Source organism: Microcystis panniformis FACHB-1757, from assembly GCF_001264245.1.
Classification (GTDB): domain Bacteria; phylum Cyanobacteriota; class Cyanobacteriia; order Cyanobacteriales; family Microcystaceae; genus Microcystis; species Microcystis panniformis.
In genome coordinates, this window is sequence record NZ_CP011339.1 from 4,379,896 (window position 1) to 4,610,581 (window position 230,686).

Annotated in this window: 172 protein-coding genes, 1 tRNA gene and 15 pseudogenes (2 of these 188 running past the window's edge); 107 read left to right on the plus strand and 81 right to left on the minus strand. The window is 41.8% G+C overall.

The genetic code is table 11. From position 1 onward, the window contains the following. From VL20_RS20965 to VL20_RS29835, 3 genes and pseudogenes are all read right to left on the minus strand, one after another. Positions 1-471, minus strand: the 5' portion of a protein-coding gene (locus VL20_RS20965; RefSeq protein WP_284525807.1) for a transposase. It extends 363 nt beyond the left edge of the window; only the first 471 of its 834 coding nucleotides appear in the window; its start codon is at positions 469-471; its stop codon lies beyond the left edge, outside the window. A gap of 99 nt (positions 472-570) precedes the next feature. Beyond that, positions 571-1,380, minus strand: a pseudogene (locus VL20_RS29830) (ISKra4 family transposase); the annotation flags it as partial. Positions 1,381-1,882: 502 nt separating this feature from the next. Next, a pseudogene (locus VL20_RS29835) lies at positions 1,883-2,833 on the minus strand (IS5 family transposase). Between the two features lie 652 nt (positions 2,834-3,485). On the opposite strand from VL20_RS29835, the gene VL20_RS20990 reads away from it, so the two are divergent. Next, a complete protein-coding gene (locus tag VL20_RS20990) occupies positions 3,486-4,343 on the plus strand; it encodes an IS5-like element ISMae4 family transposase (RefSeq protein WP_052278330.1) in 858 nt (285 codons plus the stop codon). Between the two features lie 234 nt (positions 4,344-4,577). Here the strand turns inward: VL20_RS20990 and VL20_RS29840 are convergent. Next, positions 4,578-5,702 (minus strand): annotated as a pseudogene (locus VL20_RS29840) (ISL3 family transposase); the annotation flags it as partial. A gap of 147 nt (positions 5,703-5,849) precedes the next feature. On the opposite strand from VL20_RS29840, the pseudogene VL20_RS21005 reads away from it, so the two are divergent. Next, a pseudogene (locus VL20_RS21005) lies at positions 5,850-6,900 on the plus strand (IS701 family transposase). Between the two features lie 394 nt (positions 6,901-7,294). Here VL20_RS21005 and VL20_RS21010 read toward each other — a convergent pair. Then, positions 7,295-7,723, minus strand: coding sequence for a hypothetical protein (locus tag VL20_RS21010; RefSeq protein ID WP_002790027.1), 429 nt, complete (start codon positions 7,721-7,723; stop codon positions 7,295-7,297). Positions 7,724-7,836: 113 nt separating this feature from the next. Further along, positions 7,837-9,567 carry an IS1634 family transposase gene (locus tag VL20_RS21015; RefSeq protein ID WP_284525875.1) on the minus strand — a complete coding sequence of 577 codons (1,731 nt, stop codon included), beginning with the start codon at positions 9,565-9,567 and terminating at the stop codon, positions 7,837-7,839. Between the two features lie 760 nt (positions 9,568-10,327). Between VL20_RS21015 and VL20_RS21025 the strand changes: the two genes are divergently transcribed. From VL20_RS21025 to VL20_RS29855, 4 genes are all read left to right on the plus strand, one after another. Next, positions 10,328-10,555 carry a type II toxin-antitoxin system Phd/YefM family antitoxin gene (locus VL20_RS21025; protein WP_002790026.1) on the plus strand — a complete coding sequence of 76 codons (228 nt, stop codon included), beginning with the start codon at positions 10,328-10,330 and terminating at the stop codon, positions 10,553-10,555. Beyond that, positions 10,552-10,842, plus strand: coding sequence for a type II toxin-antitoxin system VapC family toxin (locus VL20_RS21030; protein WP_072928127.1), 291 nt, complete (start codon positions 10,552-10,554; stop codon positions 10,840-10,842). Before VL20_RS21025 ends, VL20_RS21030 begins: the two co-directional genes overlap by 4 nt. Before the next feature lie 66 nt (positions 10,843-10,908). Beyond that, positions 10,909-11,742 (plus strand): transposase, encoded by an 834-nt coding sequence (locus tag VL20_RS33125; RefSeq protein WP_284525807.1) that lies wholly within the window; start codon positions 10,909-10,911, stop codon positions 11,740-11,742. Continuing rightward, positions 11,717-11,929, plus strand: a complete 213-nt coding sequence (locus VL20_RS29855) for a hypothetical protein (RefSeq protein WP_052275239.1) — start codon at positions 11,717-11,719, stop codon at positions 11,927-11,929. Before VL20_RS33125 ends, VL20_RS29855 begins: the two co-directional genes overlap by 26 nt. 544 nt (positions 11,930-12,473) lie before the next feature. Here VL20_RS29855 and VL20_RS21040 read toward each other — a convergent pair. Together VL20_RS21040 and VL20_RS21045 are read right to left on the minus strand one after the other, a co-directional pair. After that, complete coding sequence (locus VL20_RS21040) at positions 12,474-14,021, minus strand: mercuric reductase (protein ID WP_052277666.1); 1,548 nt, start codon at positions 14,019-14,021, stop codon at positions 12,474-12,476. A gap of 224 nt (positions 14,022-14,245) precedes the next feature. Next, the gene (locus VL20_RS21045) at positions 14,246-15,001 is read right to left on the minus strand and encodes a TVP38/TMEM64 family protein (protein WP_052277667.1); all 756 of its coding nucleotides are present in this window, start codon (positions 14,999-15,001) and stop codon (positions 14,246-14,248) included. A gap of 397 nt (positions 15,002-15,398) precedes the next feature. Between VL20_RS21045 and VL20_RS21050 the strand changes: the two genes are divergently transcribed. From VL20_RS21050 to VL20_RS21140, 18 genes and pseudogenes are all read left to right on the plus strand, one after another. Next, positions 15,399-16,784 carry a cytochrome P450 gene (locus tag VL20_RS21050; RefSeq protein WP_052277668.1) on the plus strand — a complete coding sequence of 462 codons (1,386 nt, stop codon included), beginning with the start codon at positions 15,399-15,401 and terminating at the stop codon, positions 16,782-16,784. Between the two features lie 85 nt (positions 16,785-16,869). Then, entirely contained in the window at positions 16,870-17,853 is a 984-nt protein-coding gene (msrP, locus tag VL20_RS21055; protein ID WP_052277669.1) for a protein-methionine-sulfoxide reductase catalytic subunit MsrP, read from the plus strand. A gap of 42 nt (positions 17,854-17,895) precedes the next feature. Then, a complete protein-coding gene (locus VL20_RS21060) occupies positions 17,896-18,354 on the plus strand; it encodes a DUF29 domain-containing protein (protein ID WP_052277670.1) in 459 nt (152 codons plus the stop codon). A gap of 16 nt (positions 18,355-18,370) precedes the next feature. Further along, positions 18,371-18,829 carry a DUF29 domain-containing protein gene (locus tag VL20_RS21065; RefSeq protein ID WP_052277671.1) on the plus strand — a complete coding sequence of 153 codons (459 nt, stop codon included), beginning with the start codon at positions 18,371-18,373 and terminating at the stop codon, positions 18,827-18,829. A gap of 16 nt (positions 18,830-18,845) precedes the next feature. After that, on the plus strand, positions 18,846-19,310 hold the full coding sequence (locus tag VL20_RS21070) for a DUF29 domain-containing protein (protein WP_002758347.1): 465 nt from the start codon (positions 18,846-18,848) through the stop codon (positions 19,308-19,310). A gap of 292 nt (positions 19,311-19,602) precedes the next feature. Next, positions 19,603-20,472, plus strand: coding sequence for a hypothetical protein (locus tag VL20_RS33135; RefSeq protein ID WP_052277672.1), 870 nt, complete (start codon positions 19,603-19,605; stop codon positions 20,470-20,472). 414 nt (positions 20,473-20,886) lie between these two features. Further along, on the plus strand, positions 20,887-21,261 hold the full coding sequence (locus tag VL20_RS21080) for a DUF433 domain-containing protein (protein WP_052277673.1): 375 nt from the start codon (positions 20,887-20,889) through the stop codon (positions 21,259-21,261). Further along, the gene (locus VL20_RS21085) at positions 21,258-21,608 is read left to right on the plus strand and encodes a hypothetical protein (RefSeq protein WP_052277674.1); all 351 of its coding nucleotides are present in this window, start codon (positions 21,258-21,260) and stop codon (positions 21,606-21,608) included. The genes VL20_RS21080 and VL20_RS21085 overlap by 4 nt, the downstream gene beginning before the upstream one ends. 845 nt (positions 21,609-22,453) lie before the next feature. Then, positions 22,454-22,681 (plus strand): hypothetical protein, encoded by a 228-nt coding sequence (locus VL20_RS21090; protein WP_002758339.1) that lies wholly within the window; start codon positions 22,454-22,456, stop codon positions 22,679-22,681. Continuing rightward, a complete protein-coding gene (locus VL20_RS21095; RefSeq protein WP_052277675.1) occupies positions 22,678-22,950 on the plus strand; it encodes a ParE family toxin-like protein in 273 nt (90 codons plus the stop codon). Before VL20_RS21090 ends, VL20_RS21095 begins: the two co-directional genes overlap by 4 nt. A 346-nt stretch (positions 22,951-23,296) precedes the next feature. Then, the gene (locus tag VL20_RS31895; RefSeq protein WP_004268440.1) at positions 23,297-23,599 is read left to right on the plus strand and encodes an SH3 domain-containing protein; all 303 of its coding nucleotides are present in this window, start codon (positions 23,297-23,299) and stop codon (positions 23,597-23,599) included. Positions 23,600-23,881: 282 nt separating this feature from the next. After that, positions 23,882-24,124: a DUF433 domain-containing protein gene (locus VL20_RS21105; protein ID WP_052277676.1), complete on the plus strand. Its 243-nt coding sequence runs from the start codon at positions 23,882-23,884 to the stop codon at positions 24,122-24,124. Between the two features lie 143 nt (positions 24,125-24,267). Next, positions 24,268-24,435: pseudogene (locus tag VL20_RS21110) on the plus strand (type II toxin-antitoxin system VapC family toxin); the annotation flags it as partial. A 129-nt stretch (positions 24,436-24,564) separates the two neighbouring features. Further along, positions 24,565-24,870, plus strand: a pseudogene (locus tag VL20_RS21115) (type II toxin-antitoxin system VapC family toxin); the annotation flags it as partial. Between the two features lie 2 nt (positions 24,871-24,872). Beyond that, positions 24,873-25,100 (plus strand): hypothetical protein, encoded by a 228-nt coding sequence (locus VL20_RS21120; RefSeq protein ID WP_002790010.1) that lies wholly within the window; start codon positions 24,873-24,875, stop codon positions 25,098-25,100. Between the two features lie 582 nt (positions 25,101-25,682). Beyond that, positions 25,683-26,377 (plus strand): IS1 family transposase gene (locus VL20_RS29880; RefSeq protein WP_128575271.1). Its coding sequence is split into 2 segments (ribosomal slippage): positions 25,683-26,025 and positions 26,025-26,377, totalling 696 coding nucleotides; the frame shifts between segments, so codons are not numbered across the junction. Between the two features lie 33 nt (positions 26,378-26,410). Then, positions 26,411-26,944, plus strand: coding sequence for a DUF1294 domain-containing protein (locus tag VL20_RS21135; protein WP_128575274.1), 534 nt, complete (start codon positions 26,411-26,413; stop codon positions 26,942-26,944). Between the two features lie 230 nt (positions 26,945-27,174). After that, the gene (locus tag VL20_RS21140) at positions 27,175-27,450 is read left to right on the plus strand and encodes a hypothetical protein (RefSeq protein ID WP_052277678.1); all 276 of its coding nucleotides are present in this window, start codon (positions 27,175-27,177) and stop codon (positions 27,448-27,450) included. Positions 27,451-27,987: 537 nt separating this feature from the next. Here VL20_RS21140 and VL20_RS21145 read toward each other — a convergent pair. Together VL20_RS21145 and isiD are read right to left on the minus strand one after the other, a co-directional pair. Continuing rightward, positions 27,988-28,987 (minus strand): annotated as a pseudogene (locus VL20_RS21145) (adenosine kinase). 164 nt (positions 28,988-29,151) lie between these two features. Continuing rightward, positions 29,152-29,364, minus strand: coding sequence for a protein IsiD (gene isiD / locus VL20_RS21150; RefSeq protein WP_002732311.1), 213 nt, complete (start codon positions 29,362-29,364; stop codon positions 29,152-29,154). A gap of 148 nt (positions 29,365-29,512) precedes the next feature. Between isiD and VL20_RS21155 the strand changes: the two genes are divergently transcribed. Then, the gene (locus VL20_RS21155) at positions 29,513-30,289 is read left to right on the plus strand and encodes an SDR family NAD(P)-dependent oxidoreductase (RefSeq protein ID WP_052277679.1); all 777 of its coding nucleotides are present in this window, start codon (positions 29,513-29,515) and stop codon (positions 30,287-30,289) included. Between the two features lie 15 nt (positions 30,290-30,304). On the opposite strand, the gene VL20_RS21160 is transcribed toward VL20_RS21155, so the two are convergent. From VL20_RS21160 to VL20_RS21205, 10 genes are all read right to left on the minus strand, one after another. Then, positions 30,305-30,991: a helix-hairpin-helix domain-containing protein gene (locus VL20_RS21160; protein ID WP_052277680.1), complete on the minus strand. Its 687-nt coding sequence runs from the start codon at positions 30,989-30,991 to the stop codon at positions 30,305-30,307. A gap of 6 nt (positions 30,992-30,997) precedes the next feature. Next, positions 30,998-31,351, minus strand: a complete 354-nt coding sequence (locus VL20_RS21165) for an NINE protein (RefSeq protein WP_045357333.1) — start codon at positions 31,349-31,351, stop codon at positions 30,998-31,000. After that, positions 31,348-31,560, minus strand: coding sequence for a hypothetical protein (locus tag VL20_RS21170; RefSeq protein WP_052277681.1), 213 nt, complete (start codon positions 31,558-31,560; stop codon positions 31,348-31,350). Before VL20_RS21170 ends, VL20_RS21165 begins: the two co-directional genes overlap by 4 nt. Before the next feature lie 54 nt (positions 31,561-31,614). Beyond that, positions 31,615-31,896, minus strand: coding sequence for a DUF2470 domain-containing protein (locus tag VL20_RS21175; RefSeq protein WP_052277682.1), 282 nt, complete (start codon positions 31,894-31,896; stop codon positions 31,615-31,617). Then, a complete protein-coding gene (locus VL20_RS21180; protein ID WP_052277683.1) occupies positions 31,889-32,104 on the minus strand; it encodes a precorrin-6A/cobalt-precorrin-6A reductase in 216 nt (71 codons plus the stop codon). The genes VL20_RS21175 and VL20_RS21180 overlap by 8 nt, the downstream gene beginning before the upstream one ends. A 198-nt stretch (positions 32,105-32,302) precedes the next feature. Next, positions 32,303-32,836, minus strand: coding sequence for a hypothetical protein (locus VL20_RS21185; protein ID WP_012265816.1), 534 nt, complete (start codon positions 32,834-32,836; stop codon positions 32,303-32,305). Positions 32,837-33,662: 826 nt separating this feature from the next. After that, positions 33,663-36,761, minus strand: coding sequence for an efflux RND transporter permease subunit (locus VL20_RS21190; protein WP_052277684.1), 3,099 nt, complete (start codon positions 36,759-36,761; stop codon positions 33,663-33,665). A gap of 382 nt (positions 36,762-37,143) precedes the next feature. Next, positions 37,144-38,670: an efflux RND transporter periplasmic adaptor subunit gene (locus VL20_RS21195; protein ID WP_284525877.1), complete on the minus strand. Its 1,527-nt coding sequence runs from the start codon at positions 38,668-38,670 to the stop codon at positions 37,144-37,146. A gap of 85 nt (positions 38,671-38,755) precedes the next feature. Beyond that, positions 38,756-39,730 (minus strand): hypothetical protein, encoded by a 975-nt coding sequence (locus VL20_RS21200; protein ID WP_052277686.1) that lies wholly within the window; start codon positions 39,728-39,730, stop codon positions 38,756-38,758. Between the two features lie 288 nt (positions 39,731-40,018). After that, positions 40,019-40,303: a transposase gene (locus VL20_RS21205; RefSeq protein WP_185237609.1), complete on the minus strand. Its 285-nt coding sequence runs from the start codon at positions 40,301-40,303 to the stop codon at positions 40,019-40,021. Positions 40,304-41,433: 1,130 nt separating this feature from the next. Between VL20_RS21205 and VL20_RS21210 the strand changes: the two genes are divergently transcribed. Continuing rightward, positions 41,434-42,336 carry a helix-turn-helix transcriptional regulator gene (locus VL20_RS21210; protein WP_052278537.1) on the plus strand — a complete coding sequence of 301 codons (903 nt, stop codon included), beginning with the start codon at positions 41,434-41,436 and terminating at the stop codon, positions 42,334-42,336. A gap of 100 nt (positions 42,337-42,436) precedes the next feature. Here the strand turns inward: VL20_RS21210 and VL20_RS21215 are convergent, their stop codons facing one another. After that, on the minus strand, positions 42,437-42,955 hold the full coding sequence (locus tag VL20_RS21215; protein ID WP_052277687.1) for a hypothetical protein: 519 nt from the start codon (positions 42,953-42,955) through the stop codon (positions 42,437-42,439). 284 nt (positions 42,956-43,239) lie between these two features. Here VL20_RS21215 and VL20_RS21220 point away from each other — a divergent pair, with 284 nt between their 5' ends. The 16 genes from VL20_RS21220 to VL20_RS21290 all read left to right on the plus strand — a co-directional run bounded on the left by VL20_RS21220 (position 43,240) and on the right by VL20_RS21290 (position 77,329). Next, positions 43,240-43,503, plus strand: a complete 264-nt coding sequence (locus VL20_RS21220; protein ID WP_008206984.1) for an acyl carrier protein — start codon at positions 43,240-43,242, stop codon at positions 43,501-43,503. 62 nt (positions 43,504-43,565) lie between these two features. Next, positions 43,566-45,362: an NAD(P)/FAD-dependent oxidoreductase gene (locus tag VL20_RS21225; RefSeq protein WP_052277688.1), complete on the plus strand. Its 1,797-nt coding sequence runs from the start codon at positions 43,566-43,568 to the stop codon at positions 45,360-45,362. 113 nt (positions 45,363-45,475) lie between these two features. Beyond that, the gene (locus tag VL20_RS21230; RefSeq protein WP_052277689.1) at positions 45,476-50,209 is read left to right on the plus strand and encodes a type I polyketide synthase; all 4,734 of its coding nucleotides are present in this window, start codon (positions 45,476-45,478) and stop codon (positions 50,207-50,209) included. A gap of 125 nt (positions 50,210-50,334) precedes the next feature. Next, the gene (locus tag VL20_RS21235; RefSeq protein WP_284525878.1) at positions 50,335-55,230 is read left to right on the plus strand and encodes a type I polyketide synthase; all 4,896 of its coding nucleotides are present in this window, start codon (positions 50,335-50,337) and stop codon (positions 55,228-55,230) included. A 217-nt stretch (positions 55,231-55,447) separates the two neighbouring features. Beyond that, on the plus strand, positions 55,448-58,372 hold the full coding sequence (locus VL20_RS21240; protein ID WP_052277691.1) for an amino acid adenylation domain-containing protein: 2,925 nt from the start codon (positions 55,448-55,450) through the stop codon (positions 58,370-58,372). A 398-nt stretch (positions 58,373-58,770) separates the two neighbouring features. Next, entirely contained in the window at positions 58,771-62,592 is a 3,822-nt protein-coding gene (locus tag VL20_RS21245; protein WP_052277692.1) for a type I polyketide synthase, read from the plus strand. Positions 62,593-62,648: 56 nt separating this feature from the next. After that, entirely contained in the window at positions 62,649-63,368 is a 720-nt protein-coding gene (locus VL20_RS21250; RefSeq protein ID WP_052277693.1) for a Rossmann-fold NAD(P)-binding domain-containing protein, read from the plus strand. 170 nt (positions 63,369-63,538) lie between these two features. Then, complete coding sequence (locus VL20_RS21255; RefSeq protein ID WP_052278538.1) at positions 63,539-65,296, plus strand: SDR family NAD(P)-dependent oxidoreductase; 1,758 nt, start codon at positions 63,539-63,541, stop codon at positions 65,294-65,296. A gap of 45 nt (positions 65,297-65,341) precedes the next feature. After that, a complete protein-coding gene (locus tag VL20_RS21260; RefSeq protein WP_052277694.1) occupies positions 65,342-70,345 on the plus strand; it encodes a 3-hydroxyacyl-[acyl-carrier-protein] dehydratase FabA in 5,004 nt (1,667 codons plus the stop codon). 145 nt (positions 70,346-70,490) lie between these two features. Beyond that, positions 70,491-72,065, plus strand: coding sequence for a PfaD family polyunsaturated fatty acid/polyketide biosynthesis protein (locus tag VL20_RS21265; protein ID WP_052277695.1), 1,575 nt, complete (start codon positions 70,491-70,493; stop codon positions 72,063-72,065). A gap of 35 nt (positions 72,066-72,100) precedes the next feature. After that, positions 72,101-73,273: an MFS transporter gene (locus VL20_RS21270; protein WP_002761930.1), complete on the plus strand. Its 1,173-nt coding sequence runs from the start codon at positions 72,101-72,103 to the stop codon at positions 73,271-73,273. Positions 73,274-73,337: 64 nt separating this feature from the next. Next, on the plus strand, positions 73,338-74,447 hold the full coding sequence (locus VL20_RS21275) for an NAD(P)/FAD-dependent oxidoreductase (protein WP_284525879.1): 1,110 nt from the start codon (positions 73,338-73,340) through the stop codon (positions 74,445-74,447). Further along, on the plus strand, positions 74,444-74,614 hold the full coding sequence (locus tag VL20_RS33140; protein ID WP_284525880.1) for a hypothetical protein: 171 nt from the start codon (positions 74,444-74,446) through the stop codon (positions 74,612-74,614). Before VL20_RS21275 ends, VL20_RS33140 begins: the two co-directional genes overlap by 4 nt. A 199-nt stretch (positions 74,615-74,813) precedes the next feature. Then, the gene (locus VL20_RS21280; protein ID WP_052277696.1) at positions 74,814-75,578 is read left to right on the plus strand and encodes a hypothetical protein; all 765 of its coding nucleotides are present in this window, start codon (positions 74,814-74,816) and stop codon (positions 75,576-75,578) included. A 684-nt stretch (positions 75,579-76,262) separates the two neighbouring features. Further along, positions 76,263-76,622, plus strand: coding sequence for a hypothetical protein (locus VL20_RS21285; RefSeq protein ID WP_052277697.1), 360 nt, complete (start codon positions 76,263-76,265; stop codon positions 76,620-76,622). Between the two features lie 146 nt (positions 76,623-76,768). Further along, on the plus strand, positions 76,769-77,329 hold the full coding sequence (locus VL20_RS21290; protein ID WP_052277698.1) for a PEP-CTERM sorting domain-containing protein: 561 nt from the start codon (positions 76,769-76,771) through the stop codon (positions 77,327-77,329). Positions 77,330-77,679: 350 nt separating this feature from the next. Here the strand turns inward: VL20_RS21290 and VL20_RS29885 are convergent. From VL20_RS29885 to VL20_RS29890, 5 genes and pseudogenes are all read right to left on the minus strand, one after another. Then, positions 77,680-77,860 (minus strand): annotated as a pseudogene (locus tag VL20_RS29885) (DUF4277 domain-containing protein); the annotation flags it as partial. A 140-nt stretch (positions 77,861-78,000) separates the two neighbouring features. After that, a complete protein-coding gene (locus VL20_RS21295) occupies positions 78,001-78,894 on the minus strand; it encodes an ABC transporter ATP-binding protein (RefSeq protein WP_052277699.1) in 894 nt (297 codons plus the stop codon). Between the two features lie 221 nt (positions 78,895-79,115). Next, positions 79,116-79,889, minus strand: coding sequence for an ABC transporter permease (locus VL20_RS21300; protein WP_002734025.1), 774 nt, complete (start codon positions 79,887-79,889; stop codon positions 79,116-79,118). 63 nt (positions 79,890-79,952) lie between these two features. Then, positions 79,953-80,576 (minus strand): C-phycocyanin alpha-cysteine-84 phycocyanobilin lyase subunit CpcF, encoded by a 624-nt coding sequence (locus VL20_RS21305; protein ID WP_052277700.1) that lies wholly within the window; start codon positions 80,574-80,576, stop codon positions 79,953-79,955. A 183-nt stretch (positions 80,577-80,759) separates the two neighbouring features. Then, positions 80,760-81,020 (minus strand): annotated as a pseudogene (locus VL20_RS29890) (DUF29 family protein); the annotation flags it as partial. A 211-nt stretch (positions 81,021-81,231) separates the two neighbouring features. On the opposite strand from VL20_RS29890, the gene VL20_RS21310 reads away from it, so the two are divergent. Together VL20_RS21310 and VL20_RS21315 are read left to right on the plus strand one after the other, a co-directional pair. Further along, the gene (locus VL20_RS21310; protein ID WP_052277701.1) at positions 81,232-81,495 is read left to right on the plus strand and encodes a helix-turn-helix domain-containing protein; all 264 of its coding nucleotides are present in this window, start codon (positions 81,232-81,234) and stop codon (positions 81,493-81,495) included. Continuing rightward, the gene (locus VL20_RS21315) at positions 81,492-82,355 is read left to right on the plus strand and encodes a hypothetical protein (protein WP_052277702.1); all 864 of its coding nucleotides are present in this window, start codon (positions 81,492-81,494) and stop codon (positions 82,353-82,355) included. The genes VL20_RS21310 and VL20_RS21315 overlap by 4 nt, the downstream gene beginning before the upstream one ends. Before the next feature lie 159 nt (positions 82,356-82,514). Here VL20_RS21315 and VL20_RS21320 read toward each other — a convergent pair whose 3' ends face one another. The 6 genes and pseudogenes from VL20_RS21320 to VL20_RS21340 form a co-directional block, all read right to left on the minus strand. Continuing rightward, entirely contained in the window at positions 82,515-83,603 is a 1,089-nt protein-coding gene (locus tag VL20_RS21320) for a DNA methyltransferase (protein ID WP_052277703.1), read from the minus strand. Positions 83,604-83,800: 197 nt separating this feature from the next. Next, positions 83,801-83,914: pseudogene (locus tag VL20_RS29895) on the minus strand (DUF29 family protein); the annotation flags it as partial. A gap of 148 nt (positions 83,915-84,062) precedes the next feature. Next, positions 84,063-84,494, minus strand: coding sequence for a DUF29 domain-containing protein (locus tag VL20_RS21325; protein WP_052277704.1), 432 nt, complete (start codon positions 84,492-84,494; stop codon positions 84,063-84,065). Positions 84,495-84,549: 55 nt separating this feature from the next. Further along, entirely contained in the window at positions 84,550-85,362 is an 813-nt protein-coding gene (locus VL20_RS21330) for a C-phycocyanin alpha-cysteine-84 phycocyanobilin lyase subunit CpcE (protein WP_052277705.1), read from the minus strand. Between the two features lie 188 nt (positions 85,363-85,550). Continuing rightward, entirely contained in the window at positions 85,551-87,326 is a 1,776-nt protein-coding gene (gene pyk / locus VL20_RS21335) for a pyruvate kinase (protein ID WP_052277706.1), read from the minus strand. Between the two features lie 156 nt (positions 87,327-87,482). Then, positions 87,483-89,174, minus strand: coding sequence for an iron uptake porin (locus tag VL20_RS21340; protein ID WP_052277707.1), 1,692 nt, complete (start codon positions 89,172-89,174; stop codon positions 87,483-87,485). A 902-nt stretch (positions 89,175-90,076) separates the two neighbouring features. Here VL20_RS21340 and VL20_RS21345 point away from each other — a divergent pair. The 3 genes from VL20_RS21345 to VL20_RS21355 are packed head-to-tail and all read left to right on the plus strand — an operon-like array spanning position 90,077 to position 91,956. Continuing rightward, on the plus strand, positions 90,077-90,892 hold the full coding sequence (locus tag VL20_RS21345; protein ID WP_052277708.1) for a Ycf66 family protein: 816 nt from the start codon (positions 90,077-90,079) through the stop codon (positions 90,890-90,892). 12 nt (positions 90,893-90,904) lie between these two features. Then, on the plus strand, positions 90,905-91,441 hold the full coding sequence (locus tag VL20_RS21350; protein ID WP_052277709.1) for a TolB family protein: 537 nt from the start codon (positions 90,905-90,907) through the stop codon (positions 91,439-91,441). Next, a complete protein-coding gene (locus VL20_RS21355) occupies positions 91,438-91,956 on the plus strand; it encodes a TolB family protein (RefSeq protein ID WP_052277710.1) in 519 nt (172 codons plus the stop codon). Before VL20_RS21350 ends, VL20_RS21355 begins: the two co-directional genes overlap by 4 nt. A gap of 173 nt (positions 91,957-92,129) precedes the next feature. Here VL20_RS21355 and VL20_RS21360 read toward each other — a convergent pair whose 3' ends face one another. Continuing rightward, complete coding sequence (locus tag VL20_RS21360; RefSeq protein WP_052277711.1) at positions 92,130-93,227, minus strand: patatin-like phospholipase family protein; 1,098 nt, start codon at positions 93,225-93,227, stop codon at positions 92,130-92,132. A 555-nt stretch (positions 93,228-93,782) separates the two neighbouring features. After that, positions 93,783-95,072, minus strand: coding sequence for a glucose-1-phosphate adenylyltransferase (locus VL20_RS21365; RefSeq protein ID WP_052277712.1), 1,290 nt, complete (start codon positions 95,070-95,072; stop codon positions 93,783-93,785). 206 nt (positions 95,073-95,278) lie between these two features. On the opposite strand from VL20_RS21365, the gene VL20_RS21370 reads away from it, so the two are divergent. The 3 genes from VL20_RS21370 (at position 95,279) to VL20_RS21380 (ending at position 98,772) form a co-directional block, all read left to right on the plus strand. After that, entirely contained in the window at positions 95,279-96,643 is a 1,365-nt protein-coding gene (locus VL20_RS21370; RefSeq protein WP_052278539.1) for a hypothetical protein, read from the plus strand. Between the two features lie 314 nt (positions 96,644-96,957). Continuing rightward, complete coding sequence (gene dusA, locus VL20_RS21375) at positions 96,958-97,944, plus strand: tRNA dihydrouridine(20/20a) synthase DusA (RefSeq protein WP_052278540.1); 987 nt, start codon at positions 96,958-96,960, stop codon at positions 97,942-97,944. A gap of 15 nt (positions 97,945-97,959) precedes the next feature. Then, positions 97,960-98,772 carry a DUF362 domain-containing protein gene (locus VL20_RS21380; protein WP_052277713.1) on the plus strand — a complete coding sequence of 271 codons (813 nt, stop codon included), beginning with the start codon at positions 97,960-97,962 and terminating at the stop codon, positions 98,770-98,772. 315 nt (positions 98,773-99,087) lie between these two features. On the opposite strand, the gene VL20_RS21385 is transcribed toward VL20_RS21380, so the two are convergent. Further along, complete coding sequence (locus tag VL20_RS21385) at positions 99,088-99,438, minus strand: Rieske (2Fe-2S) protein (protein ID WP_052277714.1); 351 nt, start codon at positions 99,436-99,438, stop codon at positions 99,088-99,090. Positions 99,439-99,446: 8 nt separating this feature from the next. Then, positions 99,447-100,028: a DUF1997 domain-containing protein gene (locus VL20_RS21390; RefSeq protein ID WP_052277715.1), complete on the minus strand. Its 582-nt coding sequence runs from the start codon at positions 100,026-100,028 to the stop codon at positions 99,447-99,449. Between the two features lie 433 nt (positions 100,029-100,461). Here VL20_RS21390 and VL20_RS21395 point away from each other — a divergent pair, with 433 nt between their 5' ends. Further along, entirely contained in the window at positions 100,462-100,740 is a 279-nt protein-coding gene (locus VL20_RS21395; RefSeq protein ID WP_052277716.1) for a response regulator, read from the plus strand. On the opposite strand, the gene VL20_RS21400 is transcribed toward VL20_RS21395, so the two are convergent. Beyond that, positions 100,741-100,923 carry a hypothetical protein gene (locus tag VL20_RS21400; protein WP_002734024.1) on the minus strand — a complete coding sequence of 61 codons (183 nt, stop codon included), beginning with the start codon at positions 100,921-100,923 and terminating at the stop codon, positions 100,741-100,743. It abuts the gene before it with no gap. Positions 100,924-101,182: 259 nt separating this feature from the next. Here VL20_RS21400 and VL20_RS21405 point away from each other — a divergent pair, with 259 nt between their 5' ends. The 3 genes from VL20_RS21405 (at position 101,183) to truB (ending at position 104,982) form a co-directional block, all read left to right on the plus strand. After that, positions 101,183-102,754 carry a hydantoinase B/oxoprolinase family protein gene (locus VL20_RS21405; protein ID WP_052277717.1) on the plus strand — a complete coding sequence of 524 codons (1,572 nt, stop codon included), beginning with the start codon at positions 101,183-101,185 and terminating at the stop codon, positions 102,752-102,754. 127 nt (positions 102,755-102,881) lie between these two features. Continuing rightward, on the plus strand, positions 102,882-103,928 hold the full coding sequence (tsaD, locus tag VL20_RS21410; RefSeq protein WP_052277718.1) for a tRNA (adenosine(37)-N6)-threonylcarbamoyltransferase complex transferase subunit TsaD: 1,047 nt from the start codon (positions 102,882-102,884) through the stop codon (positions 103,926-103,928). A 172-nt stretch (positions 103,929-104,100) separates the two neighbouring features. Further along, a complete protein-coding gene (truB, locus tag VL20_RS21415; RefSeq protein WP_052277719.1) occupies positions 104,101-104,982 on the plus strand; it encodes a tRNA pseudouridine(55) synthase TruB in 882 nt (293 codons plus the stop codon). Positions 104,983-105,201: 219 nt separating this feature from the next. On the opposite strand, the gene VL20_RS21420 is transcribed toward truB, so the two are convergent. The 4 genes from VL20_RS21420 to VL20_RS21435 form a co-directional block, all read right to left on the minus strand. Beyond that, on the minus strand, positions 105,202-105,474 hold the full coding sequence (locus VL20_RS21420; RefSeq protein ID WP_002763859.1) for a hypothetical protein: 273 nt from the start codon (positions 105,472-105,474) through the stop codon (positions 105,202-105,204). A 101-nt stretch (positions 105,475-105,575) separates the two neighbouring features. Further along, on the minus strand, positions 105,576-106,622 hold the full coding sequence (gene hisC / locus VL20_RS21425; protein WP_052277720.1) for a histidinol-phosphate transaminase: 1,047 nt from the start codon (positions 106,620-106,622) through the stop codon (positions 105,576-105,578). Positions 106,623-106,723: 101 nt separating this feature from the next. Beyond that, positions 106,724-107,944: a (E)-4-hydroxy-3-methylbut-2-enyl-diphosphate synthase gene (gene ispG / locus VL20_RS21430; protein WP_052277721.1), complete on the minus strand. Its 1,221-nt coding sequence runs from the start codon at positions 107,942-107,944 to the stop codon at positions 106,724-106,726. A 150-nt stretch (positions 107,945-108,094) separates the two neighbouring features. Continuing rightward, the gene (locus VL20_RS21435) at positions 108,095-109,009 is read right to left on the minus strand and encodes an alpha/beta fold hydrolase (RefSeq protein ID WP_052277722.1); all 915 of its coding nucleotides are present in this window, start codon (positions 109,007-109,009) and stop codon (positions 108,095-108,097) included. Positions 109,010-109,214: 205 nt separating this feature from the next. Here VL20_RS21435 and VL20_RS21440 point away from each other — a divergent pair, with 205 nt between their 5' ends. After that, entirely contained in the window at positions 109,215-109,784 is a 570-nt protein-coding gene (locus VL20_RS21440) for a TIGR04376 family protein (RefSeq protein ID WP_052277723.1), read from the plus strand. A 247-nt stretch (positions 109,785-110,031) separates the two neighbouring features. Beyond that, a complete protein-coding gene (lysS, locus tag VL20_RS21445; RefSeq protein ID WP_052277724.1) occupies positions 110,032-111,753 on the plus strand; it encodes a lysine--tRNA ligase in 1,722 nt (573 codons plus the stop codon). 238 nt (positions 111,754-111,991) lie between these two features. On the opposite strand, the gene VL20_RS21450 is transcribed toward lysS, so the two are convergent. The 4 genes from VL20_RS21450 to VL20_RS21465 all read right to left on the minus strand — a co-directional run bounded on the left by VL20_RS21450 (position 111,992) and on the right by VL20_RS21465 (position 116,434). After that, positions 111,992-113,638, minus strand: a complete 1,647-nt coding sequence (locus VL20_RS21450) for a DUF3685 domain-containing protein (protein WP_052277725.1) — start codon at positions 113,636-113,638, stop codon at positions 111,992-111,994. A gap of 58 nt (positions 113,639-113,696) precedes the next feature. After that, complete coding sequence (locus tag VL20_RS21455; protein WP_002741350.1) at positions 113,697-114,137, minus strand: Fur family transcriptional regulator; 441 nt, start codon at positions 114,135-114,137, stop codon at positions 113,697-113,699. 526 nt (positions 114,138-114,663) lie between these two features. Beyond that, on the minus strand, positions 114,664-114,990 hold the full coding sequence (locus VL20_RS31325; RefSeq protein WP_158499376.1) for a hypothetical protein: 327 nt from the start codon (positions 114,988-114,990) through the stop codon (positions 114,664-114,666). 973 nt (positions 114,991-115,963) lie between these two features. Next, positions 115,964-116,434 carry a DUF29 domain-containing protein gene (locus VL20_RS21465; protein ID WP_128575481.1) on the minus strand — a complete coding sequence of 157 codons (471 nt, stop codon included), beginning with the start codon at positions 116,432-116,434 and terminating at the stop codon, positions 115,964-115,966. Between the two features lie 279 nt (positions 116,435-116,713). Here VL20_RS21465 and VL20_RS21470 point away from each other — a divergent pair, with 279 nt between their 5' ends. The 3 genes from VL20_RS21470 to recN all read left to right on the plus strand — a co-directional run bounded on the left by VL20_RS21470 (position 116,714) and on the right by recN (position 120,501). Next, positions 116,714-117,772: a hypothetical protein gene (locus VL20_RS21470; protein WP_052277728.1), complete on the plus strand. Its 1,059-nt coding sequence runs from the start codon at positions 116,714-116,716 to the stop codon at positions 117,770-117,772. Positions 117,773-117,850: 78 nt separating this feature from the next. Further along, on the plus strand, positions 117,851-118,531 hold the full coding sequence (rppA, locus tag VL20_RS21475; RefSeq protein ID WP_052278541.1) for a two-component system response regulator RppA: 681 nt from the start codon (positions 117,851-117,853) through the stop codon (positions 118,529-118,531). A 242-nt stretch (positions 118,532-118,773) separates the two neighbouring features. After that, entirely contained in the window at positions 118,774-120,501 is a 1,728-nt protein-coding gene (recN, locus tag VL20_RS21480) for a DNA repair protein RecN (RefSeq protein ID WP_052277729.1), read from the plus strand. 3 nt (positions 120,502-120,504) lie between these two features. Here recN and VL20_RS21485 read toward each other — a convergent pair whose 3' ends face one another. After that, positions 120,505-121,146, minus strand: a complete 642-nt coding sequence (locus VL20_RS21485) for a Uma2 family endonuclease (RefSeq protein WP_052277730.1) — start codon at positions 121,144-121,146, stop codon at positions 120,505-120,507. Between the two features lie 24 nt (positions 121,147-121,170). Next, positions 121,171-121,812, minus strand: a complete 642-nt coding sequence (locus tag VL20_RS21490) for a Uma2 family endonuclease (RefSeq protein WP_052277731.1) — start codon at positions 121,810-121,812, stop codon at positions 121,171-121,173. A 121-nt stretch (positions 121,813-121,933) separates the two neighbouring features. On the opposite strand from VL20_RS21490, the gene VL20_RS21495 reads away from it, so the two are divergent. Beyond that, positions 121,934-123,106: an NAD(P)/FAD-dependent oxidoreductase gene (locus VL20_RS21495; RefSeq protein WP_052277732.1), complete on the plus strand. Its 1,173-nt coding sequence runs from the start codon at positions 121,934-121,936 to the stop codon at positions 123,104-123,106. 15 nt (positions 123,107-123,121) lie between these two features. Here the strand turns inward: VL20_RS21495 and VL20_RS21500 are convergent, their stop codons facing one another. Next, positions 123,122-123,397, minus strand: coding sequence for a hypothetical protein (locus VL20_RS21500; RefSeq protein ID WP_002732855.1), 276 nt, complete (start codon positions 123,395-123,397; stop codon positions 123,122-123,124). Positions 123,398-124,439: 1,042 nt separating this feature from the next. Here VL20_RS21500 and cysS point away from each other — a divergent pair. Next, positions 124,440-125,882, plus strand: coding sequence for a cysteine--tRNA ligase (gene cysS, locus VL20_RS21505; RefSeq protein ID WP_052277733.1), 1,443 nt, complete (start codon positions 124,440-124,442; stop codon positions 125,880-125,882). Here the strand turns inward: cysS and VL20_RS21510 are convergent. Then, complete coding sequence (locus VL20_RS21510; RefSeq protein ID WP_052277734.1) at positions 125,865-127,394, minus strand: glycine betaine ABC transporter substrate-binding protein; 1,530 nt, start codon at positions 127,392-127,394, stop codon at positions 125,865-125,867. The genes cysS and VL20_RS21510 overlap by 18 nt on opposite strands. Positions 127,395-127,512: 118 nt before the next feature. Between VL20_RS21510 and VL20_RS21515 the strand changes: the two genes are divergently transcribed. Beyond that, complete coding sequence (locus VL20_RS21515; protein WP_052277735.1) at positions 127,513-128,517, plus strand: CHAD domain-containing protein; 1,005 nt, start codon at positions 127,513-127,515, stop codon at positions 128,515-128,517. Between the two features lie 12 nt (positions 128,518-128,529). Beyond that, the gene (locus VL20_RS21520; RefSeq protein WP_052277736.1) at positions 128,530-129,963 is read left to right on the plus strand and encodes a bifunctional orotidine-5'-phosphate decarboxylase/orotate phosphoribosyltransferase; all 1,434 of its coding nucleotides are present in this window, start codon (positions 128,530-128,532) and stop codon (positions 129,961-129,963) included. A 255-nt stretch (positions 129,964-130,218) separates the two neighbouring features. On the opposite strand, the gene VL20_RS21525 is transcribed toward VL20_RS21520, so the two are convergent. The 5 genes from VL20_RS21525 to carA all read right to left on the minus strand — a co-directional run bounded on the left by VL20_RS21525 (position 130,219) and on the right by carA (position 133,528). Further along, positions 130,219-130,515, minus strand: coding sequence for a DUF1816 domain-containing protein (locus tag VL20_RS21525; RefSeq protein ID WP_002768846.1), 297 nt, complete (start codon positions 130,513-130,515; stop codon positions 130,219-130,221). A 112-nt stretch (positions 130,516-130,627) separates the two neighbouring features. After that, complete coding sequence (gene rlmB, locus VL20_RS21530) at positions 130,628-131,494, minus strand: 23S rRNA (guanosine(2251)-2'-O)-methyltransferase RlmB (protein ID WP_052277737.1); 867 nt, start codon at positions 131,492-131,494, stop codon at positions 130,628-130,630. A 40-nt stretch (positions 131,495-131,534) separates the two neighbouring features. Next, positions 131,535-131,951, minus strand: coding sequence for a Mini-ribonuclease 3 (locus VL20_RS21535; protein ID WP_002768850.1), 417 nt, complete (start codon positions 131,949-131,951; stop codon positions 131,535-131,537). A 3-nt stretch (positions 131,952-131,954) separates the two neighbouring features. After that, entirely contained in the window at positions 131,955-132,305 is a 351-nt protein-coding gene (locus tag VL20_RS21540; protein ID WP_052277738.1) for an STAS domain-containing protein, read from the minus strand. Positions 132,306-132,379: 74 nt separating this feature from the next. After that, a complete protein-coding gene (carA, locus tag VL20_RS21545) occupies positions 132,380-133,528 on the minus strand; it encodes a glutamine-hydrolyzing carbamoyl-phosphate synthase small subunit (protein ID WP_052277739.1) in 1,149 nt (382 codons plus the stop codon). Positions 133,529-133,856: 328 nt separating this feature from the next. Between carA and VL20_RS21550 the strand changes: the two genes are divergently transcribed. Together VL20_RS21550 and VL20_RS21555 are read left to right on the plus strand one after the other, a co-directional pair. Further along, positions 133,857-134,744, plus strand: coding sequence for a helix-turn-helix domain-containing protein (locus tag VL20_RS21550; protein WP_052277740.1), 888 nt, complete (start codon positions 133,857-133,859; stop codon positions 134,742-134,744). A 728-nt stretch (positions 134,745-135,472) separates the two neighbouring features. Next, entirely contained in the window at positions 135,473-138,190 is a 2,718-nt protein-coding gene (locus VL20_RS21555) for an AAA-like domain-containing protein (protein ID WP_052277741.1), read from the plus strand. Here VL20_RS21555 and VL20_RS21560 read toward each other — a convergent pair. After that, complete coding sequence (locus VL20_RS21560) at positions 138,187-139,629, minus strand: AAA-like domain-containing protein (RefSeq protein WP_052277742.1); 1,443 nt, start codon at positions 139,627-139,629, stop codon at positions 138,187-138,189. The two genes, VL20_RS21555 and VL20_RS21560, sit on opposite strands and share 4 nt — an antisense overlap. A 341-nt stretch (positions 139,630-139,970) precedes the next feature. On the opposite strand from VL20_RS21560, the gene VL20_RS21565 reads away from it, so the two are divergent. From VL20_RS21565 to VL20_RS21625, 14 genes are all read left to right on the plus strand, one after another. Beyond that, the gene (locus VL20_RS21565) at positions 139,971-140,900 is read left to right on the plus strand and encodes a VOC family protein (protein WP_002741315.1); all 930 of its coding nucleotides are present in this window, start codon (positions 139,971-139,973) and stop codon (positions 140,898-140,900) included. Positions 140,901-140,931: 31 nt separating this feature from the next. Next, complete coding sequence (locus VL20_RS21570; RefSeq protein WP_052277743.1) at positions 140,932-141,594, plus strand: nitroreductase family protein; 663 nt, start codon at positions 140,932-140,934, stop codon at positions 141,592-141,594. Positions 141,595-141,681: 87 nt separating this feature from the next. Further along, positions 141,682-145,491: an AMP-binding protein gene (locus VL20_RS21575; RefSeq protein ID WP_052277744.1), complete on the plus strand. Its 3,810-nt coding sequence runs from the start codon at positions 141,682-141,684 to the stop codon at positions 145,489-145,491. Positions 145,492-145,686: 195 nt separating this feature from the next. Further along, complete coding sequence (locus VL20_RS21580; RefSeq protein WP_052277745.1) at positions 145,687-151,131, plus strand: type I polyketide synthase; 5,445 nt, start codon at positions 145,687-145,689, stop codon at positions 151,129-151,131. Positions 151,132-151,171: 40 nt separating this feature from the next. Then, a complete protein-coding gene (locus VL20_RS21585; RefSeq protein WP_052277746.1) occupies positions 151,172-155,134 on the plus strand; it encodes a type I polyketide synthase in 3,963 nt (1,320 codons plus the stop codon). Positions 155,135-155,162: 28 nt separating this feature from the next. Then, entirely contained in the window at positions 155,163-156,482 is a 1,320-nt protein-coding gene (locus VL20_RS21590) for a flavin-containing monooxygenase (protein ID WP_004158563.1), read from the plus strand. Between the two features lie 47 nt (positions 156,483-156,529). After that, positions 156,530-157,705 (plus strand): type III polyketide synthase, encoded by a 1,176-nt coding sequence (locus tag VL20_RS21595; protein WP_052277747.1) that lies wholly within the window; start codon positions 156,530-156,532, stop codon positions 157,703-157,705. A 12-nt stretch (positions 157,706-157,717) separates the two neighbouring features. Beyond that, on the plus strand, positions 157,718-158,323 hold the full coding sequence (locus VL20_RS21600; protein ID WP_002731647.1) for an isoprenylcysteine carboxyl methyltransferase family protein: 606 nt from the start codon (positions 157,718-157,720) through the stop codon (positions 158,321-158,323). A gap of 80 nt (positions 158,324-158,403) precedes the next feature. Continuing rightward, positions 158,404-159,312, plus strand: coding sequence for an FAD-binding oxidoreductase (locus tag VL20_RS33145; protein WP_284525881.1), 909 nt, complete (start codon positions 158,404-158,406; stop codon positions 159,310-159,312). Beyond that, positions 159,276-160,034 (plus strand): hypothetical protein, encoded by a 759-nt coding sequence (locus VL20_RS33150; protein WP_284525882.1) that lies wholly within the window; start codon positions 159,276-159,278, stop codon positions 160,032-160,034. Before VL20_RS33145 ends, VL20_RS33150 begins: the two co-directional genes overlap by 37 nt. 48 nt (positions 160,035-160,082) lie before the next feature. Then, complete coding sequence (locus VL20_RS21610; protein WP_052277748.1) at positions 160,083-161,384, plus strand: MFS transporter; 1,302 nt, start codon at positions 160,083-160,085, stop codon at positions 161,382-161,384. A 60-nt stretch (positions 161,385-161,444) separates the two neighbouring features. After that, positions 161,445-162,800, plus strand: coding sequence for an efflux RND transporter periplasmic adaptor subunit (locus VL20_RS21615; protein WP_052277749.1), 1,356 nt, complete (start codon positions 161,445-161,447; stop codon positions 162,798-162,800). 42 nt (positions 162,801-162,842) lie between these two features. Then, positions 162,843-165,941 (plus strand): efflux RND transporter permease subunit, encoded by a 3,099-nt coding sequence (locus VL20_RS21620; RefSeq protein WP_052277750.1) that lies wholly within the window; start codon positions 162,843-162,845, stop codon positions 165,939-165,941. 437 nt (positions 165,942-166,378) lie between these two features. Continuing rightward, positions 166,379-167,158, plus strand: a complete 780-nt coding sequence (locus tag VL20_RS21625) for a pentapeptide repeat-containing protein (RefSeq protein WP_052277751.1) — start codon at positions 166,379-166,381, stop codon at positions 167,156-167,158. 41 nt (positions 167,159-167,199) lie between these two features. Here the strand turns inward: VL20_RS21625 and VL20_RS21630 are convergent, their stop codons facing one another. After that, on the minus strand, positions 167,200-167,727 hold the full coding sequence (locus VL20_RS21630) for a hypothetical protein (protein ID WP_052277752.1): 528 nt from the start codon (positions 167,725-167,727) through the stop codon (positions 167,200-167,202). 374 nt (positions 167,728-168,101) lie between these two features. Between VL20_RS21630 and VL20_RS21635 the strand changes: the two genes are divergently transcribed. The 4 genes from VL20_RS21635 to VL20_RS21650 are packed head-to-tail and all read left to right on the plus strand — an operon-like array spanning position 168,102 to position 171,234. Beyond that, the gene (locus tag VL20_RS21635) at positions 168,102-168,611 is read left to right on the plus strand and encodes a coiled-coil domain-containing protein (protein ID WP_052277753.1); all 510 of its coding nucleotides are present in this window, start codon (positions 168,102-168,104) and stop codon (positions 168,609-168,611) included. 44 nt (positions 168,612-168,655) lie between these two features. Beyond that, positions 168,656-169,132, plus strand: a complete 477-nt coding sequence (locus VL20_RS21640) for a hypothetical protein (RefSeq protein WP_052277754.1) — start codon at positions 168,656-168,658, stop codon at positions 169,130-169,132. A gap of 44 nt (positions 169,133-169,176) precedes the next feature. Further along, on the plus strand, positions 169,177-169,620 hold the full coding sequence (locus VL20_RS21645) for a polyhedral envelope domain-containing protein (protein WP_052277755.1): 444 nt from the start codon (positions 169,177-169,179) through the stop codon (positions 169,618-169,620). A gap of 57 nt (positions 169,621-169,677) precedes the next feature. Further along, positions 169,678-171,234: a protein kinase domain-containing protein gene (locus VL20_RS21650; RefSeq protein WP_052277756.1), complete on the plus strand. Its 1,557-nt coding sequence runs from the start codon at positions 169,678-169,680 to the stop codon at positions 171,232-171,234. A 48-nt stretch (positions 171,235-171,282) separates the two neighbouring features. Here VL20_RS21650 and trhO read toward each other — a convergent pair whose 3' ends face one another. Beyond that, a complete protein-coding gene (gene trhO, locus VL20_RS21655) occupies positions 171,283-172,095 on the minus strand; it encodes an oxygen-dependent tRNA uridine(34) hydroxylase TrhO (protein WP_052277757.1) in 813 nt (270 codons plus the stop codon). 77 nt (positions 172,096-172,172) lie between these two features. Here trhO and VL20_RS21660 point away from each other — a divergent pair. The 11 genes and pseudogenes from VL20_RS21660 to VL20_RS21705 all read left to right on the plus strand — a co-directional run bounded on the left by VL20_RS21660 (position 172,173) and on the right by VL20_RS21705 (position 183,820). After that, positions 172,173-172,245: transfer RNA gene (locus VL20_RS21660), tRNA-Ala, on the plus strand. Between the two features lie 77 nt (positions 172,246-172,322). Continuing rightward, complete coding sequence (gene recO / locus VL20_RS21665; protein WP_052277758.1) at positions 172,323-173,105, plus strand: DNA repair protein RecO; 783 nt, start codon at positions 172,323-172,325, stop codon at positions 173,103-173,105. Between the two features lie 22 nt (positions 173,106-173,127). Next, positions 173,128-174,618: an MFS transporter gene (locus tag VL20_RS21670; RefSeq protein WP_052277759.1), complete on the plus strand. Its 1,491-nt coding sequence runs from the start codon at positions 173,128-173,130 to the stop codon at positions 174,616-174,618. 129 nt (positions 174,619-174,747) lie between these two features. Beyond that, positions 174,748-175,212, plus strand: a pseudogene (locus VL20_RS21675) (DUF4351 domain-containing protein); the annotation flags it as partial. Positions 175,213-175,341: 129 nt separating this feature from the next. Beyond that, positions 175,342-176,295, plus strand: a complete 954-nt coding sequence (locus VL20_RS21680; RefSeq protein WP_052277760.1) for an RpnC/YadD family protein — start codon at positions 175,342-175,344, stop codon at positions 176,293-176,295. A 292-nt stretch (positions 176,296-176,587) separates the two neighbouring features. Further along, a complete protein-coding gene (locus VL20_RS21685; protein WP_052277761.1) occupies positions 176,588-177,616 on the plus strand; it encodes a DUF4351 domain-containing protein in 1,029 nt (342 codons plus the stop codon). A gap of 50 nt (positions 177,617-177,666) precedes the next feature. Beyond that, on the plus strand, positions 177,667-177,804 hold the full coding sequence (locus VL20_RS31900; RefSeq protein ID WP_167341561.1) for a hypothetical protein: 138 nt from the start codon (positions 177,667-177,669) through the stop codon (positions 177,802-177,804). Between the two features lie 136 nt (positions 177,805-177,940). Then, positions 177,941-178,447 (plus strand): annotated as a pseudogene (locus VL20_RS21690) (hypothetical protein); the annotation flags it as partial. A gap of 21 nt (positions 178,448-178,468) precedes the next feature. After that, on the plus strand, positions 178,469-179,467 hold the full coding sequence (locus tag VL20_RS21695) for an RpnC/YadD family protein (RefSeq protein WP_052277763.1): 999 nt from the start codon (positions 178,469-178,471) through the stop codon (positions 179,465-179,467). 26 nt (positions 179,468-179,493) lie between these two features. After that, positions 179,494-179,892 (plus strand): annotated as a pseudogene (locus VL20_RS21700) (hypothetical protein); the annotation flags it as partial. Positions 179,893-180,031: 139 nt separating this feature from the next. Next, the gene (locus tag VL20_RS21705; protein ID WP_052277765.1) at positions 180,032-183,820 is read left to right on the plus strand and encodes a beta strand repeat-containing protein; all 3,789 of its coding nucleotides are present in this window, start codon (positions 180,032-180,034) and stop codon (positions 183,818-183,820) included. A gap of 350 nt (positions 183,821-184,170) precedes the next feature. Here VL20_RS21705 and VL20_RS21710 read toward each other — a convergent pair whose 3' ends face one another. After that, positions 184,171-184,371, minus strand: a complete 201-nt coding sequence (locus VL20_RS21710; protein WP_002763255.1) for a type II toxin-antitoxin system VapC family toxin — start codon at positions 184,369-184,371, stop codon at positions 184,171-184,173. A gap of 4 nt (positions 184,372-184,375) precedes the next feature. After that, the gene (locus VL20_RS21715; protein ID WP_002763254.1) at positions 184,376-184,609 is read right to left on the minus strand and encodes a hypothetical protein; all 234 of its coding nucleotides are present in this window, start codon (positions 184,607-184,609) and stop codon (positions 184,376-184,378) included. Positions 184,610-185,252: 643 nt separating this feature from the next. Here VL20_RS21715 and ilvD point away from each other — a divergent pair. The 6 genes from ilvD (at position 185,253) to VL20_RS21745 (ending at position 192,051) form a co-directional block, all read left to right on the plus strand. Continuing rightward, on the plus strand, positions 185,253-186,938 hold the full coding sequence (gene ilvD / locus VL20_RS21720; RefSeq protein ID WP_052277766.1) for a dihydroxy-acid dehydratase: 1,686 nt from the start codon (positions 185,253-185,255) through the stop codon (positions 186,936-186,938). Between the two features lie 396 nt (positions 186,939-187,334). Next, positions 187,335-188,195: a tetratricopeptide repeat protein gene (locus VL20_RS21725; RefSeq protein WP_052277767.1), complete on the plus strand. Its 861-nt coding sequence runs from the start codon at positions 187,335-187,337 to the stop codon at positions 188,193-188,195. 227 nt (positions 188,196-188,422) lie between these two features. Then, a complete protein-coding gene (locus tag VL20_RS21730) occupies positions 188,423-188,857 on the plus strand; it encodes a ferritin-like domain-containing protein (protein ID WP_002731529.1) in 435 nt (144 codons plus the stop codon). A gap of 34 nt (positions 188,858-188,891) precedes the next feature. After that, complete coding sequence (locus VL20_RS21735; RefSeq protein ID WP_052277768.1) at positions 188,892-189,812, plus strand: FTR1 family iron permease; 921 nt, start codon at positions 188,892-188,894, stop codon at positions 189,810-189,812. A 135-nt stretch (positions 189,813-189,947) separates the two neighbouring features. Continuing rightward, on the plus strand, positions 189,948-191,561 hold the full coding sequence (locus VL20_RS21740) for an ABC transporter substrate-binding protein (protein WP_052277769.1): 1,614 nt from the start codon (positions 189,948-189,950) through the stop codon (positions 191,559-191,561). A gap of 43 nt (positions 191,562-191,604) precedes the next feature. Continuing rightward, complete coding sequence (locus VL20_RS21745; protein WP_052277770.1) at positions 191,605-192,051, plus strand: hypothetical protein; 447 nt, start codon at positions 191,605-191,607, stop codon at positions 192,049-192,051. 399 nt (positions 192,052-192,450) lie between these two features. On the opposite strand, the gene VL20_RS21750 is transcribed toward VL20_RS21745, so the two are convergent. From VL20_RS21750 to btpA, 5 genes are all read right to left on the minus strand, one after another. Continuing rightward, on the minus strand, positions 192,451-193,689 hold the full coding sequence (locus VL20_RS21750) for a DNA cytosine methyltransferase (RefSeq protein ID WP_052277771.1): 1,239 nt from the start codon (positions 193,687-193,689) through the stop codon (positions 192,451-192,453). Positions 193,690-193,761: 72 nt separating this feature from the next. Continuing rightward, complete coding sequence (locus VL20_RS21755) at positions 193,762-194,673, minus strand: Bpu10I family restriction endonuclease (RefSeq protein ID WP_052278542.1); 912 nt, start codon at positions 194,671-194,673, stop codon at positions 193,762-193,764. 16 nt (positions 194,674-194,689) lie between these two features. Further along, positions 194,690-195,874: a DNA methyltransferase gene (locus VL20_RS21760; RefSeq protein WP_052277772.1), complete on the minus strand. Its 1,185-nt coding sequence runs from the start codon at positions 195,872-195,874 to the stop codon at positions 194,690-194,692. Between the two features lie 109 nt (positions 195,875-195,983). After that, the gene (locus VL20_RS21765; protein ID WP_052277773.1) at positions 195,984-196,970 is read right to left on the minus strand and encodes a vitamin K epoxide reductase family protein; all 987 of its coding nucleotides are present in this window, start codon (positions 196,968-196,970) and stop codon (positions 195,984-195,986) included. Positions 196,971-197,154: 184 nt separating this feature from the next. After that, entirely contained in the window at positions 197,155-198,006 is an 852-nt protein-coding gene (gene btpA / locus VL20_RS21770) for a photosystem I biogenesis protein BtpA (protein ID WP_052277774.1), read from the minus strand. Between the two features lie 181 nt (positions 198,007-198,187). On the opposite strand from btpA, the gene rimO reads away from it, so the two are divergent. The 4 genes from rimO to VL20_RS21790 all read left to right on the plus strand — a co-directional run bounded on the left by rimO (position 198,188) and on the right by VL20_RS21790 (position 202,356). Beyond that, the gene (gene rimO, locus VL20_RS21775) at positions 198,188-199,501 is read left to right on the plus strand and encodes a 30S ribosomal protein S12 methylthiotransferase RimO (RefSeq protein WP_052277775.1); all 1,314 of its coding nucleotides are present in this window, start codon (positions 198,188-198,190) and stop codon (positions 199,499-199,501) included. 41 nt (positions 199,502-199,542) lie between these two features. Further along, a complete protein-coding gene (locus VL20_RS21780) occupies positions 199,543-200,982 on the plus strand; it encodes a DEAD/DEAH box helicase (protein WP_052277776.1) in 1,440 nt (479 codons plus the stop codon). A gap of 223 nt (positions 200,983-201,205) precedes the next feature. Next, entirely contained in the window at positions 201,206-201,559 is a 354-nt protein-coding gene (locus tag VL20_RS21785) for a hypothetical protein (RefSeq protein ID WP_002741232.1), read from the plus strand. Then, positions 201,556-202,356, plus strand: a complete 801-nt coding sequence (locus VL20_RS21790) for a hypothetical protein (RefSeq protein ID WP_052277777.1) — start codon at positions 201,556-201,558, stop codon at positions 202,354-202,356. Before VL20_RS21785 ends, VL20_RS21790 begins: the two co-directional genes overlap by 4 nt. Positions 202,357-202,435: 79 nt before the next feature. Here the strand turns inward: VL20_RS21790 and VL20_RS21795 are convergent, their stop codons facing one another. From VL20_RS21795 to VL20_RS21810, 4 genes are all read right to left on the minus strand, one after another. Then, positions 202,436-203,092 carry an MAE_28990/MAE_18760 family HEPN-like nuclease gene (locus VL20_RS21795; RefSeq protein ID WP_052277778.1) on the minus strand — a complete coding sequence of 219 codons (657 nt, stop codon included), beginning with the start codon at positions 203,090-203,092 and terminating at the stop codon, positions 202,436-202,438. After that, positions 203,092-204,204, minus strand: coding sequence for a DUF262 domain-containing protein (locus VL20_RS21800; protein WP_052277779.1), 1,113 nt, complete (start codon positions 204,202-204,204; stop codon positions 203,092-203,094). The genes VL20_RS21795 and VL20_RS21800 overlap by 1 nt, the downstream gene beginning before the upstream one ends. 382 nt (positions 204,205-204,586) lie before the next feature. Further along, positions 204,587-204,940, minus strand: a complete 354-nt coding sequence (locus VL20_RS21805) for a phenylpyruvate tautomerase MIF-related protein (RefSeq protein WP_052277780.1) — start codon at positions 204,938-204,940, stop codon at positions 204,587-204,589. A gap of 271 nt (positions 204,941-205,211) precedes the next feature. Beyond that, positions 205,212-208,670: a type ISP restriction/modification enzyme gene (locus tag VL20_RS21810; RefSeq protein ID WP_052277781.1), complete on the minus strand. Its 3,459-nt coding sequence runs from the start codon at positions 208,668-208,670 to the stop codon at positions 205,212-205,214. Between the two features lie 619 nt (positions 208,671-209,289). On the opposite strand from VL20_RS21810, the gene VL20_RS33155 reads away from it, so the two are divergent. Then, positions 209,290-211,623: a S8 family serine peptidase gene (locus VL20_RS33155; protein WP_284525883.1), complete on the plus strand. Its 2,334-nt coding sequence runs from the start codon at positions 209,290-209,292 to the stop codon at positions 211,621-211,623. Between the two features lie 468 nt (positions 211,624-212,091). Further along, entirely contained in the window at positions 212,092-212,520 is a 429-nt protein-coding gene (locus VL20_RS21820) for a QcrA and Rieske domain-containing protein (RefSeq protein ID WP_052277782.1), read from the plus strand. Positions 212,521-212,688: 168 nt separating this feature from the next. Here VL20_RS21820 and VL20_RS21825 read toward each other — a convergent pair whose 3' ends face one another. From VL20_RS21825 to VL20_RS21840, 4 genes and pseudogenes are all read right to left on the minus strand, one after another. Further along, positions 212,689-214,875 carry a DNA cytosine methyltransferase gene (locus VL20_RS21825; protein ID WP_052277783.1) on the minus strand — a complete coding sequence of 729 codons (2,187 nt, stop codon included), beginning with the start codon at positions 214,873-214,875 and terminating at the stop codon, positions 212,689-212,691. A 69-nt stretch (positions 214,876-214,944) separates the two neighbouring features. Continuing rightward, positions 214,945-219,548 (minus strand): annotated as a pseudogene (gltB, locus tag VL20_RS21830) (glutamate synthase large subunit). A gap of 300 nt (positions 219,549-219,848) precedes the next feature. After that, positions 219,849-220,736 (minus strand): succinate--CoA ligase subunit alpha, encoded by an 888-nt coding sequence (locus VL20_RS21835; RefSeq protein WP_052277784.1) that lies wholly within the window; start codon positions 220,734-220,736, stop codon positions 219,849-219,851. A 316-nt stretch (positions 220,737-221,052) separates the two neighbouring features. Next, a complete protein-coding gene (locus VL20_RS21840; RefSeq protein WP_052277785.1) occupies positions 221,053-222,237 on the minus strand; it encodes an ATP-grasp domain-containing protein in 1,185 nt (394 codons plus the stop codon). A 454-nt stretch (positions 222,238-222,691) separates the two neighbouring features. Between VL20_RS21840 and VL20_RS21845 the strand changes: the two genes are divergently transcribed. Then, positions 222,692-223,369: a hypothetical protein gene (locus VL20_RS21845; protein WP_052277786.1), complete on the plus strand. Its 678-nt coding sequence runs from the start codon at positions 222,692-222,694 to the stop codon at positions 223,367-223,369. Between the two features lie 53 nt (positions 223,370-223,422). Here the strand turns inward: VL20_RS21845 and VL20_RS21850 are convergent, their stop codons facing one another. The 9 genes and pseudogenes from VL20_RS21850 to VL20_RS21890 all read right to left on the minus strand — a co-directional run. Next, on the minus strand, positions 223,423-224,361 hold the full coding sequence (locus VL20_RS21850; RefSeq protein WP_002786067.1) for a GDP-L-fucose synthase family protein: 939 nt from the start codon (positions 224,359-224,361) through the stop codon (positions 223,423-223,425). A gap of 12 nt (positions 224,362-224,373) precedes the next feature. Continuing rightward, positions 224,374-225,456: a GDP-mannose 4,6-dehydratase gene (gene gmd / locus VL20_RS21855; protein ID WP_002786066.1), complete on the minus strand. Its 1,083-nt coding sequence runs from the start codon at positions 225,454-225,456 to the stop codon at positions 224,374-224,376. A 122-nt stretch (positions 225,457-225,578) separates the two neighbouring features. Next, a complete protein-coding gene (locus VL20_RS21860) occupies positions 225,579-225,923 on the minus strand; it encodes a TIGR03792 family protein (RefSeq protein ID WP_002769020.1) in 345 nt (114 codons plus the stop codon). Between the two features lie 12 nt (positions 225,924-225,935). Beyond that, positions 225,936-226,822 (minus strand): annotated as a pseudogene (locus VL20_RS21865) (ParA family protein). A 15-nt stretch (positions 226,823-226,837) separates the two neighbouring features. Continuing rightward, positions 226,838-227,893, minus strand: a complete 1,056-nt coding sequence (locus tag VL20_RS21870; RefSeq protein ID WP_052277787.1) for a metallophosphoesterase family protein — start codon at positions 227,891-227,893, stop codon at positions 226,838-226,840. Between the two features lie 157 nt (positions 227,894-228,050). Next, positions 228,051-228,284: a hypothetical protein gene (locus VL20_RS21875; RefSeq protein ID WP_002756314.1), complete on the minus strand. Its 234-nt coding sequence runs from the start codon at positions 228,282-228,284 to the stop codon at positions 228,051-228,053. Beyond that, positions 228,265-228,543 (minus strand): BrnT family toxin, encoded by a 279-nt coding sequence (locus tag VL20_RS21880; protein ID WP_002756313.1) that lies wholly within the window; start codon positions 228,541-228,543, stop codon positions 228,265-228,267. Before VL20_RS21880 ends, VL20_RS21875 begins: the two co-directional genes overlap by 20 nt. A 6-nt stretch (positions 228,544-228,549) precedes the next feature. Next, entirely contained in the window at positions 228,550-228,882 is a 333-nt protein-coding gene (locus tag VL20_RS33160; RefSeq protein ID WP_284525884.1) for a hypothetical protein, read from the minus strand. Between the two features lie 663 nt (positions 228,883-229,545). Further along, positions 229,546-230,686, minus strand: the 3' portion of a protein-coding gene (locus VL20_RS21890) for a glutamyl-tRNA reductase (RefSeq protein WP_052277788.1). It continues 146 nt past the right edge of the window; 1,141 of the gene's 1,287 nt are visible here — the last part of the coding sequence; the start codon falls outside the window, past its right edge — the gene reads right to left on this strand; the stop codon is at positions 229,546-229,548.

Consider the following 230,686-nt stretch of genomic DNA (forward strand, 5'->3'; position numbering starts at 1 on the left):
CTGAAGATAGCCTTTGGCTCTGTCCAACAAGGGTTCGTATTTCTCAAAAGCTAGGCTGGCACTACCATGTTCTAATCCCATCCACATCAAGGGGACGGCTCTCCCCCCGCAGACCACCGCTAGATAGACAAAGCAGTATTGATTCCACAACAGAGTGGTATCTATTGCTAGATACAGTCTTTCCCCCTTCTCCTTCCAAGTCTCGATGGCTTTCAATATTAAGGGGATGTATATCTTTTCCACCGCTACTCTTCCATTCTGGCAAAAGCGATTCCACCGTCTCTGATAACTATTGGCTTGTTCGGCTCTGCTTTGTACAAAGGGTTCCCATCTGGCTTGATTGAGACTTTGACTACTGAGTAGGGCTGTCACCATCCAACTGAGGACGGTTAAATGTCTTTTATCCACAAATCGGCTTCCTTGTTCTAGATAGGAATAAACTTGGGAGAAGATTCTGTTCTCGGTTTTCATCTTGTAGGGATTCTTGCTTTTTCCCTATCTACCCAGATATTTTTCTTTTTGGCAACCCTTGTCTTGTCAGGTTTTGACCCACTTGTGTCCGTCAGTCAGGATAGCGGCGTCCACGTCCCCCTTCCTCAAGAAAACATTTTACCTCCTCAATTCCCTGGAATGACCCGCCAACTTTATAGAGGTTTTCGATTAAATGATACCAATCCAATATTTCAATTCTTTCCTGTTTCTCTCCGAGCTCACGAAATAAATTCCAGATACCATCATGTCCATCTCCTAAACAAATTAAAGGCTTGGCCAAAACTTGAGAATTAACCAAATCTAATAAAGCTGAGTTATCTTGAAAAAAAGCCGCTACCCCCAGTTGATGAAAACTCACTGCTTTATAATCACGCCAAATTAAGGCTTTTCCCTTGGCAGTTCTTAGTCGTACCTTACCGCCATCTAGGCTCATTTCTTCCACTTCCACTTCTGGGTTAGACGGTAATTCTTCAAAAGCCTAGCGATGTACGAGGCGTTGTTGGGTACTGTGAGAAACAGCAATCCCTGTCAATGATTTGATTTTCTGCGCCGATTTCTCGCAGGATTCATCGCCACTTAATAGCAAACAGTTCTTCTCTAACATTGGACTCATCTGAGTCCGAGACTTTATTTCTAATTTTTTCGCTTGTTTTTCTGTAATTGGTAATTCCCCCAAAATACTTTTCACTTTTCTCGTCCGACCGGCAGTTTCTTCTGTGCTTGTTTTGACAAAAAAATACCGATTTCTGGGTTAACATAATGAATCATTAAATCTCTGACTGTCTCCTCTATCTCTCCCAAGTTATTAAATTTCTTAATTTGGGATTGCTCATATAGACAAGCTCCCAACTCGGCTCTTCTCGACTTTGTGTGATAATTTTTGCTTATGGAATCGTGAAATGCTTATCAGGCAAGACTTTTAGTGCTATTTGGCGGAATAAACTATCAGTATAGACCTCGTTTCCACACAGAAACCAGAAGAGCCCCAACTCTCGGGATAACTCTTTAATTCTTTTTTCATTTTCTGATAACATTGAATTATTCCTCCCATCGAGAGCTATTCTGAATTGTAAGTTATAACTATTATAATCTCATTTCTGGCTCTTCGTTACCCTTTATGCTAAATCAACAGACAAGATGCCAAGACAACATAAGAACTCTTGCAAATTAATTATATGTTATAATGATGGGTTAACTAATTTTCCCCAAAAAATTAGTTAACCAGTACATTAGTCCTGAATGAAAACTTGAAGTTTAACTTTTAACTCAAAACTCTTTAGATATGCTTTAATTTGGTTATCAAAACCTCTTTATTTAAGCAGCACAAACTATCTCAATTTTTATAATTGAGAATAAATTCTCCTTGACTTGATTAATCTTTAGGCAACTTTTAAGAAGCTGCTATACCTATCCCTAACTCACAGTTATAAATAGCCGCCAACAAGTTAACTCTTAAACTATATCTTCGACGACGATTCCGATATTTACAGGATAAGATTTTAAAGATTTTGAGTTTCCTATTTATAGGTTCAATGATAATCCTTTCTTTGGCTAAAGCCTTGTTATACTCTTTTTCTAACTCTGTTAATTTTCTATTTTTCGATTTCTTTTTCGGTGTATAACTATTACTATGGTATGCAGCTATTCCCTGATAACCACTGTCTTCTATGCTGGTAGTTAAAGGATGAAAACGAACTCGACTTTTTTTAAATAAACTAAAATCATGACCTCTACCTTTCCCACAAAAGACACAGATAATTTCCTCGGTATTTTGATCAGCTACTAATTGGGATTTTAAAGTATGATAACCTCTTTTACCCCCCAAAAAATCTTTCTGTTTCTTTTTGGGGCGTTCAATGGGAGTTTCCGTTACATCCATTACCGTTACGACCGGTATCTCTGCTTGATTGAGTAAAGCTTTTTTTCCTTTTAAACGGAAGTTTCCCGATTGTAAAAGCATTTTTTCCGTCTTATTTACAATCCGACATATAAGTAGTCATGCAAAATTAATTACCTGCCCGATCGAGCTAAAACCCTTACGGGGCAATGATCGTCATGTGTAAATAATTTTGCCTAGGTACTTAGTTGATTCTGATAGTTCCCAGCTTGTACCAATGTGAAAATATGTTCTATATTCTCGCCAATATTCTAACGTTACTAAAACTTGTTCTTCTATAGATAGTTTAGGTTTCGGTCCCCTTTTAGATGGTGAATTAGAGTCGGCTTCAACACTTTTTACTGATTCTACCATCTTTCTATATGTTGGTTTATACACACCGAAACGGCGTTTGAATTGTTCATCTGACAAGTTTTGATAATCCATAATTTTGCTAATAAACATAGCAAAATTATAGATGATTTCCTGACCTAAGATCACATTTTATTCGGCTCTTCGGTTTGTGTTATGCAATGGACGGGGGATATAAGGGATGGAACCCTTATGTAGAAAAGCATTTGGCCATTTTTGTCAATTGTTTTTGATCTAGAGCGAACTAATCAATTAAATCTCTTACCAGATAAGGATTTAGTCGATTTATGCCCCCATATCGAATCATACCAAGTAACGAAGAACCTTTTATTCTTTTTTCCACTTCAATCTAAGAATTGAGAAAAAAGCAAAACCCTCCATTATACCATAAAAAAATTATGCAAGAGGTCTATACTTCTAACCCAAAAATTCCGAAAGTTTCTCAAGCCATAGCCTCTCCGTTTTATTAGTTTAAGGGCTCTTCTCGACTTTGTATGATAATTTTTGCTTATAGAATCGTGAAATATTTACTGGGAAAGACTTTTAGGACTATTTTGCTGAAGAAACTATCAGTATAGACCCCGTTTCCACACAGAAACCAGAAGAGCCGTTTAAGTTTATTAGACCTCTTGCATAATTTTTTTATGGTATAATGGAGGGTTTTGCTTTTTTCTCAATTCTTAGATTGAAGTGGAAAAAAGAATAAAATGTGATCTTAGGTCAGGAAATCATCTATAATTTTGCTATGTTTATTAGCAAAATTATGGATTATCAAAACTTATCAGATGAACAATTCAAACGCCGTTTCGGTGTGTATAAACAAACCTATAGAAAGATGGTAGAATCAGTAAAAAGTGTTGAAGCCGACTCTAATTCACCATCTAAAAGGGGACCGAAACCTAAACTATCTATAGAAGAACAAGTTTTAGTAACGTTAGAATATTGGCGAGAATATAGAACATACTTTCACATTGGTACAAGCTGGGAACTATCAGAATCAACTATATGTCGGATTGTAAATAAGACGGAAAAAATGCTTTTACAATCGGGAAACTTCCGTTTAAAAGGAAAAAAAGCTTTACTCAATCAAGCAGAGATACCGGTCATAACGGTAATGGATGTAACGGAAACTCCCATTGAACGCCCCCAAAAGAAACAGAAAGATTTTTTGGGAGGTAAAAGAGGTTATCATACTTTAAAATCCCAATTAGTAGCTGATCAAAATACCGAGGAAATTATCTGTGTCTTTTGTGGGAAAGGTAGAGGTCATGATTTTAGTTTATTTAAAAAAAGTCGAGTTCGTTTTCATCCTTTAACTACCAGCATAGAAGACAGTGGTTATCAGGGAATAGCTGCATACCATAGTAATAGTTATACACCGAAAAAGAAATCGAAAAATAGAAAATTAACAGAGTTAGAAAAAGAGTATAACAAGGCTTTAGCCAAAGAAAGGATTATCATTGAACATATAAATAGGAAACTCAAAACCTTTAAAATCTTATCCTGTAAATATCGGAATCGTCGTCGAAGATATAGTTTAAGAGTTAACTTGTTGGCGGCTATTTATAACTGTGAGTTAGGGATAGGTATAGCAGCTTCTTAAAAGTTGCCTAAAGATTAATCAAGTCAAGGAGAATTTATTCTCAATTTTTATAATTGAGATAGTTTGTGCCGCTTAAATAAAGAGGTTTTGATAACCAAATTAAAGCATATCTAAAGAGTTTTGAGTTAAAAGTTAAACTTCAAGTTTTCATTCAGAACTAATGTACTGGTTAACTGATTTTTTGGGGAAAATTAGTTAACCCATCATTATAACATATAATTAATTTGCAAGAGGTCTATTGTTGATTCCCTCGACCACCCCATTCGTTGTCCTTCGCTCGAAATAACTAATGATTTCTCCAAACCAGTTTCGGATTGTTTGACAACTCTTGGTAAAAACACTAGCGGATTTTGCCAACCATTCCGAGATGGATAGCATTCCCTCTGTCGAATTCTCTGAGGTTTCATAAATCTTTCTAAATTCTTCCTTTAACTCGTGCATCTTTTTCAAACTTGGCCAATTTTCTTTGATAGCTTCTAGTTTGATTTTTTGGGTTTCCGTTAAATCTTTTTCATTTTTTAACAAGCTATATTTACTTCGCTTTAAAACTTCTAGCTTCGCTTCTTTTTCCGCTTTCTGTTTTTTATTTTTCTGCGCTTCTACCGCTCTTTTTTCTGCTTTTCTCTGTTCGTCTAACTCTTGATTAATTTGTTTCATTACATGGAATCTATCGGCGACTACCTCGGCCGATGGCATCAATTCTTTCACCAAATTTTTATAGGGCAACCAAAGATCTATGCTGACTTCTTCAATTTGCTCTAACACCTATTTTCCCCACCCTGTAAGCGGTTCCCTCAATTCTTCTTGTGTTCGCTTCTCTAGAATAGCTATTAGTTTTCCCGTATCTAAATTTACTAAAACCGCACAGTAATTTTTTTGTCCTTTGACTAGAGCGATTTCGTCAATTCCTAGTCTTTTTAATTTCGATAGGTCTGTCTCTGTAATTTCTTCAGCTATGTCCTCTATCATTCTTTGAATCTCTTCTTCCGTTACGTCATTTCTTCGGCTAACATTTAAAATATCTCCTGATTTTAATTGTTCGAGTATATTCTCGGCTAGTCTTTTCGTATAGGTTCGTTTCTTGGCGACAAAATCTAACTCTTCGCTAAAGGGTTTCTGACAATTACCGCACTTAAATTGACGACGATTAACTTGTAGGTACACTGGTTGACCTGAGAGCGGTAAATCTTTGACTAAATGTCGATGATTTTGGTGTAGTTTATCGCTCTCTAACCCACAACGAGGACAGACTGCTTTTTTATTTTTCGATTCGATTTGGAAAACTATACCGATATTTTCTAGGTGTCGATAGCCTTGAATACAGGTTCCTTGTAGGTTCAAAAATTTGTCAAGTATCATAATAGGACTTACGCATTGACAAAAAGGCTCAAATTTGCATCCTCTAATTTTGGTAGCTAAGGATACAATTTATCGCCTGACCTCTTGACAAAACCCTCTCAGATTTGATTTCCTCATCGAAGAGAGTCTCTTCTGACAAGACAGCTCATGAGAACGATTACCAAGCCAAGTACCGCCAAGTGCAATCTCCAAATTTACACCTTATTTTTGCTCTGTGAGCCTAAATATATAAGCTGTGTTCGGTGAGCTTCGGATTTTGGAGGACTTGTCCCATGACAGCGTCAATCGTTTCTTGTGGCGGGAGAACTATACCTCCAAGGATTTGTTTGATGAAGTAGCTTCTCAAATCGAGCTTGAAGGGGGGACACTCAGTGTCGATGACATGGTAGTTGACAAGCTTTATAGTGACCCGAAGAAAGCTGAGTTAATCGATTATTTTTGGTCAGGCAAACCTAAAAAAACAGTCAAAGGAATTAACGTTGTTACCTTATATTATACTGACCTTAAGGGGGTGTCAGTTCCTGTCAATTACCGAATTGTTAATAAACAGGAAGGAAAGACAAAACATGAATATTTTTTAGAGATGTTGGCAGAAGTAAAAGCTTGGGGACTGAAGCCATCGATAGTTACTGGAGACAGTTGGTACGCTTCTAAAGAAAACCTGAATGTTCTTAAAGACAAGGAATTTGGGGGTCTATTTGCTCTGGAGGCGAATCGGTCAGTCTCGGTTGAACGAGGAGGAAAATATGTTCAAGTTCAAAGCTTAGATATTCCCACCGATGGATTAATTGTTTACCTGAAACAAGTGGGGCAAGTCAAGGTATTTAGAACGGTCTTCAAAAACGAATTTCGTTACTATACTATGTTCGTTCCGAACCTTCAGGAACTATCCTCAATCGATTGGTCAGAATTTAAAAAGATTCACGACCAACATTGGGGAATTGAGCAGTACCATCGAGCGTTAAAGCAAGTGTGTAATATTGAGCGCTTTCAAGTGAGAGAGAGTCAGGCCATAAGAACTCACATATTTTGTGCCATTCGGGGATTCGTACAATTAGAATTACTCCGATTTAAAGCGCAAATTGTCAATTGGTATTCTTTACAAAGGGAGTTATTTACTGAGGTCATCCGCTCTTTTATTGTTAATAATTTAGAGTCCAACTTCCTTGACCTCAATAATTTGGCAAGAATAGTCTGAAGTTCAAATGCATATTACGAAAATCCTGTCAATGCGTAAGTCCTACATAAGTAAAATAATCTGGTTTTTGGCTATTATATCAAATCTTAACTTAATTGTCTATCTTTTGGTATTAACCTATTTGTGCTGTAAGTCTTTCCCTGTATAAATTTTAGCTACTTTTAGGCGTAGGCAGTCTCATCGAATTTTATTTTAAGTTAATTATTTGCATAACAGTTACCGAAGAGCCTCATTTCTCTTTGTGATCAAGTTGAAGATTTTCTAGTTTTTGACTGCTATAAGTATTAATACTCATTGCATAAGTGAGATGCTCCCTGCGTCAGTTCAATATTAATGAAGCATTAACCACCGATCGCCATTTTGAGCAAGAAGGTTTTCACCGTTTACTTGTATTCTAAAAAGGGCAGAGCTGCGTCAGGGGTTGGTATTTCTCCAACTGATACTCCTGCCATTTCCCCGACCCCTGTTCGGTGAGGGATTGGGGGTTTCCCAACTGCGCGGCAGCTTCCCGCCAGAATTGCTCAAAGTTCTGCCGCAGTTCTCCGGTGGCAATCATCTCTTTGAGCCGCATGATGGTCACTTGCGGGATGACTTTCCCCATGATTTCTGCCTGCTGGAGTCCCACTTGAAACCCCGTTTCAATTGCCTGCTTCTCCAACAAACGTAAATGTTCGGCTAATTCTTCACTGACGGCGAAGCCATTGCCGTTATCTTCAATTTTACCTCTGTCATTATTGACCGCACTGACCGCAATTTCCTCAAAACTGCCCTGATAGGGGACTTTATCTCGTTTTACCACATCAGGATAGCGATTTTCGGGCAACAGAGCCTCTAGAGTAATAACTCACCGTTCGCTTATTTTTTGAGGTCAGGTAACGAAAATATGGATGAAAAGCTGACCCCGTAAAGGATTGAGCGAACGTTACTGACCCATTTTTATCCATCAGCAAAGAAGTCAGTCGTATAAATGGATTCTGGAATATTCATTAACCGCAAGATTTGTTGTTGTACCTCATTAAGACAAGAGATTTCCGTCTTTCCATCTCGCTCAATATATAAAGTGAGATTTCTAAACGCTTTTAACATCTGTTCAGCCGTAGGACGGTCAGTGCTGCGTTTAGGGTTTCCGTCATAGAGTCCAGCCAAACTAGATTGAGATTGACGTAATTGACGACGCACCACAAATTCCATCAAAGTAAAAACCCTTAAAGCAATCGTTAACAAAAACATCAACCCCTTAATCTTATCTTCGTCTCGAAAATAAATGGGTAAGGCAGATAAGCGACCTTTTTTAAAACGATGAAATCCCCTTTCCGGTTGCCATTGTTCTTGATCAGCTGATACCGCTTCTGTCAAAGATAATTGTTCTTTGTTAGTATTTGTGACATATAAACGCCAACCCACTATCGTCTTAAAAGCCTCAATTTCTGCGTTTAAACGAGTGTAACTAAGAATTAATTTCGTTTCACGAACTCGACGATAAGAAGATAGAACACTACGGTGGCCAAGACCTTTATATACTTTCTTATAGCTTTGCTTTTTCTCAATTGAGTATGTGATATACCTAGTTAATCCTAGTTTTTGCAGAGCTTCTCGTACCTTTTGCTCTAAAACTTTCTCATCTTTACCAGGTCTTTTTTGCAGAGATAATAATTTTTCTTCTCCTTTAATTAAACGACTTCCTAAGCCTTTTATCTGACGGGAGGCTAAGGCATTTGATTTCACTACTAACCATCTTTCATTCCACTGATAACGTTTTTTACTTTCTGGGTCAACCCATATACTTCCCAAAGGAACTTCAAAACCAGAGCCGATTTCTTTCTCTCCTAATCCCACTTCAGTTTCCACGATTTTAATCATTTCATTGGGGGGATTACTTAGCCAATCAGCTAACAGTTTAGGGCGAGGTTGACTCATGGCCAAGGGAAAACAGTAATTTCCTCCTTCTGCTTGGATTTTTGCCCGATTCTCATAACTTGAGGCTTTTGAGTCGGCTAAATATAAGAAATCTTTTTTTCCGAGTATTTCTGTCATTTTTCGCCATGTGGGTACATAATCCTTCTCATCTGTTCCATTTCCTGCCAGAGTCATTCCTAGTAAGGGAAGTCCTACCGGGTCTAATGTAGCCAACATTTGACGATATTGCCTTAAATCGGGTCGTTTGTCTTTACTATATCCGAATTTTAAGAGTGATGATTCTTTTTGCTCTTCTATAATTTGATGATGCACTGAGAAACTCGTTGTGTCACTGCGAGCTTTTTCGGTCGGTAATTCGTAAGCTTTGACCAGATATTGACATAATTCTCTCTCTATCTGGTCTAAACTGTCTGATGAACCCAATGTTCTTAATAACTCTCCACAACGGTCGTCCGTTGCTTCTTTTTCTCCTATTTTCCATCCCGTTATCCCTTCCAGACTTCTTTGATGTTCATTTACCCACGTTTCTAGACAACACATTCTATGATCTCCTTCGCTGATGATATAGGTCAGTAATAATACTGCTAGTTCCCCATAGCTTAATCCTGTGCGATTTCCGTGAGGCTTTTCCAGATTCTCGTCTATCATCTCTGCCACTTTCATTTGTTTTAACCAATGAATAATCACCGGGAGATCATCTATTCGTTCTGACTTTATCTGTGTGGGAATTTTCTTAACTCCTTCAACCAAACCCTTTACTACACAAAGATTTTAACCTTTTTTGTCCTCGATCGCTTTTTTATTTAAGCGAACGGTGAGTAATAAAAGTTAAGAAAAGTTGAAAATGCGTTCCTCTGGTATTTTCTTTGTTTAGAATATAATTAAAGGTTTAACTAAGCCTCTTCAACAACCGCATAGCCGAGGTAAGGTTATGAAAAGCTCATGTGCTGCAAAGCTTGCTGCAATAGCTCTTGTGGCTTGATCTTCTGAGCGGCACACAGGTAGTCAGGTCAATCCCCCAGGAATACAATCCTCGCCTACTCAAGTAAATCCTCAGCCTCCAAGTGTATCAAATCCATACGACCCTACCAACTCCCAAGGAATACAATCCTCGTCTACGGAAGCCGGAATACCACGTTCTGTACACGAAAATTGCATCAGTCTCATGAATATGAAGGAAATGCACAAATCTCATGTTCAGTTCTGGGAACAACAAATTTCATCACCAAGTCCATACAGCCAACCAACACAAGCGGATAAAATTAACGCAGAATACAATTTAAAGGAATCTCAAAAGCCACTTGATGAGGTCAATGCTCAACTTCAGCAATGTCCACCGAATTATCGATAGAATATTAGCTGAATGCCCTTTTTACACTTTGATAATGAGTTGATGCCAAGAAGATTTGACATCTGCAATGGTGTCATAGTTTCCATCACTTTTTAGAATTGGATAGTGATGGGAGATTTTTGTTGCTAAACTTCTAGAAAACTTTAATAATAAGAGACTATGCACCAAATTGATATAAATCAAGCTCAAACACAACTAGAAAGCTTATTGCAATCTGCACTCAAGGGGGATGAGATTATCATCACCCAGAATGATCAACCGGTTTTAAAATTAGTGCGATTGACTCCACCCCCAAAACGCCGTCAGAGTGGGAGTGCCAAAGGATTAATCTGGATGTCACCTGATTTTGATGAACCTTTGGAAGATTTCAGTGAGTACATGGGATGAAATTATTACTCGATACCCATACATTTCTTTGGTTTATTAATAACAGTCCTCAGTTGAGTATTGATGCTAAAAATTTAATTGAATCAGATGTCGATCTACTGTTGAGTATTGCCAGTTTGTGGGAAATTGCCATCAAAGTTAGTATTGGCAAGCTAACCATACCCAATACATACGATCAATTTATTCCTCAACAAGTGCAACTTAACGACATGGAAATTCTATCAATCAGCATGGCACATCTTACAGTTGTCACACTGACTGACGGACACAAGTGGGTCAAAACCTGACAAGACAAGGGTTGCCAAAAAGAAAAATATCTGGGTAGATAGGGAAAAAGCAAGAATCCCTACAAGATGAAAACCGAGAACAGAATCTTCTCCCAAGTTTATTCCTATCTAGAACAAGGAAGCCGATTTGTGGATAAAAGACATTTAACCGTCCTCAGTTGGATGGTGACAGCCCTACTCAGTAGTCAAAGTCTCAATCAAGCCAGATGGGAACCCTTTGTACAAAGCAGAGCCGAACAAGCCAATAGTTATCAGAGACGGTGGAATCGCTTTTGCCAGAATGGAAGAGTAGCGGTGGAAAAGATATACATCCCCTTAATATTGAAAGCCATCGAGACTTGGAAGGAGAAGGGGGAAAGACTGTATCTAGCAATAGATACCACTCTGTTGTGGAATCAATACTGCTTTGTCTATCTAGCGGTGGTCTGCGGGGGGAGAGCCGTCCCCTTGATGTGGATGGGATTAGAACATGGTAGTGCCAGCCTAGCTTTTGAGAAATACGAACCCTTGTTGGACAGAGCCAAAGGCTATCTTCAGGGCTTTGAGAATGTCATGCTGTTAGCCGACCGAGGCTTTGCCAATCAGCAATTAATTCAATGGCTCAGGAAAAATACTTGGCATTGGTGTCTTCGCTTACCTTGCGATACCCTCATTTACGGTGTTCGCCGTCGGGGTTTTGGCTATGAGGTCAGAGAACTCTATCCTCCCAAACGGCAAGCCTGCTTTGATCGCAACGTTCAAGTCTGGCAGGAGGCTAGAATCACTGCTCATCTTGCTTTAGCCTCTGTTCCAGGGGTTAAGGATAATTGGGCAATTCTGAGCGATGAACCTCCTACCCTTGACACCTTCTGGCAGTATGGTCTTCGTTTTCCCATTGAACATCTCTTTCAAGGGCAGTAAATCGGGCGTTTTTGACTGGGAACATTCTCGTGTTCGCTCTGCTGCTTGTTTAGAACGTCTCTATCTCATTGTTGCCATTTCTATTCTCTTTGCTACTTTAACTGGCATGGCGGTTCAACAATCTGGCTCTCGCCGTCAGGTTGATGCTCATTTTCGGCGTGGTTTGAGTTATTTGAAAATTGGTTGACGTTGGCTGGCGGGAGTTGTTCATAAGGCGCGTCCCTTCTTGCGACTTGACCACTTATTTTCTGTTGACCCTTTTCCCTGTTGGCTCTTCTCGCAAAGCTCGTCAGGATTATTATGGCAAAATTACCTTTTCTTTTATTCAGGAGTTTGAGGCTTTCACATAACAGTACTTGTCTTTGTATTGAAAAATGTGTCCGTCAGTCAGGTTGTCACAACTTTACCATTTCATCATCGTGACCCGTTTGATCGATTATTAATTGCTCAAGCGATGGTAGAAAAAATGTCGATTATTAGCGCAGATGAAATATTCGATAGCTACGGAATAAGTAGAATATGGTAGGGTTTTTGTTGCTGTATTTCAAGATGGTTTCCTCTTCGGAGATGGCGATTATATAGTCATTTCAGATAAGTCTGATACACTCTAGACCGGTGAACCCCTTATGAACTCTGGCATTGATATTCTCAATCTTAATTGAAATGACTATAATTCCCACCAGAATTGCTCAAAGTTCTGCCGTAGTTCTGTCCGGTGGCAATCATTGATTTTAACCCGATAATTTAGTCAACAATTCCAAGAGTTTTTGACTATTAGGAGTCAAGAGAGTTCGACGATAGGCATCGGCGGCCTTTTTAATCGCTTCCGCTTGGGTGGGATAGGGATGAATAACAGTAGAGAGTTTACTCAGTCCGATTTTAGCAACCATAGCGGTGGTAATTTCGGAAATCATCTCACCGGCGTGGGAGGCGACGATAGTGGCTCCTAAAATTTGGTCGGAACCTTGTTTGTGAATAATTTTTAAAAAACCGTCCGTTTCGCCATCAGTGATAGATCGATCGACTATACTCAAAGGAATTTTAATAGTATTAGTGACCAATCCCCGGGTCTGTGCTTGGGTTTCATCCATACCCACCCGGGCGATTTCTGGGTCAGTATAAGTGACCCAAGGCATAACTAAATTACTGAGCTTATCGCGTCCGAAACCGAAGGGAGAAAAGAGAGTATTTTTAATCACAATACGGGCGGCTGCATCGGCAGCATGGGTAAATTTCCAATCCATACAGATATCACCGGCCGCATAAATTTTCGGGTTAGTAGTTTGCAGATAATCATTAACTTTGACTCCCCGACGATTATCGTATTCTACGGCCACCGCTTCTAAATTTAATCCTGACAGATTTGGCTCCCGGCCGGCAGCGACTAAAATCTCATCAACGGTGATAGTTGCTCCTTGACCGTTGCTAGTATATTCAATGGTTTTACCCCGCTCATTTTTTGTCACCCGTTCAATTTGGCAAGAGAGAATTAATTGCATTCCTTCCCGCAGGAAAGTATTCTCAATAATTTCGGCTGCTTCTTGGTCTTCTTTATTCAAAAGATGGGAATGATTATGAAATAAAATCACCTGTGCGCCTAACCTTTGAAAAGCTTGGGCTAATTCACAACCAATCGGCCCGCCACCGATAACAGCTAATCGGGGAGGTAATTCTGTTAGGGAAAAAATTGTTTCATTGGTATAAAATCCCGCCGCTTGTAGTCCGGGGATATCGGGATGAAAGGCCCTAGCACCAGTGGCAATAACGGCTTTTTTATAAGTGAGGGTTTTTCCCGCGACTGCCACGGCATTTTGTCCTAAAAAACGAGCGCTACCCAAGAAGACATCGATACCTAGTTTTTGGAAACGTTGCACCGAATCATGAGGGCTAATATCGGCGCGAATTTGCCGCATTCTGGTCATTACTCTGGCGAAATCTACCCTAGTATCCCCAATATTAATTCCTAATTTTTTGGCTTTCTCAATTTCCCCGATAATTCTAGAGGAACGAATCAGACATTTAGAAGGAATACAACCGAAATTGAGGCAATCTCCCCCCATGAGATGTTTTTCCACTAAAGCCACTTTTAAACCTATATCTAAACCCGCAGCCCCCGCCGCTACGACTAAACCCGCAGTACCCGCACCAATGACGACTAAATCATAACAATCTTGGGGTTGTGGATTGAGCCAATCGGCAGGATGAACATAATTAACTAATTTTTGATTATGTTCGTCCATGGGGAGAATATTAACTTCACTGGAGCTATTTTCAAACATATTAGACCTCTTGTAAAAATCAAAAATTGTTGTTAGGGTTAGGAGTCAGTAGCCAGTAGTCAGGATTCAGGATTCAGAATTCAGGATTCAGGAGGCAGGAGTTGAGAGTTGGGGTTTTAGGGAGTTGGGGTTTTAGGGTTTTAGGGTTTTGGGGTTTTAGTTCAATTTCCCCACTTCCCACACCCCACACCCCACTTCCCCAACCCCTGACTGATAAATGATTACTATTCACTGATAACTGATGCCAGGGCCTGACGGGCAATTTTTGTGACGTAGAGGGTGAGAGCAACGGTAGCGATAAAACCGATCAGGCGAATAGTCCATTGTAAAGCTGGGTTAGTGGCTGGTGTTGAGGTGCCGATAGTGGCAAGACTGCCCGCTAAAGAGCCAATATAGACATACATTATCGTCCCCGGAATCATGCCTGCGGAACCTAGTAGATAGTCTTTCAGGGAAACCCCGGTGACACCATAGGCATAATTGAGCAGATTAAAAGGAAATATGGGAGATAACCGGGTTAAAAGCACTATTTTTAGGCCTTCTTTCCCCACAGCTTCATCGATAGCTTGAAATTTATTATTACCTTGAATTTTTTCCGCCACCCAACCCCTAGCCAAATAACGTCCCACCAGAAAAGCGGCAGCGGAGCCGATAGTTGCCCCGATAAAGACGTAAAAAGAGCCTAAAACCAGGCCAAAAACCACACCAGCCCCGAAAGTCAGGATTGAACCGGGAAAAAAGGCCACAGTAGCTAGAATATAGATAATTATAAACGCGATCGCTCCCACAGACCCCAAACTATCCACCCAAGTTAAGGCATTGAAAAGAATAGTTTGAGGATTAAAACCGGTGGAGGCACTGGATTCGAGGGCAAAAGCGGGGGGAGTAGTCAGGAGAAAAGTGCCGCTAAAGGCGATTAGCAGCGGCAAATAACGGCAAATAACCAGCTTTTTCCAGTTGCTGGACTGGGAAATAATCATCACAAGTCCCTAAAAAGAGAATAAAAGAGAGATTAAACTATAAAAGCGAATTAAATAGAACTAGGGGCTATTCTACCGTAGTTATCATTGTTTAGACCAGAAAGCCAATCCTGAAAATTCCCAGAAAATCCCCCTCTCTGGGAGAAGATAGGACGAGCAACAGCCCGGTAATTTTTGCTGTTTACTTGATAAGCTGAGAGGTATCTTAACTGCCTATCCTTAGATTAGCTAAATCTCCCCTAATCCCTTTACTTTTGCCTCTTGCCCCTTGCAAGAGTGCCTCTTGCCTCATCTCAATAAGCAATTTAAATGCGCGGGCAGCTTATTACACCTTGCCGTCTCTGGGGAAAAAATGTCACAATTAGAAATAATTAGCATTCGATATAGCAATTAATCTATGAAAATCATCCCCAAGGTCAAGGCCCCTACCTTCCTGCAAATGGCACAATGGATCATTAATCCTGTAGCTTTTATGGAAAATGCCGCCCGCAAGCATGGCGATATTTTTAGCACAAAAGTGGGTTTAACTGTAGATAATTTTATCTTTGTCAGTAGTCCTGCGGCCCTACAACAGGTTTTAACTAATGACCGTAAAAAATTTTCGGCACCGGGGGAAGCCAATCGGATTATTGCCCCGATTATTGGTGATTATTCCGTCGTCATGTTAGACGGAGACATCCACAAAAAACGCCGTCAGCTTTTATTGCCACCTTTTCACGGGGAAAGAATGCGTTTCTACGGCGATTTAATCCGCGATATTACCCTGAGAGTAATGGCAGAATTGCCCCAAAATCAACCTTTTAAAGCCCGTTCAGCGACCACAGCGATTGCTTTACAAGTAATTATGGAGGCAGTTTTTGGAATTAGTCAAGGGGAACGTTATCAAACCCTGAAAAAAATTCTGGCTGAAATGCTCGATATATTTAACTCTCCGGTGATGGCTTCTTTGCTATTTTTCCCAATTTTGCGGGCTGATTTGGGTGCTTGGAGTCCCTGGGGAAAATACCAGCGTTCCCAAGAAAAAATTGATGATATTATCTATACAGAAATTGCCGAAAGAAAAGCTAATCCTAACCCCAATCGCACCGATATTTTATCACTACTGATGTCCGCCCAGGATGAAGAAGGCAACCCAATGAGCGATAAGGAATTGCGCGATGAATTAATGACCTTATTATTCGCAGGTCATGAAACCACAGCCACCGCTATGTCTTGGGCGCTCTACTGGACTCATCGCTATCCAGAAATTCAAGCAAAAATTCTGCAAGAAATAGCCACTTTAGGAGATAATCCTAACCCCATTGACATAACTCGATTACCCTATCTTTCGGCGGTTTGTTCGGAAACTTTACGCATTCATCCCGTGGCAATGTTAACTTTTCCGCGAGCAGTGGAAGAACCAGTAGAATTAGATGGTTATCCTTTAGAAAAAGGGACAATTCTTATGGGTTGTATTTATCTAGCTCACCACCGCGAGCAAACTTTCCCCGATTCCCATACTTTTAAACCGGAACGCTTTTTAGAAAAACAATTCACCCCCTACGAATATATGCCTTTTGGTGGTGGAGCGCGTCGTTGTATCGGGGAAGTTTTAGCTATCTACGAGATGAAAATCGCTATCGCCACAATTTTGGCTAATTATCAGTTAACTCTAGTTAATAATACCCCCGAAAAACCCAGTCGTCGCGGTGTCACCCTTGCTCCCTCGCGAGGAGTTCCCATGGTCTTAAAAGGACGACGGGAACCTCTGGTTACTGCCCGGATGCTCGCCGAAATTTCTTAAAAAAACTGACAAACTATTGTACAATCAGAGTTGTGGTATCCCATATCATAACTCTGTTTTTTTGTCAATAAAATTGGGGATAATTATGGTCTTAATTCGTTTAGCTAAATCTTGGCAAATTTCCGAAAATGAAGTTACTTCCGAAAGTGTTTATTTTAACCGTCGTCGCTTTTTACAGGGGTTAATCGGGACAGGAATTGCGGGGAGTTCCCTATTATTAACTGCTTGTGGTAAATCCTCCTCCTCGGAAGCTTTAGAAAAAAGTTTACAATTACCTAAAATTGAAGGGTTCAGCAAGAATCCGCAGTTTTTAACGGTAAATCGCCCCATAGCTGCCGAAACTGTAGCGGGGAGATATAACAATTTTTATGAGTTCGGAGGGGGGAAAAATATCTGGTTAAAAGCGCAGAAATTACCGACGAATCCCTGGACGGTAGAAGTGGGAGGATTGGTAAAAAATCCCCAGACCTACGATATAGATACTATTAAAAAAACCTTTCCTCTCGAAGAAAGAATCTATCGTTTTCGTTGTGTGGAAGCTTGGTCAATGGTCTTACCTTGGCTGGGGTTTCCGATGAGTGCTTTAATCGCGGCAGTGGAACCAAAACCAGAAGCTAAATTCGTCCGTTTCACCTCCTTTTATGATCCCGAAATTACCCAGGGGCCAGGATTACATTTAGGAGCCTTACCCTGGCCTTATACAGAAGGTTTAAGAATTGAAGAAATGGCCAACGAATTAGCTTTCTTTGCCGTGGGAATTTTCGGGCATGATTTACCAAAACAACAGGGCGCACCCTTGCGAATGGTTATTCCTTGGAAATACGGTTTTAAAGGAGCAAAATCAATAGTAAAAATTGAATTTACCGCCAAACAACCCGCCACCTACTGGAACACAATTGACGCTCACGAATACGATTTTGAGGCTAATGTCAACCCCAGTAAACCCCATCCCCGTTGGTCGCAAGCAACGGAGAAATTTATCGGCAGTAGAAGTGATTTATCTTGGGAAATTATCGAAACTCTGCCCTATAATGGCTACGGTGAATATGTGGCTAGTTTATATAGTTAAGTTTGATAATTATCCCCATTTATTCAGTTTAACTAAGTATCTATGGACAATAAAACTCTGTACGAACAAGACTTTTATCTCTGGATTAGAACTACTATTAATCAACTGCAAGCGAGACAGTTTGAGCGGGTAGATTTAGATAATTTACTGGAGGAATTAGCAAGTATGGGAAGGAGTGAAAAGCGCAAAATCGAAAATCTTTTGATTCAATTGCTGGTACATTTGCTGAAACTAACTTACTGGACAGGAGAAAGAGCAAGAAATGAGGGTCACTGGAAAGGGGAAATTAGAAACTTTCGCCGACAAATAATCAAAGAAGTTAAAGATAGCCCTAGTCTCAAACCCTATCTTTTGGAAATCTTTGAGGAATGCTATCAATTTGCTAGAAAAGATGCTAGTGATCGCTCTCAATTACCCCTCGATACTTTCCCCGCTATTCCCCTTGGTTCCCTTGAACAAATTCTCGATCAAGATTGGTTTCCCAGTAATAACCATGAGTAATATCTAGAGGTCAATTATGGACAATAAAAACCTGTACGAACAAGACTTTTATCTCTGGATTATAACTACTATTAATCAACTGCAAGCGAGACAGTTTGAGCGGGTAGATTTAGATAATTTACTGGAGGAATTAGCAAGTATGGGAAGGAGTGAAAAACGCAAAATCGAAAATCTTTTGATTCAATTGCTGGTACATTTGCTGAAACTAACTTACTGGACAGGAGAAAGAGCAAGAAATGAGGGTCACTGGAAAGGGGAAATTATCAACTTTCGCCGACAAATAATCGAAGAAATTAAAGATAGCCCTAGTTTAAAACCCTATATTCTCGAAATCTTTGAGGAATGCTATCAATTTGCTAGAAAAGAGGCTCAAGTTAGAACTCAATTACCCCTCGATACTTTCCCCGCTATTCCTCTTGGTTCCCTTGAACAAATTCTCGATGAAGATTGGTTTCCCACTAATAACCACGAGTAATATATAGAGGTAAATTATGGATAATAAAACCATGTACGAAGAAGACTTTTATCTCTGGATTAGAACTACTATTAATCAACTGCAAGCGAGACAGTTTGAGCGGGTAGATTTAGAGAATTTACTAGAGGAGTTAGCAAGTATGGGAAGGAGTGAAAAGCGCACAATTAAAAGTCTGTTAACCCGATTATTAGAACATTTACTTAAGCTCAAATATTGGGCGGCAGAAAGAGAGAGAAACGCAGGTCACTGGAAGGGAGAGATTAGAACTTTTCGTCTCGATATATTAGATGAACTTAAAGATAGTCCTAGTCTGAAACCTTATCTTTTGGAAATTTTTGATGAATGTTATCTTTCAGCCAGAAAAAATGCCAGTGACCGCTCTCAATTACCCCTCGATACTTTCCCCGTTATTCCCATTGGTTCCCTTGAACAAATTCTCGATGAAGATTGGTTTCCTGCGGGCGATAATCTGGAAATATAGCCATCAGTTAGACTGCTCCATACTGCTCTAACAAAAAACAACTATCTCCCGATAGCGATCGCTAAAGGTCGAATAATTATAAATTTTTTTCAAGGGGTGCGGTCAGATCGAAGAATCATTGCTAGAATGAGCCTAATTGTCAGAAATTTAGTTAAACAAGGTTTTTGGCAATATGCTAATCTGGCTAACACGCTTTTGGGGGTGATATGGGGAAAAGTTCTGGCGATTGCGCCTAAATAGAGTGTTATACAGAAAGTTTCCGCATAATATGTAGTTAGGCAGACGCAATCCAATGTGTATCTTTTCTCACGACGTTCAACAGGTGTCCAACACGAAGATCTACGCTCGCCTGAATGGCGACCGTCAGCACTTAGTGTATGAGATGCGCCTAACGTCGGAATCCGACGTGGCGATGATCCTCCCGTTGCCAACTCAATTGCCGAGTACGGACCAAGTAAGTTTCGTAAACCTTTCTGGTTACGACGGCTTTTTTCGCGACATGGATCGATGCTTCCCGCAGCCGCTGGAAATGCGTAGCCGGGGCATCGCTGTCGCGAGAGCGAGTCCTAGAAATCTCATGGTTCATCGAGTTGGCGCGTTTGACGCTTCGTTCGTACCCGCACTCGCGGATTTTCACAGACTTGATCTTCGATTTCGCCTTCCAGAGGATGTTTGGAAACAGCTGCCGCTTTACAGTGACTTTGGTTTTGCCGTCTTTCAGTTTCGATCTGGAGACATGCGGATCCATCCCATGGCATTGTCGTTTAGGACGCGGAATTCAACGGCCCTTTTCTTCCCGACTGCCCACGTCCATGATGGAAGCGTTCATCCCGTGGCGCAATTCGATCACTCCCTTTACGCACAGGCGGAGCGTCCCAATAACGTCGGAATCCGACGTGGCGATGATCCTCCCGTTGCCAACTCAATTGCCGAGTACGGACCAAGTAAGTTTCGTAAACCTTTCTGGTTACGACGGCTTTTTTCACGACATGGATCGATTTCTGAATGGGTGCACGGGTCAGTCCTGCCTTGCGACGTTATGAACTTCGGCAACTCTATCATGTCAGATAAGACGAAGGGTCTCGTTGATCCACTGACGCCTGTTGCCCGCTGCAAGTTGGCTGGCCCATTGCCAAACCGGGATACCTGGCTACCTGTGTAACCGCTGGCTAACCGATCGTTGCAGCTGCCGATGCCGCGAGCGTCACTTTGCTCCTAGACATGGCAGTGCGATGCCGAAGGCACTGCGTAGCAGTACGCAATCGCCGTAGGGTGCGTTCCCTAATGTGGCTCCTACTGCTCCAGCGATCGATTTTGGGGAACGCACCATGCCCATTGATTGAAGCTGTGGTCTAAATTTGATCGCCGATCTTGTAGTACGGGGCCTGGTGATACTGAATTGCCAGATATTGGAGTTCACTACTGGCTAGATGCAGGAACGAGGCTGAAATACATTTTGAAAGTCTGGGTTGAGGATTAAAGAGCTTGCGAATTAGTAGTCAGGGTGGGCGTTTGCTCACCTTGCTTTTTCATGCGGTAATATGGAATGAGATGGTGAAAGACTGAGACTATAGCTATGACGCTCGCATCTAATGGAAAAACTGATATCATTCGTACAGAGCGAGGACTGACAATCGCAGGAACCCGCATCACCCTCTATGATGTAATGGATTATGTGACTGCTCAATATCCACCTAAGTTCATTCAGGGATTATTTGATCTGACGGAAGAGCAAATTAACGCTGCCCTGGCTTATATTGAGGCTCATCGTGCGGATGTGGAAGCTGAGTACCAGCAAGTTCTCAAAGAAGCTGAAGAACTCCGACAATATTATGAAGAGCAAAATCGTGAGCGAGTTGCCCGTATTGCTGCGCAACCACCTAAGCCAGGCTCCGAGGCTGCTTGGGAAAAGCTTCGAGTGGCTAAGGCAAAGCGTGAGTCGAAAGTATGATTTTTTTGATTGATCACAATCTCAAAGGTCATGCCTTGGTTTTCTTTGGTGCGATCGCAACTCAGGGCTGGCTTGATATCGTCCCGATGCAGTTCGTCACCTTTGCAGAGATGGATTTGTCGATCAACAGTGATGACAGGACGGTTTGGCGACTTGCTCAAGAGAATCAGATGATTTTGCTTACCGCTAATCACAGTATGGAAGGGAAAGATTCCCTAGAGCAGGTCCTGCGTGAAGAAAATACCTCAGAGTCATTGCCTGTGATCACCGTTAGCAATGCTGATCGGCTTTTGATTGACATCCTCGCCGCCCTAAAAGTGCGGCGATTCCTAAACCTCACGATTTAAGTTTCTGCTTCCACCACCGTCGCATACCACAGTTAAAAAACCATGTACTGTCTTACACAGAGTCCACAGACTTTCGCCCCATTTCAGAAGCCCGATTCCGTGTGTCCCACGGTACGTTGACCGCCTATAGCTTCTTGTACTTGTTGCGCGCGACTTTTTACCCGGCCAAGCTTTTCTGGTCGGAACCCCCTAAGCCGAGTTTTCAAGGTGCTGCGCCGTCCACTTGGTTTTCGAGACTGGCCTTTTAATTCTAACGTAAAGCCAACCTAGAACGGCGGGGTTTCAGACCCAAAATTTCCGATGATTCCGAATATCGAGGTCGGTGTGTTGAAAGTCTTGTTGAAATTGTGCTTGATATTGATACCTATCGAGGCGCAAGGCGAATATTCATTCCGTGACGCGGCGAATGCTAGGGCCGTTGAAGTCTATCTGTAGGGACACGGCATAACGGGGTCTTTATACTGAATCGGTTTTTAATAGCATGATTAACTGCCAATCCAACTTGAAAAACCCGCTCCCTTCTCCCCACTGCTGTAACAAAAAACAACTATCTCCCGATAGCGATCGCTAAAGGTCGAATAATTGTAAATTTTTGTCAATGGGTGCGGTCAGATCGAAGAATCATCGCTAGAATGAGCCTAATTGTCAGAAATTTAGTTAAACAAGGTTTTTGGCAATAGGCTAATCTGGCTAACAGGCTTTTGGGCGTTATATAGGGAAAAGTTCCGGCGATTGCGCCTAAATGGGGTGATATACAGAAAGTTGACCCATATCGTTACCCCAGAGAGTGTTATAGAGAAAGTTGACCTATAATATGTAGTTATGTTTTCAAGAGAAGAGAAGAAATGTTATCAACACTTCTAAGTAAAGCTGTACAAAAAGCTCAAGAACTACCAGAAGCAATTCAAGACGAACTGGCAGAGCAGTTTATTGAAGACATCGAAAATGAAATCAAATGGCAAGAAACATTATCTAAACCCCAAGACAGCTTAATTCTCAAAGAACTTGCTCAGAAAGCTATTGCGGATTCAGAAAACGGACAGACTGAAGAAATGGGATTTGATGAGCTATGAAGTCGGAACTAAATCCAGATTTCGTCGGCTTATTTCAACAGCTACCAGACAGAGTGAAAAGAACAGCCAGAAAAAATTACAAGTTATGGAAAGATAACCCAAGTCATCCAAGCTTAGAATTTAAGGAGGTCAATCAAGAAGACCAGATCTGGTCAATCAGAGTCGGTATAGGTTGGAGAGCGCTAGGAAGAATCAAGAGTAAGAATGTAATTGTTTGGTTTTGGATAGGCTCTCACGCAGAGTATGACAAATTGTTAAAGAAGTTGTGAACCAAGAAACATAACAAATCACCGCACCCGAAATAATAGTGAAATTTTGTGATAAAGTGCAGTCATATCTAAGAATCTTTGCTATAATTACGCAAAGCTTTTGTGATAATTTTCCTTAAAGGAGATTGTTTGCAGTAAGCTAATCTGGCTAACAGGCTTTTGGGCGTGATAGAGGGAAAAGTTCTGGCAATCGCGCCTAAATGAAGTGATATACAAAAGGTTGACTCATATCGTTACCCCAGAGAGTGTTGTACGGAAAGTTTCCGTTCGACAAAGGATTTCTCGGTTGATGAGAGAGAGTCTATCTTTCTCTGAAAAAATGGAGAATCACGTTAGGAATAGAGATATGCGAAGTAATAGTTTTATGATGGTTCCATTATCTCTTTTGGCTTGGATGGTGATCAGTCAACCAGTAAAAGCAGAAAGAGTTTGTCAAGTAACAGACCCTACTGGTACTCCTCTTAACGTTCGTGACAGACCAAATGGACAAGTAGTTAATGCCTTGCGTAATGGTAGAGAAGTCTACATACATGAGACAGCTTATGACCGGCAAGGTCGTCCTTGGGTTTTAGTAGGTGGTTATTACAAAGGTGTCTACAGAACTTGGGGCTGGGTCTTTAGGGAATTCGTGAGTTGTTATAATCGATGACTGTACGGTAGTGCGATCGCCGATCTGGTAGGGTGCGTTCCCTAATGCAAGTGCTACTGCTCCACTGATCGATTTTGGGGAACGCACCATGCCCATTGATTAAAACTGTGGGTTAAAGTGTGGTGTGGGCTAATCTGACTAACAGGCTTTTGGACGTGATATAAAGATAGTATGGGTGACGGTTTATCTGATGACGGAAAATGGATATGTGGAGGATGTCTTTCAAGCATTGCTTACCCCCGCTAAAGGTTAAAGTGATCATGAGGCAATAGAATTACTCTAATGAAACTAGATCGTATTACGAGCAATCCAAACCGTATGAATGGGCAACCCTGCATCCGTAATCTTCGCCTTACGGTTCGTCGAGTGATTGAGCTACTGGCAACTTATCCCGAGCGAGCAGAATTACATCAAGAGTTTCCGGAACTGGAGGATGAAGATATTCGACAAGCCCTAATTTTTGCATCTTCTTACTTGGATGATCGCATCATTGAACTTCCTAATCGCTATGAAGCTGTTGCTTGATCAGGGACTACCGCTTTCTGCGGCAACTTTATGCTGACAAGAATATTTCACGTACAAGGTTGGGTTGACGACTGTTACCCAACACCCTCAGAACCAAGATTAAATGCGGTAGGATAGGCATTGGATAGATTTTCTAGATTGCCGTGAGCGAAACCGTCTATATTGAAACCAGTATCTTAGGCTATCTTACTGCTCGACCCAGCAGAGATATTGTTGTGGCCGCAAATATTGAGGTGACGAAGGAGTGGTGGAATACACGTCGCGGTGATTTTCAACTTTACTCATCCCAAGCGGTCGTGAAAGAAACCTCACAAGGTGGGGAGCATCTCATTTATGCAAGTGAGTAATTATACTTGTCCCTAAAACTGGTTTCTAGCAAGGCTTTCAAAATATCTTGACATAAAACCTGATTTAGGGGTTACAAAGGTGAGATGCTCCCACAAGGTGATGTTGTGATCGCATCTCAACGACTAGAAATCCTTGCTAATCTATCTTTACTCGACTTGAACCAAGCTGTGCTAGATTTAGCAGAGCAATTTTTGGAACGCAGCAACCTTCCCGCAAAAGCTGATATTGATGCTGTTCATATCGCCCCCGCAACCGTTCACGGCATGGATTACCTGCTCACCTGGAATTGCAAGCACATCGCCAATGCTCAAATTCAGGGAAAGTTGGCAGAGATCAGCCTTGATTTTGGCTACGAGTTGCCAATTCTTTGTACACCCTATGAACTTCTCGGAGGTTGATTATGTTTCAGGATGAGATTGTGGAAGAGATCCACAGAATTCGTGAAGAGTACTCTCGGTCATTCAATCATGACTTGAAAGCCATCTTTGCTGATTTGCAAAAGCAACAAGCTGAAAGTGGCAGAGAAGTTGTAACCTTATCTCGAAAACACGGTCTAACAACACGTTGGAGCGGACGAGCGAGAGATATTGATAGTGGTGCAAAGGATATTAGCCGCCGCTCAACTTAGCCGTTATACTGAATCGGTTTTTAATAGCATGATTAACTCCCAATCCAACTTGAAAAACCTGCTCCCTTCTCCCCACTGCTGTAACAAAAAACAACTATCCCCCGATAGCGATCGCTAAAGGTCGAATAATTGTAAATTTTTGTCAAGGGGTGCGGTCAGATCGAAGAATCATCGCTAGAATGAGCCTAATTGTCAGAAATTTAGTTAAACAAGGTTTTTGGCAATATGCTAATCTGGCTAACACGCTTTTGGGCGTGATATGGGAAAAAGTTCTGGCAATCGCACCTAAATGGAGTGATATACCGAAAGTTGAACCATATCGTTGCCTCAGAGAGTTTTATGCAGAAAGTTGACCTATAATATGTAGTTGGGCTGCTTCGTTTTTTGGTTGTGGCTGTCCTTGAAGATGATTTGTTAGAACCACAAAGTTTTCGTTATTGAGATTTTTTATGCAATCCGGTCTCCGCAGTGGAAAGCTTACAAAATGGAAAGATGAGCGTGGATTTGGTTTTATTCAACCCGTTGATGGGAGTCAAGAAGTTTTGGCGTTGCATAATAGAGATATGAATGGAGGAAATCAAAATGCAATGCCCTGAATGTAAATCTACCCATATCCGTAAAAATGGCATCAATAAACAAGGTAAACAAAATCATATTTGTGTAACCTGTGGCCGTCAATTTATTGATAACTATGAAAAACAGAAAGGCTATGACGAAAAAACGAAGCGAGAATGCCTAACTGCCTATGTTAATGGGATGGGATTTAGAGGAATAGAAAGGCTAAAGGGAGTTCATCATACGACCGTAATTAATTGGGTAAAATCTGTGGGAGAATTATTGCCAGTCGCCTATGACCCAGAAACAATTCCTGAAGTAGGGGAACTGGATGAATTGGAAACCTTTGTTGGCTCAAAAAAAACAAAATCTGGGTGTGGACAGCCGTTGACCACTTTAAAAAAGGAATTTTAGGTTGGGTAATCGGAGATCATAGTAGCGAAACGTTTCGCCCATTATGGGAATTAGTTAAGTCTTGGGGATGCTATTTTTATGTGAGTGATGGATGGTCAGTTTATCCATGTTTTATAGCAGAGGGCGACCATATAATTAGTAAGACTTATATGACCAGAGTAGAGGGTGAGAACACACGTTTAAGACATTATCTAGCCCGATTGCATCGCAAAACACTCTGCTATTCTAAGTCTACAGAAATGTTAGGATACTCTATTCGTTTATTAATTCATTATCTGAAGTTTCAAGAAGTGCCTATTCCTTACTGATTCATAGCTTAATTCAGCAACGCCGAAGTTTTTTTGCATATTTCTGAAGTTAAAGATGCAACCCGTCGTCCACAAGAAAACGACACGATTTATTACCACTGCATAGTTGACTCAGATGGCAAAGTTCGAGCTTACAACGCATTTATTCTGGGAGCAAGAAACAAGTCAGAACCTTCAAGTAGTCGAACTAAACCCTCTGATGCCATCATTTCAAGCTTTCCGATAGTTGAGGTAGTTCTGTTGCCGCTTCTGCCTTTGTTTGGAGCTATTCATTTTACATGGACGACACGCAATCCCATTCCACTGATTCTTTATCCCGTAATGAGTTTAGTGACTTACGCTCTATACGCAGATGATAAATCTCGTGCTAAACGAAAGGATTGGCGAACTTCTGAACAAACGCTACATCTGTGTGAACTTGCAGGTGGATGGTTGGGCGGGTTTATTGCCCAGCGAATATTGCGCCATAAAGGTCAGAAAAAGTCTTATCAAGTCACTTTTTGGGCGATCGTGATCATTCATTATGTTGTATGGCTGTTTTGGCTGTTTTCGGGAGGAACGCTATGAGGTATTGCGATTCTAAAAGCATCAGTGCGATCGCCGATCTGGTAGGGTGCGTTCCCTAATGCAAGTGCTACTGCTCCAGCGATCGATTTTGGGGAACGCACCATGCCCATTGATTGAAGTTGTGGGTTTAAGTGCGATGCCGCTCTTGTGGGCCCAGTTGGGGAATGTTAGCGAAGATTCCCGATGTTTAGGTTAAAATAGAGGGCAAAAGTTGCCCCAGGGTCAAGCCAATGACAGTTCGTCAACCCCGCTACAGCAAAGAAGAATTCCCTCGACGTGGTAATGAGATTTATGAATCTCAGGTACGTTCTCAAGTGGAGGAGGGAAATCAGGGGAGAATTGTGGCGATCGACATCGAAACTGGAGCGTTTGAGCTTGCCGACGATACGATTACTGCTACCGATCATCTCTATGGGCGTGTCCCTGATGCTCAACTTTGGCTGATTCGGATTGGACATAGAGCCGTCTTCCGTTTTGGCAGTCGCAGCCAGAGAAAGCCCGTATGATGTGTGGGGATGGGTCTTTTGTATGGCTTTAAACTTCAGATTGAGGCAGTGGAAGGTGGGCGCGTTACAATTGAGGCGCTATGACTCAGCCAAAGTTATCGGTGAAGACGGTCTAACTTTACCGTTATACTGAATCGGTTTTTAATAGCATGATTAACCCCCAATCCAACTTGAAAAACCCGCTCCCTTCTCCCCGCCCTCCTATACCTTTTAAACAGGATTTAGTATGACTATCTAGGGTTTGCTGAATAAGTACGGGCGAAGCATTCGGATAGAAAATCTACGTTTTCACCGATAGGTTATTGTCCGAATGCTTCGCCCCTACAGGACGCAGGCCGATGAAGACGCAAGGTTTTGAACGACGATTCTCTCAAAATCTTGCACCTGTGGGAGCGAGAAAAGCCCCAAAACCCTTACTTTGCCTACATTTCAAATTTATTCAGCAAACCCTATCTAAATTACTCGTTAAGACTATGAGCAGGGAGCAGAGAGAAAAAACCTGACTCCCGATGACTGAAAGCTGATCACCGACAAAACCTATCCCAAAACGATCGAATCGCGCAGGGATTGAATTTCCTCGGTTTGTAAACGCGCCCCAAAAGTAGAAACCACCCGGGCAGCCGCTAGAGAAGCGAGATTTCCTGCCCCTTTGTAACCCATACCGTGGGTAATACCGTAGAGAAACGCACCTGCATACATATCCCCCGCACCGACGGTATCGATCGCCTGTACGGGATGGGGGGTCAATTTCCAGGAGATTTTCGCCATCATAGATCAAAGAACCACTAGCACCCCGGGTGATAGCGAATCCTTTGGCAATGGTTTTAAAATAGGCGATCGCTGACTCGATTTCCTCGCTGCCAGAAATAGTCAAAGCTTCCGACTCATTAGCGAAAACGAAATCTAACCCGGTTCCGATCATTTCCAGTAATCCCTCCCGGAAGAAGATCGCCATATTGGGATCCGACAGGGATAAAGCGGTTTTGACTCCAGCAGCCTGAGCAATTTCTCGCCCTTTAATAGCGGCAGCTTTGGCAGTGGGAGAGGTGACGAGATAACCTTCGAGATAGAGATAATCGGCATTAACGATCGCTGAAGGGACTAATTCCCGTTCGGAAATTTCCCCGGTGATGCCGAGAAAAGTATTCATGGTGCGATCGGCATCGGGAGTCACAAAAACTAGACATTTTCCCGTGATTCCCACCTCTTTTTCGCCGCCGTGTTCATTGGTATGCAAACCACAGGCGCGCAGATCTTGCAGATAAAACTTACCTAATTCGTCATTGCCCACTTTACAGGAATAGAAACCTCTACCCCCCAACTGAGCGATCGCTACTAGGGTATTCGCCGCCGAGCCGCCACCGCTGCGTTTACAATCAAGAGCCAATTTTTCCATCAACTGGGTTTGACGATTTTCGTCCACCAGCGTCATCACTCCTTTATCGATGCCTAATTCTTGCAGTAATTCAGGAGAGACTTGAAATTCCATATCGACGAGCGCGTTACCGATCCCATAAACGTTGTATTGTTTGCCCATAATTTAGTCGATCGCCTAAAAATACTTTGTTATTGATAGTAGGGAAATAAGGGGCAAAAAGCTAGGGGCTGTTTTCAGCCGGAGAATACCATAAACAAAAATAATGGGTGTGCTAGTCTCACACCCCCAGTAATTTGTGTTAAGTTTTGTTTAACTAAGCAACTTTAAGCCTCATCGTAGGCTTCTAGATCCAACAGATAAAGATAAGGTTCGGCTAATTCCTGCCGTTGAAAAGCGATCGCTCGCAACAGATGCCAATCCCGCAAAGCCTCGAAGGGGTTGCTATACTCATCTTTTTCTAGTCGTTCGGCTAAAGAAGCAATATCAGCGGCGGTATATTTGGCAATATCTTGATCAGTGAAGCTTATAACTGTCATTTCTGCACCTTCCTCGACCTTTGTTCTATTTCTAGCCTAACATATATTCTGAGTTGAAAAAATGTCTTGACCGCCAAGTTAAGAACTGTAAATGAAAGGGTAATTGTGCTACAATTCCAGCAAAAAAGCTATTTTTGGTTGATCTTCTATGAAAACAGCCCTCATTACTGGCGCTTCCACCGGTATCGGTGTCGTCTTTGCTCGTCAACTTGCTCAACGGCAAGTGGAGCTAATTTTAGTCGCTAGATCTAGGGATAAACTAGAACAATTAGCAGCGGAATTGGGGGAACAATACGGGGTAAAAGTGACAGTTATCGTTCAAGATCTGACCGTTGCCGGGGCGGGAAAGCTGGTATATGATACGGTGAACCAAAAAGGAATCAACGTTGATTTACTGGTCAATAATGCCGGTTTTGGTGATTATGGGGCTTTTAGCGAACAGGATTTAGCCCGACAGTTAGAAATGATCCAGTTAAATAATCTGGTACTGGTGGAATTAAGCCACTATTTTCTTCGTCCGATGCTTGCTGGTGCTGGGGGGGCAATTATCAATGTTGCTTCCATTGCCGGGTTTCAACCGCTGCCCTATCTTTCCGTTTATGCGGCGACAAAAGCTTTTGTCCTCAGTTTTAGCGAGTCTCTCTGGGCAGAAAATAAAGACAAAGGCGTTGAAATCCTCGCTCTTTGCCCCGGTCCGACGGAATCTAATTTTTTTGAGGTGGCCCGATTTCCCAGTGCCTTTATGGGCAAAAACCGCCGGTTAGATTCGGCGGAAGTGGTGGTACAAGAGGCTTTAACTGCCTTGGCAAACAAACGCCCCAACGTGGTAGCTGGTAAATTGGCTAATAAAATTATCGTCAATCTGCCCCGTTTTTTGCCCAGAAGTTGGATCCTGTCTTTGATAGAAAAGCAATTCAAGCTATAACTAGAATCAAGCGAATTAGAGCAATTGCTGATAGGATTTTAAGGGAATACCTGTCCGGTTTCTTACTTCGATGGCCGAACGATAGACACCGTTTTTTTCTCTTTCGGCGACAATTTTATCAGCCACGGAAAAGTCAAGACCGAGATTGACTAATTCCGCAACGGAGTAGTAGTTTAAACAACGCCAAGAAACGTCAACTTCTTGGCGAATATCGTAGGCAAAGATAACCAAAGGTTCTAATTTTTTGAGATAATTTTCTGGTAAACCAGCTAGGAAGTGTAATTCTTCTAAATGGGTAAAAATATGTCCTTCGTTACGGACAGAAACGATATCATTGGCATAGACAATCGGCAACCCTAATTTATAAACCAGATCGTTGGTGGAACAGCTGTTAATATCAATTTTTTCGAGAGGAGAGGATGACTGTCTGGAATTGGTTCTATTTCCCGAAGCTATTGGATGGGAATTAAGCTGTTGACGGATGTATAAACCCAGTCCGATTTGGGCAAACCAAATTACGATAAAAGACTCTTGTGTAAGGAAAATAAGGGAGATAATTGTCAAGGCAATGCCGACGGATAACCAACTTTGGTTATTAGTTTTTTTGCCAGCATTAGCAATGGCAAGTCCCCCGAAAACTGGGACTAAAGATAGCCAGATCCACTCGGAAGATTCGGGAGGGCGAGGAGAGAGATTAGACATATTTTTTTAAAGAGAATCTAAATATTTTCTGCGTTTTTCTTCGTATTCTTCAGCAGTAATAATTCCCTGATCGTAAAGTTTTTTAAGCTGGAGTAAAGTAGCGGTTTTTTGCTGGGCTGATTCTGGCAGTCCTCGCTCTCTACTGCTGGGGAGATAGTTAGGATTATATTTAGCATCAAAAGCTTGATCTGACATGATGATTAAACCAATAAATTCAAAAAAAGCAATGATGCCGGGGATAAAAGTCCAGAAGAAAAGTAGATAAAAAATACCTGCCAAATTCTCCCCTAGATAAAACTTATGGATGCCAAGATAACCAAGAAAAAAGGCTAGTAAAGCCGCTATAGTTCTATTTCTCATAATTTTTGAGATTTCCCTAATTTAGCCAAAAGAAAGTATAAAACCACGATGCCTGCCTGTAATTCCAAGAGAGTAATATAACCCTTGATTAGATAATTTAATTCTAGGGAGGAATTAAAGGCAAAAACTAGCACACCCAAGACTAAAAAAGGCAGTAAACGCCAGCCAGACTTGGGTATTTTTATTACCGTACTATTAACCTGATTCATGGGCTAATTCTCTAGGTTGGTCTTTTTCGGTGATAGTCGCAAAATCGCTCTTTGTCAAAAGTTGGTTTGATTAACTTTTAGCATCTCAACCAGAATATTATGGGCATCCTTGGCTGATTCTAGGGTGCGCTCAAAAGGTATTCTAATTGTTTGACTCTCCCCTAATTTTTCTATGGCTAAATCCATGCCTTCGGGATCGATGGAGAGCATTTGAGCGGTTTCTGCATCGGTAATATTACCGTAAACTTGAGCGTAGAAAAGCACGGCATCACCGTGATCTTTATTCATGTGTTTACAGATGCGATCGCTAATGACGGGAGTGATAGTTTCAGACATAATGTTCTGGAAAAAAATCGATGATAAGGTGGGGACAGATAAAAGCCAGTTCTAAATCGAGGCCAATGGGGGGGATATTAGCTAGGGTAGCGTAATTAATCGCTAATTGCCAGATAATTTGGGCGTGAGGATGGCAGGTATCAATAATAAGTTTAATATTATTTTCTTGACAAAAATCCTTAATTGTGCATTGCTCTAATTGTCCCACTTATGGTCAATCGGGGCAGAGAGTAAAGTCTGGGGCTGCCCGTGCAGTTAAATTGCCTGTTGAGATGAAACAAGAGGTAATAGTAAAGGGATTGGGTGAGATTCAGCTAATCTCAGGATAGGCGATTAAAATGCCTCTTAGCTTAAAATCTCACACCCAGTCCCCACTAACAAACTTTTTCAGTACACCCTATGTATTTTATCGTTCACAACCGACAACAGAAGCGGTGTAGGTATTACCGATATGCTGAATACCATTGACAAAAAGATTGACTAAGAAAGGTTGATCATTTGCCCGTACTGTAGCAGTAATTGTTAAGGGTTTATCAGGTTCGATTCGTACTCCATTAGTATTAAAAAATTCCTCGTTAGTTTGATCGCTATACTTGAGAAACAGCCGGATATCAAAGGAAGCAGCCCGGGGAACAGAAACCGTAACGATAAACCTCTGAAAACTTCTCCCCCCCGGCACTGCCCAATCGGTATTCCAATTATTACGAGTTATCGTGACACCGAAAGGCCCTGGAACAGTGGGTTGTGAGACAGTTTTCGTAACTTCACTACCTTCACCGCCTAATAGAGAAAGTGGCCGACAATTTTGCGCCGCTGCCGGTAGATGTAAGCTTAATAATACTGCCGATAGACCTAAGTAGAAAAGCACGGCATCACCGTGATCTTTATTCCTGTGTTTACAGATGCGATCGCTAATGGCGGGAGTGATAGTTTCAGACATAAGATTCTGGAAAAAAATCGATGATAAGGTGGGGACGGATAAAAGCCAGTTCTAAATCGAGGCCAATGGGGGGGATATTAGTTAGAGTAGCCTAATTAATCGCTAATTGCCAGATAATTTGAGCTTGGGGATGACAGACATCATTAACGAAGGCAGGGGGCGGTCGGCAGGGGGCGGTCGGCCGTTTTTGTAACGGGGATTTATGCCCCGCTCCCAAAACTTTTCGCCTTAAGGCGAGGTTTTAGACCCGATTTTTTCGATAACAGAGTTTACCCACAGATGGTGGAATTAAACCGATGCTCTGGGGTTGACCCTTCGGCTTCGCTCAGGGTCATTGATATTCTGGTCGGATTTCATCCCCCGCAAAGGTGAGTATCTTGTCGAAAAATCTAGCGGGGGCATTCATCCGACATTTTAGGTAAGATCCAGGGCTGCCCGCACAGTTAAATTGCTTGTTTAGATGAAACAAGAGGCAACAGTAAAGGGATGGGGAGAGATTCAGCTAATCGGATAGGCGATTAAAATGCCTCTTAGCTTAAAACCCCACACCCGTTCGGACCTCGGCGTGAGACTTCGGTGTGAGACTTCGGCGTGAGCTTTTGTCGAACGCTCAGTAGTTGGCGTTGTCAGATCAGAATATGAAAGATGCAATGCAATCCTTGCTATCAAGGTAATTTCAGTTCCAAGCTGATTCGGATCATCTTTCAATTTGACAACGCCTTTCCACCTCTTCGACCCCATCTTGCTCCCAAAAATGAGCGGACGATGAGTTAAGACTCTTCCTCACTCTTGATGGCAGGACAAAATGACTGCGATAATCATACCGTTACTGCGGTTTAGCACTCTGTGTAAGGTTTTTACGACCTAAGAGTAGATATACGGAAGGAACAAAATATAACGCTATTAAAGTGGCGCCACCTAACCCACCGACAATACTAATCGCAAGAGGTGGCCAAAAACCACTGGGATCAAATAATAAAGGGATAAACCCCATTATCGTGGTTAAGGTGGTCGCTACCACATGACGAGTTGCACGAATCACCACATTTCGAGTTGCTCGACGTGAACCAAGGCTGGCTTGAGCATCATGACGCAAAGCGTCAAGAATTACGATTGAATCATTAACACAGATTCCTAAAAGTCCAATGATCCCTAAAATCGCTGTAAACCCAAAAGGATAATTAAACAAGGCCAATGATCCTAAACCTAATCCTAAAGATAAAATGGCAACTATGATAATAATACTAGCCATACGGAAAGAATTAAAAGTGAGGACTAAACTGGCCACCATAACGATCGCTAAAACCCCAAGAGTTGCAATCAAATTACTTAAAGCATCCTGACGTTCTCCTTGTTCTCCGCCAAAATCCCATGAATAACCATAGGGTAACTGAAAATTACTCATTTCTAATCGTTTTTCAAACTCAGAGAGTACTTGTTCTGGTAATACACCAGCCGGAATAAAACCCTGTATGGTATTCATCCGTTGGCCATTACGACGTGAAATAGCAACAATATCGGGGACAATTTCCACATTTCCCACCGCTGATAAGGGAACAATTGTCGATGAAGTTGCAGAATTTCCTGAAGATAAGAGGTTTAATGAGCTAATTTCAGCTAGATTGCTCCGTTGACGATTAGAAGTCCGAACTCTCACAGGTAGTTCTTTTGTTCCTTCTAAAATCGAGCCTCCGACTGTTCCCTCTAAACTGGTGTCTAATTGACGAGCAACGGCTCTTTTATCTAACCCTGCTAAACGTAGCTTTTCTTCATTAAGATTGACAGCTAATTTGGGCAAACTTTCGCTTAAAGTGGCGCGAGTATGGATAATATCAGGGGTTTTAGCTAATTCGGCGCGAACTTGATCGCCTAAAGCCTGTAATTGGGCTAAATCTGACCCATATAAGCGTAATTCAATCGGTGCATCAAAAGGAGGACCCTGTTCTAATTGTCGGACAATAATTTGCGCTTGGGGAAAGGCTTGATCTAATTCTTGCTGTAAGGTGCGAATTAACCCACCCGACTTGACGTTTTTCTGAAGTTGAACAATTCCTTGAGCATAATTAGGAGATTGTTCTCGATTTTGTAAGACATTGTAGTAAAAAGAGGGCGCACTTTTCCCAATAAACCATTGAACGTCTTGAATTTCAGGATGCTGTAAGATTAACTTTCGGGCTTGCATCACTTGAGACTGGGTTTCGGGTAAAGACGCACTGATGGGTAATTCAAAGGTTAAATGAAATTGTTCGCGATCGGTGGGGGGAAAAAACTGTTGTTGTAGGGTAGGAAAGCTAATAAAACCCCATAAGGGAAGAATAAGAATAAGGGAGATCGCTAATAAGGGACGTTGAAAAGTGCGATCTAAACTCCACTTATAAAGGGAGGTTAAACGAGAATGGGTAAATCCGCTTTGCCACCAATATCCATTTGTGGGGGTTGGTTGCCAATGATGTAATCTTCCCGCTAAGGCAGGAATCACGGTGACAGATAGAATAAACGAGCTAATTAGGGCTAAAATTACGGTTACTCCAATCGTTCCCGTAAATTCTCCAGTTGCTCCTGAAGCGGTAGCAATGGGCAAAAAAGCGATAACACTGGTAAAGGTAGAAGCGAGTAAGGGAATAAAAATATGATGTACGGTAGTAGCAACGGCTTTGAGCGGTGATATACCTTCTTCTTCTTTTAAAGCCATTTGCACCTCATCAACCACAATAATCGCATTATCAATTAATAATCCCAAAGCGATAATTAACCCTGTCACCGAAATTTGATGTAGGGGAATGCCTAACACCTTCATACTGCCAAAAACCATCAAAACTGATAAAGGAAGGGATGTTCCCACGATTAAAGATGACTTCCAGCCCATGACCACAAAGGTGATCCCAAAAACCAAGATAGCACCAATAATCAGGTTTGATAAAACCGAGTCCAGTTGTTGCTGCACATAACGACTTTGATTAAAGATAATGTGTAGGCCAATTCCTTGAGGAAGGTTTTTTTCAAATCTTTCTAACTTAGCCTTGGCGACTGTCATCCAAGAATCTAAGCGTCTATCAGATTCCACAAAAGCAGCAATTGCGATCGCCCGTTTTCCCTTAATCATCGCGACTTCTCTGGGGGGATCTTCAATTCCTTTACTAATATTTGCAATATCACCTAATCGCACTACTTGACTAGACGAACCTGATTTAATTGATAAACGATTTAAACGGTCTAAAGAATCTAATTCTCCTTCAATTTCCAGCAATAAGTTACTTTGTTCGCTTCGTAATTGGCCGGCAGCAACTTTGGCATCACTTTCTAAGATTTGTTGAGATAGGGACTGTATGGTTAATCCTAAATGGGTTAATTGTTGGGGAGCAACTTCAACTCGAATTTCCTCCGTAGGATTGCCAAATAATTCAACTTTTTCTGTTCCTTCAATTAACCGTAAATCATCTTCTAATTCTTGCGCCCAACGGCTCAAAATGCCATAATTCGGAGGGCTTGATAATTGCCAAGTTAAAGCAACAATTAAGGCGTTGGCTTTGGGTTTTGATTCTTCAAATTCAGGGAGAGAAGTTCCCGATGGTAATTGAGAAACAGCATCATTGACTTTATCACGAATTTGTGACCAAACGGGATCAACATCGGTAATTTGGTCATTTAATTCAATGGTAATGCTGGAGAAGCCAAGCTGAGAGGTAGAATCAATATTTTGAATTTCTTCAACTTCTAGTAAAGCTTGTTCTAATTTATCAGTAACTAGCGTTTCTACTCGTTCAGGGGTTGCGCCTGGAAATTGGGTGTTAATGACCGCAAAACGAGGGGTTAATTCGGGATCTTCCATACGAGGTAAACTGAAAAAGGAAGATAAGCCCCAAACGGCGATCGCCAAAATAGTTAAAACTAATAATCGGACGTTTTTATAAAAGATGGAAGACATAGGAGAATGATGAATTAAGAATTGAGAATTATGAAGTTCGGGGGAGAAAGTAATAAGTAATAAGTAGGGTTTGCGGCAAAAAGTTTTTCCTGGGGGCAGGGTGTGGGGTGTAGGGTGTGGGGTGTAGGGTTTTACCCATTTTCAGGTGGTCAATTACCTAATTTTCAGGGAAAAAGTCCAGGAATTTTCTCCGCGATCACTCCCAGATCTGGTACTTTTTGATTTCCCAAAAGTCTAAAAGTCTTACCCAACAAGGTTTTTAGATTTATTCAGCAAACCCTAAGTAGGGAGGCACAATTATTTGTCGGATGGGTTAGCGGTAGCGTAACATAATCGGGCGTTGGGTTTCATGCTTCAACCCAACCTACGTTCTGCTCACTGTTTACTGTTTACTGATTTTTACCTTTTGCCCCGAAATAATGCGATTTGTGCCATTAGTAATCACTTTTTCGGTTCCGTCTAATGTTCCTCGCACGAGAACTCGCTCCCCATCGGTGTATAAAACCTCCACATCCCGACGTTCTACGACAAATCCTTGGGCTGCATTCCCATCTCCTAGGACATAAATCGACCATAATCCTCGAATTCCCTTAACAAGAGCGGTACTAGGTAGCCAATAACCCGAAGTATTAATGTTTTGTTGCCATTTCCAGGTGACAATTTGTCCAGTGGTTAGCAGCGGTGAGGTAGCCTCGCCGCTACTTCCTGCTCCTTTAACTTGAAAAACCACCGTCACGGTACGACTGGCAGCATCTAGTTCAGGTAAAATTGCCTTAACGGTCGCTGAATAAGATTTTTGGTCAATTTTTAGGGTTTGTGATTGTCCGATCTTAATCTCAGAAGTCAGGGACGTAGGAACACCAATATGGGCTTTAACGCCGTCTAATTGTACCAAACGCACCACCCCTTGACCCGCTTGTACCGCCGTTCCTTGATCGAGATAACGTTTTTGAATTTTGCCCGAAAAAGGGGCTTTAAGAACGGTCTTTTCTAAATCAAGTTCAATACTAGCTAAACGACTATCTAGCTGTTTAATAGCTGCTTTTTGGGCTTCAATCACTTCCCTGCGAGTCCCTGCTAACAACTCATCCAGTTGACTTTGAGCCTGTTTAATCCTTGCTCGCTGTTGAGTTAAGATTTCAGGGCGTGTTCCTGCTAATAGCTCATCTAATTGGCTCTGGGCTTCATTAACCCTTGCCTGTTGACTATCCATATCTGTGACCACTTCGTCAAACTGTTCACGAGAAATAGCCCCTTGCGTATAAAGATTCTGTCGTCGCTCCTGTTTACTACGAGCCAAAGCTAATTGTGCTTGCAGGGTTTTCAAACGCGCTTGGGCTGCCGCAATGGTTTCAGTGCGAGGTCCCACTTCCATCTCTTGTAGTTGAGCTTTTTCTTGAGCCAAATTTGCTTGGGCTGCGGCAATGGTTTCAGCACGAGAACCCGCCTCCATTTCTTTTAATTGTGCTAAAGCCTGTTGTTTTTGGGCTAATAAGTCTTGTGTTTGGGCGATTAATTGACGGTCATCTAAACGAGCAAGGGGCGTTCCTTGATTCACCCATTGTCCTTCTGTCACCAGCAGTTGAGTCATTGTTCCTCCTCGTTCAAACCCTAAATCACTGGTATTTTGAGCGACAATTTCCCCAGTGTAAGTTCGAGACTGTTGATAAGCATTGACCTGTACTAGCTGGTCGATTTCAACGGGGAGAAGATGTTTATTTTCAGCAACCGAAGGGGCGATTGGTTGAGTTGGTTGACTGATTGACCCAATCCCATAACCGACTCCTAACAATAAAAGTCCCCCAAGATACCATCGCCGAACCCCTTGGAAACGGCGTTTTGATTGTTTTTGAGGTTCAGAAGAGGTGGCAGTGATTTTTAGGGGATATTCCGACATAGGAGGTGACATAGGATGGTTATCTGGCATAAGTCTATTCATTAAAGAATTTAACGTGAAGACGGGGATGGGTCTCAGCTTATCTACAACTGCTGTCCTATTCTTTCCGAATTTTATTTTTCAAACGACACCCTACGGCAATAATGCCTAAACTCATTAAGCCAAGGGTAACAGAAGGTTCAGGAGTCGAAACAATTCTCAGTTGCAGGGGAAATTGAATAGAAACCACGGGATTTAATGGGCCAATTGAGGGATCGATAAAAACGTCATCTGGGACAACGGCGGCATCTTCACTGACTAATTGTACTTTATTAGAACCCACATCGACTAAGAAAGCATTGGCTAATCCGTCAAATTCTCCGAGCAGGCCAGCTACCTTAGAAACACTAAAGGGATCACTAATAATCGCTTCAGAGTCATCATCAGGAGCGGTGGTTGCGCCATATTCTAAGAATGAATAAATATCGCTATAACCAAAGCTAAGAATTTTAGTGTTGTCCAACAATAAAAAGCTTTCCACTTCCTTAGGATTAGCGGCATAAATGCGTTCTTCTAGAGAAGACGTAGGAGAGGAAAAATAGTTCTCTCCATTAATATCATTTCCTAAATTCCAACTCTTGGTAAAATCCCCGTTTTTAGGACCAAAACTAAACCCAATACGATCGACATTAATACTGTTATTGGTGAGGAAAGTCGCAAAGTTAGAAAATCCTGTAATATTATTTAACAATGTGGCGGCTCGGGTTGCTCCTAAAGGATTAACCAAATTTTCGGGACTAAAATCAATCCCCGCAGCATAATAGGGGGCTGGATTTCCAGGTGAATTTAAAGCGGTTTCAGTGTGACCGGCGCCATAGCCCACAAATCCTTGAGGAGTCGGGTCTGTTCGTTTTCCAAATAACCGCAAACAGTTATTAGAAGCAATAGGCCGAGTTGCAATAAATTGGATGGAACTAAAATCAAATAAATCACCTGTTTCACAACTAGCAGCACGAGTGGGAAGGGGAGCTAATAAAGTGGCTGTTCCAGCGGTAGTTAGCCCAAGCAATAAAGCAAAATGACGCATAGACATGAGTTTTTTCCTAATTCAAAATAGAGAGATTCTGAAAAACCTTTTGTAGTTTTTGCTGATCAGCATATTTCTAAATTGCTGAAGATTAGAGATTTAGATAGATTAATTTTAGATTTGATGATTAAGTTTTTTTAAGTTCAATCTATCTAGACATCATCTAAGTAGGGAGGCACAATTATTTGTAGGATGGGTTAGCGGTACCGTAACCTGTGCGGGCGTTGGGTTTCATGCTTCAACCCAACCTACGTTCATCTTATATTTAATTCCACCCACCCACTTATATCTAGTTTAAAATAGGAAAGTCCTCAGCAAAATGGAGAATCTTTGGCAGAAGACGACTTTGACTGCGATTAACAGCCCGAAGGTATCGACTAATGTGAATCTCTTTCTTCCTTTAATCCGTTTCCCCGCATCATAACCCACCTCTTGATTAATCATCGTGGCGGTTTTGACCGATTGGCTGTCTAAAACTCCCGCGCTCGCCGCCGTTAGATGACCTTCCATCGTCCTGACGTAATCCCGGAGACAGTTATGGATTTTCAGCCATGTTCCGTCTTGAGTCCACTTTCTCAAGTAGTAGTAAGCTAAGACGCATCTTAACCGCCTATCCTTAGATTAGCTAAATCTCCCCTAATCCCTTTACTTTTGCCTCTTGCAAGAGTGCAAGAGTGCAAGAGTGCCTCATCTCAACAAGCAATTTAAATGCGCGGGCAGCTTATACTGTCTCGTCGGGTAGTCCTGGGGCAGCCACCGCCACGCGCATTACCTACAGAGGACGTAAAATAGGGCGTTGATGACACCGATGCAAAAGTTAGTTCGGGTCTAGGTTTTAAGAAATTCCGCCAAAGAAGATTGGCTCTCCTCTTATTTGTGTGATAAGTTTAACTGAATATAGGATCGATCAATCTTTGTGTCCTTTGTGATTCGTTCCACTCACTCGCCAGGAGGATTGTATCTTAGAATACATTTTACCCACCAAACCTAAGAGAGCCGAAGATTCATATCTCAAATCAGCAACGCCTTGCATGACTATGACTACTTACTCACCGTTCGCTCATTTCTCGAACCGAAAATTTGATAGATTGCCTCAAATGCAGTCTAGCAAACGCATTGAGCGTTCTACTCGAATATTTATTAGCACAAAAAGACCATTGGGAAGTTAACGAATTGATCAGGGTTTGAGCGAGTCAATTGGCGATCGCATTATCGGCACTTTTCTGCTTACCTTATTCGCTAAAAAGCATACAGGATAAAGGTAACAGCAATTTTAAAACCCTTCCCTTAAAAAATTAAGCGCACAATGAGTACTTAAGTACCTAGGCAAAATTATTTACACATGACGATCATTGCCCCGTAAGGGTTTTAGCTCGATCGGGCAGGTAATTAATTTTGCATGACTACTTACTATAATTTGAAGTGCGGAATGTGGGTTTTAAAAATTTGCGGAAAGACGCATCTCCGCTTGTAGAGCAAAGATAAGCTCAATACAGCACTTTCCGAGACGGATCATCCCATGCAATCACCGAAAGGCTTACTGTATAAGCACTTCAACCCTAGAAGTTGTACTTGAGCGATCAGCCAAGTGCTATAATTTCCTTATCAAGAATTAAGAAGATCAGGAAATCAGTTTTGTTTGTGATGGAGTGAAAACTATCTTTTGTGGTCAAAAAATTATCTATTTTGAAAATTATAGGAACAGTCTCATGCTTTTAACTCCAAACTGTAACCCTCTTAACTCCCTTAACTTCTCTCATTCTACGGCTAACTTTCTTAATGCCGTCCCTCAGCAAGAAATAGCTGAATCCATATCTGTTATTCAATATTTAATCAATCAAATCCCTGAATCTGTGTTGTGGATCGATTCCCAAGGAGGGATTAAGCATTACAATGATGCGGCTTGTGCTTTATTGGGATATTCCAGAGAACAGTTATCTAATTTGACTATAGAAGAAGCTGCTCAAGATTTTTTAAACTCAGATTGGTCTAGATACTGGAAATTAATTCAACGTCGAGGTTTTGGACGTTTGATCACACACCATCCTTATTATGGGGATCATCAATCCCTCGATATTACGGTTAACCTTCTCAAATATGGAGATCAAGATTATATAAGCATAGTAGCTCGTTCCTTAAATTTTCTAGAATCTGAAAAAGATGGCTACGCTTGCAGAATTCATCCTTCTGTTAACTCAAAACAAGCTCCTCAATCGTTGATACAGCCTTCTTCTACCCCGCAACCGAATTTCTTTGATTCTTTGGCTTCTTTCTACCCTAATAGTTCTCAATTAAAACCCGTTTTTGAGTTTATTGAGGCAAATTATAGTCAACCGATTACCCTCAATGATGTGGCTGGAGCGGCTGGTTATTCTCCTGCTTATTTAACCAATTTAGTTAAGCGTCGCACCGACAAAACGATTATTCATTGGATTGTGGAACGAAGAATGCTAGAAGCCCGATCCTTGTTACTGAAAACCCATGAGTCAATTACCAAAATTGCCGCCACCGTTGGGTTTACTGACCCCTATTATTTTTCCCGTCGCTTTAGTCAGTTACATAAAGTATCTCCTAAACGTTGGCGAGAAAAATATCAAACTCAAGTAGCTTAAATGATGGCTGAGTTTTAGGTTTTAGGTTCTAAGTATTTAAACTTTACACCTTACATAATCATGATTGAGGTGGGCAATGCCCACCTTAGTAGTGCTTAAATTATCCCTGTTTGATGGCAGGAAGAGACGGAGATTGACGAGAGAGTGAAAGGGTAATACCTAGTTGGGATAAATCAACCGTTTTATAGTTTAGGATAAACCCTAAGCCATATTTTTCTACCACAGGAATCGGTAATTTGGCGGCATGACTATAAACCACTCTAACGGTATCTTGGCTTCCTTTATTGGGTGAGTTATTAGGTTTTTGTTCAACAAATTGACCCAAAAACTGTAGAGAACTATAGGTTTTATTTGCTTGTTGGGCAATTTGGAGAAATTCAGAAACTGCTTGTTCTAATTCCTGCGTCAAGCTATTAATATTCTCCCCAATTTGTAACAATTGATACTCCTGTTTAGATAACAGTTTTTCTAGCTTATCTTGCAGTTCTGTTTCAAGCTGTACAACGGCTGAAGTTAATAATTCTTGGAGCATTTGCGGAGATTTATGAGCGGTTTCAATCGATTGAGTAGTAGGAGGAATCTGTTTGACAGATGGGTTAAGAACATGAGTCTCTATCATAATTTTTACCTAGTAACTAGCAAATTAATTTTGTTACCTTTTATTGTAGGATAAAGTAGGGTAAATTTAATGGATAATATTTTGTATTGTCTGCTAGGTTTTTCGATTATATTTATATAGTAAAAATGTGCTAAATTTGACCATAAAAAATAGGAATAAAAAAAATCCAGTTTTGGCGAAAAATAAAACATGGCTGATCAATGGGTAGAGGAATAAACTAGGAATATCAGTTAAGCAATCTTAGTTTGCTACAACACTTTTTTCACCTTAAAGGAACTTAAACCATGATGACAACTGTTCAATCCCCTTGTACCGTTGAAGACATTCAAAACTGGCTCGTTGATCAGTTTGCTCAACAACTCGATGTTGACCTTGATGACATTGATATTGAAGAACCTTTTGATAATTATGAACTCGACTCACGAAAAGCGTTAGTTTTATTAGGACGCTTAGAAAAATGGCTCGGAAAGGAATTAAATCCTGTGGTCATTTTTAACTATCCCACCATTGCTGAATTAGCAACCCGATTAGGGGAATTATATCTTTAACTTTTTCTTGTATTCTTTCTTATTCACTCTCTTCCTCATCACATTTTAGGAGAATTTCACCAATGGTTGCTACTAACACTAATGAGTATGATGTTGTGATTATGGGAGCAGGTTTCGCCGGGGTCTGTCAAGCAAGACACTTACTTCTAAATGTTCCCAACATTAAAATTGCACTGATCGATCCTCGTCCAGAAGAAAGAACTAATAAAGACCTCAAAATTGGCGAATCAATGGTGGAAATTGCCACCTTATTTGTCTGCAAAGAATTGGGGTTATATGAGTATATGATCGAAAATCATCCTCCCAAATTTGGACTAAACTTCCATTGGCCGAAAAAGAAGGACAAAACGACTACCACTGATGATTATTATCATATTTGGAATAATCGTCAACCGCCTTTGGCTTCCTTTCAAATGAACCGGGCAAAATTTGAACGGGATCTCCTAAAAATGAATAAAGCGATGGGAGCAACTTTTTATCAAGGTCGAGTTGTAGATGTTGATTTAACCTCAAAAGATGAACTCAAAACCGTTATCGCTAAAGTCGAAAATGAACAGATAACTCTCAAAGCAAAGCACGTTATTGATGCCGCAGGACGGAAGTTTATTATTGGTCAAAAAACCGATAATCTCCTATTTGGAGCAGATAATCTTTTTGGACTTGATACCGGTTCTGTTTGGGTTAGAGTTAACAATATTGATCGCACCATTTTTCACGATGGTTATGATCCTTATGGTACAACTTGTAGCCATTACTATGCAACCAATCATTGGTTTGGTCATGGTCATTGGTTATGGATGATTCCCACAGAAAAAGACTCCCAAGAAATCTCTATTGGAATTGCTCAACATCGCAGTGTTATCGCCAACGACCAAATTAATACTCAAGAGAAGTTTTATGCTTTCCTAAAAGCCAATCACAATCTACTTTATCGCTTAGTCACCTCTGGCGAAAATGTCGATTTTCATTATCTTCCTAGAGTTTCCCATACTAGCAAAACGATGTTTTCTCAAGATAATTGGTATGTAGTTGGAGATGCTGCTTGTATTTTTGATCCCTTTTACTCTTTGGGAACAAGTATGATTGCTTTTGCGATTGAAAGTATCACGGAAATTATTCGTTCTCAACTTGCAGGAGAAGCGGATACAGAAGAAAAACGGGCTGCTTACAATGACTTTAACCTTACCTATACTCGATTGAATAATCATCTCATTGAACACCATGATAAACAATTAGGTCATGCTAGTATCATGAGTTGGCGTATTTATGCCGAATATATGTGGTGGTTTGGGATTCAAATTCCCCTTTATGTCGGCAAATGGCATTTAGATACTGGCTTTATTTCCCGTTATGTGCCAAAAGTTCAAGCGGATATAAAAGGATATTGGCATCATCTCTATGAACAATTTAACCAATTAGTTGAGCAGAATAAAAATATTGGTTTTATGGATGCTCATCGTACTGATCAATTAATCTGGGGTTATCATACCCTCAAACACTTCGATGACTTTATCGAAAACACTAAATTTGAACCAAGACGGTGCAATGTTTTCGCTGGAATTAAAGCGACCAGTTTTTATACAGCAGTTTGGTATGCAAAGTTCCTCTGGAAAGGATTTGGTTTTTCAGCTTTTCTCAATCCAAAAAATCTGTCCTATCTGTTTGGACATCTTAATGGCGCAGTTCAATCTGCCATTACGGAAATGGTCTATAAATATTTGACTCGTAAGCTTTCTGATAATAGCCAAATTGAACAAACTCGCCAAGAATTTACCAACTATCGTTATCGTCCTCAACTAAATCCTTGGGTAAAAAAAGAAGTAAAAAGATCGCCCGAAAAAATACCTATTATTGTCTAAATTTGGGTTAATCACTTAGGCATAGGTAAAAGATAACATCACAAATCACAAGATAGCATCTTTTACCTTTAACCCTCCGCAATTGCTGTCTATTACTTACGGATCTCTCAACTATGAAACCTATTGCAATTATTGGGATTGGCTGTCGTTTTCCTCAAGCCAATAATCCTCAGGAATTCTGGCAATTATTATCAAAGGGAATTGACGGCATCACCGAAATTCCTAAGGAGCGCTGGAATATTAATGAATATTATGATGAGAATCCTGAAACACAGGGGAAAATGAATTCTCGTCATGGGGGATTTTTATCGCAAGTTGATGGTTTTGATCCTAATTTTTTCGGGATTTCTCCTAGAGAAGCCTTATTAATGGATCCTCAGCAACGCTTACTCTTAGAAGTAGCTTGGGAAACCATTGAAGATGCAGGAATAACACGGGAACAATTAGCAGGATCGAAAACAGGTGTATTTGTGGGAATTGCCACAAACGATTATAGTCGCATTCATGCAGGATATAGCCACCAACCTCAAGGCTATGATTTAACAGGAAACTGCACAAATATCGCAGCCGGTCGTCTTTCCTATCTTTTTAACTTAAAAGGTCCTAGTTTAGCGGTAGATACGGCTTGTTCTTCCTCTTTGGTCGCAGTGCATCTCGCTTGTCAAAGTTTATGGAATGATGAGTCTTCAATGGCGATCGCAGCAGGGGTTAACCTGATTTTATCCCCTATTGGTAATATTGCGTTAAGCAAATTGAAAGCCTTGTCTCCTGATGGACGTTGCAAAACCTTTGATGAAAGCGCCAATGGATATGTGCGAAGTGAGGGAGTCGGTTGTATTATTCTTAAACCGTTGGCTCAAGCGATCGCAGATAAGGATTCCATTTATGCGTTAATTAGAGGAACTGCTATTAATCATGATGGACGCAGCAAGGGGTTAACGGTTCCTTATGGACCGGCACAAGAAAGCTTGATTCGATCAGCCTTGAAAAATGCTGAAATTGAGCCAAAAGAGCTTAATTATGTGGAATTACACGGGACGGGAACATCTTTAGGCGATCCCATCGAAGCGATGGCCTTGGGATCTGTGTTAGAAGAAGGACGAGACAAGGATAATCCTTGTTTGGTGGGATCGGTAAAAAGTAATATAGGACATCTCGAAGCAGCGGCAGGAATTGCCAGTGTGATTAAGATGGCACTTTCCCTGAAAAACAAGCAAATTCCGCCCAGTCTGCATTTTAACAAGCCGAATCCTTATATTCCCTTTGATAAGTTACCCCTTAAACTTCAATCATCTTTAATTACCTGGCCACAACAGGAAACAACCGCCAAGGTGGGAATTAGTTCTTTTGGATTTTCGGGAACAAACGCTCATATTATCTTGGAAGAAGCTAATTTATCTCACCAAGAACCAATTTCCTTAACTTTCCCTCATTTACTTCCTTTATCTGCCCATAGTCACGAAGCGGTTAGAGATTTAACTCAAAATTATGAAGATTTCCTGAAAGATCAAGCTTTAACCGCTGAATTTGTCCAGAATCTTTGCTATAGTGCTAGTGCAAGACGGACTCATCATGCTCATCGTCAGGCAGTTCTGGTTCATTCTCCTGAAGAATTATTGAAGGGTTTAAAAGAGTTAGAAACGATTGATTTATCGACTCAATCTAAGCCTTCAAAACGTAAAACAAACATTGCTTTTGTCTTTTCTGGCCAAGGACCTCAATGGTGGGCAATGGGACGGGAATTATTAGCAACAGAACCCGTTTTTCGCTCTGTTATTAAACAATGTGATACTTTGATTCAAAAGTATGCTAACTGGTCATTATTAGCGGAATTTAATGCGTCTGAAGCTCAATCTCGTTTACAAGAAACAGAAGTTTCTCAACCTGCTTTATTCGCTTTACAAGTTGGATTAGCTAAATTATGGCAATCTTGGGGGATTAATCCTAAATCTGTGGTTGGTCACAGCTTGGGAGAAGTTGCAGCCGCCCATTTTGCGGGAATTCTAACTCTTGAGGAAGCTATTCATTTGATTTGTCAGCGCGGACAATTGATGCAGCAAGCAACAGGAAATGGAAAAATGCTTGCGATTGAATTACCTGTTAATGAGGTAGAAAATTTAATAGCTGCTTGGGAAAATAAATTAGAAATTGCTGCCATTAATAGTCCCTATTCAACGGTTGTATCTGGGGAGTCTCAATCGATCGATCAATTAATTGCTGAATTGTCCCAAAACCATCCTCATATTTTTTACAAAGAACTCCCTGTTAATTATGCTTTTCATAGTCAACAAATGACTACTTTTGCGGATAATTTAGTTAAAAAATTAGGAGAGCTTCAGCCTCAAAAAAGCACCATATCAATTTTCTCAACCGTAACAGGTGATCAACAAGAGGGGACATTATTTAATGCCGCTTATTGGGGACAAAATATGCGTCAGACGGTACGTTTTAACCCTGCGATTGAAGCAATGATTAAATCTCGTCATACTATCTTTGTTGAAATCAGCCCCCATCCTGTTTTATTGGGATATATTAAAAGTACCTTGCGAGAACAAGATACTGAGGGATTTGTTTTACCCTCTCTAAGACGAGAACATTCTGAACGGGGAACGCTATTAAATTCTTTAGGAAAGCTCTACACTTGGGGACATTCGATTAATTGGGAAAAATTATATCCCGAAAATTGTCAGTTTGTTAAGTTACCGCTTTATCCTTGGCAACATGAATCTTATTGGGTAAGTGATGCTAAACCTCAATTTAAGTCTGTTTCGTCTGCTTCTAGTTTACTTAATTTATTAGTTGAAGGCAAAACTGAACAACTAACTGAACAGTTAAATCAAAGTGATCAATTATCACCTGAAGTCAAGCAATTTTTACCCCAATTATTACAGTTATTGGTTGGAGAAGATGCAATAATAGCAGGCAAGATGCCTATCCTACAGGATGTTAGTAAGAACTGTTACAAAGTGGAATGGCAACTCAGTCCTTTAAACTTAAAAAATAAGCCTTCTCAAGGAGAACGGTGGTTAATTTTTAATGATAATCAAGGAGTTGGTAAAGCCTTAGCAACAACGCTAAATGATGCTTATATTTTGGTGTCTTCTGGTCAAACTTATCAGAAGTTGGTGTCAGGTCATTATCAAATTAATCCTAATAATGTTAAGGATTTTCAACGGTTGTTACAAGATCTAACTGAACCAATCACCAAAGTGGTCTATTTATGGGGGTTAGACAGCGATATTAACTCCCAAACCTCTCAAACTCGTTCTTATGCCAGTTTATTGTATCTAACACAAGCTTTAGCTCAATTTAAAACTAAAGAACCCCCTAAACTTTGGGTCATAACACAACAAGCACAACCGGTGAATGATGCTGTTAAACCGCTTAAAATAGCGCAAACGTCCTTATGGGGAATGGGTCAAGTCATTGCCCTTGAATATCCTAATTTATGGGGAGGATTGATTGATTTAGAAGAAAAACAACCATCGTCTCAAGCAATTATTGCTGAAATAACAGAAAATCTAGGAGAAGATCGCATCGCTTTTCGGGATCATCAACGATATGTTGCCCGTTTAGTACCTAATAAAGCAATAAAAAGCTCAAACATCAATTTTAAAAAGACAGAAGCCAGTTATCTCATTACTGGTGGCTTAGGCTCTTTAGGATTAAGTTTAGCAGATTGGTTAATTGAAAAAGGTGCAAATCATTTAATCTTAACCAGTCGGCGAGCCTTAGCTGACCATTCAACGGATAAACAGGTAAAAATCAAAGCTTTAGAGGATAAAGGGGCTACTATTCAAGTAATTGCCGCTGATGTCAGTGATTATCAACAAACCCGTCAACTTTTTCACCAAATTCAAGAAAATTGTCCTCCCTTACAGGGTATTATTCATGCGGCAGGGGTTTTAAGCGATCGCACCATTGACAAGATGGATTTCCATTGTTTTGAGAGCGTATTTAATCCTAAAGCAGCAGGAGCCTGGAATTTACACCAACTTTCTCAAGATTTATCCTTAGATTTCTTTGTTTGTTTCTCTTCCATATCTGCTTTAATCGGATCACGAGGTCAAATTCACTATGCCGCGGCCAACCATTTCTTAGATGGTTTAATGCACTACCGTCGAGAGTCTGGACTCACAGGGTTAAGCATTAACTGGGGACCTTGGGCTAAAGGGGGAATGGCCACGCAAGGCTATGAAGAAGGCTTAAAACGCCTGGGAATCAATCCATTACAACCTAATTTAGCCTTGGATACTTTAGATGCTCTAATCCATGGTAATGTTACTCAAACAATGGTAGCAGAGATTGATTGGTCTAAGTTTAAAACGATTGTTGCAGCAAAAGGACGGGTGGCTTTCTTAGAAGCGTTATTCAAGCAAGATCAGGATAATTTTGTGCAAACGGTCGAGAATTTCCCCCAAACCATCCAAAAAAACCCTCCTCACCGACGAGTCACCCTATTAACCACTCGTTTACAGCAAGAAGTAGCGCAAGTCTTAGGAATTCACGGAGATACTTTACCAGATACTGATCAAGGGTTCTTTGAGATGGGAATGGATTCTTTAATGTCCGTAGAACTGAAACATCGTCTAGAAGGCTTATTTTCTGTCTCTTTACCTTCCACCTTTGCTTTTGAGTATCCCACTATTGGTGATGTGGTGCAGTATTTTGTCCAAGAAGTATTTGCTTGGGAAGATAATTCAGAAAATTCTCAGATTTCTTCGGAAACCGAGTCAACGGATGTTGTAGTACTCCACCAAGCCCTTGCTGAATTGGAGTTGCTGTCAGAAGTAGAAACAGAAGCCCTAATGGAACAGGAATTGGCGGAATTAGAAGCATTACTTTAACAGTGAACAGTTATCAGTTAAGTAGGTGGGTGGAATTAAATATAAAATGAACGTAGGTTGGGTTGAAGCATGAAACCCAACGCCCGCATGGGTTACGCTACCGCTAACCCATCCTACAAATAATTGTGCCTACCTACTTATCAGTTATCCGAATAACTAACACCTCACACCTAATATCTAAGGAGCATTTTAATATCATGGATTCTCATCATCAGAAAACAGAATTAACGCCGTTACAAAAAGCAGTTATTGCGCTTAAAGAAGCTCGTAACAAGATTGAAGCCTTAGAACGGCAAAAAAATGAACCGATCGCTATTATTGGCATGGGCTGTCGTTTTCCGGGGGGTGCAAATAGTCCAGAGGCGTTTTGGGAGCTATTATCAAGGGGAAAAGAAGTAATTGTCCCTGTTCCTAGCCAAAGATGGGATGCGGAGGCTTATTATGACGAAAATCCCGATCTTCCTAACAAAACTTATGCTCGTTATGGCGGGTTTATTGACGCAGTAGATCAATTTGATCCGCAATTTTTCGGGATGACTCCCCGGGAGGCGATCGCACTAGACCCTCAACAACGATTATTATTAGAGGTAAGTTGGGAAGCGTTAGAAAATGCCGGAATTGCACCTCAGAAGCTGACAGGGACGCAAACAGGCGTATTTGTGGGCATTGGCTTGGATGATTACGCAAAACGGCAAATTAAGCAACAAATTCCCATTGATGCTTATACGGGATCAGGAAATGCGTTTTGTTTCGCTTCAGGTCGCTTATCCTATTTTTTAGGGCTACAAGGACCGAGTTTAGCCATTGATACCGCCTGTTCTACCTCTTTAGTCACGGTACATCTGGCTTGTCAAAGCTTACGCAACAGAGAGTCAAATTTAGCTTTAGCAGGGGGAGTTAGTTTAATGTTATCCCCGGAGGTGACGTTATATCTTTCTAAAACCCGCGCTTTGTCCCCTGATGGTCGTTGTAAAACCTTTGATAAAGATGCAAATGGCTATGTGAGAGGGGAAGGCTGTGGAATGGTGGTCTTAAAACGCTTTTCTGATGCTATAAGCGATGGAGACAACATTTTAGGGGTAATTAGAGGCTCGGCGGTCAATCAAGATGGCCCCAGTAGTGGTTTAACGGTTCCCAATGGATCAGCGCAAATGGCAGTTATTCGTCAAGCATTGGAGAATGCAAAAGTAAAACCCGAACAAATTAGCTATTTAGAAGCACACGGGACAGGAACAGCGTTAGGCGACCCTATTGAAGTACGGGGGATTAACAATGTACTATGCAAAGATCGTTCCACTGATAACCCCTTAATGGTGGGTTCAGTAAAAACGAATATCGGCCACCTAGAAATTGCAGCTGGGATGGCCAGCCTATTAAAAGTCATTTTATCCCTAAAAAATCAAGAAATTCCCCCCCATCTTCATTTTAAAGAACTTAATCCTGATTTAGCGGCTGCTGCAACCGCTCTCAAAATTCCTACCGCTTCTCTGCCTTGGCAGCGAACAGAAGAACCTAGAAGGGCCGGAATTAGTGCATTTGGATTAAGTGGCACAAATGCCCACATTATCATCGAAGAACCGCCTCAATTAAGCTTTAATCCTTCTGAAGTAGATCGTCCTGCTCATTTACTCACTCTATCGGCGAAAAGCGACGATGCTTTAGATGATTTAGCGCAAAAATGGGTCAACCATTTAGAGAAAAATCCTCAATTAAACCTAGCAGACTTAGCTTTTAGTGCCAACACGGGACGAGGACAATTTAACCATCGTCTGGCAATTTTGGCAAAATCAACCCTTGAAGCCAAGGACTCTTTAACAGCATTTACGCAAAAACAACCTTGTTTGAATGTTTTCAGCCAAGCAGTTGCAAAAAGTCGTCAAAATAAGATTGCTTTCTTGTTTACAGGACAAGGTTCTCAGTATGCAGACATGGGACGACAACTGTATGAAACTCAACCCACCTTTCGTCATGCCTTAGAGGAATGCGATCGCTTATTGCAACCTTACCTAGAAAAGTCCTTATTAGAGGTTTTATACAGTGATTCTAGCTTATTAGACCAAACTGCTTATACTCAACCCGCCCTATTCGCCATTGAATACGCATTATATAAATTATGGCAGTCTTGGGGCATTAAACCTGATGGGGTTTTAGGTCATAGTGTGGGGGAATATGTGTCCGCTTGTGTTGCAGGGGTTTATTCTCTCGAAGAGGGAATCAAGTTAATTGCCGAAAGAGGACGCTTAATGCAGTCTTTACCCCAAAAAGGCGCAATGGCGGCCATATTTGCCCCTATTGAAACAGTAAAATCTGTTATTTCTCCTTATGGGGATCAAGTTGAGATTGCCACTATCAATAGTTCGGAAAATATCGTTATTTCGGGTGACAAGGAAGCGATTAATCGGATTAAAGCGGATTTAGAATCACAAAGCATTGAAGTGCGTCTGCTTCAGGTATCTCATGCTTTTCATTCCGGGATGATGCAACCGATATTAGCAGAATTTAAAGTGATCGCTGCTAAAATTAGCTATAAAACACCCCAATTAGATTGGATTTCCACCGTCACAGGTGAAGAAATCAGCCAAGCAGTAACAGAGGACTATTGGTGTCAACAAGTGCGTCAATGCGTCCAATTTGCCCCAGCAATAGAAACCTTAGCCAGCCAAGGTTATAATCTATTTATTGAAATCGGCTCTCATCCGATTTTAACGAGATTGGGTCAAAAAACCTTAGCAAACCCTGATTATCTGTGGTTATCTTCCCTACAACGAGGACAGGATGATTGGCAAATTTTATTACAAAGTGTGGCAAAATTAGCCGTTTCTGGGGTTAATATTGATTGGAATGGCTTTGATAAAGATTATGCTCGTCTTCGTCTTCCTTTACCTACTTATGCTTTCCAAAAACAACCCTACTGGTTAACCGTAGGGGAGCCTAGTTTGCGCCCAACCCAAGAGACAGAAACCTTAGAAGGGCAAGACTTACACCAAAGCCAAGAAAGAGAAACTGTAGGGGTGCCAGACTTGCGCCCAACCCAAAAACAAAACGAAACCAAGGCTGAAAGCTTAGAAAGTCAATTAATTGCTTTAATAAGTCAAATTACGGGTTTAAATCCTCAGCAATTGAGTTTGAATGTTTCCTTAGAAGCAGATTTAGGGTTAGATTCTATTATGATGACCCAATTAATGAACGGGTTACTATCATTAATTCCTGAAGAACAACGTAGTCAATTTAGTGAAACCTTTTCCCTACGCCATTTAATGCAAGTCTCCAATCTTCAGGAATTATTAACCATTCTTCAATCTCATACTTCATCCCCCAAACCTCAAATCTCTAACCCTAAACCACAAATCAAAAACCTGAAAACACAACCCTCGAATCTGGTTCCTATTCTCCATAGTCAAATTCCCTTGTTAATGAGTTATTGGAGTCTCAATTCTAATAGTTTATTTACTAAGGTTAAAATTGCAGGAGAATTTGACTTAAATATTGCTCAACAAGCATGGAAACTGTTAATTAATCGACATCCCATGTTACGGGCGCAATTTCAGATTCCAGAGGATGCCACCTGCTTTGCAGACTATCAATTAGAAGTGCTAGAAAATCCCATTCCTCCTGAAATTCTTGTTAAAGATTTCACCACTTTAACTCCTGAGGAACAAGGGGAGAAAATTGAAGAAGAAATCTATCATTGGTTAAACTATAACTGGTCTTTAACGCAATGGCCGCTGCATGGATTTTCTGTTCTTAAATTATCTGATCAAATTCATCAATTATTTTTAGGGAATGAACACTTAATTTCGGATGGGTTAAGTAACCATGTCATGATGCGGGAATTCTTGGAAATTTACCGGGCCATAGTTGCTAAAGAAACGCCAAATCTTCCCCCTACATTGACTGTAGAAGATTATCGAAAACAGGTTCAATTAATGAACGATTGGCAAGATATTGAGGAAGATCGAGCCTTAGCAGAATACAATAATGCTGTGTCTGGAATGTCCTATCGTTGGCAACCTAAACAGCAGAAAAATGCTCAAAAATCTCCTCTCTTTTACAATCAAAAGTATCTACTTTCAGCAGAAACTACCTCTCAATTAATCGACAAAACCCGTCAATGGCGAGTCCCGATGAATGCACTATTATTAGGTGCATTTCTAAAAACTATGTCACAAATAGATTCAAAAGCTGAAAATATCGGAATTTCGATTCCCACCAGTGGACGAATTTACCCCGAAGTAGATGCAACAGGTGTGGTTAGTAGTTTTGCTCAAAATCTGGCATTAAGTTTTGCTAAACCTCAATTTGAGCAAGATTGGCCGACCTTTTTAAGCCAAATTCAGCAAACTGTACAACAACATATTGGCACAGGTTTAGATCGGGCGCAAACTCGTCAAATGGGAACAATTTTTCGAGACAATATTACCCTAGAAAAGGGTAAAATTCCCCCTCATAGTCTTTCTTTAATACAGGAGGCTTTAAAGTCTAATTTATACCTTCCTTATACGGGACAAACTCACCTGCAACCTCAGTATGATGCTTTATCAATTACTGACTATCAAGCCGGAGGAATGAACGCCACTGGAACAATTGATATTCTGCAAGAAATCTTTAATAATCGTCTTCATCTATTTGCAAGTTACGATTACCATCACTTTGACTTATTGCTAATAGATCAATTAATGACAGCCTATGTCAGCCAAATTGAAGAACTAGCCAATTTACCCGTGCAAGATCAAGTTATTATTTCTCATTCTTTCTCTATTTCTCTTAATACAGAGATTGAAGAAATGCTACGACAAATAACTTCCGAAATTTGTCATTGGACAATTGAAGAAGACGAAATAAGTGATGATTTGGAGGCAGATTTAGGACTAGATTCTTTAGAACGCATTCGCCTTGTTACCAAGCTAGAAGGGATTTATGGCAAACAATATCGCCAAGACCTTTTAAATTGTCGTACCTTGCAAGAAATGGCTGCTATTTTAGCCCCATCTCAACCTTCAATCCTCAACAGCTATCGGTAAAATACAGTCTGACAAATTAATATTAGGAAAAACAAAAATATGTCATTTCTACTTAGATAGGAATCCACAAATATTTATGATATTCTGAACTTTTTTTGTCCAGCTATACCTCAATCAGCGAAGGTTCGTAATTAGTCCTTAATGGCTACCTGCTAAAAAACCAATGGGCGCAGGCTTTGCGCCCCTACCACCTAACATCTAATAGAGGATTATTCTTATGGCTTTTTCCCCCGAAATTCCCTACTATAAAATTATTAAACAAGCACAATTAACCCCTGATGCGATCGCTGTTTTAGATGAGGCTTGTCCCCTAACTTATCAACAATTAGACCATCTTTCTAATCAAGTTGCTGCTTATTTACAGACTCAAGGTGTTAACCCCAATACCAGAGTTGGAATTATGACGGAACGAAATCCACGCATGATCGTTGGTATTTTGGGAATTCTGAAAGCCGGTGGCTGTTATGTACCCTTAGATCCCGATTATCCCGTCGAAAGATTGCGTTATATTCTTCATCATGCCACTATCGAGATCTTACTTACCGAACATCAAGTAAGTGAACAGTTAATTTCTTGTGTGACAGAACCTTTACCCTTGCAAACCGTCCTCTTTTTAGATGAAGGAGAAAGATTAAACAAAATTAATGATTTAACTCAGATTACCACTTCTATCTGGCAAAAACACAGTAAAGAATCCATAAATCTTTGTAATCGTCCTGAGGATTTAATGGTAATTCTTTATACGTCTGGATCAACAGGACGGCCAAAAGGGGTAATGTTAAACCATCGCGGTTATATGAATCGTCTAGAATGGATGCAAAAAACATTTTCCCTGAAACCAGGCGATCGCATCGCACAACGCACCTCTTTTTGTTTCGATATTTCCGTATGGGAAATTTTCTGGACGTTAATGGAAGGTGCAACAATATGTCCCGTCAAACGCGAAGTAGTCTTAAATCCTTGGGAATTTGCTGCCTGGATTAAAAAGACTAAAATTAATGTAATGCACTTTGTTCCCTCCCTCTTTGGGGAATTTATCAGTGCGATTGAAAACGAATCTTGGACATTTCCTGATTTACGCTGGTTAATCTTTAGTGGGGAAGCTTTACCCATGTCTTTTATCCAAAAATGGCTTGATTGTTATGGATTAAAGACAGGTTTAGCCAATCTTTATGGACCGACAGAAGCCTCCATTGATGTGACTTACCATATTATTACAGAACGTCCTGACGAACGCACCAGCAGCCAAATTCCCATCGGAAAAGCGATCGATAATGTCTATCTCAAAGTGTTGGATGATCAGATGCAACCTGTTAAACAAGGGGAAATGGGAGAACTTTGGCTTGGTGGCGTACAATTAGCGTTAGGATACCTCAAAGATCCTGAAAAAACCGCTAAAGCGTTCTGTTCTAATCCTTTTTCTGATGTCTCTGGTGACTATATTTATCGGACAGGTGATCTAGTCAAGGAATTACCCGATGGTACGCTGGAATATCATGGACGTATCGATAATATGGTCAAAATTCGGGGTTTTCGCATTGAATTAGGGGAAATTGAGAGCATCTTAACCACTCATCCCAATGTCCGCGAGGCCGCCGTTTTAGCTATTGATTACGGTGAAGGACAAAAACGATTAATTGCTTGTTTATCGGGGGATAAAATCAAAAACCGAGTTCTCAAAGCACATTTAGAACAAAAACTCCCCCATTACATGATTCCTCAACGATTCGCTTGGTTTCCACAACTTGCTAAGAATCATAACGGAAAGTTAGACCGTAAAGCATTAGCCGCCGAATTACTTGCTCCTCCCGCTGCTCCCCCTACTCCTTCTCTTGTCCCCCTTGGACCGGCACAACGTTGGTTAGTCAACTATTTTGAACCTCCCTATCAATGGTTCGGTTATACTCGTTTTCTCTATCATCAGTCTTTGAATCTTGATATTTTCAATCAAGCTGCTAATCTTTTGGTGCAACGTCATGAAGCTTTTCGGACGGTTTGCCTACAAAATCAAGGTAAATGGCAGCAATACTTGATCAATGATCCTCAACCTATCCTGGCAGAGTATTGGGATGGAAGCCACTTAACAGAAGCAGAACGTAATGCTAAAATTCAAGCTCAAATGTCAGATTTAGCTAAAAAAATCCAGATTGACCGTTGGCCACTCACTGCCACTCTTGTCGTTAAAGTTAGTCCCTATTGCTACGATATTACGATGGTCGCTCACCACATCATTGCTGATATGTTAAGTGCAACCCTCTTGTTTAAGGAACTTTGGAGTGCCTATCATCAATTATTGGTAGGAAGTGAGCCGACTTTTCCTAACCCTAATCCTCAGTCTTACTTAGATTTTGTGCAAGTCTTGAGGGATGAGGAGAAAAAAGGAACAATGAACGAACACTTGAATTATTGGAAGGAACAATTTCCTGATGCAGAGAGTCGCTTTGAAGTCCCCGTCGATCATGTCAAAGGCCCAAATATTGAAGCTTCTGCCGAAAGTGCGCGATTTGTCCTAAGTAAAGCGCAAACTAAACAGTTATTAAGCCAAGGCAAGGTTTATTATCAGTCTAACTTTTATCCTATTCTCCTTGCTCCTTTATACCGTTTATTAGGTGATTGGAGTCAACGCAAACAGGTGGTTATCAGTCATCGTAGTCATGGGCGAGATTTAGGCGAAGGTCAGTCTTTTATGGAAAGTATGGGCAATTATGCTGTAAATTTTCCCATAGGCATTAATTTATCCACTTCTACGACTTGGCAAAAAACTATCAGTACCATCAATGAGCAGTTTGAAAGCTTACCAATGAATGGCGTAACTTATGATTGGATAGGTGAGTCTTTACCTGAATATCTCTATCCTGATAGTAATTTAACCCCAGTAAGGGCTAATTATCTGGGAAATCGTTCGGTTCCTCTCTCTGACTTGTTTGAGTTTGTTTATGGCGAGCGCGATTGTCGTTTATCGCCACTGGATCAAAAACGTACCACATTGATTGAATTCTTTTTCCTAATCATAGATGGTCAGTTAGAGATAAGAATTGAATATTCTCGTAATTTCCATCTTCCTACGACCATTGAAAAAATCGGACAAGATTACCTCATTCTTCTTGAGGAATTAGTGCCTATTGGTGTTGCTGATTCCTAACCTTTCAGGGGGGAGTGTCAAGCAGTCCGTGGCATTGACTCATATTAAATCCGTTTGATTAAGTCAGGAGAATACTTTGGCAAAAGTGCTACCTCGAAAATGTCTTGACTATCGTACCCCGAATGAGGTATTCCCCAAAGGTAGATCAGACAGGGATGCAATTCAGACTTGAATTGGCGTCACCAAGAGCGTGATGGACTGCTCTAGTTACCAGATTTTTCCCCCCCCGAACGCTTACTAAAAATCATCCATTTGTGAGAGTAGATCATCCATTGTATAAACTTGGAACTCTGCCTAAACTGAAGCTAAAGGGAATCAAACAATTCTTTGTTCATTCTTTAAGAACTATTCGTTGTCTCTACAGACTGCTATATTATTGATTGGAGAACACACCTACAATGTCTGCTCAATCCTCAACCTCTAGCCTAACTGCTTTACAAAAAACACCGATCGCTATTATTGGAATGTCGGCCTTATTTGCTAAAGCCAAAAATTTACAGGAATATTGGGAAAATATTCTCGGTAAAGTGAATGGAATCACTGAAGTGCCAGAAAGCGCCTGGAATTTAGAAGATTACTATGATCCAGACCCGAAAGCACCAGATAAGACCTATGGTAAATGGGGGGGCTTTTTGCCAAAAATTGATTTTGACCCCTTAGAATTTGGTCTGCCACCTGATACGTTAGAAGCTTTAGATTCGGCTCATTTACTTGGTTTAGTGATGGCTAAACAAGCTTTAGAAGATGCGGGTTATAACCAAGGAAAAGAGTTTAATCGAGAAACAACAGGGGTTATTTTAGGAGGAAGCGGCCTCTGGAAAAGCATTACTCCCTTAACCAGTCGTCTGCAATATCCTCTCTGGAAGAAAATCTGCCAAAAAAGTGGTTTATCTCAAGAACAAACCGACAAAATTATCGAAAACATGAAGGCAGCCTATGTGCCTTGGCAGGAAAATTCTTTCCCCGGTATGTTACCAAACGTCGTAGCGGGTCGTATTACTAATCGCTTTGATTTAGGAGGAACTAATTGTGTGGTGGATGCAGCCTGTGCGAGTTCCTTAAGTGCTTTAAAAATGGCGATCAGTGAATTAATCGAAGGCCGTTGTGACATGATGCTTACAGGGGGCTTTGACACGGATAATTCCATCCTTAACTATATGTGTTTTAGCAAAACTCCAGCTTTTTCTAAGAAAGATTGTCTCAATCCCTTTGATGCTACCTCCGATGGCATGATGGTAGGGGAAGGATTGGGAATGCTGGTGATTAAACGGCTTGAGGATGCAGAACGAGACGGAGATCGCATCTATGCAGTGATTAAAGGCATCGGGACTGCTAGTGATGGTCGTTTTAAAAGTATCTATGCACCGCGTCCTGAAGGTCAAGTTAGATCCTTACGGCGCGCCTATCAAGAGGCGGGATTTTCTCCCGCTACCTTGGGGTTAGTTGAAGCCCATGGTACTGGAACACCAGCAGGAGATTTTTGTGAATTTACAGCCCTGAATGAGGTTTTTAGCGAAAATAACCCAGAAAAGCAAACGATTGCTCTGGGTAGTGTCAAATCTCAAATTGGTCATACCAAGGCGGCGGCGGGTGCTGCAAGTTTAATTAAAACGACTTTGGCCTTACATCATAAAATTCTTCCTGCTACCATTAATATTACCGAACCCAACCCTAAATTTAAGATTGAAGACTCGCCTTTTTATCTCAACACTGAAACCCGTCCTTGGTTGCCCAAAGGAGAGACACCGAGACGAGCCGGGGTTAGTTCCTTTGGCTTTGGGGGAACTGATTATCATGTGGTGTTAGAAGAATATACGCCCAAATTACCCCAAGGAGAAAATCGAATTCATCATCGTCCCCAATCAATTTTACTCTGGGGTCAAAATCCCGAAGAATTAAGACAAACTTGTCAAAAAGCTCTAGAACAGTTGCAATCTCTTCAAGGGTCACAAGTTTATATTGAACTACAAAATCAAAGCAAATCGGCTCAACTTCCCTTAAAGGTTGCTAGAGTGGGCTTTGTTGCGACTTCCTTGGCTGAAGCTATTAAATTACTGCAAGCAGCCGTTAAACAGTTGCAAAAACAGCCTCAAGCAGAGGCATGGGAACATCCCCAAGGTATTTATTACCGTAAGACGGGGTTATTACTGGAGGGAAAAGTCGTAGCATTGTTCCCCGGCCAAGGTTCTCAATACCTGAATATGGGTCGAGAAATTGCCCTAAATTTGCCAGAAATCCAAACCGCTTATCAAAAATTGGACATATTGAGAGCTAAAGCGGGTTTAACGCCCCTTTCAGCAGGAGTATTTCCGATTCCTACCTTTAACGAGGTGGACGAAAAACGGCAAACCTCTTTACTGCAACGGACGGAAAATGCTCAACCTGCGATCGGGGCTTTCAGTGTAGGACTGTATAAAACGTTGCAAAAGACGGGATTTAAGCCAAATTTTGTGGCCGGTCACAGTTTTGGGGAATTAACCGCACTCTGGGCCGCAGGCGTTTTCACCGACGACGATTATTATTACTTGATCCAAGCTAGAGGCCAGGCCATGGCCGCACCGAAAGGAGCCACCCCTCAAGGGGCGATGTTAGCGGTGACGGGGAAAGTATCTCAGATAGCGCAATGGGTTGAAGGAATGGCCAATGTGCAGATTGCTAACTATAATGCACCTGAACAGGTGGTATTATCGGGATTAGCCTCAGAAATTGCCACTATTGAGAAGATTTTAAGCTCTCAAGGCTATCAGGTTACGCCTTTACCCGTGTCTGCTGCTTTTCATACTTCTCTAGTACGTCATGCTAGTCAACCCTTTGGGAAAGCGTTGGATCAAGTGACGTTTCATGCGCCCCAACTTCCGGTTTACGCTAATGTGACGGCAGCCCCTTATCCCAAAGATTTATCGGGGATGCGTCAGCTTTTAGAAGCTCAGTTGTTGAATTCGGTTCAGTTTGTCCAACAAATTGAAAATATTTATGCTCAAGGCGGATATTGCTTTGTGGAAATTGGACCGCGCCAAATTCTGACTAACTTAGTTAAACAGATCTTAGGCGATCGCCCTCATCTGGCCATTGCGCTCAACCCCAGTCGGCAAAAGGACAGTGATGTTCAACTGTCACAAGGAGTAATGCAGCTTCGAGTTTTAGGTTTACCGTTAAACGATCCGGAAAATGCAGCTTTGACGGTGAAGAATTCCTCAAGCAAACGCAAAGGTATGATCCTGAAGCTGAATGCAACCAACTACATCAGCGATAAAACCAAAGCTTTGATCGGAGCTGCATTACAACCTGATTCACCTGCGGAAATAGAACCGTCAGTTGATTCCCAAACGGTTGAATCTAAGTGTGAGGAAGTGAAAGGGTCGGAAAACGAGGAAATTTTAGCCTCTATTCCTTCCGTCAACCCTTATCCTTCTGATTCTCAGCCTCTTTCAGAGGAAATTCCAACACTCAATTTATCTATTGTTTCTCAAGATCAAACTGTAACCATGACTATGAACAACGCTATTTCTAACAACATCAACCCTATTTTACAAGCATTCTACCAATATCAACAGAGTCTTGCCAAGGTTCACGAAGAGTACATTAAACATCAATCCCAGAGTTTTCAATCAGTGTTGCAGTTATTAAAACAAAAAGAGATGACAGTAGTTGCTCAAATTGACGAACTCTCTACTCCTGCTGCTTCTTCGGAGAATTCAAAATTTGATCGGCCAAATTCAGAGGTTTCCTCTGTTAGTTTTCCTGATCCTACCCCTTTTAAGTCTGAACCTCAGCCCTTACGGACTCCAGAACCTCAACCTTTAAACACTGCACCTCAACCCTTACCGACTCCCGAACCTGAACCTGTTCACATTTCCCCCATTGTCAACTACTTAGAACCTCGTCAACCCATTGCAGCCATCTCTATACCTGAACCTGTGTCAGAAGTGAGCGAACCTTCTTTAGACTCCATTCAAGATGATGCACTAAGTCAAGCCTTATTAGAGGTTGTCAGTGAAAAAACAGGCTATCCTACGGAAATGTTGGAATTAGAAATGGATTTAGAGGCAGATTTAGGCATTGACTCGATCAAACGGGTAGAAATCATGGGAAGTCTGCAAGAAGCTTTCTCTGGGTTGCCCAAACTTAGCCCTGAAGCGTTAGCAGAAAAACGTACCCTAGCCCACATTGTTCAGTACTTGAGGGAGAAAATGATGGTGACAGAAAAAAAAATAGCTTAGTTGTTACCTCTACCCAGTCTAACCATCGAAAACACGGTGATATTGGACGTTATCAAATGAAACTGAAGCCCCTTGCTGCACCAGATTATTGGGATTTTCCCTCAACCCCTGATCAAACCTGTTTGGTGACCGATGATGGTTCATCTACTACTGCCCAAGTTGCTCAAAGTTTGCTAAACCAAGGCTGGCAAGTTGTGGTTCTCAGTTTCCCTCAATTCCTTATTCCTGTGCGTTCTTCTCTTCCTGCGGGGGTTCGACATTTTGTTCTCAATCATTTAAGTGAAGAACATTTACAAGCACAATTGGGAGATATATTTAAAACTTGTGGACTGATCGGCACATTTATTCATTTACATCCTCTCTCTCAGGGGTTTAATCAAGATCAAGAGACTTCAATTAACACCGATCAAGCGATTGTTAAACAAGTGTTTTTACTAGCCAAACATCTTAAATCTTCTCTGACGCAAGCGGCCAGTCAAGGACGCAGTTGTTTTCTCAGCTTAACCCGTTTAGATGGAGAATTTGGTCTCAGTGGAAAACGAGAATTTAGCCCTATTAGTGGCGGTTTATTTGGCTTAACGAAAACCTTAAATCTAGAGTGGGAATCGGTCTTCTGTCGCGCTCTAGATATTAGTCCCGACTTAGATGAAATGACAACGGCTCAAATTGTTTTAGCTGAATTGCATGATCCTAATAGCTTAATTCAAGAGGTGGGTTATACCCCAAAAGGTCGAATGACTTTGACTTGTGAATTAGCTTCTTTGAGCAGTAATTAGGGAAAAGTTAATAGTTAGAATAAAATTAGCTGGGCGCGAGCATTGCGCCCCTACAGAATTATATTTATTCAAATAAATTACGGTATAAATTCTGATTTTTAGCTAATATATACTAACTATTAAATATCAACTATCAACTATCAATTATCAACTAACACGGTATGTTCCCCATGATTAATGATACTCAACTTAATTCATCTTCGGTGGTTATTGTCAGTGGTGGTGGCCGAGGAATTACGGCTCAATGCGTTATCTATTTGGCGCAACAATATCATTGTAAATTTATTTTATTAGGTCGTTCGCAAATTTTAGATCCTGAACCTGAATGGAGTCTTTCTTGTCAAGATGAATCTGAGTTAAAGAGGCAAATTATGCAACATTTAGCAACTCAAAATGAAAAACCAACTCCGAAAAAAGTTCAAGCACTGTATCAACAACTCTGTCAAAGTCGGGAAATTAAGCAAACCTTATCAGAGATTGAAAAAGTAGGAGGAAAAGCCGAGTATTGCAGTGTTAATGTTACCGATTCACAGCAAGTAAAAGCAACTTTAAGACCGATTATTCAACGTTGGGGAGAGATTACGGGCATTATTCATGGTGCGGGAACGTTAGCAGATAAATTAATTGAAAACAAAACTGAACAGGATTTCGATAAGGTTTATAGTGTCAAAATTGATGGGTTAAATAGTTTATTAGGTTCCCTAGAAGTTAACCGATTAAAATTTATTGCCTTATTTTCTTCTTTTGTTTCATTTTATGGCAATATCGGTCAATCTGACTATTCTTTAGCTAACGAAATTTTGAACAAGTATGCTTATTTACTTCAACAAAAATATCCTAAATGTCATGTGGTTTCTATTGGGTGGGGTCCTTGGGATGGGGGAATGGTGACACCACAGCTTAAACAGTTGTTTGAGCAGCAAAATATTAAGGTTATTCCTCAACAAACAGGGGCGCAAATGTTAGCAGAAGAATTAACCAAAACTCAAGCTAAAACCCCTCAAATTATTGTGATGAGTAACCCTATTTCTCCTTCTCCTAAACTGGTTACACCGCAAAAGCATAGTTACCGTTTATATCGTCGGTTGACGTTACGAGGAAACCCTTTCGTTTATGATCATGTCATCGGGGGAAATGCAGTTTTACCCGCGATGTGTGCCTTAGCATGGATCACTAATAGTTGCGAACAACTTTATCAAGGATATCGTTTTTTAAGTTGTCATAACTATCAGGTGCTTAAAGGAGTTGTCTTTGATAAAAGTTTAGCTAATTTGTATTGTTTGGATCTGACTGAAGTTGATAAAACAGAAGATGAAATTAAATTTGAAGCCTTAATTTGGAGTGAAACCGCTAAAGGAATTCCCCTTTATCATTATCGGGGGATTATTAATATTACTAAACAAGTAATAGCTGAGAGAAAACTTGAGGAAAGTATTCAGACTGTTACGGAATCTTTCCTTAATTTACAACCCTATCAAGCAGGAGTTCTTTTTCATCAGCCCAGATTTCAAGGAATTAAGAAAATCTTAGAAATTAATAAAAACGAACTTGTTTTTAACTGTTACTTACCTCGAATTTCTGCACAAGATCAAGGACAGTTTAGTGTTCAATCCTTTAATTCTTATACGGCTGATCTCTTGTTTCAATGTCTTTTAGTTTGGGTCAGAAAACACTACAATTCTGGTAGTTTACCCCTAAAACTAAATGAGCTTGAGCAGTTTAGTTCCCTCCCTTTTAATCAAGAATTTTGGATCAAATTATCCATTAATGAACATAGTGATACTAAGGTAATTGCTAATGCACTTGCTTATAATTCTCAAGGGAAAATTTATTTAGAAGCAAATAATATGGAGGTTACTTTGAGTTCTTGTCTTAATGTTTTGTTTCTTAACAATACGGTGAATTCATCGAATACTGTTTGCTTGTAATTTTTTCTCAATTGATACCCTATTTACATTTTCACAGGAGATATTATGAAACCTTCCAAATTAGCGATCGCTGGACTAAGTGGCTTCTTTAATCAACTGTTAACCAGTCAACAACTATCAGCTTTAATTTATCAAGGAAACTCCCTTGATTATTCTAACAAACCGATTAGTGATCATTCTTGGTCTATCTTATCAAAGATGTCTGATCAAGGGTTAAAAGATTGTACTTGTAAGATAGGAAAAAAAGTCGCTTTAATTACTGCTAATAATATTAGCAACAATCAAGAAACTGAGCTTAAAAATATTAGTTATCAATTGGAAAGATTATGGAATTGTTCCATTGTTCCCTTTCAATTAACCCAAGGATCTGATTCTTTATTAAAGTCTCTCGAATTAGCCCAAATTCTCTTAACCGCCAAAGAAGTTGATACAGTTATTATTAGTGCGCTTAATAGGAATTGTGAGTCTATTATTGGCGGAGCTTTAATCCTCAAAGATTATGAAACAATCCCCAACAACAATAATACGCTTTTTTACGGGATTATTGATAGCTTTAGTAAAATAGTTAACCCCTTATCTTCTCCATCAGTTGCGATTAAACAAAGTTGTCAGCAAGCATTTAAAAATGCTAAGATTCACCCCTCAAATATTGGTTATTTAGCTGTTTCCTCAAGAGAGATAGATCAAGGGTTATTAGAAGCTTATTATGCTAATCATAATAACCTAACTTGTGCAGTTGGAACAGTCCAAGAGAATAATAATAACTTAGGGATAACTGAAGATTTAATTAGCTTAATTAAAACAGCACTTTGCTTAAAAAATCGTTATCTTCCTGCTTCCGCTCAACTGTTAACTTCTAATCTTACTCAAGAATGGCAAAATAGTTCTTTTTATCTACCTGATGTATCACTTCCTTGGTTTCTTGAAAAAGGACAAGAAAAACGCTATGCTGCGCTTAATTTAGTCAATCAAAATAATACTTATAGTCATTTAATTTTATCGGAAGCAACTCCTCAAAGTACACCCAATAATGGCTATTTACCCTATGCACCATTTTATCTATTTCCCCTCGCTGGAAATGATAGTTCATCTTTACAAAGTCAGCTTGATAACTTAACCCATAGTATTGAAAACAGTTTCTCCTTACCCCATCTTGCCAAAGAGAATTTTATTCAGTTTCAACAGAATTCTCAGTCTCCTTATGTTGTAGCAATTGTTGGGAATAACAAAGAAGCTTTGCAAAAGGAAATTAAACAGGCTAAAAAAGGAATTGATAAAGCCTTTCATACAGGAAAGCCGTGGAAAAGTCCCCAAGGAAGTTATTTTACCCCTAAACGGTTAGGAAAAGTGGGTAAAGTCGCTTTTGTTTATCCTGGTGCGTTTAACTCCTATTTAGGAATGGGAAGAAATCTTTTTCAATTATTCCCTAAATTATGGGAGAGAGCAGAGAGTTTAATTAGTGATCCTGCTACCTTTTTTCAAGCAAACTCTCTTTATCCTCGCCGTCAATCTCCCCTTTCTAAACAAGACTTAGAAACCCTAGAAACTCAATTCATTGCTAACCCTTTATCTCTCTTAGAAACGGGAACGGGTTTTGCGGTTTTATTCACCGAAATTATGCAGAAATATTTTAAAATTAAACCTGATGCTGCCTTCGGTTATAGCATGGGAGAAAGTACCATGATGTATTCATTAGGAGTCTGGCCAAATGCGGATCAAGGAAGTCGATTTGTTCATTCTTCTCCCCTATTTAAAACCCGTTTAATGGGAGCTAAACAAGCCGTTGCAGAATCTTGGGGTCAACCGATAGATGAAAATTCATGGAGTAGTTATGTTTTAATGGCTACAGCTGAAGCAGTTCAAGAATGTTTAAAAACAGAAAGTAAGGTTTATTTAACCCATATTAATACCCCTCAAGAAGTTGCGATCGCAGGAGATTCTCAAGGTTGTTTACGGGTGATTGAAAAATTACAATGTGATCGGTTTCGTTCGCCTTCTGATATGGTTTTACATTGTGAAGTTATGCAATCAGAATACAATGAGTTTCTTAAGCTAAATACGGTGACAATAGGAACACCACCTGATACTATTTTTTATTCCTCTTCTCATTATGATTCTCTGGCCTTAGAACAAGAGAAAATTGGTGAGCATTTAAGTCAAGGAATGTGTCAAATGTTAGATTTTCCTCGCTTAATTGAACGCACTTATCAAGACGGGGTGAAAATTTTTCTAGAATTAGGATCAGGAGGAAGTTGTTCTCGTTGGATATCGGAAACTCTTGGTCAAAAAGAGCATCTTGCATTGTGTATTAATCGTCGAGGTGCTGATGATTTAGCGACCATTATTAAGATGTTAGCACAATTAGTCAGTCATGGGGTAGAACTAGACTTATCCCCTCTTTATTTAACAGATGAAGCAGAAACCTTAGAGGCGATTTTTAAGACAGTGTTAACCACAGCACCCAAAGCTAATATTGAACCCCAAACCGATCAACAAAATTCAATTATTCGAGAAAATACTGCTTCTCAAAAAGTCGCTGCTTTAGTCGCTTCTTCTACTCAAACTCTTTCACAAGTTCCAACCATTTCTACAGTTGATCATTTAAGAACAAGCGTTATTTCTTCTCATCCTAAAACCGTTAGACCTTGTTTATTTGATCAACCTGAGATCCTCGAATTTATTGAAGGTAAAGTCTCTAAGGTTTTTGGTCAAGAATATGAACCCATTGATCATTATACCCAACGAGTCAGAATGCCGTCTCCTCCCTTTTTGTTCGTCAGTCGGGTGACTCAATTAGAAGGAAAATTAGGTGATTATAAATCAGGTTTCATCGAAACAGAATATGATGTACCAGAAGATGCTTGGTATGCAGTAGATGGTCAATTAACGGTAGGAATTTGTAAAGAAGCCGGCCACGGACTCCTGATGCTATTAAGTTATATCGGGACAGATTTTGAAAATCAAGGAAAACGCTCTTTCCGTTTATTAGATTTATCTGCAACCTTCTTATTTGAACAACCTGAAAATGTTAAGTTGTTACGGTGTCGAGTTAAGATCACCTCTTCGGTTAAAACTGATGATAGCTTATTAATTTTCTTCCAAGGAGAGGTGTTAATTGGGGATCAAGTTTGGATGAAACTTCATGACGGTTGTGCTGGACTCTTTTCTGATGAAGAATTAGAAAAAGGACAGGGAATTGTGCTAAAAGAGGCTGAAGAAAAAGAAAGAAACTTGATTAAAAGACAACAGTTTACTCCTCTTTTAACTTGTTCTAAGTCATTCTTTAAAAAAGAAGAACTTCTTAATCTAAGTCAAGGCAATATTGAGGCTTGTTTAGGGAAAAACTATCAACAAAATGGCTTAAATTCTTCCCTCAGATTACCCCCAGAAAAACTCTTAATGTTAGAGAAAGTGATGATGGTAAATCCTCAAGGAGGAATAGCTGGACTAGGGTTAGCAGTGGGAGCAAAACAGATCACTCCTGAGGACTGGTATTATTCTTGTCATTTTAAAAATGACCCCACTTTACCGGGGAATTTAATGATTGAAGGAAGTATCCAACTGGTGCAATTTTATTGTTTATGGTTAGGGTTACAAACTCACAGGAAAGATGCTCGTTTTCAGGTGATTCCTAATCAAACCCAAGCAGCCCGTTTTCGGGGACAAGTGACTCCCCAACATGGAACTTTAATGTATCAAATGGAGGTGTTAGAAATTGGACTTTCTCCTCAACCTTATCTTCTGGCTAATGTGGATGTTATTTTTGGCGGAAAAACCATTGCTACTATTAAAAATATTGGTGTTCAACTGGTAGAAAAAACAGACACCATTCCCAGTATTTTCCCACCCATTGAGTCAGGAACATTCCCCCATATTTCCCAATTATCAAAACAGTCATCGGTTTTATTTAATGAAAACCAATTAAAAACCTTTGCTAAAGGATCAGTGGCTGCCTGTTTGGGATCAGAATTTGACATTTATGAAAATCGTCAATCGGTTCGTTTACCTAACGGGGAGTTTCAGTTAGTCAGTCGGGTATTAGACATCGAAGGTAAACGTCATGAATTGCAAAAACCATCGGAAATTATTACCGAATTTGATGTCAAAGAAAATGCTTGGTTTTATAAACATAATGCCTATCCCACTTTGCCCTACTGTACTTATATTGAAATTGCCGGTCAACCTTGTATTTTCTTAGGGGTTTATATGGGAGCAACTTTATTATTCCCAGAAGATGATCTTCATTTTCGTAATTTGGATGGACAGGGAACAATTCTCAAAGAAATTGACCTCCGTAATAAAACCATTACGGATAAAGTTCGTCTCCTTTCTACCACCGCTATTCAAGGGGCAATTATTCAAAAGTTTGAGTTTGAGTTATCTTGTGAAGGTGAGCCTTTTTATCGGGGAAATATGGTCTTTGGAGACTTTAGCACAGCCGTGTTAGCGAATCAAGTGGGACTTGATGGTGGAAAACGTCTTAAACCTTGGTATCAACTGAATAATTTATCCGATTTAACCCTACAGGAAATTAATTTACAAGATTCCTTAACTCACCAAAACTTCTATTCAGTAAATCCTGAAAAACCCCACTATCGTCTTTCTCAAAATTATCTTGATTTTATCGAAAAAGTTTTCCTAATTGAAGATGGGGGTAAGTATCAAAAAGGATATATTTATGCCAGCCAATCAATTACTCCCGAAGATTGGTATTTTCCCTTCCATTTCTATCAAGATTCCGTGATGCCTGGTGCCTTAGGCGTTGAGTCTATTCTTCAAGCTATGCAAACTTATGCGCTGCAATTAGACTTAGGCAAATCTTTCAAAAATCCTCGCTTTGGTCAAGCCATTAATCATCAAATCACCTGGAAATATCGAGGACAAATTACACCCGAAAATCGTTTAATGTCTTTAGAAGTGCATATTTCCGATATTCGAGTCGAAGATGATGTAATCACAATTATCGGAGATGCCAGTCTTTGGAAAGAAGACTTAAGAATTTACGAAATTAAAGACATCGCCCTGTGTCTATTAGACAGTGAAGAGTGAACAGTTAACAGAGACCAGTGTATCTCGACTACTCGGTTAGTGCATTAACCATCGAATTGGGATAACCCCAGTTACCAGTGAATAGTAAACACCCATCTTTCTTTTCCGTCAGTTTAAAGTCAACAACAATGGAGAAATAAACCCCATGTTAACTAGCCATAACCCTCTTACTAGCTCCCCTAAACCATCTATCTCCTTTGATAGTGAAGGAATTCGAGAAAAATTAGCCAATTTAGAGCAGCCTTGTTATGTATATGTCAAAAATAACCAGATAGGACTTTCTCACGAACCTAATGCTGATATACTGCCCCGTAGCATGATTAATGCCCTATCACCCCAACAATTAGGCGATCGCGCTTTTTGTGACTTTCATGGTTTAGACTATGCTTATGGGGCGGGTGCAATGGCCGGGGGTATCGCTTCCGAAGATTTGGTGATTTCTCTGGGAAAAGCGGGATTTTTAGCCAGTTTTGGGGCAGCCGGGTTAGTTCCCCAACGGGTTGAAAAAGCCATTCACACCATTCAAGAAGCTTTACCCAATGGACGATATGCCTTCAATTTAATCCATAGCCCCTCAGAGGAAGCCCTAGAACGGGGTTCAGTGGAACTTTACCTCAAATATGGGGTAAGAACTGTTGAAGCCTCTGCTTACCTGGATTTAACCCCCCATATTGTCCGTTACCGAGCATCAGGATTACATCTAAATTCTCAAGGCGATATTGAAACCCAAAATAAGATCATTGCCAAAATTTCTCGGACCGAAGTTGCTCAGAAATTCTTAAAACCTGCTCCCCCTAAACTGCTGAAAGCTTTAGTTGAACAGGGACAAATTACAGCCTTACAAGCAACTTTAGCTGAAAAAGTTCCTTTAGCCGATGATATAACCGTTGAAGCTGACTCTGGTGGTCACACAGATAATCGTTCTTTGGTTTGCCTTCTCCCTTCTATTATTGCCTTACGCAATGAGATTCAACAGCAATATCAGTATGAGCGTTCTATTAGAGTGGGGGCTGCTGGTGGGATTAGTACTCCAGAATCAGCCTTAGCGGCCTTTATGATGGGAGCGAGTTACATTATCACAGGTTCGGTGAATCATGCTTGTATTGAAGCGGGAACATCTGAACATACCAAACAATTACTTGCCCAAGCAGCAATGGCCGATGTGGTAATGGCCCCTTGTGCTGATATGTTTGAAATGGGGGTGAAAGTTCAACTCTTAAAACGGGGAAGTTTATTCCCCATGCGCGCGCAAAAATTATATGATTTGTATCAAACTTATGAGGGAATTGATGCCATTCCGACCGAGGTTCGTCAAACCATAGAAAAGCAAATTTTCCAAAAACCATTAGAGGCCGTTTGGCAAGAAACCCTTGCTTATTTTCAAGAGCGAGATCCCGAACAAATTGAACGAGCAAATAATAATCCTAAACGGAAAATGGCTTTAATTTTTCGCTGGTATTTAGGGCTTTCTTCTCGTTGGGCAACCAGTGGACAGCCACAACGAACAATGGATTATCAAATTTGGTGTGGTCCGGCGATGGGTTCATTTAACGATTGGGTTCGAGGAACTTATTTAGAATTTTCCGAAAATCGTCAAGTGGTGGATGTAGCAACTCATATCATGCGCGGTGCAGCTTATCTCTATCGTCTGCAAAGTCTGAAGTTACAGGGGGTTAATCTTCCGTCTCCCTATCATTTTTATCGACCCACGCCTCTTTAAAAACCCCCTTATGAACCTTGTGCTGGAATTTTCCCATGATGACTAAAAATGCCAATTCTCCCTTTTCTGTTGGACTTCCCGCCCTTTATTTAGTGGCCTTTTTATCGGGAATTTCCCTAGGGTTATTTAACCCCTTTGTTTCTACCCTTATGAAAGAAAAGGGTTACGACAATATTGTTATTGGGGCAAATTCTACTCTTTACTTTTTTGTCATTGCCGCAGGAACACCAATTGTGGCTAGTATTCTTCGCCAAATTGGATTAAGAAAAACCATGATGTTAGGATTCCTTTTAATGGGAATAACTGCACCTCTATTTGCCTTTACTACTCAATTATCTCTTTGGTTTATCATTCGTGGCGTTATGGGTTTGGCCTGTTGTTTATATCTGATTTCTGGACAAACCGCTATTAACTATTTTTGTAATGATCAAAATCGAGCCATGGTTAATGGTTTAGATGCTTTAGCTTTTAGCTTAGGTTTTGGTATCGGTCCGATTATGGGAGCAGTCGCCTATAATCTTTCTCCTAAGATCACTTTTTTATTAGGAAGTGGCTTGATTTTAAGTGGAATTGTTGTTGTCTTTTTTGGATTACCAGAGAAAACGGTTAAGTTTCAAAAGCCCAATTTTAGCATTATTCAAAAGCTCAAACTTCCCCTACAAGGAGCTTTTGCTTATGGCTTCAGTGTTGCCACCTTAGTTTCTCTTTATCCACTTTTTTTACTCGAACAAAACTATGGTATTGAGCGCATGGGTTTAATCTTTGGCTTGTTTATTTTAGGCGGATTAATTTCAACCGTTCCTATTACTCATTTAGCCGATAAGATGGGTAAAGTTAAGGTTTTAGTCGGTAGTGTAATTATTGTAATTGTTTCAGTTTTTGGCTTATCTTTAATCGAAAATCCCATGATTACCCCCTTTTTAGCTTTTGTCTCTGGGGTAGGAATGAGTCCCATTTTTCCCTTATCATTAGCCCTGATTGGTTCTACCGTTACCCTTAATGAATTATCCTCTGGGAGTGCTGTCTTTACCTCAATTTATAGTGCAGGTTGTACCGCCGGTCCCATTCTATCAGCTATTGTCATGACCATGATGGGAACTCGGTATATCTTCTCATTAATGTTAGTCATTTTTGTCTTATTTTTGCTGAGTTTAAGTCAGTCCCAAAAGTCCCATTCTGACTATCAACATTCTTCGGAGAATAGTTAGGAAAGTTTCTTGAATTTTAACTACACTAATTAACCCCATTCACAATTTATTCAAGGACAAAATCATGGAAAAATTAGCAATCATTGGTTCGGGTATTTCTGGCTCTCCCATCGCCTATTATCTTCAAGATCAATATGAGGTTGATGTCTATGAAAAAAGTAGTCGTGTCGGCGGTCATGCTCACACCTTAGATTTGGATGAGGATGGTCAACGGATTTCTTTTGATACGGCTTTTGTGGTTTGTAATAAACCTAATTATCCCAACTTGATGAAATTTTTTGCTGATTTAGGAGCAGAGACTCAAGATCATTTAGGCGGATTTAATTTTTATAATTTGGATACTGGAATGCAGTTTAATTCCCTAGATCTAGAACTGCCGATGGAAGAATTCGCTCGTCAGCAACCTTCAGAATTAGTCGCTTGTTATCAAGAAGCTAAACGTTTTTTCTCAGAAGCACGGGCTGATTTTTGGGAAGGAAAAACGAGAATTTCTATGCAAGAATATCTAGATAAAAATAACTATAGCCAAGCCTTTCGAGATAACTTTGTCATGCTAATGGGGTCAGCCGTTTGGTCAATTCCTACTGATTTATTAATGGAGTTTCCCGCTTCAACTTTTATCAGCTTTTTTATGACTCATGACCAAGGCGGTTTAGGGGGAAAAACGGTCGAATGGCAAACCGTTAAAGGGGGAAGCAGTCGTTATGTTGAAAGGGTCAAAGATGCTTTAAAGAAACCCATTCGCACTGAGCAAGAAGTGATTTCCGTTAAAAAAAGAGAAGACGGAAAAGTAACGATAAAAACGACCACAGATGAAGAAGTTTATGATAAGGTGGTTATGGCTACTCACGCTGATCAAGCGTTAGGAATACTTGCTGAACCAACTGAATTAGAACAAAACATACTAGGCTGTTTTAAGTATAATGAAACCGCCGTAACTGTTCACACTGATCCAGTTATTATGAACCCCGATCGCAGTAAATGGCAATCCTGGAATTATGGGCAAGTAACTAAAGAAGGAAAGCTTTATACTTATGTGACTTATTATGCCAATAAAGTACATAATTTTACCGCCAAGAAAGATTATTTTGTTTCCTTAGATACCCCCCCATCGCCATTGATGAAGATAAAATTATCCGCATTCTTAAGTATCGACATCCAGCTTATGACATGAATACTCTAGAGGCGCAAAAACAAATTTATCAACTCAATGAAACTGGCCCTATTTACTTCTCAGGGACATATTTCCACATCAAAAAACGAGGCATTGATTCCTATGGCTTTCATGAAAGTGGCATCGGTTGTGCGGTTGAATTAGTTGAACATTTGAAAAAAGGATAATGTTTGGCAAAATACAGAATCAATAATCAGCAACTATACTCAAGTATTTTTCTTGACTCTTTTGAGTAAATTTAACTACAGCTAACTGTTAGTTTCTTAAAAGAAGTTGAAAAATTCTGCTCTTTGCTGAAACCTCCTTTAGGATAGAGAAAACATTCTTGACTACAAACTCTAAAAAATTGACACAGGAGATTTAACAATGAACTCAAAACATCTAGCAACTCTATTAGGATTAACCTCTGTAATCGCTCTTAATCCTGTTCTTCCCGTTAAAGCTGAACCCGTTATTTATATTGAAACAGGGGGGAAAGACAGTCTTCACTTTGATCCTAATGTACTAGCCGTGTTGGAAAGTATTGGTTTATCTTTGGCATCGGTTGAGAATACTGATACTCCCGCACAGGGATATGATTATGCTTTTGATATTCTTCCTCCAAGTTATGACCCTAATATAAGAGGAACGGATTGGGTATTTAGTTACGATGGAGAAACAGATAATTATGAGGCGATTAGTGGAACAACTGAATTGACTGGAAGTGTCTTTTTCAACGTTGATCAAACTAAACTTAATCTTCCTCCTGTGTTCGAGATCGGGGATTTTTCTGCCTTCTTTGAAGTTAATACCGATCCCAATATTCCTGAGCCTTACTTTGTTTTTGTGAGAGATACAGCCAACACAGGTCTTCCAGTTTTTAGCACCGTAGCACCCGGCTTACCTAATGTTGATTTGGTCAATAATACTTGGATTCTAGAACCTTTAGGAATTCTTTTAACGAAAGAGTTTAGTGATTATTTAATAGCAGCAGGAGCAACACAATCGGTTGAAGGATTACAAGTTGCTGTAGCCAGAGGAGATCGTACTTTTATTCCTTTTGCTACTTCTGTTCCCGAACCTACGAATCTTGTAGGAATTTTTTCGATTGCTGGCTTAGGGTTAATTATGAAGCTCAAAAAGTCGGTTTAGTTAACCTCTGCATAACTAGAGGGCTCTCTTGGGTTTGGTGGGTAAAATGTGTTCTAAGATACAGTCCTGCTGGCGAGCGAGTGGAAGGAACCACAGAGACACAAAGGACACAGAGATCGATCACTACTATATAAGTTAAACTTATCACACAAAGAATAAGAGAGCCACTAGAGTTGTTGTGTAATAATTAGAAAAGCTTGAATCTCTGCCACAATCGAGTGTTTAGTAATTTTAAACTATAATTTCTGTCACTCCACTCAATTAAAGTAAGAGATTCAGCCGTTTTGATTGTTACTTTGCAACAACTCTAATGATTACTTGTCATTTTGCTATATAGGGAAATTGTTCATGAATTCTTTGTTTTCATCTATTGGATTAGCATTAATTGCAACCACTTCTGCAATGTTCGTTCCTGTAACTACTATAGCAGCGACGTTTGACTATAGCCCATCTTCCGCACTTCTTAACATTCAATTGATAATTTTTACTAATACATTGCTTACAACCCATTGCCAGTAAGGATTATAGCTACAATGATGGATTTTTATCAAGGTGAAGAATTGTAATTGGTTTTCTCAGAAAAAATCAATTATTGAAAATAGTTCTTAATAGTATTCTCTACAATGACAGTTTTTCGTAAAAACATCTTGGGGAATGTAAAAACATATAAAAATATATGAAGATGTGCGGAATGTCGGCTATAGTAAACTACAGTTAATTTCAACACGACCTATTGAATCTAATCATGTTCTCAGCTTTTTTGGTGATCAAGCACAAAATGAGGGGTTTTTAGCTTTTGCGAATGCAGATTATTCTGCACCAGATGCTGGTCATACAGGAGGACGAGAATTAAATGCAGGAACAACCTCTTATTATACGGCTGGTCGAGAAACTAATTTAATTGCTAGTGGAGCAACTCGTTCAGCAAGCTTGAATGGAATAACTGGTTTTTCTAATTTCTTGAATTATCTAGACACTAATAATATTGCCATAGATAATTTAGGAATTAGCTATGGGGGAGCATCTCACTTACGCGATGAGTAATTATACTTAGCCTAAAAGCCACTCTTAATCGTGTCTTGGAACGAAATAGAGGCTTTTAAAGACCGCGTACATGGAGAATTAAAACAAGAATTACCCTCGAAAAGCCTATTTTTCTACTAAGTATTTATGCTTATTGCAAAGGTGAGATGCTCCCTAGCTATGGTCCTAAAGTGGGAAAAGATATTACAACAACTTGGAATTTAGGAGATGATGAATTCGGTAAAGATTGGTTTTTTACCAAAGATGGGGAAGTTGAAATCGAAGAGCTAATTTATCGAGCCAATCCAGATGATGTGGAGATATTTTTGTCATTAGGAAATACCAAAATTGTTAGTTTTGGTTATTCTCCTAATTATTTTATTTCTACTAACGAAATAGATGGAAATATTGTATTTGGACGTAATCTTCTACTGCTCGATCCAGTACGAGCTTTTAAGGAATCTGGTCTAGATTCTTTAGAATCAGGGTTAGCAGATGCTTTTTTAGAAGATGTTAATGCTGCTGGCGGTTGGGTACAACTTTTCTCTGATGGAGTCGTCAATCCAGCCACTGATGTTACCTTTACTATCGAGAATGGTTATCGAGTTTTAACCGTCTCTTTTCCTTTGGAATTAAGGGCTGTGGGTGTACCTGAACCCAGTTCACTATTGGGATTATCTCTATTAGGATTAGGTGCTATTATCTATCGTTGCTGGCGAGTTTTCTAATTGATTTCAATGAAGCTTAATTAACTTAACTCGCTTTTTCTCAGCAGGAAACAAAGAATCTACAAATTGTGCCAAAGATTCTCCATTTTGCTGAGGAATTTACCATTTTAAACTAGATATAGATGATGTCTAGATAGGGTTGGCTAAATAAATCTAAAAACCTTGTTGGATAATATTTTTAGGCTTTTTTGAAATCAAAAAGTGCCAGCCATTGGAGGGATCGGGGGGGAAATTTAGGCACTTTTTCCCTGAAAATTAGGTAATTGACCCCCTGAAAATCGGTAAAACCCTACACCCTATCCCCCACACCCCACACCCTACTCCCACCGAAAAACTTTTTCAGCAGACCCTAAATGCAAGGCTGGGGAGACAAATCCCAATCCGTTCAGGATAATCGCTTTCACGACTTGCCCAGCTGTGACAATTTCTCCTGGAACCCATTGATACTTGTTCGTTAATAATTTCAACGATTCCTATTTCATCTATAATTCCAGCTACTAATCCTAGATGGTCTAGATTTTTAACTTGAATTTCTGTTGATTAAGTCATGGTCGAACAGCCCACTCGCCTCAGTTTTCCAAGAATATGACGGTTAAAAACGGCGATTTAACTCAATTGAGGTAAATTACCGAAAAAATGCCGATCATCAACCTGAATTCTCAAAAACTGGTTTAAAATTGATTCATAATTTCCATATAAATATGTTCTAACTGTACGGTCTGACGGGCGATAGAATCAATATTAATGCCGTCGAATGCCCGAATAATCTCGCTTAATTCTAGGTGTTCATCTAACCAAAAAGCTAAATCTTTACCGTAAAATTTGGGAGTAAATCCTAATTGTTTCCCTCGATTAATTGCCGCTTCTTGATCCTGGGTATCCATGATAATAATTTCCTTAGCAGGAATGTGCTGACGCAGCTGATTTAAATTACCTTCGGCAATAATACGACCTTGTTTTAAAATTCCTATACGTTGACAGAGACGCTGTGCTTCATCGAGGAGATGGGTAGTTAATAAAATTGTCATTCCCTGTCGCCGTAATTCTCCGATTAAATCCCAAATTTCATAGCGAGATTCGATGTCTAAACCGGTAGTTGGTTCATCAAGAATTAATAATTTTGGCTGATGAACAATAGCCACGGCAATATTCATTCGGCGCTGCATTCCACCGCTTAAAGTTTCCACCGGACTACGGGCGCGATCAAGCAAATTTACTGCGGATAAACTGGTTTTGATCCGATGACGACGCTGGGGGCGATCGAGTCCATAAATCTGAGCAAAAAAGTTGAGATTTTCCTCACAAGTAAGGGATTTGTACAATAAATTTTCTTGCGGTGCAACCCCAATTAATTCTTTAGTAACTCTGGAAATTGGCAAATAATTAAAGGTAATTTCTCCCGATGAGGGTTTTAATAAATTACAAATTAAGTTAATAGTGGTGGTTTTTCCCGCACCATTGGGACCGAGTAAACCGTAAATTTCCCCCGCTTCAATATGAAAGTTTAATTGATCTAATACTAAGCGTCTTCCGTAATTTTTTTTGACATTACTAATAGTCAGCATTTTTAATAAAGTAATAAGGATAGTCAGGCTTTTTTAGGTCATCAGCCGTCAGCTAGGTAATAGTACGAATAACAGGGAAATTGGCTAACTACACTGAAAAACTAAGAAGCTGAATAACTGATGGTGGGTTACGGCGAATAGATAAATTAATGATTAAGTCTGATAATTTGTCTTCGCCTAACCCACCCTACCTAACTGATCACTGATAACCGATCACTGATTTACAATCGGCGTTCAAGGTTTAACATTTGTCGATAGGTAAGCCAACCACCTGCTACCATAGCTAGAGCAAAAAGACAGAGAAAGCGAAAATGAGAGCTAATATCTTCTAGATTTTCGCCCTTTGCCCAAACAGCAATTAAAGCTTCATTCATGTGGTAGATCGGGTTATATTTAGCCAGAGATAGAATATTGTCGGGGAATAAAGCAGTGGGGAGAAAAACGCCGCCTAAAATTAATAAAGGAACCCCAAAAGTTCCCACCAAAGCATTAACATCTTCTGTTCTTTTCGCCAGTTGAGTACCGAGGATAAATCCTAAACCCACATAGGCGGTGATACTAAGGAAAATAATTAATAATTCTAGAGGAATTGAGCCTTTAAAAGTGGCTCCATACTGTTTAGCAATAGAATAAACTAAAACTGTCTGACAGGCGGCAATCACACAATGGGCGAGAAAAATGCCGATGAAATAGGAAACACCGCTTAAAGGCGATAAAAATAACCGTTTAATCGTTTGTTGTTCCCTTTCTGCTACCACCGTCGCCACGGTTCCCCCCAAACAACTAAAGAAAAGTGCCGCCCCGACGAGGGTGGGAGGAGTAGCCAGAGCCATTGCCTCAGCAAGCTCAATTTTGCCTTTTTCTGCCATAATATAGCCATTTAAGAGCAGGACAAGGATCGGGAAAATGCCCCAGAGGATTAAGCTACGCCCGCGCCGGATTAATTCCACTAAAATTCGTTGAGCGATCGCTAAAATTTCCTGCCAATATTTCATAGAATGTTAGTGTAATTGTTTCTCCCTGTAGAGAAATAAGTTTTTCTACTTTGTGACTTAGGGTTATTGTAAGTGTTCCAGAGCTTGATCGGCACGCAATCTTACCACTATTTCCGCTTCTGTCTCCCCAATCTGTCCTAAAAGTTCTCGAATCGCCCCGCGAAATGCCGCCGCCGCAGTTCCTAATCCCTGCAATCCGACGATCGCCGCATATCTAACCACCCACTCTGGATCCCCTTGCAAAAGTTTCTCCAGTGCCTTAAAAACTGCCTTCTGAGCCTCAAAAACCCGACTTTCCTCCAAATCAGACCAAATTATATTTCCTAAGCCCCTAGCCGCCCCTCGCCGCACGCTAAAGGAAAAATCACTCACCGCCGCCTCAAGCAATAAGTCCAATCCTCGCACATCGCCAATTCCTGCTAGGGCGCGGGTTGCCCAAGCTCTCGCCCCATAATTATAACCGTCTAGGTTGGCCAGTAAATAGGGAACCGCCGCTTTGCCGATGGCGATTAAACCATCCACCGCTGCTACGGAGGCACCGGGGTTATTATATCTGAGGACATCGGTGAGGGTGGGTATTGCCGCCTCACTTTTGGCGGCGGCTAAGTTTTCCACGGCGATTAGTAACCCATTGGCTGAGTCGGCTTTTTCGACGGCAATAATTAAAGTCTCAACGGTAGGAAGCATTGTTTATCAGTAGAGGGGTTAGGGTGTGGGGAAGTGGGGAAGTGGGGTGTGGGGTGTGGGGTGTGGGGTGTGGGGTGTGGGGTGTGGGGAGAATAAATAAAATAATCTCCTGTCTCCTGTCTCCTGTCTCCTGTCTCCTGACTCCTATATCCTAACCCCACCAACAAACTTTTAAAGATAATTTTATCGCCAAACTTTTTTCTGTAAAATCTGACTAATTTCTTGGGAAAAAGGACAATCATCGGGAAAGTTAAAGGATTGATAATTGGGGTTATCTCGCAAGCTTTTTAAAGCCGTGGCATAGCAATCTAAAAATACTTGCTCCCAGTAGGGTTTTAAACTAGGAGAATCGCTCAAAAGTTCTTCTAGTTCCCGTTGACTGCGCCTAATAGTTTCTTGCCAACCTCGATCATCTTGAACGTAATCAGCATAGCAGAGTTTGAGGCCGTGTGTTGACTTCTGCCCAAACTTTCTATCGTTCCAGATCAGCAGCAGCGAGTAACCTTCGCCATTGTACCAAAGACTCCATACCGTCCGCTACACTGGGGGGTGTATGCTGTTTACTAGGGCCCTAGGGAACCTAAAATCCCATTTTGGGATTATTCTAAAATAGGTTTATCTTGGAAATGCTAACTCCTGTGCTCATTAAAGCACGATGAAATCTATTTTTAGCTCAGAGTACCATGTCTTTCGTCGATGCCTGATCGCCGCGCGTAAGGATGCGAATTTAACTCAAGCAGCCCTCGCTAAAGCCATCAAAAAGCCGCAATCTTTCGTTGCCAAATACGAAAATGGTGAAAGAAGATTAGATGTGGTTGAGTTCCTTCTGGTTAGTCGTGTAATCGGTGTAGATCCTTGCGAAATTTTAAAGCAAGTTGAGCAAGCTTGTCAGTCCACATCTTGTGGGGAAGGGTTATGAATACAGAAGATGTTATTAGCCTGGCATCGCAATATCTAGATGATTTGTCTGGACATAGATTTGACCTATTAGACATTGCTAGACCAATATCGGTTGCTGCAGCAGTTAATTTAGCCAAAGTAATTTCAAAGCTATCACCACTATTGGGAAATCTGATTGAATTTAACACTGTTGAGTTTTTGAATAAGCAGGAAATATTTGCGCCGTTTGGTGAATGGAAAAGGCAAGATCCAGGATTTCCTGATACTGTCTTCATGGGTAGCATCCAGCCTACCCCGGGATTAGAAATAAAAGCATGGTTCCCATTAGCTACTGAAATAACAGCCCGTTTCAAAGATAGTCAAAATCATTTTCAGTTTGATCAAACCTACGTTTCTCTAATAGCTTGGCTGCCTGAAGCGGTAATTTATGGCAAACCCAAGATTCTAGATGTATGCGTTGTCTCTGGCTTTTCAGTGGCTAAAGCGAGAGATGATCATTATCATAATCCTCCTGATTACCTTGTTCTAGAACCCGAAGATACAACCCAAAGGAGAGCAAATTTGCAACAAACAAATACTAATGGATACAAATTTCAAGGGACGGACGAAGAACTATTTCAAGCTGAAGAAATAGTTAATTCTTGGGGAAATGATGGCAGGCTTTATAAGCCGACACAAGAGTATCAAATGCTCTTGCGGGAACTGATCACTCTCTTCAAATATAGATTAGACACTAATTTTGCCAAAATGGACAGGATTTTACATCCAGGAATTGAGGATTTTAAAAAGCGTGTTTATCAAACACATTTCTCTGGAATGGGCTCTTCTGGTTTCTGTGTGGAAACGAGGTCTATACTGATAGTTTCTTCGACAAAATAGTCCTAAAAGTGTTGCCCGATAAGCATTTCACGATTCCATAAGCAAAAATTATCACACAAAGTCGAGAAGAGCCTGGAATGAAAGTTGGACAGTGGAACAGGCTTTTAGCTAGTCGTCGAGAGGAGTTAATTAAATCTGCTTTAAGAGAACACCTTGGCATCAAAGAAGGGAACATTGATGAACTACTTGACTAAACCTTTTGACTCCATAATAGAAATAAGTTTCGTCAATTTCACAAGCGAAAGCTTTTCGATTCAGGATATTGGCAGCTAAAGAGGCACTGAAAAGCCCCCCAAATGGTTCCCAAACCACATCCTGTTCCTCACTTGAAGCTTCAATAATTAATTTCATCAGATCCAGTGGCTTTTGATTTAAGTGAACAGCTTTACCATCCTGAGACTTAATTCGTTCATCATCGCGCAAAGCTGAACGATCCCAAACATTTGTAAAACCATGAGGGCAATTAAATTTAGAGCGCATCTTCTCCCACTCTTTACCTGTTAAAGGACGCTGGCCATTTTTAGAAAAATAGGGTTTTCCCTCTGGGTTTCCGTGTTCGTTGGCATAGAAAACTAATTTTTCAAACATTTCGGGTGGGGGAAAATACCATAAATGTCCTTGATCAAAATATTTTCTTGTTGCCGCATCTGCGACACCACAAGCTAAATTAGCTTGACGCAAAGGTAAGCCCGATCTTAACCATTCCTTTCGGAGCCATTCTTTAAGTGTTAAGTCAGCAATTTTGACTTCTCTAACGTATTGGACGCAAACCTCTGTCACCACTGGAAAACGCCTTATTTTCTCTGTGTTGACATTACCTGCAATATGACCTTTTCCTTTATTCCATATATTACAATTAACATATCGCCAGCCAAATTTCTCAAGTATTGGATGTACCACAGCCCAGCCAATTTCTGAGTTCCAAAACCAAAGAGTTGTATTTGGCAAGGCCAACTTAGACCAAGCTTCCACATGAGGTTCATACCATTCAGGTAGGTCAAGATGATCTGATGTATCACCTTCAAATCCTAAAAGACCGTAGCCTCCGTCTGAGATTATTACTATAGGTTGTTCCCAAGAATCATAATGTTCAATGCTATTACCAAGACTCAGACTAACACTGCTGTTATTCCAAGCTGAAAAAGCTAGTTTCTCAGTAAGTTGGACAGTTTTGCCACGCCCAACAGTGCTTGTTGCTTTATTCTTCTTTATACTTGGCAGACGATGGGAAGGCTCAGGTATATCCATGGATTTTTTTATCGTCTTATAAACAGTATGAATATCAATACTCTATCCTGTTTTAGGATATTTGGCTAAGCTAAACGGCGCTTAACCTGCATGATCCAATAGCTATAACCCTTTTGGAGTCTATATCGGTGATCCGAAGTAAAAGCCGTTTAGCTTACCCCATAAACCAATGACCTAGAAACTTAGCCTAAGACTAGCAAACTTTCTATCTCCTCGCTCAAGTTTTCCCAGTCAACTTGATCAAAGTTTTTTTGTTTTAACAGAGTGATTGTTTCGTTCAGCCAGCCGACATAATCGGTTTGAATTAGCATAAAACCTCTGGATTTTATGAGTTTGAATTTTCCTAGAAAATAACCAATTATTTACAGCATTTCTCATAAACATAAAGTATAAATGTATCGGACATTGTCTCAGATTTGACCGTCTCCTAATCCCACCAACAAACTCTTAAAGATAATTTTATCGCCAAACTTTTTTCTGTAAAATCTGACTAATTTCTTGGGGAAAAGGACAATCATCCGGAAAGTTAAAGGATTGATAATCGGGGTTATCTCGCAAGCTTTTTAAAGCCGTGGCATAGCAATCTAAAAATACTTGATCCCAGTAGGGTTTTAAACTAGGAGAATCGATCAAAAGTTCTTCTAGTTCCCGTTGACTGCGCCTAATAGTTTCTTGCCAACATCGATAATCCTCAACGTAATCAGTATAGCAAAGTTTGAGGCATTGTTCTAAGATGGTGGTTAACTGGTTGCGGAGTTCACGTTTTTGACTTCTGCCCAAACTTTCTATCTCCTCGAGCAAGTTTTCCCAGTCAACTTTATCAAAGTTTTTTTGTTTTAACAGAGTGATTGTCTCGTTTAGCCAGCCGACATAATCAGTTTGAATTAGCATAAAAACCTCTGGATTGCATCGGTTTTAATTTAGATACAAAATAACCAATGATTAATTACAATAAACTATCCATTAAAGTGAGAATTTCCGAGATATTTTCGCCCCTAGAATTAGTTTTTAGATGGTTTTCTAAAAGTTCCTTGAGAGCAACCAGTTTCAGACTATTTTCCGCCAAAGTATTAGCGATCGCAGGAGCAGCCGGCAGATAACCCGTAGCACCTAAATCCATTAAAGCAGAACGACGCAGCTGTAATTCTTCCCCTTGCAAGGCATTAATCAGAATATCGCCATAGTAGGAATTAGCTGTGAGTTGATAGAGGGCGCGGGCAGCCGCATAACGCACTTTTTCGACGAAATGCTGTAAAAACGGTTCGATCAGGGGAATCGCTGCCGTCGCTTGCAGGGTTCCCAAGGCTTCGATAATCGCTTCGTAGGGTTGGACTAAATGGGGTTTTCCCGCCACTAAAACAGCCACTTCGATGCCACCCTCTAATAGTTTCTTTAAAGGTGCGATCGCGCTTCGATCCTGAAGCATTTCCAATGCTTGGGCCGCCGATTCACGCACATAATAATCCTCGCAGTCGAGACAGGCAATCAAAGCGGGAACACAATTGAGATCATCTAATTTCCCTAAAGCACTGGCGGCATTGCGTCGCAGGGGATAACCGCCGTCGGGAGTGCGATCGCTTTCGTCTTCTAAAGCGGCAATTAAGGCCGAAATCGCCTCCGGTTGACGAACACGAAATCTACCCAACCACCAAGCAGCATAATAACGCGCTCCTAGGTCTTCTCTTTGCTGGATATTAGCGATCGCTTGTTCAACAGTATAGGCCGGATTATCGACGGCAGCAGAGTAAGAATCGCTCATAGACAAGTGAAAATGGGTGTAGGGGAAGTGGGGTGTGGGGTGTGGGGTGTGGGGTGTGGGGTGTGGGGAAGTGGGGAAGTGGGGAGAATAAATAAAACCTGTCTCCTGTCTCCTGTCTCCTTACTCCTGTCTCCTTACTCCTTACTCCTGTCTCCTGACTCCTGTCTCGGAGAATACTGACGACCGACTCAGTTTTTCATAGTTGCCGCGCCATTGCCAATACCAGAATAAATTAAACCCCGTTGAGCATCGAGACTAATGATTACCCCTTCGCGGATAATTTTCGTGGCATCTTTAACCCCGACAATCACAGGAATACCCAATTTTAAACCGATAGTAGCGGCGTGATTGTTCATCGCATTATCTTCGGTGATAATTCCGCCAGCTTTCCGCATCATATCCACATATTCGGCGCTGGTGGTGGGAACGACTAAAATCTCCCCACTACTAAAACTACCCACTTCTCGGGCATTATGGGCTACTCGCGCCCGGCCACTAGCCACACCCTGGCCGATACCCGTACCCTTGCCCAAAAGGGATTTTACCACTTCCACCTTAATTAAATCCGTGGAACCGGCCACCCCTTGCAGAGTTCCCGCCGTCATCACCACTAAGTCACCATCCGCTAGGAGGTTATTTTCCTGGGCAAGATTCATCGCCACTTGAAAAGTTTGGCTGGTGGAGGGTAAATCGAGCAATAACATCGGTTTTACGCCCCAAACTAGCTGTAACTGCTGTGCCACTTCCCGATGGGGAGTAACGGCTAAAATCGGGGTTTTTGGGCGAAATCGCGAGACATTACGGGCAGTAGAGCCGGTTTTTGTCAGGGTAATAATTGCCGCTGCCCCCAATTGTTCGGCAATTTGACTAACTGCCGAGGAAATAGCGTTAGGAATCGATTGTTTATTGTTAGAGCGAGCGGCACTATTGATCTGTTCCCGTTCGATCCTTTCGGCAATGCGGGCCATGGTTGCCACCGCTTCGATGGGATAATGACCCACAGCCGTTTCATTGGAAAGCATGACCGCATCAGTGCCATCTAAAATCGCATTAGCCACGTCCGAAACCTCGGCGCGGGTGGGACGAGGATTACTGGCCATACTGTCAAGCATTTGAGTGGCGGTAATAATCGGGATACCTAGCTGATTAGCGGTGTTAATCAGGCGTTTTTGCAGGATTGGCACGTCTTCGGCGGGTAATTCTACTCCTAAATCTCCCCTAGCCACCATAACACCATCACAGAGGGATAAAATTGCCTCCATTTCCTCGATCGCTTCGTGTTTTTCAATTTTAGCGATTACGGGGATAGATTTACCCGCACTGGCGATTAATTCTTTAATTTCGAGGATATCTTGGGGATTACGCACAAAACTAAGGGCGATCCAATCCACATCCCACAGCAGTCCGAACATTAAATCTTTTTTGTCCTTATCGGTTAAAGCTTTCACCGACAGATAGACGTTGGGAAAATTTACCCCTTTATTACTGGATAAGACACCCCCAACCACTACGCGACAGGAAAGATCACCTTTCAAACGATCCACCGATTCCACCCGCATTTCGACTTTACCATCATCGAGGAGAATTCTCGAACCTTCTGGGACTTCTTGGGCCAGCGAGGGATAGCTAATGGAACTGATTTCCTGATTACATTCCACATCCCTAGAAGTAAGGATAAAATGTTCCCCCGGTTTCAGGGTAATCGACCCACAGGCAAATTTACCTAAACGAATTTTTGGTCCCTGTAGATCCTGAAGGATGCCAATCGGTTGATTGAGTTCAAAGGCTAACTGACGGATCAAGTTAATGCTGTGACGATGGTAATCGTGATCGCCATGGGAAAAGTTTAATCTAAATGTCGTCGCCCCCGCCTTGATCATCTGACGTAATGTTTCCTTATTTTGCGAGGCTGGGCCAATCGTGGCCACAATTTTAGTGCGACGGGGGAAAGACAGAGAGTGCATAGATAAGCAACTAAATGGGCGAAGTAAATATAGCAGCGTTTGGTACGCTTCGCTCATCTTCTCATAAATGGTTATATCCAGTGAAAAGTTAAAAGTAAAAAAACGGTGAGATCTACAAATCCCACCGTTTTAGATTGTTTAATCAATCAACTTAGCTTAGAAACGGAAAGTTGTCCGGATGACACCGACCACAATGGAGTTACCATCGTTGTTAGCGTTGAAGACCGCATAGGCACCGGGGGTAATCAGGATGTTTTTGGTGACTGGGAACTTATACTGAGCTTCTACCATGTAAGAGGTGCTGCTTTCTTTATCGGAACGGGGTACTTGACCACCACCTAAAGAGAAGGCCGCACCTTCGGCAAAGAGGTCGAGGACGGAAAGATTAAGGTTCCAAGACCAGATACCAGTGTTATTGTCTCCGATCGCATTATTAACACCAGTGGCCGAGGCATTGGCATAACCCCCCCATGCCCCTAGATTTAAGACTCCCGGGATAACCTGGGCGCTCGCTTGAAGACCGAAACGGTCAGCTACAGTAGCAACGTTACCGAAGGGACGCTCAGTCAGAGGGCTGCTGACGTTACCGAATAAACCAGAACTCATACTAGCCGCAGTTTGATAACTGCGAACATAGACGAAGTTAATATCGGCAAATTTGATGAAGGAGAAACCAACCTGAGCACCCGCACTGTAGGAACCGTTAAATAAACCGCTACCCGGGTTAGGATTGCTGGCACCATTAGTCCCACCCTCAGCTAGGTAGGTTCCTGTGACTTGGAAAACATCCCCGATATTAAATCTGACCGCCGCACCAACACCGGAAGGACCACGGAAAACGATGTTATTGTAGCGTTGACCGCGAGATAAAGCACCTGTACCGCTATCGGCGAGGAAGGGGTTAGCCGTAATAAAAACGTCATCTAGGTTTAACTGGTTAGCACCAACCCAAACGGTGATGTTACCGAAGGGAGTACCGATGGGAGCGCGGTAGAACAAGTCATCGATGGTGACATCGTTGTCACGACCATCATCGTATGCTAGACGGGTCATGTTGGTTCTCGTCGGACCGTTTTGGTTGAAGGTATTGTTAAAGTTACCTGCTTGTAAACGGGTTCTTAACAAATCTTTACCGGTGAAACTGGTTTCAAAGTTGAGACGAACCCGATTATTAAATACTGTTTGAGTTTCATCTTGATTGCTGCCCTCAGTCACCGTACCGTCGGTATTTCTAATGGAAGCTTGACCACCCCAGCTATCGGCGATACTGAATATCACCTCACCTCTGAGTTTGGTGGTGGTGGAAAATTGATTGTTTTCCAAGAAAGCAACGCGCTGTTCAAGGTTATCCACTCTAGCTCCTAAAGCCGCTAGTTCGGTTTCAAATTCTTGAACAAGACGTTTTAATTTATCGATATCTTCTCTGAGTACCCCGACACCATCTTGAATTAAACGTTCCATGACGTTTAAACAAGCGTTTAAACCTGCGGCAAATTCCCAACGAGTGGTGGCGCGATCACCGCGGAAGGTACGGTCGGGAAAACCCACGATACAACCGTAACGTTCCACAAGACTTCTTAATGCCTCGTAGGCCCAAGCGGTGGGAGATACGTCCCGCAGTTGGTTAACGCTAGTCACCTGGGACATGGAACCTTGATAAACACCCGTATTAATCTGCTGACTACTTTGGGCGCGTTGAATGCGATCGAGTTGTTGTTGCGCAGCCGGATCAATTTTCAGTTGAGGTGTCCCCGGCATAGTTTGAGCCACTGCGCTGCCAGCCGCCGCCACGGAAGCCCCTAATACTAAAGGAGTTACCTTGACTAAATTCTTGAATAGTTTTGACATGGGTCAATCCTCACACCTTACTCTATGGATTGAATGGACTATGAATACAAACAGACTATATATTTAGCCTGAATTATACTGATATTCTATGCTAATTCCCCCTTGGCTGGGTTAAGTTAATTTTATGATATGACAGAAAAATTTCTGTCTGCTCTTATTAAAATTAGAACCTACGCACTTGACAAATTAACCATGATGTGCATCGATAAAAATTGGTCGTTTCAGACTTTTGGCGATTAACTTCCCAACGATAGCGATCGCTAAAAAGTGATCAAGAAATCAGGTTAAAATGCCCGAAACCCTTCTAGCACATTTAGTCAATCCTGTCAATAGGCAAAACCTAAAGATTTTATTAAAATCTCAGCCTTTTCAGTTATCAGTGATCAGTTATCAGTGATCAGATGTGAGTTTTCAGTTCACGAGGGACGAATCTAAGACCTAATTAGTTAAGCTAAAAGCTTTGATGTGCTTAGTTTCTAACCTTCTTTTTGGGTAGAAGAATTGTCAGATTCTGTCTTTTGCCTCTTGCCTGTTGCCTCTTGCCTTCAGTAGCTGATTACTGTTCACTGATCACTGATAAAATCTCCCCACCTCCCTAAAAATAAGTAGGTAGGTGTTAAAAACTGTCAGATCCCCCCGCCTATCGGCACCCCCCTTATCAAGGGGGGCAGGGGGGATCAAAGACAAAATCTATCTTCAATTTAATTGTAACCAGCTACTTAGTTGTTTAAACTAGGCTCGATCGAGTAAGTTAGAATCGAGGATGATAGATGGGGTTAGAATATAGCTCGACTCTAGAAGTTAAAAACAGCAAGATTGCTGCTGAAAGCTGACGGCTAATAGCTCACCGCTATAGATAAAGACTCGATTCTTGAATTTAAGCACCGAGAAGGGAGATAAAGATGGTCAATTTTGGGCTGAATTCGGCCAGTATCTTGGGAATTTTTCTGGCAGTGGCCGGAGCCGGGTTATACTTCCTGCGCTCGGTGCGGCCAGAACTTTCCAGGGATCATGATATATTTTTTGCCGCCGTTGGTTTACTGTGCGGTTTAATTCTACTTTTTCAAGGGTGGCGACTGGATCCGATTTTGCAATTCGGACAATTTTTGCTGACTGGGGCAGCGGTGTTTTTTGCCTTCGAGACGGTAAAATTGCGGGGTTTAACCACGGAACAGGCCCGCCGCGGCACGTCTTTTGTGGATGAACGTCCTGTGAGTCGGGAATATCGGGCCGAATTGGAACCCCTCGACACCTACGAACCGGAGGAACGTTACGAAGATAATCCCCGTTTACGCGGTTACGATGATCCCCGATCTTCCCGCACTTCTAGTTATCAGGAGGAGGAACCCCGCAGCACCCGCACCCGTCGGCCGGCCGATACCGGCAGTCGCAAAACCGCTAATCGTCGTCCCCGCAATAGTTCCCCCACTAGCGATCGAGATGTTTATGATCAGCGCCGTAGCGGTGATGATTGGGAAGAAACCAGTTCCCGTCCCCGTCGTCGTCCCGCTAGTGAAGAGACGAGCAGTAAACCACCCCGCACTAGCCAAAAACGTCGTACTCGCCCAATAATTGAGGATGATCCGCCATTTAAAGGGGAATACGTCGATTATCAACCGATCGATCCTAGCGATACGAGCGATCGAGAAGATTGGCAGAGACCGGATAATAGTGAACGGGAGTCGAGTAATGATCATCCGACTAGGTTTGATTATTAAGGAGTAGGTCCAATGACCAAAGCTCCCTTTTTCCTGTTTATCTGCTTGTTTTTAGGGGTTATAGGCGGTTGTAATCTCAATAACCCCGGTTTATCTACAGGAACCCTCAATAGTCGCTATAATGACGAAAAACCTGCCCTGAGCGGTGATGGTCGTTGGCTGGCTTTGCTGTCTAATCGTCGCGGTAGTAATCAGATACTGCTGTATGATTTGCAGACAAAACAATACCAGGCCTTAGGGGGACTATATACGGGTCAAGAAATTACCGATAGCCCTAGTTTAAGCCAAACGGGGCGTTATCTGGCTTATGTGGTGATTATTGAAGGTCGTCCCGTCATCGCTTTATATGATCGCATTACCGATCGCTCTGAGTTATTGAGTCAAAATTATCGCGGTTGGTTGCGAAATCCCCGTCTTAGTCCCGATGGTCGTTATCTTGTCTTTGAGTCCGCTCGTCGGGGACAATGGGATGTGGAGGTTCTCGATCGCGGTCCGAATATCGAGTTAGATATTGCCGATGGCAGTCCCGTTGAAAGTCCCAAACCGTGAAACGTCATTTTTTTATTAGTCTTGTTGCTGTAATTAGTTTGTTAACTGGATGTGCGGGTTATCCCAGTTTATTGTCTTTTCCTTTCGATCGAGGGGGGAGAAGTTTAAATAGTGCTGCTAGTGAATTAACTCCCTATCTTGCCTCTCGCTATCTCGTTTTTGCTTCCGATCGCAATGGTTCCCAAGCTATCTATCTTTTTGATGCTATTGATCGCCGTTTACTGCCTTTACCCGGCCTAAATTCTCTCGATCAGATCGCTTCTAGTCCTTCCATTAGTGAAGATGGTCGTTATATCGTTTTTACTGCTAGTCGTCAGGGAAAAACGACTATTTATCTGTACGATCGACAAACTGAACAGAGAAGGGAAATTGCTCCCGATCTCCTCGCAGAAGTACGCAATCCGATCATCAGTGCCGATGGTTCTAAAGTGGCTTTTGAAGCGGCAAAAAATGGGCAATGGGATATTATGATTTACGATCTATCCGGACGGGTATTAGTCAATGAAAATCAGTGATCATTAGACCTCTTATAAAAATAAAAAATTGTTGTTAGGGTTAGGAGTCAGTAGCCAGTAGCCAGTAGTCCGTAGTCAGGAGAATTAAGAATGCATAATAATCAATTAAATGGTCTATTGACAGATTTTATGCCATTTAATCCTTATTTTTGCCGTTTTTGAGCCATCAAAAATTATCTTAAACCCATAGCTTTTAGTCGATGTTCTAGAAATTGTTTTCCCTGTTTTTCCCCGTCAGCAATCAGACGCTGGATATTGGCAGGAGAGCGATCGAGTTTACTTTCATAGTTGAGACTATTGGCTAATTCCGCCGACATTTCGATCATAGGAATATGGTAATTCTGATCGGGATCTTCTGGGAAAGATTTAGGAATTTTAAATGGTTCTGTTAAGGCAATCTCCCGCAAGAATTCCTCTTTAAAGGCTCCTTTAAGAAATAATTGATTGATCAACTCAATCTGATCGAGACCTTGAAATAGGGAAACATTGCCTTCTAATTCATTGCGGCGATCAGCAATATCATCGGATTGCACGGGTATCTTGTCTCTGGAGGTGGGATTAATTTTAATTACCCAAATTTCATCGGGAATATTTTCGACTCCAACAAATTCACGGCGAATTAAAGAACGGATGGGGGGATTATCAGAAAATAGTCCATCCCAGTAGGCCATAGTTTCAATGGTGACAGCAGGAAAAATGTTGGGAACACAAGCAGAAGCTAGGATATGTTCAATTTTAACTGCTTCCTGGCGCGAGTTAAATTTACTTAATTTTCCTGTCAGGATATTACAGGCCCCAATTAATAAAATTGGGGGTTCTGGTTTAGCTCCCCAAGTGGCTAATTCCGAGAAGTCAATATGCGCTCTTAGTAACTGATCAAAGTTGGTAAAGCGACTGCGTAAACCATAGGTAGCTATAGAAAATAAGGTTTTAGTAATTGGAGAGGAAGGACTGAGATTATACTGGGGAATTAATCCTTTGCTGGCTAATTCTAGAGCTTTAATAGCTGAGTCATTAAATAGTTGTTCTTGGGGAGTTCGAGCGCTATTATCTTCCCAAAAATCAATCATTCTTTTCCAGACGACGCTATCACCTTTTTTGAGAGCATACCAGGTGAAAAAGGCACAGATAGCACCCCCAGAAGTACCACTGAGACTGACAATATTAAAGTAATCTTGCACTTTATTGTCAAATAATGCTTTCAAGGCACCGGCAGTAAAAGCAGTTTGACTACCACCTCCCTGACAAGCGATCGCGATTTTGGCTTTCATAAATATCCTTATCTCCTGAATGGCTTCTATCTAAGTCCTAAGTAGGGAGGCACAATTATTTGTAGGATGGGTTAGCGGTAGCGTAAACTATGCGGGCGTTGGGTTTCATGCTTCAACCCAACCTACGTTCATCTTATATTTAATTCCACCCACCTACTTAGGGCTTTAATTTAAGGTTAATTGAAAACTTAGAATCGGATGCAAAAATATAGAAAATTTTCTGATTTTCATAGAGCGGCTCGGGAGATGTTGCTATCACTTCTAGAAAAGAACAGGGTTTCAAGGGAATTTTCTAGGTAATTAGCTGAAGCCATCAGCCAGAACAAGGTGATAATAACTAGAACAATGGCTAATTAATCGGATAACTGATAACTGATAACTGATAACTGATAACTGATAACTGATAACTGATAACTGATAACTGATAACTGATAACTGATAACTGATAACTGATAACTGATAACTGATAACTGATAACTGATAACTGATAACTGATAACTGATAACTGATAACTGATAACTGATAACTGATAACTGATAACTGATAACTGATAGATTAAATTACCGTCCCGTCGGGAATAGTGGCATTTTTGAAAATAACCACGATGCCGCTGCGAACATAGAAACCTAAATCTTCGCGATTAGCTTCTTCCACACGATCTTTGTTAACAATTAAAACATTGGAACCAATGCGAGCATTTTTGTCCACAATTGCCCGACGAATAGTGGAACCGGGACCGATACCCACGGGAACTTTGGCATTTCCGATCAGACTTTCCCGTTCGGGGAAAGACTCATAAAAGTCGGCTCCCATCAGCATTGTATCCTCGATCGTGCAGTCTTTGCCGACTCGACTACGAATACCTAAAATCGAGTGATGGATGCGAGATTCTTTGAGAATACAACCTTCAGAAATCATCGATTCTGTCACCGTACAATTGAGCATTTTTGTCGGTGGCAGATAGCGAGAACGGGTATAGATGGGGGCTTTTTCGTCGTAGAAACTAAAGGCGGGATTGGGTTGTTGAGTCAGGGCGAGATTAGACTCATAAAAGGCTTCAATCGTGCCGATATCTTCCCAGTAACCTTTAAATAAATAAGCCTGAAGATTGTAGTCTTTAGCGGCCGAGGGAATAATTTCCTTACCGAAATCGGTCTGTTCTTTATTGGCATCGAGCAGATCGATTAAAACATTCTTTTTAAAGACATAAATTCCCATGGAAGCGATGTAGGGACTTTGACGAGCTTGGTCGGGACTTAAGCCTAAAATCGTCGTATCTACCCGCATTCTTTCCAATTCTGCCCCTTTGGGTTTCTCATAAAAATCGACAATTCGCCCCGAATCATTAATTTTCATCACCCCAAAAGCGGAGGCCCGACGTTCATCGATGGGAACCACCGATAAAGTGATATCGGCGTTAGTTTCCCGATGACGTTCGATGAACTTGCTGTAGTCCATGCGATAGAGATGATCTCCCGAGAGAATGAGATATTCATCGATATCCCAATCCTTCATCGTCCAGATATATTGTCGTACTGCGTCGGCTGTGCCTTGGAACCATTGAGGATTCTCCATGGTTTGTTGAGCCGCCAAAACTTCCACGAAACCATCACTAAAACCCGTAAAATTATAGGTACGATTGAGGTGACGATTGAGGGAAGCGGAATTAAATTGCGTCAACACATAGATTTTGTCAATCTGGGAGTTAATACAATTGCTGACGGGAATATCGATTAAGCGATATTTTCCCGCTAGGGGGACGGCAGGTTTGGCCCGCAGTTTCGTTAACGGATAAAGGCGAGTTCCAGCCCCGCCACCCAAGATAATAGCTAATACTTTTTTCACGCGCGTAACCCTCGCGATTGGCTGTTTCCTTCTCAAAGTAAGTGTAGGATGATAGCGCACCTTATTGATAGTGGGGAAACAAAAATCTAGATCTAAAAGTCATCAAGAGGGAATTGATCGGAGTCTTTGCGGATAAATTCGCTAAAATCATGAATTTTTGGGCTAAATCATTAATATTCACCTTTTTTCTCCCTTTACCGTACCTAATGCCCACGACGGTGACGGGCGATCGCTGTTCTTGGTTAGCCCAAGGTTCCGATGTACAGACTTTCGGTAAACAGGGCCAAAGCGGAAAAGCTGGCAAGGTCGGCGGCCAAGGCAAAAATAGTGACAGTTTAACCCTTTTTCTCGATGGTTCTCCCCTAAAACTCGATATTTCAGGACAAAAAGGGGTCGATGGTGAAAATGGCAGCAATGGCAGCGATGGCAACTGTAGCGGTCAACCTAGCAACGTAACACGAAATCTTCAGGCGGCCGGTGGTGGTAACGGTGGCAATGGGGGTGATGGGGGTGATGGGGGCAATGGCGGCGCTTTAACCCTCTATGCCACTAATTTAGATTTTTTAAGACAAGTAACGGTCAATGCGGCCGGAGGCGCCGGGGGTTTTGGGGGTCAAGGAGGCCAGGGGGGCAAGGGTTGTCGCTGTTCCCAACCTTTCTGGACAATTCAAACCTGCAGCGGTAGGCCGGGTGATGCCAATTATAGCTGTACCACCAGAGAATTTAGCTGTCAGGATGGTCTCGATGGGGCGACGGGTAATAGTGGTCGTAACGGTCGCGGGGGACGTTTAGGACAGTTAACTTTAATTCAAATCGATCGCCCTTTAACTGCCGATCAACCGAGCGCAACTGTTCCCCTGTCGGAGTTAAAAGAACGGGGTTATATTCTCTCTAAAAATAGTTGGGAAACTCGCACTGGGGCAGTGTCTTTATTTTCCCCCGGTTCCCTGATCGATGATCAATATCGGATTTTATTAGATCGATCGGAACGTTCTTTTATTTTAATTTGGAATGCGCCCCAAGAGTTTAACCGGTTTGCTAATCAGCGTTTTACTTTAACCCTCGATGATCAAAAGGAAATGAAGGTAACTGTCCCCAGTGAACTCTGGATCGAGGGAACCACTCAAAAACGCAATAATGTTACGGAATTTGTCGTTTACAATGCTGTTTTTGAACGAGATGTCACCCAATTAGAAGCAAAAGGTATTACAGGAAATGGTACTGATTTAAGGCTTTTTCTCGAAGATAAAGCTTCCCAATCGAATTTAATTGGCACTAAATTTAAACTGCGTTATCGCATCACCCGTTGGCAAGCAGACGACCTGCAAACCAGTCCCAGAACTGATTTTGTCACTCGCTATGAAGGAGATATGCCTGCTAATTTAGTCCGACAGGACGGCAATCAATTTATTCTGGATATCGGTCAATTACCCTTACCTGTGGAATCTTTGCGATCGGGTACTGGGGTAGAAATCGAGTTACTTGCTACTCGTTCTTTTGCTGGTTATTCCAAAGAACAAAAAATCGTCATCCGCGACACGATTAAAGGATCAAATATCCTGCGGAGATAAGTCAAAAAAGTCCCCTTCTCCTTTCTCCGGTGCAGTGTTAACCAGTAATTTAGATAGTCAACTTAAGTAGCTGGTTATAATTAAATTAAAAATAGATTTTAGGTTCGATCCCCCCTTAGTCCTAGGGTTGATTCATAGTAGGGTTGATTCATGAATCAACCCTACCCTTAGTCCCCCCTTGATAAGGGTGGTGTCTGATAATTTTTAACGCCTACCTACTTACCAAAAAGCTTTAAAATATGTTGAGAGGAAGACTGGTTATTCTCTGGGGTTCACCAGAGAATGTCCCGATCAGCGAAAAAATCAAGGGGAAAATGGGCAGTATTTTAAGTGTGGCGCCGATGATGGATTATACCGATCGCCATTTTCGCTATTTTTTGCGACAAATTAGCCGTCGTCCCCTTCTCTACACGGAAATGATCACGACGATGGCGATCAAACACGGCGATCGCTATAAGTTGCTGGGGTTCTCCCTAGCAGAAAAACCTCTAGCTTTGCAGTTAGGAGGTGATAATCCCTATCTTTTGGCAGAATGTGCCAAAATAGCCGAAGATATGGGTTATGACGAGGTAAATCTCAATGTGGGTTGTCCCAGTTCTAGGGTAAAAGAGGGCAATTTCGGCGCTTGTTTGATGGCTAACCCGGAATTAGTCGCTAGGGGAATATCGGCAATGAATCAAGCTGTATCGATTCCCGTGACTGTAAAACAGAGAATTGGCATTGATGATCAGGATAGTTACGAAAATATGGCCAATTTTGTCCGTATTGTTGCGGATGCGGGTTGTCAACGTTTTACCATCCATGCGCGGAAAGCTTGGTTACAGGGATTAAGTCCCAAGGAAAATCGCACCGTTCCCCCCCTACGTTACGATGATGTTTATCGCCTAAAAAATCAGTTTCCCCATTTGTTTATTGAAATTAATGGCGGTATCATTAATTTAGAACAGGCTAGACAACATTTACAATTAGTAGATGCAGTTATGATCGGTCGGGCAGCCTACGATAATCCCTATTTATTTGCCACAGTCGATCGAGATTTTTATGGGGAATCGGTTACTCCTCCTACCCGGGAAGAAGTAATCAAAAAAATGCTTCCCTACATCGATGAGTGGGTGAGTAAAGGTTATAAATTACACCAGATCAGCAAACATCTTTTACAGCTTTTTGCCGGTCAGCCCGGAACTAAGGCCTGGAAGCGTTATATTAGTGAAAATAGCCATTTTCCTGGGGCCGATTCCGGGGTAATCTGGCAAGCTTTACAGCAGGTAAACTCCCTAAATGATCTGGCTAGTTCCCATTGATTTATTTTCTTTTCTATGATTACCCAATCCTCAATTACTGCCGGGGTAAAAAATTCAGCTATGGCGGATTTTGTTTATCAACCTCCCCCGGCAGCTATCACAGCTAAACGTATTTTAATTAAACCTAATTTAGGTTATCCTGTGCCTCCACCGGTAACGGTTAGTCTGCCGGTATTAAGTCAAGTTTTGCGGGGATTAAGAGGGGTAAATCCAGGGGCAGAAATTATCTTATTAGAGGGTGTTTGTTCGGCTATTTCTTTAAGAGAAATTATCGATATTTTGGGTGTAAAATCTATTCTCGATCCTGGAATAAATATTCTTGATGCTGATAGTTTAACCCAGCAAGAATATCCGAATCTTTCCCCTTTTCCTGTCCGGTTTCCCTCGATGTTTGCCCCTAAAATTATCGAAGAAGTGGATTGTCGGATCACGATTGGAACCCTAAAACGCACCCATTTAAAGGATAAACCCTTGATTTCTGCTTCTTTAAAAAATCTCTATGGACTCTTTCCCCGTAGTCATTATCAGGCCCGTAGTCCCAACTCGCGGGGGCAATTACATCGCCCCTCCGTACCGCTAATTTTACAGGATGTTTATTTTTGTATCGGTCATCTTTTTGATGGGGCAGTGGTGGACGCTAATCTCAAATATTTTAGTAGTAATTGGCGACCCGATCGAGGAAAATCTATTCCCCTGGGTCAGGTGTTTTGGGGTGATGATATGATTAGCGTGGATCGCAGTGCTTGTCTGTTAGGTGATGAACCGATGCCAAGTTATTTAGATGCGATCGATTTGCTTCGTTCTCAACTTTTAAACGGAACCAATTAGGGTTAAAAAAGTTTCTTGGTGGGGTTAGGAGTCAGGAGTCGGTCGTCAGGAGTCAGGAGGGGAAGTCAGAATAACAGAATGACCTCGCGCAATCCTGTTTAAAAAATATACAGGAGAGTGGGGATCACCGGAGCGGGGTAGGGTTGATTCATGAATCAACCCTACCTGGAATCAACCCTAGGAGCGGGGGAGGGGAACAGTCCATAACTGGGTTTTTACGGAAGCGAGCGAGGTAGGGTTTGGCATTCTCCGAGATTAACCCATTGTCGAGTGAACTGCTCTTTAGGTTGCCCAAAAACCCCCCTCGGTGAGCGGTTATGCGTCTATCCAGATGCTGCCGTCTTCGATGCGAAGGGGATAAACGGGTAAAGCTTGGGGTTGAGAAACTGCCGCCATCGCTTTGTTAACCACAGGGGGCCAGGTAATCCAGTCTTTGACAGCACCGCTACAGAGATCAAAAGAACTACGATGCCAGGGACAAACGATCGCGCCGTCCTCGCTAATTTTACCTTTCGTCATCGATAATTTTAAATGGGGACAACGGTTGCCGACGGCGTGGAATTGACCGTTATTGTTAATCAAGAGAATGGAATTTTCCCCCACTTTTACCACTTGACGGGCGCCGGGGGCAAGGGAATCTACAGATAATACTTTTGTCCAACTCATATTTTTATTTAACTAAGGGAGAGATCAAGAATGGTTTCGGGGTAATTTTGGGCAATAATGTCCTGTTTAGCCCATTGTTGGTAATCTTGCAACAATTGACTCATTAAACGCTGTTTAATCCGCAATAAAACCCCTTTTAAGAGACTATTGCCAGTGATTTCTAATAACGGACGCGGGGTTAACCATAATGGTGGTGGTAGAGCGACTTTCACCTCAAGATTGGCTTTTCCCGCTAGATAGGTTTGATTATTTTTTTCCACAGGAGCGAGTTTGCCTTTAACATTGAGGCTAAAGCGATCGTTGATATAATCAATACCTTTGATCTGACAGTCTTCTGATTGCAAAAATATCGTCCCCCCAGAGGTGGCCCAGACATTGAGGATAACCGTGGGCTGAAAATAGTACAAATTCAAAAAGTTTAGGGGACGCATTTTCAGGCGAAACCGATGCTCAGACAAGTGTTCCGTTAAGCTAGTCTCAACGATAGCCTGTACTAATCTTTGCGGTTGACGCAGATAATGCTGAATCGGTATGGTTTGTTCAGCAACAACAATTTCTAGGGATTCGGCAGCGGTAAAAGTTACTTCCATACGTTGGTTATCTTAAATTTGTCTCCCTTCTTAATTTTACTTTACAAAACTTATACTTTTCGACGGTCCAGATGTAGAAATTTTACCGCTAAGAGGGGACACAAACCAGATTTTTGCCCAAAGTTGGGCTTTTTTCAGTGATCAGTGGGGGGTTTTAAGTCAAGAGTGGGGAGAAGGGAGACCACTTCGTGTGCGTTGCGGGGGTGATGGGAAGTGTCGTGAAGTGAAGTCAAAAAGACTAACAGCCTCTACAATGATAACAAGTGAGACCTCTAGGGAAAGGAAAATGATTATAATGAGGACGAGAGAGTCAATTAAAGTCTTAATTGCTGACGATCATGACCTAACTCGTTTAGGACTCAAGATTTTAATTTCCCAGCAGCAGCATTGTTAGGTGGTGGGAATTGCGGTTAATGGTCAATAGGCGATCGACTTGGCGAAAAGTTGTCAACCGGATGTAATTATTTTAGATATAGGGATGCCTGTCTTAAATGGACAGAGCGCCGCTATTCAGATCAAACAATTCTACCCTTATATTCGCATTATCGCCTATAGTTCCTTGGCAAAGCTTCCAATGGAAAAAAATAATCAAAGTACAGTCTTTGACCTATACTGCTCTAAAGATATATCTTCCCAAGATCTGATCAAAGCGATCGATGACTTGGGAAAATTAGCACAATCGGACAAATCTCAATTCCGTCGAGTCGGATAGTTAACTAAGTTTTTCTTCAGGAAAAGTTGCTTGAAACTCATCGAGTAATTCATCCAACTCCTCAAGAGCTTGATTGACATCTAATCTCAGTCCCCCAATGTCGGGTTTATCGCGCAATTGCAGTAAATAATCGCGTTTATTAGCCATTTGTTTCACTTTATCGATCAAGCTGGTTTTATCCATAATTCACCCTCTGGTACTGACTGCGATTATATCTCAGTCAGCCCCTATCAGTGAACAGTGATCGGTGAACAGTGAACAGCCAGTGATCACCAGTAAGCTGTTGACTATCTAAATTACTCGTTAAGATTGCAGGGGAGCGCCGGAGCCGCGGAGCAGGGAGAGGCAGTTTGAGCATTTGTACTAAAATTTCCAATTAAATTCAGTACAGCTTAACTGATAACTGATAACTGATAACTGATAACTGATAACTGATTTTCCTATGTTCCCTGTAGATTTTCACCGCACAGAAATAACTACCGTTGCCGATCCTATTTATCTAGAAATCTTTAAAAATCTCTATCAATTTATTGCCGAAGAAATGGGGATTACTCTCCAAAATACGGCAGCAAGTGTCAACATTAAAGAGCGCCTAGACTTCTCCTGTGCTATCTTTGATGAGGTGGGAAATTTAATCGCTAATGCTCCTCATATTCCCGTCCATTTAGGCTCGATGGCCGATAGTGTCAAAAGTTTAATTCAGGATAAAGGGGAGACGATTCGTCCGGGGAATGTTTATCTAGCTAATAATCCTTATAATGGCGGTACTCACCTGCCGGATGTCACAGTAATTAGTCCTATTTTTGACTGCCAAAATCAGGAAATATTATTTTATCTTGCCTCCCGGGGACATCAAGCTGATATCGGTGGAATTACCCCTGGTTCTATGCCTCCCCATTCTGTCCATATTAGCGAAGAAGGAATTTTATTCGATAATTTTTTGCTGGTAGCGGCGGGAAAGTTTCGGGAACAAGAATTAATTAATCACTTAACTAATAGTCCTTTTCCTGCTCGCAATATCGCCCAAAATATTGCCGATTTTCAGGCACAAATAGCCGCTAATGCCAAGGGAGAAAGAGAATTACATAATATGGTTGATCGCTACGGATTAGCTATGGTTAAAGCCTATCAACAGTTTGTTCAAGATAATGCCGAATTAGCGGTTAGAAAAGCTATATCTGTCTTAAAAGATGGTGAATTTACCTATTATCTGGATAACGGTGCTGTCATCAAGGTCAGAATTAGCATAGATATTGATAATTGTCAAGCAACCATCGATTTTACTGGCACATCTGACCAGTTAAATAATAATTTTAATGCACCCCTAGCAGTGACAAGAGCGGCGGTTTTATACGTTTTTCGTACCCTTGTGGAGGAGGCAATCCCTTTAAATGCTGGCTGTTTCAAACCCCTCCATTTAATTATCCCATCTGGCTGTTTTCTTAATCCCGTTTATCCAGCTGCCGTAGTAGCGGGAAATGTGGAAACTTCCCAGGCAATAGTTAATACTTTATACGGTGCTTTAGGCATTCAAGCAGCCAGCCAAGGGACGATGAATAATTTCACTTTTGGTAATCAAGAATATCAATATTATGAGACTATTTGCGGCGGTTCTGGTGCGGGGGCAAATTTTGCGGGAACTGCTGCCGTACAAACCCAAATGACTAATTCCCGTCTCACTGATCCGGAAGTATTAGAAATGCGCTATCCTGTGTTAGTAGAAAGTTTTAGCATTCGCCCCGATAGTGGCGGCAAGGGACAATATTCTGGAGGTGATGGTGTGATTAGAAGAATGAAATTTCAAGAGGCTATGACTGCTAATATTCTGTCGGGTAATCGCCTGATTCCCCCCTTTGGACTAGCGGGAGGAAAAGCCGGTAAAATAGGACGTAATGCCGTGGAAAGAAACGATGGAACTATCGAAGAATTGCCCGGTACTGCGACTGTAGAAGTGAACCCCGGTGATATTTTTATTATTGAAACTCCCGGCGGTGGTGGCTATGGAAATTGTTGAACGATAACTTTAATTTTAATTAAGTACCTAAGCAAAATTAAGTAAGTGGTTATAATTAAATTAAAGATGGATCCCCCCTTAATCCCCCCTTAATAAGGGGGGTGTCTGACGATTTACTGATTAATTTATGACAATTATCTTAGCGATCGAAACCAGTTGCGATGAAACGGCTGTGGCTATTGTTAACAATAACCTGGTGTTGAGTAGTGTGGTTTCTTCTCAAATTGATCTCCATCGTCTCTATGGCGGTGTTGTGCCGGAAATGGCCTCGCGACAACACCTAGAAACCATTAATTTTTGTCTAGAAAAAGCTTGGCAAGAAACGGGTTTAACTTGGTCAGAAATTGATGGAATAGCCGCCACAGTTGCCCCCGGTTTAGTAGGTGCTTTAATGGTGGGAATGACGGCAGCCAAAACCCTCGCTATTGTCCACGATAAACCCTTTATCGGCATTCATCATCTCGAAGGTCATATCTATGCTTCCTATCTCGCTGAATCTGATCTTAAACCTCCTTTTTTATCTCTTTTAGTCTCTGGGGGTCATACCAGTTTAATCCATGTGCAGGCCTGCGGCAAATATCAACAATTAGGAACCACTAGAGATGATGCAGCCGGAGAAGCTTTTGATAAAGTGGCACGATTATTAAACTTAAGTTATCCCGGTGGTCCGATAATCGATCGCATGGCTAAAGATGGTAATCCCCAAGCTTTTCCCTTACCTGAAGGTAAAATATCTTTACCAACCGGCGGTTTTCATGCCTACGATTCCAGTTTTAGTGGTTTAAAAACGGCTGTTTTGCGCTTAGTAGAGAAATTCGAGCCAGATAATTTACCTGTAGCTGATATAGCCGCTAGTTTTCAAGATACGGTAGCCAGAAGTTTAACCCGTCGGACAATCAATTGTGCCTTAGATTATGGCTTAAAAACTATCGCGATCGGGGGAGGAGTGGCTGCTAATAGTGCCTTAAGAAATCATCTGCAAACTGCCGCCAAAAATCATCATTTAACCGTCTATTTTCCGCCGCTTAAACTCTGTACCGATAACGCCGCTATGATTGCTCGCGCTGCCGTTGATCATTATGATCTTGGTCATTTTTCTGACCTTTCCCTCGGTGTTCGTTCCCGTTTACCTTTAAGCGAAGTTATGCAATTATATAATACGTCAGATTTTTAGCTATCAGCCTTGAATCAGTGATCAGTGATCAGTTATCAGTTATCAGATATGAGTTTTCAGTTCACTGTTTACTGTTGACCGATCACTGAAAAAAGCTCCCCACTCTCCTATACCTTTTAAACAGGATTTAGTCTGACCTATAGTGGCACAAGTCCACCCTACAATTGATCAAATGTTTGGCTTTTTAAATCTCAATAAACCCCCCGATTGGACTTCTCACGATTGCGTGGCCAAAGTCCGCAAAATTCTGAAGACAAAACGAGTCGGCCATGGCGGAACTTTAGATCCTATGGCTACGGGAGTTTTACCGATCGCCGTCGGTGCTGCCACCCGATTACTGCCCTATTTACCCGAAAATAAGGCTTATCGGGCAAAAATCCAGTTAGGACTCAGCACCGATACCGATGATATTACGGGAAAAGCGATCGCCACTTGTCCCTGTGGCGATTTAACTTTAGAGGCAGTTAAGCCCCATTTAGCGGAATTTATCGGCAATATTGCCCAGATTCCGCCGATGTATAGTGCTATTCACAAGGATGGTCGCCGTCTCTACGAATTGGCGCGCAAAGGGGAAATAATCGCAGTGGAGCCTCGTCAGGTCAAAATTGACCAAATTACGGTTTTAGGCTGGTTAGAGGGCGAATTTCCGCAAATAGAGCTAGATATTCACTGTGGATCGGGGACTTATATTCGTTCCCTGGCCAGAGATTTGGGGAAGGTGTTAGCTGTCGGTGGCACTTTAGCCAGTTTAACTCGCACGGAAAGCTGTGGTTTTCAATTAGCTGATAGTATTAATCTGGAAGCTTTAATGGCTAATTCCGAGGGTTTAATTTCGCCTCGCATTGCCTTGGCACATCTAGACTGGATTTCTTTGACATCAGAGAGAGTTATCGATTGGTTTCACGGCAGAAAAATTAATCTCACCGATACAAATGTTATGAGCGGTTCTCTGGTTGCTGTGGAGTCTTTAGAAGCTCAATTTCTCGGCATTGGTGAGATAGTTAGCAGAGAAGATGAATACTACCTACAGCCTAAAATAGTTATTCAGCAATAGGGTTAATAATCAAAACTTTTTCTATATCTTAATTATGTTTATCTGGACAAACTAAGCTTTTTTATCAACAGTGATCCTCTTGCATAATTAATTTTTCAGGGTTCAAAAACGGCAAAAATAATGGTTAAATTGCCTAACATCTGTAAAGAGACCATTTAATTGATTATGATTGATTCTTAATTCTCCTGACTACTGACTACTGACTACTGACTCCTAACCCTAACAACAATTTTTGATTTTTACAAGAGGTCTAGTATAAACCCACTGATTATGATTTTTTCTGGCCACGATTTTTTTAGAAGCAACCAAAGATTTTAGACAAAGATTGAGCATAGAAACGGGACGATTTAAGCGTTGGCTCAATTCTTGAACTGTGATTCCTTGAGGATAAACTTGCATAAGTTCAAAAATTTGTGCGCTGGTATTTAATCCTTTTGTGGGACTAATAATCTTGATAGCCAAGGCTAGTAATCGGGAGAAACGACAGGCCATTAGACCCTTGTTTGTCGCTGCTTTGTTCCGATCGATCTAGCCTTTTTTTCGAGAAGTTATCAGGGTTTCAAGTGCTAATAAAACCCTGACGTAAATCGAGATTAATTTGTTCCCATAATCTCTTGAATAGCAGATAAAAGGCGATCAATCTCCCCATCGGTTCCGATAGAAATCCGCACATAATTCTGAATGCGAGGATGTTTAAAGTATCGCACTAATATCTGACGCTCTTTGAGTTGATTATATAACTCACTGGCACTAATGTGCGGGGGAGAAGCGAGGATAAAATTAGCTTCCGAGTCAAAAACAATAAATCCCAACTCGCGCAGAGAAGTAATTAAACGGCTGCGGGTTTGACGGACTTTTTGCCAAACTTGCTCAAAATAATTATGGTGTTTTAAAGCTGCTGTGGCTAAAGTTTGAGCAATGCGATCTAAATTATAGGAATCACGCACCTTATCCATCTGTTCGATAATTGCCCTCGAAGCAAAACCGAAACCGACTCTTAACCCCGCTAAACTATAACTTTTCGACATGGTGCGACTAATGATGACATTATCGTAACGGGAGAGAAAATCGAGATGATTGTCATCACTAAAATCCACATAAGCTTCATCAATTAATACCAATCCTGACGCATTAGCACAGGTTGCTTCTAAATAGTCGCGCTCAAGATGTTTACCGAGGGGAGGATTAGGAGAAGCGAGAAAAATTAATTTCGCTTCCGGACAAATAATCGGTCCTGCTAATTCAAATTGATCATTAGTGGGAAATTCGATAATATTTGCCCCGTGTACCCGGGCAATTGTCTCGTAAAGGGAATAGGTTAAATCCAAAAAAGCGACACTTTCGCCAGGGTTAACAAAAGTTCGCAGGGCGATATTAAGTATATCATCGGAGCCATTACCGGCGATTATCTGATCGGCTGTTATGCCGTATAATTCCGCCGCCGTTTGCCGTAACTCTTTGGAGATAGGATCGGGATAGAGTCGGACTTTCTCTAATTGCTCTTGCAAGGGGGCAAAAATTTCCGCCGGTGGGGGATAGGGATTCTCATTGGTGTTAAGTTTGGTAAATCCCGCGCTTTGGGGCTGTTCTCCCGGAGTGTAAGCGGGGGTTTGACGAACACAATCGCGTGTAGGTAGCATGGACTCTCTGGGGCGGCAATTTCTAGCAAGCTTTCTATTGTAACAAATCCTCGCCGATGATCGGGGGTTGAATCGATGTCAACCCCTACCGGTAAAACTAATTAAGGTTCTACCCAACGGCCATCGGCTTTAATTAAATTAATCAACTCGCTTACACCTTCACTTTCGGGGACGCGTTTAATTTCCTCGCGACCGCGATAAAGGGCAATATAACCGGCCTGTTTCCCCACATAACCATAGTCTGCGTCGGCCATTTCTCCCGGTCCATTGACAATACAACCCATAACGGCGATATCGAGTCCGGTGAGGTGTTGAGTCGCTGCCCGCACTTGCTGCAGAACATCTTCTAAATTAAAAAGAGTGCGACCACAGGAAGGACAGGCGACGTATTCGACCATGGTTTTCCGCAGTCCCAGGGCCTGGAGAATGCTGTAACAGACGGGAATTTCCTTTTCGGGAGCTTCCGTCAGAGAAACGCGAATCGTATCACCGATACCGTCCGCTAAGAGAGTGGCAATCCCGGCAGTGGATTTAATTCGTCCGTATTCCCCATCTCCTGCCTCAGTAACCCCCAAATGTAGGGGATAATCCATACCTAACTCGTCCATGCGCTTAACCATGAGACGATAGGTGGCTACCATAACTGGCACCCTGGAAGCTTTCAGGGAAACCACCAGATTGCGAAAATCGAGGGATTCGCAGATGCGGATAAATTCTAAAGCCGACTGTACCATTCCTTCGGGGGTGTCACCGTAGGTAAAGAGCATTCTTTCGGCCAGAGAACCGTGGTTAACGCCGATTCGCATCGCTTTATCTTGATCTCGCAGGGAAACTACTAAAGGTTTCAGGGTTTCGGCGATTTTTTCGCCAATTTCATCAAATTCTGCCTGACTGTACTCGCTGCGGTCGGCTTTCGGTTTCTCGAAAACGTACAAACCGGGGTTAATCCGCACTTTATCGACGTGCTTGGCCACTTCTAGAGCGATTTTCATGCCGTTGTGATGTACATCGGCTACTAACGGCACAGGTTGATAGGTGGCGAGCAGTTTTTCCCTAATTTTAGCTAAAGCGGTGGCGTGGGACAGACTCGGCACGGTGACGCGGACAATTTCACAGCCGATTTCATGGAGGCGACGGATACCGGCCACGGAACCATCTATATCAAGGGTATCCTCGTTAATCATCGACTGCACGACCACGGGATGACCACCACCGATGGTAACGCTACCTACCCGGACGGGACGGGTTTTGCGTCGGTGAATCGTGGTGTCGAATTCGGAGGCAGTTGCGGGGGGTTTGAGCGTCGATTCCAAGGTTTGCATAGGACTATCACCAACAATCACTCTCCCTATTCTCTCAAAGAACAGGAACGGATTCTAAGTAGGGAGGCACAATTATTTGTCGGATGGGTTAGGGGTAGCGTAACAGGAGCGGACGTTGGGTTTCATGCTTCAACCCAACCTACGTTCATCTCAAAGAACAGGAACAGATTCTAGCCACTCTAATAAAATTGGGTTAAAACGGTCAGGACATTCATCCTGTAAACAATGACCGGCCCGTTCAAATTCTACATATTTAATCCTAGGATTAAGGGAGACAAAACCCTGGGCTAACTGGACGGGAACCATCCGATCTTGTTTGCCCCAACACAATAAAATCGGGATTTCTAAGCGTGGTAAAATTAACTTTGCCGGTGGACAATATTCGGGATGATTGACAGCTTGTGCTAGGGAAATAAAGGCCTCCGCTGCCCCCTCATCTAGGGTTGGGGCGGCGATAATTTGCACTAATTCGTCGCTAACGGCTTTCTTGTCTTCGTAGGCGATTCCTGTCCATTTTTTTAAGACTTGCGGACGACGCAGATAGTAAAATATCGGTTTTAATAGCCAAGGAGAAGTGAAAAAGTTTTCGATGGGAGTGACGATATTTAATAACCAATCGGCGATCATTTCCCGCCGACGGCTGACATCGGGTAAACTGAGCATAACTAATCCGGCTACCATTTCTGGATATTTACCCCCTAGGGCCATACTAACTAAAGAACCGATCGAATTTCCCACTAATACCACCGGTCTATTGATAAAAGTTTGCCAGAAATCGTGTATTTGTTCCACCCAGAAATTAACGGTATAGGGAACCTGCACTTTACGCGAACCACCAAAACCTAATAAATCTACTGCGTAAACTCGATGATTTTGGCTGAGAATAGGAATATTATGGCGCCAATGTTCGATCGCTGCTCCAAATCCGTGCAGTAAAATTAAAGGGGGATTATCGGCATCTTGGGGGTTTTTTGCCGGCATAAAACTATAACGAATTTGCCAACCGCGCCACACCCAATCCCGTTGATAACCGATGCGTTCTGTCCAAGCTGGTGAAGTTGTCACTTAAGTCAAACAATTAAGAGGGTTTCAGGAAATATTACTCTAGTTTTATTATACGGGTTTCCCCGTCCCTAACCCGCGGCTGAATAAGATTTTTGTACTACTTTTTCCAAATATATTTAAACCTAGGGTTGATCTAGCCTATGCTAAAAAGAGGGGGACTAAAATCGCTCCTAGACTTTAATTGCAAATTTAGGATACTGCACAGATGGGCAATCTATTTGATGATGTCAGTCGCTTTCTTGAAACCCAACTGGAAGAATTTCTCAGAAGTCATCCCCAATTAGAATTACAGGCGCTGGTGGAACAACTGCGCGAACAGGAGCGCGATACTGCTAAACTGATTACCGCCCTAGAAAATGAGCGTCAACGTCTCGAACAGCAAATTTTGGCCACTGCCCAAGATATCCAAACTTGGCACGCTAGAATTGATAAGGCTAAGGCTGCTGGACGGCAGGACTTGGTTAAGGCTGCTAGTGAACGCGAGGCAGCCCTCTTCCGTCAGGGTAATCAACTTTGGGGACGGATGGAAGGGGTGAAAAAACGTCTGACTCAATCCCAAGAGTTACTGCAACAAGTCCAACAACGTCGTCAAGAAGTGCAAATTAAAGCCGAAAAAGCCCCTAAAAATCAGTCCCGTGACTGGGAAACCACTTTTTGGGATCAACCCCAAGAATCGGACTATCAGCACTCGAACTACGATCATCTCGATCTAAAATTTAAAGAATGGGAAATGGAAGAAGAATTGAAAAAATTAAAGCGAGAAATGGGACGATAACTTTTCAGTGAACAGTGAACAGTAAACAGTAAACTGATAAGTAGGGAGGCACAATTATTTGTAGGATGGGTTAGCGGTAGCGTAACATGGGCAGGCGTTGGGTTTCATGCTTCAACCCAACCTACGTCTATCTTATATTTAATTCCACCCACCCACTTAACTCACATCTGATAACTGATAACTGATAACTGATAACTGAAATCCCCAAAACCTAAAAATTTCCCAGAATTGTTCCTCTTAGAAAACGATGGCATCTCAAGCACAAAATCCTGAAAATCAACCCTCCTCTACTCTCGAAGAAATCCGGGCTGCTCGTTTACAAAAAGTGGCAGGATTGCAAAAAGCTGGCTTAAATCCCTTCGCTTACCATTGGAAATCTACCGCTCATGCTCAACAATTACAAGAGCAGTACGCTGACTTAGCACCGGGAGAAGAAATTAGCACAGAAGTAGCCATTGCTGGTCGGATTATTGCCCGAAGAATTATGGGTAAACTAGCCTTTTTTAACCTGCAAGATGAAACGGGAACGATTCAATTATACCTCGATAAAAAACGCATTAGTGAAACTATGGCCGCCGTGCCGAATGCCTTTAACACGGTGATTAAACTAACCGATACAGGCGATATTTTAGGGGCAAAAGGGACGATTAAACGCACAGAACGCGGCGAATTATCTATCTATGTAAACCAGTACGAAATTCTCACTAAATCCCTCTTACCTCTCCCAGATAAATGGCACGGTTTAACCGATGTAGAAAAGCGTTATCGACAAAGATATGTGGATTTAATTGTTAATCCCGAAGTGCGACAAACTTTTCGCCGTCGCGCCCAAATTACTGCTTCTATTCGGAGATATTTAGACCAAGAAGGTTTTATTGAAATTGAAACTCCCGTGCTACAAAGTGAAGCTGGAGGAGCCGATGCTAGACCGTTTATCACCTATCATAATACGCTGGAGATGGAGTTATATCTCCGCATTGCCACCGAATTACATCTAAAAAGATTAATAGTCGGTGGTTTTGAAAAAGTCTTTGAGTTAGGCCGAATTTTTCGTAATGAAGGGGTTTCTACTAAACATAACCCCGAGTTTACTTCCATCGAAATCTATCAGGCCTATGCCGATTATTATGACATGATGGAGTTAACCGAAAACATTATTGTTAATGCTGCACAAGATGTTTTAGGTACGCTGAAAATCACCTATCAAGACAGGGAAATTAACCTAACTCCCCCTTGGCGACGAGTGACTATGCACGAATTAGTCCAAGAAATAACCGGGGTTGACTTGAATAGTTTTGAGGATTTCGAGTCGGCTCGTATTGCCGCAGAAAATGCCGGCATTGGCGTTCCAGAGGACTGTAAAACCATTGGTAAGCTCTTAAATGAAGCTTTTGAACAAAAAGTCGAAGAAACGCTAATACAGCCCACTTTTGTGCTAGATTTTCCCGTGGAAATTTCCCCTTTAGCTAAACCCCATCGCTCAAAAACTGACCTCGTGGAAAGATTTGAATTATATGTGGTTGGACGGGAATTAGCTAATAGTTTTTCTGAGTTAACCGATCCCATCGATCAACGGCAAAGATTGGAAGCACAGGCACTCAAAAAAGCGGCTGGAGATTTGGAAGCGCAGGGAGTTGATGAGGACTTTTTAACCGCTTTAGAATACGGAATGCCCCCCACGGGAGGCTTAGGAATTGGCATCGATCGCCTGATCATGTTATTAACCGATTCTGCCAGTATTCGCGATGTGATTGCTTTCCCCTTATTAAAAAGTCAAAGTACAGCGATTAAATCTTTTGACTACGATGAGGAAAAAAAAATTCTGAAAGTGGAATTTAATCACGGTGGTATCTATCTTTATCATGATCTACCTTTGGCAGTATATAAAGATTTTCAGTCCGCACCATCGAAAGGACAGTTTTTTGTCGGACAGATTCGCGATAAATACAGTTTTGACAAGGAATTGTAAAAGTTAGGGCCACTTCAGTTATCAGTTATCAGTTATCAGTTATCAGTCATAATTCATAATTCATAAGTAGGTAGGCGTTAAAAATTATCAGATGCCCCCTTATTAAGGGGGGATTAAGGGAGGATCCCCCCGCCTATCGGCACCCCCCTTATCAAGGGGGGCAGGGGGGATCGAACCTAAAATCCATTTTTAATTTAATTATAACCAGGTACTTAATTCATAATTCATAATTCATAATTCATGATCCCTTTTTACCTTTTACTTCCTGCCAAGTGTTACCGACTCCCTGTAAAACCCCGCGAACTACTAAACCAATACCGCGACCGATAACTTGGATAAGAATATAGACTACTCCCTTACCCACCACCCGAAAAAAAGCGCGTAAACGAGGAGATAAAGAGTCTCTTAATTCTAAGGCGATCGAAACTAACCAGGGTATGCCTGTTAAACTATTTAATTCTTCCTGTCGAGGGGAATAAATGGCTAGAGATTGGATTTCTCCCTCGCTATAGTGAAATAATTGATATTGACTTTCAAAGATATCTTTGGGGTCTTGCCAGTATTGTTGCCGTCGGTATTTCCAAGATAATTCATTGCGGATTTTAGCTAATTTTCTGGCGATGAGAAATTCTGAACGGTAAAGTTTTTGTTTGATTCTTTCCGATTCCGAGAAGTTATTGAGAATAATTACTGTCACTGCATTGGCAAGATTATGAATGAGATTTTGCAGCAGAATTTCGGCTCTGGCGATGGTTTCAGGAGCATTAGCTCGGTATCCTACTCCGTCAATAGTTAAACTATTTTCGTACACTAAATAGGAAAATAAGTCAAGAGTAAAAGGAATTTTATTGAGGATTTCTGTTTGAATTGCCTCTCTTTCTTCCAGAATAATTTCGTTAAGTCTGCTTTTACTAATTTCGTCAGAAACCGAGCCATTAATTTCTAAAAATTTACGGGTAACTTTCTCCCAGATATCATAAATAATCAGATTTAAGCGACTGGTTAATTCCCCACTGCTAACCTGTAAATATCTCATTTCATCGACATTTTTCCGAATTTCATCGAGAACTAAATACAATAATTCCCGTTGCCGATTATCCTGTAAAACATCAATTTCAAAACTAATCTTTGTTCTATTAATTAAAGGCGATCGAATGACCGCTAAAGTGGACTCAAAAACCGCCGAAACACAGAGGGGACGCTCGCGGCTTAAAATTGGTAATTCCCGATCGATATTGTTAATTATTACCGGGGGTGTGACTGAAGCTGAATTGTAAGAGCTACCCTCCAGGGGAATTAGTTTTCTGACTAGCCATAGGGCTGCTAAAAGTTCTCGTTTTCTTCCCTGCCAATAAAAGCGATCAAAGCCGGATAAAGACTGTTGATTGAGATGGAGATCAATTAAATGTAATTCACTTTCGATGCGATTTAATCCCGTTTTGCCAGCACTGATTAACCAATGGCTAGGGGCTAAACTTGGACGGGTAGCAATGGTGAGAGGGGAAGGGACAACATCGTGAGATTCATCCCGGTAAATTTGCCCTAAAATAGTGATAAATTGCTCTAGGTTTGTGCCTTTGGGAATATAACCGGCGATGCCTAATTCTCTGGCGATTAGTTGCTGTCTGGAATCGAGAGGAAAGGTTAATAAAACAATTTTACTTTCGGGATAGCGAGAGTGGAGAATTTCACAGTAAGACCAATCAAAGAGAGGATCGATAATAATAATTTCGGGGGAGGGATTCAGAGTCAAAGCGAAAATTGTTTCTAAATCCCCTTCGGTGACGATACTAATATTTTCTATCTGCGACAAAGCCTGCACCAGACCCAAGCGGAAAATCGGGTCATTATCGATGATAATTAGGGTGAGAGGGCGATCGATCACAAGAGTGGCAGCCTGTCAACGGATACTATTCACAGGGTCAATTATACAGTGATCTGGCTCATTTGTTTTGTTTATAGCCATAGAAATCGATGCGATAATCGGTAATTTTTACCCCCGTCGATGCCTCGACCTGTTTAATTAATTCCGGGGGAAGTTGGATATGCACATCGATGATTTCTTGACTGTCCAGACAATTGATGTGACTGTGGGAATCGCTGATGTTGCCGTAGAGTCTGCCATCCCAGCGTTCCACAGATTCGATAATGCCTTGACCGGATAGAGCCTCTAGGTTTTGGTACACTGAGGTATGACCGATGTTCTTTCCTTGCAGATTGAGACGATCATAAATTTCTCGCGCTGATAGGTGTTCCTGCGCTTGCCACAGCAATTCTAAAATATAGCGACGCTGACGACTAACCCGCATTCCTAAAGTTTGACACCTTTCGATCGCATCTTCTAAACAGCGGATCGGTTTTTGTTTTACCTCCAAATTGTCCATAGTTGCGTCCGTTGACCTCCGCCCTAATACATAGTCATTACCAGTTTAGCTTAGTCTTTCGATCGATGTCCACATTGCCCCAGTTTTTAGCCCCTCTTCAAACTGAGATAAAAAATCAGCAGCGCCAGATTTGAGTAGATTTGCAGGGGAATGAGTGGAAAGAACCACTCCAGACAGAGAGGACACAAAGATCGATCGCTACTATATAAGTTACACTGATCACACAAAGAATAAGAGAACCAACCATTTACTTATCTATAGCGGTTCTCGCATCTGTGCGGCACACTTAAATCTTTGCTGATTAAGCTGTTCAGGATCGGGAATGTACCTCTTGTGAATCAGAAACGCTATATATAGATATGATCGTAATATTTCTATAAAAAATCCTCTTGAAAAATATTTTGATCAACCTTAACTTTAAGGGGTACATTAATTTATTTTTAGGGCCATGGCCACCAAATCGCCAAAATTATTCGAGTCATTGCGGTCATAGACCGCAATGACTGTCACTACTGTTAGCCTCACTCTAGCCGCTGCTTCTGGTGCTAGTGCCGCAACAGTGTTCGGTTTCCAAGACGCTTACGATCCCATTAACTGGACATTTACCAATAGTAATGCCGACGGGTCGGTCAATACCAGCGGCGCTCCCGCGTCTATTAGCCTGACTGGGGGGAACAATGGTTCTTTCTCTTCTGGAACCACAGACTACACCACCACTGCGGCTGCGGCTGGGACGGTGACGTTTAATTGGAACTATTCGACTGCGGATGATAGTGCTTTCTGGGATCCCTTCGGATATCTGCTCAACGGCAGCTTCACCCAAGTAACTGACGATGGGGGAGGTTTTGTCCAAAACGGGACATCGACGTTTAACGTCCTAGCTGGCGACAGCTTTGGTTTCCGTGTTTTCACTCGCGACAACCGTTTGGGACCCGGTAGTGTGACGATTTCTAACTTTTCGGCTCCGATTCCCGAACCCTCAACTGTGCTGAGTTTGCTGGTGCTAGGAGGCTTAGGCGCTGGACTGAAGTACCTTAATCGCAATTGATATCCTAAAAAACAGGGGACTAGGAGGAGAAGTCAACTCCTAGTTCCCAACTTGATTAGCTGTTGACTGTCTATGAGCGCCAGACTTGGGAGCGGGGAGAATTACACAATTCTGGCTTTAAGTCAATAGCCTTTACAAAACTTAAAAAATTGTCACATAAAAAAATGTCGCCACTAGGGGCTTTTTTTGGGCAAGAGAATCGATACAGTACCCTGATTGTCTTGGTTTTACGTTGATTTAAGGCTTAACGGTTAAACTAAGCCCACAGCATACCACGATCATACCAGATTAATAAATGTAGGCAACCCCGATTTACAGCCAAATTTTGGCAAATTCTGGGAAAATAAAAATCTTGTAACTTACTTTTTACATTTAACTGATTGGTCAAAATATTTAAATATTTTAATTACTTACCTTAAATTTATAATTTTTACTTATTTTTTGCAGGCTGATTAACTAGGGTTGGGCAAAAAAGCTTGTAAGCTATGCTAGAACGCATTTTAACCACCTACCCTTAAATTAGCTCAATCTCCCTCAATCCCTTTACCGTTGCCTCTTGCCTATCCTAACCAAGAAATTAATTTTGCACGACTACTTATGAATTAAGTAAGTAGTCATAATTAAATTGAAGATAGATTTTGCCTCTGATCCCCCCTGCCCCCCTTGATAAGGGGGGTGCCGATCTCACCTGCCCCCCTTGATAAGGGGGGTGCCGATAGGCGGGGGGATCCTCCTTAATAAGGGGGGTGTCTGACAACTTTTAACACCTACCTACTTATCAGGCATAGAAATCTTCGTCAAGAATTTGTTCTAAGGAAAAAGGGCAGTCTAGGGGATAGGTTTCCTCTGGAGGAATCGCAATTCCAAAGTCAGCCAATTTACTTTCCTTGATGGCAATTTTGCGACCTTTAGGATAGGTTTTATCGATAGCGATTGCTAGATGAGATTTCAAAGAAGGGGTGTTTTCTAGTAAGGCGATAACTCTTTCCCTGTGTTCGACAATGGAGCTATACCAGCTAGATTTCATGCTTTCAGGGACAGATGATTGTACTTTTAATTTCAGTAAATGAGCCAGCAAAATCATTAAATTTCCTTCTAGGGCATTTTTATCTGATTTACCCAATTCTTTCAACTCCTCAACTAAATGAGATACATCTAATGCCTGAAAATCTCCTTGTTCTAACTGACCTATTGTTGTTATCAGCCATAATTGAAAATCTTGTTCATAGAGTTCTGATTTAGTTGTCATGATGGCTTCGATAATAGTTAATCTAGATTGGATCATACTCTATTTTGCAGATTTCGGATGTTTCTAGCGGTAAATATTAAGTAGCTGGTTATAATTAAATTAAAAATGGATTTTAGGTTCGATCCCCCTGCCCCCCTTGATAAGGGGGGTATCTGATAATTTTTAACGCCTACCTACTTAAGTTTTATTACAGGATTTGACATTTGCACCTATGCCCTATTCCCTTATCATTAGGATAAGCGGTTAAAATACATCTTAGCTTAAGGACTAGAGAATATTATGAGACTAGAAAGAGAAGATTTTGATTGGGCGGTACAACAAAACCTAATTACTGCCAGCCAAGCTGAAAATTTATGGGCGGCTTTTATATCCCGTTATCCCCATGAAGATGAAGTTAATCGCCCTCGCTTTAATTTTGCTAATGTCGCCTATTATTTTGGGGCATTAATTGTTATCTCTGCCCTGGGGTGGTTTATGAACGAAGCTTGGGAGAGTTTCGGTGGTGCAGGACTATTTTTTATCGCCCTGTTTTATGCAATTTGTTTTATTTTCACCGGTAAAAATCTCTATTTTCAGCAAAATCTCAAAATCCCCGGCGGCCTTTTATTTACCATGGCAGTGGCAATGACTCCCTTAGCAATCTATGGTTTACAACGCTGGACAGGATACTGGCAAGCCGGATATCCAGGCATCTATCGAGATTTCCATACATGGATTAAAGGCAGTTGGTTTTTAATGGAATTAGGCACGATTATCGCAGGATTAATAACTTTAAGATTTGTTAAATTTCCCTTTTTAACTGCACCGATCGCTTTTAGTCTGTGGTATATGTCAATGGATTTAACTCCTTTACTATTTGGAGAGGACGAATATACATGGAGAATGCGACTGTGGGTATCCTTTTGGTTTGGAATTGCCTGTTTAATAACTGCCTATTTAATTGATGTACGTCAGCGTCGCAGTCGGGGAGATTTTGCTTTTTGGCTATACCTATTCGGATTGATTATGTTTTGGTTTAGTCTATCTCTCCTAATCGATGATAATGAAGCACAACGATTTTTGTACTGTCTAATTAACTTGGGATTGATGTTATTATCCATCCTACTAAAAAGAAGATTATTTGTGGTTTTCGGAGGTATCGGAGTATTTGCCTATCTTTCCTATCTCTCCTATCGTATCTTTGCCGATTCAATTTTCTTTCCCTTTGCCCTAACCGTCCTAGGACTTGGTATTATCTATATGGGAGTTTTGTATCAGCGTCATTACCCAACCTTAGCTAGATTTATTGAAAGTTATATCCCTCTCGAATGGCGCAATTTATTACCCAAAGATAGATAATTAGGAGAAATGGGGAAATGGGGAGATTCAACTAAAAACCCCAAAACCCCAACACCCGACACCATCTTTTTTACTTTTATGAAAATACTTATCGTTGACGATGAACACGAATTAACCGAACCCTTAGAACAAATTCTTGCTCAAGAAGGCTATGAAGTTGATATTGCTAATAATGGTCGGACGGGGTTAGAATTGGCACGAGAGAATAATTATGACCTCTTAATTCTCGATTGGATGTTACCCCAGCAATCTGGATTACAAATCTGTCAATATTTACGGGATCAGGGGGACACCACTCCAGTTTTATTTCTAACCGCTAAGGATACCATAGACGATCGAGTGGCGGGATTAGATGCCGGTGCTGATGATTATTTAGTCAAACCCTTTCAACTGCGAGAATTATTAGCGAGAGTCCGCGCTTTATTGCGTCGTTCTCCCAATTTTGAAGCTAGTAATAGCAGTAAATTAAAATGTGCTGATTTAGAACTCGATAGTGAAAATCAAGTGGCCTATCGTCATGGTCGCACGATTAGTTTATCAGCAAAAGAAGTACAATTATTGACTTTATTTATGACCCATTCGGGTCAACTTCTCACCCATGAACAAATTTATCAGCATCTCTGGTCAGAAGGAGAGCAACCTAATAGTAATGTGGTTGCTGCCCTGATGCGCTTGCTGCGTCGTAAAATCGAAGCGGACGGAGAAACACCTCTAATTAATACTGTCTATGGGAAGGGCTACCGTTTCGGGGAAAATTAGGGAATGCTGAAGGATAATGAGAATAAGTAGCTGGTTATAATTAAATTAAAAATGGATTTTAGGTTCGATCCCCCCTGCCCCCCCTTAATAAGGGGGGTGCCGATCCCCCCTTAGTCCCCCTTAATCCCCCCTTGATAAGGGGGTGCCGATCCCCCCTTAGTCCCCCTTGATAAGGGGGGTGTCTAATAATTTTTAACGCCTACCTACTTAGCAACTGATTACTGATTACTGATTACTGATATATGTTATCCTGCCTACGAATTGAAAATTTTACCCTCATCGATCGCTTAGAATTAACTTTCGGCAGCGGATTAAATGTACTGACCGGTGAGACGGGGGCAGGAAAATCGATTATATTAGATGCGATCGATATTGTTCTCGGTGGTAAAGTCAATCATCGCGTCATCCGTCAGGGAAGCCAACAATCAACCCTAGAAGCGACTTTTTCTCTGACTCCAGAATTAATTGTTTGGCTAGAAAGTCAGGAAATTGACCCATTAGAGGATAATAGTCTGACCATCAGCCGGGAATTAGTGATTACTAATAATTCCTTGCGTTCTCGTTCTCGGATTAACGGAGTCGTCGCTAATCGCCAACAAATGGCGCAAATAAGAGATTTTTTGGTAGAAATCACCGCCCAAGGTCAAACAGTTCAGTTAATGGACGCTAATCGACAGAGGGAATTATTAGATCTCTACGGGGGTGAATCGCTGCTGCGGCAGCGGGAAAAAGTAGCCACAGCCTACCTTAACTGGCAAGAAAGCAAGAATAGTTTAAATAAGAGGTTGCAATCGGAACAAAATCGCCTACAAAGATTAGATTTACTAGAATATCAACTAAAAGAACTAGAATCAGCTAATTTAACTGACGCTGACGAGTTGGAACAGTTGGAACAGGAAAGAAACCGACTCTCCCACGGTGTCGATTTGCAAAATTCCAGCTATCAAGTCTATCAACTACTCTACCAAAACGATCGCGATCAACCGGCCGTCGCCGATTTGTTAGGAAAAGCTGAAAATATCTTGACAAATATGATGGTTTATGATAGTAGTTTAGAGCCAATTTTAGAGATGGTGCGATCGGCATTAAATCAGGTGGTGGAAGCGGGACAGGAAATCAACGTTTATGGGGATAGTCTAGAGGCAGATCCCGAGAGATTGAACGAGATAGAAGAGAGAATTGTCCAACTTAAGCGCATTTGTCGCAAATATGGCCCAAGTTTAGCCGAAGCGCTCGATTATTATCAGAAATTACAGCAGGAATTAGCGGAGTTGACGGGAGAAGGACAATCGATTGAGGAATTAGAAAAAATTTGTCAGCAACAGGAAAAAATCTATCGAGAAACTAGCACTCAGTTGACCTTTTTGCGACAAGAAACCGCTAGTCAACTAGAAAAACAATTGGTACAGGAATTAAAACCTTTAGCCATGGAAAAGGTGATTTTTGTCTGTCGGATTGCTCCGGGTAATCCTAGCAGTCTGGGAGTCGATCAAGTGGGATTTTATTTTAGTCCCAATCCGGGGGAAAAAATCCAACCTTTATCCAGTACCGCTTCTGGAGGAGAAATGAGTCGTTTTCTCCTAGCTTTAAAGTCCTGTTTTTCCCAATCCCAATCGGCAGCTGCAACCCTGATTTTTGACGAAATCGATGCGGGAGTATCGGGAAAAGTTGCCCAAGCAATTGCCGATAAATTAGATCAATTAGGTCAACAATATCAAGTTTTGTGCGTTACCCATCAACCTTTAGTGGCTGCTTTAGCTGATCACCATTTTCGAGTTTATAAACAAATGATTGCCGAAGATAATCCCACTAATCTCTCGGAAATTCGCACGGTTGTCCGGGTTACTTCTCTTGATAATCGTCAGACGAGAAGGGAAGAATTGGCACAATTAACGGGAGGAAATTCGGCAGCAGATGCCATCGCTTTTGCCGAGTCTTTATTGGAGAAAGCGGCTGCCAAAAAACAGTAAGATTTAACCTTGAAATTGACTGATTAACCAACGTCCCACCTGACTTTGATCTCTGGTGCGTGCCTGTTGTAAAGCTGACTCTAAAACCGCAAGTTTTAAATTAGGTAAAACCTTTGATATATCAATTCTTTTGCTACCTTGATCGATTATTTCAAAAGCGAATATTTGGGGATAATCGACGTTAACACTCCAATATTCACTAACTCCTAATTCTTCATAGAGTAAGCGTTTATTGCCTAGGTCATCATTGAGGGTAGATTTTGAGATTTCAATGACTAAATCTGGTGGGGGATACTGATTTAAATCAATAATCGAAGTACCGTAGGGAATCAGATTAGCTTTGTCGGCAAAATAATAAGATATATCCGGTTGAACTTCTCGATAACCAGACTTGCGAAAACTGCAATTATCTTTGGCATTAAAGGCCAAATTTTTTAGGGTGGCATAGAGACTAACAGCGAAGAGCAAAATAGCATGATCGCTGGCATGATCGTTACCAATAGGACTCATTTCTAATCGATAATAGCCATTGTAATAATAACTTTTTCCTTGATTTTCTGGGAAGTTTTTAATTGCTTCTAAGTATTCTTCCCAACTAGCTTTAATCCATAAATCTGTCGAGATAGTAGTTTCTAGCTGTTGCATAATATTAGCCTCGATTTTATGGATTTAACCTTGAAATTGACTGATTAACCAACGTCCCACCTGACTTTGATCCTTGCTGCGTGCCTGTTGTAAAGCTGACTCTAAAACCGCAAGTTTTAAATTAGGTAAAACCTTTGATATATCAATTCTTTTACTACCTCGATCGATTATTTCAAAAGCGAATATTTGAGGATCATCTACCTTAACACTCCAGTATTCACTAACCCCTAATTCTTCGTAGAGTAAGCGTTTATTACCTAAGTCATCATTGAGGGTAGATTTTGAGATTTCAATGACTAAATCTGGTGGAGGATACTGATTTAAATCAATAATCGAAGTCCCATTTGGTATCAGATTCGCTTTCTCTCCTAGATAGTAAGATATATCGGGCTGCACTTCTCTAATTCCTCTTTTGCGATAGGAACAAGTAGGGAGTCCTTGAAAAGGAATTTCTTTGAGGATAGCGTAGAGACTCACCCCCAAAAAGACAACGTGATGATCTCTAGCGTGTTCAAATCCAATAGGAGTCATTTCTAATCGATAATAGCCATTGTAATAATAACTTTTTCCTTGATTTTCTGGGAAGTTTTTAATTGCTTCTAAGTATTCTTCCCAACTACCTTTAATCCATGAGTCAGTTATCCCCCTAGTTTCTAGCTGTTGCATAGTTATCTGATACCGCTTTGAACTTTTTCTCTAATTATAGCAATTATTGATCAAATCAGAACCAGGGAACTGAGCAAGTATAATGATAGAATAGATTAATTGAGAAAAAATTAGCCCAATTATGACCACAACTTATGATTATATAATTATCGGTGGTGGTATCACCGGTTCCGCCTTAAGCTATGAACTAGCTAACCTAGGCAGTCGAGTTCTCTTATTAGAAAAAGAAACCCATCCCCTCAACGCCACTTTCTACAGTTACGGGGGTTTAGCCTATTGGTCAGCTACCACAGAAATCCAGAGAAAATTATATCAAGAAGGTCGAGAAATTCAGCGCAATTTATCCCAGGAACTGGGCATAGATAACGAATACCGGGACATAGAGCTAATTCTCACCGTTAACCCCGAAGATGATCTGGCCACTGTGTCCGAAAAATTTGCTATCTTTGCTATTACTCCCGAAATTCTCGATCCGCAAGCAGCGATCGCTTTAGAACCCCTATTAAATCCCGCAGCTATCTCCGGAGTTTTACGACTGCCCCACGGTCACATTAACCCCGAAAAAACTAATCTTGCCTATCAACAAGCTTTTCTGCGTCTGGGAGGCACGATTATTCGGGAAGCTGTCATCGAATTAATTGAAACTGCATCGAGAATTACCGGCGTAAAAACTCCTAAAAATAATTATTCTGCCGGGGAAACTATCGTCTGTGCCGGGGGATTAACCCGGTCTTTACTGCAAAAATCCGATATTACTGCTCCCGTCTATTTTACCCATGCCCAGGTGATCAAAATTCCCCCCACTGAGATCAAATTAAACACCCTAGTTATGCCTGCAATTCCTGCCAGATTGCTATTAGAGCAAAAAATCACCCAACTAGAAAAGCAGGGCATTTGGCAGAGAGAAACCCCAGAAATAATTGCCAGTGTTTTAGAAACGGGGGCGGTACAATTCCGGGATCAAAGCCTTTATCTAGGGCAAATTAGCGCCATTATCACCGATCCAGAGGTGATTTTAAACCCTCTGGCGGGGGAAAAAGCAATCCGCACCGCCGTGGGGACATTGCTGCCCCCTTTGGCCTCTCTCCCCGGCAGCTGTCATCATTGCCTAGTGGCTTTTGCCCCCTCGGGACGGCCCCTAGTGGGAGCGATCGCCGATAAAGTGGGATTGCAGGTATTTTCTGGCTTTACCAGTACACTTGTATCGGCTCCGCCCCTAGCTCGACGTTTTGCGCGTCACCTGCTGGGGGAAAATGACGAGATAATTGCAAAAGTCAAGAGAGAAATTAACTGATGGTTGCCATTAATCCTAATCGACTTTTTCTAACTGCCAAAGAATTTGGTTTCCCTCCCGTCTGACCCGGGAGATTACCCAATTTCGCCACGGCCAATGGTCGCCTCGACTGGTAACGGCGCCCGGATTAATATCCATTAAATCCGCCACTTCGGCGCTGGTAATCAAATAACCGCGATTGGCCACTTCATCGGCAATGCGTAGGGTTTCGATCAGATGTCTTAGCTGGTCAACTCTTTCTCCCCGGGGTAATTGGATTTCATCGCCAGCGCTATTAGGTGGTTCATTCATGGTGATGGTCTGGTCAAAGTTGATTAACAACAAAAATTGTCGGTTGAGGCAAACAAGCAAGCTTCCCCTATCGTTATTCTATCGATTTCATCAATAATAGTCCTGATCAAAACAGTCCTATCCCGTCACATCTTTACTAAAACCCCAAAAACCCCTTGACAAAAAACACAAAATATAGTAGGGAAATCAGGGAAAGTGGTTAGCGGTCACTAGACCTCTTGCAAAAGTCTTAAGTCGATCCTTGTACAGCAACATTTTTGAAGATTATCAACTACTAATAAATAATTAACTGAAAGTCCCTCCCATTATTGTTTCTATCGTTTGTTTTCGGATTTATGCAAGAGGTCTAATAACGTTTGTCTGGATGTTGTTAAATTTTCTCTTGACAAAGGCGGCTTGACAGGATACTATATTCATAATGGAAAATCCGTGCGTCTACAGACCCTCTTTTCAAATGGTCTTAACTATGATTGGTTCATTCAATCAATCTTCATCTCTAATCCACTCTTAACTAGCTCCCTAGTCATAGTTCATCATTCCAATCACTGTCAATGGTGGTGGTGGGTTACTGGACTAGGTAATAGGTGTAGGGGTAATTCATGAATTACCCCTACAATAGACCTCTTGCAAAAGTCTTAAGTCGATCCTTGTACAGCAACATTTTTGAAGATTATCAACTACTAATAAATAATTAACTGAAAGTCCCTCCCATTATTGTTTCTATCGTTTGTTTTCGGATTTATGCAAGAGGTCTACTGATAAGTAGTCGTGCAAAATTAATTTCCTAGTCGAGACAGGAGACAGGAGACAGGAGACGGGATACAGCTATTAGGGATCGGATTTGAGTTTTCAGTTCTCTGTTTGCTCACCACCGCAGAAGTCTGACGGAGTAGTGGCTTAGATGTGTAATTAATTGTGCTTAGATACTTACACTGATAACTGATCACTGATAACTGATCACTGATAACTGATCACTGATAACTGAAAATAACTGCTATAAAATTGGACTAGCCTTTTCCCCCAGAAAAAAATTTCTCCATCCATGACCTTAATCCTCTACAACACCCTCAGTCGTCGCGAAGAACCCTTTACCCCCCTCATCCCGGGCATTGTCTCCATGTATTGCTGCGGCATTACCGTCTATGATTATTGCCATTTGGGTCATGCGCGTACCTGTGTGGTTTGGGATGTGGTGCGGCGTTATTTGGAGTATCTCGGCTATCAAGTGCGCTATATTCAGAATTTCACCGATATTGACGATAAAATTCTCAATCGGGCTAAAAATGAACATACCACCATGGCAGCCGTAGCCGAGAAATTTATCGAGGCCTACTTTGAGGATATGGCAAAATTAGGAGTCAGACCGGCGGACGCTTATCCCCGGGCCACTCATACCCTCGACGGTATCAAGCGCCTAGTCTATGAATTAGAACAAAAAGGCTATGCTTACCCCAGCGATGGCGATGTTTACTATTCCGTCCGTCGTTTTTCTGATTATGGCAAACTATCAGGGCGAAAACTGGATGATCTGCAAGCCGGCGCCAGCGGCCGGGTAGAAACCGACGACCCGGAAGCAATTAAGAAACAAGACCCCTTTGATTTTGCCCTCTGGAAGGGGGCAAAATCGGGGGAACCTAGTTGGGATTCTCCCTGGGGCCAAGGTCGTCCGGGGTGGCATATTGAATGTTCGGCCATGGTCAAAGAACAATTGGGAGAAACTATCGATATTCATGTGGGGGGAAGTGATCTGATTTTTCCCCACCACGAAAACGAAATTGCCCAAAGTGAAGCCGCTACGGGTAAACCTCTGGCCCATTATTGGTTACATAATGGCATGGTTAAGGTGGCCGGGGAAAAAATGTCAAAATCCCTCGGTAATTTCATCACTATTCGCGAGTTATTGGCAAAATATGACCCCTTAGCCGTGAGATTATTAATTTTAGGCGCCCAATACCGCAAACCGATCGATTTTTCCGATGAGGGATTGCAGGCGGCCACTAATGGCTGGCATACTTTACAAGAGGGTTTATCCTTTGGTTATAAGCATCTTCCGCCCGATAATCCCGGAATTACCGACCAAGAGCTAGAAAATCGCTTTCAAGAGGCGGTAAATCACGATTTTAACTTTGCCGGTGGTTTAGCGGTGTTATTTGAAATCGCTAAGGAATTACGCAAGGAGGGTAATAATTTAACCCATGCGGGTAAGACAGACAGCAATCTGGCCCAATTAGCGGTAAAATGGCATACTTTGGTGAAATTGTCTAGGGTTTTGGGCTTAGAAATGGCCGCTGACCAGAGGGAAACCCCTGTTTCTGAGGGAATTAGTGCAGCGGAAATCGAAAATCTCATCCAACAACGGACAGAGGCGAAAAAAGCGAAAAATTACGCCGAAAGCGATCGCATTCGCGCAGAATTAAAAGCCCAAGGCATTACTTTAATCGACCAACCCGGGGGAGTCACTAAATGGTTAAGAGAGGGAGACTAGAAATTCTTTAACCACTTCCTCCACCCTACGATCGCGGCCATCCACCTGATAGTTTAATTTCTGCATAGCTGTGGAGGTAATTTTGCCAGTGAGTTTCGCTAAAACCTGTCGCAATTGGGGATATTTTTGCAAACTATCCAGGTTAAAAATCGGTACCGCTTCGTAGGGAGGAAAATAGCGTTGATCATCTTCTAGGATGACTAAATCTAGCACGGGAATTAAGCCATCGGTGGAATTTCCCGCCACTAAATCCACTTGTTTTTCGGCTAAAGCGCGGTACATTAACCCTAAATCCATCACTTTCGGGGGTCCGGCAAAAGTTAGGCCGTAGGTCTTCGCTAATCCCTTGTAACCGTCTTCCCTTTCCAAAAATTCATAACCAAAACCCGCTTGCCAATTGGGGGTATATTTAGCCACTTGCGAGAGAGTTTTAAGATTGTATTGACTGGCGGTTTCTCCCCGGATAACAATGGCGAAAGTATTCTCAAATCCTAAACTGGGAAACACTTCTAGATTAAATTTTTCTGGATAAATCTCCTGCAGCTTTTCAGAGACTAATCGGGCATCGTTAAGGGGTTTTTCTTGCAAAATTCCCGTGAAAGCCGTGCCGGAATACTCCACATAACCATCGATTTTACCCGCTTTCACCGCTTCATGACAGATCAGAGTACCACCGAGATTAAATTGACGATCAACCCGTAAATTCGTCTCTTTTTCGATTTCCTGTGCCAAAATTTCCCCTAAAATCACCTGTTCGGTAAAATTTTTGGAACCGATCACCACTGTGCCGGGGGATGAATGGAAAATTTGAGTCAAGAGGAAAGATAGCAGGGCCAACCCGATTAAACCTAAGCCCCATTGCCATTTAGAGGGCTTTGTAGGACGTTGCGAAGGGGAAAAGGTCTTTTCTAGCCAACCGAGACTCCAATCGGCAACAAGGGCTAAAAAAGCGGCAGGAATTGCCCCCGCCAAAATTAACTGATTATTTACCGTGGCAATACCGCGAAAAATAAACACTCCCAAACCACCGCCACCGATGGCAGCTGCGATCGTAGCCACACCGATAGCAATCACCGTCGCGATTCTCACTCCTGCCAAAATTGTCGCCCCTGCCAAGGGTAATTCGATATAGCGCAGGATTTGACCGTCGGTCATACCTAGGGATAACCCGGCTAATTTTAATTCGGGATCAACTTTTTTGATGCCCAGATAGGTATTTAAAACAATTGGCAGTAAAGTATAGAGAGTTAGGGCAACAATAGCGGGAATTTTGCCGATTCCTCCCAAAAAAGGCACGGAAATTAAAAAACCAAATAGGGCTAAACTGGGGATAGTCTGTAGGGTGTTAACGATCGCTATAATTGGTGGGGCGAGAATAGCTTGACGACTAATTAAAATACCTAGAGGAATCCCGATTAAGCTACCCATAGCCATGGCTATTCCCGTCAAGAAAAGATGCTCTCCAGTGCGAAAAGCGATTTCCCCCGCATAATCTAGCCAAAAACTATCCATAAACTTCTCTTAAAGCGGCTGCTTCATCCTATTGTGTAGAATAAATAGTATCTATTAGTTCCAGTCTTGATTTAAAGATTCTATCACCATCTTGACATTATTTCCCCCCTAAAGACCAATGACTAACAAATTTAATCCTCGGGCTAAAACTGTTGCCGATTGGGCCTATATCGGTATTGATAAACATTTTCATAAAGTTCTTAAACACGAAGCTGGGGTTTTACTCGATCAGGATTCAGAAGAATTACACCAAATTCGTGTGGGAATGCGCCGTCTTCGCAGTACCTTAACTGGTTTTGACCCCGCTTTAACCATGCCAAAATCTGCCGATCAAAAACGGGTGGGTAATCTGGGCAGAATTTTAGGAGAATTGCGGGATTTAGATGTGTTAAAATCGGCTTTTGTCGGTCATTATCAGCCAATTTTACCCCCGCAAGAACAGGAGCTACTGAAGAAAGTTTTAGAAGTTCTGGAAAGCCAAAGAAAGAAAGCTTTTGCTAAGGTAGAAAAGCTGTTAAAGTCCGACAAATTTCTCAATTTTAAGGCAGATTTTGCCCGTTGGTTGGATAATCCCACCTATCAACCGATGGGAAAATTAGATATTGCCACGGTTTTACCAGACTTGTTATTACCGCAAGCGAGTCGCTTTTTACTCCACGAAGGCTGGTTAGTTGGGGTAAATTTAGAGGAAGATCAAAAAGTAAAAGAGTTTTCTAGTCAAGAAATTGATGACCTATTGGAAAAAGAAGGATTATTACTGCACGATCTCCGCAAAGAAGCCAAGCGTTCCCGCTATAATATGGAGTTATTCACTCAGTTCTATGGCGACAAGTATCGAGAATATCTAGAAGATATTAAAAACCTTCAAAGTATTCTCGGAGAAATGCAGGATTGTTGTGTTCTCTCGGATTTTCTTAGCCAAATTTTCCCTAATTGTCTTGCCAAGGAAATGCCCACCTTACTAGAAATTTTCCAAAATATCCGTCACCAAAAATGGCAAGAATGGCAACCCTTACAAAAGAAATTCCTTGACGCTGACACCAGAAAAAGTCTGCACCAGACAATTTTACAGCCTATTTTTCGGCCAAATAGTGTAGAATTAGAAACTAATCCAGAATCCTGAGATTAGAAACCGATGAATTTTTTTCAAAAGTTAAACCACGCCATTAGTCAAAACCAGACTCTACTTGTCCTCGGTTTAGATGCTAACCCCGAAATGATGCCCTCCACCCCGGGAGAATTAATCGTTAATTTAGAACAGTGGCTCAAGTTTATTATCGATGAAACTGCTCCTTTTGTCTGTGCCTACAAACCAACTTTAGGTTTTTATCAAGCTTTGGGAGCGGCAGGTTTAGAATTATTACAGCGAGTTTTAACGGCAATTCCCGCTCATATCCCGGTAATTTTGGATGCTAAACACGGTGATATTAATACTAGCAGTATTTTAGCCGAGACTATCTTTAAAACTTGGCAGGTGGACGCGGTTACTCTCAATCCCTACTCCGGACAGGATCACGTTGCTCCTTTTTTAGTTTACCCCGAGCATGGCGCTTTTATCCTCTGTCATACTTCCAATCAAGGCGCGATTAATCTGCAAGAATTTCCCAGTCGCGACAATCCTTTTTATCTGCAAGTTGTCAAAGAAGCTTGCACCTGGGGAACTCCCGAACAGGTGTTTTTAGAAGTGGGAACCACTCAACCAGAGATATTGACCAAGATTCGCAATTTTGCCCCCGAAAGATTGATTTTATTACGCAGTATTTGGGAAGAAAAAAGTCAATTTTCTGAGTTAATTACTGTGGGTTTAAATAGTCATGGCGAGGGTTTATTAATTCCTGTACCCCAAGACTTTTTATCTCAACCCGATTTGGGGTCAAAAGTCAAGGATTTACGCGAGGAAGTCAACAAAATTAAACAAAATCACCAGCAAGAATCAAGCCAAGATGATACTTGGACTGCTAACGTTTGTCTTTTAAAACAACATCCTCATCAGGATTTAATTCTACAATTATTTGATATTGGCTGCTTGATGTTTGGCGATTATGTGCAAGCATCGGGAGAAACTTTTTCCTATTATATTGATCTGAGAAAAATTATCTCTAATCCTAATATTTTTCAGCAGGTAATTGAAGCCTATGGAGAAATATTAAAAACCTTGACATTTGACCGCGTTGCTGGTATCCCCTACGGCTCTTTACCCACAGCTACGGGTTTATCTTTATTATTAAATCATCCGATGATTTTCCCCCGCAAAGAAGTAAAAGCTCACGGCACAAGAAGAGTAATTGAAGGTAATTTTCAGGTGGGGGAAACCGTGGTAGTAGTGGACGATATTTTAATTTCTGGCAAAAGTGCGATCGAAGGGGCAGAAAAGATTAAATCGGCGGGATTATTAGTTAATGATATCGTAGTTTTTATCGACCATGGTGGCCCTGTTAAAGATAAACTTCGTAGCCATGGTTATCAACCTTATTCGGTTTTAACCCTAGCAGAAATTACCGATACTCTCTACGAAGCGGGAAGACTGACAGAAGCAGAATATAGCTGTTTTTTAAATCGCTCCCATTGATATTTAGCCATCAGTTATCAGTTATCAGTTATCAGTTACCAGTTATCAGTTACCAGTTACCAGTTATCAGTTATCAATTTTAAGTGAGCAGTTATCAGTTTTAAGTGAGCAGTATGTATTAAGTGAGCCTCATCAAATGGCAGTTTCCTGCTGTCTTTTGACTGATTACTGATTACTGTTTACTGTTTACTGATCACTGTTTACTGTTTACTGATCACTGATTACTGATCACTGATTACTGATCACTGAAAATTGTTAAGAAACTTGACTGCGTAAGACCTTTAGGGTATTCAGGAGCTTGCTTTCTTCTTTTTCCTCAAAAATAGTTAAATCTTTCGGTTTACAACGTTTTATATGCAATTTAATCCCCTGCGCTCCTTCTGTTTTCAAATCTTCTTCGTAACCAGCTTGAGCGACTTCAGCCTCGTCTTTGGCGAGAAAAGGACCAAAATAATAAGTACATCTGGGATAGTCGGTTTTAATCTCGACCCAGTAGGCTAATCCGAACCTTTCGAGTAAGCTAATCAAAAATTCTTTCATTTCGTTCCCCATCTAAATCTACTCTGGTGGTTTTGTTACGTTCGTTTACATTTCGCAAACTTCCTTCCTATTTTATTTATACTTTCTCCTTTTGGCTATTGGGAGTGTCGAAAAATACAGATTCTCAGTCGGGGGAATTTTGCCAGCGTTGACGGTAAACCTCGTAAAGAGCCATACCCGCCGCCACCGAAGCATTGAGACTGGGGGTTTTGCCTGCCAAAGGGATAGATACCAACTCATCGCAGGACTTTTGGGTTAGCAGACTCAAACCCTCACCCTCCGAACCTACCACCAATCCTATCGCACCCGTTAAATTGATTGTGTGTAAAGATTTACCAGTTTTTGCCGCCGTGCCGTAGAGCCAAAAACCAGCCGCTTTTAATTCCTCTAAAGCACGATTGAGATTAACCACTCTAGCGACGGGTAAATATTCCAAGGATCCGGCCGCCACTTTCATCACCGTCGATGTCACCCCGGCGGCGCGACGTTGGGGAATAACTACCCCCTGACAACCCATAGCTTCGGCGGTGCGAATGATTGCCCCAAGGTTATGGGGATCCGTAATACCTTCAGCGATGACGATGACGGGGTGGCGACTTTTGCCCTTAGCTTTTTCGATCAGATCGGCTAATTCGATATAATCATAGGGGGACATCTGGGCTGCAATCCCCTGATGATTGGCCTTATTGGTAATCTGATCGAGACGCAGATCGTCCACCTCATCAATTACCGTACCGTTGGCTTTGGCTTTTTCCAAGAGGGTATGATAACGGGGATCGTAACGGAGTCGATTGACCACCCAAATCCGATTTAGTTGGCGCTCCTCCTCCATGGCCGTTAAAACCACCCGGCGACCGTAGAGCAGATCATCAGCTTCTTGGTTTTCTGGAGTTACTGCCGGGGATTTAGCCAGAATTGGCCCAGTTTTTGACCGCAAGGGCCGGCGAGAATTACGATTATCGGACTTGTCACGAAATGGTCGATCGCTCATGATTGATTAATAGTAAAGGAGTCGGGAGTCATCCCGATGGCTATAATTCTAGTTTTTCTAATAGTTGATGTAATCTTGAGGGGTCTTGTAGATAAAGATAGCCGAACAGGGTTTCTAAACTGCTGGCCTGCTGATAGACTTGGGCTGTCAGACGACGGCGTTTTCCCGTGACCGCATTGCGTCCCCGGCGCAGAATTTCTTTTTCTTGGTCTGTCAGATAGGGCTGCAGTTGTGCTAAATCCAAAGCCTGTTGTTCGGCCCTGACTTTGCCCACCACCTGAGCGTGATAGTCTCCCAGACGCTGGGGCGGCAGTAAGTAATAAGTGCGGATGTATAATTCATAAACAGCATCCCCCAGATAGGCCAGGGAAGCGGGCGATAATCGGTCAAGACCCTCTAGGATTGGTGAACCCTGGCCACTGACCTGTAAGCGAATTTGTTCGAGAGGAGATTCCACGATTTACGCTTTTTCTAGATATTCGATCGCCGCTTCCAGGGTGGGTTGCAGGGAAAAAAACTTCTCCAATCGCACCAGTTTTACGGTTTGAGTTACCCGGGGATTGGTAACAATTTGTAAACTGCCCCCTTTGGTTTTGGCCTTTTTCACCAATTTTACTAAGGCCCCTAAACCGGAGCTATCGATAAAATCAATCTGAGCGAGGCTAATAATCACATCCTTGGGACCTTGCTCCACATAGCCTTCGATCACCTTACAAAAAGTCGGTTCGGAAAAGGCATCTAAAAGACCCGTCAAACGGAAAATTTGGTACTTATCTCTGACCTCACGCGTGCCTCGCAAGCTGACGGTCAAGTTAATTGCTTCCGGAATAATCGCCTCCTAGCTCTAGAGCCGTAAAAATCAAAACCCTAGTATATCCTAAAAATTTACGCCCGATCCTTTTTTGCTTGCCGCATTAAGTCGACAAATTGGCCAAACAGATAATCGGCATCGTGGGGGCCGGGACTGGCCTCGGGGTGGTATTGTACCGAGAAAAAGGGCAGAGACTTGTGTTTTAAACCCGCTACGGTGCGATCATTGAGGTTGAGATGGGTAATCTCCACTTGCGGATTTAAAGATGCCTCCTGCACGGCAAAACCGTGATTCTGACTGGTAATTTCCACCTGTTGCTGCAGTCCACAGGGTTGATTTAACCCGCGATGGCCAAATTTTAGTTTAAAGGTTTCTGCCCCTAGGGATAGGCCTAAAATTTGATGACCCATACAGATGCCAAAAGTGGGTTTTTCCCCTTGCAAAAGTTGCTTGGCTAGGGCAATTCCTTCGGTGACAGCCGCTGGATCTCCCGGTCCGTTAGAAAAGAAAATACCATCGGGATTATAGGCGGCGATTTTTTCCGGGGGAGTGTCAGCGGGAACCACGATCACCCGACAACCGTAGCTGGCTAAACGCCGGAGAATATTGCGTTTGATGCCAAAATCGATCGCCACCACCGTTAACGGTTCTTGATCACTATCAATTGGCGCAAATTCCCAGGCGGACGGGGTGGGAGTCGTCCATTCGTACACTTCCTTGGTGGTAACTTCTTTAACGAGATTTAACCCCGCCATACTGGGGGCCGCCTGCACCAGCCGCAGTAAATCATGATAATCGAGTATTTCCGTCGAAATTGCCCCATTCATCGCCCCAACCGAGCGAATTTTGCGGGTCAGGGAGCGGGTATCGATGCCATAGATGCCAATAACATGATGAGCGGCCAGATAATCCGGTAGGGATTGGCTAGAACGCCAATTACTGGGCCGGGGGCAGATATTTTTGGCGATCGCTCCTTTCACCTGGGGACGAATTGACTCCTCATCCTCGGGGTTAACCCCCGTATTTCCCAATTCTGGATAGGTAAAAGTGACGATTTGACCAGCATAACTGGGATCGGTGAGGACTTCCTGATAACCGGTCATCCCTGTGTTAAAGACAACTTCGCCGACGGTGGTTCCCTGGGAGCCGAAGGAATAACCCTCGTAAACTGTACCATCGGCTAGAACTAATAAGGCTTTTTGACTAGCAGCACTTGATATCATTGTCAATTTTTTAATCTTGAGTAGTGGTGAGAAACAGAAGTCAAGGATAGACTAGAACAGGGACTAGAAAACGAATTGCTTAGTTTTAATTGGCTAGAGCGTTTTATGATTAAGAGTACGTCCGCTCAAAGACAACAGTTTCCCCGGGAGCATCTCAATTTATGCAAGTGAGTAATTATACTTATCCCTAAAACTGGTTTCCAGCAAGGCTTTCAAAATAGCTTGACATAAAAACCTGATTTAGGGGTTACAAAGGTGAGATGCTCCCGTTTCCCCTGACTAGCCATCGGCAAGATCCTATCGCTTAAAAAATAACTATATAAGTAATATGAGTGCAAGAAAACTGACTGATGCCACGAAAAAAGAAATTCTTAAGCTTTATCGGGAAACGGAGGCCACCACTTCCACGTTAGCCGAGCGTTATGGCGTGAGTAGTTCTACGGTCAGTCGTTTTCTCAAAAATTCTTTTTCTGGCGAGGAATACGAGCAGTTAATCCAGAAAAAACGCTTGGCCCGCAATCCTCGTGGCCTCGAGGAGGAGGGAGCAGCAGCGGATTTACCAGAAAAAGCGATCGAGGTGATTAGTTTTCGGGCAGCCCACATCGCAGCTAAGGATGAGCAGGCTTTTCAGCAACCGATCGCTTCTGTGGAACAATTAACCCTGTTAATGGATACCTCTTACCCGCCAGAAGCAGATAATTCGGAATATATAGAAATTAATGGCGATAAACCACTAGAAGACGCTAATTTAAACGAGTTTTTCGTCGAAGCTATCGAGGAAGAGGAGGAGGAAGATGAGCTTGACGAGGATTGGGATGAAGAGGAGGATGAAGATGAAGATGAAGACGAGGAGGAGGAGGAACTAGCGGGGAGCTATTTAGGCCCGACTATCGTTAAAACAGCCCAATTACAGATATTACCCCTCTCGGCGGCGGCTTTTCCCAAAACCTGTTACTTGGTCATTGATCGCGCTGCCGAATTAATCACCCGTCCCCTCAAGGATTTTGCCGAATTGGGTAAGGTTCCCCCTCAGGAAATCCAGCAGCGCACTCTCCCCATCTTTGAAAGTCATCGCATCGCTCGCCGTTTCTCCAAGCGCAAGGAAAAAGTGATTAAAGTTCCCGACGGTCGCCTGATCGAAAAAGCTCACGCTCAACTGGAAGCTAAAGGGATCACCCGTCTGCTCATGGATGGTCGTATCTACGCTTTAGAGTAGGGAATTAGGGGATAGGAGACTTTTCAGTCTCCTCCGAACCCTTTGCTGAGGGTGGAGACTCGCGCAGTTGAGAGAGTTCAGCTTAGTTGACATCCTCGCCGCACTTTTAGGGCGGCGATTCCTAAACCTCACGATTTAAGTTTCTGCTTCCACCACCGTCGCATACCACAGTTAAAAAACCATGTACTGTCTTACACAGAGTCCACAGACTTTCGCCCCATTTCAGAAGCCCGATTCCGTGTGTCCCACGGTACGTTGACCGCCTATAAGTAGTCATGCAAAATTAATTACCTGCCCGATCGAGCTAAAACCCTTACGGGGCAATGATCGTCATGTGTAAATAATTTTGCCTAGGTACTTAGCTTCTTGTACTTGTTGCGCGCGACTTTTTACCCGGCCAAGCTTTTCTGGTCGGAACCCCCTAAGCCGAGTTTTCAAGGCTTCGGCCGTGAGATCAGCCGAACGGTGCTGCGCCGTCCACTTGGTTTTCGAGACTGGCCTTTTAATTCTAACGTAAAGCCAACCTAGAACGGCGGGGTTTCAGACCCAAAATTTCCGATGAGTTTACCCTAAGAAAATATGCCAATTTCATTCAGAGTAGAACTAGCTTACCAATAATCGGCTATGAGTGAGCGCGGTTTTTTCTGGATTTATCACCGGGGTTAGTGTAGTTCAAACTGGTATTACTTACCCAAGTTTTGGTTATCTGGTCAATAAAATACCGAAATATGCAAGAAAACGCAACCGCCGAGAATGTTTATAAGTTTTCTAGTACCTTATCTCCTTCCGATCCAAGCTATGTGGATAGAAGGGCTGATCTGGAATTGTACCAAGCTCTGATGAACAGTCAGTATTGTTATATTTTCAATTCTCGCAAAATGGGCAAGTCGAGTTTGACGGTACGCATCCAAACTCAAATTGAAGCCCAAGGAGTTGCCTGTTCCCGTATAGACTTAAATGAATTGGGGACATCAGTAGATCAATCTAGCTGGTATCATTCCTTAATTCTTGAAATTGCCGAACAATTAAACCTAAACATGACGGATTTAGAATCTTGGATCGCCAGTCAATCTGTTTCTAATGTTGGGTTACTTAGACAATTTATTAAAGAAATTTTATTGAGAAAAATTTCAACCAGCATTGTTATTTTTATTGATGAAATTGATGTGGTTAGAAAACTACCTTTTGCTACTGATGACTTTTTTGCTTACCTTAGGTCTTGTCATGAAAAGCGAGTTATTAATTCAGATTTTAATCGTATTTCATTTGTTTTAATTGGCACGGCTACCCCCAATCAATTAATTCAGGATAGTCAAAGAACTCCTTTCAATATTGGTAAAGCAATTGAATTAAATGGACTGTCGTTAGAAGATAACTGTCAACCCTTGATGCAGGGACTAGAAGGGTTGGGTGTGTCCCCTCAAGAAATTCTACAAGAAATTTTTAGCTGGACTAATGGTCAACCTTTTCTCACTCAAAAATTGTGTTATTTAATGGCCAAGTTTAAAGTTCAAATACCTCGGTCTCTCTTATCAGCTTGGATGCGAGATTTTGTTTATAAACACATTATTGATAACTGGGAAAAAAAAGATGAACCTGCTTTTTTATCAAGTATAAGAGAGCGACTTATTTATCATCCTGACCAAGGGTATTTACTAAGGGTTTATGCCAACCTTTTAAAAGGTAAATTGGTGAAAGCGAGTAACACACCAGAACATGATGAATTATTGCTATCTGGATTAGTTATCGTCGATAATCAGGGCTATCTTAGAGTGGCTAATGCTATTTATCAGGCAATTTTTAATCAAAAATGTTTATATAATGTATTAGCAGCTAGTCGTCCTTATCAATCGGAAATTGCTAAGTGGGAAGACTCAAATTTTACCGATACAAATTGTTTACTGACAGGTAAAAAGTTAGAGGAATCTAAAAAATGGCAAGAAGATAAAGAATTAGATAGTATCGATTATCGTTTTTTAGCAGCCTCTGAAAGCATTACTCGTCAAAAACAATCTCGTTTATTTATGTTAGCAGCGGGAATATTTACTAGCATTGTTACAGGTTTACTTGGGTTGGGATTCTACCATTCATGGCTGTTACCTTACTTTTATAAAATTCCCTATACTAAGGAGCCTGAACTATTTAGCCAAGGCGAAAAAAAGCTACTTATTAAACAGGAAAACTTTTATAAAGATCGGGGTATTTTGGCTTTTAAAAATGCTAATTATTTGGAAGCTAAACAGTTATTCAAAAAAGCCTATTTTGCTCATCCTGAAGATGCAGAAACCTTGATTTATTATAATAATGCTATCGCTTATTTAAGTAATAATTATGTGACTTTGGCGGTGGTTATTCCTAGTGGCAAAAAAAATGAAATTTCCCAAGAAATCCTTAAAGGGATTGCTCAAGCACAATATTTATTTAATAGCCAATTACCGACCAGTGCGAATAATTTATTTTTAAACATCGTTATTGCCAATGATAATAATGATGAAAAAGTTGCTAAGATAGTCGCCAAGGAAATCGTTAAAGACCCCAAAGTTATTGGAGTAATTGGACATTATTCTAGTGAAGCCACCTTAGCAGCTTTACCTATCTATGAAAGAGCCAAAATTACTTTAATTTCTTCTACAAGTTCCTCGAATGTAATTGAGAGTGAATACTTTTTTAGAACCGTTATCACCAATGAAAAAATTGGTGAAACTTTAGCTAATTATGCCAGCCAACATGATCTAGATAAGGTAATTGTTTTTAATAATTCTAACCAGATTGATAGCCAAGAACTTACTCAAGAGTTTCATCAAGCTTTCCAAAAAAAAGGCGGTAAAATCACTAAAGTAATTGATTTATCATCTTCCCTAGATATTGACGCAGAAGTTTTAAAAGCATTTTCCCAAGATCAAGTTAGAGGAATTGTCTTATTTCCCAGTTTGGAATCAGCTTCTGTGGTAGTAGAATTATCCCATACTCTTGAACAGTTGAATACCAGCACCACTTTAGAACTGAAAAATAAGCTAGTTCTTTTAGGGAGTCATTCCATGTATGAACATGAAATGTTGGTTGATAGCGGTAAATTTATTGATAATTTAGTTTTGGCTGTGCCTTGGTTTTCCCATCTAATTAAGTCCCAAAATTTTGTCAGAGATGCTCAAGCTTTATGGAAAGAAGATATTAGTTGGCGAACCGCTACCAGTTATGATGCAGCCCAATCATTTATAGCTGCTATTAGAGCCTTGCAATCCCAGAATAAAATTTCTTCAGAGTTGATACAAGAACATTTAGAAAACCTCAATCTTTCGGCCAGTTTGACCTCAGGCAATTCTCTCAGGTTTGTAGATAATGAATCCGAATCTAATCGAGAACCAATTACTGTCAGGGTTAAGAGTAAGTTAGAAGCAAAACTTGAAAACTCAATTCAGTTTCAATTGGAATCTCAACGAGACTAATCAAGCAAGTCGTCAAAATATACTTGATACAAATTGCAACGAACCTCTAGGTTATCATAACTTTTGTGGATCAGTCCCAATCGTTCCAAAAATTGGACAGATTCTCCTTTCATTTGAGCCGGAGTCAGAGCTTTTTTCTGAAGAATTTGCCTAAAAATATTCCGTAGGTTAGCATTACTTTTCAGATATCTCATCAGTAGGAAAAAATGACTTTGAAATGGCTCTCGTCCCTGCAAGGCATCATCTAGAACCTTTTCTAGAGACTTCCCTTCTTGCAATTTTACCAAGATTAACTTAATTAAATAAGGATTACCTCCCACTAAGTTCATGACCTTATGAACATCTGATAACGTCCAATTAATGCCATTAACTTGAGCGAAAGTGAGAACTTGTTCCGCATTAAAATCCGATAAACTAGCCACATAACCTACACCAATTAAGGGAGAGGCATAAAAATCGTAGTTGCTATAAAATTCCGTTGAATGAATAATAATTAAGCGCAGTTTCCGCCAAGGTTGGGAACGTCTTTCATGCCAACTTCTGAGAATACCACAAATTTCATTACCGATTGTTTCAGTTTCCAAAATTGTATCAAATTTTTCAAAGACAAAAACCAGAGGATTAGCGCTGGGTTGGAGAACATATTCTTCTAAATATCGTCGAGTTTTGTGGGCAGGAGTTCCGGGACGAGACCAAAATTTATCGAGAAGAGATTCGTTAATCTTTAATTCTTGGGTAATGGTACGACAAATCGACAGCAGCAAGTCTTCACAACTAAGGGCAATAGTAGCTTTTTCCTCCTCACAATCAATGATAACTGGTTGATAATTATCTTGTTTGAGATGATGGACTAACCAATTAACTAAACGGGTTTTGCCACTATTATGAGGTGCGCGAATTCTTAGCAACGATTGTTCTTGCTGAAGAACTTTGAGACAATTTTCCTCCAGAGGTGGACGTTTCACATAATCCTTAATATATGTCTGATAATCCTGTTGTTTTTCCTCATCTAAAGAGGAGAGAATAGCAGCAATTGCGGGAGATTGATGTTTACTTTTGTTTGCCCACTCTTGATCAAAGCTCCTTAGGTTAGTTAAAATATCATGACCCCGTTGCCAAAAAGTAATTTGAAAAGTACGAATTTTTCCTTGATTATTGAGACGATGATCTTCCAAAATACCTAAAAACTTTTCGTTAAGATATTCCGTCAAAGCATCCCGAATTTGCCATGACTCCAGCTTTTGACCACATTTTTCTGTCAGCATTTCTAAAGCATTAAGTTCGGCTTGAATTTTCAATTTTTTCTCATTAATCCAGCTAAATTTAATAGCCAGATTTTCACAATTATCCACCTCGTAGTTAGCAAACTTTAACAGAGCATTAAGTAGATATTTGGTTCTTTGCCTGGGAATATCCCCATAAGTAACTTTTCTAGACATTTGTTTATTCTCAATTAGTGTGAATATTTTCTCAATAAGTCCAATTTAACGAGGTACTCTAGACAACCTTGACCACATCTCTCAAAAAAATTTTCCGCAAAACCCCGAAGTTCCCCAAGGTTTTTCTCCACCCCCAAGTTACTCACACTCCAGTCTGGGATAGCAATTGAGGGCAAGAAAAATTAGCCTTTGACTGTGGGTGTACCCACAATGCCATAATCAACCACAACAAAGTTCAGATTTTCTTAAATAGTCTTTTTCCCCTTGCTATGGCAGCACTTTGACCGATATCTGTCTGGCTATTTTGTGCCGAATTAGACAACTCTACTGGATGACCGACTATGACTAAAATTGCTGATATTGCCTACGTTACCTATCAACATCCGGATTTAGACCTGTGCGAACGTTTTTTGAGGGATTTTGGCCTGATTACCGCAGTTAAAACCGATACAGCCTTGTATATGCGAGCTAGAGGCAAAAAACAGTTTGTCTATGTCGTAGAATGGGGAAAAGAAGCTAAATTTGTCAGTTTTGCCCTAGAAGCGACATCAGAATCCGTCTTACATGAACTAGCCACTTTAGCCTCCGCTTCGACCGTGGAAACCCTGTTCACCCCCGGCGGTGGTCAGCGCATCAAAATTATTGACCCCAACGGTTTTAACCTAGAATTGGTCTATGGTATCGAGGAAGTGGAACCTTTGCCGATTCCTGAACCCCTAGAATGGAATCACGCTAGTCGGAAAACCCGTTTAGGTCGCACCCAAAGGCCGAAAAAAGAACCCGCACCTATTTTACGTCTAGGTCATCTAGCTATTGATGTCAAAGACTTTGAGGAAAGCTATCACTGGTATCAGCAGACTTTTGGCTTAAAAGCAACAGATTTAATTTATTACGGCCATCCCAGTTTACGAGTCGGGGGTTTTCTTCGTTGTCAACGGGGAGAGGAATGGGTTGATCATCACACCATCGCCATGTTGCAAGGTTCTCACCCCAAAGTCCATCATACTGCCTTCGAGGTGCAAGATTTTGACTCTATTAAAATCGGCCACGATTGGTTACGAGAAAAAGGATGGACTCCTGTGTGGGGTATTGGTCGCCATTTGTTGGGAAGTCAAGTGTTTGACTATTGGCAAGATCCTTTCGGTAGCCTCATTGAACATTTTACCGATGGGGATCTTTTCGAGCAAACCACCGAGCCAGAACTTCATGCGGGTGGGTTAGATATTCTCTATCAATGGGGACCGGCGATTCCCGAAAGTTTTTTAGGTTAAACCGTTGAAAACGTCTCATAAAAGGGTTTAGATGATGAATATTGCTGAAATATTTCAAAAAAGACGCTCTACTCGTAAATTTCGCACCGATGCCATTCCCGAAGAAATTTTAGCCGAAATTTTTCGTTTAGGATTCCAAGCTCCCTCTAGTTATAATTTGCAACCATGGCGATTTATAGTGGTTAGAGAACCAGAAAATAAGGCAAAATTGCGAGAATTCGGCTTTGAACAAGATAAATTGGTCGATGCACCCGTGGTTTTAATCTGTTGTGGCGATCGCCAAGTTAACCATCGTGGTTACATTAATCAAGTAATTGAGTTAGGAAAACAAGAGGGGACGATTTCCGAAAAACGGGCCAAGTTCATGCACATGGCCATTCCGCCTTTTTTCCAATTTAAACCCTGTTATCAGTCTCCAGAAGCTTGGAGCAACCGACAAGTTATGATTGCGGTTACTTATCTCATGATAGCGGCGCAAAGCTTGGGGGTGGATAGTTGTCCCCTAGAAGGATTTGTGGCTGAACCCTTGCGCGAGTATTTCCAAATTCCCGATACGGTCGATGTCTGTTGTCTCTTAGCCTTGGGATACGCTGATGAACCCTTGAGCGAGTATGGGGGACGTTTTGGGACTCAGAAGCTCTGCTATGGCGAAATTTACGGAGAAACCTTTAATTTAAGCCCAAATCACCCCTAGAGTGACCGTCGCCCCCCGTCACCAGAAACTTGTCCCGGTGCGAGAGGATTAAATCTTTGTATTCGATTCCATTTAAGGAGTAAAAAAATGGCTCTTTGTTTAGATACTAAGCTTAATTTGTCAGAAATAAGCAGTTTAGTCGATATTATTCGTTATCGCGCCCAATATCAACCCCAAAAAACTGCTTATACCTTTTTAGTCGATGGCGAAACCGAAGAAAAACGCCTTACCTACGGGGAATTATTTCTAGAAGCGCAAGCGATTGCCAATAGTCTCCAATCCATCCTATTACCGGGGGAACGAGTTTTATTAGCATACCCTTCGGGATTAGAGTTTATTACTGGGTTTTTCGGCTGTTTATTAGCAGGAGTAGTGGCAATTCCAGTTAATTTGCCCAAGAAAAACCAAAAGATGGCTCGCTTAACTTCTATTCTTAACAATTCGCAAGCAAGCTTACTTTTAAGCACACAATCGGAATTAGACCAATTAAAAAGGCAACTAGACAGAGACATTCCCTTTCTAGCTACGGATAGCTTAATCGGCAAAAGTTTAGCCGAAGACCACCCCACTCAGATAAAACCAGAGACCTTAGCCTTTTTACAATACACCTCTGGTTCCACGGGGACTCCCAAAGGAGTGATGGTCAATCACGAGAATCTTTTGAATAACCTCCGAGATATTGCTTCTGGAATATTAGATTTAGACGGGGAACAGGATGAAAAGAGCGTTATGGTGACATGGTTGCCAACTTTTCATGATATGGGGCTAATTTATGGTATTTTACTGCCTTTTTATCGAGGATTTCCCTGTTATCTCATGTCTCCGGTTTCCTTTTTACAACGTCCTTTCGGTTGGTTAAATGCCATCAGCAAATACAGAGCCACCCACACTGCCGCCCCTAATTTTGCCTATAAACGTTGTCTTGACAAGATTAAAGAGGAGCAGCTGACGGATTTAGACTTAAGCAGTTGGAAAGTGGCTATAAATGGCGCAGAAACCGTCAGAATAGAAATTTTAAGCGAATTTGCTCGTAAATTTGCCCCCTGTGGTTTTGAGTTTGCCGCTTTTTGTCCGGGTTATGGTTTAGCCGAGGCCACCTTAAAAGTTGCTGCTGTCAGGAAAAATCAAGTTCCTCAAATCTGCTGGGTTGAAAAAGCCGCGTTAAACCGTCATCAAATCGTTTTTACGGAAAAAAGCCCAAATTCTCAATCCTTAGTCAGTTGTGGACAAACAGAAATCGACACAGAAATTGCCATTGTTAATCCTGAAACCTGTCAACGCTGTCCCTCCCAGCAGGTGGGAGAAATTTGGGTGAAAGGCAAAACCGTTGCCCAGGGCTATTGGCAACATCCCGAAGCTACAGAAAAAACTTTTCAAGCAGTTATCGCCGATACTGGACAGGGTTTTTATTTGCGTACAGGGGATTTAGGTTTTATTCATCAGGGTCAACTATACATCACCGGACGCTTGAAAGACCTGATGATTATTCGCGGTGGTAACTACTATCCCCAGGATATCGAACAGACCGTAGAACAATGCTATCCCGACTTTTGCCCCAGTGGAACTGCCGCCTTTACCGTAGAAATCGAGGCAGAAGAAAAGTTAGTCCTGGTTCAAGAGGTGGAAAGAACGGCAATTCGCCGTTTTAACCAGCAAAAAGCCCTAGAAGCAGTTCGTCGAGCGGTTTTTCAAGAACACGAATTGCAAGTTTATGATATCGCTTTTATCAAACCCGCATCTCTGTCCAAAACTTCTAGCGGCAAAATTCAACGCCACGCTTGCCGTCAACAGTATTTAAACCAGCAACTTCCACTAATTTCATCTCCTATGCCGACGCTAACCCCCCCCCTCAGCAGTCACCAAGCTGACCCCACAACCGCTAGTCAAGAAAAAACCGAGCAAATCTTGACTTGGTTGCGAGATTACGCCAAAACTCGCATTAATTCCCATCTGATTGATGACCGTCGTTGTGTGCCGCCCTATATTGTCATGGATTTTGGCAATCAAGGACTGATGGGAATGCAGATTCCCGAAGAATACGGGGGAATAGCCCTTAATAATCGCAATTTTTTGCAGGTGATGGAACAATTAGCCGCCATTGATTTAACCTTGGCGACGATGGTCAGTCTCAATAACAGCTTAGGTATCCGTCCGCTGCTCAACTACGGGACTATTTCCCTCAAGCAAGAATTATTACCTCTTTTAGCGACAGGAAGACAATTATCCTCCTTTGGCATGACGGAACCGGAAGCAGGAGCGAATATCGGGGCAATTAGTACCGTTGCAGTGCCGGATGGTCGAGATAAATGGCGAATTCGCGGCCTTAAGCGTTGGAATGGTTCTGCTTGGGCCGGAATGATTAATGTTTTTGTCCGTTTGCTTGATTCGGAAGAACCGGGGAATAACGGTTTGACAGGTTTTCTTGTCCGTCAAGGCACCCCCGGTCTGCGTTTGGGACCTGAATCCCTAACTATGGGATTACGGGGAATTATGCAAAATGCCATCTATTTTGAGGATGTTTTAGTCACTAAAGAGCAATTGCTGGGAGAATTGGGCAATGGCACTGAACCCGCCGACGATGCTTTACTTTATGCCCGTTTAGGTATTGGCATGATGGGAGTTGGCGGCATGAAACGCTGTTTACAATTAATGTTACGTTATGCCAGCCGTCGTTCGATCGCTACAGGTAAATTGCTAGAAAGTCCGATTACTTTAGCCCGTTTTGACCATTTAACTGGGGCTACGGTGGCCTTGTCCAGTCTCTTAAAGTGTATTACCACCGCCTTAGACCAAAAAGTTGCCGTTCCCAGGGAAATGGCCGTTATTGCCAAGATTACGGGGGCTGATTACCTCTGGGAAGCGGCCGATAGTCTCGTTCAGATGCTCGGGGGTAGAGGTTACATGGAAACTAATCTTGCCCCGCAAATTCTCCGGGATGCCAGAGTTTTACGAATTGGCGAAGGTCCTAACGAAAGTTTGAAAATCTTTTTGGGCAAAAGTATCACCCATACGGACAAATTAGGCGAATTTCTGACAAAAGTTCTGGAAGCGCCCGAGATTGCCCTGCAACTCCACAGCACTGCCCAATCTATTAATCAGCGTTGTCTCCAGTCTAATCTCTGGGGTGATCGTTCTGCCGCCTTAGCTTGGGCCTATTCTTTAATCGGAGAATTGGGTTGTTACGCCGCTTTAGTAGCAACAACGGCGAAAATGTCCCAAATTCACCCCGGGGAAAAGTACAGTCATGCCCTAGCTTGGAGTCAATTGCAGTTTGATTTATCTGTGCAGAAAGCTCTCCGGGGAACACCCGAAGAAAACTTTGCTTCTTCGGTGGCAACTATCCGCGATCGTATCCTCGATTATACTCAATCTATTGATGATATCGAACAACGTCTAGAGGGTTCCGATTATCAACTCGACGAGTTATTGACGTTGGAACCAGAAGCTAAACAGACTCATCCTCAAGCTGAAACTTCTCTGGTCGAAATTGCTAGTCAACCGCGGCAAGACCGAGTAAATAGCCCCTCTAGTCCGAAAAAGTCCCTTCTTAGCCAACAAACTCCCGAAAAGGTGGAAATGTGGTTAAGTAATTGGTTACACCAGAAATTAAAGGTCAATCCAGCCACTATCCAAACCAGCCAGTCTTTTGCTGATTTTGGCTTAGATTCAATTTTTGCCGTGGAATTAGCCCAAGATCTGGCCGATTGGTCGGGAATCCCCGTCGAAGCCACCATTGTTTGGAATTATCCCACTATTGATAGTTTGGCAGAATATTTAGCTAACCAGATTAATCAAAGCAATACTGGGGCTGAATCGGCAAATAATCGAGAAAAAAGCGAAATTTTAGCAGTTTTACCCCAAATATCCGAAGAAGAAATCTCTGCCTTCTTTAGTTAATCGCTGGTGGGGATAGGATAGCTAATTTCCCTTGACCTATCCCCCACCTCGGAGTCACGGGGACAATTGTGACTATGCCACTAAATTTTCCCATCCCGACAGTATCAAGGTTTTTCCTGCTTATCCGTGACTTTTTCCCAAGCATAACCTGAGATGAAAGTGACGTGACATAACAAGACAAGAGTTGTTAGGAAGATGAATCAACAAAAACAAGCTTTTTTAGAACAATACAAACACCTCGATGCAATGGTCAAAGCGCAAACCGAACCCATCGCTATTGTGGGTATGGGCTGTCGTTTTCCCGCAGGAGTCAATGATTCCGCAAGTTATTGGCAGTTATTGGTTAATGGCATCGATGCAGTAACAGAAATTCCCCTAGAACGTTGGAATATTGCCGATTATTATCACCAAGATGCCGATGTTCCGGGGAAAATGTATAGTCGGGAAGGGGCATTTTTAGACAAAGTTGACGAATTTGACCCAGCTTTCTTCGGCATCTCACCCCGGGAAGCCGCCGCCATGGATCCGCAACAACGGTTACTGTTAGAAGTCTGTTGGGAATCCCTAGAAAATGCGGCTATTGCGCCAGAAAGTTTGATTAATAGTCAAACTGGCGTATTTATGGGCATTTGTCGCGATGATTATGCCCAATTGTGTTTTCATCAAGGCGTAGTCAATCACATTGATGCTTACAACAGTTTAGGAAACAGTCGCGCTATTGCCGTCGGCAGAATCTCTTATCTATTTGGGTTTCACGGTCCGACTCTGCAAATTGATACGGCCTGTTCCTCCTCCCTCTTGGCAGTACATTTGGCCTGTCAAAGTCTGCGCGGCCAAGAATGTAATCTCGCTTTAGCGGGGGGTGTGAATCTGATGTTAACCCCGGCCACTGCGATTAGTAATTGTAAATTAAAAGCCGTTTCTCCCCAGGGTCGCAGTAAAACCTTTGATGCTTCGGCCGATGGTTATGGTCGGGGCGAAGGTTGCGGTGTCGTGGTCTTAAAACGTCTCAGTGATGCTCTCCGAGATGGCAATCTTATTTTCGCCCAAATTCGCGGTTCGGCTGTCAATCACGATGGAAAAAGTAATGGCTTAACCGCCCCCAATGGTCAGGCACAGGAAGCTTTACTCAGACAAGCCCTCGAAAGAGCGAAAATTCAACCTAAAGATCTGCAATACGTCGAAGTTCACGGTACAGGTTCATCTTTAGGAGATCCCATCGAGGTTTTATCCTTAGGGAAAATTTATGGCCGGGGTCATAGCCAAGATAATCCCCTGATTTTGGGAACCGGGAAAACTAATATGGGGCATCTGGAAGGAGCTGCGGGGATTGCGGCGTTAATTAAGACAGTTTTACAGCTACAAAATCAGCAAATCACCCCTAATCTTCATTTTAAGAACCCTAATCCCTATATTCCCTGGGAAAAACTGCCAGTCAAAATCCCCACCACTCTTACCCCCTGGTTGGTCAGAGAAGGAGTCCGACGGGCTGGAGTGAGCGCTTTCGGGATGAGTGGCACTAACGTCCATTTAATCGTTGAGGAAAGCAATTTTGAGCGGCTTGGTGACGAAAAACCTCATTTAGAACGTCCTTGTCATTTAATTACCCTTTCGGCGAAAAGTGAGCCGGCCTTACGCGAATTAGCTCAACGCTACTACGATTTTTTCGGTCAAAATTCCCAGACGGTCATGGCAAATGTGGCCTATACCGCTAATACTGGGCGATCGCATTTTGAGCATCGTTTAGCTATTCCCTTTCTGGCTCAAAAACAGCTTGAGCAAGCTTTAAAAGACTTTATTAGGGGTGAAAATCGCTTTTCAGGTCAAAAAAGTCTTTTAACCTCGAAAAAAGCCCCTAAACTGGCTTTTATGTGTACGGGAGAGGGTTCACAATATCCCGGAATGGCTAGGGAACTCTACGAAACGCAACCGACTTTTCGCCAAACTTTAGAGAAATGTGACGAAATTTTACGGAGCCATGGGGTGAAATCCTTACTGCAAGTGTTATATGGGGACGAAAAAACCAGTCAGTTGATTAATCAGACTTTTTACAGTCAAATTACCCTATTTTCTCTGGAATATGCCCTCGCCCAACTCTGGTTATCTTGGGGAGTGAAACCCGATGCTCTCATCGGTCATAGTTTAGGGGAATATGTGGCCGCTTGTTTAGCGGGAGTCTTTAGCTTAGAAGACGGTTTGAAGTTAATTGCCCATCGGGGACGCTTAATGCAGACATTACCGAAAAACGGCATAATGGCGGCAATTTTTACCGATTCCGACAGCGTGACCAATCATCTCAGGAAGATTAGGGGCATCTGTACCATTGCTGCGGTCAATAGTCGAGAAAATACGGTCATTTCTGGTGAAACTGAGGCTATTAACCATTTAATCGCTAACTTTAATCAGAGAGGCATTGAAAGTCAGACTTTAGCGGTTTCCCATGCTTTCCATTCTCCCTTAATGACGGGTATGGTGGGGGAATTTGCCAAGATTGCCGAAACTATCACCTATAATTCCCCGCGTCTCCCCCTTATTTCTAACCTGACTGGGGATGTTATCGATGCAGAGATAGCAACTTCCCAATATTGGGTTAATCATCTACTGTCTCCCGTAGAGTTTGCCCGGGGTATAGAAAGATTAGGAGAGTTAAATACGGAAATATTCCTAGAAATTGGCGCCAAAACCACCTTAATTAGCCTAGGTCAGCAAAATCTCCCCGACCAAGGTCTCTGGTTAGCTAGTTTATCCCCAAAACAGTCGAATTGGGAAACCCTACTCCAAAGTTTAGCAACCCTTTATGTAAAAGGGGTCAAAATTGACTGGAATGGATTCGACCTGGATTATTTACGCGAAAAAATCACCTTACCTACCTATCCCTTCCAAAGAAAACGCTATTGGTTAGATTACATTGATTCTCAGCTAAAAACCCCGACAGTGGCGGCAGCTTTCCACCCTCTCCTACAGCAACCGCTGCATCTATTGGGGTCAAAGGATGTTCACTATCAATCCTCTCTTTCTCCCTGCTATCCCAGCTATCTGCAAGAACATCAAGTTTTTGGCCAGGTAGTTTTCCCAGCCGCAGCCTATCTAGAGATGATTATAGTGGCAGCTGGTCAACAATATCCCAATCAGCAGTTTACTATTGGTCAATTGAGTCTGAATCGACCCTTAATTTTCTCAGACAACCAGAGTAAAAAGGTACAGTTAAGCTTACTAGCGGGGGGACAATTTCAGATTCTCAGTCTTGGGGAAGAGGAAGTTTCCCTACTGCATCTATCCGGTAATTTAACCAATGAAAACCAGGACTTACCCAGCTGCAATTGGACAGATATCCGGAACCGTTGTCACCAAAAAATCGAAATTGCACAGCATTATCAGGACTGTTTAAGTAAAGGAGTGAACTATGGGGAAAGTTTTCGAGTTATCCAGGAACTTTACCGCAATCAGTCCGAAATTGTCGCAAAAATTCAACTTTCTTCCCATCTACTCTCGCAAGCGGTGGATTACCAGCTACATCCTGTCTTACTTGATGGTTGCTTTCACGCTATGTCGGCACTATTTCCCGCAGGGAATAGCACCTATCTTCCCACTAATATTGACCGATTGACCTTTTCGGGAGTTAAGGACACCTCTATATACTGTCATGGTCGCTTCAGCCATAGCAATTTGCAAAACGGCATCTTAATCGCTGATTTGACTATTTTCAGCGAATCGGGTCAATTAATTAGCCAAATTGACGGATTAACTTTTCAACAGGTCCGGCCAGAAACCCTCTTTTCCCAGACCAACGACCTCAAGGATAGTTTATACGAAATTACTTGGCAAGCCACGGACTTGACGGGAATGGATTGGATAGAAACAGGAGATTGGTTAATTTTTGCTGACAAAAAGGGAGTAGGGCAACAATTAGCCGAAAAATTGGCGCAACAAGGGCATAGATGCCAACTTATCACCGAAAACAATCGCCAGACTTGGCAATATTTCCTCAAAAAACCCTATCAAGGTCTAATTTATCTCTGGGGAATCGATGACGACCAAGCTTTAGAAAATAATCAAAACCTAGCCGTCACTCAGGAGCGAATTTGTGGAACTTTGCTGGAAATAGTGCAAGAACTAGGCAAAATAGAGGTTAATTACTCTCCTCGCCTCTATATTGTCACCCAATCGGCTCAATACATTCCTTCTCAGCCCACAGTGATTGCCCTTGCCCAAAGTTCCCTCTGGGGATTAGGACGGACTATTGCCCTAGAATACCCAGAATTGCGCTGTCTGTGTCTAGATGGAGATAAATTTCAGGATAGCCACACCTTAGCCCTAGAGGTGTTCCAATCTTTACAAAGTTCGGAGGAGGAAAATCAAATCGTTTGGCGGCAAGGCCAGAGCTATGTGGCTCGTTTAGGGCGGTTTATCCCGAAATCGTCGCTAAAAAACCGAGAAATTGCCGAAAATGCCACCTATCTTATTACTGGTGGTCTAGGGGCCTTAGGGCAGCAAGTGGCTAATTGGTTAAGGAAAAAAGGAGCAAAATCCCTCGTCTTACTGAGTCGCCGGGGAATAACTCCAGAAACCCAACCAATTATAGACCAATGGCGACAAGAGGGAACCAATGTAGAAGTTTTTGCCGCCGACGTTAGCGACTTTGGCCAAATGCGTCGGGCTTTTGAGATAATCGAGCAACAGTTACCCCCTTTAAAAGGCATTATTCACACGGCCGGGGTGTTAGAGGATGCCAGCTTATCCAAACAGACTTGGGAGAAATTTGAGCGCGTCTTTTCCCCCAAAATACTCGGAGCTTGGAATTTGCATCTCCTCAGTCAAGAAGTTGATTTAGACTGGTTTATTAATTTTTCCTCGATGGCCTCGGTGTTAGGGTCTTCTGGACAGAGTAATTATGCTAGTGCTAATGCCTTTTTAGATAGTCTAGCTCATTATCGTCAAGCGCAAGGACTGCCGGCCCTGACCATTAATTGGGGTCCCTGGGCAGAGGGTGGTATGGCCGAAAATTTAGGCGAAAAAGCGAAAAAAAGGCTAATTAAACAGGGTTTTACCCCTCTTGATCCCCAAAAATGTTTGCATCTCCTCGAAACATTGCTGACGACTTCTCGGACACAGGTAACTGTCGCTTCTCTCAATTGGAATAGCTTTTTTAACAGTTTCGAGAATCAAAAAATTCCGCCTTTATTACGAGATTTCCAAAGTTTTTCAGCCCCAAAATTAACCCCAGACAATAATTTTATTGATGTCTTAAGGACAGTACCAATTGAGGAGCGTTTTGCGGCTTTGACTGCTCATGTTCAAGGGATTGTAGCGGAAATTCTCGCTATTCCGGCTAGAGAATTTACCCAAGTTGACCAAGGTTTTTTTGAGTTGGGAATGGGTTCTTTAATGACGGTGGAATTACGCAATCGTTTAGCCAACGATTTAGGTAAATCTCTGGCGGCAACTATCACTTTTAAATACCCAACAGTGACCAGTTTGGTCGATTATCTGGTAGCTGAAGTTATTGACCTTGACTTTAGTTTAAAACCCTTAGCAATAGGAGCAAATCAAGATAGCAATCTTGATCCCCTCAACGAAGAAGATTTATCCCTAGAAGAATTGTCCGATTTACTGCTACAGGAGTTAAATTCCTTAAGTTAGAAAAGCAGACCTCAAACCCTATCTAAATAACCTGTTTACCATGACACAAACACCTGCCAAAACTGATCAAATGAGCTTAATAAAAGATGCCTTAAATCAAATTAAGGTCTTAAAAACTAAGCTACATACCCTAGAAAAAGCTAAGAATGAACCAATTGCAATTATTGGTATGTCCTGTCGCTTTCCCCAGGGAGCTAATTCACCGGAAACTTTTTGGGAATTATTGCAATCAGGAACCGATGCCATCAGCGAAATTCCGCCGCAACGCTGGAATATTGACAATTATTACGATCCTAAGCCCGATGCAAGGGGAAAAGTCTATACCCGTCACGGTGGCTTCTTAAATCAACCGATAGATCAATTTGACGCTGATTTTTTTGGTCTTTCTCCCCGGGAGGTGGCACAAATGGATCCGCAACAGCGATTACTGCTGGAACTAGCCTGGGAAGCTCTGGAAAATGCGGGAATATCACCCTTAAATCGGCGAGGAAGTCAAACGGGGGTATTTATCGGCATGATGACTCAAGATTACTCCCATTTTAGCCATCATCCCGCTCTGATTGATGCCTATACGGGAACGGGAAATGCTAAAAGTGTAGCTTCGGGACGTTTATCCTATCTTTTTGGATTTCATGGCCCAACTTTAACGGTTGATACTGCTTGTGCCTCCTCTTTAGTCGCTGTTCATTTAGCTTGCCAAAGTTTACGCAATAACGAGTGTGAAGTTGCCCTAGCCGGGGGAGTCAACCTAATGTTAACTCCCTTCGTTACTATCATGGAATCCCGCGCCCAGATGTTGTCTCCTGACGGTCGTTGTAAAACCTTTGATAGAACAGCGAATGGCTATGTGCGGGGAGAAGGCGGCGGTATTATAGTTTTAAAGTCTTTATCTGCGGCTATTCGGGATAATAACTTGATTTTAGGACTAATTAAAGGTTCGGCCGTTAACCATGGCGGTACGAGTAGCGGTTTAACAGTTCCCAATCAACTTAGTCAAGAACAATTGATTCGTCAGGCTTTAAAAAATGCTCAGGTAAAGCCAGAGGACATTAGCTATATTGAAGCCCATGGAACTGGCACTTCTTTGGGCGATCCCATTGAATTAGGTGCATTATCGACAGTTTTTGCTAAAAATCCCCAACCGGTTTGGGTTAGTTCCGTCAAAACTAATATCGGCCATCTAGAAGCGGCCGCTGGTATTGCCGGACTGATGAAAGTGATTTTATGCTTGCAACATCGACAAATTGCCCCCCATCTCCACTTCCAGCAACCGACACCCCATCTAGACTGGGAAAATCAACCGCTGAAAGTTCCGACTAAAAACCGTGAATGGGTTAGTGAAAATTCTGCTCGTTTAGCTGGAGTTAGTTCTTTTGGCTTAAATGGCACTAATGCCCATATTATTCTCGAAGAATACCCTTACGAACCTCAAACGACTGCGGCACCTGATTCATCGCCCTATCTGTTCACCCTCTCAGCCAAGACCGAATCGGCTTTAATCAAACTAGCCCAAAAATACGCAAATTACCTAGAAAATGCGAAAAATATTGCTTTAAGCTCCATTTGTGCTACTAGCAATCGCAGTCGCTCCCAATTACCCCATCGTTTCACCTGTGTTGTCTCTAGTCACTGCCAACTTCAAGAAAAATTAACCGCTTTTGTTCAGGGTGAACCGAGTTCTTTTCGCCAAAAAAGTGAATTTAGTGGCAAAAATCGGGCAAAAATTGCCTTTCTATTTCCAGGACAGGGTTCTCAATACCCCGGTATGGGAAGGGAACTATACCAATCCTATCCTCTATTTCGTCAAACACTCGATCGCTGTGATCAGATTCTCCGTCAATATGGCGACTATTGCCTAACGGAGATTATTGACCAAGAAAATCATCTCAATCAAACTTTTTACAGCCAACCTGCCCTATTTGCTCTCGAATACGCCCTTTTTAAACTCTGGGAATCCTGGGGAATTGCCCCCCATGGGGTTATGGGTCATAGTTTAGGGGAATATGTGGCCGCCTGTGTTGCTGGAGTCTTTAGTTTAGAAGATGCCTTAAAATTAGTCTTCTATCGGGCTAAATTGATGGATTCTGTGGGAAAAAGTGGTTCAATGGTCGTTATCTCGGCTAGTGAAGCTGAAATTATTCCCTTAATTGCCCCCTATCAATCTCAGGTCGCTATTGCCGCTATTAATGGTCAGGATAATATTGTCCTGTCCGGTGCTGCAGAGACCATAGAAACCCTGGTAAAACAGCTTCAGGTCAAAAATCTGAAAATTACCCGGTTAAATGTCTCTCAAGCCTTTCATTCCCCTCTGATGGAGGAGATTTTAGACGAGTTCCGACAAATTGCTGAAACTATCACCTATCATCCCCCCCAACGAGCCTTAATTTCTAACCTTAATGGCAAGTTAGTCAATTTTGAGGTCACTACTCCCGATTATTGGTGTCGTCATCTCCGGTCTTCTGTTCGCTTTGCCGATGGGATAAAAACCTTACTGGACAACGGTTATGAGCTATTTGTCGAATGCGGCTCCCATCCCGTTTTATCGGGCATGGGCAGCCTACTGGATAAAAATTATTCTTGTCTTTGGTTGCCCAGTTTGCGTCGTCAAACCTCTGACCGACAACAGATCCTCGAGAGTGTCAGTCAGCTTTATCTGCGGGGATTCGCCCTGAATTGGCAAGAGATAACGGCCAATCAAGACAGTAAACCCTGTATCTTACCGACCTACACCTTTGAAAGAAGTAGTTATTGGCTAAAAACAGGCGACTTGACCCCAGAAGAAGCGCAATTATTGCCTAAATTGTCGAAATATCTCCTAGAAACACCGCCGCAACCGCCAGAAGTTGTCAAAACCACCACTGCATCATCTTCTGGTCATCTAATTACCCTTGACTCTTTGTTGGCCACACCCGCAGAGAAACAGCTTAAACAACTAGAAACCTACATTATCGGTGTTTTAGAACAGATTACTGGTTTATCCGTGGTCAAGCTACATACCAAGCAACCGCTCTCTAGTTTAGGCTTAGATTCTCTCATGTCCAGTCAATTACGACGTCAACTAGAGGAGGATTTAAAAATTATTGTTCCCGTGGAATACCTAGCGGGATTGAGTATTGAGCAGTTTTTACCGCAAATATTCAACTTAATCACCCAAAATTCCCAACCTGCAACTAGCCACAAAACTCCTCTCCCCTCAAAACAGAAAAAACCAATCAAGACGACTAAAGCCGAAAATATCTCTAATGATCCGAAACTTTGGCTAATTCGCAAACAAGCTAATCCTAACGCCCACATTCGTCTATTTTGTTTTCCCTACGCCGGTGGGGGTGCCTCCCTATTCCAAAATTGGCTGAATTACTGCCCCAAGCAAGTGGAATTGTGGGCGATTCAACTACCCGGACGCGAAACGCGTCTTCAGGAAACTGCGATTACATCGCTAAAATCCCTGATTAATCGTCTCATTCCGATTCTGACTCCCTATTTAGACCAACCTTATGCTTTTTTTGGTCATAGCATGGGTTCTTTAATCAGTTTTGAATTAACCAGAGAATTGGCTAAAACTCGGCAAAATCTACCCCAACATTTATTTATGTCTGGATTTCGAGCGCCTCAAATTGTCAATCCTGATTTACCCATTCATCGTCTGGGAGATGAGCAATTTTTAACAGCTTTAGGTCATTTTCAAGGAACCCCAGAAACTCTCCTCAAAAATCCCGATTTAATGGCGGCTTTTTTGCCAATTTTACGAGCAGATTTCAAACTCCTAGAGACCTATTCTTATCAACAAGGTCAACCCTTAAATTGTCCTATTACCGTTTTTGGAGGCCACAACGATGCCAAGGTTTCTGCCGATCAATTACAACAATGGCAACTGCAAACCAATCAAGATTTTGTCCTGCATACCTTACCGGGAGGACATTTCTTTATCAATCAACATACGGAGAAAATTATGAAAATAATTGGCCAAAGTTTACGAGAGTTTCCTGAACAAATGACTGCCTAATCAACCAACTATTCAAGGGAGAAAAATCATGACTTTAGATTACAAAGAGCAATACTGTATTATTGGGGCTGGTGCCGCAGGATTAGCGGCGGCTAGAGCCTTAAGCAAAGCCAAAATTCCCTTTAATGTTATCGAATCTGCCCAGGATGTTGGGGGTATTTGGATTTATGATCGTCCCGATAGTCCAATGTATAAAAATACACATCTGATTGGTCATAAAACCACACAACCTTTTTCCGATTTTCCCATGCCAAAAGATTACCCAGATTATCCCAATCATCGGTTAGTCTATGAATATCTTCGCAATTATGCCGCTCATTTCAATCTCTATGATTTCATGGAATTTAATCTCAGCGTGGAGAAAGTAAAAAAGGTGGGTAACTTTTGGGATGTCACCCTTAGCAACCAAGAAACCAGACGATACCGAGGAGTTTTAATCGCTAGTGGTTATCATAGTAAACCGAATATTCCTCAATTTTCTGGGCATTTTGACGGGGAAATTATCCATTCAAAAGATTATGATAATCCCGCTCAACTAAATGCTAAAAAAGTCCTAGTAGTTGGAGCGGGACAATCAGCCATGGATTTAGTCGTCGAAGCGGCTATCAATGGCAGTAAAACTTTCCATAGTACCCGTCGTGGCTTTCTCTGTATGCCGAAATTTTTGTTCGGTTTGCCCCCAGAATGGGTGATGATTAACACGCCAATCATGAATCTAATTCCAGCCCAAGAACACATGAAAATGATGGCTTTATTATCACCAATAGCTCTATTCTTACAAGGAGTTAATCTCAAAAAACTCAATATTCCTACAGACTGTAAAAGTAACGGTCTAATTATTCCCAACAGTGACCAACAAATCTATCGTTATTATGTGCATGGAGATGTCACCCATAAGCCTAATATTCAACAATTAGACGGAAAGAAAGTTATTTTTGCCGATGGCAGTACAGAAGAAATTGATCTGATTATCTACGCCACTGGTTACAAAATTGAATTTTCTTTTATTGACAAATCTGATTTAAATTGGCAAGAAGGAACCACCCAGCCTAACCTCTATATGAATGTTTTTCACCCAGAGGAAAATAACCTGTTTGTCATCGGAATGGTTCATCCCACTGGCACCCACTGGCGAGTATTTGAAGAACAAAGTAATTTAGTGGCCGCTTATCTACAAGCTCAGGATAAAAAATCCCGGTTTGTCTATAAATTTGAAAAGCTAAAACGTCAAATTAGTGCCAATTTAAGCGCCGACAATAAACACCATAGCGGTACTCACTCCTTAGTGATTGACAAATTGGGTTATATACGCCAAGCCCAAGGATTAGCTCGCCGATTACTGGCTTAAATCTCCCACCATAATTAACCCCCTGAAATCCCTCTATCTTAAATCCAATGCCCTACATTATTGAGACAGCTACTGGTTTTCCAGAACATTACTATCCCCAAGAAGTTCTAGAAGTCAATATCAGAAATCATTGTGCTAATCTTCTTCAAGATTATTGCCGAGAAAATCAACTCGACTTCCAGGAACAAACCTTTTTTGATTTAGAACAAATTCATCGTTTTTTCAGTAATGTCAAAATTCAAGGGCGATACTTCACTATTCCCCTAGATGAATTCGATGCCGATAATCCTCCCGGACTCGCCCAAACCGTTCGTCAAATGGTCGATCTAACTATGGATTTAGTAACATCGACAGTAACTAATTTGCTCAAAAAAGCCGCTCTTTCTCCCAAAGAAATCTCCCTAGTTACCTCCGTTACTGTTCTTCCTTCCGTTCCTTCCCTAGAAAGTTTACTCCTCAATCGTCTAGATTTTTCCCTCGATATCAAGCGGCAAGCGTTATCGGGTGTCGGCTGTTTGGGAGGCGCCCAAGGATTAGCCAGAGTAAACGATTATCTGCAAGGACATCCCACCGAAGCAGCGATTTTGTTTACCACCGATCCCTCCTCTGGCCTTTGGCAAGGGTCAATTCATGGCGATTTAACGGGATTATTGGGACAATTACCCGAAGATCCGTCTCAATATAGCAATATCATTATGACCCTTGTGGTAGCGGCTTTATTTGGCGATGGAGTCGGCACGGTTCTCTTAGCGGGAGATGAACATCCCTTAGTCAAGCAAGGTAAAGCAAAACTGAAGATTATCGGCACTCAATCGCTGTTAATGCCCCACACAGAGCATTTAATGGCATTACCTTTAACAGACTACGGTTTTCGCCAAATTCTTCGCCCAGAAGTCTCTGATTACGTCAAGGGTGGGGTGAGAAAAGCGGTGACATCTTTACTGGAAAAAACAGGAGTTTCCCTCGAGGAAATTGTCTGTTGGATGGTGCATCCGGGGGGTCCAAAGATTCTCGATGCAATAGTTGAAGAATTTCAGTTAGAACCGGATGTTTTACAGGTTAGTTGGGATATTTTGGCAGAAATTGGCAATATTGCCTCTGCTACTATCCTCTGCATTCTCGATGAAACCCTCTCCCGTCCCCATCCTCCCACGGGTTCCTACGGATTAATAATTTCCATGGGGCCTGGATTTGCTCAAGAAGCCATTTTAGTTCAATTCTAAGGATATTTAAGGATGTTAAGCCAAATAGTTTTCATTGCCCTGATTAGTTACATTATTGTCCAACGAGTGCGCGTTACTCGTCTGAGTAAACAGAATATGGCCAAAGTCTTAGCGGAAGGTGGCAAACTGCATAGTTCTAATTATGTGGGATTCGTCAAGATTTTCCAATCTAGCTGGATGCTTTGCATGATCGGGGAAGTTTATCTGCTCGATCGACCTTTTATTCCAGCATTGGCTTTATTTTCCCTAATTACTACTTTTTTAGCTCAAAAGCTCCGCTATGCCTCCATTGAAGCCTTGGGCGATCGCTGGATTCATCAGGTGGTCACGGTTCCTCAGACACCCGTGATCGACAATGGCATTTATCAATATATCCGTCATCCTAACTGGTGGGCCATGATCACGGAATTAGCGGTGGTTCCCTTGTTTCATACCGCTTATCTGACATCTATAGTCTTTAGTCTCCTGAATGCTTGGTTATTAATCCAACGCATTCCGGCTGAAGAAGAAGCTTTGAGTCAAGACACCAATTATCAAGCAGTTTTCGCCAATACTCCCCGTTTTATTCCTAGTTTTAGCGCAATTTTCTCTCGCAAACAGCAACCGCTTAAAAGTTAATTGCCACGGATAGCAGGGCCGGTTCCCTACGGCCCTTTAATTACCCCTCATACCTGAATTTCAAGGAGAAAAAAAATACTATGGACTCTCTAATTGTTTCCGAAAATATTATTAGCGACAATTTAACTAACGCTCTACAAGAATGGGAAAATTTATTAGGCTCCGAATATGTCAGCACCGATAACAAAAAACGCCTAGAAGCCGAGACCGCTACCTACGAAACCCATGCTAAAATCCCGGCAATTATTCGCCCAGGTAATCGTCAAGAAGTCCAAGAATCTCTAAAAATTGCTAATCGCTATCAAACCCCTGTCTATCCTATTAGTACGGGTAAAAATTGGGGTTATGGTTCGCGAGTTCCTAGCCGCACTGGTTCGGTTTTAATTGATTTGAGTCGATTAAATCAGATTTTGGATTATAATGAAACCCTAGCTTATGTAACTATTGAAGCGGGTGTTACTCAGCGACAACTCTACGATTTTTTGCAGAAAAATGGCAATAAATTATTAATGAGTGTCACTGGTTCGACTCCTGATTCTAGTATTATTGGCAATATTCTCGAACGAGGTGAAGCCAAAGGACCTTTGGGCGATCGCTTTAATCATGTCTGTGGAATGGAAGTAGTTTTGCCCACCGGTGAATGTGTTCATACGGGATTTAATCGCTTTGAAAACTCCCAAATAGGGGCGGTCAATCGTTGGGGAGTCGGTCCTTATTTTGATGGAATTTTTACCCAATCTAACCTGGGAATCGTCACCAAAATGACTTTTTGGTTAACCCCCTATCCTGAATATTTTCAGGCTTTTTTCTATAGCATCGATCAAGAAAATAAATTAGAGTTATTGATCGACAAACTACGTCAACTGAAAATGGCAGGGGTAATTAAAACCACCTTCCACATCAATAATAACTACCGAATGTTGTCTATTCAACAACAATATCCCTGGCAGGAATGCCAAGAAAAAACTCCTTTACCCCCGATTTATTAGAACAATTAAGTCATCAATGGGGTGGCGGTGTTTGGATAGGAGAAGGCGCTTTATATTCGGCTTCACCAGAACAGGGAAAAGTTGAAAGAAAACTAATTGAAAAAGCCTTGAAAGGAATTGTCAATAAACTTATGTTTTTTGATGAAAATAAGTTTAAAATGGCCAGTAAAATGAGTCCCATTTTTAAAGTATTTACAGGGGTGGAAATTAAGGATAAGGTGGATTTAATTTATCACAAAAATCCCCAACGAGGAATGATTACCGAAAAAGTGCTGAAGATGGCCTATTGGCGCAAAAAAACGCCCCCCACCGATAGGTTGAATTTAGACCTGGATGCCTGTGGCATGATTTGGTGTGTTCCCGCTGTTCCTTTTCTGGGAAATCATCTCAGAAATGCTCTCAATATTATCAGCAGCATCGCTCAAAAATATGGTTATGAACCCAATATCGGCATTAACTGTGTTACCGAGCGCAATATTAACATCAATGCTGCCATTTTTTATGATCGATTGCTAGAAGGCGAAGACCAAAAAGCCTTAAATTGTCACGATGAAATGTTGGCAGAATTGATCAATCAAGGTTATTATCCCTACCGTCTTAGTACCCACTCTATGAATAGTTTACCCGCAGCCCAAGACGATTATAGTTGCTTAATCCAGAAAATTAAAGACAGCTTGGATCCCAATCACATTCTCTCACCCGGTCGCTACGAATTTCTTTAAATAAGCCTAACAATCTACTGCTAACTGCCCATCTCTCCCCCAATTCTAATGACTTCTAGCACTTCTAGCAAATGGCAACATCTCCGAATAGATTATCTTCCGTATATCACTGGTTGGTTTGGTAACTTTATCGTTAATAATGCCCTTCTAACCATGCTAATTTATCGCTACGACCCGGGCATTCCCAATGACTATAACTTATCCATTTTATTGCCCTCTGCTTTAGTGGGAATAGCGATAATGATTAGCCGTATTGCTGGAGCTTTTGTGCAGCCAGTGATCGGTTATTTTTCCGATCGCTTTTGGAGTCCTTGGGGCAAAAGAAGACCATTTATACTGGCCAGTTTACTCCCTTTAATTGGTGGTTTTATCCTGTTGTTTAATCCCCCTAATAACTTAAATCAAACTACTTACTTCATTTATTTAGTCACCATGCTTTGGGTGTTTTATGTGGGTATGGCATCCTATCATGTTCCCTATTTAGCCTGGTTGCCCACTCTCGCTAAAAGCCCAGAAGGAAGGGTTAAATTATCAACTCAAATCGGAATTTTTGGTTTAGTTGGTGCCACCATTGGTGGGATTATTGCCCCTTGGTTAACTGATAGTTATGGCTTTCATGGGATGGGTATTGCTATTAGTCTTATTGGGCTAATTACCCTAGCTATGCCCTTGCTAGAAAAAGAAGAATATACTCCTTCTAAGGGGAAATATCCTAACTTTAAAACCACCTTAACGGCGGCTTTTACTAATCGGACTTTTTGTATCTATATGATCACCATGATTTTGGCGTGGATGGTGATTAGTATTATCTCGGTAATTCCGACTTTTTTAGTAATTGCTCTCCTCAAAAGAGAGGTAAGTTTTGCCGCCGTGATTAATACTATTATCGTCGGTAGTGCCTTGGCTGGATTTACCCTGGTTTTACCCTTAGCGCAAAAATATGGCAAAAAACTGGTTTTTCAAGGTTCTTTAATCTGGGTTGGTCTGGGTATGATTGCCATGGCCTGTGGTCGTTTTTGGTGGCAAGATTCTTTGATTCCCTGGTTAATCCTTTCGATCATCGCTAATTTAGCCCTAGCCAGCTTTTTTAGTCTGCCGAATGCCATGTTATCGGACATTATCGATCAAGATGCGGAGCAACAGGGAATGGGACGAGAAGCAATATTTTTTGGTACCAGGGGTCTCCTAATTCAATTTAGCCAAGGTGCGGGGTCTTTTCTAACAGGATTAATCCTGTCTTTCGGGAAAACTCCTGATAACCCCTGGGGGGTACAAATTGCCTTTTTGTCCGCCGGTATATTATCCCTAGCAGCGGCTTTTGTCCTACGGCCTTATGCCATCAAAAAATAGTTCTTTCCTCGCTAATCTGTTATTACTCTTGACAAAACCCTACTCATTTGGAACTAGATTATGACTTCCCCCAATCCTGTCACTAAACAGCAAGAAACTGCTATCAAAAAACTGCGATTGCCCTGGCGATTAATTATTACTGGGATCCTAGCGGCCACCTCGGTTTTTGCCTATCCTACCCTGCGTAATGTCCTCTTAGAAAACACCTCTGAATCCACCACCTCAAAAGAAACCGCTTCGTTAGCAATCGATAAGAGCAAGACGGCAGCCTTACCTGTGCGAACCTTAACTTTAAGTCCTGTCACCCATCACCAAGAACCGCGCCGTTATACGGGTAATATTGTGGCTAAACGGACAAGTGAACTAGGATTTGAGCGTTCGGGACAATTAATTAGTTTATTGGTTCAAGAGGGTCAAGAGGTACGCCGAGGTACTTTAATTGCTACTCTAGATACACGCAATTTAGAAGCACAAAAACAAGAACTCATCGCCCAGCGATCGCAAGCGACGGCTAAACTGCAAGAATTACAAGCTGGTTCCAGGAAAGAAAGTATCGCCGCAGCCCAAGCAAAAGTCCGAGATTTCAGGGAACAATTAGCTTTAGCCCAATCTAAATACCAAAGACGGCTAGGATTGTATCAAGAAGGGGCAATTACTAGAGAACAACTCGAAGAAGTGCAAACAGATGTTAATGCACAACAAGCGAGAATTGATGAAGCCCAAAGTCAATTAGATGAACTCAAGGCCGGTACTCGTCCCGAATTGATTTCTCTGCAAAAAGCCGTTATTGACCAATTTGATGCCCAACTGAAGAATATTAAATTAGAGATTGAGAAAAGCCAACTTCAAGCCCCCTACGATGGCACTATTGCCCTCCTTCACGTCAATATTGGCACTGTTGTTTCTGCAAGTAATCCGATCGTTCGTTTAGTGGAAAGTAATAAACTGGAAGCGCGTATAGGGGTTCCCATTGACCAGTCCGAAAACTTACCAATTGGCAGTAAACATCGTTTAAAAATTGGTAACAAAATAGTAACAGGACAAGTCACTTCAACCTTGCCCCAAATTGATCCAACTACCCGTACCGCCACGGTTATTTTAAGTTTAAATCAGACTCAGGGCCTGATTCCGGGGCAAGTGGTCAGCCTAGAATTATCTCAATCAGTTCCACAATCGGGCTATTGGTTGCCCACAGAAGCTTTAGTACAAGGCACGAGAGGATTATGGTCTTCCTATGTTCTAGGAGAAGCTAATCCCGATAATCCTCGACAGTTTACCGTCAAACGCCAAGATTTAGAAGTTCTAGCGATTCAAGGCGATCGCTTGTTGGTGCGCGGGACGCTCACCTCCGGTGATCGGGTGATCGTCGAAGGGGTTCACCGCATTGTACCCGGGCAAATGGTGGAAATTTGGTAGTCAGCGGTCATTAATCAGCTTTATTATCCCTAATAATCTCCAATGAATAACTTATTTGAACGTAAACCTAGATTACTAATTCTTACCTTAATTCTGATTATTGTCTGGGGATTGTCTTCCTTTCAAATTTTGCCGCGCATGGAAGATCCCGAAACAATTAATCGAGGTGCCACCATTACCACCAATTTACCCGGTGCCAGTCCTTATCGGGTCGAATCCCTAGTGACCGAAAAAATTGAACAATCTCTCTCTAGCATCAAAGAAATTAGCCTGATTGAGTCCTCCTCAGAATTAGGGCGTTCCACGGTCAATATTGAACTTAAAGATGAAGTGACTGATGTGGATCCCGTCTGGTCACGCATTCGCGATCGGATTACCGATGTCATCCCGCAACTACCCCCAGAAGCCCAAAGACCCTTATACGAAGAAGGATATAGTAAAGCCTTTAGTTTATTGACTGCCATCCTTTGGGATCTAGATACCGCTCCTAATTACGCTATTTTACGCCGACTTGGCCAAGAACTGTTCGATGAATTAGAAGCCCTTTGGGGAACCGAAAGGGTCGAGTTAGTCGGGGTTCCGGCCGAGGAAATTTTAGTCGAAATCGATCCGGTGAAATTATCCTCCCTGGGCCTAACCGCCGTCGAAGTTGCCCAACAAATTCAAACCAGTGATGCCAAGGTCGCCGCCGGACAACTTCGCAGTAATCGCAATAATTTATTATTGGAAGTCGATACCAGTTTAGAATCACTCTCTCGGATTCGAGCAATTCCGATTCGTTACAGTAATGAGGGACAATTTACCCGTTTAGGAGATATCGCCCTAGTTACCAAGGGAATTCAAGAACCACCACCAGAACTAACCATTATTAACGGTAAACCCGCTATTGTGGTGGCCGCTATGATGGAATCGGGGCAACGCATAGACGAATGGACAACGGCAGCCCAGGCCAAGTTAGACCTGTTTCGACCCTCTCTCCCCCAAGGTGTGAGCCTCAAGATAATTTTTGACCAAAATCGTTATGTGGCTAACCGACTCGATGGATTATTCAGCAACATGATCCTAGGGTTACTCTGTGTCATGGGGACAGCTTTTGTGATGATGGGATGGCAGTCCGCCTTGGTAGTAAGTGTATCCCTGCCTTTATCGATCCTGATGGTCTTTGCCGGTATGAATCTCTGGCAAATTCCCCTACATCAAATGTCGGTGACAGGAATTGTTATTGCTTTGGGACTTTTGATCGATAACGCTATTGTGATTGTCGATGAACTGCAAAAAGGACTACGGACGGGAATAGCTCACGAACATATTGTTGCTGAAACCGTTAAACAGTTAGGGATTCCCCTCTTAGCTTCTACCCTAACCACGATTTTGTCTTTTATGCCGATCGCTCTTTTGCAAGGAGGCATTGGCGAATTCGTGCGTACTATCGCCCAAACAGTGATCTTAGCCTTGGTTAGTTCTCTAATTTTGTCCCTAACGATTATTCCTGTCCTCAGTTTACGTTTATATCAACTGACTCATCGCTCGCACCAGACAAAAACCCATTGGTGGGATACGGGAATTAATTTACCGCTCCTAACGGGTTTGTATCGCCAAATTTTGAAGTTAATTCTCTATTTTCCCGTATTAGGTCTGGTTATTGGCTTGATTATCCCAATTACTGGCTTTGTTGTCGCTGGCACTCTCCCAGAAGAATTCTTTCCCCCAGCAGAACGAGATCAGTTAACCTTAGAAATCGAACTAGCCCCCACCACAAACCTAGAAGTAACTCAGGTAAAAGTGGCTCAAGCTGCAAAAATACTGCTAGATCATCGAGAAATTGGGGAAGTTCACTGGTTTTTAGGGCGTAATGCTCCCCCCTTCTACTATAATCTCTCCGATGGCATCAAAGACTCTCCTAATTTTGCCCAAGCATTGATTCAACTTCGGCAAGTTTCTGATGAACCCCAATTGATCGAAACCTTACAAAAACAATTAAGTCAAGCTCTACCGATGGCAAGGGTATTAGTTAGCCCCCTAGAACAGGGTCCACCGGTGGGCGCCCCGATCGAAATTAGGGTTTATGGCTCAGAATTGGAGATGTTAAGGAAAATTGGCGAGTCCTTACGGGAAGAACTGGCAAAAATACCTGAAATAACCTATTCTGTTGCTGATTTAAGTGAAATTCAAGCTAAGTTAGCCTTAAAAATTAATGAAGAAAAAGCTCGACTGATTGGTTTGGATAATGCGGCGATCGCCAGCCAATTGGATAACCTTTTAGAAGGTTCTGTGGGTGGCTCGATTTTAGAAGCAACGGAAGAATTACCCGTACGAGTCCGAGTCGCTAATCGCGATCGCGAGCAACTGCCACAAATTGCCTCTTTAAATATTCTCGGTAATTCCGCCACTGCTGAACGGGCGAATATTTCCCTTTCCTCCGTGGCAGAATTTGATTTTCTCCCCGAATTAGCCACGATTCCTCGACGAAATGGCAAGCGAATTAATACGGTGAAGGCCTATGTTCAAGCTGATGCGATCGCTGCAACGGTTTTAGACGAATTTCGCCAAAACTTAGAATCGGGCAAATTTTCCCTTCCGGCAGGGTATCGGCTCGAATTTGGCGGAGAGGAAGAAGAAAGAGATACAGCTGTGGCTAATCTAATTGCTAGTGTGGGAGTCTTGGCGATTCTAATGCTATCAACCCTTGTTCTTTCTTTTAACTCCTTCCGTCTTGCTGCCCTAGTTACTGTCGTCGGTATTAGTTCAATTGGACTAGCCTTATTTTCCCTCTGGTTATTTGAATATCCCTTGGGATTCATGTCCATTTTAGGCACTATCGGCTTAGTTGGGGTTTCCGTTAATGATTCTATTGTCGTGGTAGCGGCTTTACAAGCTTTACCCCCCCATCTTCAACGCCAACGCAAGGCAATCCGGGAAGTGGTCATTGCTTCCACCCGTCACATTCTTACCACTACCTTAACCACCGTGACGGGATTTGTGCCATTATTCCTCTACGGCGGCGCTTTTTGGGAACCCCTCGCTATCTGTATTTCCATCGGGGTGATCGGAACCACCTTAAGCGCACTGGTATTTGTCCCGTCGGGATGGTACTATCTCGCTCAAGCCCAAAAGGTTTCCCCTCTGTCTGTTTCTGAGTAGCTTGATTAAATACCACTTTTGTAGAGACGTTGCTGGGCAACGTCTCTATTGATTTGAGTAAAAATACCCTGAAAGTCCTCTCGGCTCCACTGCCCTGATCCGAGAAAATAGGGATAATTGGCTGGGTTAAATATAATCGAGTTTAAACAATAGATAAGTTTTTTAACAAGAGTAGTGTTAGATACTAATTACCCGATGGACTGGGGTAGAATTGGAAAAACCAGTGCAACTGTTTTAGCCAAGCTACTTAACTATGATGAAAATTAACTTGCTGTTCGCGTTATCTTCTCTTAAAAAATCGACAAAAAACTTTACATAAACTCAAAAGAGAGCCTGATAAATTGCTCATCTAAAAGCAGAGTGAGTTATCGGACAAAGTTTTTAGGTGCTTTTGTTGATTACTTCTTAACCACCATCTTATAAGTAGAAGAAGGGAGATGAAAGTTAATCAGTTACTAAGACTCTACGAACAAGGAGAGCGGGATTTTTTAGCCATTGACTTGATGAGTCTAGATCTACAACAAGTGACTCTAATCGCTGTCAATTTTGCTGCGGCCAATTTGCGCGGAACTAATTTGAGTCGCTCTTTTCTGACTAAATCAAATCTGCGGGGAGCGAGTTTAAATTGGGCGAATTTAACCTATGCCAAATTAAGTCAAGCGCAATTAGTGGAAGCGGACTTAACCAAAGCTAATCTCACCGGGGCCTTTATGGTACAGGCAAACCTGCGTAACGCGCGATTAAGTGGGGCGGATCTTTCCCATGCTAATCTCCGGGGAGCGAATTTATGCGGGGCGAATTTATGCGGGGCGAATTTATACTTAGTTAATCTCTTGGAGGCAACCCTAGATAAAGTCAATCTCAATTGGGCCAATTTGCAGGAAGCGCGGTTAAGTGGGGCTAAATGTCGTCAGATTTCCGCAAGGGAAGCCAATTTTAGCGGCTCTTTTGTTAAAGAGGTGGACTTTCAGGGGGCTAATTTAGAAAGGGCTAATTTTAGCGAGGCACGTCTGACGGGTAGTGATTTACGCGGGGCCAATTTAGGGGGTGCTAATCTAGCGGGAGCGCGGTTACAAGAGGTAAATCTACAGGGAGCGGACTTGAGGGGTGCTAACTTGACGGGGACTTGTTTTGAGAGCGTCACCGGTTGGACAGAAATCGTCCAAGAAGATGATATTTTTCCCCTAGACTGGTTTCAGCCTCGTTTTGCCACTTAAAAGTCAATATATCGGCCGAAATCCCCTCCTTTTCCTATCGATTAACGATTAGCTGGAGTGGTTAATCTTTGGTTAGGAATGGGGATTGGGGGAGCATTATTCGGCTCATCCTCGAAGGGTAAAGCAGGGGGAGGAGGAGGAGTGGTAGCGCCGGGAGATGGTGCTGGAGATGGTGTGGGATTAACGGCAGCGGGGGGACTTTTCGGGGTGACGACGGGTGCGGGAGAGCTAAAACCGAGGAGATCTTTGCCAAAGGGAAAAACATTCCCCCAGCGTTGAATATTGGGATGGCCAAACCAATCTTGACGGGACACCTTCACCGAGAGCAAAGGTGCGATCGCTCCTGATTTTTCGGCCGTTATTAATAAATCAATTTTATTAAGACCCTGTTGTTGATTAAAACGACTGATGATAGTTTTCTCCGCTAATTGCGATGCTCTAGTCAATAATCCCTCGTAGGATTCTCCCTGTTGAACTGCAATAGGAAGATTAACAGTGGATTGAGCTAAAACCACATCAACGGCGATAATTCCCGTCAGCAGCGTTAAAACAGTAATAGACTTGTACATAGGACAGACGGTTAAACAGGCACTCCCTGGCTAGGGTCGGGATCTTCCCTGTGAGAGTTCCCCGATCGCTTTCTTAAATTACCATAACCGCTCTCTGGCCACAATGGAAATTTTCCAGTAGCGAAATCGTCCTTAGTCCCTAGCAATAGGCAATAGGGGAATAATTAGGGCTGGCTGAATAAATCTAAAAACTTTGTTGGATAATATCTTTAGGCTTTTTTCAAATCAAAAAGTACCAGCCATTGGAGTGATCAGAGGGAAAATTCCGGGACTTTTTCCCTGAAAATGGGTAAAACCCCACACCCCACACCAACGAAAAACTTTTTCAGTATAACCTAATTGTATTTGTCCCTATCGACCAGAGGTTGTTAATTATGACACAAACTAGCGAAACCGTTACCTATTCCCTTGAATCTGTCCTGAAAGAAATTAAAGATAGTATTAAAGAGGTTAATCAGAAAATTGACTCTCTCCAAAGAGATATGGGTCAGAAAATAGATTACTTTCAGAGAGATGTGGATCAAAAATTTGACACCCTGCAAAGAGATGTGGATCAGAAAATCGACAATCTCCAAAGAGATATGGATCAAAAATTTGACAGTCTCCAAAAAGATGTTAATCACAAATTTGACAGTCTCCAAAAAGATGTTAATGATTTAAAGGTGGAAGTCACAGAAATCAAAGGAGATATTAAAACTCTTGATCAGAAAGTCGAAACAATGGATAAACGACTGGAAAAAGTCGAAGATAGTTATGCGATCCTAGTTAAAGATATTGCTGACTTGAAAGGGTTTAAATCCCTGATTATCCCCATGGTTGTGGCTTTTTTAAGTGCCGTGGTAACTTTGGGATTGCGCGGCTTTTTTCTTGGCAACAAACCTTAATTTTTTATTTCAATAAAATAGTTATCTGTAAGAGGGTTTTAATTATGACACAAACTAGCGAAACCGTTACCTATTCCCTTGAATCTGTCCTGAAAGAAATTAAAGATAGTATTAAAGAGGTTAATCAGAAAATTGACTTTCTCCAAAGAGATGTTAATCAAAAATTTGACACCCTGCAAAGAGATGTGGATCAGAAAATCGACAATCTCCAAAGAGATATGGATCAAAAATTTGACAGTCTCCAAAAAGATGTTAATCAAAAATTTGACAGTCTCCAAAAAGATGTTAATGATTTAAAGGTGGAAGTCACAGAAATCAAAGGAGATATTAAAACTCTTGATCAGAAAGTCGAAACAATGGATAAACGACTAGAAAAAGTCGAAGATAGTTATGCGATCCTAGTTAAAGATATTGCTGACTTGAAAGGGTTTAAATCCCTGATTATCCCCATGGTTGTGGCTTTTTTAAGTGCCGTGGTAACTTTGGGATTGCGCGGCTTTTTTCTTGGCAACAAACCTTAATTTTTTATTTCAATAAAATAGTTATCTGTAAGAGGGTTTTAATTATGACACAAACTAGCGAAACCGTTACCTATTCCCTTGAATCTGTCCTGAAAGAAATTAAAGATAGCATTAAAGAGGTTAATCAAAAAATTGACTTTCTCCAAAGAGATGTTAATCAAAAATTTGACACCCTGCAAAGAGATGTGGATCAGAAAATCGACAATCTCCAAAGAGATATGGATCAAAAATTTGACAGTCTCCAAAAAGATGTTAATGATTTAAAGGTGGAAGTCACAGAAATCAAAGGAGATATTAAAACTCTTGATCAGAAAGTCGAAACAATGGATAAACGACTAGAAAAAGTTGAAGATAATTATGCAATCTTAGTTAAAGATATTGCTGACTTGAAAGGGTTTAAATCCCTGATTATCCCCATGGTTGTGGCTTTTTTAAGTGCCGTGGTAACTTTGGGATTGCGCGGCTTTTTTCTTGGCAATAAACCTTAAATATATCGGTGAATATTTTAATCATCAAGTTTATTTTGTAATCTACCAATAAAATCCATGAGTTTTTGTATTAATCCTCATTGTCCCAAACCGAAAAGTATCACGGAGAGTCGTTACTGTCAATCCTGTGGTTCCGACTTGCTTTTAAATGGTAAATATCGAGTCACAAATTTATTGAGTGCCAAAGGTGGATTTGGTAATACCTATGAAGTGATAGATGAACGTAAAATACCCAAAGTATTAAAAGTTCTTACCTACGATTCTAGCAAAGCTATTGATTTATTTCAACAGGAAGCCAATCTTTTAAAACAATTAAATCACCCCGGTATTCCCAAAGGAGAAAACTATTTTATTTATCATCCCCGGGAGAGTCAAACTGCTTTACACTGTTTAGTTATGGAGAAAATTGCTGGTATTGACTTAGAAGAATATCAAAAACAAAGAGGATTTAAACCGATTGATTATAATCTCGCTTTGGATTGGTTAACTCAGTTAGCCAATATTCTTCACGAAGTTCATAAACATAAATTCTATCATCGTGATATCAAACCTTCTAATATTATCTTAAAACCCGATGGTCAATTAGTTTTAATTGATTTTGGGGCAGCGCGACAGGTGACTAAAACCGTCCTAGCAGGAGGTAAAAATACAGGAATTTATACCCCCGGATATGCTCCTCCTGAACAATCTCTTGGTCACTCTGTCCCCCAATCAGACTTTTATGCTTTGGGCAAAACTTTCGTCTTTTTGTTAACCGGTAAAGAACCCAGTGATCCAAAAATTTATAACATTAATACCAATGAATTTAACTGGCGTAAATATGCACCAAATATCCCTTCTCGATTAGCAGATTTTATCGATAATTTAATGGCAGAAAAACCTATTGAACGACCGAAAAATACCAAAACTTTGCTAAAAATTATTACTGATATTAAAGCCAATCCCCATCAAACTAAAAAAACTAAAAAAACTAAAAATTCTTCTCCTGAAAAACCTAAAATTATTCCTATTCCCAATCCGGCACTTATTTCTTTAATCGCTGCAATTTCTCCCAGTTATGCTGGGTTTTGGCTCCGTTTCAAAGCCTCTTTAATTGATTCTTTTATCGTTCTTATTATCGCCGCTTTATTAGGTGGTTATATCTGTTTTCGCTTACAACAATGGTCAACTTTTCAAGACTTAAATCTTGATTTTGATATTCCCAAAGAAATGTGGGTTTACTATGCAGCGGGATTAAGTGCAGCTGGAACAACAATTATCGGGTTTGCTTTATTTGTAGCGGCAATTGTTTATAATATTCAAGCCAAAATTAACTTTACTCACGAACATATTGCTATCCTGACTGCTCTTGGTTTAGGAATAGTTATTAAATGGTTATATTATGTTTTATTAGAATATCTTTTTAAAGCAACTATTGGTAAAATGTTTTTTGATTTATCCGTCACCGATAGGGAAGGAAGACGCATATCTTTTGCAAGAGCAAATCGCCGCTACTTACTAAAATATCTCTCCACTGCTCCCTTATATTTGGGCTTTTTACTGGCAGCCTGGACAAAGAAAAAACGCGCCCTTCATGACATGATTTCTGGTACACAAATCCGCAAGAAAAAGTAACCAGATACTAGAAAAGTAGGGAGATGAGAGCGGGACGATAGGATAAGATTAACTACAATAGGGACAAGATATTCCTGCTCGGTAATTGGGGGACTGTTTATCTTGTTCATCGATGGGATGACCGCAAGCGGGACACATTTCATAATGTCCTACCTCTAGATTAGCTGTTAGTGCTACTCTTTGATCAAAAACAAAACATTCTCCTTGCCAAAGACTCTGATCGGCACTAACTTCTTCTAAGTATTTCAAAATACCTCCCTCTAGCTGATAAACTTGAGAAAAGCCTTGATTTAATAAAAAAGCTGCCGCCTTTTCACAGCGAATTCCTCCCGTACAAAAAAGAGCTATTTTTTTATCATTAATACTATCAAAATTTTCCTGAATATACTCAGGAAATTGGCGAAAATGCTGGATTTCTGGGTTAAGCGCTCCCGCAAAAGTACCGATCGCCACTTCATAATTATTACGAGTATCGATAACTACCACGTTCGGCTCTTTCAGCAATTGGTTCCACTCTTCAGTTTTGAGATGAATTCCTGTTTTTTCGAGAGGATTAGCCTTGGCTTGACCAAAAGTCACAATTTCCTTTTTTAAGCGAATTTTTAAGCGTTGAAAGGGCAAATAATCACAAACAGACTCTTTCACTTCTAGATTAGCTAAACGAGTATCGGTTTTTAACCAACTAATCACCTCGGCGATCGCTTGACGGTTCCCTGCGATCGTTGCGTTAATCCCCTCGGCTGCCAGCAGAATAGTTCCTTTAATTCCTCTTTCTTGGCAGTATTTTTGTATTTCTGGCTGTTTTTGACGATAATCTGACAAAGCCACAAACTGGTAAAAAGTGGCGACTAGATAAGACATGGCAAGTAAGGGAAAAATTAACTTGTAATATTTTTCACTATAGGTTATGATAACGAAAGTGTCCTAAAAACCAGATCGGGGGTTTAGCTCAGTTGGTAGAGCGCCTGCTTTGCAAGCAGGATGTCAGCGGTTCGAGTCCGCTAACCTCCATAGTCCTGACTGATTCCCCTGCGCTTGGTGATTAGCTCAAGTCTTCTTGGGGAGACAATTAGCTAGTTAATTATTAAATGATGTCTCGTACCTATCAAGCTACTGGAATCAATCTACAAGGAATGGCCTTCGGAGAAGCCGATCGCCTCTTAACTATTTTGACCGCCGAATATGGTTTAATTAGAGCCATCGCTCCCGGTGCGCGCAAGTATAAATCTTCCCTGCGGGGTAGAAGTGAACTATTTGTGGTCAATAATCTGTTAATAGTCGCAGGAAAATCCCTAGATAAGGTCGTTCAAGCTGAAACTATCGAATCTTATCCCAAATTAAGTCAAAATCTCGCCAAACTCACCGTTAGTCAATACCTCTGCGAACTGGTTTTGGCGATCGCACTGAGCGAACAACCCCAGAGGGAATTATACGAGTTAATCTGCAGCCATCTGGCCAGAATTGAAGTCCTCGACGAGAATGAATACATACTTCCCTACCTTTGTCAAGCAATTTTTCATTTCTTAATAATTGCCGGCTTAGTGCCGCAAGTCCATAACTGCCTGTTGACGGGAAAAGCTTTAATTGGGAACAATTGCCTAGGATTTAGTTTCGAGGCAGGGGGAATAATAGATCTAGCTGCCCTAACAGAAACAATCAACCCGCCCAAAATCGATAGTAAACTGACGTTGCAAGAACTGCAATTACTGCAATGCCTAGGAAAAACAGATTTTCCCCCAGAAGAAAACCTTACCTCAGAACTAGCTTGGATTAACCTCGATCGCCTGCTGCGCAGCTATACTCAATATCATCTGGGAAAAACTTTTCGCTCCTCGGCATTAGTTGAGGGTTTATCTCCCTTAGAATTTTAAACAGATAGCAAAAATCATCATAATGCAACTGTTTGACTCAGAAACTGACGACGCTACGTCTAGCGCCTCCTCCACTCCTGTTTTTAATTCTTCCGATTCCTCACCGAGGCAATCCGACGCAGAAACCATGAACCGCTTGCCTAAACGTGCGCCCAAATCCAATCCCAGTCAGGGTTTTGCCCCAGTGCTAAAAAACCCGCGCTTTCTCATTCTCTGGGCGGGGGGAATTTTTTCCCAATTAGCGGATAAATTCTATTTAGTCCTGATGATATCCCTAATTGCCACCCATTACCAAAAAGCCGATCAGTCGATTAGTGGCTGGGTATCGGCGATAATGATTGCTAATACAATTCCGGCGGTGTTAGTGGGTTCGGTGGCGGGTGTATATGTTGATAGATGGTTAAAAAAACAAGTTTTAGTTATTTCTAACCTTTTACGCGGGGCTTTTGTCCTCGTTATTCCCCTATTATTGTGGTTAGTGCGCGAGCAAACTTTAGCCGTTCCCCTCGGTTGGTTGCCTGACGGTTTAAGAAATTGGCATTACCGGTTACAGGGAGAATTTAACTTACCCTTCGGTTTTTTCCTGTTGTTAGTCATTACTTTTCTTGTCTCCACCTTAACCCAATTTTTTGCCCCTGCCGAACAATCTACCCTGGCATTAGTAGTAAAACGTCGTCATCTTCTACCCGCTAATTCCCTCAGCACTTTAACCACCATGGCGGTATTAATTATCGGTTTTGCCATCGGTGAACCTCTATTAGCTTTTGCTGATAGCATTTTCGGCACTAGAGCCGGACAATTTAACTTAGGAAAAGTGATGATTGTCGGTGGTTTTTATATAATTGCCGGTTTAATTCTAATTATCCTGCGAACTAGCGAAAAATATATTATTCCTACCGCAGAACAGCCCCATGTTTGGGAAGATATCCGCGACGGCATTCGTTACCTCAACAAAAATCATAAAGTTCGTAACGCTCTAATTCAATTAGTCATCTTATTCTGTATTTTTGCTGCTCTATCAGTATTAGCTGTCAGTATGGCCGAAAAACTACCCGGGTTAAAAGCCTCTCAATTTGGCTTTTTATTAGCCTCCTGTGGTGCGGGAATGGCAGTTAGTGCCATTACTTTGGGTTATTGGGGTCAAAAATTCTCCCACACCCGATTAAGTCTCTGGGGTTCCCTGGGTATGGCGGCAGCTTTAATCGGTTTATCCCTAGCAACAAAGAGTTTAATTTTAGCCTTCGCTATGACGGCTTTATTAGGGATTTTTGCCGCTTTAGTCGGGGTTCCCATGCAAACTACCCTACAGGCAGATACACCCCCCGAAATGCGCGGTAAAGTCTTTGGTTTAGAAAATAATGCCGTTAATATTGCCCTCTCTTTACCCTTAGCTGTCGCGGGTATCGCCGAAACTCAATTCGGACTCCGACCGGTATTATTAGCTTTAGCAGTTATGGCAGTTATCGGCGGCGGTTTTACTTGGTATGTTTCTCGCAATTTATCTAAAGATTAGCGTAACTTTTCAGTTATCAGTGATCAGTTATCAGTAATCAGTAGTTAGGAGTTAGGAGTTAGGAGTTAGGAGTCAGGAGATTGAATAGAAAACGGGTTTCTTGAAGAAACCCGTTTTCTGGATCACCCTATTGCAGACAAAGAGCGAGCTAAGGTTAAGGCGGAATGTCTGCGCTTGTTAATCACTTTAAGGTTAGATGCGGCGAAAATGGAATTAATTTCTGGATTTATTGATACTTATCTCAATCTAAATCCGGTCGAAGAGATACAATTTCAAGAAGAGATTAGCACATTTAGTTAACCCGTACAGGAGGGAGTTATGCAAATTACCACCAGTTGGATGCGTCAAGGTATCGAACAAGGTATCGAACAAGGTATCGAACAAGGTATTGAACGCGGTATTGAACGCGGTATCGAACGTGAAAAGACATTGATTCTTCGTCAACTTAAACGCAAGTTAGGGGAGATTAATCCTGCATTAGAAACTAAAATTATGGAGTTAAGTATTGATGATGTCGAAGCATTAGGAGAAGCTTTATTCGACTTCTCTGCGGTTGAAGATTTAATCAATTGGTTAAATACTTTAACTGCCTAGCTTTGACATTAGCGTTCGCCTTTTGGAGAAAACGGGTTTCTTTAAGAAACCCGTTTTCTGCGATTGTAAGTACAGTATATCACAAAAATTGCTTCGGTGGTTCAAGAGAACTGATAACTGATAACTGAAATGACTAACCCAAATACTGATTTTGATACTCCTTGGAAAGATGTCTTAGAAATCTACTTTGAAGACTTTGTTTCCTTCTTTTTTCCTCAAGCTCACGCGGGTATTGATTGGAATCAAGGCTTTGAATTTCTCGACAAAGAACTTCAACAAGTGGTGCGGGATGCTGAGTTAGGCAAACGTCTCGTCGATAAGTTGGTGAAAATTTATCGTCTTGCGGGAGAAGAGACCTGGGTTTTAATCCACATAGAAATCCAGGGTCAGCGAGAAATTGACTTTGCTGAACGGATGTTTGTCTATTACTACCGCATTTATGATCGTTACAGGCGTTCAGTAGCGAGTTTGGCAGTTTTAGGTGATGATAATGCTTCTTGGCGACCCAATCAATTTGAACGTGAGTTATTTGATTGTCAAGTGAGTTTTCGCTTTCCGGTCGTCAAGTTGCTAGAATTTAAGCAGCAGTGGTCAGCTTTAGCAGCCAGCCGCAATCCTTTTGCTACAGTCGTGATGGCGCATCTCCAAGCTTTAGAAACTCGGCAAAACCGAAAAAAGCGCAAAGAAGCGAAATTAGCATTAACTAAACGGTTGTACGAACAGGGTTATCAACGAGAGGATATTATCAACCTCTTTAAGTTTATCGATTGGCTGATGAGCTTACCCACTGAATTAGAACAAGAGTTTCAACAGGAATTAAATCAGTACGAGGAGGAAAAAAGAATGCCTTATATTACCAGTGTTGAAAGAATGGGAATGGAAAAGGGGATGATTCAAAAAGCTCGAGAATCTGTCATTGATGCCCTTGAGATTCGCTTTGAGAATGTGCCTTCTGAACTGGTTGATGAGATTAGCCAAGTTAAAGACACTTCTCTTCTAAAAAATCTCCACAGACAAGCGATTACTCTTGACTCAATCTCAGATTTTCAAGGCTATTTAAATCAGTTAATCAAACCTGAATAATTCTGGTTTGTCGCCCAAGAAAACGGGTTTCTTTGAGAAACCCGTTTTCTGGATTTCTGATGATCGCCTGTTGGAAAAAATTTGTAGCGTATTATACAGACTTATACGGTGCGTTACGCTAATGCTAACACACCCTAAGAGTGAGCTAACCCGCTCCACTTTTGTCCACTTTTATTGATTTAATGTCCACTTTTACCGTAAGTCTTGTCAAGTAACCTTAAACTTGTTAGAATCAAAGAGTTGTTATTTTCTGGTAGTCATTCACCGCTGAGATTAGTTAAGATGATATTACATGACTAATAATATTGACCATGACCGCTTATTTAAGGAGTTAATCTCCACCTTTTTTGTCGAATTTATTGAGTTATTTTTTCCTCAATTGATGGATTATTTAGATAGGGAATCGATTACTTTTTTAGACAAAGAAGTATTTACCGATGTCACGGAAGGAGAAAGGTATGAAAGCGATTTAGTAGCACAGGTTAAGTTTCGAGGAAAAGAATCTTTTTTTCTGATTCATGTAGAGGCGCAGGAAAGTTCTCGAAAGTGGTTTAACCGGCGAATGTTTACTTATTTTGCTCGCTTTCATGAGAAATTTGTCCTCCCGATTTATCCGATTGTAATTTTTTCTTATTCAAAGCCAAAAAGAGAAGCGATTAGTCAGTATGTGGTTGATTTTCCCGATTTTAAGGTATTAGAATTTAACTATCAAGTAGTGCAGTTAAATCGATTAAATTGGCGAGATTTTCTTAATCAACCGAATCCTGTTGCTTCAGCCTTGATGGCGAAGATGAACATTGCCGAGAAAGAGCGAGCCAAGGTAAAAGCGGAATGTCTGCGCTTGTTAATTACTTTAAGGTTAGATGCGGCGAGAATGCAATTAATTTCCGGATTTATTGATACATATCTCAATCTTAATGCGGTGGAAGAGAGACAATTTCAAGAAGAGATTAGCACATTTAGTGAACCTGTACAGGAGGGAGTTATGCAAATTACCACCAGTTGGATGCGTCAAGGTATTGAACTAGGTATTGAACAAGGTATCGAACGGGGTATCGAACAAGGTATTGAACAAGGTATCGAACGGGGTATCGAACAAGGTATTGAACGGGGTATCGAACAAGGTATCGAACAAGGTATTGAACGGGAAAAGACATTGATTCTTCGTCAACTTAAACGCAAGTTAGGGGAGATTAATTCTTCATTAGAAACTAAAATTATGGAGTTAAGTATTGATGATGTCGAAGTATTAGGAGAAGCTTTATTCGACTTCTCTACGGTTGAAGATTTAATCAATTGGTTAAATACTTTAACTGCTTAGTTCTTATGTTAGCGATCGCCTTCTGACAACAACCCACTAAAATTGTCATAATGAAACAAACAACCGCCAATTATGATGAACCCTGGAAAGAAGCATTAACCGAGTATTTTGAAGCATTTTTATACTTCTTTTTTCCCGAAGTTCACCAACTAATCAGTTATCAGTTATCAGTTATCAGTTATCAGTGACTAATTGGAAGCAAGTAAGTGGGTGAGTGGAATTAAATATAAGATGAACGTAGGTTGGGTTGAAGCATGAAACCCAACGCCAGATTATGTTACGCTACCACTAACCCATCCTACAAATAATTGTGTCTCCCTACTTAGCAATCCCTTTGCTATAATAGTCATGGCACACCTGAAAACAAAAGCGACTACTGGGAAGCTGCCAGAACGGGAACAGTGGAAGTGGAGGTTAATCAGAGGATTATATGAAAAGGAGTTCGAGAGGGAACAAATAATTAAATTATTTGAAATCATCGACACAATGATGACTTTATCCCCTGAATTACAGTCAAGTTTAGAGAGTAAAATCAAACAATTTGAGGAGGAAAGAACCATGCCTTTAATGAGTAATATGGAGTTACGAGGAATAGAACAGGGTAAGGAAATCGGTAAGGAAATTGGTAAGGAAATTGGTAAGGAAATTGGCGCGTTAGAAAAGGCTCGTAACTATATTAAAACGGTGCTGAAAATGCGATTGGGTGACATTCCAATAGACATTGAGCAAGCTGTGGATAAAATTGCTGTATTATCGATTTTAGACGAGTTACTGAAATCGGCATTAACCGTTAATTCTTTTGATGAGTTGCATCAACTTTTAGAACAATAGTCTCAGTAATTTTCTTCTCCAATGAACCCAACAACCGCCAATTATGATGAACCCTGGAAAGAAGCATTAAGCGAATATTTTGAAGCGTTTTTATACTTCTTTTTTCCTGAAGTTCACCAATTGATTGATTGGACACAAATTCCCGAATCCCTAGAAAAAGAACTCAAACGGATTACCGCTTCAGCAAAGACAAAAAAACGTTTTGCTGACAAACTCTATAAAGTCTGGTTACTCAGGGGTGAAGAAGTCTGGATTTTGATTCATATTGAAATTCAAAGCCAATACGAAGAAAATTTCCCTCAGAGGATGTATATTTATAACTATCGTGCCTTTGATTTGTATCAGAAACCGGTTATCAGTCTCGCTATATTAGGAGATGAACGAGTAAATTGGCGACCAGATTCCTATAATTATAGTATCGCTGGTTGTGAAGTGAGTCTTAAATTCCCAACAGTCAAATTACTGGACTATGAGGAAAGCTGGTCAGAACTAGAAGCAAGTAGCAATCCCTTTGCTATAATAGTCATGGCACACCTGAAAACAAAAGCGACTACTGGGAAGCTGCCAGAACGGGAACAGTGGAAGTGGAGGTTAATCAGGGGATTATATGAAAAGGAGTTCGAGAGGGAACAGATAATTAAACTGTTTGAAATCATCGACAATATGATGACTTTATCCCCTAAATTGCAGTCAAGTTTAGAGAGTAAAATTAAACAATTTGAGGAGGAAAGAACCATGCCTTTAATGAGTAATATGGAGTTACGAGGAAGGAAAATTGGTGAGGAAATTGGGGAGTTACGAGGAATAGAACGCGGTAAGGAAATTGGAGCGTTAGAAAATGCTCGTGATTTTGTGAAAAAAGTTTTGGAAAACCGACTAGGCGATATCCCTGAAGATATTGGACAATGTCTCAATGATGCTTCAGTTATTTCGGTTTTAGAAGAGATGTTAAAAGCCGCACTTATAGTAAATTCTTTTGAGGAGTGTAGGAAGTCTTTTAGTATCATCATAAATAAGTAGTGTGGGTAATACCTACCTTACTTAGTAAACTGTTTGAAATCATCGACACAATGATGACTCTATCAACTAAATTACAGTCAAGTTTAGAAAGTAAAATCAAACAATTTGAGGAGGAAAGAACCATGCCTTTAATGAGTAATATGGAGTTACGGGGAAGGAAAATTGGTGAGGAAATTGGGGAGTTACGAGGAATAGAACGCGGTAGGGAAATCGGTAAGGAAATTGGTAAGGAAATTGGCGCGTTAGAAAAAAGCCGCGATGACATAAAAACAGTTTTAACTGTGCGGTTTGGACAGATTTCTTCAGAAATTGAAGAGATAATCGGCAAAATGACTAACCCTACTATCTTAGAAGAGCTACTAAAATTAGCAGCTACCGCTAATTCTCTCGCAGAATTTAAGCAGTCTTTGGCAAGAATCCAATAATCTTATCCTAATATCTAGAAAACGGGTTTCTTCAAGAAACCCGTTTTCTGTATAAATGTTAATTTCTGTTACAGGGGTCTTGAAAGATTTGCGCTTGTTGTGCGAAAATTTTTATCAATAAACTTTTGCTGTTACTGTCATGACTTCTACCCTGTTGCCGATTCTTCCTGCTGTTGACGATGTTTTGTTTAATTTCGCTCAATCTGATGGTTTTTGGGCGAATTTAGAAACCGCTTTTGGCACAAGTTATGATGTGGTTAAAGCGACGCAATTACGACAGCAGTGGCAAAGTCGAAATTTTAGTCAAATTCCCCCGATTGAGGTACTCAGTGATGAAGTTTTAGGGACGGCGAATGGTGCATATTCCAGCAGTACGAATAAGATTTATCTATCAGCATCTTTTTTAAATACGGCCTCGTCAGCAGCGATAGTTAATGTAATTTTAGAAGAAATTGGGCATTATGTGGATGCTCAAGTTAATCAGGTGGATAGCGCCGGAGATGAGGGGGCAATTTTTGCGGAGTTGGTGCGGGGAAATAGTCTGGATGTGGCAACCTTAGACGCTTTACGAGCAGAGAATGACCAGACAACAATTATAGTAAATGGGGAAATTATTCAAGTAGAACAGGCGGATTTTACGGGGACTAATGGGAATGATAGTATTACGGGTACATCTGGGGGTGATAATATTTTTGGGTTAGATGGCAATGATACTTTAAGTGGTCTGGGGGGAAGCGATAATATTTATGGAGGTAATGGGAATGACTCTCTTGACGGTGGGGATGGAAGTGATTACTTTACCAACGATGCGGGTAATGACACGATAAATGGTGGTAGTGGGACTGATCGCTATGAGGTTGACTACAGTAGTGCTAGTAGCGGTTTAACCATGACCTACAATACCACTACCGGGAGTGGGACGATTACTGTCGGTACGGAAACTGATACCTTTACTTCGATTGAGAGTTTTAACGGGTTTAAGGGAACTGAGTATAATGATGTCATTTTTGGCGGGACAGAAAGTGAATCTTATTATTATTATGGTGGACTCAAAGGTGGAAGTGGTAACGATACTATTTCAGGTAATGCTGGTAGTGACGACATTTATGGAGAGGATGGGAATGATGTCCTCAATGGGGGTGCTGATAATGATGAACTTTATGGTGGTAGTGGGAATGATGTCCTCAATGGTGATTTAGGGAATGATGACTTTACCAATGATGCAGGTAATGACACGATAAATGGTGGTAGTGGGATTGATCGCTATGAGGCTGACTACAGCTATGCTAGTAGCGGTTTAACCATGACCTACGACACTGCTACCGGGAGTGGGACGATTACTGTTGGTACAGAAACTGATACCTTTACTTCGATTGAGAGTTTTAACGGGTTTGAGGGAACTGAGTACAATGATGTCATTTTTGGCGGTACAGGAGGAGGTTACTCTGAATATTTTTATGGTGGAAGTGGTAACGATACCATTTCAGGTAATGCTGGTACTGACTACATTTATGGAGGGAATGGGAATGATGTCCTGAATGGGGGTGCTGGTAATGATTATCTTTATGATGGTGGTGGTAATGATCTCCTCAATGGTGATGCAGGAGATGATTACTTTACCAGCGATGAAGGCAATAATGACACGATAAATGGTGGTGCTGGTAGTGATCGCTATCATGCTGACTACAGCTATGGTAGTAGTGGTTTAACCATGACCTACGACACCGCTGGGAGTGGAACGATTACTGTCGGTACGGAAACTGATACCTTTACTTCGATTGAGAGTTTTGAAGGGTTTAAGGGAACTGATTATAATGATGTCATTTTTGGCGGTACAGCTAATGAGTACTACCTCTATGGTAGAGAGGGTAATGATACGATTTCAGGTAATGCTGGTAGTGACTACATTTATGGAGAGAATGGTAATGATGTCCTCAATGGTGGAGATGGTTATGATGATCTTTATGGTGGTAATGGGAATGACACCCTACAAGGAACAGATGGCGGTACAGGAGAATCTGATGATTTAGTAGGAGGTTCAGGAAACGATCGCTTTATCCTTGCAGATACTACAAAGACCTTCTACGATGACGGTTTGACAACTACTGAAGGTACTAGCGACTACGCTACAATTGCCGACTTTAGCACCATTGATGACACAATTCAGCTACGGGGTTCAAGTAGTGACTATCTCTTAACAGTTTCTGGTTCCACTACTAAGCTCTACATCAACAAACCAGGAAACGAAGCAGATGAACTGATTGCTTATATCAGTAATCAAACAGCATTAAGTCTAACTGCTAGTTATTTTAGCTATGTTTCTAGTCCTACTCTTCCCAGTATTACCCTTGCGGTTGCTCCTAGTAGTGTTACCGAAGATGGGACAACTAACTTAGTCTATACCTTCACCCGCACCGGAGTAACCACTAATTCTTTAACTGTCAACTATACAGTTGAAGGGACAGCAACCAATGGAACCGATTACGCTTCTATTCCCACCAGTGTCACCTTTGCTGCTGGTTCATCCACTGCGACGGTAACAGTTGACCCCACTGCGGATACCATAGTTGAAGCGGATGAAACCGTCGCTTTAACCCTCACTGCGGGGACTGATTATACGATAGGTACGACTACTCCAGTTACGGGGACAATTACGAATGATGATCTCATACTTCCTAGTATTACTCTTGCGATTTCTCCTAGTAGTGTTACTGAAGACGGGACAAGTAATCTCATCTATATCTTCATTCGTACAGGAGATACAACTAATCCCTTAACGGTTAACTATAGTATTGGTGGGACAGCAACCAACGGAACCGATTACACTTTGCTTCCTACCAGTGTCACCTTCGAGGCTAATTCTGCGATTGCTACCGTAATCGTTGACCCCACTGCTGACACAATAGTAGAAAGTGATGAAACTGTTATTTTAACCCTTGCTGCGGGGACAGGTTATACAATAGGTACTCCCAACGCAGCCACGGGAACAATTAATAATGACGATACCAGTGTCACCTCGCAACTCTCCATCAACGACATCACCGTAGTGGAAGGTAAAGATAATAATGCCATCCTCACCGTCACAGTTGATAACCCCAATCCACAACCAATTACCTTCAACTATACCACCGCACCCATTAACGCTACCGCTAATGTAGATTACACTAGCAAAACTGGAACTATCACCATTGCACCTAATACTGCCACCGCTACTATTAGCATTCCCATCCTCAATGATAACCTCAATGAACCTGATGAAGCTTTTACAGTAACCCTGTCAAATCCCGTTAATGCTACCATCAATCCCGAAGGGGGAATAGGAGAAGTTATCATTACTGATACTTGGCAAAGCACTCTCACTCGCACCCTACCCAACAATGTCGAAAATCTCAGACTAATTGGCAGTAATAATATTAACGGTACAGGTAACGCCGGTAACAATAAAATCGCTGGAAATAGTGGCATTAATCAAATCAATGGACGTGCGGGAATTGATACTTTAACCGGTGGTTTAGGTGCAGATACCTTCGTCTTCCAATTTGGCCAATCTACCATATCAACAAGCGATCGTATCACAGATTTTGCCATCAATAGTGATAAAATTGACTTATTAACTCAAGGTGGACTACCCATGAATGCGCCTAGTAGTTTCAGTCGCGCTGCTAATAGCACCGTCACCACTTTACAGAATTTAATCAATCAGGTATTTACTGATGCTAATGGAGCGATTACAGGTAATCAAGGATTAGGGGTTAATAGTGCCGCCTTAGTGCAGGTAACAACCGGTGCAATAGCTGGAACTTATCTCGTTATTAATGATAGCACGGCTGGCTTCCAATCCAGCAATGATTTATTAGTAAATATCACTGGATTTACTGGGACTTTACCAGCTTTAGGGAACATTCCAGTGGGTAATTTCTTTATCTAAGTGTCTAAGCTCTCCTTCTAAGTCACCTAGAAAACGGGTTTCTCGGAGAAACCCTTTTTCTGGACTTTAAGAAAAAAAACGTTTCGCTGACAAACTCTATAAAGAACGTAGGTTGGTTTGAAACATGAAACCCAACGCCTGCTCATGTTAAGCTTTTCACGACTACTTAGGGTCTGCTGAAAAAGTTTTTCCTGGGGGTAGGGTGTGGGGTTTTACCGGTTTTGAGGTGGCCAATTACCTAATTTTCAGGGAAAAAGTACCTGAATTTTCCCCCCAATCACTCCAAAGGTCGGCACTTTTTGAGGGAAAACAAGTCTAAAAACCCTATCCAACAAGGTTTTTAGATTTATTCAGCAAACCCTAAATAATTCTAAAACCGAAGGGATTGATGTTCTGCCTCGCTCAACAATCCAAGCCGCTTCAGCTAAAACAATAGCCGGTAAAACTAATTCACTGTTCGGGTCAGAAAGGATCGTTTTGGCATTTTTTCCCAATCGGGGATTCCCTTCTAAAAACCAAATTAAGGCGTGAGTATCCAGCACATATTTCATCGGTTTAAGACCAATCTAAGTGGTCATCTGCATCGCCCTGAAATTCGGCGAATGAAAAATCTTCTTCTGTAGATTGATAATCCCCCGTGAACATTCCAAAGCACATTAATTTGGGATATTTTTGGATTGGTTTATCTTCTAAAAATGTGATAATAACTGAACTTTCTTCTAGGTTATTGGGAGTTTCTAAAAGCTCGATCTTTCCTTGTCTATAAATGCCTTTAACTGATTGTAGCATTGACTTAGTTTCCTAATTGTTAATTAAGTTTTGGAGATAGTCTATCTAATTTTACCTTAAATATTTGCTGGAAGCATCTCAATTTTGCCAGTGAAGTGACAGCATAACCCCTTCCTATATAATAAAATGTTAAGTTTAGACTCGGCTTGAGCTATGTCTTTTAGCCTATAACAGTTTCTATCTTCTTGTCAAACCAAGGATTCTAACTATTTTTTGAGATAACTTTAAGTCTCAATATCTTCCTTGATTGTTACTATTTTTACATAACTACTCTAGGAGAGCCTTTAGGGTTTATCTGAGTTAAGTATGCTAAAATGATAACACCGCTTCATTAAAAACTGATTTGAGCCAATTGTTTTTATGACAAATATTTTACACACTTCAAGCAAGAGGGCTACGCCACTACTACCAAATCATTACCGTCCGCACCAACCACCATCGACAAAGAAGCGTCAGAAACTCGCCCCTTGGCGAAGCGGTGGGGAATAGTTCATTACTCCCACAGTTTTATATTTTCTTTAGAGATGGGCTGTCCTAAAACCTGCTCAGAGCGGCCAAAAGTCAGAAAATAGAAATAAAGGTGCGATTAGAGAACTTGAGCAGCGATCGCACACATCAGCCGCCATTGGAGAAAGATAAAGTTATGGCAGATAACTACAGAAGTCGCATTGTTACCCAAGGTACCCAACGCAGTCCGAATCGGGCCATGTTAAGAGCGGTAGGTTTTGGGGATGAGGACTTTAGCAAACCAATCATCGGCATCGCTAACGGATTTAGCACCATTACCCCCTGTAACATGGGAATTAATGATTTAGCAATGCGTGCCGAAGCAGCCACGAGATTAGCGGGGGGAATGCCGCAACTTTTCGGGACTATCACCATTAGCGACGGGATTTCCATGGGAACAGAAGGGATGAAATATTCTCTCGTTTCTAGGGAAGTAATCGCCGATTCCATTGAAACCGTCTGTAATGGTCAAAGTCTCGATGGAGTCCTCGCTATCGGGGGTTGTGACAAAAATATGCCGGGGGCAATGATTGCCATGGCCCGGATGAATATTCCCGCTATTTTCGTCTATGGTGGCACGATTAAACCGGGGCGCTACAAAGATTGCGATTTAACCGTGGTCAGTTCCTTTGAAGCCGTGGGACAGTACAGCGCCGGTAAAATCAGTGAAGAAGACCTTATCGGAATTGAACGCAACGCTTGCCCCGGGGCCGGTTCCTGTGGTGGAATGTTTACTGCTAATACCATGTCTTCCATTTTTGAAGCCATGGGGATGAGTTTACCCTACTCCTCGACCATGGCCGCCGAAGATGCGGAAAAAGCCGATAGTACCGAAGAATCGGCCAAGGTTTTGGTCGAGGCGGTTAGAAAACAGATTCTCCCTAGCCAAATTTTGACCCGTAAAGCCTTTGAAAACGCTATTTCGGTAATTATGGCGGTGGGAGGTTCCACTAACGCTGTCCTGCACCTTTTAGCCATTTCCCGCACCATCGGGGTAGAATTATCGATCGATGATTTTGAAACCATCCGCCAGCGTGTACCGGTTATCTGCGACCTTAAACCCTCCGGGCGTTACGTTACCGTGGATCTGCATAAAGCCGGCGGTATTCCCCAAGTGATGAAAATTCTCCTGGTTAATGGTTTACTACACGGGGATGCCCTCACCATTAGCGGTCAGACTATCGCCGAGATTTTAGCCGATATTCCCGACCAACCGCCCTCAGGCCAAGACGTTATCCGTCCTTTTAGCAATCCTGTCTATAAAGAGGGTCATTTAGCCATTTTAAAAGGAAATCTGGCCACAGAGGGGGCCGTGGCCAAAATTAGCGGCGTGAAAACTCCAGTCATCACCGGACCGGCGCGGGTGTTTGAGTCGGAAGAAACCTGTTTAGAGGCAATTTTAGCTGGAAAAATTCAAGCCGGGGATGTGGTGGTTGTCCGTTACGAGGGACCAGTAGGCGGACCGGGTATGCGGGAAATGTTAGCCCCCACTTCGGCAATTATCGGCGCCGGTTTAGGGGATTCCGTGGGATTAATTACCGATGGTCGTTTTTCCGGGGGAACCTATGGCATGGTGGTCGGTCACGTCGCTCCAGAAGCGGCGGTGGGTGGTACAATTGCCCTAGTAGAGGAAGGGGATCAAATCACTATTGATGCTCGTCAGCGTCTCTTGCAGTTAAATGTATCGGAGGAAGAATTGGCCCGTCGTCGTAACCATTGGCAACCGCGGCCCCCACGCTATAAAACGGGAATTCTCGGCAAATTCGCCAAGTTAGTCTCCTCTAGCAGTCTCGGCGCTTTAACGGATCTGAATCTGTTCTAAAAGTATAACTAGGAATGGCGATCAATTGCGATCGCCGTTTCCGCCACTGCTCACTGAACACCCCCAGTGATAACTGGTAACTGATAACTGATAAGACTGACGGCTCTAATTAGGGTTTGCGGCAAAAAGTAGGGGCGAAGCATTCGGATAGAAAATCTACGGTTTCACCGATAGGTTATTGCCCGAATGCTTCGCCCCTACAGGACGCGGGCCGATGAAGACACAAGGTTTTGAAGCATGATTCTCTCAAAATCTGGCACCTGTTTCGCTCGTAAAGCCACAAAACCCTTACCTTGCCTACATTTCACATTTATTCAGCCAGCCCTAATTAATGCTCATTCTTAATTCTCCTGCCTCCTGACGACCGACTCCTGCCTCCGTTAAAGATTAATAACTATGAACTATCTACTCACTGTCTATCGAGCGCTCGAATGCCGTCCGGATACCTATCGGGATTGGTATGACCAAGGCAATATTTTAAAAGAAAGAATGGACTATTTTGGAGCCTTAATCAGCTACGAAAAAGCCTTAGAATATTATCCAGATGATTATTGGGCATGGTACAAAAGGGGTATGATACTAGAAGACTTGGGAATGTATGAAGAAGCGGCTGAAAGTTACGCTAACGCCGCACAGGTAAAGGCCGATAACTATTGGGCTTGGTACGATCAAGGTTGTGTTTATCTACAGGAATTAAAGGACTACGAAAAAGCGATCGCTTGTTTTCAACGGGCCCTAAGTCATAGTCCGGGGGACTATTGGGCGGCCTACCGGCAAGGGGAGGCCTATCGATTGCTGAAAAATTACGAACGCGCTATTACTTCCTACGATCTGGCCTTGGGAGCGCGACCCCGGGATTATTGGGCCTGGTATCGTCGCGGCGACGCTTTCCGGGATTGGGGCAATCCCCAAGAGGCTTTATTTAATTATCGTACCGCCCTCGATATCCGACCGCAAGATTACTGGTCCTGGTATCAACAGGGTGTGATCCTACAGGAATTACAGCGTTTAACAGAAGCGATCGCCTGTTATGAAGAATCGTTAAAAATCGATCAAGATGATCGCTATGCGTGGTACAATGCCGCTTGCTGTTATGCTGCCCTCGGTCAACAACAAAAAGCGATCAACTGTTTACGGGAAGCTCTAGACATAGAACCAGATATTTGCGGCGAATTAGCGCGTAATAACTTTGTTTTCGATGGTTTAAGACAAAATGAAACCTTTAATGACCTCTTGAGTTGCTATTCCCCCAGCTAAAGTCTTTTTGCAGCACCTAGGGTTTGCTGAAAGGGTTTTTCGTGGGGTGTGGGATTTTAGGCATTTTCAGGGAAAAAGTGCCTAAAATGTCCCCCCGGTTGCTCCAATATCTGGCACTTTTTTAATGGCAAAAAAGCCTAAAGATATTAGTCAACAAGGTTTTTAGATTCATTTAGCCAGTCTGGATTAGCTACAATTGCAATTAGAGAAAAATTATTGAGAATCCTATGCGAGAACTAGACAGAGACAAAACCATCGAACAACTGAACGAAATCATGGAATTTGAACTAGCAGGAGTTGTCCGTTATACCCACTATTCCCTGATGGTGACAGGTCCCCATCGCATCCCCATCGTCCAATTTTTCCAGACTCAGGCCACGGAATCCCTCACCCACGCGCAACAAGTTGGGGAAATTCTCACCGGTTTAGAAGGTCATCCTAGTTTAAAAATTGCCCCCATCGAGGAAAGCTATGAACATAATATCAAAGCAATCTTGAGTGAGAGCCTCAATCATGAGAAAAAATCCCTTGATTTGTACAAAGCACTCCTAGAAACCGTCGAAGATGCCAGTATTTACCTAGAAGAATTCGCTCGCGGTATGATTGGACAAGAAGAATTACACAATCTGGAAATTCGCAAGATGCTGCGGGATTTTGCTTGAGCTAGGATCAAAGCTAGAGTTTATCGACTAGCTTATGAATCTCAGTTCCGCTTTACCCACTTTTATTATCACTCTCCGGGAAGGTTTCGAGGCCGCTTTAGTGGTGGGAATTGTCCTCGCTTGTTTACAAAAATCCGGTCGATCGCAACTTAACTCATGGGTGTATCGTGGTATTGGTGCGGGAGTAGTCGCTAGTGTTTTGGTCGGTGTTTTGCTAGGGGGAATCCTTTTGCAAGTGGATGCTTCTCCTAGTCCATTTGTACCAATGATCAAGGAATTACTGGCCGCCACTTTTGGACTAATTGCCGTTTTGATGTTGAGTTGGATGTTAATTTGGATGACTCAACAGGCCAAATCTTTGAAATCTGAGGTAGAAAATGCGGTAAAAGCGGGTTTAAAAGCGGAAAATGGGGCAGGAAAAGCGATTTTTCTGCTCGTTTTTATCGCTGTCTTGCGGGAGGGATTTGAAACTGTCCTCTTTATCCTGGCCCAATTCCAAAAAGATTGGCAGATACAAACTCTCGGCGCGATAGCGGGGTTAAGTGTCGCAACCTTGTTGGGAATTCTCCTATTTGCGGGGGGAGTAAAAATTAATATCCGTCTCTTTTTCCAAATTATGGGGACTTTCCTCCTCTTAATCGTTGCGGGATTACTCATCGGTGTTTTGAAACATATCGACGCAGGAATCAGTCTTTTAAGTGAAATTGACCCTTTTTATCGCCATTTCTGTCCTTCTCTCCCCTCCTCCTGTCTTCTCGGTTTTCAAGTTTGGGACGGTTCCCAAATTTTGAGCGATCGCACTTTCCCCGGACTCCTCCTCAAATCTCTGTTTGGTTATCGTCAAAACCTCTATATCAGTCAAATTGTTGCCTATATCCTCTTTTTACTGCTTATCGGTGGCCTCTATTTCCAAAGCTTACGACAACGTCCTCAAACAGTGATCAGTAAACAGTGATCAGTAAACAGTGAAAAGATGGCAAGAAACTTCTATTTAATACTGCTCACTTAAAAACTCACATCTGATAACTGTTAACTTACCCACTGATAACTTACCCACTGATAACTGATAACTGATAACTGATAACTGATTATGACTACTTGGCAATGTGACGGTATCCCTAAAGATGGTAAAACTTATCCGCAAGCGATTGCGGGAGGTCATGAACCCTGCGAAAATACTACTCCTGATTGTCCTATCTGTGGCCTGCCTAGGGAAGCGATGGATCCCGTAACAACGACGGTTAAAACCACGGTGGTGGTCTCCCCGGGGGGTACAACTAGAGTCGGCCAAAAATCTAACTGGTTACTTCCCTTCGCTTTGATAATTACCGCTTTAACCGCAGGTTTAGGGGGTTGGAGTCTATTGCAAATGCTGATTCCCAAACCCGATACTTCCCCAGTTGTCGGGGAAAAAACCCCAGATAGGCAATCTAAGGCAACTTTTGTGAGTAATACGGCTAAAAATCCCGATTTATTTAGCCAAGGTGAGAAAATACTGCTTAATTCCACTCCTAACAAAGAAAAAGGCGCAGCGGCCTTTAAAAAGGAAGATTGGGCAAATGCGATCGCAGCTTACCAACTAGCAGCCACTCCCCAAGCAAACGACCCGGAGGGCAAAATCTATTACAATAACGCCAAAGCTAGACAAAAAGGTAATCAAAATACTATAGCCGTCGTTGTCCCCATCGCTAACGACCCCAACAGCGCCAAGGAAATTCTCCGAGGTGTGGCCAGGTATCAAGAGGAGTTTAATAATTCTAATCCGGGTAATCCTTTGGAAATAGTCATCGCTAATGATGGTGGTGGGTTACAATCAAAAGCGATAGCCGATGATCTGATTCAATCCGGTCAAGTTTTGGCAGTTATGGGCCACGGAATCGATCCTTTTAGTCAAAAAGCGATTGAAAGTTACGAAAAAGAAGGATTAGCGATTCTCTCTCCCCTGACTACCAGTGTTAGTCAAACGGGAAAATTAACCCTGAAAACTATTCCCCTTAAGGATAAATCTCAGGAAGTTTTGGGTAGTTATCTGGAAGCAGTGGCCAAAACTTTGGCTAATTATGCTAGTAAGCAAAAGAAGTCTCCGTCAGTGGTTCTTTTTTATAATTCCGATAGTCCCTATAGTCAAAAATTAAGGGATTCCTTTGCTAAAGCAATAAAGCAACCAGGAGGCAAGATAGTTAAGGAAATAGACACAACTAAAGCCAATTTTAATGCTAAAACTGCCATAGATCAGGCAAGACAAGCCGGCGCTAAGGTGGTATTTTTGGCCTTGAGTAAAGATGGCGATCGCATTGATCAAGCCGTGGCTATTGCCCAAGAATCGTCTGGAATGCTATTATTAGGCGGAAATGAACTTTATACACCCGATATACTTATTCAAGGAGCCGATAGCATCGACGGATTAGTTTTAGCAGTACCTTGGAGTTTCCAAGCAACGGATCCTTTTGCCAAAGATGCGCTGAAAAGTTGGCGCGGTCGCGTCAGTTGGCGTACTGCTACCGCCTACGATACCATGAAAGTATTAGGAAAAGCGATCGCTAAAAGTTCTGACCGTGCTACTGTAGTCGAAACTTTAAATCGAGGAATCACCTTGCAGGGAAGCACCACGGATTTTAACATTTTTAATCAAGTTCCCCTAGTACGCGCTAATCGCGGCAATGAGGGGCCAAAGGGTTCTCAATATCAGTTCGATCCTATCTAAAATAGACAATGTGATGTCGAGGAGTAGAATCAAGTCTAATTTTATGAAGAATATCTTACCCATCCTAGCTTTATTAATGTCGGTGTCGGGAATTGCCGTGTCTTTGGGACGGGAGGAAGTCCGATGTCATCTCGGTTTAGAATCGGCAGCCTGTCCCCAGGAAGAACAAAAAACCAGGGAAGACACCCCCGCAACTACCCCCGCAACTACCCCAGAATCTCCCCGGATAGAAGAAACTCCCGCGGAAAGTACCCGTAATATCGAACCTTCCCCCGAAGTTTCCCCCTCTCCTGAAAGGGAAACCCCGGTGGAATTCACCCCCATCCCGGAAAAGAACCCCAGTCCAGAAGTACCCCCCGAAAATCCCCCCACCTCAGAAACCAAAGCGGTGGAAAAAACTCCAGATGCAGAACAAAGTCCCGATGTCAATCCATCTAAAGATGGAGAAACTGAAAGTATTCCATTAGAGGTTATTCCCCCCGGACAGTAAAATCGGACAAAATCAATTTCTGGTGGGGTAGGGTTGATTCATGAATCAACCCTACAGATCCCGGACAGTAAAATCGGACAAAATCAATTTCTGGCTGAGGATAGGAACTCATGCAAGAAGTAGTTATACTAAATCTGGTTATTAAAGACTGATTATTCATTCCCCTTTTTGCATGAGTGCATGAGTAGAAAACGGGTTTCTCGGAGAAACCCGTTTTCTGTGCGTTACTCAACGGATTTAGTATAACTACTTAATTTTTCTGCTGCTGTTGCTGATTAGGTAAGTACCTAGGCAAAATTATTTACACATGACGATCATTGCCCCGTAAGGGTTTTAGCTCGATCGGGCAGGTAATTAATTTTGCATGACTACTTAAAAACTATTTACTTTTAGTCAAAATTAATTAACTTCTAACCCCGGAATGCTTAACTGTTCGGTTTTTGGCTGTGTTTCCCCCAGATAATCCCCTTGCAACATATTAATTAAACAGCCACCAAGATGATAGGCCATATTAACGGGAACCGCGTTACCAATCTGTCGATATTGAGAGGTTAAATTACCGGTAAATTGCCAATCATCGGGAAAGGACTGCACTCGTGCATATTCTCTCACAGTCAAAGGACGAGTTTCTTGGGGATGACATCTTTCTGTTTGGGTTTGTGCCGGACTACAGGTAATAGTTAAAGCCGGTTCATCCCAAGATAATCTTTTAGCATATCCTGTCCGTCCGCCGTGATTTTTGAGACTATTTTTCATATATTCTTTTTGAATATCCATCGGCAAATTTCGCCAATTTCCTCCTGCGGGAACTAAGGACATAATCTCTTTTTTTCTTTCTTTATATTCTACTCCTGGAGAACTTGGACAATTCTCTAGAGCTTTTTTCAGAGAAATAGTATAGTTTTTATATTGGGGAAAAATCGGTTTAATATTTAGGTCTTGACGGGTGGCGATAATAATTAATCTTTCTCTTTTTTGGGGAACATCAAGAAATTGAGCCGATAAAACTTGATAAGCAGCATAATAACCGATTTCCTGTAAAGCTTGCATCATTAATTGCAGGGTTTCTCCTTTTTTATTGCTTAATAATCCTCGAACATTTTCGGCTATAGCGATTTTAGGTTGCACTTCCTGTAAACAACGAGCAAATTCAAAAAATAGGCTTCCTCTCAAATCTTCTAATCCTTTTCCTAACCCAGCATAACTAAAAGGTTGGCAGGGAAAACCTCCAGCTACAATATCTATTTTGTCTATAAAATCGGAAAATTTAATCTTTTTTATGTCTTGATTTATAACATTCCATTGGGGTCGATTGAGCCTTAAAGTATTAACACAATCTTGGTTAATTTCCACCAGTAATTGGGTTTTTAGTCCCGCATTTTCTAAACCTAAAGCCATACCACCACAGCCAGCAAATAATTCAATAACCGTGTAATTAGTTGGCTCAACAGTTTGTAAAATTCTCAATTCTCCGGGGGATTGGTTATTTTTAAGATTGGTTAATTGCTCGAGATCAAATAACCAATCAACTTGATTGATTTTCTGACCTTTGATTAATTTTTTCTTTTGCCATGTTAGTATTTCTGCGGTAGTTACACCGAGAATATTAGCGGCTTTTTGTAGATTTACCTGAGTCATAACCGATAATTAGCAACTTATCTACGTTTTTATTATAAATCAAAGTAGCTAAACTTGATGTCGAGAAAATTTTTAGAAATATCCTTGATATAAAACATTTTCCAGTGATGGGTTTGTATTATCAATATGAGTTTGTATTTTATCGATCATCCTTTGAAACACATCGGGATAATATTGAGAAGCATCCAAAAAATCTACATATTCCTGTCTGTGCAGCTGTCTTGCTTTTGAGGAGCGATACTCTTGTCGAAGATTAGCGGTCATACGCTTAGTTTTTCGTATAATTAACACATCATCAATTTGAGTAGAAATTATTGAAACTGGTGTCATATCAAGAAATTCGCAAATCAAAAAATATAAAGAGTTAGGAACGGCAATTTTTAAATCTCTACTTGTGGCTACAGCTTCCTGAAACATAGTTTTATCTAAATTAGTTTTGCACTCTGCACAAACATAGCCAAGATGAGACTCAATCAATTCATGATTTTGAAATTCTGGGTCAAAAGATGACTTTAGATATAACTTTTTGACCAGTATAAAATCCTGATTTTTGCTTCTAATATTTGCTTGACCACCTTGACCAATATTGCCGAGAGAGGATAGGAAACTTAGTCCAGAGAAGGTATTTCTTGGACCCAATTCAAAAGAGTTATCTATTCCTTGTAAACTACGGAAAACCAGCTGGGGTAAAAATTCTTCTAATATAGTATTGTCTAATTTTAACTGTCCCTTCTGTCTATACAAAAAGTTATCTGAACTATCAAAAATTAAGTCAAGTTCAATAAAACGCTTATATCGGTTAGTAGCTGACACTAGCTTTTCTACTGCATCTGCTTGACCAGAATTAATCGATTCTAACTCGATAATCCACTGGCGATATTTTATAATAGCTTCTTCTAAACGTTCCCGATCAGCTTCTGGCAACCGAGGATTGTTAAGACAGGCAGTTAGTTTTGTGTAGTGAGGACGGGAAAATTCGTTCATGTATTTTTGTTGATGTTCAAAGGTCAATATATAATCTCTTATCTAAAATTGGTGTTTTTTGAATATTATTGACTTTGGCAATTGCTGATTCTAAACATAGCTGGTTTTCTGAAGATACAAAAAGCCTACTGCTTTCCAATACCTCGAATGCTACCTCTCTAGAAATTTGTTCTATTACCTCTTGGCTAACTTGATTATTTAGGTTGATAAAATTAATTATATCCTCTATAATAACTTTACCAAATTTATTCTTAAATTTTCTTTTTTGTCTTAATACTTTCTGAAATAGTTTGGCTTTGACCCCTATTTTTTCAATAATATCAGCATTATAAAAAGGTACGCCAAGAACGTTAGATTCTTGTCCTACAATTAAAACAATTCTTGCTTGCTGCTTGCTGACTCTCGCCAGTTCCTTTAAAATGTCACCCATATCTAAACAGTATTGTACTACAGTGTAGAAACGATTACTCCTATTTGCTCTATTAGAGCCAATTTCTGACTTGGCTATCTTGAGTAAATCCCATCCTAAGATTTCAGCAGATTGACGATAATTTTGATGGTAATTAAAAACATTTATATAGGGTGGAGAAGTCACAACAAAATCTATCTGATTATTTTTTAGTGGGAGAGAACGAGCATCAGATAATCCAACCCTGAGCGGCTTTTGAGAGTAAGGTAGCTTAGTAATTATATTGCTAAGATGTAAAAATTTTTTCTGAATAAATTCCTGAGTAATTTTATTGTTACACACATCAAGAAGGATTACCAAAGCATCAAATAAAACCCTTGACCGATCCGGTAGCATATTCCTAGTATTTTGCAATTTATCTACTAAATTTTCTACTTGGTCACTGACTTCAAAAATTCTCAAAGGAAATTCTTGATCGACGATATTTCTCAGGTTTTTAAGAACTTCTTTTTTTTGAGAATCATTGATAAATTCATAGGTACGACTCATGATATAAGCAGCGGGATTAATCTCAAATCCATAAGCTTCTAGGGATAAATAACTTGCCTCTAGTAAGACAGTTCCGCTACCCACAAAAGGATCGAGAATGACCGAATTAGATGGGCAATAGAAACTTAATATAGTCTCTATCAGTTGGGGTGAAAACTGACCTCGCCAAACAAATAAATTGGCTCTAGTTTTCTCAATAATGTCAAGTTTTTCTTGGGGTATAGGTTGATCAAAATCTGGCAACTTTCAATCTCCCTCTATTGCTAAAATCAAAATTCAGGTTCTACTTTATCTAGAGAACAAACACCATAAAATTTCGGGGCTGAACAAGGTTCAGCCCCGAAATATTTTCCTAATTGCGTCCCGGAACTGTATATTTAAAATTCATCGGGCCGGTATAACCAGAAATCTCCGCTAATTTCTCTAATCTTTGGGTTCCCGAATATTCTTGACCCTTAATAATCCAAGTGGGGAAACCTTTAATTCCGGCATCGCGACAAGCTTGGGGATTACCATTAACCCCTTGGGGATCGCATTCGATATAAACCCTTTCTTTTTTGAGGATTTCTCCCGCTTCCTTACCAAATAACTGTTTTTGATCGTAACAGTGGGGACACCAAAAAGCCCCGTATTCTTTCGCACCAATTGCTTTTAAATGTTTAGCTAAGGCGATTTCTGCCTCTCCCGAAACCGTGGTTACTTCCCAACCGTAGGGAGGTGTAGCAGCTGTCATTGGCCGGGTAATTTCTTCTTTTCCTCCTGTCACCGTCGGGGAATTTACTCCCGCATAAACCGCTAAAGTTCCCACCAAAGTAACCATGGCCACCACAACCATCGGCAGTATAATTTGTCCTAAACCTTCCCATTCACGACCGACAATTGTGAGAATTAATAAAGTTAAAGCGAACAAAGCCGAAGTGATGCAGTAGGGACACAATTCCCTTAATTCCGTGGCTAGAATATACATTAAATAACCACTAAATACCGCCATCGCCGTCGCCCCCGCTAACAGCAATAACCAAGTATTATTTTCTAAACTTTTGCGGAGATTTTTCTGAGTTTCCCCATTAATAAATAGAGGAGTGAGGGCAAAAACCGCCATGGCAATATAGGCCAAAAAACCGAACAAACTCAAGGGCAGCCCGAACACCGTAGCGTAGGGACTATTAAGCACACCAGTACAACCAGCCCCATCACTAGCCCCGGCGGTACAGGCTGCAGCCCCTCCCGTCAGTTTGGTAATGGTTAAATAGCCGGTCAGAATCGCCCCCACGATCGAAACGCCCCCAATTAGGGGCCGGGAGTAGCGATGAATCCAAGGTACAGAACGACGACGCATAATATTATTTAGATTAAATTACAGCAGAATTCAGGAGTCAGGAGTCAGGAGTCAGGAGAGAAATCTAAATGTACTTTGTTGAAAGGAAAAATTCCCTAACCATATTGTGTTAATTAGGACGTTTTCAATTCCTAAAAACTTAGGATCGCTATCCCCTGAAACTATCCGCCATTCTAGCAAGGGGTTATGTGGACAGAGGCAAAGAAGGCAGCGAATTATCAATTTTTGCCTTTTGATCGTTGATCTGCCGGGCCGTTTCCACAAATTGCGACACCCGGATCGGATCCACTGGTTCAGTAATTTTGCCATGACGCTTGAGGGAACTAGCCACGATCACCCCATCGGCAGCCGGCAGCAACCGCCCAATATTGTCCAAATCAGCCCCGCTGCCGATAAAAACCGGTGTTCCCTTGGCCGCCGCCACTGCCAGTTCCAAATCCTCAAAACTAGGGGGGCTACCGGTGGACCAACCGGAGAGGATCACCCCGTCTGCTAGTCCCCGTTCGATCGTATCTTGCACCGCCGTAGTCAGATTAGGGGTTCCCAAGGGGCGGGCGTGTTTAACCAAAACATCCGCTAAAATTTTGACCTCAGACCCCAATTCGCGCCGATAACGCAGGAGTTCGTGGGCTTGACCCTCAATAATGCCCTGATCGGTGGCCATAACTCCCGTTAGCACATTAACTCGAATAAATTGGGCATTGACACAGGTAGCGATCGCTAAGGCACTATGGGCATCATTGCGGAGAACATTAAGACCAATCGGTAAGACCACCAGATTTTTAATGCGATCAACAATTAAAGTCATGGCACTAACCACGGCGGGATCCACCTGTTGCTTAGTAAAGGGGGCATCAAAAAAATTCTCGATAATCAAACCATCAACACCACCAGCAGCCAAAGCCGTCGCCTCCTGTTCAGCCCGCTCGATCACCGTCTTGAGACTACCACCCCAACGGGGGGAAGTGGGCAGGGGGGCGAGATGAACTACGCCAATAATCGGGTTTTTTGTCTTGAAAGTTGCAATTAAATTCACAGCGTCTACTACTCTTAGCGTCCCCAACCAGGCGCCGCTCACCCATTTTAACAGGGTGAAGGCCTACCCACGGTTCCACGGGGGGGAAATTATTTTAACTGCTAATGATTTTATCAAGTCCGGAATCCGTTAAAATGTCTTAACATTAGAGAAGTTTAGGATTTGGTTGATACTCGATCGCATGGGCAATAAGCCAACCATCGCCATCTCACACCTAGGCTGTGAGAAAAACCGGATCGACTCCGAGCATATGTTAGGACTGCTGGCCAAGGCCGGCTATCCCGTAGATAATGACGAGGAGTTGGCCGATTACGTTATCGTTAATACCTGTAGTTTCATTCAAGCAGCTAGAGAAGAATCCGTTCGCACCCTCGTGGAACTGGCGGAAGCTAATAAAAAAATTATTATCTCCGGCTGTATGGCCCAACATTTCCAAGATGAACTCCTGACGGAATTGCCGGAAGCCGTGGCCATTGTCGGCACGGGGGATTATCAGAAAATTGTCGAGATTGTCGAACGGGTAGAGACGGGAGAACGAGTCAAAGAAGTCAGCGCCGATCCCACCTTTATCGCCGACGAAAATCTGCCCCGTTATCGCACCACTACCGAAGGAGTCGCCTATCTGCGGGTAGCCGAAGGCTGCGACTATCGCTGTGCTTTCTGTATTATTCCCCACCTGCGCGGTGATCAAAGATCCCGCTCGATCGAGTCGATTGTGGCCGAAGCGCGACAATTAGCCAGCCAAGGAGTCCAAGAATTAATTCTCATTTCGCAAATAACAACCAATTATGGGTTAGACTTATATGGCGAACCCAAATTAGCGGAACTCTTGCGAGCGCTGGGAGAAGTCGATATACCTTGGATTCGCGTTCACTACGCTTATCCGACCGGGTTAACGCCAAAGGTTATCGAGGCGATCCGAGAGACCCCGAATGTTTTACCCTATCTAGACTTGCCGCTACAACATTCCCATCCCGACATCCTGCGGGCGATGAACCGTCCCTGGCAAGGACGAGTCAACGATGGCATTATCGAGCGGATCAAGCAAGCTATCCCGAACGCGGTTTTACGAACGACTTTTATCGTCGGTTTCCCCGGAGAAACCGAGGAACATTTCAGCCATCTGCTGGAATTTGTCAAGCGTCATGAGTTCGATCACGTCGGGGTGTTTACCTTCTCCGCCGAAGAAGGTACCGCCGCTTTTGACCTGCCCAATCCAGTGCCACAGGCAATTATGGACGAACGCCGCGAAAGGTTGATGTTAACTCAGCAACCAATCTCGGAGCGCAAAAATCAAGCTTATATAGGTCACACTGTCGATGTTCTCATCGAACAGGAAAACCCGGAAACAGGAGAATTAATCGGGCGCTCCGCTCGTTTTTCCCCGGAAGTGGATGGCTTGGTTTATGTGACAGGGGAGGCGATTCTAGGTGCGATCGTACAGGTCCGAATCACTGCGGCCGATACCTACGATCTCTACGGCGAAATAGTCTAATTTTTCCATTTTTCTTATTTAATTCCCACAAAACAACCCTTATGACCACTGGTTTCAACAATTTAGGTTTATCCGATAGCCGTCTTCAACACCTAGAAACGCTTGGATTCACCACCCCCACGGAAATTCAAACCAAAGCCATCCCTCTCCTTCTAGAAGGGCATGACATGGTAGGAATGTCACAAACGGGAACCGGCAAAACTGCCGCCTATTCCCTGCCTTTACTGGAACGCATGGACACCAAAAATCCTAACGTTCAAGCTTTAATCCTCACCCCCACCCGGGAATTAGCCCAACAGGTGGCCAGCGCCATCAAAGATTTCTCTGATGACCGTCGTCTCTTTATCCTGACAGTCTGTGGTGGTCAATCCATGGAACGTCAGATCCGCAGTCTGGAAAAAGGTGTCCAGATTGTGGTCGGGACTCCTGGCCGGGTAATTGATCTGCTCGATCGCAAAAAACTCCATCTCGAATCCCTAAACTGGGTAGTCCTCGATGAAGCGGACGAAATGCTCAGTATGGGTTTTATCGATGATGTTAAGAAAATTCTGCAAGCATCCCCCTCCACCCGTCAAACCGCCTGTTTCTCGGCAACTATGCCCCGGGAAATCCGCGATTTAATCGCTAATTTCTTGAAATCTCCCATTTCTGTGACGGTTTCTCAACCCCAGGCCGCTCCTGCTAAAATCGAGCAGAAAATTTATATGATCCCTCGCGGTTGGACGAAATTAAAAGTCCTGCAACCCCTGTTAGAGATCGAACCCCTAGAATCGGCGATTATTTTCGTCCGCACCAAGCAAACCGCGGCCGAATTAACCAGCAAACTGCAAGAAGCGGGGCAAACTGTGGATGAATACCACGGTAACTTAAGCCAAGTGCAACGGGAACGACTGGTGCAACGTTTCCGCGAGGGCAAAATTAAATTAGTGGTAGCTACGGATATTGCAGCCCGCGGTCTAGATGTGGAAAATCTCAGCCACGTTATTAACTATGATCTGCCGGATAATGCCGAAACCTATATTCACCGCATTGGCCGCACCGGCCGCGCTGGTAAAACGGGAACTGCTATATCTTTAGTAGAACCGATCGATCGGCGTTTATTACGTCAGATTGAACAGCGTCTGCGTCAACGTCTGGAATCTAGTCCCATTCCTAGTCGCACCGAAGTAGAAGCAAAACGCCTGGCCAAGCTGCAAAATCAGCTAAAAGAGGCTTTATCGGGGGAACGGATGGCTTCTTTCTTGCCTTTAGTGCGGGATTTAAGTGAAGAATACGATCCCCAAGCGATCGCGGCGGCTGCCCTGCAAATGATCTACGATCAAAATTGTCCCCAGTGGATGAAAACCGATTGGGAAGTTCCCGCACCGACGAGCAGTAAACCGGTGATTAATAAAACTCCCCGCAGTGGTGGTAGTAAGTACCCCTCTAAGTCGAATAACCGTCCTTCCCTGGACAAAAAAATCGTCTTTCAGGAACGTTAATTTTTAGTTCTTGAATAGATAACTTTAAGAGTTGATAGACCGTTTTGGTTCTATCAACTTTTTTTTGTCAGGTAATTTCCCAGTACGTCGTCGAAAGCATTCTACATAATTTTATAGCTAAACTTTCGATAATTGATTCTAATCAAGTATTTGGGCTTTTTTTGACATTTTTACTGATAATTACTATATAATTGCCTTAAATGAATAAATTTGAACATTTAATATGTCGAGTTCGTCAGAACCTTATCGTGGGAGGGTACAAGCTCAAGGAGACGATATCCAGCAAGAGGGTGGATACAGTTGTTCTTGGGCAAGAAAAAATCCTGTTACTGCTAAAGAAGGATTATCATTTCTTGCTAATATTAAAGGGCAATGCAGCGAATGTCAACGAGAGGAACGGAAACAAGCGTTTAGAAAAGCTGAACGCTTTGTTACAAATGCTAGTGAGCAAGGTGGTGTCACTCCAGAGGCACAACCGCACTCATTTCAGGATTCTAAACGTAAAACTAAAAACGCCCGTGTAGATATTGAAATTCGCAGTGGTCTTACCTTTATCCCTTCGCCCCAAACAGAATGACAACGATGCTTAGAAGAGTACAACAATTTTTAGACTCTGGCGATAGTGATAACGCTAGAGAAGAAATTGATAGAGCTTTCGGCAATCTGAGAAGGGTGGATAGTCATGTTAGAGAGTTTGCAGATCTGTTGGCACTGGGATCGATCAAAGCTTCAGAAATCGGCTTAGGGGTATTGGGACGTAAGCTTCTACAGAATGACAGCGAGATTAACAATGAGGTTGTTTGGTTATTTATTGCGTCAATTTTATCTCGCAATAGTATTCCCCCTGATAGTCCATCTAGAATCAGCCTACTTGTTCTTACCGCTTCTGTCAATAGTTGGGAATTACCAATTTTTGCGCTTCTTGCCCCTGCCCTCGACGCTTTTTTTAAAGTTAGTCTTGCGGACGGAACCCCTTTAATTGCCGAACAAACTTTTGATTTTTTGGCCACTTGGGGAAGAATTTATGCGAAAGCACCTCATGTCAAAACGCAGCTTCAAGAACTTCAATCTCTTAGTAATAATCTATTAGAGCAAGTAGATGACTTAGAGTTAAAAGCTGAATGGTCAGAGGGAATTAATATATTTTTTGAAGAAGCCAGGACAACCAAATATTCAGATAGTAATGTTTTTTCTGCTGGTGAAGAATTAATTAAAAAAATTTATAATACTCAAAGTTTACAGCGCAATACAGAAGATAAGAATTTGGCAGAGACAAAAGACAAGTTACTCCGATTAGTCACTTCGTCTCTTGCCACTATTGGAACAGTTCTTGATAGTGATGGAGTCATACTAAATCCGGTTATTAAAAACTGATTATTTATTTCCCCTTTTGTCTCTTGCATGAGTGCCTGTTCTGATATGTAGCGCATACTCAACGGATTTAGTATTAACCCTATATACTTTTGACTTTTTTATACTGTTCCGTCACGGCGGCATTTAATAGATCATCTTTAAAATTTCTGATTAATTCAATTACTAAATTATAAATACTGATGTATTCTTCATAATCGATAGTTAAATACTTGCCATGAGCAATTTTATTTCTTTGGGTGAGAAGTTGTTCATCAATAGCTTTCTGCCGAAGTTGATAATCACTATCATCAATTCCTAGAATAGTACAGATATCAGTGAAAACTTCAAAATTGAGATTAGATTTGGTGTTAATAATATTTTCGTGGGGTATAGAAGCTGTATTTTCTAGGTTATCAAGTAAATTTTTGATCATCTCTTTTTGTAACTTAAATTTATTGGTTTTTATTAACTCATTTATAGATTTTCTAGAACTAAGGGCAACGAAACAGTAATCCAGTTCATGATAATTTAATTTTTTTAAGGAAACAAACTGCAAATAACATTCTGCTGCATATTTAATAAAACCTTCCCAATGGGCATAGAGAGTGGTTATTCCGGCTCTAATTAATACATCTTGCTCAGTTCCTTTTTGTGGAGAAATTTTATTTTTTAAAATACTAAGTTCTTTAATTCGCCATGCCATATCTTCATCTAAGTTTTTCTGGAGAATTTCGATAGTTCTATTATCTTTACTCATTACTTTTTAAAATATTTTTTGCCAAATTCAATCATTTTGAGCATTCTAGTTCTAGCTCTCGATCCCGTACCGATGTTATAAATAAAGTCAGATTCTGACCACATTTCCTGAATTTTTGTTCTTAGCAGTTCAATATCTTGAGTAGAGTAATCATCAATATTTTCTCGTAATCCTGTGGTGATCGCTTCATAAGCAGAATCGAGAAATTTACCCTTAAATCTTGTTCCATCATATTTGGTAAAAGTATCTTCATTCGTCGCTTGATCAAGCAATAAAAACATTTTAGCGAATTTTTCTTGCTCTAACACACGATCAAAAGTGGTGGAATTGCATAATTCTATCAGATAGTCAGTCAAATATTCATTAACCTCTTTTTTGTTCAATGATTTTGGATCAAATGTGGGAGAAGACAGGGCAAAATATTTAAGAATTAGTTCCAAGTCGTAGCGTTCTTGTCTTAATCGCTCGGATAGGGAAATACAATTTTTAAAGTTCTCATTTTCTGCCAAGTCTTCTAACCACTTATATAGGCTTTTATCTAGCATAATCAAAAGACAATTACGCACCTCTTGATAAGATAAAAAAGAGCCACCGGTATTTAAACGATCAAAAACTTCAAACTTAGCATTTTTATCCGATTCTTTTTGGATAATCTGAACCTGTATTTTCGCTCTTTTGAAATCTATTTTTAGAGATGGGGGCAAATTATACTCTCCTTCCTCTGCACCTTCCCACATAACTCCGTTTAAGCTAGGTAATAACTTAGTACCTTGAAGCACCAGTTTTGGTTTTTTCTTAGTTTCATCGTCCTCATCTCTTAAATCGCCAACAAATTCCAAAATTGTTGAAATCCTTTGTAATCCATCCACCAATTCCCAAACACTATCTTCTTCTCTCTGATAGACAAAAATAGAGGGAATAGGAATTCCTAATAGTATCGATTCTATGAATCGGCTTTTTTGGGCTATTGTCCAACGAAAATATCTTTGAAAATCTGGATTAATTGTCATTTCTTTGTTATTATAAAGACTAATAATCTCTCCGATTGACATAGGATAGTTATCGGTACGAAATTCTTTAGTTTTTGCCTTAACTTCTTCTAATAAATTCATCTTATAGCAGTTATCTTAATGGTGAAGTACAAAGTTTTCGTTTTGGGGAGCCGGTCGTCAGGATTCGATACCAAATTAGGTTACACTTCATCTTTAGGAACAAAGCTGTAATTTTTCTATACTCAGTATAATCTCTCTATTCTACTTTTATACCATCAATGATGACTGAATGTGCCAATTCAAAAATGAAACGCGTCAACCTCAAGAGTTGACAGAAAAAGGCTCATCCCCGCAATTGGCACAAACATCAATTTTCAGGTGGCTAATCTGCAAAGACGCGATTTATGTCCCGATATTGCGGTGATGTTAGCTTGGATTGAACAGGCAAAAATCTTAACCAGAGAGTTAAAATAAGCCCTATCTCCGATAATTTTGGCATAAATTAGCCAAAAGTAGTGCCATTCCATCCCCAAAGATCACCTTTCGTCTCGGCAAATTCTAGATAAATGCGATTTTTCGGTATTCCTAAATAAGCCTCAATTTCTTGACAAAAATCACTACTCATGCTTTTAGTTTGAGCGGCGGAAATAGAACCAACACTTTTAATCTCCACATAACACACCGGCTCAAAAGTACCAGCAAAAGTCATTTTTATCCCCGATTCTAAAGCTGTCATCACATAGGATTCGGGTTTTCCCAGATGTTTAGCTAATTTAGCCGAAAGACTCTGCAAAAGTTGATTAACCGTCTCATCATCGAGGGAGGTGACAGAAGTTTGAATTTTAATTAGAGGCATAGAAAAAATCTCAGCAATATTTTTCTATAATATAACAGTTTTGATGGCAATCACAGATATTCTTTGGCTTCAGAAGGCTTCAATCATCCAATCCTTGGAGGATGGGAAGAAAACTGAATGTCATACTAAATCCTGTTATTAAAAACTGATTATTTATTTCCCCTTTTGCTTCTTGCATGAGTGCCTCGTCTCATAACTAGCCTGTACTCAAGGGATTTAGTATCAGCATTCATCCCATCGCTAAAAGCGAGGGAATTCTGCTGACACTAAGTTAAAAAGAATACACGGCCGTTTTGATATTTTGGTAGTTATCATCTAGGTCTGATTCTAGGAGAATAATCGCAGTAATTCTTCTAGTCATCTCGCTTACTTCCTGCACTTCTGCGATAGTTAATCCCCGTCCTAATAATTTTTCCTCGCGATAACTTAGCCATTTTTTAATGACTTGATAACCCCCGATGGTATATTCCCAAACCTGGGCCGGTATATTTTGCCAATAGGCTCGATCATTGAGATAAATATCATAGGTTTTGGTTCCTAATAATTTTCGCATTTCTGGACTAATTACGCTCATTTCTGCGGTTGTATATTGTCTGGCGATCGCTTTTCCTTTACCCGGCATTGTCACGCCATTTTTACCCCCGTGTCCCCAACCGACGTTAATAATTAAATCCCCCTTATCTGGGTTTAAATTTCCCCCATCAGTGCAGGAAATCAAGGCGATTTTTTGCAGTGCAGGGGTCGGTTTTTTGGTGACTCCTATAACGGGGTTTTCTGTGTCTAAAAGAGATGCGATCACTTGTCCTAGTTGGGCAGATTTAATTAATAATTCTTGGCTATTAGGAATGGGAATCCTTGGGAAGTCTTGACGAATACCATCGGCGTTTTCCCCAAGATACAAGGTAGAGTACCCAATCGCTAACGAGTGCAGCCAAATTAAGGAAGCATTCTCGATATTTTCATCAAGATTATTAATACCCAGTTGATTTAAGTATTGACGAGATTTTTCCGAGAGATTAGCTTTTATTGAAGGACTATTAAAGTTACCGGAATCGAATAATTTTCCTTGAGTATTATCTTCTGTATTCACCTTCTCTAAATTTTGACGTAATCGTATAGGAAAATAATAAGCATGACCTCTTTGAAAATCATTATCTCCTAACAATTGTGTATAACATATTGGTATTCCTTCAGGATTAGCAACTCCTGCTGGACGACTCATAAGAAATGAATTTCCTTCCCAACATTGTGACCATAAATCAGGTCTGGAACGATTCCATAAAGGACTAATCTTGCTGTAATAACACCATCTAACTTCAAAAGGTCGAATTAAATAGCGTATAATGTTATTTTGTTGAAAACCTTCTGATTTTTGAACTTTTAAGCGTACTTTTTTGGCTTCAAATCCACTAGCATCTTTCGTTAATCCAGTTTTTAATGTTTTAAGTTCTTCCCATGTTATCGAAGTATCATAATACATTTTAATTCTTTTTTCTAAACTTGATTTATCAATATCAATTAATGCTCCTCCCCTTTTTTCCATTAATCCATTGCTAGGTGGTTCTTTACATAAATCTGTTAACTTTGGCCATGCTAAATAGTGAGAGGAAACATCGGAGGGACGGAAAGAATAACGATTAGATTGTTCTGGGTTAGAGACTTGATAAAAAGCATCAAAATCTTGATTTTTTAAGCTTTCTAAAAGTTGTGACCTTCTTTCAACTGCTTTAGCTGCATCAATATCATCTCGAAATAAGACCTTAGTTCCTTGCTGAGAACTATTTTTCAACCAAAGAGAAATCACCACTCCCTGTTGAATTCCTGCTGAGAATCCAGGTATTGAGAAAATTGTCTCACTGGTTCTACCATCGGGTGCATATTCAGAAATTTTGCGATTTCCGTGCATATTTTCGATCCAGAACTTATTGAAATTCTTTAATAGATTCTGTCTCAAGACAACAAAAGAAGGTTCACTAACCCAAGAATAGTTAGAAACATAACAAACAACCCCTTTACCGGTATTTTCTGAAATACATCTTTCTGCTAAACGAAAAAAGCGCACATATAACTCATCCAAATTAAACTTTTTAATCCCCCAATCGGAGATTAAACCCTGTTTATACACTTCCACTAAACCCGCTTCTTCTGCGGGACTGGTTCCAGCAAAAGCATTGTAGGGAGGATTACCGAGAATAACTAAAATCGGTTTACCGCGCTTAACTTCATCGGCTGCCTCTCGTTCCTTATTTAACTCTGGAAAACTTAATTGTAGCTGTTGAATTTTCTGTTTACTTTCCTCATCGGGAGGTTGCCAACCGGTTAAAGCATTAGTCAGATAAATCCCGACTCGTTCACTATCTTCTATTAAAGGTACATCCAAACTTTGCAGGAATAAACCTAATTGTAGATGAGCGACGACAAAAGGAGCAGTTAAAATCTCGAAACCGAAAATTCTTTCTATGGCTGCTTTTTTCACCAAAGCCATGGCTAAAGCACCCGCGCCATTTTCCTGTAAAGTATCGGTAATATAGCGCAAAACCTCGACTAAATAAGCACCGGTTCCACAGCAAGGATCGAGAATATAAACATCGGGATTAGCTAAACCGTCCTCAATATTTAATTCTTCTCGTAAAACTCGATCGACTCGCGCTACCATATAGCGAACAATTTCCGGAGGAGTGTACCAAACTCCCAATTCTTTGCGTAAATCAGGATCAAAAGCTTGCAAAAATGGTTCATAGAAATACTGTACCGCTTGTCCCTCATCGAATTGACGAAAAAATTCCTCTCGTCGCACTCGATTTAAAGCTGCACCGGTCCAATTCAAAACTTCTACTAATCCCAAAGATTTTAACTTACTCGGCGCAGCGATCTGCTCGAATAGGATCGCTAACATGGGAACATGGAGATGGTGGGCTGCGGATTTCCAATCGAACTTATCCTCGCGATTGAGGTTTTCCTTGTGCCATAATACCCAAGCAGAAAATAAACCATAAAAGAGGGTTTGCACGAGGGTAGAACGAAAAAATTTATTTCCCTGTTCCTGTTCAAATTTGATACCTAGAGCATTTTCTAAAGCTTGACGAATATTGGCCAGAGCGGGAAGATCCGAATGATGTTCTAAGCGTGCTTTTGCGTCCCGCGCATAGGAAGCAAGAAACCAAGCAACATCGGCCGGTGAGGTGATAGGAGCCGCCTGTAAAAGCACTCTCTTTAGGTATTCTAAGAGGCTATCACCCTGTTCGGCGGCAAATTTGGATGGATTTGAGGTTTTAAGCCAAAACTCGGCTTCTGACGGGGCTAAACTATAGGCTTCTAATTCTACCGGTTGACCTTGGCTATTGCGACCGATGAGCAGAAAATCGCGATAATTGGTGACTAATACTTGACCGTATTTTTGCCAGTATTTTTGTACTTGCTCGCTGGCGGCGATTTTTTTGATATCTTCTTTGGTTCCCTTAATCTCGATCGCGCCTCTTTCGGGAAAAATCGCCGTAAAAGGTTCTAATTCTTGATTTTTGGGGAATTGATCGACGTTAAAAAGTCCCCCGTCCGGCAATCCCGCACCCTGATTTCTGAGGTTGATAATGCAGCGCACTCGCGGTTTTAGGGTTTTACCGATTTCGTTAAGGAGAGTTTCGAGAGTGCCGTAGTAGGAGGTTTCTTTTACTGCTGCTTGGGAGGAGTGGATTTCGTGCAGGTTGCGAAAATAATTGACGAGGGGATTCATAAAAACTGTGGTCTAGATAATTAAGGTTAATCTTATAAAATTTTGTTACAAGATTGAACATTTCTGCTTTGAACGGTTACAATTCCCATTGTAGGTAGCCGGTTATATTTAAATTAAAAATCGATTTTAGGTTCGATCCCCCCTGCCCCCCTTATTAAGGGGGGTGCTGATAGGCGGGGGCTCTGATAATTTTTAACGCCTACCTACTTAATTATTGATCTCTCTTGCTTAGAGGAAATTAAAGATGGCTGATTTTCTTGATTTCGTTGTTCGTGACAGTTTGCTCAATCCTCTTAAGTACCTAGGCAAAATTATTTACACATGACGATCATTGCCCCGTAAGGGTTTTAGCTCGATCGGGCAGGTAATTAATTTTGCATGACTACTTACTATCACGCTTTTATCTACAGATTTAGAACAAATTGACCAAGGAACAAGACATGGCATTGATGCTCAGATTGATGACACAGATCCTCTTGGGCGTAAAGGTGCGATTTTAGCTGAGTCGGCATCGAAGGAAACTTCTCCCTTAGGAGTCCTGAACTCTAACCCCTCCCCATCTACACTCTCCTCGGAGGCCCCCACAGTTCCAGTCTCCCCTGCTGCTAAGAGTTCCCCATTGTTTCCCGCTCCTCTTAGTATTAACTCTTCTGGTTATTCCACCAGTCCAACTTTAGGTCTTGCCTCTGTACCCAGCGCCGCTCCCGTCACCTCAGAGCTAAAACCGCCAGCAACTAGCACTCTTGCCCCTTATGCTCCCAATCAACTGATTCTCAAGTTTAAGCAGGGGATCACCAGCACCCAAGTTGCTCAGTTTCGGTCTCTCTTTGGTGCTGTCAGCACCCAGACGATTAAGCTAACGGGGGCAGAGATTTGGAAGTTATCCGGGTCGCTCTCTGTGGAGAAGATTCTGGCACAATATGGCTCCAATCCGATTTTTGAATACATTGAACCCGACTATATTCGGACGCTCGGCACAATTACTCCGAAGGCGACATTCCCCAATGACCCCAGTTTTAATCAACTTTGGGGATTGCATAACACTGGACAAAGTGGCGGTACTCCCGATGCGGATATTGATGCCCCTGAAGCTTGGGATATTCAAAAAGGCAATCCTAATTTAGTGATTGGGGTTATTGATACAGGGGTTGACTACAATCACCAAGACCTAGTTGGCAATATCTGGACAAACCCGGGGGAAATTGCCAACGACGGCATTGACAACGATGGCAATGGCTACGTTGATGACATTCGCGGTTGGGACTTTGCCTACAACGACAATAACCCCAGTGATGTTCAGGGTCACGGAACCCATGTGGCTGGAACCATTGCTGGCAAAGGTAACAATGGGGTCGGCGTGACGGGGGTGGCCTGGAATGCCAAAATCATGCCCCTGAAGTTTTTGAATGATCAAGGATCAGGCTCTACCTCCAATGCCATTAAGGCAATTAACTATGCGACGGCCAAAGGAGTTAAGCTCACCAATAATTCCTGGGGAGGTGGAGGCTATAGTCAAGCGCTCTACGATGCGATTAACGCGGCGGGTCAGGCGGGGGCTTTATTTATTGCGGCGGCTGGTAATAATGGTAACAATAATGATGCGAATCCTTTCTATCCCGCCAGCTACAACCTTGCCAACATTATTTCAGTTGCCGCTACCAATCGTAATGATCAACTGGTGACATTTGCTAACACTGGTGGTTGGTGGGGTTCAAACTATGGCTTAACCAGCGTAGATTTAGGCGCACCTGGTTCAGAGATTTACAGCACCACTCCCAACAATACCTATGCCACCTATTCAGGGACATCCATGGCAAGTCCCCATGTGGCAGGGGCGGCGGCTTTATTGTGGTCACAAAATCCTACCTGGACAGCCCAACAGGTGAAAAACACCTTAATGAACACGGGCGACCCCCTGGCATCCCTTGCCGGTAAAACGGTTTCTGGTAAGCGGCTCAATGTGTTTAAGGCTTTGGGAGGTACTAATCCTAATCCCCCAAACTTGCTTACTATGCAAAGATGGGCAACTGGTCAAGGTGGATTTTGGGATGCTCAAAAGTGGCTGGCGGGTGATTTTAATGGAGATGGCAAAGATGACGTAGCTAAAGCCTTTAATCAGGGTGGTCTAGGTAGTGTTGATGTTCATGTTTCTAATGGCAGCAGTTTCTCCATGCAGCGATGGGCAACTGGTCAAGGTGGGTTTTGGGATGCTCAAAAGTGGCTGGCGGGTGATTTTAATGGAGATGGCAAAGATGACGTAGCTAAAGCCTTTAATCAGGGTGGTCTAGGTAGTGTTGATGTTCATGTTTCTAATGGCAGCAGTTTCTCCATGCAGCGATGGGCAACTGGTCAAGGTGGGTTTTGGGATGCTCAAAAGTGGCTGGCGGGTGATTTTAATGGAGATGGCAAAGATGACGTAGCTAAAGCCTTTAATCAGGGTGGTCTAGGTAGTGTTGATGTTCATGTTTCTAATGGCAGCAGTTTCTCCATGCAGCGATGGGCAACTGGTCAAGGTGGGTTTTGGGATGCTCAAAAGTGGCTGGCGGGTGATTTTAATGGAGATGGGAAAGATGACGTAGCTAAAGTCTTTAATGATAATGGTCTAGCTAGTGTTGATGTTCATGTTTCTAATGGCAGCAGTTTCTCCATGCAGCGATGGGCGACTCGTCAAGGTGGGTTTTGGGATGCTCAACAGTGGGTAGTGGGTGATTTTAATGGAGATGGCAAAGATGATTTGGCTAAAGCTTTTACCGATGGTGGTCTAGCCAGCATTGATGTTCATCTGTCTACGGGGAGCGGCTTTGGTATGCAAAGATGGGCGACTCGTCAAGGTGGGTTTTGGGATGCTCAACAGTGGCTGGCGGGTAATTTTAATGGAGATGGCAAAGGTGATTTGGCTAAAGCCTTTAATGAGGGTGGTCTAGGTAGTGTTGATGTTCACACTTTAATTTAAATTTAGTGCGATCGCCTTTATGTGAACTGAAATTCCCAAAGGCGATCGCCTTACATGAAACAAAATTTTAAAATGCGATCGCCTAAAAAACCCTAATTGGGGGGAGCGTTGACATTATCTTAGTCTTAGGAGGTTTCTTTTACTGCTGGTTGGGAGGAGTGGATTTCGTGCAGGTTGCGAAAATAATTGACGAGGGGATTCATTAGACCTCTTGTGAAAACTAAAAATTGTTGTTAGGGTTAGGCTTCGGCCGTCAGGAGAATTAAGAATGAATAATAATCAATGTTAGGCGTTTGCTTACTGTCCCTCTCTACTCGCACTTAGAAATTAATCGAATGGACAGGGAGTAAGAGGCTCAGGATTATTCTTCCAAGAATACTCTCTACTCGCACTTAGAAGTTAATTGAATGGAAAGAGCTTCTACGGTACAGTGAAAGTTAACGTTACTGTTGGAAAAAACCTAATCCCATGAATCGTCGTGAATTTGTTGCCCTCGTTGGTGTTGGCGGAGCCATGGCCTGCGCCCCAGAAATACTAGGGACGGCTACCGACCAAGAGATGACCCCGGCCCAAGCGGCGGATGGCTTTGTGAAAGTGACAGGCATTACCCTCAAAGAATTGGAAGCCAAAGGCAGTTTTCTAGATAAAAAATCCCCGGTCGGCTCCTTGCTCCTGATCTGGGAGAAAAATACGAAAAAGATCAGTGCAGTAAACCCGACTTGTACCCATGAAGGCTGTACGGTGAAATGGAATACTGGCGCACAGATTTTAGCTTGTCCCTGCCATCCGGGAAAATTTACCGCCACTGGGGTGGTCACGAATAAACCCCCAAAACGCAATCTAAGCACCTATCAAGTCAAGGTCGAAAAAGACGTTATTTTTGTGAAAAAAGCTTAACGGGGTTGACGTAATACCATGCCTTTGGTGACACGGGTAGAATTAGTGACTCTCTACTCGCACTTAGAAATTAATTGAGTGGCATCGATACCAAATTAGGTTACACTTCATCTTAAGAAAGGCTGTCACCAGAGATGGTATATTTTGGCCATAGTATAGCTCGCTAGTTTAGATTTGTTCAATTGGAGAAATAAGATTAGATAAAATTTCGTTCCATTTTAATTTATGAATAGTTTGTAATTCCGAATCTATTTCAATCAGATGGGAATAGCTATTGACAAATTCTTCTGGAGATGATATCAGTCTCAGATAATATTTAATTGTCGGTATAATACCATTGGTAATTATTTGACAACCATGGTTGTTTTTGATAATTTGAATCTCGGACATGATTAACTCCACTTCTGTGGGTTTAACATCAAACGATGATAGGATATAATATCTTCTCGGATTAAATTTAATAATTTTATCTTTGGCAATTCGGAGAATTTGTAAATCAATGTACTTACCATGCTTAATTTCAATAACTTCTACTAATTGTTTATTTTTATCAAAAATCTCAATATCTCCTGCACTACCAGAAGTTAGATCAGAAGCTGTGTGACTGCCTAGGGGTTTTAATGTGCAGGATTTGTATCTTTCTACTTCTATAATTAACCTTTGATAAATTGCATATAGTGCTAAAACAGGTAATTTGGAAGCTCCGCGAGTTTGATAATTGAAACTAAAATGATTTTCTAGGCAACTGCTCAAAGTGTTGATATCAAAAGGTTCAGGATTATCTATCTTCAAAATTTTAATCTTTTGGGTCTGGATAATCTGATTAACTTGATGAAGTAAAAGCCTTAAAATAACTTCAGCTTGTTGAGGATTAGTTTCAATAAAATCAATTAAACCCAGAAAAGCATCTTTGGTTTTTTGATTACTAATTTTACCTTGATAATCTAAAGTATAGGGAAAGGGTTGTTCTAAAGAACGAGTTAGCCAGCCACTTTCTGCCATAGCTGGTAATCCCAATTGTTTCAAGGTGGGAGTAATATACTGAGTATCAATAGTTCTTCCTGAAAATCCTCCAGGTAAATTAGTTTGATGGTATCTAATATCTTGATTAGGATAGATAATTTTATGAACTAATAAAGTTATTAAAACCGTATAAACTGCCTTTTGTTTTGAGCAATTAGTAGCAATTTGTTGGATATAGTTTTGATAGGGTTGAGGGGGCAGTGGTTGCCGATCATCTAAATTTAAGGATTGGTCATAAATTTCTAATAACTTTTCTTTATGGTTCATAAAATCTAATCCGATAATTTCCAATTGAATATTCTGACGAGAAAGAGAAAACTCCTTTAAGGATACTCTAGAATTGGTTTCAGAAATATGTTTCTTAATGGCAATAGCCAACTCTTGAATCATGGGAATACAAACCGAATTACCCACCTGTTTATAAGACTCAGCTAAGTTAGGATGAATTTGAAAACTATCGGGAAACTTCATCAGTCGATAGCATTCTTGGATAGTTAATTTACGCACCTGATCTTGTTCGGGTATATAAATAAAAAAACGTCCAGATGTTTCCTGAGATGGTATAGTAGGATGTACTCCATCGATCGAATAAATTCGGTTAGGTTGATGATGAACCCGGGATAAATGTTCTGTATTTGGTCTGATACCTTTTTTCCAGATAGTTTTATTGCGATAACCGACAAAAATTAATCCTGATGGTTGTAAGGTAGGATTATCAATGAGAGTATATTCTTTTTTATCTAAGTATTCAAAATTGCCTTGAGGAGACAGAAAATCGCGTAACTTAGGTATTGGTGAAGTATATTTTAATGAGTTGAAATTAAATTTTTTATTTTGGGTAGCAATAATAATAATTCTTTCTCGATTTTGCGGCACACCAAAATCCTTGGCATTTAAGAGCTTATAATCAACTAAATAACCCAGTTCTTCCAAAGAATGCAAAATAATATCTAAGTTTTTGCCTTTGTCGAGGTGAATTAGGTGTTTAACATTTTCCAGAAGAATTATTTTCGGCTTTTTTAATTCTACTATTTCGCAGATGTGAAAAAATAGAGTTCCCCTTGTATCTCTAAATCCGGCTCGTTTTCCAGAAATGCTAAAGGGTTGACAGGGAAATCCTGCTGTCAACACTTCAAAATCAGGCAGGTCATGGATAGCAATTTTTCTAATATCTTGATCGGGAATTTCTTGAAAATTATTGAAATATACTTTTCGACAGTTTTCGTCTATTTCACAAGAATATACACAGTCATAACCAACGCTCTCGAAAGCTAATCTAAATCCTCCAATACCAGCAAAAAGATCGATAAATCTGAGTTTTTCGTTTGTCATTGCCAAATTATGACATCAAAGAAATTAATCAATGGGTGCGTTAACCAAGAGTAACGCACCCCGAGGAAATTACACCGAAGTTAAGGTTTTCTCCGCGCTAATTTGCGCTTCGGGACTATCCGCTTCCGAGGGAGGGACCACTTGCCAGAATTGACCGAGATAGCTATCCCAATTAGCTAAAATTAACTTACCTTTGGGGCTATTAGTGCGTTCTACATGGGCCTCAATTAAAGATTTTAACTGTTCCGCACCGGCAGCCGTGCCAACCCGTTGAATCTTGACAATTTCGGGGTTGAGTTTCTCCGGTAGGGACGGATCAAGGATATAAGCTAATCCTCCCGTCATCCCGGCGCCGACGTTGCGACCGACGGAACCAAGCACGACAATTACCCCCCCGGTCATATATTCACAGAGGTGGTCCCCGGCCCCTTCGATAACCGCTTTTGCAGTGGAATTGCGGACAGCAAAACGTTCACCAGCGCGACCATTAGCGTATAACACCCCACCGGTGGCCCCGTAGAGACAGGTATTACCGATGATAGCGTTATCTTCGGGCTGATAATTGGCGTTTTGGGGCGGTAAGATGACAATTTCGCCGCCGTAGATGCCTTTACCCACATAATCGTTAGCTTCTCCCTCTAAATGGAGATTGACACCGGGTAAATTAAATGCTCCGAAACTTTGACCAGCTGCGCCCTGGAAATTGAGCTTAATTTCGCCTTCAAAGCCATCATTACCGTATTTTTGGGCAATTACCCCCGCAATTCTCGCCCCCACGGAGCGATCGGTATTGACAATCCTGTAGGTTTTGCTGACGGTTCCCTGTTGCTCGATCGCCTGTTTAATCTCGCTATCGGCTAGAATATCGTCATCGAGGACAGCACCGTTACTATGTACTTCCTCGTGCTGCAACCAAGAGCGATCGCTACGGCCATCGGGTAAATTCAACAAACAATCGAGATTGAGGGATTCTGTCTTAGTTAAACGAGCATCGGAGCGCACTTTTAACAGATCTGCCCGGCCAATCACCTCATTTAAACTGTGATAGCCTAATTTCGCCAATAATTGCCGCGTTTCCTCGGCCACCAAAGTAAAGAAATTGACCACATGAGCGGGAATTCCTGGAAAACGAGCGCGCAGACGTTCCTGTTGGGTAGCGACTCCCACAGGGCAATTATTCGTGTGACAGACGCGGGCCATGATGCACCCCTCGGCAATCATGGAAATGGAACCAAAACCGAATTCCTCCGCACCCATGAGAGCAGCCATGAGGATATCCCAACCGGTTTTTAGTCCCCCATCTGCACGCAAAATCACCCGATGACGCAGTTGATTTTCCATTAACATCCGATGCACTTCCGTTACTCCCAATTCCCAGGGACTACCCGCGTGTTTAATCGAACTTAGGGGTGATGCACCTGTACCACCATCGTGTCCGGAAATCTGGATAATATCAGCGTTAGCTTTGGCAACTCCGGCCGCAATTGTGCCGATACCGATCTCGGCCACTAATTTGACGGAAACTTTGGCCCGGGGGTTAATTTGGTGTAAATCGTAGATTAATTGCGCTAAATCTTCGATCGAGTAGATATCGTGGTGAGGAGGGGGAGAAATCAAGGTAACACCCGGTTTTGATCGCCGTAACATGGCAATATAGGGACTGACTTTTTTCCCAGGTAATTGACCTCCTTCTCCCGGTTTTGCTCCTTGGGCCATTTTAATCTCTAGCTGTTTTCCACTCATTAAGTATTCGGGAGTGACTCCAAAACGTCCCGAAGCTATCTGTTTAATGGCAGAATTAGCCGTATCACCGTTTTTTAAGCCGTTTAGGTGAGGCATGGTCACGGAATGTCCTTCTTCATCCACATCGCTTAAGCTGGTGTAGCGGATCGGATCTTCTCCCCCTTCTCCGGAATTGGACTTACCTCCGATGCGATTCATGGCGATCGCTAGGGTTTCGTGTGCTTCCCGGCCCAAGGCACCGAGGGACATTCCCCCTGTGCAGAAGCGTTGCAGGATACTTTCGATCGATTCTACTGCTTCGATGGCAATTGAGGCTCGATCGCTGTTAAATTCTAATAAATCGCGCAATGCAGTAACGGGTCTTTGCTGCAAGATTTGGCGATAGGTTTCGTAATGGTCATATCCTTCACCTTGGGAGTGAGCAGCCACTGCTTTATGGAGTGCTTTCGCCATTTCCGGGGAATTCATGTGGTATTCTCCCCCCGGACGGTAGTTGACAAAACCGTAGTTTTCTAGTTTTTTAGCGGTAAGATTGGGGAAAGCTTTACTGTGGAATGCGATCGCTTCTTGGGCTACTTCAGCAATGCTTAAACCCCCGACGCGACTGGTAGTACCGTTAAAAGCTAGTTTAACTAAATCTGCCGATAATCCGATCGCCTCGAAAATTTGCGCCCCATGGTAGGAAGATAGGAGAGAAATACCCATTTTCGAGAGGATTTTCAGTAATCCTGCTTCTACGGATTTGCGGTAATTAATTAGAGCTTTTTCGAGGCTAATAGCTTCTAATTTGCCGTTTTCCATCAATTTCTGCGTTCTTGGCTCGATCCACCACTGGGCGATCGTTTCTAGGGCCAGATAGGGACAAACTGCGGAAGCACCATAACCAATTAGACAAGCGAAGTGATGGGTACTCCAACATTGGGCCGTGTCGATAACGATCGAAGCTTTTAAACGCAAGTGTGAGCGAATCAGGTGATGATGGACGGCACCAACAGCTAATAAAGGGGGAATATAGCTAGTTTTTTCGTCAATAGGAGCAGTCCTGTCACTGAGAATTAAAATTTCTGCTCCCGATTCTACTTTCTTGGCAGCCTCAGCGCACAAATTAGCGATCGCATCTTCTAATCCCCTGGTCCGGTGGTCAGATCATAAAGGGTAGAAAGTTCGGCTGTTTTGTAGCTAGAGGTTTTAACTTTGGCTAATTCCGCATTATTGAGCAGGGGAGAGTCTAATTTCAGTAAATGTGCGTCATCAACCCCCAATTTCAGGATATTACCCCGTCGTCCCAGATACATAGTCAAGGACATGACTAAACTTTCCCGTAAAGGATCGATGGGAGGGTTAGTAACTTGGGCAAAACGTTGTTTAAAGTAATCGTAGAGAAGATGGGGTTTACTGGAGAGGACTGCTAGGGGAGTGTCATCACCCATACAGAAAGTCGGTTCTTTTCCCTGTTCTGCCATGGGAACGATAATCAGATCCACATCTTCGGATGTGTAACCGAAAGCGGTTTGCAGGGGAAGGAGATGACTGGGAGCGGGAATATCTATCGCTGTTTCTTTGTCAATAAAGGTGCGTTGGGATTTCACCCATTCACCGTAGGGATTAGAGCGGGCAATTTCCTGTTTAATCGGCCAATTACGCTTAATTTCGCCTTTTTCTAGGTCAACTGCGATCATTTGACCAGGGCCGAGACGACCTTTTTCGATAATGGTGGTTTCATCGAGGGGAATAGTTCCCGCTTCCGAGGAAACGACGATATAACCGTTGTTAGTAATGCTATAACGGGCCGGTCGCAAACCGTTGCGATCTAAACAAGCACCGACGATTCCCCCGTCACTGAATACCAGTAAAGCTGGACCGTCCCAGGGTTCCTGTAAACCGCTATAGTATTCGTAGAAGTCGATAATTTCGGGATAATCCTGTAAATCCGGCTGATTATTGTAGGCCTCCGGCACTAGGATCATAGCCGCTTCTAGGGGACTGCGACCGGTTCTCACCAATAATTCTAGGGCGCTATCGAGGTTATAGGAGTCGCTGTTAGCGGGGTTAACAATGGGGGTCAGGGATTGTAATTCTTCGTGGGTCCAACCTTGGGTTTCTAAAGCGGGTTCCCGGGCCGACATCCAGTTAATATTGCCCAAAAGGGTGTTAATTTCGCCGTTATGACCCAATAAGCGCATCGGTTGAGCGAGAGGCCATTTCGGTTGGGTATTGGTGCTAAAACGTCGGTGATAAATAGCAAATTGACTGCTATAGGCTGGATTTTGCAGGTCTAGATAGAATTCTCGCAGGATTTCGCCCCGTACCATGCCTTTATAGACAATGGTGCGACAGGAAAAGGAGCAGAAATAGAAATCATCGGCCAGTTGCTTACCGACTTCAGAACGGGCAATATAGAGTAGGCGATCGAATTGAGAACCGGCTAAATCGGGGGAAGTAACCAGAATTTGCTCGACGTAGGGTTGATTTTCCCTTGCTTGTCTTCCGAGGATTTGGGGAAGGACGGGAACAGTGCGCCAACCTAAAATCTTAATATTATATTTATTGACAATTTCCTCAATGTGTGCTTTAGCCTCGGCTCGTTCTTGGTCCGCTTGGGGAAGAAAGACCATACCCACCCCTAGGCGCTCAGATTCTGGCATATTTAAGCCATTTTCGGCGAACCAAGGAGCGAGGACATCTCTGGGGATAGCGGTCATCATACCGGAACCGTCACCGGAATCCTGATCGGCGCTGCAGCCTCCCCGGTGTTCCAAACAACCTAAGGCTAAAAGTGCCTGTTCGATCAGTTGATGGCTACCAGAACCGCGTACATCGGCAATAAAACCGACTCCGCAAGCGTCCCGTTCTTCTACGAGCCATCGGGGACCCCAATAGGGATCGATTTGGTGTATATTGTCGGTTTTTAGGTTATTTTGTTGCGCCATAGAATTTATCCTTAGGGTCGTTGTCTAGAAGGGTGAGATAGCTGGTCTGCTGAAAGGGTCAATCTAGAATAGAATTTTTTTTGATCTTGCCGTTTCGATTGTCGCTGATTTTTCCTAATTTTTGCCTGTTGCCATCTTTATCTTGGCCAGTCTGAGGAATCACAGGTGATCTACCATGATATAGTAGCTCTCAGGAATTGTCATCGAAAATCCCCTGGATGGGGTGAAACATCCTGTTAGGTGCTTATTTTGGCAGAATATTGTCGGATTATAAGTATTATTGGAGCAATGGGGTCAAATTCAGGACAAGACTTTCCCTAAAGAGGCAGGTAAATCGGCTAATTTTTCCACCACTGTCACCCCAGCTTCTTGAAAATGACGTAAGCTATCTTTTCTGGTATTCTTAGCGGCAACAGAGTAGGAAAGTTGGTTAGAAATAATTGTTTCTGTATCGCCGAAATTGGTTTCAATCGCTGCATTTAACCCCACAAGATAGGCAATCACCGGTTTTTCGATCGCCGAGGCAATATATTTGGCTGCCTCGATTTCGGCCTTTCCTCCCACCTGACTGACGAGGAGAATTGCCTCGGTATTGTCATCTTCCTCGAAAACCTGCAACCATTGGGACAAATTGGAGCCAATAATGCCGTCAGTACCCAAATTTACCGCCATAGATTCACCATAACCGGCCGCTGTTAAAGTTTTCGCCACTTCATCCCCTATGCGATCGCCGCGGGTGATCAGACCGATTGTCCCCGATTGATAAAAACTGGGTTCACAAATACCCAACCAAAGATAATTGGGAATAATTACACCCTGGCTGCCAGGTCCGAGAATTAATGTCCCGGTGGTACTAGCTATCTTTAATAATTCCACCAGATCCAAGGGGGGAACTCCGGGGGTGACGATAATTAATTGGGGAATGGCTGCTGCGATCGCTTCTAAGGCCGCATCTAGGACTTGATTGGGGGGGACTAAAATTAAACTGGTCTTGATTTCCCCTGCTTCAGCAACGGCCTCGGCCACTAGATCAAACACTGGTATCTCTGCGATTATCTCACCACCGTGGCCACTAGCCACCCCCGCTACTAAACAGGTTCCCTGGGTTTTCAATCTTGCCGCATAATATTTGCCTAGGGGTCGATCGATCCCTTGCATAATTATCTGATCCTTATCTGTCCATTTCATATATTAAGTGTTGGGAGTTGTTTCAGTTAAGTAGGTAGGCGTTAAAAGTTGTCAGATCCCCCCGCCTATCGGCACCCCCCTTATCAAGGGGGGCAGGGGGGATCGAACCTAAAATCCATTTTTAATTTAATTATAACCAGCTACTTAAAAGTAAACAGTAATCAGTAATCGGTGAGACACTGTTGATGGTAGTTTTTTTCAGTGGTCAGTAAACAGTAAACAGCAATCAGCTTCTGAAGGCGAGAGTCAAAGGTTTTAGATTCGTCCCTTGTGAACTGAAAACTCACATCTGATCAGTGATCACTGATCACTGATTCTAGGCTAATTTAATGGCTGCAGTGACCACCTCTTCTAAAGACTCTAACCAATGAAAGTTAACATCAGCTAAACTCTGACTGAGATCGATCGCTTGGTTGTCAGCTAGGACGCGAAAAATTATTTGTGGTAGGGTGGGATTGAGAAAAGATCGAGGTTGCAAGGTTTGTCTTTCCTGTCGGGTGGCCCGGATCGTTCGTTCGCCGCTGCCCCGGCTGGGTGATAATGGGCTATAACTGCGGTAGTAATTACTAATAGTCTCGATCGCTTTTTGGCCAAAGTCGGGATAACTGATAATATCAACGATAATCACTTTTAAATCGGCCAATAGTTGGAATTGTTGCAGACCGGACTCTATTTGCTCGTTTAATTGCTCTAATTCTAGTCTTTCCTCCAGTATAAGCCAGGCTGCTAGTTTTGCTCCCTTGCTGGCTAAGGCATCCCAGACAGTGGACATCAAACCCTGGCCATTGCTGATCATCGCTATTCGGCCAGTTTGATCAATTATCGACCAAGGGGATTGTAATTGGGGTGGGGTCAAGGCCAGAAGATCGAGATGTCTGGCTAAAGCGGCATCATTAACAGTTATTTTGCCATCTAGGGCCATCACTTCCCCAGTTTCGTTGATACCCAGGGGATTAATCTCGATAATATCGAGATCTTTGCTGACAAAGAGACTATACATTTTTTCGAGAATTTGACTGATAGACTCGATCAAAGACCCTCTTAAACCCATAGATACGGCTAATTGCCGACAGAGATAGGGGGAAAATCTCTCTTCAATGACCACTTTTTGCATGGTTGCCAGTAAACTGTCCACATCCATCCCCCCTTGACTCGCACCCAGTAAAACCGGTCTTTGCAGATGATAATCGAGTAAAATGGCTAAAAATATCTCTTGTTGCGGATTATACCGGGCTTCTGCTAGAATTACCTCTGGATATTCTCCGGCGATCGGTAAATGAAAGATAGCATGGGCAGCAGCGATCGCATCAATGGTATTAGCGACAAATTTCACCCCCCCTGCTTTTCCCCGTCCTCCCGCTCGTACCTGGGACTTCAGCACGATGGGGTAGGGAATGTTTAATCTTTTTAGTCCCCCCGGTTCGTGGATTGGTTGGGAAGGTAAAATGGGGATACCTACCTGAGCAAATATTTCCTTGGCTTGGTATTCGAGTAAATCCATAATTGATTAGTTGATAAAGTGGCGGTTCTCTCTTTGCTCGTTTCGGTAGCTGGGGGACTATGAAGATTATTCTAGCAACAGCATCCGGTTCGCGGGTGATGGGGGAGAATATTCTTGGTTTATAGGGATGGAGGACTGGTCGTGACGGCAATCTCGATCGCAAAACTTAAAATTAATTCGATCGGGTGATTTTTTTTTGATAGGATTGAACCTATAATTCTCCCATAAATAGTTATTGTTCCCCATTAACCGTGCCAAACTAAGAACTGCGGACAAATCAAGAGTTTTGGCGTTTCAATAGACCAAATAAACTAATAACTGGCAGTTAGTCGGAAATATCAGTTATTTTTTGCTAAAATTCTCCTTTTTCCCGCATTTTCTTGCTTGGAAACAAACTTTTTTCCGCTTTCGTCTTTATCTTTAATTCGCTCCCACTAGGAAACTCAAGGGTAAGATGCTAAATTTTCAAAAGCAGGGTCGTCATCATCCTCTGACCCTATTCACAATGCTTTTAAGTGCTTCTTTCGTTGTGGTCTCCCTTTCCTTGACTCCTGCGATCGCACGTCAATTCGCCCCAATTAACCCAATTAAACCAATTCCTTTGGGGAATGACCGATTAATTCCTGCTGGGACGGACATCCCTGTAAAATACGAGCAAGGGGAAAAAATTCTTTTAACCAAACAAGAAACTTTTTCTTTATCACTGACCGTTACCGATAATATCAAAAATTCCCAAGGACAGACAATTATTCCCGATGGTAGTCAGATTATCGGAGAAATTAAACCCGATGGTCAAGGTTCGCGTTTTCTATCCCAAAAAATCTTTTTAAAAACCCGTCAACCCCAAGAAAAATCTATTGATGCTATTTCGGCAGTTTTCACTCGTCTAGAAAGGATAATTAAAGGAGTTAACCCCGACAAAATTATTCAGGGTGCAGTATTAGGAAAATCCGCCGCTTCTGTCCTCGCTTCTTTTACTTCTGACCAACCGGTTAGCGAGGGATTATTACGAGGAGGAGGATTAGAAGTATTAGCTGGGTGGTTATTACGAGGAGAATCGGTGGAATTATTGTCAATTAACCCGAAGGAGGATTTAAAATTAACCCTTCGTTCTGATTTTACCGGTCAGTAAGCTTAAAAAAATCTGGTGTGTTAGTTATTAATCTAACACACCTGCTATCAAGACTAAGCGGCGTTTTGCCGATACCATTCAATGGTTTTTTGCAAACCTTCTTTAAATTCCATTTGAGCAACAAAACCGAATTTTTCCTGAGCGCGGGTTGTATCTAAACAGCGTCGCGGTTGACCATTCGGTTTATCTATTTCCCAAACAATTTCGCCATCAAAACCCATTAAATCACAGATTAATTCCACTAAATCTTTGATAGAAATCTCATAATTTGTACCAAGATTAACCGGGTCTGATTCATTATAGAATTGACTGGCCATGACAATGCCTCGCGCTGCATCGGTGGAGTAGAGAAACTCCCGGGTTGGACTACCATCTCCCCAGACAGGAAGTTGTTTATCCCCCCGTTGTTGTGCCTCATAAACCTTGCGAATTAAAGCAGGAATTACATGGGAACTACCCGGATCAAAATTATCCTCTGGCCCGTATAAATTCACCGGTAAAAGATAAATTCCGTTGAAACCATACTGCAAACGATAGGACTCTAATTGTACCAATAAAGCCTTTTTAGCGATACCATAAGGCGCATTGGTTTCTTCGGGATATCCTGACCATAAATCGTCTTCATGGAAAGGTACTGGAGTAAATTTTGGATAGGCACAAATTGTCCCCACACAGACAAATTTTTGCACTCCTGCTAGATAGGCAGCGTGAATTAATTGGGTTCCCATCATCAAATTATCATAGAATAATTCGGCAGGTTTTTCCCGATTGAGACCGATACCTCCCACATGGGCAGCCAAATGGATAATTAAATCTTCTTGGTCGGCTAAACGTTGACAGTTTTCCCAAACTCTTAAATCACAATCTTTGGACCGAGGAATTGTAATTTTTGCGGGATTTGCCCCCGCTGCAATTAATTGATTAACTACTTGCCGACCTAAAAATCCAGCCCCCCCGGTGACGACGATTCTCTGTTCGCTTAAATTCAGCATATTTTCACCTCTTTAATCCACAGTTGTCATCGAACGATTGCGAAGATAAGCCAAATCTTTTAATAACTGTTGGCTATCACCACCGTTATTAAGATTAATCCCCAAAGCCGCTAAATCCGCATCTACCATTAATTTTACCAGTCCCTCGAACGTCACCGAAGGCTGCCAGCCTAATTTCTCTCTGGCTTTTGTGGAATCTCCTATCAATAAATCCACTTCCGCTGGACGCAAATAACGTTGATCAAACTCCACATAATCCTGCCAATTTAAATTAACGTATTGGAAAGAAATATCGAGAAACTCCCGGATAGAATAGGTTTCATTGGTCGCCACCACATAATCATCCGGTTCTTCCTGTTGTAACATTAACCACATCGCCCGCACATAGTCCTTAGCATAACCCCAATCCCGTTTAGAATCGAGATTTCCTAGATAGAGTTTTTTCTGTTGTCCGGCAATAATTCGGGCCAAAGCGCGGGTAATTTTGCGCGTGACAAAAGTTTCTCCACGCCGGGGGGATTCATGGTTAAATAAAATGCCGTTACAGGCAAATAAGTCGTAGGATTCCCGATAGTTGATTGTTTGCCAGTGACCGTAAACTTTCGCACAAGCGTAGGGACTGCGGGGATAAAATGGCGTGGTTTCTTTTTGGGGAACTTCCATGACTTTCCCGAACATTTCCGAGGAACCTGCTTGATAGAAACGCACTTCGATGCCAGTTCTTTTTTGGTAATCCCGAATTGCTTCTAGTAGTCTTAAGACACCCACACCGACAGCATCAACGGTGTATTCTGGGGCATCAAAACTAACCCGAACGTGGGATTGGGCCCCTAAATTATACACTTCTACCGGTTGCACTTGTTCGAGGATACGCCGCAGGGTCGTCCCGTCGGTGAGGTCGCCATAATGAAGAAATAATTTAGCATCGGGCTGGTGGGGGTCAATGTAGATATGATCGATGCGATCGGTGTTAAAAGTTGAGGTACGACGGATGATACCGTGGACTTCATAGCCTTTTTCTAATAATAATTCGCTCAGATAGGAACCATCTTGACCGGTGATGCCGGTAATTAGGGCGCGTTTCGGTTGAGTCATCAGTAATTTACCTAATGGGAAAGAATAAAGACCAGGGCAGGGTCTGACTGCTTATAGCACACTTTAGCCCCTCATGACAAGTTTGGCTAGGTTGACCGGGGACAAAAAGATGAATTGATTTTTTATCTGGGCTGCATAGATTCTAAATGGTTCTGACAATTTTCTCGGAATTTTCTGACTTGAAATTCCTTGACTTTGAGTAATTGATAATTATCTTTTCCCATGGCTAGAGAAAATTTGGCTTCGGTCTCATCAAGTAAATTTTTGGAGATAGCTTTCCACTGTTCTTGCGTTTGCCAATGGACAACGATAATTAATTCTTCCTCGATGGCGGGATTAATCCAAAGCTCCTTACCTAAAAAACCAGGTTGTTTTGCTAAAAACTTTGTCCAAATTTCTTGATCTTTTTGGATAAATTTTTCCCTCGCTTCGGGGTTAACTTGAAATTCTAACCACTCAATGACCATAGTAATTATCTCCTATTTTTTGGCTTTCATCAAGAATTCTTCTGTGAGTTTCATAAAAGCTTTGGAACCACTAGAAGAGGGCATGGCTGCCACCGCAGGCACGAACATATCCACGGCTTTAGCTACATTAACATCCATAGGAATCGCATTAGCAAAAATTTGATGGGATTGAAAATCCTGTTGTACCCGGCGCATGACTTGATTATAGTAGCGACTAAGTAAACCACCACCGGAAAGAATAAAAACTATACCGAGTAAACCGGGGTTAATCGGTGCGGTTTCTTGATGACTAGCTTTCAGTTTAACTATTCTTCTTTCTAATAGCTGAATGCCGACAATTGATAAAGGTTCTGGACGGGCAGGTAGTAAATAAAAATGACTGCTACAGAGACCACTACGAGTTAAAAGATTATAGCCCGGAGCGCAGTCCATGATAATATAATCGTAACGGTCTTGAATGGGATCAATGATTTTTTGAATTAAGACTCTTTCTAGGTTATTCCAAGCATGATCAAAGCCTAAATCTTCCTGTAAAATTGCTTGATGGTGCAGGGTTTCTGAGACGACATATTCATCATATAGTTCGATGTCTCCCGGCAGTAGATCTAAGCCTTTAATTTCACAGACTGAAGGGACAATAATATCATCAATAGTTAATTTATTGTAGGGATTGGGTTTGATAATTGCTTCTAATAAATAGCTTAAAGTGCGTTTTTTGCGACGCAGTTGAGCGAATTCGTGGGGGACATTAAACTAAGAGTCGCACTGATTTGAGCGTCTAAATCGAGGACAAGGACTCGTTTTTGCTGAAATTTAGCTAAACAGGTGGCAAGGTTGACGGTAAGGGTAGTTTTTCCTACTCCTCCTTTCATATTAACGGTGCTGATGACAGTGGCCATTATGGGAGTTCCTTTCTAGTTAACCGATGGAATATCTCGACGTAAAACCTGCCCGTTGGGAGCCATAATTAAAGGAGGTAAACTGGTAATATTGATCGCCTCTTGGGTTTTCATGTCGTAGGTGGTGTAAACTGTTTCCTGTTGATGGGGATTAATATCGACAATTGTTAGGGTTTTTCTAGGTGCTTGTTCACTGTTCAATAACCGTCGCGGTCCACTGCCTAAAGCTCCTGCGTGTAATAATTGTAATTGCCCCCGTTTACCCGGATAGTAAGCGTGAGCGTGGCCACTAATATAAGTATGCACCTGATGGCCCTCTAAAAACGCTCTTAATTGCTCGGCATCGGCTAAATAATCCCCCGGTCGATTTCTGCCCACGGCAATACCGTAGAGGGGTAAATGACCGATTACTAGCCGCATTTTAGCATTTTTAGCGTCGCTACTACTCAAGTTTTTTGCTGCCCAATTTAGTTGTTGCCCAGAGATTAAATGAGTGGAGGCATCCCAGACTAGATAGAATATACCATTTTGAGTGAAAGTATAATAAAAAGGAAAGCCGGTTTTATCGATAAAATTTAAACTTGTATTATGTTGGGGGTTTTGCCAATAATCTTGGGCTAATTTTCTCTCCTTAGCATAGATAAATTTTCCTGCGGATAAAGCTCCAGAAGCGTCATGATTACCGATGGTAAAAGCAAAGGGTATTTTAGCAGCTCGCAGGGGCGCGGCGATATGGTGATCAAAGGCTGACCACATAGCGTTAATTGCTGTCTCTGTCAAGCTGCTTTTTTGTCCTGCCACCATGTCGCCACCACAGAGGACGAGATCGGGTTTATGATTGATAATTAAGGGGATAGCTCGATCGATTTCGGGATCGTAAGTAGTGGAACCGTATTGACTATTAAGGTCACTAATCACAATTATCTTGACTTTTTTACCCTTTTGTGCTTGTTTAACAGCCGACTCAGGGGGATTTTTGGAAGTAACAGGCTGTAAAATTTGATGAGCGCAAGCTGCCAAGCTAAAACCGCCTAAACTGCCACTAATCAGCAAAAATTTACGGCGTTGCATAGGATATCAATCTCGTCTTTAATTGAGGTCACGTCAGTTAGTGTAGCAATTTTTGTCCCTTCGATCGCTTTTTTGTTGATCATCCCAATTAAGTAGGGAGGCACAATCATTTGTAGGATGGGTTAGCGGTAGCGTAACCCATCGGGGCTAATTATACTCACTGCTGTTGTTGTCTGACATAAGCATCTACAAGATTACGAATCAGGGATTGATAGGAAGCATTATGACGTTGAGCTTCCCGTTTAAAATACTCAATACTCTCCTTAGAAAATTCCATCGTTATCCTGACAGTATTTTGATTCGGTATTAGCTGCTCTGGTGGCGGTAAAAAGTCTTCGACAATTGTCACCTTACCAATCGGTTTTGCGGGATCAGGGGTTATGTTCTTCATAGAATTTTCTCCATTTACGCCATTCAGCTGCGCCAAATATACGAATCACTCCATCGCGGTAAGTAAAACGCACCGTTAAAACCCGGTCTTTTACCTTACCAATACAAAACCAACGTTCCTCTGAGTCACTATGTTGGACATCATGGACAATCAAACGATGTGGATCGAAAAACGCATATTGAGCAGTCTCAAAGTCCACACCATGTTTAGCCTTATTGTCAGCTTCTCTTCGACTATCCCAATCGAAAGTGCTTGTCATGTCACTCTAGCATATTTTAGTTTGTGTCGCTAAGTATAGAAAAATGAACCAGAAAATAAAAAACAAAACAGGAATAGAACGAGCCGGGAAAATCCCCCACCGATGAATCCAAGTATGTTCATTGTCAACAAACCTTGCTTTAAAAGTAGAAATATTTCCTAAATACTTATCCTGCTTAAGGATGCGTTTTTTTTCTGTCTTAAGTAGAGCCATAGCTGCGATAGCCGCATAAAGCGAAACTCCAATAATAAATGATGTCACAATTCCTAGTATTGGTAAAGATATAGATAGAAACCCAAGTCGATAATTATTATTACCAGAAATTGCAAATGCTGCCATCAAAAAAGACTGGGAAGTGACATACCAGTTCATTCGATTGGCAATCAGATTGTGTTCACGATGGATCTCTTGGTCGATTAATCCGTAATACTCAATCGATTTGAGATTTTCCTCGTCATTCCACCATTTCCACCGGTTCTCTTGCTTTTTTTAGAGTCATTCCGCTTTTTAAAGTCATTCCACCATTTCCACCGGTTCTCTTGCTTTTTTTCAGAAGGTTTACCCATTAATTCATCTCCCCATATAGCTTGTTGAATTGAACTAAATCACCATCTTAAGTAGGTGTTTGGAATTAAATATAAAGATGGATCTCCTTGAAGGACTTGCTGCGACTCAATTTCCTAGAAAATTAGTTGCCCCATATTTTTCCAGTTAAATTGAATCAACAACGACTATCGAACCATTTAATTAGCAGATGGCATAAAAGCAAGCTGTGACTGGGTTCTAATTCTTGGAGATGTCCATTAATTATACCGCTCCCTGCTGCCAACTCCGGCACTCATGGACAGTCTTAACGAGTAATTTAGAGAGTCAACCGCTTAGTGGTCTGTCAATCTTGAAATTGTGGATAGGGGAATCCGGCAAAATTATCGGCTCCCAATCCCTCAAAATCAGCTTGACAGACCAATAGAATCGCCCTTAATTTTTGTCAATTGTCGGACTCTAACTATATTCTTCTCCGACACTGAGATTAAAGAGCATTTGCAGGGATTGTAAACAGCGCTTACGCGCTTCGATATCCTGTTGGGCCCGCAGTTGTACCATGGGTTCGTGAAGGATTTTATTAACGATACCGCGGGTCATTGCTTCGATAACTTCTTGGTGTTTTTCGGCGAATTCCGTCCCCAGACGGGAGAGGGCTTTTTCTAATTCCTGTTCGCGAATATCTTCAATTTTGCTTCTTAAACAGCTAATTGTCGGTACAGTGTCCAAAGAACGCCACCAAAGCTCGAAAGCTTCCACTTCCTGCTCTAGGAGTGCCTCTGCTTCCCTAGCCATCTGACGGCGACTTTCCTGATTGGCGGCAACCACCGCCTTGAGATCATCGACGTTAAAAGCTTGCACTTGGGCCAATTCCTTCACGTCGGTGTGGACGTTACGGGGAACGGAAATATCGATTAACATCAGCGAGTTAGCAGCAATCGTCACTTCTGTCAATAAATTTTTAGTTAAAATTGGTTCCGTGGCTCCCGTACTGGTGAAGACGATATCCGATGCCGCTACCGTAGCCATCATCTCTTCTAAGCCATATAGTTGCAGCGGTAGGTTAGGAAATTCACGGGCCAACTCCTGGGCCCGTCTTTGGGAGCGATTGACGATCGCAATTTGCTGAGAACCCTTAGCCAGAAGGTGCGTAACTAATAATCGGGACATTTTCCCTGCCCCGATAATAGCGATTTTTTTGCTGCTGAGGTCTGTCATCTTAGCATGGGCTAACTCCACCGCCGCCGAACTGATCGATACGGCTCCTGTGCCGATGCTGGTTTCCGTGCGGACGCGTTTACCGGCAGTCATCGCTTGTTTAAACAGGCGATCGAGTAACTGGCTAATAGTATTGTACTTCTGAGCTAATTTATGGGTATTTTTAACTTGAGCGAGAATTTGCCCTTCACCGAGGACAAGACTTTCTAAACCGGCGGATACCCGGAGCAGATGACGGACAGCATCCTGATGCAGTAGGGTAAACAGATAACGACGCAGGACATTAAGGGGAATATGCCCGATTTCAGCGAGAAACTGGGTAATTTCCACCACGCCCTTCTCCGTATCCGTAACCACGGCGTAGATCTCCAAACGGTTACAG

Coding starts and splice junctions, on each gene's coding strand:
- VL20_RS33135 (WP_052277672.1), top strand. CDS start 19,603: ATGTGTATCTTTTCTCACGACGTTCAACAGGTGTCCAACACGAAGATC.
- VL20_RS21825 (WP_052277783.1), bottom strand. CDS start 214,875: ATGACAAACGAAAAACTCAGATTTATCGATCTTTTTGCTGGTATTGGA.
- VL20_RS21045 (WP_052277667.1), bottom strand. CDS start 15,001: ATGATTATTTCCCAGTCCAGCAACTGGAAAAAGCTGGTTATTTGCCGT.
- VL20_RS21780 (WP_052277776.1), top strand. CDS start 199,543: ATGACCACTGGTTTCAACAATTTAGGTTTATCCGATAGCCGTCTTCAA.
- VL20_RS21805 (WP_052277780.1), bottom strand. CDS start 204,940: ATGCCTCTAATTAAAATTCAAACTTCTGTCACCTCCCTCGATGATGAG.
- VL20_RS21620 (WP_052277750.1), top strand. CDS start 162,843: ATGAATAACTTATTTGAACGTAAACCTAGATTACTAATTCTTACCTTA.
- VL20_RS21525 (WP_002768846.1), bottom strand. CDS start 130,515: ATGGGGAACGAAATGAAAGAATTTTTGATTAGCTTACTCGAAAGGTTC.
- VL20_RS21870 (WP_052277787.1), bottom strand. CDS start 227,893: ATGCAACGCCGTAAATTTTTGCTGATTAGTGGCAGTTTAGGCGGTTTT.
- VL20_RS21795 (WP_052277778.1), bottom strand. CDS start 203,092: ATGAGTAAAGATAATAGAACTATCGAAATTCTCCAGAAAAACTTAGAT.
- pyk (WP_052277706.1), bottom strand. CDS start 87,326: ATGCACTCTCTGTCTTTCCCCCGTCGCACTAAAATTGTGGCCACGATT.
- VL20_RS21040 (WP_052277666.1), bottom strand. CDS start 14,021: ATGTTTGAAAATAGCTCCAGTGAAGTTAATATTCTCCCCATGGACGAA.
- VL20_RS21400 (WP_002734024.1), bottom strand. CDS start 100,923: ATGGATAAAACCAGCTTGATCGATAAAGTGAAACAAATGGCTAATAAA.
- VL20_RS21585 (WP_052277746.1), top strand. CDS start 151,172: ATGACACAAACACCTGCCAAAACTGATCAAATGAGCTTAATAAAAGAT.
- VL20_RS21240 (WP_052277691.1), top strand. CDS start 55,448: ATGGCTTTTTCCCCCGAAATTCCCTACTATAAAATTATTAAACAAGCA.
- VL20_RS21210 (WP_052278537.1), top strand. CDS start 41,434: ATGCTTTTAACTCCAAACTGTAACCCTCTTAACTCCCTTAACTTCTCT.
- VL20_RS21800 (WP_052277779.1), bottom strand. CDS start 204,204: ATGAATTTATTAGAAGAAGTTAAGGCAAAAACTAAAGAATTTCGTACC.
- VL20_RS21745 (WP_052277770.1), top strand. CDS start 191,605: ATGAAGAATATCTTACCCATCCTAGCTTTATTAATGTCGGTGTCGGGA.
- VL20_RS21245 (WP_052277692.1), top strand. CDS start 58,771: ATGTCTGCTCAATCCTCAACCTCTAGCCTAACTGCTTTACAAAAAACA.
- VL20_RS21305 (WP_052277700.1), bottom strand. CDS start 80,576: ATGCTTCCTACCGTTGAGACTTTAATTATTGCCGTCGAAAAAGCCGAC.
- VL20_RS21810 (WP_052277781.1), bottom strand. CDS start 208,670: ATGAATCCCCTCGTCAATTATTTTCGCAACCTGCACGAAATCCACTCC.
- VL20_RS21730 (WP_002731529.1), top strand. CDS start 188,423: ATGCGAGAACTAGACAGAGACAAAACCATCGAACAACTGAACGAAATC.
- rimO (WP_052277775.1), top strand. CDS start 198,188: ATGGGCAATAAGCCAACCATCGCCATCTCACACCTAGGCTGTGAGAAA.
- VL20_RS21670 (WP_052277759.1), top strand. CDS start 173,128: ATGCAACTGTTTGACTCAGAAACTGACGACGCTACGTCTAGCGCCTCC.
- VL20_RS21315 (WP_052277702.1), top strand. CDS start 81,492: ATGAATACAGAAGATGTTATTAGCCTGGCATCGCAATATCTAGATGAT.
- VL20_RS33160 (WP_284525884.1), bottom strand. CDS start 228,882: ATGGCAGCATTTGCAATTTCTGGTAATAATAATTATCGACTTGGGTTT.
- VL20_RS21875 (WP_002756314.1), bottom strand. CDS start 228,284: ATGAAGAACATAACCCCTGATCCCGCAAAACCGATTGGTAAGGTGACA.
- VL20_RS21610 (WP_052277748.1), top strand. CDS start 160,083: ATGACTTCTAGCACTTCTAGCAAATGGCAACATCTCCGAATAGATTAT.
- VL20_RS21560 (WP_052277742.1), bottom strand. CDS start 139,629: ATGTCTAGAAAAGTTACTTATGGGGATATTCCCAGGCAAAGAACCAAA.
- VL20_RS21845 (WP_052277786.1), top strand. CDS start 222,692: ATGCTAAATTTTCAAAAGCAGGGTCGTCATCATCCTCTGACCCTATTC.
- VL20_RS21065 (WP_052277671.1), top strand. CDS start 18,371: ATGGACAATAAAAACCTGTACGAACAAGACTTTTATCTCTGGATTATA.
- VL20_RS21630 (WP_052277752.1), bottom strand. CDS start 167,727: ATGTACAAGTCTATTACTGTTTTAACGCTGCTGACGGGAATTATCGCC.
- VL20_RS21555 (WP_052277741.1), top strand. CDS start 135,473: ATGCAAGAAAACGCAACCGCCGAGAATGTTTATAAGTTTTCTAGTACC.
- VL20_RS21750 (WP_052277771.1), bottom strand. CDS start 193,689: ATGACTCAGGTAAATCTACAAAAAGCCGCTAATATTCTCGGTGTAACT.
- VL20_RS21470 (WP_052277728.1), top strand. CDS start 116,714: ATGAGACTAGAAAGAGAAGATTTTGATTGGGCGGTACAACAAAACCTA.
- truB (WP_052277719.1), top strand. CDS start 104,101: ATGTTTGGCTTTTTAAATCTCAATAAACCCCCCGATTGGACTTCTCAC.
- rppA (WP_052278541.1), top strand. CDS start 117,851: ATGAAAATACTTATCGTTGACGATGAACACGAATTAACCGAACCCTTA.
- VL20_RS21165 (WP_045357333.1), bottom strand. CDS start 31,351: ATGAGAAATAGAACTATAGCGGCTTTACTAGCCTTTTTTCTTGGTTAT.
- VL20_RS21420 (WP_002763859.1), bottom strand. CDS start 105,474: ATGGCCTGTCGTTTCTCCCGATTACTAGCCTTGGCTATCAAGATTATT.
- VL20_RS21185 (WP_012265816.1), bottom strand. CDS start 32,836: ATGTCTGAAACTATCACTCCCGCCATTAGCGATCGCATCTGTAAACAC.
- VL20_RS21550 (WP_052277740.1), top strand. CDS start 133,857: ATGAGTGCAAGAAAACTGACTGATGCCACGAAAAAAGAAATTCTTAAG.
- VL20_RS21580 (WP_052277745.1), top strand. CDS start 145,687: ATGAATCAACAAAAACAAGCTTTTTTAGAACAATACAAACACCTCGAT.
- VL20_RS21370 (WP_052278539.1), top strand. CDS start 95,279: ATGCCCACGACGGTGACGGGCGATCGCTGTTCTTGGTTAGCCCAAGGT.
- VL20_RS21485 (WP_052277730.1), bottom strand. CDS start 121,146: ATGCAACAGCTAGAAACTACTATCTCGACAGATTTATGGATTAAAGCT.
- VL20_RS21840 (WP_052277785.1), bottom strand. CDS start 222,237: ATGGATTTACTCGAATACCAAGCCAAGGAAATATTTGCTCAGGTAGGT.
- VL20_RS21330 (WP_052277705.1), bottom strand. CDS start 85,362: ATGAGCGATTCTTACTCTGCTGCCGTCGATAATCCGGCCTATACTGTT.
- gmd (WP_002786066.1), bottom strand. CDS start 225,456: ATGACTCAACCGAAACGCGCCCTAATTACCGGCATCACCGGTCAAGAT.
- VL20_RS21520 (WP_052277736.1), top strand. CDS start 128,530: ATGAATTTTTTTCAAAAGTTAAACCACGCCATTAGTCAAAACCAGACT.
- VL20_RS21515 (WP_052277735.1), top strand. CDS start 127,513: ATGACTAACAAATTTAATCCTCGGGCTAAAACTGTTGCCGATTGGGCC.
- VL20_RS21590 (WP_004158563.1), top strand. CDS start 155,163: ATGACTTTAGATTACAAAGAGCAATACTGTATTATTGGGGCTGGTGCC.
- VL20_RS21495 (WP_052277732.1), top strand. CDS start 121,934: ATGACCACAACTTATGATTATATAATTATCGGTGGTGGTATCACCGGT.
- VL20_RS21625 (WP_052277751.1), top strand. CDS start 166,379: ATGAAAGTTAATCAGTTACTAAGACTCTACGAACAAGGAGAGCGGGAT.
- VL20_RS21270 (WP_002761930.1), top strand. CDS start 72,101: ATGATGACTAAAAATGCCAATTCTCCCTTTTCTGTTGGACTTCCCGCC.
- VL20_RS21695 (WP_052277763.1), top strand. CDS start 178,469: ATGAACCCAACAACCGCCAATTATGATGAACCCTGGAAAGAAGCATTA.
- VL20_RS21320 (WP_052277703.1), bottom strand. CDS start 83,603: ATGGATATACCTGAGCCTTCCCATCGTCTGCCAAGTATAAAGAAGAAT.
- VL20_RS21250 (WP_052277693.1), top strand. CDS start 62,649: ATGAAACTGAAGCCCCTTGCTGCACCAGATTATTGGGATTTTCCCTCA.
- VL20_RS21785 (WP_002741232.1), top strand. CDS start 201,206: ATGTCGAGTTCGTCAGAACCTTATCGTGGGAGGGTACAAGCTCAAGGA.
- VL20_RS21105 (WP_052277676.1), top strand. CDS start 23,882: ATGAAACTAGATCGTATTACGAGCAATCCAAACCGTATGAATGGGCAA.
- VL20_RS31895 (WP_004268440.1), top strand. CDS start 23,297: ATGCGAAGTAATAGTTTTATGATGGTTCCATTATCTCTTTTGGCTTGG.
- VL20_RS21860 (WP_002769020.1), bottom strand. CDS start 225,923: ATGGTCATTGAGTGGTTAGAATTTCAAGTTAACCCCGAAGCGAGGGAA.
- rlmB (WP_052277737.1), bottom strand. CDS start 131,494: ATGAGCGATCGACCATTTCGTGACAAGTCCGATAATCGTAATTCTCGC.
- msrP (WP_052277669.1), top strand. CDS start 16,870: ATGGTCTTAATTCGTTTAGCTAAATCTTGGCAAATTTCCGAAAATGAA.
- VL20_RS21260 (WP_052277694.1), top strand. CDS start 65,342: ATGAAACCTTCCAAATTAGCGATCGCTGGACTAAGTGGCTTCTTTAAT.
- VL20_RS21725 (WP_052277767.1), top strand. CDS start 187,335: ATGAACTATCTACTCACTGTCTATCGAGCGCTCGAATGCCGTCCGGAT.
- VL20_RS21325 (WP_052277704.1), bottom strand. CDS start 84,494: ATGCTAATTCAAACTGATTATGTCGGCTGGCTAAACGAGACAATCACT.
- VL20_RS33150 (WP_284525882.1), top strand. CDS start 159,276: ATGCCAAGAAAAAACTCCTTTACCCCCGATTTATTAGAACAATTAAGT.
- VL20_RS33125 (WP_284525807.1), top strand. CDS start 10,909: ATGAAAACCGAGAACAGAATCTTCTCCCAAGTTTATTCCTATCTAGAA.
- trhO (WP_052277757.1), bottom strand. CDS start 172,095: ATGTCTTATCTAGTCGCCACTTTTTACCAGTTTGTGGCTTTGTCAGAT.
- VL20_RS21790 (WP_052277777.1), top strand. CDS start 201,556: ATGACAACGATGCTTAGAAGAGTACAACAATTTTTAGACTCTGGCGAT.
- VL20_RS21275 (WP_284525879.1), top strand. CDS start 73,338: ATGGAAAAATTAGCAATCATTGGTTCGGGTATTTCTGGCTCTCCCATC.
- VL20_RS21820 (WP_052277782.1), top strand. CDS start 212,092: ATGAATCGTCGTGAATTTGTTGCCCTCGTTGGTGTTGGCGGAGCCATG.
- VL20_RS21140 (WP_052277678.1), top strand. CDS start 27,175: ATGACAGTTCGTCAACCCCGCTACAGCAAAGAAGAATTCCCTCGACGT.
- VL20_RS21405 (WP_052277717.1), top strand. CDS start 101,183: ATGTTCCCTGTAGATTTTCACCGCACAGAAATAACTACCGTTGCCGAT.
- VL20_RS21465 (WP_128575481.1), bottom strand. CDS start 116,434: ATGACAACTAAATCAGAACTCTATGAACAAGATTTTCAATTATGGCTG.
- VL20_RS21685 (WP_052277761.1), top strand. CDS start 176,588: ATGACTAATAATATTGACCATGACCGCTTATTTAAGGAGTTAATCTCC.
- VL20_RS21230 (WP_052277689.1), top strand. CDS start 45,476: ATGAAACCTATTGCAATTATTGGGATTGGCTGTCGTTTTCCTCAAGCC.
- VL20_RS21255 (WP_052278538.1), top strand. CDS start 63,539: ATGATTAATGATACTCAACTTAATTCATCTTCGGTGGTTATTGTCAGT.
- VL20_RS21715 (WP_002763254.1), bottom strand. CDS start 184,609: ATGCTACAATCAGTTAAAGGCATTTATAGACAAGGAAAGATCGAGCTT.
- VL20_RS21190 (WP_052277684.1), bottom strand. CDS start 36,761: ATGTCTTCCATCTTTTATAAAAACGTCCGATTATTAGTTTTAACTATT.
- recN (WP_052277729.1), top strand. CDS start 118,774: ATGTTATCCTGCCTACGAATTGAAAATTTTACCCTCATCGATCGCTTA.
- VL20_RS21310 (WP_052277701.1), top strand. CDS start 81,232: ATGAAATCTATTTTTAGCTCAGAGTACCATGTCTTTCGTCGATGCCTG.
- VL20_RS21060 (WP_052277670.1), top strand. CDS start 17,896: ATGGACAATAAAACTCTGTACGAACAAGACTTTTATCTCTGGATTAGA.
- VL20_RS33145 (WP_284525881.1), top strand. CDS start 158,404: ATGGACTCTCTAATTGTTTCCGAAAATATTATTAGCGACAATTTAACT.
- VL20_RS33140 (WP_284525880.1), top strand. CDS start 74,444: ATGAATACTCTAGAGGCGCAAAAACAAATTTATCAACTCAATGAAACT.
- VL20_RS21160 (WP_052277680.1), bottom strand. CDS start 30,991: ATGTCTAATCTCTCTCCTCGCCCTCCCGAATCTTCCGAGTGGATCTGG.
- VL20_RS21380 (WP_052277713.1), top strand. CDS start 97,960: ATGATTACCCAATCCTCAATTACTGCCGGGGTAAAAAATTCAGCTATG.
- VL20_RS21215 (WP_052277687.1), bottom strand. CDS start 42,955: ATGATAGAGACTCATGTTCTTAACCCATCTGTCAAACAGATTCCTCCT.
- VL20_RS21025 (WP_002790026.1), top strand. CDS start 10,328: ATGCACCAAATTGATATAAATCAAGCTCAAACACAACTAGAAAGCTTA.
- VL20_RS21175 (WP_052277682.1), bottom strand. CDS start 31,896: ATGTCTGAAACTATCACTCCCGTCATTAGCGATCGCATCTGTAAACAC.
- VL20_RS21345 (WP_052277708.1), top strand. CDS start 90,077: ATGGTCAATTTTGGGCTGAATTCGGCCAGTATCTTGGGAATTTTTCTG.
- VL20_RS21680 (WP_052277760.1), top strand. CDS start 175,342: ATGACTAACCCAAATACTGATTTTGATACTCCTTGGAAAGATGTCTTA.
- lysS (WP_052277724.1), top strand. CDS start 110,032: ATGGCATCTCAAGCACAAAATCCTGAAAATCAACCCTCCTCTACTCTC.
- VL20_RS21635 (WP_052277753.1), top strand. CDS start 168,102: ATGACACAAACTAGCGAAACCGTTACCTATTCCCTTGAATCTGTCCTG.
- VL20_RS21765 (WP_052277773.1), bottom strand. CDS start 196,970: ATGCGTCGTCGTTCTGTACCTTGGATTCATCGCTACTCCCGGCCCCTA.
- VL20_RS21645 (WP_052277755.1), top strand. CDS start 169,177: ATGACACAAACTAGCGAAACCGTTACCTATTCCCTTGAATCTGTCCTG.
- VL20_RS21290 (WP_052277698.1), top strand. CDS start 76,769: ATGCTCCCTAGCTATGGTCCTAAAGTGGGAAAAGATATTACAACAACT.
- VL20_RS21615 (WP_052277749.1), top strand. CDS start 161,445: ATGACTTCCCCCAATCCTGTCACTAAACAGCAAGAAACTGCTATCAAA.
- VL20_RS21280 (WP_052277696.1), top strand. CDS start 74,814: ATGAACTCAAAACATCTAGCAACTCTATTAGGATTAACCTCTGTAATC.
- VL20_RS21300 (WP_002734025.1), bottom strand. CDS start 79,889: ATGAAATATTGGCAGGAAATTTTAGCGATCGCTCAACGAATTTTAGTG.
- VL20_RS21600 (WP_002731647.1), top strand. CDS start 157,718: ATGTTAAGCCAAATAGTTTTCATTGCCCTGATTAGTTACATTATTGTC.
- VL20_RS21500 (WP_002732855.1), bottom strand. CDS start 123,397: ATGAATGAACCACCTAATAGCGCTGGCGATGAAATCCAATTACCCCGG.
- VL20_RS21570 (WP_052277743.1), top strand. CDS start 140,932: ATGATGAATATTGCTGAAATATTTCAAAAAAGACGCTCTACTCGTAAA.
- VL20_RS21090 (WP_002758339.1), top strand. CDS start 22,454: ATGTTATCAACACTTCTAAGTAAAGCTGTACAAAAAGCTCAAGAACTA.
- carA (WP_052277739.1), bottom strand. CDS start 133,528: ATGATATCAAGTGCTGCTAGTCAAAAAGCCTTATTAGTTCTAGCCGAT.
- tsaD (WP_052277718.1), top strand. CDS start 102,882: ATGACAATTATCTTAGCGATCGAAACCAGTTGCGATGAAACGGCTGTG.
- VL20_RS21565 (WP_002741315.1), top strand. CDS start 139,971: ATGACTAAAATTGCTGATATTGCCTACGTTACCTATCAACATCCGGAT.
- VL20_RS21735 (WP_052277768.1), top strand. CDS start 188,892: ATGAATCTCAGTTCCGCTTTACCCACTTTTATTATCACTCTCCGGGAA.
- VL20_RS21070 (WP_002758347.1), top strand. CDS start 18,846: ATGGATAATAAAACCATGTACGAAGAAGACTTTTATCTCTGGATTAGA.
- VL20_RS21440 (WP_052277723.1), top strand. CDS start 109,215: ATGGGCAATCTATTTGATGATGTCAGTCGCTTTCTTGAAACCCAACTG.
- VL20_RS21265 (WP_052277695.1), top strand. CDS start 70,491: ATGTTAACTAGCCATAACCCTCTTACTAGCTCCCCTAAACCATCTATC.
- VL20_RS21385 (WP_052277714.1), bottom strand. CDS start 99,438: ATGAGTTGGACAAAAGTATTATCTGTAGATTCCCTTGCCCCCGGCGCC.
- VL20_RS21225 (WP_052277688.1), top strand. CDS start 43,566: ATGGTTGCTACTAACACTAATGAGTATGATGTTGTGATTATGGGAGCA.
- ilvD (WP_052277766.1), top strand. CDS start 185,253: ATGGCAGATAACTACAGAAGTCGCATTGTTACCCAAGGTACCCAACGC.
- VL20_RS21390 (WP_052277715.1), bottom strand. CDS start 100,028: ATGGAAGTAACTTTTACCGCTGCCGAATCCCTAGAAATTGTTGTTGCT.
- VL20_RS21050 (WP_052277668.1), top strand. CDS start 15,399: ATGAAAATCATCCCCAAGGTCAAGGCCCCTACCTTCCTGCAAATGGCA.
- VL20_RS21170 (WP_052277681.1), bottom strand. CDS start 31,560: ATGAATCAGGTTAATAGTACGGTAATAAAAATACCCAAGTCTGGCTGG.
- VL20_RS21200 (WP_052277686.1), bottom strand. CDS start 39,730: ATGTCTATGCGTCATTTTGCTTTATTGCTTGGGCTAACTACCGCTGGA.
- hisC (WP_052277720.1), bottom strand. CDS start 106,622: ATGCTACCTACACGCGATTGTGTTCGTCAAACCCCCGCTTACACTCCG.
- cysS (WP_052277733.1), top strand. CDS start 124,440: ATGACCTTAATCCTCTACAACACCCTCAGTCGTCGCGAAGAACCCTTT.
- VL20_RS21705 (WP_052277765.1), top strand. CDS start 180,032: ATGACTTCTACCCTGTTGCCGATTCTTCCTGCTGTTGACGATGTTTTG.
- VL20_RS21740 (WP_052277769.1), top strand. CDS start 189,948: ATGACTACTTGGCAATGTGACGGTATCCCTAAAGATGGTAAAACTTAT.
- VL20_RS21360 (WP_052277711.1), bottom strand. CDS start 93,227: ATGAAAGCCAAAATCGCGATCGCTTGTCAGGGAGGTGGTAGTCAAACT.
- VL20_RS21835 (WP_052277784.1), bottom strand. CDS start 220,736: ATGAAATGGACAGATAAGGATCAGATAATTATGCAAGGGATCGATCGA.
- isiD (WP_002732311.1), bottom strand. CDS start 29,364: ATGACAGTTATAAGCTTCACTGATCAAGATATTGCCAAATATACCGCC.
- VL20_RS31900 (WP_167341561.1), top strand. CDS start 177,667: ATGAAACAAACAACCGCCAATTATGATGAACCCTGGAAAGAAGCATTA.
- VL20_RS21455 (WP_002741350.1), bottom strand. CDS start 114,137: ATGGACAATTTGGAGGTAAAACAAAAACCGATCCGCTGTTTAGAAGAT.
- VL20_RS21850 (WP_002786067.1), bottom strand. CDS start 224,361: ATGCTGAATTTAAGCGAACAGAGAATCGTCGTCACCGGGGGGGCTGGA.
- ispG (WP_052277721.1), bottom strand. CDS start 107,944: ATGCAAACCTTGGAATCGACGCTCAAACCCCCCGCAACTGCCTCCGAA.
- VL20_RS21755 (WP_052278542.1), bottom strand. CDS start 194,673: ATGAACGAATTTTCCCGTCCTCACTACACAAAACTAACTGCCTGTCTT.
- VL20_RS21595 (WP_052277747.1), top strand. CDS start 156,530: ATGCCCTACATTATTGAGACAGCTACTGGTTTTCCAGAACATTACTAT.
- dusA (WP_052278540.1), top strand. CDS start 96,958: ATGGGCAGTATTTTAAGTGTGGCGCCGATGATGGATTATACCGATCGC.
- VL20_RS21350 (WP_052277709.1), top strand. CDS start 90,905: ATGACCAAAGCTCCCTTTTTCCTGTTTATCTGCTTGTTTTTAGGGGTT.
- VL20_RS21640 (WP_052277754.1), top strand. CDS start 168,656: ATGACACAAACTAGCGAAACCGTTACCTATTCCCTTGAATCTGTCCTG.
- VL20_RS21575 (WP_052277744.1), top strand. CDS start 141,682: ATGGCTCTTTGTTTAGATACTAAGCTTAATTTGTCAGAAATAAGCAGT.
- VL20_RS21155 (WP_052277679.1), top strand. CDS start 29,513: ATGAAAACAGCCCTCATTACTGGCGCTTCCACCGGTATCGGTGTCGTC.
- VL20_RS21220 (WP_008206984.1), top strand. CDS start 43,240: ATGATGACAACTGTTCAATCCCCTTGTACCGTTGAAGACATTCAAAAC.
- recO (WP_052277758.1), top strand. CDS start 172,323: ATGATGTCTCGTACCTATCAAGCTACTGGAATCAATCTACAAGGAATG.
- VL20_RS21710 (WP_002763255.1), bottom strand. CDS start 184,371: ATGAAATATGTGCTGGATACTCACGCCTTAATTTGGTTTTTAGAAGGG.
- VL20_RS21650 (WP_052277756.1), top strand. CDS start 169,678: ATGAGTTTTTGTATTAATCCTCATTGTCCCAAACCGAAAAGTATCACG.
- VL20_RS21340 (WP_052277707.1), bottom strand. CDS start 89,174: ATGTCAAAACTATTCAAGAATTTAGTCAAGGTAACTCCTTTAGTATTA.
- VL20_RS21510 (WP_052277734.1), bottom strand. CDS start 127,394: ATGGATAGTTTTTGGCTAGATTATGCGGGGGAAATCGCTTTTCGCACT.
- VL20_RS21030 (WP_072928127.1), top strand. CDS start 10,552: ATGAAATTATTACTCGATACCCATACATTTCTTTGGTTTATTAATAAC.
- VL20_RS21195 (WP_284525877.1), bottom strand. CDS start 38,670: ATGTCACCTCCTATGTCGGAATATCCCCTAAAAATCACTGCCACCTCT.
- VL20_RS21095 (WP_052277675.1), top strand. CDS start 22,678: ATGAAGTCGGAACTAAATCCAGATTTCGTCGGCTTATTTCAACAGCTA.
- VL20_RS21490 (WP_052277731.1), bottom strand. CDS start 121,812: ATGCAACAGCTAGAAACTAGGGGGATAACTGACTCATGGATTAAAGGT.
- VL20_RS20990 (WP_052278330.1), top strand. CDS start 3,486: ATGTTTATTAGCAAAATTATGGATTATCAAAACTTATCAGATGAACAA.
- VL20_RS21880 (WP_002756313.1), bottom strand. CDS start 228,543: ATGACAAGCACTTTCGATTGGGATAGTCGAAGAGAAGCTGACAATAAG.
- VL20_RS21295 (WP_052277699.1), bottom strand. CDS start 78,894: ATGCTGACTATTAGTAATGTCAAAAAAAATTACGGAAGACGCTTAGTA.
- VL20_RS21085 (WP_052277674.1), top strand. CDS start 21,258: ATGATTTTTTTGATTGATCACAATCTCAAAGGTCATGCCTTGGTTTTC.
- VL20_RS21080 (WP_052277673.1), top strand. CDS start 20,887: ATGACGCTCGCATCTAATGGAAAAACTGATATCATTCGTACAGAGCGA.
- VL20_RS21120 (WP_002790010.1), top strand. CDS start 24,873: ATGTTTCAGGATGAGATTGTGGAAGAGATCCACAGAATTCGTGAAGAG.